Origin of the sequence: Mesorhizobium sp. WSM4887 (assembly GCF_029625865.1) — a bacterium.
Lineage (GTDB): Bacteria > Pseudomonadota > Alphaproteobacteria > Rhizobiales > Rhizobiaceae > Mesorhizobium.
Genome location: NZ_JARTVP010000002.1, coordinates 609,392 through 840,077, shown reverse-complemented (window position 1 = coordinate 840,077; position 230,686 = coordinate 609,392). Strand labels below are relative to the sequence as shown.

200 protein-coding genes and 2 pseudogenes (2 of these 202 cut by a window edge) are annotated in these 230,686 nt (G+C 64.0%); 111 read left to right on the top strand and 91 right to left on the bottom strand.

Annotation, left to right across the window (positions count from 1 at the left end; all coding sequences use genetic code 11):
- Positions 1–661 carry the 5' portion of an MFS transporter gene (locus P9230_RS12405; protein WP_278119232.1) on the bottom strand. Its footprint begins 521 nt before the window's first position, so 661 of the gene's 1,182 nt are visible here — the first part of the coding sequence; its start codon is at positions 659–661; the stop codon falls past the left edge of the window.
- Between the two features lie 48 nt (positions 662–709).
- Here P9230_RS12405 and P9230_RS12400 point away from each other — a divergent pair, with 48 nt between their 5' ends.
- Positions 710–1,249 (top strand): Lrp/AsnC family transcriptional regulator, encoded by a 540-nt coding sequence (locus P9230_RS12400; RefSeq protein WP_095776664.1) that lies wholly within the window; start codon positions 710–712, stop codon positions 1,247–1,249.
- 9 nt (positions 1,250–1,258) lie between these two features.
- On the opposite strand, the gene P9230_RS12395 is transcribed toward P9230_RS12400, so the two are convergent.
- Positions 1,259–2,545 carry a D-tagatose-bisphosphate aldolase, class II, non-catalytic subunit gene (locus tag P9230_RS12395; protein ID WP_278119230.1) on the bottom strand — a complete coding sequence of 429 codons (1,287 nt, stop codon included), beginning with the start codon at positions 2,543–2,545 and terminating at the stop codon, positions 1,259–1,261.
- The gene (locus tag P9230_RS12390; protein WP_095776665.1) at positions 2,542–3,489 is read right to left on the bottom strand and encodes a sugar kinase; all 948 of its coding nucleotides are present in this window, start codon (positions 3,487–3,489) and stop codon (positions 2,542–2,544) included. The genes P9230_RS12395 and P9230_RS12390 overlap by 4 nt, the downstream gene beginning before the upstream one ends.
- Positions 3,490–3,708: 219 nt before the next feature.
- On the opposite strand from P9230_RS12390, the gene P9230_RS12385 reads away from it, so the two are divergent.
- A complete protein-coding gene (locus P9230_RS12385; RefSeq protein ID WP_095823886.1) occupies positions 3,709–4,731 on the top strand; it encodes a LacI family DNA-binding transcriptional regulator in 1,023 nt (340 codons plus the stop codon).
- Positions 4,732–4,765: 34 nt separating this feature from the next.
- On the opposite strand, the gene P9230_RS12380 is transcribed toward P9230_RS12385, so the two are convergent.
- A complete protein-coding gene (locus P9230_RS12380) occupies positions 4,766–5,914 on the bottom strand; it encodes a Gfo/Idh/MocA family oxidoreductase (RefSeq protein WP_278119227.1) in 1,149 nt (382 codons plus the stop codon).
- Between the two features lie 185 nt (positions 5,915–6,099).
- On the opposite strand from P9230_RS12380, the gene P9230_RS12375 reads away from it, so the two are divergent.
- The 12 genes from P9230_RS12375 (at position 6,100) to P9230_RS12320 (ending at position 17,701) form a co-directional block, all read left to right on the top strand.
- Positions 6,100–6,900 (top strand): class I fructose-bisphosphate aldolase, encoded by an 801-nt coding sequence (locus tag P9230_RS12375; RefSeq protein ID WP_095800983.1) that lies wholly within the window; start codon positions 6,100–6,102, stop codon positions 6,898–6,900.
- 3 nt (positions 6,901–6,903) lie between these two features.
- The gene (locus P9230_RS12370) at positions 6,904–7,851 is read left to right on the top strand and encodes a PfkB family carbohydrate kinase (protein WP_278119225.1); all 948 of its coding nucleotides are present in this window, start codon (positions 6,904–6,906) and stop codon (positions 7,849–7,851) included.
- 86 nt (positions 7,852–7,937) lie between these two features.
- Positions 7,938–9,083 carry an ABC transporter ATP-binding protein gene (locus P9230_RS12365; protein WP_278056999.1) on the top strand — a complete coding sequence of 382 codons (1,146 nt, stop codon included), beginning with the start codon at positions 7,938–7,940 and terminating at the stop codon, positions 9,081–9,083.
- A gap of 120 nt (positions 9,084–9,203) precedes the next feature.
- A complete protein-coding gene (locus P9230_RS12360; RefSeq protein WP_095800986.1) occupies positions 9,204–10,451 on the top strand; it encodes a sugar ABC transporter substrate-binding protein in 1,248 nt (415 codons plus the stop codon).
- Positions 10,452–10,579: 128 nt separating this feature from the next.
- The gene (locus P9230_RS12355; RefSeq protein WP_067327670.1) at positions 10,580–11,476 is read left to right on the top strand and encodes a sugar ABC transporter permease; all 897 of its coding nucleotides are present in this window, start codon (positions 10,580–10,582) and stop codon (positions 11,474–11,476) included.
- 3 nt (positions 11,477–11,479) lie between these two features.
- Positions 11,480–12,322, top strand: coding sequence for a carbohydrate ABC transporter permease (locus tag P9230_RS12350; protein ID WP_067327667.1), 843 nt, complete (start codon positions 11,480–11,482; stop codon positions 12,320–12,322).
- A 63-nt stretch (positions 12,323–12,385) separates the two neighbouring features.
- On the top strand, positions 12,386–13,207 hold the full coding sequence (locus P9230_RS12345) for a sugar phosphate isomerase/epimerase (protein WP_095801123.1): 822 nt from the start codon (positions 12,386–12,388) through the stop codon (positions 13,205–13,207).
- Positions 13,208–13,211: 4 nt separating this feature from the next.
- Positions 13,212–14,288: a Gfo/Idh/MocA family oxidoreductase gene (locus P9230_RS12340; RefSeq protein ID WP_278119221.1), complete on the top strand. Its 1,077-nt coding sequence runs from the start codon at positions 13,212–13,214 to the stop codon at positions 14,286–14,288.
- Positions 14,288–15,106, top strand: a complete 819-nt coding sequence (locus tag P9230_RS12335) for a sugar phosphate isomerase/epimerase family protein (RefSeq protein ID WP_278112534.1) — start codon at positions 14,288–14,290, stop codon at positions 15,104–15,106. The genes P9230_RS12340 and P9230_RS12335 overlap by 1 nt, the downstream gene beginning before the upstream one ends.
- A complete protein-coding gene (locus P9230_RS12330; protein WP_278119219.1) occupies positions 15,106–15,924 on the top strand; it encodes an alpha/beta hydrolase in 819 nt (272 codons plus the stop codon). Before P9230_RS12335 ends, P9230_RS12330 begins: the two co-directional genes overlap by 1 nt.
- A complete protein-coding gene (locus tag P9230_RS12325; protein WP_095823897.1) occupies positions 15,921–16,643 on the top strand; it encodes a ribulose-phosphate 3-epimerase in 723 nt (240 codons plus the stop codon). The genes P9230_RS12330 and P9230_RS12325 overlap by 4 nt, the downstream gene beginning before the upstream one ends.
- The gene (locus P9230_RS12320; RefSeq protein WP_278119217.1) at positions 16,643–17,701 is read left to right on the top strand and encodes an ROK family protein; all 1,059 of its coding nucleotides are present in this window, start codon (positions 16,643–16,645) and stop codon (positions 17,699–17,701) included. The genes P9230_RS12325 and P9230_RS12320 overlap by 1 nt, the downstream gene beginning before the upstream one ends.
- Here P9230_RS12320 and P9230_RS12315 read toward each other — a convergent pair.
- Together P9230_RS12315 and P9230_RS12310 are read right to left on the bottom strand one after the other, a co-directional pair.
- Positions 17,667–18,224 (bottom strand): hypothetical protein, encoded by a 558-nt coding sequence (locus P9230_RS12315; protein ID WP_278119215.1) that lies wholly within the window; start codon positions 18,222–18,224, stop codon positions 17,667–17,669. The genes P9230_RS12320 and P9230_RS12315 overlap by 35 nt on opposite strands.
- A gap of 12 nt (positions 18,225–18,236) precedes the next feature.
- A complete protein-coding gene (locus P9230_RS12310; RefSeq protein WP_278119213.1) occupies positions 18,237–18,395 on the bottom strand; it encodes a hypothetical protein in 159 nt (52 codons plus the stop codon).
- Between the two features lie 75 nt (positions 18,396–18,470).
- Between P9230_RS12310 and P9230_RS12305 the strand changes: the two genes are divergently transcribed.
- Together P9230_RS12305 and P9230_RS12300 are read left to right on the top strand one after the other, a co-directional pair.
- Positions 18,471–19,427: a LysR family transcriptional regulator gene (locus P9230_RS12305; RefSeq protein ID WP_278119211.1), complete on the top strand. Its 957-nt coding sequence runs from the start codon at positions 18,471–18,473 to the stop codon at positions 19,425–19,427.
- A 55-nt stretch (positions 19,428–19,482) separates the two neighbouring features.
- A pseudogene (locus tag P9230_RS12300) lies at positions 19,483–19,599 on the top strand (NAD-dependent dehydratase); the annotation flags it as partial.
- A 21-nt stretch (positions 19,600–19,620) separates the two neighbouring features.
- Here P9230_RS12300 and P9230_RS12295 read toward each other — a convergent pair.
- From P9230_RS12295 to tssH, 9 genes are all read right to left on the bottom strand, one after another.
- A complete protein-coding gene (locus tag P9230_RS12295; RefSeq protein ID WP_066989406.1) occupies positions 19,621–20,328 on the bottom strand; it encodes a GntR family transcriptional regulator in 708 nt (235 codons plus the stop codon).
- 118 nt (positions 20,329–20,446) lie between these two features.
- Positions 20,447–21,193, bottom strand: coding sequence for an aspartate/glutamate racemase family protein (locus P9230_RS12290; RefSeq protein WP_067327640.1), 747 nt, complete (start codon positions 21,191–21,193; stop codon positions 20,447–20,449).
- Positions 21,194–21,204: 11 nt separating this feature from the next.
- Positions 21,205–21,927, bottom strand: coding sequence for an ABC transporter ATP-binding protein (locus P9230_RS12285; RefSeq protein ID WP_066989044.1), 723 nt, complete (start codon positions 21,925–21,927; stop codon positions 21,205–21,207).
- Positions 21,924–22,703, bottom strand: coding sequence for an ABC transporter ATP-binding protein (locus P9230_RS12280; protein ID WP_095800997.1), 780 nt, complete (start codon positions 22,701–22,703; stop codon positions 21,924–21,926). Before P9230_RS12280 ends, P9230_RS12285 begins: the two co-directional genes overlap by 4 nt.
- 3 nt (positions 22,704–22,706) lie before the next feature.
- A complete protein-coding gene (locus P9230_RS12275; protein WP_095776296.1) occupies positions 22,707–23,687 on the bottom strand; it encodes a branched-chain amino acid ABC transporter permease in 981 nt (326 codons plus the stop codon).
- A gap of 7 nt (positions 23,688–23,694) precedes the next feature.
- Complete coding sequence (locus tag P9230_RS12270) at positions 23,695–24,561, bottom strand: branched-chain amino acid ABC transporter permease (RefSeq protein WP_066989049.1); 867 nt, start codon at positions 24,559–24,561, stop codon at positions 23,695–23,697.
- Positions 24,562–24,641: 80 nt separating this feature from the next.
- Positions 24,642–25,844: an ABC transporter substrate-binding protein gene (locus P9230_RS12265; RefSeq protein WP_066989051.1), complete on the bottom strand. Its 1,203-nt coding sequence runs from the start codon at positions 25,842–25,844 to the stop codon at positions 24,642–24,644.
- 269 nt (positions 25,845–26,113) lie between these two features.
- Positions 26,114–26,386, bottom strand: coding sequence for a hypothetical protein (locus P9230_RS12260; protein ID WP_127242052.1), 273 nt, complete (start codon positions 26,384–26,386; stop codon positions 26,114–26,116).
- A 133-nt stretch (positions 26,387–26,519) separates the two neighbouring features.
- The gene (tssH, locus tag P9230_RS12255; protein ID WP_278119206.1) at positions 26,520–29,360 is read right to left on the bottom strand and encodes a type VI secretion system ATPase TssH; all 2,841 of its coding nucleotides are present in this window, start codon (positions 29,358–29,360) and stop codon (positions 26,520–26,522) included.
- Positions 29,361–29,691: 331 nt separating this feature from the next.
- On the opposite strand from tssH, the gene tssA reads away from it, so the two are divergent.
- Genes tssA through P9230_RS12180 form a run of 15 tightly spaced genes read left to right on the top strand, consistent with a single transcriptional unit; the run spans position 29,692 to position 47,925 of the window.
- Positions 29,692–30,891: a type VI secretion system protein TssA gene (gene tssA, locus P9230_RS12250; RefSeq protein ID WP_278119204.1), complete on the top strand. Its 1,200-nt coding sequence runs from the start codon at positions 29,692–29,694 to the stop codon at positions 30,889–30,891.
- A 5-nt stretch (positions 30,892–30,896) separates the two neighbouring features.
- Positions 30,897–31,433, top strand: coding sequence for a type VI secretion system contractile sheath small subunit (tssB, locus tag P9230_RS12245; protein WP_066989057.1), 537 nt, complete (start codon positions 30,897–30,899; stop codon positions 31,431–31,433).
- Positions 31,434–31,436: 3 nt separating this feature from the next.
- Positions 31,437–32,942, top strand: a complete 1,506-nt coding sequence (tssC, locus tag P9230_RS12240) for a type VI secretion system contractile sheath large subunit (protein WP_066989059.1) — start codon at positions 31,437–31,439, stop codon at positions 32,940–32,942.
- A gap of 59 nt (positions 32,943–33,001) precedes the next feature.
- On the top strand, positions 33,002–33,451 hold the full coding sequence (locus tag P9230_RS12235; RefSeq protein ID WP_170950255.1) for an Hcp family type VI secretion system effector: 450 nt from the start codon (positions 33,002–33,004) through the stop codon (positions 33,449–33,451).
- Complete coding sequence (gene tssE / locus P9230_RS12230) at positions 33,438–34,190, top strand: type VI secretion system baseplate subunit TssE (RefSeq protein ID WP_067327620.1); 753 nt, start codon at positions 33,438–33,440, stop codon at positions 34,188–34,190. The genes P9230_RS12235 and tssE overlap by 14 nt, the downstream gene beginning before the upstream one ends.
- 1 nt (position 34,191) lies before the next feature.
- Complete coding sequence (tssF, locus tag P9230_RS12225) at positions 34,192–36,066, top strand: type VI secretion system baseplate subunit TssF (protein ID WP_278119202.1); 1,875 nt, start codon at positions 34,192–34,194, stop codon at positions 36,064–36,066.
- On the top strand, positions 36,030–37,112 hold the full coding sequence (tssG, locus tag P9230_RS12220; RefSeq protein WP_067327614.1) for a type VI secretion system baseplate subunit TssG: 1,083 nt from the start codon (positions 36,030–36,032) through the stop codon (positions 37,110–37,112). The genes tssF and tssG overlap by 37 nt, the downstream gene beginning before the upstream one ends.
- Complete coding sequence (gene tagH, locus P9230_RS12215) at positions 37,109–38,557, top strand: type VI secretion system-associated FHA domain protein TagH (protein ID WP_278119199.1); 1,449 nt, start codon at positions 37,109–37,111, stop codon at positions 38,555–38,557. Before tssG ends, tagH (P9230_RS12215) begins: the two co-directional genes overlap by 4 nt.
- A gap of 3 nt (positions 38,558–38,560) precedes the next feature.
- Positions 38,561–39,013 carry a type VI secretion system lipoprotein TssJ gene (gene tssJ, locus P9230_RS12210; protein ID WP_066989071.1) on the top strand — a complete coding sequence of 151 codons (453 nt, stop codon included), beginning with the start codon at positions 38,561–38,563 and terminating at the stop codon, positions 39,011–39,013.
- A 37-nt stretch (positions 39,014–39,050) separates the two neighbouring features.
- Positions 39,051–40,385, top strand: coding sequence for a type VI secretion system baseplate subunit TssK (tssK, locus tag P9230_RS12205; protein WP_067327608.1), 1,335 nt, complete (start codon positions 39,051–39,053; stop codon positions 40,383–40,385).
- 4 nt (positions 40,386–40,389) lie between these two features.
- Positions 40,390–41,724 carry a type VI secretion system protein TssL, long form gene (gene tssL / locus P9230_RS12200; RefSeq protein ID WP_278119197.1) on the top strand — a complete coding sequence of 445 codons (1,335 nt, stop codon included), beginning with the start codon at positions 40,390–40,392 and terminating at the stop codon, positions 41,722–41,724.
- Positions 41,724–45,266, top strand: coding sequence for a type VI secretion system membrane subunit TssM (gene tssM / locus P9230_RS12195; protein WP_278119195.1), 3,543 nt, complete (start codon positions 41,724–41,726; stop codon positions 45,264–45,266). Before tssL (P9230_RS12200) ends, tssM (P9230_RS12195) begins: the two co-directional genes overlap by 1 nt.
- A complete protein-coding gene (gene tagF / locus P9230_RS12190; protein ID WP_278119193.1) occupies positions 45,248–45,814 on the top strand; it encodes a type VI secretion system-associated protein TagF in 567 nt (188 codons plus the stop codon). The genes tssM (P9230_RS12195) and tagF overlap by 19 nt, the downstream gene beginning before the upstream one ends.
- Before the next feature lie 12 nt (positions 45,815–45,826).
- Entirely contained in the window at positions 45,827–46,882 is a 1,056-nt protein-coding gene (locus P9230_RS12185; RefSeq protein ID WP_095801008.1) for a DUF2169 domain-containing protein, read from the top strand.
- Positions 46,882–47,925, top strand: coding sequence for a beta-ketoacyl synthase N-terminal-like domain-containing protein (locus P9230_RS12180; RefSeq protein ID WP_095801009.1), 1,044 nt, complete (start codon positions 46,882–46,884; stop codon positions 47,923–47,925). The genes P9230_RS12185 and P9230_RS12180 overlap by 1 nt, the downstream gene beginning before the upstream one ends.
- A gap of 31 nt (positions 47,926–47,956) precedes the next feature.
- Here the strand turns inward: P9230_RS12180 and P9230_RS12175 are convergent, their stop codons facing one another.
- From P9230_RS12175 to tssI, 6 genes are read right to left on the bottom strand one after another with little or no spacing between them, the layout of a single operon-like run.
- The gene (locus P9230_RS12175; protein ID WP_278119190.1) at positions 47,957–48,964 is read right to left on the bottom strand and encodes a type VI immunity family protein; all 1,008 of its coding nucleotides are present in this window, start codon (positions 48,962–48,964) and stop codon (positions 47,957–47,959) included.
- Positions 48,948–49,496: an SMI1/KNR4 family protein gene (locus P9230_RS12170; RefSeq protein WP_095801011.1), complete on the bottom strand. Its 549-nt coding sequence runs from the start codon at positions 49,494–49,496 to the stop codon at positions 48,948–48,950. The genes P9230_RS12175 and P9230_RS12170 overlap by 17 nt, the downstream gene beginning before the upstream one ends.
- Before the next feature lie 10 nt (positions 49,497–49,506).
- Positions 49,507–50,466 (bottom strand): DUF4150 domain-containing protein, encoded by a 960-nt coding sequence (locus tag P9230_RS12165; protein ID WP_095801012.1) that lies wholly within the window; start codon positions 50,464–50,466, stop codon positions 49,507–49,509.
- A 4-nt stretch (positions 50,467–50,470) separates the two neighbouring features.
- A complete protein-coding gene (locus P9230_RS12160) occupies positions 50,471–51,541 on the bottom strand; it encodes a HEAT repeat domain-containing protein (protein WP_278119186.1) in 1,071 nt (356 codons plus the stop codon).
- Position 51,542: 1 nt separating this feature from the next.
- Complete coding sequence (locus tag P9230_RS12155; RefSeq protein ID WP_095801013.1) at positions 51,543–51,971, bottom strand: DUF6484 domain-containing protein; 429 nt, start codon at positions 51,969–51,971, stop codon at positions 51,543–51,545.
- A 10-nt stretch (positions 51,972–51,981) separates the two neighbouring features.
- Positions 51,982–54,309: a type VI secretion system tip protein TssI/VgrG gene (tssI, locus tag P9230_RS12150; RefSeq protein WP_278119183.1), complete on the bottom strand. Its 2,328-nt coding sequence runs from the start codon at positions 54,307–54,309 to the stop codon at positions 51,982–51,984.
- 308 nt (positions 54,310–54,617) lie between these two features.
- Here tssI and tagH (P9230_RS12145) point away from each other — a divergent pair, with 308 nt between their 5' ends.
- The 7 genes from tagH (P9230_RS12145) to P9230_RS12115 all read left to right on the top strand — a co-directional run bounded on the left by tagH (P9230_RS12145) (position 54,618) and on the right by P9230_RS12115 (position 67,547).
- Positions 54,618–55,700, top strand: coding sequence for a type VI secretion system-associated FHA domain protein TagH (tagH, locus tag P9230_RS12145; protein WP_127240055.1), 1,083 nt, complete (start codon positions 54,618–54,620; stop codon positions 55,698–55,700).
- 527 nt (positions 55,701–56,227) lie between these two features.
- Positions 56,228–57,502: a type VI secretion system protein TssL, long form gene (gene tssL, locus P9230_RS12140; protein ID WP_347403996.1), complete on the top strand. Its 1,275-nt coding sequence runs from the start codon at positions 56,228–56,230 to the stop codon at positions 57,500–57,502.
- A 25-nt stretch (positions 57,503–57,527) separates the two neighbouring features.
- Positions 57,528–61,058: a type VI secretion system membrane subunit TssM gene (gene tssM / locus P9230_RS12135; RefSeq protein ID WP_278119178.1), complete on the top strand. Its 3,531-nt coding sequence runs from the start codon at positions 57,528–57,530 to the stop codon at positions 61,056–61,058.
- A 153-nt stretch (positions 61,059–61,211) separates the two neighbouring features.
- Complete coding sequence (locus P9230_RS12130; RefSeq protein WP_095826991.1) at positions 61,212–61,976, top strand: protein phosphatase 2C domain-containing protein; 765 nt, start codon at positions 61,212–61,214, stop codon at positions 61,974–61,976.
- 5 nt (positions 61,977–61,981) lie between these two features.
- Positions 61,982–64,615 carry a serine/threonine protein kinase gene (locus P9230_RS12125; RefSeq protein WP_278119175.1) on the top strand — a complete coding sequence of 878 codons (2,634 nt, stop codon included), beginning with the start codon at positions 61,982–61,984 and terminating at the stop codon, positions 64,613–64,615.
- A 101-nt stretch (positions 64,616–64,716) separates the two neighbouring features.
- Positions 64,717–65,127, top strand: a complete 411-nt coding sequence (locus P9230_RS12120; RefSeq protein WP_066989410.1) for a DUF1036 domain-containing protein — start codon at positions 64,717–64,719, stop codon at positions 65,125–65,127.
- Entirely contained in the window at positions 65,124–67,547 is a 2,424-nt protein-coding gene (locus P9230_RS12115; RefSeq protein WP_278119174.1) for a peptidoglycan DD-metalloendopeptidase family protein, read from the top strand. The genes P9230_RS12120 and P9230_RS12115 overlap by 4 nt, the downstream gene beginning before the upstream one ends.
- Before the next feature lie 54 nt (positions 67,548–67,601).
- On the opposite strand, the gene P9230_RS12110 is transcribed toward P9230_RS12115, so the two are convergent.
- On the bottom strand, positions 67,602–68,135 hold the full coding sequence (locus P9230_RS12110; RefSeq protein ID WP_278119477.1) for an OmpA family protein: 534 nt from the start codon (positions 68,133–68,135) through the stop codon (positions 67,602–67,604).
- Positions 68,136–68,308: 173 nt separating this feature from the next.
- Here P9230_RS12110 and P9230_RS12105 point away from each other — a divergent pair, with 173 nt between their 5' ends.
- The gene (locus P9230_RS12105; RefSeq protein ID WP_278119172.1) at positions 68,309–68,875 is read left to right on the top strand and encodes a hypothetical protein; all 567 of its coding nucleotides are present in this window, start codon (positions 68,309–68,311) and stop codon (positions 68,873–68,875) included.
- Between the two features lie 73 nt (positions 68,876–68,948).
- On the opposite strand, the gene P9230_RS12100 is transcribed toward P9230_RS12105, so the two are convergent.
- The 7 genes from P9230_RS12100 to P9230_RS12070 all read right to left on the bottom strand — a co-directional run bounded on the left by P9230_RS12100 (position 68,949) and on the right by P9230_RS12070 (position 77,793).
- Complete coding sequence (locus tag P9230_RS12100; RefSeq protein ID WP_095825726.1) at positions 68,949–69,239, bottom strand: hypothetical protein; 291 nt, start codon at positions 69,237–69,239, stop codon at positions 68,949–68,951.
- A gap of 14 nt (positions 69,240–69,253) precedes the next feature.
- Positions 69,254–71,803, bottom strand: a complete 2,550-nt coding sequence (locus P9230_RS12095; RefSeq protein ID WP_278119169.1) for a caspase family protein — start codon at positions 71,801–71,803, stop codon at positions 69,254–69,256.
- Positions 71,804–72,055: 252 nt separating this feature from the next.
- Complete coding sequence (gene fghA, locus P9230_RS12090; protein ID WP_278119167.1) at positions 72,056–72,889, bottom strand: S-formylglutathione hydrolase; 834 nt, start codon at positions 72,887–72,889, stop codon at positions 72,056–72,058.
- Between the two features lie 404 nt (positions 72,890–73,293).
- Positions 73,294–75,573 carry a xanthine dehydrogenase family protein molybdopterin-binding subunit gene (locus P9230_RS12085; protein WP_278119165.1) on the bottom strand — a complete coding sequence of 760 codons (2,280 nt, stop codon included), beginning with the start codon at positions 75,571–75,573 and terminating at the stop codon, positions 73,294–73,296.
- 2 nt (positions 75,574–75,575) lie between these two features.
- Entirely contained in the window at positions 75,576–76,598 is a 1,023-nt protein-coding gene (locus tag P9230_RS12080; protein WP_127403485.1) for a xanthine dehydrogenase family protein subunit M, read from the bottom strand.
- 2 nt (positions 76,599–76,600) lie between these two features.
- The gene (locus P9230_RS12075; protein WP_278119162.1) at positions 76,601–77,221 is read right to left on the bottom strand and encodes a (2Fe-2S)-binding protein; all 621 of its coding nucleotides are present in this window, start codon (positions 77,219–77,221) and stop codon (positions 76,601–76,603) included.
- A 356-nt stretch (positions 77,222–77,577) separates the two neighbouring features.
- Positions 77,578–77,793, bottom strand: a complete 216-nt coding sequence (locus P9230_RS12070; RefSeq protein ID WP_067328004.1) for a KTSC domain-containing protein — start codon at positions 77,791–77,793, stop codon at positions 77,578–77,580.
- A gap of 115 nt (positions 77,794–77,908) precedes the next feature.
- Here P9230_RS12070 and P9230_RS12065 point away from each other — a divergent pair, with 115 nt between their 5' ends.
- On the top strand, positions 77,909–78,514 hold the full coding sequence (locus P9230_RS12065) for an alpha-ketoglutarate-dependent dioxygenase AlkB (RefSeq protein ID WP_278119475.1): 606 nt from the start codon (positions 77,909–77,911) through the stop codon (positions 78,512–78,514).
- A 39-nt stretch (positions 78,515–78,553) separates the two neighbouring features.
- Here the strand turns inward: P9230_RS12065 and hydA are convergent, their stop codons facing one another.
- Entirely contained in the window at positions 78,554–79,996 is a 1,443-nt protein-coding gene (gene hydA, locus P9230_RS12060; protein ID WP_278086400.1) for a dihydropyrimidinase, read from the bottom strand.
- Positions 79,997–80,050: 54 nt separating this feature from the next.
- Positions 80,051–82,471, bottom strand: a complete 2,421-nt coding sequence (locus P9230_RS12055; RefSeq protein ID WP_278119161.1) for an FAD-dependent oxidoreductase — start codon at positions 82,469–82,471, stop codon at positions 80,051–80,053.
- 500 nt (positions 82,472–82,971) lie between these two features.
- Here P9230_RS12055 and P9230_RS12050 point away from each other — a divergent pair, with 500 nt between their 5' ends.
- From P9230_RS12050 to P9230_RS12005, 10 genes are all read left to right on the top strand, one after another.
- Complete coding sequence (locus P9230_RS12050) at positions 82,972–84,645, top strand: ABC transporter substrate-binding protein (RefSeq protein WP_278055255.1); 1,674 nt, start codon at positions 82,972–82,974, stop codon at positions 84,643–84,645.
- Between the two features lie 77 nt (positions 84,646–84,722).
- Positions 84,723–85,736 carry an ABC transporter permease gene (locus P9230_RS12045; protein ID WP_066989127.1) on the top strand — a complete coding sequence of 338 codons (1,014 nt, stop codon included), beginning with the start codon at positions 84,723–84,725 and terminating at the stop codon, positions 85,734–85,736.
- Entirely contained in the window at positions 85,733–86,614 is an 882-nt protein-coding gene (locus tag P9230_RS12040) for an ABC transporter permease (RefSeq protein ID WP_245299494.1), read from the top strand. Before P9230_RS12045 ends, P9230_RS12040 begins: the two co-directional genes overlap by 4 nt.
- Positions 86,611–88,689, top strand: coding sequence for an ABC transporter ATP-binding protein (locus P9230_RS12035; protein ID WP_278119160.1), 2,079 nt, complete (start codon positions 86,611–86,613; stop codon positions 88,687–88,689). The genes P9230_RS12040 and P9230_RS12035 overlap by 4 nt, the downstream gene beginning before the upstream one ends.
- Complete coding sequence (locus tag P9230_RS12030; RefSeq protein ID WP_067327525.1) at positions 88,686–89,936, top strand: MFS transporter; 1,251 nt, start codon at positions 88,686–88,688, stop codon at positions 89,934–89,936. The genes P9230_RS12035 and P9230_RS12030 overlap by 4 nt, the downstream gene beginning before the upstream one ends.
- The gene (locus P9230_RS12025; RefSeq protein ID WP_278119157.1) at positions 89,933–90,697 is read left to right on the top strand and encodes an SDR family oxidoreductase; all 765 of its coding nucleotides are present in this window, start codon (positions 89,933–89,935) and stop codon (positions 90,695–90,697) included. The genes P9230_RS12030 and P9230_RS12025 overlap by 4 nt, the downstream gene beginning before the upstream one ends.
- A 30-nt stretch (positions 90,698–90,727) precedes the next feature.
- Positions 90,728–91,753 (top strand): NAD(P)-dependent oxidoreductase, encoded by a 1,026-nt coding sequence (locus P9230_RS12020; RefSeq protein ID WP_127246536.1) that lies wholly within the window; start codon positions 90,728–90,730, stop codon positions 91,751–91,753.
- A gap of 11 nt (positions 91,754–91,764) precedes the next feature.
- A complete protein-coding gene (locus P9230_RS12015; protein ID WP_278119154.1) occupies positions 91,765–92,703 on the top strand; it encodes a polysaccharide deacetylase family protein in 939 nt (312 codons plus the stop codon).
- A gap of 8 nt (positions 92,704–92,711) precedes the next feature.
- Entirely contained in the window at positions 92,712–94,046 is a 1,335-nt protein-coding gene (locus tag P9230_RS12010; protein ID WP_278119152.1) for a dihydroorotase family protein, read from the top strand.
- Positions 94,047–94,056: 10 nt separating this feature from the next.
- On the top strand, positions 94,057–94,830 hold the full coding sequence (locus P9230_RS12005; protein WP_127239906.1) for a glucose 1-dehydrogenase: 774 nt from the start codon (positions 94,057–94,059) through the stop codon (positions 94,828–94,830).
- 77 nt (positions 94,831–94,907) lie between these two features.
- On the opposite strand, the gene P9230_RS12000 is transcribed toward P9230_RS12005, so the two are convergent.
- From P9230_RS12000 to P9230_RS11960, 9 genes are read right to left on the bottom strand one after another with little or no spacing between them, the layout of a single operon-like run.
- Positions 94,908–95,810, bottom strand: coding sequence for an SMP-30/gluconolactonase/LRE family protein (locus tag P9230_RS12000; RefSeq protein WP_164763720.1), 903 nt, complete (start codon positions 95,808–95,810; stop codon positions 94,908–94,910).
- Positions 95,811–95,844: 34 nt separating this feature from the next.
- On the bottom strand, positions 95,845–97,389 hold the full coding sequence (locus P9230_RS11995) for a trimethylamine methyltransferase family protein (RefSeq protein ID WP_278119138.1): 1,545 nt from the start codon (positions 97,387–97,389) through the stop codon (positions 95,845–95,847).
- 13 nt (positions 97,390–97,402) lie between these two features.
- The gene (locus tag P9230_RS11990; protein ID WP_278119136.1) at positions 97,403–98,371 is read right to left on the bottom strand and encodes a D-2-hydroxyacid dehydrogenase; all 969 of its coding nucleotides are present in this window, start codon (positions 98,369–98,371) and stop codon (positions 97,403–97,405) included.
- 1 nt (position 98,372) lies between these two features.
- Positions 98,373–99,290 carry a dihydrodipicolinate synthase family protein gene (locus tag P9230_RS11985; protein WP_278119134.1) on the bottom strand — a complete coding sequence of 306 codons (918 nt, stop codon included), beginning with the start codon at positions 99,288–99,290 and terminating at the stop codon, positions 98,373–98,375.
- The gene (locus tag P9230_RS11980) at positions 99,287–99,886 is read right to left on the bottom strand and encodes a hypothetical protein (protein WP_095801037.1); all 600 of its coding nucleotides are present in this window, start codon (positions 99,884–99,886) and stop codon (positions 99,287–99,289) included. The genes P9230_RS11985 and P9230_RS11980 overlap by 4 nt, the downstream gene beginning before the upstream one ends.
- A 2-nt stretch (positions 99,887–99,888) precedes the next feature.
- Positions 99,889–102,738 carry a 2Fe-2S iron-sulfur cluster-binding protein gene (locus P9230_RS11975; protein WP_095825746.1) on the bottom strand — a complete coding sequence of 950 codons (2,850 nt, stop codon included), beginning with the start codon at positions 102,736–102,738 and terminating at the stop codon, positions 99,889–99,891.
- A complete protein-coding gene (locus P9230_RS11970) occupies positions 102,735–102,992 on the bottom strand; it encodes a sarcosine oxidase subunit delta (RefSeq protein ID WP_066989149.1) in 258 nt (85 codons plus the stop codon). Before P9230_RS11970 ends, P9230_RS11975 begins: the two co-directional genes overlap by 4 nt.
- 2 nt (positions 102,993–102,994) lie before the next feature.
- Positions 102,995–104,236 (bottom strand): FAD-dependent oxidoreductase, encoded by a 1,242-nt coding sequence (locus P9230_RS11965; protein WP_278119130.1) that lies wholly within the window; start codon positions 104,234–104,236, stop codon positions 102,995–102,997.
- Complete coding sequence (locus P9230_RS11960) at positions 104,226–105,626, bottom strand: MmgE/PrpD family protein (RefSeq protein ID WP_278052837.1); 1,401 nt, start codon at positions 105,624–105,626, stop codon at positions 104,226–104,228. Before P9230_RS11960 ends, P9230_RS11965 begins: the two co-directional genes overlap by 11 nt.
- A 167-nt stretch (positions 105,627–105,793) precedes the next feature.
- Here P9230_RS11960 and P9230_RS11955 point away from each other — a divergent pair, with 167 nt between their 5' ends.
- Positions 105,794–106,687: a LysR substrate-binding domain-containing protein gene (locus P9230_RS11955; protein ID WP_095801130.1), complete on the top strand. Its 894-nt coding sequence runs from the start codon at positions 105,794–105,796 to the stop codon at positions 106,685–106,687.
- A 52-nt stretch (positions 106,688–106,739) separates the two neighbouring features.
- On the opposite strand, the gene P9230_RS11950 is transcribed toward P9230_RS11955, so the two are convergent.
- The gene (locus tag P9230_RS11950; RefSeq protein ID WP_067327482.1) at positions 106,740–107,642 is read right to left on the bottom strand and encodes a GNAT family N-acetyltransferase; all 903 of its coding nucleotides are present in this window, start codon (positions 107,640–107,642) and stop codon (positions 106,740–106,742) included.
- Between the two features lie 252 nt (positions 107,643–107,894).
- Here P9230_RS11950 and argE point away from each other — a divergent pair, with 252 nt between their 5' ends.
- From argE to P9230_RS11920, 6 genes are all read left to right on the top strand, one after another.
- The gene (gene argE, locus P9230_RS11945; protein ID WP_095825749.1) at positions 107,895–109,019 is read left to right on the top strand and encodes an acetylornithine deacetylase; all 1,125 of its coding nucleotides are present in this window, start codon (positions 107,895–107,897) and stop codon (positions 109,017–109,019) included.
- Positions 109,020–109,032: 13 nt separating this feature from the next.
- Positions 109,033–109,956, top strand: coding sequence for a glyoxylate/hydroxypyruvate reductase A (locus P9230_RS11940; RefSeq protein WP_127324502.1), 924 nt, complete (start codon positions 109,033–109,035; stop codon positions 109,954–109,956).
- A gap of 23 nt (positions 109,957–109,979) precedes the next feature.
- Positions 109,980–110,333 carry a cupin domain-containing protein gene (locus P9230_RS11935; RefSeq protein ID WP_067328000.1) on the top strand — a complete coding sequence of 118 codons (354 nt, stop codon included), beginning with the start codon at positions 109,980–109,982 and terminating at the stop codon, positions 110,331–110,333.
- 148 nt (positions 110,334–110,481) lie between these two features.
- Positions 110,482–111,945, top strand: coding sequence for an aldehyde dehydrogenase (locus P9230_RS11930; RefSeq protein WP_278119127.1), 1,464 nt, complete (start codon positions 110,482–110,484; stop codon positions 111,943–111,945).
- Between the two features lie 10 nt (positions 111,946–111,955).
- Positions 111,956–112,999 carry a tartrate dehydrogenase gene (locus P9230_RS11925; RefSeq protein WP_127324504.1) on the top strand — a complete coding sequence of 348 codons (1,044 nt, stop codon included), beginning with the start codon at positions 111,956–111,958 and terminating at the stop codon, positions 112,997–112,999.
- 18 nt (positions 113,000–113,017) lie between these two features.
- A complete protein-coding gene (locus P9230_RS11920; protein WP_127324505.1) occupies positions 113,018–114,475 on the top strand; it encodes an NAD-dependent succinate-semialdehyde dehydrogenase in 1,458 nt (485 codons plus the stop codon).
- A 13-nt stretch (positions 114,476–114,488) separates the two neighbouring features.
- Here P9230_RS11920 and P9230_RS11915 read toward each other — a convergent pair whose 3' ends face one another.
- Positions 114,489–115,763, bottom strand: coding sequence for an FAD-binding oxidoreductase (locus tag P9230_RS11915; protein WP_067327467.1), 1,275 nt, complete (start codon positions 115,761–115,763; stop codon positions 114,489–114,491).
- A 16-nt stretch (positions 115,764–115,779) separates the two neighbouring features.
- A complete protein-coding gene (locus tag P9230_RS11910) occupies positions 115,780–116,448 on the bottom strand; it encodes a haloacid dehalogenase type II (RefSeq protein WP_127324506.1) in 669 nt (222 codons plus the stop codon).
- Between the two features lie 319 nt (positions 116,449–116,767).
- Here P9230_RS11910 and P9230_RS11905 point away from each other — a divergent pair, with 319 nt between their 5' ends.
- From P9230_RS11905 to P9230_RS11875, 7 genes are all read left to right on the top strand, one after another.
- Positions 116,768–117,607, top strand: a complete 840-nt coding sequence (locus tag P9230_RS11905; RefSeq protein ID WP_278119473.1) for a GNAT family N-acetyltransferase — start codon at positions 116,768–116,770, stop codon at positions 117,605–117,607.
- Positions 117,608–117,621: 14 nt separating this feature from the next.
- On the top strand, positions 117,622–118,995 hold the full coding sequence (locus tag P9230_RS11900; RefSeq protein WP_095825756.1) for an aspartate aminotransferase family protein: 1,374 nt from the start codon (positions 117,622–117,624) through the stop codon (positions 118,993–118,995).
- 238 nt (positions 118,996–119,233) lie between these two features.
- On the top strand, positions 119,234–119,956 hold the full coding sequence (locus P9230_RS11895; protein ID WP_095801049.1) for an HAD-IA family hydrolase: 723 nt from the start codon (positions 119,234–119,236) through the stop codon (positions 119,954–119,956).
- Between the two features lie 63 nt (positions 119,957–120,019).
- Positions 120,020–121,630 carry an ABC transporter substrate-binding protein gene (locus tag P9230_RS11890; protein ID WP_095825758.1) on the top strand — a complete coding sequence of 537 codons (1,611 nt, stop codon included), beginning with the start codon at positions 120,020–120,022 and terminating at the stop codon, positions 121,628–121,630.
- Between the two features lie 86 nt (positions 121,631–121,716).
- Complete coding sequence (locus P9230_RS11885; protein ID WP_066989177.1) at positions 121,717–122,667, top strand: ABC transporter permease; 951 nt, start codon at positions 121,717–121,719, stop codon at positions 122,665–122,667.
- Positions 122,664–123,515, top strand: a complete 852-nt coding sequence (locus P9230_RS11880; RefSeq protein ID WP_066989179.1) for an ABC transporter permease — start codon at positions 122,664–122,666, stop codon at positions 123,513–123,515. Before P9230_RS11885 ends, P9230_RS11880 begins: the two co-directional genes overlap by 4 nt.
- The gene (locus tag P9230_RS11875; RefSeq protein WP_095826959.1) at positions 123,512–125,167 is read left to right on the top strand and encodes an ABC transporter ATP-binding protein; all 1,656 of its coding nucleotides are present in this window, start codon (positions 123,512–123,514) and stop codon (positions 125,165–125,167) included. Before P9230_RS11880 ends, P9230_RS11875 begins: the two co-directional genes overlap by 4 nt.
- A gap of 28 nt (positions 125,168–125,195) precedes the next feature.
- Here the strand turns inward: P9230_RS11875 and P9230_RS11870 are convergent, their stop codons facing one another.
- A complete protein-coding gene (locus tag P9230_RS11870) occupies positions 125,196–127,271 on the bottom strand; it encodes an NADH:flavin oxidoreductase (RefSeq protein WP_278119471.1) in 2,076 nt (691 codons plus the stop codon).
- A gap of 73 nt (positions 127,272–127,344) precedes the next feature.
- Between P9230_RS11870 and P9230_RS11865 the strand changes: the two genes are divergently transcribed.
- Positions 127,345–128,286 carry a LysR family transcriptional regulator gene (locus tag P9230_RS11865; RefSeq protein ID WP_278119097.1) on the top strand — a complete coding sequence of 314 codons (942 nt, stop codon included), beginning with the start codon at positions 127,345–127,347 and terminating at the stop codon, positions 128,284–128,286.
- A 49-nt stretch (positions 128,287–128,335) separates the two neighbouring features.
- Here P9230_RS11865 and P9230_RS11860 read toward each other — a convergent pair whose 3' ends face one another.
- On the bottom strand, positions 128,336–128,812 hold the full coding sequence (locus tag P9230_RS11860; protein ID WP_066989429.1) for an Lrp/AsnC family transcriptional regulator: 477 nt from the start codon (positions 128,810–128,812) through the stop codon (positions 128,336–128,338).
- Between the two features lie 223 nt (positions 128,813–129,035).
- Between P9230_RS11860 and P9230_RS11855 the strand changes: the two genes are divergently transcribed.
- Positions 129,036–130,361, top strand: coding sequence for an FAD-binding oxidoreductase (locus tag P9230_RS11855; protein ID WP_127240190.1), 1,326 nt, complete (start codon positions 129,036–129,038; stop codon positions 130,359–130,361).
- A 52-nt stretch (positions 130,362–130,413) separates the two neighbouring features.
- Here P9230_RS11855 and P9230_RS11850 read toward each other — a convergent pair whose 3' ends face one another.
- From P9230_RS11850 to P9230_RS11830, 5 genes are all read right to left on the bottom strand, one after another.
- Complete coding sequence (locus P9230_RS11850; protein WP_278119095.1) at positions 130,414–131,781, bottom strand: FAD/NAD(P)-binding oxidoreductase; 1,368 nt, start codon at positions 131,779–131,781, stop codon at positions 130,414–130,416.
- Positions 131,778–132,080, bottom strand: a complete 303-nt coding sequence (locus P9230_RS11845; RefSeq protein ID WP_278119093.1) for a (2Fe-2S)-binding protein — start codon at positions 132,078–132,080, stop codon at positions 131,778–131,780. Before P9230_RS11845 ends, P9230_RS11850 begins: the two co-directional genes overlap by 4 nt.
- Positions 132,077–134,062 carry a hydantoinase B/oxoprolinase family protein gene (locus P9230_RS11840; RefSeq protein ID WP_278119091.1) on the bottom strand — a complete coding sequence of 662 codons (1,986 nt, stop codon included), beginning with the start codon at positions 134,060–134,062 and terminating at the stop codon, positions 132,077–132,079. The genes P9230_RS11845 and P9230_RS11840 overlap by 4 nt, the downstream gene beginning before the upstream one ends.
- Before the next feature lie 4 nt (positions 134,063–134,066).
- On the bottom strand, positions 134,067–136,145 hold the full coding sequence (locus P9230_RS11835) for a hydantoinase/oxoprolinase family protein (protein ID WP_278119089.1): 2,079 nt from the start codon (positions 136,143–136,145) through the stop codon (positions 134,067–134,069).
- 87 nt (positions 136,146–136,232) lie between these two features.
- Complete coding sequence (locus P9230_RS11830; RefSeq protein ID WP_095825766.1) at positions 136,233–137,138, bottom strand: LysR family transcriptional regulator; 906 nt, start codon at positions 137,136–137,138, stop codon at positions 136,233–136,235.
- A gap of 110 nt (positions 137,139–137,248) precedes the next feature.
- Here P9230_RS11830 and P9230_RS11825 point away from each other — a divergent pair, with 110 nt between their 5' ends.
- Positions 137,249–138,367, top strand: a complete 1,119-nt coding sequence (locus P9230_RS11825; RefSeq protein ID WP_278112644.1) for an FAD-binding oxidoreductase — start codon at positions 137,249–137,251, stop codon at positions 138,365–138,367.
- Between the two features lie 360 nt (positions 138,368–138,727).
- Here P9230_RS11825 and urtE read toward each other — a convergent pair whose 3' ends face one another.
- The 11 genes from urtE to P9230_RS11770 all read right to left on the bottom strand — a co-directional run bounded on the left by urtE (position 138,728) and on the right by P9230_RS11770 (position 151,732).
- Positions 138,728–139,423: an urea ABC transporter ATP-binding subunit UrtE gene (gene urtE, locus P9230_RS11820; protein WP_067327999.1), complete on the bottom strand. Its 696-nt coding sequence runs from the start codon at positions 139,421–139,423 to the stop codon at positions 138,728–138,730.
- A 70-nt stretch (positions 139,424–139,493) separates the two neighbouring features.
- Complete coding sequence (urtD, locus tag P9230_RS11815) at positions 139,494–140,240, bottom strand: urea ABC transporter ATP-binding protein UrtD (RefSeq protein ID WP_095801062.1); 747 nt, start codon at positions 140,238–140,240, stop codon at positions 139,494–139,496.
- A 6-nt stretch (positions 140,241–140,246) separates the two neighbouring features.
- Positions 140,247–141,470 carry an urea ABC transporter permease subunit UrtC gene (urtC, locus tag P9230_RS11810; RefSeq protein WP_278086378.1) on the bottom strand — a complete coding sequence of 408 codons (1,224 nt, stop codon included), beginning with the start codon at positions 141,468–141,470 and terminating at the stop codon, positions 140,247–140,249.
- On the bottom strand, positions 141,467–143,083 hold the full coding sequence (gene urtB, locus P9230_RS11805; RefSeq protein ID WP_278119084.1) for an urea ABC transporter permease subunit UrtB: 1,617 nt from the start codon (positions 143,081–143,083) through the stop codon (positions 141,467–141,469). Before urtB ends, urtC begins: the two co-directional genes overlap by 4 nt.
- A gap of 114 nt (positions 143,084–143,197) precedes the next feature.
- Positions 143,198–144,508, bottom strand: coding sequence for an urea ABC transporter substrate-binding protein (urtA, locus tag P9230_RS11800; protein ID WP_067327408.1), 1,311 nt, complete (start codon positions 144,506–144,508; stop codon positions 143,198–143,200).
- A gap of 1,191 nt (positions 144,509–145,699) precedes the next feature.
- Entirely contained in the window at positions 145,700–147,082 is a 1,383-nt protein-coding gene (locus P9230_RS11795; protein WP_278119081.1) for a DUF6600 domain-containing protein, read from the bottom strand.
- Between the two features lie 436 nt (positions 147,083–147,518).
- Positions 147,519–149,075: a glutamine-hydrolyzing GMP synthase gene (guaA, locus tag P9230_RS11790; protein WP_095825772.1), complete on the bottom strand. Its 1,557-nt coding sequence runs from the start codon at positions 149,073–149,075 to the stop codon at positions 147,519–147,521.
- Positions 149,072–149,206, bottom strand: coding sequence for a hypothetical protein (locus P9230_RS11785; RefSeq protein WP_278103900.1), 135 nt, complete (start codon positions 149,204–149,206; stop codon positions 149,072–149,074). The genes guaA and P9230_RS11785 overlap by 4 nt, the downstream gene beginning before the upstream one ends.
- 42 nt (positions 149,207–149,248) lie before the next feature.
- Complete coding sequence (locus tag P9230_RS11780; protein ID WP_095825773.1) at positions 149,249–149,887, bottom strand: 5'-methylthioadenosine/S-adenosylhomocysteine nucleosidase; 639 nt, start codon at positions 149,885–149,887, stop codon at positions 149,249–149,251.
- Between the two features lie 3 nt (positions 149,888–149,890).
- On the bottom strand, positions 149,891–150,349 hold the full coding sequence (locus P9230_RS11775; RefSeq protein ID WP_066989431.1) for a PaaI family thioesterase: 459 nt from the start codon (positions 150,347–150,349) through the stop codon (positions 149,891–149,893).
- A 93-nt stretch (positions 150,350–150,442) separates the two neighbouring features.
- Positions 150,443–151,732 (bottom strand): RsmB/NOP family class I SAM-dependent RNA methyltransferase, encoded by a 1,290-nt coding sequence (locus tag P9230_RS11770; RefSeq protein ID WP_095825774.1) that lies wholly within the window; start codon positions 151,730–151,732, stop codon positions 150,443–150,445.
- 331 nt (positions 151,733–152,063) lie between these two features.
- Here P9230_RS11770 and P9230_RS11765 point away from each other — a divergent pair, with 331 nt between their 5' ends.
- The gene (locus P9230_RS11765; RefSeq protein WP_095781890.1) at positions 152,064–152,741 is read left to right on the top strand and encodes an MIP family channel protein; all 678 of its coding nucleotides are present in this window, start codon (positions 152,064–152,066) and stop codon (positions 152,739–152,741) included.
- A 127-nt stretch (positions 152,742–152,868) separates the two neighbouring features.
- Here P9230_RS11765 and katG read toward each other — a convergent pair whose 3' ends face one another.
- Complete coding sequence (gene katG / locus P9230_RS11760; RefSeq protein WP_095825775.1) at positions 152,869–155,082, bottom strand: catalase/peroxidase HPI; 2,214 nt, start codon at positions 155,080–155,082, stop codon at positions 152,869–152,871.
- A 151-nt stretch (positions 155,083–155,233) separates the two neighbouring features.
- Here katG and P9230_RS11755 point away from each other — a divergent pair, with 151 nt between their 5' ends.
- Positions 155,234–156,142, top strand: a complete 909-nt coding sequence (locus P9230_RS11755) for a hydrogen peroxide-inducible genes activator (RefSeq protein WP_278055302.1) — start codon at positions 155,234–155,236, stop codon at positions 156,140–156,142.
- A 154-nt stretch (positions 156,143–156,296) separates the two neighbouring features.
- Here the strand turns inward: P9230_RS11755 and P9230_RS11750 are convergent, their stop codons facing one another.
- The 6 genes from P9230_RS11750 to hisS form a co-directional block, all read right to left on the bottom strand.
- Complete coding sequence (locus tag P9230_RS11750) at positions 156,297–157,400, bottom strand: calcium:proton antiporter (protein ID WP_278055304.1); 1,104 nt, start codon at positions 157,398–157,400, stop codon at positions 156,297–156,299.
- A 296-nt stretch (positions 157,401–157,696) separates the two neighbouring features.
- Positions 157,697–158,311, bottom strand: coding sequence for a poly-gamma-glutamate hydrolase family protein (locus P9230_RS11745; protein ID WP_278055307.1), 615 nt, complete (start codon positions 158,309–158,311; stop codon positions 157,697–157,699).
- A gap of 80 nt (positions 158,312–158,391) precedes the next feature.
- Positions 158,392–160,158 (bottom strand): AMP-binding protein, encoded by a 1,767-nt coding sequence (locus tag P9230_RS11740; RefSeq protein WP_278119076.1) that lies wholly within the window; start codon positions 160,156–160,158, stop codon positions 158,392–158,394.
- Between the two features lie 70 nt (positions 160,159–160,228).
- Positions 160,229–160,927, bottom strand: coding sequence for an ATP phosphoribosyltransferase (gene hisG / locus P9230_RS11735; RefSeq protein WP_095801073.1), 699 nt, complete (start codon positions 160,925–160,927; stop codon positions 160,229–160,231).
- A complete protein-coding gene (locus P9230_RS11730; protein WP_095801074.1) occupies positions 160,924–162,045 on the bottom strand; it encodes an ATP phosphoribosyltransferase regulatory subunit in 1,122 nt (373 codons plus the stop codon). Before P9230_RS11730 ends, hisG begins: the two co-directional genes overlap by 4 nt.
- A 174-nt stretch (positions 162,046–162,219) precedes the next feature.
- Positions 162,220–163,722 carry a histidine--tRNA ligase gene (hisS, locus tag P9230_RS11725; protein WP_278119072.1) on the bottom strand — a complete coding sequence of 501 codons (1,503 nt, stop codon included), beginning with the start codon at positions 163,720–163,722 and terminating at the stop codon, positions 162,220–162,222.
- Between the two features lie 228 nt (positions 163,723–163,950).
- Between hisS and P9230_RS11720 the strand changes: the two genes are divergently transcribed.
- A complete protein-coding gene (locus P9230_RS11720; RefSeq protein WP_278052814.1) occupies positions 163,951–164,187 on the top strand; it encodes a hypothetical protein in 237 nt (78 codons plus the stop codon).
- 126 nt (positions 164,188–164,313) lie between these two features.
- On the opposite strand, the gene P9230_RS11715 is transcribed toward P9230_RS11720, so the two are convergent.
- Positions 164,314–164,952: a DNA-3-methyladenine glycosylase I gene (locus P9230_RS11715; protein ID WP_127246569.1), complete on the bottom strand. Its 639-nt coding sequence runs from the start codon at positions 164,950–164,952 to the stop codon at positions 164,314–164,316.
- A gap of 215 nt (positions 164,953–165,167) precedes the next feature.
- Here P9230_RS11715 and P9230_RS11710 point away from each other — a divergent pair, with 215 nt between their 5' ends.
- Both P9230_RS11710 and P9230_RS11705 read left to right on the top strand, forming a co-directional pair.
- Positions 165,168–165,908, top strand: coding sequence for a L,D-transpeptidase (locus P9230_RS11710; protein WP_095776375.1), 741 nt, complete (start codon positions 165,168–165,170; stop codon positions 165,906–165,908).
- Between the two features lie 313 nt (positions 165,909–166,221).
- Entirely contained in the window at positions 166,222–167,169 is a 948-nt protein-coding gene (locus tag P9230_RS11705; protein WP_278119469.1) for a bifunctional 5,10-methylenetetrahydrofolate dehydrogenase/5,10-methenyltetrahydrofolate cyclohydrolase, read from the top strand.
- Here P9230_RS11705 and glcF read toward each other — a convergent pair whose 3' ends face one another.
- From glcF to P9230_RS11680, 5 genes are all read right to left on the bottom strand, one after another.
- Entirely contained in the window at positions 167,170–168,495 is a 1,326-nt protein-coding gene (gene glcF, locus P9230_RS11700) for a glycolate oxidase subunit GlcF (protein ID WP_278119070.1), read from the bottom strand.
- A gap of 69 nt (positions 168,496–168,564) precedes the next feature.
- Positions 168,565–168,954, bottom strand: a complete 390-nt coding sequence (locus P9230_RS11695) for a DUF4870 domain-containing protein (protein WP_095801080.1) — start codon at positions 168,952–168,954, stop codon at positions 168,565–168,567.
- Complete coding sequence (locus tag P9230_RS11690; protein ID WP_127246571.1) at positions 168,951–170,207, bottom strand: FAD-binding protein; 1,257 nt, start codon at positions 170,205–170,207, stop codon at positions 168,951–168,953. Before P9230_RS11690 ends, P9230_RS11695 begins: the two co-directional genes overlap by 4 nt.
- 64 nt (positions 170,208–170,271) lie before the next feature.
- Positions 170,272–171,768, bottom strand: coding sequence for an FAD-linked oxidase C-terminal domain-containing protein (locus P9230_RS11685; RefSeq protein WP_127246572.1), 1,497 nt, complete (start codon positions 171,766–171,768; stop codon positions 170,272–170,274).
- A gap of 286 nt (positions 171,769–172,054) precedes the next feature.
- Positions 172,055–173,371 (bottom strand): DUF3422 family protein, encoded by a 1,317-nt coding sequence (locus tag P9230_RS11680; protein WP_095781905.1) that lies wholly within the window; start codon positions 173,369–173,371, stop codon positions 172,055–172,057.
- A 208-nt stretch (positions 173,372–173,579) separates the two neighbouring features.
- Between P9230_RS11680 and P9230_RS11675 the strand changes: the two genes are divergently transcribed.
- Genes P9230_RS11675 through P9230_RS11665 form a run of 3 tightly spaced genes read left to right on the top strand, consistent with a single transcriptional unit; the run spans position 173,580 to position 176,379 of the window.
- Positions 173,580–174,383 carry an FCD domain-containing protein gene (locus P9230_RS11675; protein WP_067327345.1) on the top strand — a complete coding sequence of 268 codons (804 nt, stop codon included), beginning with the start codon at positions 173,580–173,582 and terminating at the stop codon, positions 174,381–174,383.
- A 23-nt stretch (positions 174,384–174,406) separates the two neighbouring features.
- Positions 174,407–175,543, top strand: coding sequence for an alpha-hydroxy acid oxidase (locus P9230_RS11670; protein WP_095801084.1), 1,137 nt, complete (start codon positions 174,407–174,409; stop codon positions 175,541–175,543).
- A gap of 59 nt (positions 175,544–175,602) precedes the next feature.
- Entirely contained in the window at positions 175,603–176,379 is a 777-nt protein-coding gene (locus P9230_RS11665) for a metallophosphoesterase family protein (protein ID WP_067327338.1), read from the top strand.
- 46 nt (positions 176,380–176,425) lie between these two features.
- On the opposite strand, the gene P9230_RS11660 is transcribed toward P9230_RS11665, so the two are convergent.
- Together P9230_RS11660 and P9230_RS11655 are read right to left on the bottom strand one after the other, a co-directional pair.
- Positions 176,426–176,557: a hypothetical protein gene (locus P9230_RS11660; RefSeq protein ID WP_275955501.1), complete on the bottom strand. Its 132-nt coding sequence runs from the start codon at positions 176,555–176,557 to the stop codon at positions 176,426–176,428.
- Between the two features lie 288 nt (positions 176,558–176,845).
- On the bottom strand, positions 176,846–177,544 hold the full coding sequence (locus tag P9230_RS11655) for a type 1 glutamine amidotransferase (RefSeq protein ID WP_278086366.1): 699 nt from the start codon (positions 177,542–177,544) through the stop codon (positions 176,846–176,848).
- A gap of 88 nt (positions 177,545–177,632) precedes the next feature.
- On the opposite strand from P9230_RS11655, the gene P9230_RS11650 reads away from it, so the two are divergent.
- The 4 genes from P9230_RS11650 to P9230_RS11635 all read left to right on the top strand — a co-directional run bounded on the left by P9230_RS11650 (position 177,633) and on the right by P9230_RS11635 (position 181,507).
- Positions 177,633–178,277 carry a hypothetical protein gene (locus P9230_RS11650; protein ID WP_278119065.1) on the top strand — a complete coding sequence of 215 codons (645 nt, stop codon included), beginning with the start codon at positions 177,633–177,635 and terminating at the stop codon, positions 178,275–178,277.
- Between the two features lie 31 nt (positions 178,278–178,308).
- Positions 178,309–179,043: a 16S rRNA (uracil(1498)-N(3))-methyltransferase gene (locus tag P9230_RS11645; protein WP_095776386.1), complete on the top strand. Its 735-nt coding sequence runs from the start codon at positions 178,309–178,311 to the stop codon at positions 179,041–179,043.
- A 105-nt stretch (positions 179,044–179,148) separates the two neighbouring features.
- Entirely contained in the window at positions 179,149–180,522 is a 1,374-nt protein-coding gene (locus P9230_RS11640) for a glutamate--cysteine ligase (RefSeq protein WP_278119063.1), read from the top strand.
- Between the two features lie 100 nt (positions 180,523–180,622).
- Positions 180,623–181,507 (top strand): DUF937 domain-containing protein, encoded by an 885-nt coding sequence (locus tag P9230_RS11635; protein WP_278119061.1) that lies wholly within the window; start codon positions 180,623–180,625, stop codon positions 181,505–181,507.
- Between the two features lie 164 nt (positions 181,508–181,671).
- Here the strand turns inward: P9230_RS11635 and P9230_RS11630 are convergent, their stop codons facing one another.
- Positions 181,672–181,962 (bottom strand): DUF1127 domain-containing protein, encoded by a 291-nt coding sequence (locus P9230_RS11630; protein ID WP_095801090.1) that lies wholly within the window; start codon positions 181,960–181,962, stop codon positions 181,672–181,674.
- Between the two features lie 236 nt (positions 181,963–182,198).
- Here P9230_RS11630 and P9230_RS11625 point away from each other — a divergent pair, with 236 nt between their 5' ends.
- Entirely contained in the window at positions 182,199–183,155 is a 957-nt protein-coding gene (locus P9230_RS11625; RefSeq protein WP_066989268.1) for a LysR substrate-binding domain-containing protein, read from the top strand.
- A 4-nt stretch (positions 183,156–183,159) separates the two neighbouring features.
- Here P9230_RS11625 and P9230_RS11620 read toward each other — a convergent pair whose 3' ends face one another.
- The gene (locus tag P9230_RS11620) at positions 183,160–185,388 is read right to left on the bottom strand and encodes an EAL domain-containing protein (RefSeq protein ID WP_278119059.1); all 2,229 of its coding nucleotides are present in this window, start codon (positions 185,386–185,388) and stop codon (positions 183,160–183,162) included.
- A 122-nt stretch (positions 185,389–185,510) separates the two neighbouring features.
- Here P9230_RS11620 and xseA point away from each other — a divergent pair, with 122 nt between their 5' ends.
- The gene (gene xseA / locus P9230_RS11615) at positions 185,511–187,076 is read left to right on the top strand and encodes an exodeoxyribonuclease VII large subunit (protein ID WP_278119057.1); all 1,566 of its coding nucleotides are present in this window, start codon (positions 185,511–185,513) and stop codon (positions 187,074–187,076) included.
- Between the two features lies 1 nt (position 187,077).
- Positions 187,078–188,196 (top strand): P1 family peptidase, encoded by a 1,119-nt coding sequence (locus P9230_RS11610; RefSeq protein ID WP_095826924.1) that lies wholly within the window; start codon positions 187,078–187,080, stop codon positions 188,194–188,196.
- Positions 188,197–188,240: 44 nt separating this feature from the next.
- Here P9230_RS11610 and P9230_RS11605 read toward each other — a convergent pair whose 3' ends face one another.
- A complete protein-coding gene (locus tag P9230_RS11605) occupies positions 188,241–188,495 on the bottom strand; it encodes a DUF768 domain-containing protein (protein WP_067327302.1) in 255 nt (84 codons plus the stop codon).
- Positions 188,496–188,978: 483 nt separating this feature from the next.
- On the opposite strand from P9230_RS11605, the pseudogene P9230_RS11600 reads away from it, so the two are divergent.
- Positions 188,979–189,253: pseudogene (locus P9230_RS11600) on the top strand (ABC transporter ATP-binding protein); the annotation flags it as partial.
- 1,037 nt (positions 189,254–190,290) lie between these two features.
- Here P9230_RS11600 and P9230_RS11595 read toward each other — a convergent pair.
- Genes P9230_RS11595 through P9230_RS11585 form a run of 3 tightly spaced genes read right to left on the bottom strand, consistent with a single transcriptional unit; the run spans position 190,291 to position 195,257 of the window.
- Entirely contained in the window at positions 190,291–191,415 is a 1,125-nt protein-coding gene (locus P9230_RS11595; RefSeq protein ID WP_278119055.1) for an ABC transporter permease, read from the bottom strand.
- A gap of 4 nt (positions 191,416–191,419) precedes the next feature.
- Positions 191,420–194,152: a ribosome-associated ATPase/putative transporter RbbA gene (gene rbbA / locus P9230_RS11590; RefSeq protein WP_278119052.1), complete on the bottom strand. Its 2,733-nt coding sequence runs from the start codon at positions 194,150–194,152 to the stop codon at positions 191,420–191,422.
- Positions 194,136–195,257, bottom strand: coding sequence for an HlyD family efflux transporter periplasmic adaptor subunit (locus tag P9230_RS11585; RefSeq protein ID WP_278119050.1), 1,122 nt, complete (start codon positions 195,255–195,257; stop codon positions 194,136–194,138). The genes rbbA and P9230_RS11585 overlap by 17 nt, the downstream gene beginning before the upstream one ends.
- A gap of 136 nt (positions 195,258–195,393) precedes the next feature.
- Here P9230_RS11585 and P9230_RS11580 point away from each other — a divergent pair, with 136 nt between their 5' ends.
- On the top strand, positions 195,394–195,732 hold the full coding sequence (locus P9230_RS11580; RefSeq protein WP_278119048.1) for a hypothetical protein: 339 nt from the start codon (positions 195,394–195,396) through the stop codon (positions 195,730–195,732).
- Here the strand turns inward: P9230_RS11580 and P9230_RS11575 are convergent.
- Positions 195,719–196,363 carry a universal stress protein gene (locus P9230_RS11575; protein ID WP_347403995.1) on the bottom strand — a complete coding sequence of 215 codons (645 nt, stop codon included), beginning with the start codon at positions 196,361–196,363 and terminating at the stop codon, positions 195,719–195,721. The two genes, P9230_RS11580 and P9230_RS11575, sit on opposite strands and share 14 nt — an antisense overlap.
- Positions 196,364–196,459: 96 nt before the next feature.
- Between P9230_RS11575 and P9230_RS11570 the strand changes: the two genes are divergently transcribed.
- The 3 genes from P9230_RS11570 (at position 196,460) to P9230_RS11560 (ending at position 198,721) form a co-directional block, all read left to right on the top strand.
- Positions 196,460–196,645 (top strand): hypothetical protein, encoded by a 186-nt coding sequence (locus tag P9230_RS11570; RefSeq protein WP_278119490.1) that lies wholly within the window; start codon positions 196,460–196,462, stop codon positions 196,643–196,645.
- 63 nt (positions 196,646–196,708) lie between these two features.
- Positions 196,709–197,107, top strand: a complete 399-nt coding sequence (locus tag P9230_RS11565; RefSeq protein ID WP_278119046.1) for a cytochrome c — start codon at positions 196,709–196,711, stop codon at positions 197,105–197,107.
- A gap of 57 nt (positions 197,108–197,164) precedes the next feature.
- Positions 197,165–198,721, top strand: a complete 1,557-nt coding sequence (locus tag P9230_RS11560; RefSeq protein WP_278119044.1) for a bifunctional aminoglycoside phosphotransferase/ATP-binding protein — start codon at positions 197,165–197,167, stop codon at positions 198,719–198,721.
- Between the two features lie 15 nt (positions 198,722–198,736).
- Here P9230_RS11560 and P9230_RS11555 read toward each other — a convergent pair whose 3' ends face one another.
- Positions 198,737–201,418 (bottom strand): bifunctional acetate--CoA ligase family protein/GNAT family N-acetyltransferase, encoded by a 2,682-nt coding sequence (locus tag P9230_RS11555; protein WP_278119042.1) that lies wholly within the window; start codon positions 201,416–201,418, stop codon positions 198,737–198,739.
- Positions 201,419–201,567: 149 nt separating this feature from the next.
- Between P9230_RS11555 and P9230_RS11550 the strand changes: the two genes are divergently transcribed.
- The 5 genes from P9230_RS11550 to P9230_RS11530 all read left to right on the top strand — a co-directional run bounded on the left by P9230_RS11550 (position 201,568) and on the right by P9230_RS11530 (position 205,377).
- Positions 201,568–201,954, top strand: coding sequence for a DUF302 domain-containing protein (locus P9230_RS11550; RefSeq protein ID WP_278119040.1), 387 nt, complete (start codon positions 201,568–201,570; stop codon positions 201,952–201,954).
- 11 nt (positions 201,955–201,965) lie between these two features.
- On the top strand, positions 201,966–203,825 hold the full coding sequence (locus tag P9230_RS11545; protein WP_278119038.1) for a heavy metal translocating P-type ATPase: 1,860 nt from the start codon (positions 201,966–201,968) through the stop codon (positions 203,823–203,825).
- Between the two features lie 15 nt (positions 203,826–203,840).
- Positions 203,841–204,290 carry a thioredoxin TrxC gene (gene trxC, locus P9230_RS11540; protein ID WP_278119036.1) on the top strand — a complete coding sequence of 150 codons (450 nt, stop codon included), beginning with the start codon at positions 203,841–203,843 and terminating at the stop codon, positions 204,288–204,290.
- Between the two features lie 82 nt (positions 204,291–204,372).
- Positions 204,373–204,759, top strand: a complete 387-nt coding sequence (locus P9230_RS11535) for a hypothetical protein (RefSeq protein WP_278119034.1) — start codon at positions 204,373–204,375, stop codon at positions 204,757–204,759.
- A 27-nt stretch (positions 204,760–204,786) separates the two neighbouring features.
- Positions 204,787–205,377 carry an NAD(P)H-dependent oxidoreductase gene (locus tag P9230_RS11530; RefSeq protein WP_278119032.1) on the top strand — a complete coding sequence of 197 codons (591 nt, stop codon included), beginning with the start codon at positions 204,787–204,789 and terminating at the stop codon, positions 205,375–205,377.
- Positions 205,378–205,527: 150 nt separating this feature from the next.
- Here P9230_RS11530 and P9230_RS11525 read toward each other — a convergent pair whose 3' ends face one another.
- From P9230_RS11525 to P9230_RS11515, 3 genes are all read right to left on the bottom strand, one after another.
- Positions 205,528–206,016: a plastocyanin/azurin family copper-binding protein gene (locus tag P9230_RS11525; RefSeq protein ID WP_278119030.1), complete on the bottom strand. Its 489-nt coding sequence runs from the start codon at positions 206,014–206,016 to the stop codon at positions 205,528–205,530.
- A gap of 118 nt (positions 206,017–206,134) precedes the next feature.
- Positions 206,135–207,118: a zinc-dependent alcohol dehydrogenase family protein gene (locus P9230_RS11520; RefSeq protein WP_278119027.1), complete on the bottom strand. Its 984-nt coding sequence runs from the start codon at positions 207,116–207,118 to the stop codon at positions 206,135–206,137.
- Between the two features lie 84 nt (positions 207,119–207,202).
- Entirely contained in the window at positions 207,203–207,376 is a 174-nt protein-coding gene (locus P9230_RS11515) for a hypothetical protein (protein WP_278119025.1), read from the bottom strand.
- 231 nt (positions 207,377–207,607) lie between these two features.
- Between P9230_RS11515 and P9230_RS11510 the strand changes: the two genes are divergently transcribed.
- Both P9230_RS11510 and P9230_RS11505 read left to right on the top strand, forming a co-directional pair.
- Entirely contained in the window at positions 207,608–208,255 is a 648-nt protein-coding gene (locus P9230_RS11510; protein WP_278119022.1) for a helix-turn-helix domain-containing protein, read from the top strand.
- Positions 208,256–208,291: 36 nt separating this feature from the next.
- Positions 208,292–208,807 carry a GNAT family N-acetyltransferase gene (locus P9230_RS11505; protein WP_128203360.1) on the top strand — a complete coding sequence of 172 codons (516 nt, stop codon included), beginning with the start codon at positions 208,292–208,294 and terminating at the stop codon, positions 208,805–208,807.
- Positions 208,808–208,873: 66 nt separating this feature from the next.
- Here the strand turns inward: P9230_RS11505 and P9230_RS11500 are convergent, their stop codons facing one another.
- Complete coding sequence (locus tag P9230_RS11500) at positions 208,874–210,052, bottom strand: acetate/propionate family kinase (RefSeq protein WP_128203361.1); 1,179 nt, start codon at positions 210,050–210,052, stop codon at positions 208,874–208,876.
- Between the two features lie 39 nt (positions 210,053–210,091).
- Entirely contained in the window at positions 210,092–212,497 is a 2,406-nt protein-coding gene (locus P9230_RS11495) for a phosphoketolase family protein (RefSeq protein WP_128203362.1), read from the bottom strand.
- A gap of 381 nt (positions 212,498–212,878) precedes the next feature.
- Between P9230_RS11495 and P9230_RS11490 the strand changes: the two genes are divergently transcribed.
- The 4 genes from P9230_RS11490 to P9230_RS11475 all read left to right on the top strand — a co-directional run bounded on the left by P9230_RS11490 (position 212,879) and on the right by P9230_RS11475 (position 216,232).
- Positions 212,879–213,847, top strand: a complete 969-nt coding sequence (locus P9230_RS11490; RefSeq protein WP_278119018.1) for a GAF domain-containing protein — start codon at positions 212,879–212,881, stop codon at positions 213,845–213,847.
- Between the two features lie 143 nt (positions 213,848–213,990).
- Positions 213,991–215,508: an aldehyde dehydrogenase gene (adh, locus tag P9230_RS11485; protein ID WP_278119015.1), complete on the top strand. Its 1,518-nt coding sequence runs from the start codon at positions 213,991–213,993 to the stop codon at positions 215,506–215,508.
- Positions 215,509–215,573: 65 nt separating this feature from the next.
- A complete protein-coding gene (locus P9230_RS11480; protein ID WP_128203399.1) occupies positions 215,574–215,924 on the top strand; it encodes a DUF779 domain-containing protein in 351 nt (116 codons plus the stop codon).
- Positions 215,925–216,016: 92 nt separating this feature from the next.
- Positions 216,017–216,232 (top strand): DUF1858 domain-containing protein, encoded by a 216-nt coding sequence (locus tag P9230_RS11475; RefSeq protein ID WP_128203398.1) that lies wholly within the window; start codon positions 216,017–216,019, stop codon positions 216,230–216,232.
- On the opposite strand, the gene P9230_RS11470 is transcribed toward P9230_RS11475, so the two are convergent.
- Positions 216,229–216,933 carry a Crp/Fnr family transcriptional regulator gene (locus P9230_RS11470; protein ID WP_128203397.1) on the bottom strand — a complete coding sequence of 235 codons (705 nt, stop codon included), beginning with the start codon at positions 216,931–216,933 and terminating at the stop codon, positions 216,229–216,231. The genes P9230_RS11475 and P9230_RS11470 overlap by 4 nt on opposite strands.
- A 223-nt stretch (positions 216,934–217,156) precedes the next feature.
- Between P9230_RS11470 and P9230_RS11465 the strand changes: the two genes are divergently transcribed.
- The 5 genes from P9230_RS11465 (at position 217,157) to P9230_RS11445 (ending at position 220,891) form a co-directional block, all read left to right on the top strand.
- Entirely contained in the window at positions 217,157–217,603 is a 447-nt protein-coding gene (locus P9230_RS11465) for a pseudoazurin (protein ID WP_128203396.1), read from the top strand.
- Between the two features lie 260 nt (positions 217,604–217,863).
- Positions 217,864–218,967 (top strand): copper-containing nitrite reductase, encoded by a 1,104-nt coding sequence (gene nirK, locus P9230_RS11460; RefSeq protein ID WP_278119008.1) that lies wholly within the window; start codon positions 217,864–217,866, stop codon positions 218,965–218,967.
- A gap of 69 nt (positions 218,968–219,036) precedes the next feature.
- Complete coding sequence (locus tag P9230_RS11455) at positions 219,037–219,903, top strand: SUMF1/EgtB/PvdO family nonheme iron enzyme (protein WP_278119006.1); 867 nt, start codon at positions 219,037–219,039, stop codon at positions 219,901–219,903.
- Positions 219,904–219,925: 22 nt separating this feature from the next.
- Complete coding sequence (locus P9230_RS11450; protein WP_128203422.1) at positions 219,926–220,366, top strand: group III truncated hemoglobin; 441 nt, start codon at positions 219,926–219,928, stop codon at positions 220,364–220,366.
- Between the two features lie 93 nt (positions 220,367–220,459).
- Positions 220,460–220,891, top strand: coding sequence for an ion channel (locus P9230_RS11445; RefSeq protein ID WP_128203421.1), 432 nt, complete (start codon positions 220,460–220,462; stop codon positions 220,889–220,891).
- 21 nt (positions 220,892–220,912) lie between these two features.
- On the opposite strand, the gene hemN is transcribed toward P9230_RS11445, so the two are convergent.
- Positions 220,913–222,262 (bottom strand): oxygen-independent coproporphyrinogen III oxidase, encoded by a 1,350-nt coding sequence (hemN, locus tag P9230_RS11440; protein ID WP_278119464.1) that lies wholly within the window; start codon positions 222,260–222,262, stop codon positions 220,913–220,915.
- A gap of 136 nt (positions 222,263–222,398) precedes the next feature.
- Between hemN and P9230_RS11435 the strand changes: the two genes are divergently transcribed.
- The 8 genes from P9230_RS11435 to P9230_RS11400 all read left to right on the top strand — a co-directional run.
- Entirely contained in the window at positions 222,399–223,112 is a 714-nt protein-coding gene (locus P9230_RS11435; RefSeq protein ID WP_278119002.1) for a Crp/Fnr family transcriptional regulator, read from the top strand.
- A 239-nt stretch (positions 223,113–223,351) separates the two neighbouring features.
- The gene (ccoN, locus tag P9230_RS11430; RefSeq protein WP_278119000.1) at positions 223,352–224,962 is read left to right on the top strand and encodes a cytochrome-c oxidase, cbb3-type subunit I; all 1,611 of its coding nucleotides are present in this window, start codon (positions 223,352–223,354) and stop codon (positions 224,960–224,962) included.
- A gap of 10 nt (positions 224,963–224,972) precedes the next feature.
- Positions 224,973–225,704 carry a cytochrome-c oxidase, cbb3-type subunit II gene (gene ccoO, locus P9230_RS11425; RefSeq protein WP_128203428.1) on the top strand — a complete coding sequence of 244 codons (732 nt, stop codon included), beginning with the start codon at positions 224,973–224,975 and terminating at the stop codon, positions 225,702–225,704.
- A gap of 12 nt (positions 225,705–225,716) precedes the next feature.
- Entirely contained in the window at positions 225,717–225,866 is a 150-nt protein-coding gene (locus tag P9230_RS11420; protein ID WP_278118997.1) for a cbb3-type cytochrome c oxidase subunit 3, read from the top strand.
- A 2-nt stretch (positions 225,867–225,868) separates the two neighbouring features.
- The gene (gene ccoP, locus P9230_RS11415) at positions 225,869–226,732 is read left to right on the top strand and encodes a cytochrome-c oxidase, cbb3-type subunit III (protein WP_278118995.1); all 864 of its coding nucleotides are present in this window, start codon (positions 225,869–225,871) and stop codon (positions 226,730–226,732) included.
- Between the two features lie 173 nt (positions 226,733–226,905).
- Positions 226,906–228,465: a cytochrome c oxidase accessory protein CcoG gene (gene ccoG / locus P9230_RS11410; RefSeq protein ID WP_128203324.1), complete on the top strand. Its 1,560-nt coding sequence runs from the start codon at positions 226,906–226,908 to the stop codon at positions 228,463–228,465.
- Complete coding sequence (locus P9230_RS11405; RefSeq protein WP_128203323.1) at positions 228,462–228,977, top strand: FixH family protein; 516 nt, start codon at positions 228,462–228,464, stop codon at positions 228,975–228,977. Before ccoG ends, P9230_RS11405 begins: the two co-directional genes overlap by 4 nt.
- A protein-coding gene (locus P9230_RS11400; RefSeq protein ID WP_278118991.1) for a cation-translocating P-type ATPase crosses the window boundary here: on the top strand, positions 228,974–230,686 show its 5' portion. 573 nt of this gene lie beyond the right edge of the window; the window shows 1,713 of its 2,286 coding nt (coding positions 1–1,713); its start codon is at positions 228,974–228,976; the stop codon falls past the right edge of the window. Before P9230_RS11405 ends, P9230_RS11400 begins: the two co-directional genes overlap by 4 nt.

Genomic DNA, 230,686 nt, shown 5'->3' with positions numbered 1-230,686 from the left:
GCAGCGGCAGGATTCCGGGCACAGCCAGCGCGCCGAGCGGCGACGGTGCCGGACCGCTTTTCCTGGTGTCGCGCAGCGAGCTGACCGACAGGCCGGCGACGGCGGCTCCGGCGAGAAGCGCGACAGCGGCGAAGACGGCCCGCCAATGGATCAGATCGGCAAGCACCGCCGACAGCGACACTCCGGCGACCATGGACAGCGTCCAGCCGGTCAGCACGACGCCGATCGTTCCGCTCTCGCGGCCGGGCGGCGCGATCGCTGCGGAGCTGGCGTAGATCGCCGGCATGGCGACGCCAGCAGCGATGCCGGCAACGAGCTGGGCCGCGACCAGCGCCGCCACCGTCGGCGCGAGCGCGCTGCCCACCAGCGCCAGCGCAAGCAACAGCAGTGCGCCCTGCAGCATGCGGCGGGCGCCGATCCGGTCGATATAGCGGGCAAGAAAAAGCGCGCTGGCCGAGGTGCCGAGGCCGAAGGCAGCGGCGGCCGTCATCACCGCCGGCACGCTTGCCGCGAAGGATGCCGCGACGGCGGGCGCTATCGGCCCGAGAACCAGTGAGTTGGAGCCGATGACGGCGATGCAGCCGGTGAGCAGGTAGGCTGCGGCCGGGATCGGTGCACGGGACGCCGCAGTCAGAATCGCTGATTGATCACTGTTCGACATATCTCCATAATGACCGAATTGAATTCAGCATCAATGGAGAATTTCCAAATGGACTCAGAAACAGATGACGTTCAGCGGAACAAGCAGCCAACCCGTGAGGTCGACCCGATCGACCGAAAAATATTAGGCGTTCTGGTCGACGATGCGACCATCAGTTATGCGGAGCTCGGCGATCGCGTCGGCCTGTCGCCACCGGCGGCGCATGAGCGGGTGAAGCGGCTCAGGCGCAGCGGCGCCATCCGCGCCACCTCGGCGATCATCGATCCGAAGGCGGTGAAGAAGCCGCTGCTCGCCTTCGTGCACATCGATACCAGGGGCTGGGGCAAGACGCCGGAATTGATGGCGATCTCGGAATGCCCGGAAGTGGAAGAGATCCATTCGGTCGCCGGCGACACCTGCATGCTGCTCAAGGTACGCACCGAGGACACAAGGGCGCTGGAAGGCCTGCTGTCTCGTATCTACGAGACGCCGGGCGTGGTCTCGACGCGCAGCTATGTGGTGCTTTCAACCTATCTCGAACGGCCGGTCCAGCCAGAGATCACGGCCGAATGGCCGGCACCCAAACATATGGCGACGCCTGTCTACTAATCCGCCGGCTTACGGGATCGTGGCCCTGCGATAGGTATCGAGGACGCGCGTGACGCTGGCAATCAGAAGCTCATGCGCGGTCGGCGTGATCCGACCGGCGCCGACCTCGGCATCGAGATGGCCGAGATACTGGCTAATCAGGGGGCGTGGAATCTCGCGATCGCCGAGCGCCGCCAGCAGCGCTTCGGTCGCATGCTGCGCATCGGGTGATGGCCAGTAGTAGCGGATGCGGTCGCTGAAGGAGAAATGCCGCTGCAGGCGCTGCTCGTCAGGCGTTCCCGGATAATATTTCTGCCAATTGCCGGGCGAGGCCAGCATGATGCGTTCCATCGCGGCCGGCAGGCTTTCGCGCGAGGGATCGGGCGCGAGCGCGTCGGCGATGTGGCTCAGGCCATAGAGCGCCTCGCGCAACGCGAAGGTGAGCCAGGGGCCGACCTTGAGGATGGCGAAGCCGTCGCGCACGAGCGCGGCCAAAGCTTCGGCGGGCTGATAGTCGGTCGAATGCGCCTCGAAGACGAATTGCGGCTGGCTTTCCAGGGCCGCGACCAGCTTCGTCGCCCTCTCGGGCGCATAGGCGATGATGTCGGCATTGCCGAATTCGACGCCGGGCTGAACGACGATACCGACCGCCCGGGCAAAAGCGGCATCGAGGCCGAGACGGCAGAAGGCCTGGCGATGGAGCTCGACCGTGCGGAGCGCATCGGCCGGCTCGGTCACATGCATATGGTCGAGCGCTTCCAGCGCGCCGCCCGGAACCGGCACTTCGGTGCCGATGATGTAGACGGGTTTTTCATCACCCGAGCGGGCGACCGCCGCCTCGGCAACCGCCGCAAGCTCGGCCGCGCGCGCGGCAATCGTCTCGTCGGCGAGTGCCACGGAATCGTCGGCACAAGCCATGCTGGTGTCGAGATGCAGCTTGGTGAAGCCGGCGGAGGCATAGGCGTCGATCATCGCCGCCGCCTTGTTCATCGCTTCCGCCGCGGGCAGATGCTTCCACGGATTCGGGCCGAGGTGATCGCCGCCGAGGATCAGCCGGTCGAACAGAAAGCCGGTCCTGCCTGCTTGCGTCTCGACGAAGGCTCGAAAGGCGGCCGGGGTCATGCCGGTATAGCCGCCCTCGTGATTGACCTGGTTGCAGGTCGCCTCGATCAGCACATCGGCGCCATTCCTCGCGCCGTGGCGGAGCGTCGCTTCGATCACCAGCGGGTGCGCCGAACAGATCGAGGCGATGCCGCCCTTCGCGCCTGCCGCGCGGCGAGCGGCGATGCCAGCAAATCTTGCCGTGGCGCCGGTCATGCGCGTGCGGTCGCTTTTGCGATGAAGGCCTCGACGTCGGCGAGCCGGTGAATGCCTTCCATCGGCCCCTTGCGGGTAACGGCGAGCGCGCCGCAGGCATTGGCGATGCGCAGTGCATCGGCGGGCGAGGCACCGCGCAGCCAGAAGGAAACGAAGGCGGCGCCGAAGCAATCGCCGGCGCCGGTCGGATCGACTTCCTCGACCACAAAGCCGGGCATGGCGAGCGTGCCCTTGCGGTCGTGATAAGTGGCGCCATCGGCGCCTTTCTTCAGCACGATGCAGGAGATGCCTCGCCCCAGCAATTCGCGGACCGCGGCCTGTTCGTCGCTGGCGGAGGAGAAAAGGAACAGTTCGTTGCCGCTCGGCAGGAAGACATCTGTCTGCGCGAGCACATGATCGAGCGCCTGACGCGTGCCGGACGCCTGCATGATCTCGCGACGGATGTTCGGATCGAAGGACACCGTGCCGCTCTTGGCCTTCACGGCTGCGATCGCGGCGAGTGCGACGTCGGTGGCGCGATCGGAAAAAAGCGAAGAGCCCATGACATGGACATGATCGGCTCCGGCCAAGAGCCGCTTGGCGGCATCGTCCATTTCCAAAAGGCCGGCGGCGCTGTTCCGGATATTGAAAACAAAATGCCTGGATGCATCGGTCCGGTAGGCGACGAAGGCGGTGCCGGTTGCATGGCCTTCACGGACGGCGATTGCCGAAACGTCGGCGCCGAGCGCGCTGAGCCGGTCGATGTTCAACTGGCCGAAATCGTCCCCGCCGACGGCGCCGATGAGACCCGCAGGCTGGCCGAGCGCCGCCGCTTGGCCGATGAAGATCGCCGGGGCGCCGGACGGAAAGGGGCCGGCCAGCGGACCGGGCTCGAGGAAGCTCTGGCCGATTGATTCCGCCATGATCTCGACGAGGATCTCGCCGGCTGAGACCAGCTTCTTCATCACGTCCTCCCGGCATTCGCCATGCATGGCTTTAGGGCTTGGAATACGGCCCCCTCTTTTTCACGTCAATTAATAAATTTACGCATGGAATAATTTCTCCGGACGCGTTGAAACTTGCGGAGCTTCCTGTAAAGTTTCAACTTGCAGACGCACGCCGATGCGCCGTATGAGCGCCGGAGCAGCGCCATGGGAGCGAGGTTCCATGCCGCGAGGGTTTGGATGCCGATGACTCACAAGACGATGGAGGAGTTCGCCCGTTCCTGCGGCGTCTCCAGGCCGACCTTGTCGAAATTCTTCGACGATCCGACCAGCGTCAAGCCGGCGACGCGAAAACGCATCGAGGATGCGCTGCGCTCGTCCGACTATCAGCCCAATCTGTTCGCGCGAAACCTCAACCGCAAGCGCACCCGCAGCATCGGCATCGTCGTGCCGACGGTGACCGACCCGTTCTATTCCGAGATGGTCAGCCGCATCGAACTCAGGCTACGCGACGAAGGCTATTGGCCGATCGTCATTTCCTCGCATGGATCGAGCGAACTGGAAGCCGAGGCGACGCGGACGATCTTGTCGTTGAAGGTCTCCGGCGCGCTGATAGCACCGCTCGGCCGGCGCTCGGACCAGCGAGCGATCGAGAAGCTGACGCAGGCGATCCCGATTGTCTATTTCGACACCTATCTCGAAGGCGGCACGCCTTTCGTCGGCAACAACAATGTGCAGAGCATGTCGACCATCGTCGACTATCTCTGCCGCTCGGGCGATGCCCCGGTCTATTTCGATATTCCGCACGTCAATCATAATTCGCGCGAGCGGGTGGAGAGTTACGTCAATGCCATGAAGCGGCTCGGGCAGGAGCCGCTCGTCTTCGGCAATACCGACGACTACACATGGGAGTTCGAACGGATCGGCTACGAACAGACGGAAAAGCTGCTCGGCAATGGCGGCCTGCCGGGCAAGACCATATTGTGCGCCAACGATCGTCTCGCCTTCGGCGTGATGGCGGCCGCCTTCTCGAAAGGGCTGAAGGTGGGCCGCAAGGCGGATTGCGACCTGCGGGTGGCTGCGCATGACGACCACCCGCTCAGCCGCTACACTTGCCCGGCGCTCACCACCATGGCGCAGGATTTCGCGGCGATGGCCGGAAGCAGCGTCGAGACGCTGCTTACCCTGCTCGACGAGGACGGCGCGCCCGTCGCGGCGAAGGTCAATCTCGACGCGACGCTGGTGATGCGCCAGTCGGCCTAGGGATACCGAACTCCCGCTGGGCGATCACGGCGCCTCAGGCAAGCAGGCTCGCCGCCTCGTCTTCGCCGAGCAGCGGCGGCTGGTCGACCGAGCCGACGACGGCGACGGAGTTCCGGCTTTCGCCGGAGGCGAGGATCGCTTCCATGACCTCGAGCACGTGTAGCGCCAGTTCGCCGGACGCGCGGGGTCTGCGCCCTTCCAACAGCGACCGCGCCAAGTCGGCGACGCCGAGCATGCGATAGTTGGCGCGGTCCGGTGCGGCATAGGGCCAGTTGCGCGCGCCGTAGAGCTCGCCTTCGCTCTCGAAATCCTTCCAGTCGGCGCCGTGCGCCGATAGCGAGACCGTGCCGCCAAACGTGTCGGGATCGGGTAGCCTGAGCGAGCCTTCCGTCCCGTGCAGCTCGATCGGATGGTTGGAATGCTTGAAGACGTCCCAGGAGGCGCCGAAGGTGACGGTGGCGCCGCAGTGGAATTCGAGCAGCGACAGGATGTTGGTCGGCGTGCCGACCCTGAAGCTGGTGTTTTTGTAAGGGCCTTCGGCGGTGATCAGGCGCTCGTCCTGACCGCGCGTCGTCATCGCCATGACGCGGGCGACCGGGCCGAGCAGGTTGACCAGCATCGTCAGGTAGTATGGCCCCATGTCGAACACTGGACCGCCGCCCGGCTGATAGTAGAATTGCGGATTGGGATGCCAATGCTCCATGCCGCGCCCCATCATGAAGGCGGTGCCGGTCACGGCGCGGCCGATCGCGCCCTCGTCCATTAGGCGGCGGGCACGCCGCCCGGCTGCGCCGAGGAAGGTGTCTGGAGCCGAGCCCAGCAGCAGATCGCGCTTCGCCGCCTCCGCGACCAGCCGGCGGCCCTCGCCGGCCGAGGTCGCCAGAGGCTTTTCCGTGAAGACGTGCTTGCCCGCGGAAAGCGCCGAATGGGTGATGTCGAAATGCGCCGACGGAACGGTGAGGTTGAGGACGAGATCGACCTCGGGATCGGCCAGCAGCGCATCGACCGGCAGCGCGCGGATACCGTATTCCCTGGCCCGTAGCGCGGCCATGTCGGCGGAAATATCGGCGCAGGCGCGCAGTTCCACGCCGGCGAAAAGTGCTGCGTTGCGCAAATAGGTCATCGATATGTTGCCGCAACCGATAACGCCGATACCGAGCTTCGCTCCTGACTTTGCTTGCATTTTCCTTCCGACCTCCCGATGCGGCATCGCCGCAAACAACCCGCTGCAACGGCGGCGGACCATGTTCCCTACTCGCTATAGCGCATTTTAAATCTTGACGCGCGTAAAATTTTTATAGAGCATGTGAAAATGCTGGCTCGACATCCGAGGCCGCCAGCTCAAAACGATTGAGGAATTTTGCACTCATGAGCCTAGGAACCAAGGTGCGCCTTGCGCGCCTCTTCTCGCATCCGTCCGGGAAGCTTTTTGGCGGCGCGGTCGACCACTTTGTCGGCTACGGCGACGTGCGCAAAGGCGGGCTTGCCGATCTGCCCGGTGCGCTCGCGCGCGTCATGATGGGCAAACCCGACTACGTCAGCATCCAGCCCGGCACCGCGCGCCATCTGTGGCCGCAATATGCGGGCAAAGCGTCTCTGGTGATCCAGGCGGGCTGCTTCACCCCAGACGATCGCATCAGCGAGCTGATTGCAACGCCGGAGGATGCGGTGCGCGCCGGGGCCGATGCGTTGGCCGTTGCCATTCCGGTGCGCGGCGCGACCGAGGGTAAGTACATCCGCTGGCTGACCGACTCGGTGAATGCGGCGGCACGCTACGGCATGCCGGTGGTGGCGCATATCTACCCGCGCGATTTCACCGACGGAGCAAAAATCGTCTTCACCCCCGACGAGATCGCCTATGCGGCGCGCATCGGCTACGAGTCCGGCGTCGACGTGATCAAGATAGGCTACACGGGCGATTTCGAGTCGTTCCGAGAGACCGTCCGGACCTGCCCGGTGCCGGTTGTGATCGCGGGTGGTCCGAAGACCGAGACGCTGCTCGGCGCCCTTCAGCAGACGGCGGACGCCATACGTGCCGGCGCGCGCGGTGCCGTGGTCGGTCGCAATCTCTGGGGGCATGGCGATCCGGAGAAGGCGGCACTTGCCTTTCGGAGCGTCATCCATGACGGCCTTTCGGCAGAAGACGCCCTGGCGAAGGCGGGTGCCTGAACGATGCCCACCGTCCCTTCAATCCTCGGCTTCGGCGCTATTGCGATCGACGACATCGTCTATGTCGATCAGCCGTTGTCGGCGGGCAAGGGGAAGGTTCTGCAAACTGCCCGAACTTTCGGCGGAAATGTCGCGACGGCCCTTGCCGCCGTCGCGCGGCTCGGCGGAACCGCCGGGTTCGTCGGATGGCTAGCCAGTGCCGCTGACGACGCCGTGCTGTGCGATCTCGTTGCGAGCGGAGTTGAAACCGCATTCGCGCCGCGCCACCCGCACGCACGCCCGGTGCGCTCGCGGATCACCGTCGGCTCGGATGGGGAGAGGTTCATCGCGTATGACGACGAAGCGATGCTGGGCACCGCGCCAGACTTTCCGGACGAGGTCCTCAGCCGCGCGGCCGTCCTGATCGTCGATAGTTACGCGATCCGGTCGATGGATGTCGTGGCTCGGGCTCGCGATCTCGGCCTTGCAATCCTCGGCGATATCGAATGGAGCAGCGGCCCAGCCACCGAGAGGCTGATGGGGCTCTGCGACCATCTCATTCTTCCCCTCGGCTTCGCGCGGGCTGCCACGGGCGGCCGATCGCCCGCCGAGGTGCTCGACGCATTGTGGATGCCGTCGCGGTCCACCGTGGTTCTGACTGACGGCGGCAGGGGCGTCTATTATCGCGGACGCGACGAGGCAGGGCTCTGGCACCTGCCTCCGCACCGGGTTGCCGTCGTCGACTCGACCGGCGCCGGTGACTGCTTTCACGGTGCCTATGCCCATGCATTGACGCGCGGAGCCGAGACCGCAGGCCGGGTCGCATTCGCGGCCGCGGCCGCGGCCCTGTCGATAACGGGGCGTGGCGGGCGCGAGGCGCTGCCGACCGAGGGCCAGGTCACGGAACTCTTGGCATCGACGAAAGCCCCGTCGGCAGTCGAACTGAAATCGCACCTCGATACCGGAACATAGTTGAACTATCCGAGGAACATTCGCAGGCGAACATAGGCCGATAATGATCATAAAAACGAGCGGCTTAGCCTTGTGGAGGGAGGAAGATGGCAGAAGTCATTCTTGAGAATATCTGCAAGACCTATGGGAACAACTTTCACGCAATCGACCAATTGAACCTGTCGGTCGAGGATGGCGAGTTCTTGATTCTCGTCGGGCCGTCCGGCTGCGGCAAATCCACCGCGCTGCGAATGATCGCGGGGCTGGAGGACGTGACAAGCGGCAGCCTTCGGATCGGCGGAGTCGACGTCGTCGACATGCCGCCCAAGGACCGCGACATCGCGATGGTCTTCCAGAGCTACGCGCTCTACCCGCATATGACGGTGTTCGAAAACATCGCCTTTTCGATGCGGCTGGCAGGCAAGCCGAAGGCCGAGCGCAAGAAGCGGGTGGACGAGATCGCCAAAACCCTTCAGCTGACATCTCTGCTCGACAGCAAACCCGCGAACCTTTCAGGCGGACAGCGTCAACGGGTTGCCATGGGCCGCGCCATGGTGCGCGAGCCGGCCGCCTTCCTCATGGACGAACCCCTTTCCAATCTGGACGCGAAGCTGCGTGTTCAAATGCGCGCCGAAATCACCAGCCTGCAAAAGCAGCTCGGCGTCACGACCATATACGTGACCCACGACCAAACCGAGGCGATGACGATGGGGGACAGGGTCGCGGTGTTGAAGGGCGGCGTGCTGCAGCAGGTCGACACTCCCAAGAGACTCTATGAATCGCCGGTGAACGCCTTCGTTGCCGGCTTCATCGGTTCTCCTTCGATGAACCTGTTCGAGGCGACGCTGACGGGCGACGAACTGATGTCCGGCACCTTCGCCATCCGGCTGCAGGACGCAGCCTTCGTGCGCAGGCCGTCCTTGAGGTCGTATGCGGGGCGCAAGGTCGTGTTCGGGATCCGACCGGAGGATCTCTATGACAGCAGTCTCGAATCCGGCCGCAAGTATCAGACGATCCCGGCAAAGGTGACCTCGATCGAAGAACTCGGGTCCGAACACATCGTTCATCTCAGCATCGACGCGGTGCGGGTGGACTCCGGCGATCCGGACGCGGTGCAGGATTTCGGCATGACCTCGAACGCGGTGGCGAAATTCGAACCGGTCAGCACAGTCCTGCCCGGCTCGGAGATCCGCTTGGCCGTAGACGACGCCAAGCTCCATTTCTTCGATCCCGAGACGCATCTGGCGATCTGAAGATTTGTCGCAGAGCCCGCAGGCAGGAGCGATGCGCCTGCGAAAGTACTCGTAAGAAGACTTCTGAATGAAGCAGACGATCGTCCGCATTGTGCGGTCGATCTTAAGAAGGAGGAGAAAATGACGTTTCGGATACGACCCGCGATGCTGAAAATGGCCGCGGCCGCATGGCTGCTCGGCGCAACCGGCGCCATGGCGGACACGACGCTGGAATTCACGCAGTGGTGGGAGCCAGAGCTGCCCGCAGGCTCCTTGCGCAAAATCATGGACGAGTTCGAGGCTGCAAACCCCGGGATCAAGGTGACGCTGGTCAGCGGCCCCTATGCGACCACGCGAGACCAGATCTCGGTCGGTGCTGCGACCGGAACGCTTAGCGACGTTGTCGGTCTCGATGGCGCTTGGGTGAACAATCTGAATGCGCAAGGTGCGCTTTCCGACATGAACCCGATGATGGATGCGAGCAAGTTCGACAAAGCCCAGGTCGCGGACATCATCAAGGTGGACGGCAAGGCCGTGATGTTCCCGGTCGCTTCGTTCGTCTATCCGGTGTTCGTCAATCTGGACCTCGCCGCCCAGGCAGGCGTGACCAAGCTGCCGTCGACCCGCGCGGAGTTCCTCGAAGCCGCCAAGAAGATGACCCATGCCGACAAGAACCAGTATGGCTGGGTGCTGCCGCTGTCGCTGCAGACGCCGTCCGGCGTTCAGAACGACATGATGTCGTGGGTTTGGGCTTCGGGCCAGTCGATGATGGCGAATGGCAAGCCCGACCTCGAGGGCAAACCGGTGGTGGATATGCTCAGCTTCGTGAAATCGCTCAACGACGCCGGCACCATCTCGCCCGGCATCGCCACCAAGACGGAACAGGAGAAGGTCGAGGAATTCGTCAACGACCGGGTCGGGATGATGATCGACTCGCTCGCGCATGTGAACCTCATTCGCAAACGCAATCCCAAGCTGAACTTCGACCTCATCCCGGTGCCGGTCGTGGAGAACTACAACGGCAAGCGCGGCCTTCCCTATGCCTCCTGGGGTATCGGTATCTCTGCCGGCTCGAAGCACCAGGAGGAGGCCTGGAAGCTCGTCCAATATCTGATGAGTGAAAAGGTGAACGCCAAGCTCGTGTCGCTTGCAAACGCCTTCCCGGGCAACGTCAACGCCAAGCCCGATTTCGTGACGTCCGACAAGGCATTCGCAAAGGCTTTCGAAATCTTCAAGACCGGTTATCTCGCCAACGAGTTCACGGGTCTGCCGGTGGCGGAAGACCTGATGACCCAGTTCGACGTGGAAGCCCAGAAGATGCTTGCCGGCGAGCAGTCTCCGGAACAAGCCGCAGCCAACGCTCAAAAGGGCTGGATGGCGAAATTCTGATCGGCCTGTTCCCCGTTCACTTTCCGACCGGGTGGCCTGACTTCGGGCAGGCCACCCGGCCACAACGGATCGGTGGACCCGTGTTCCGAAGCTCACCTTCTCTTGAAGGCGTATTTCAAGGTTGGCACATGACCCCGCAGAAGCGCTCCCATCACAGACTGAAACGAGCGGTCGCACCCTATCTCTATCTGTCGCCCTCGCTCCTCATAATCGGTCTTCTGATGCTGCTGCCGATGGTGACGGTGATTGCCTATTCGTTCCAGAACAGCGCGGTGCTGCGCCGTGACCCATCCTTTGCCGGACTGAAACACTACCAGGCGATCTTTGCCGATCCGGTGTTTTGGGCTTCGCTGTGGCACACGCTCTACTTCACTTGCATGAGTGTCGTTTTCCACATGACCATCGGCATGGTCTTCGCACTCATGCTGAACAGCGACCGCATCAATCCGATGCTGCGCAATATTCTGCGCGTGCTCTACATACTGCCTTGGCTGTTCACTGCGGTGATTATCGCCGTGATCTGGCGCCTCCTGCTTGAGCCGAACGGGGTCGTGAACAGCATTCTCATGCAGATGGGCATCATCGGTTCCAAGGTCGAGTGGTTTTCCTCGCCCGAGACCGCGCTGCACGCCGTCACCTTCGCCAATATCTGGGCGGGGTACCCGCTTTTCATGGTCAGCCTGCTCGCAGGCCTGCAGGGCATTCCCAAGGATTTCTACGAGGCCGCCGATATCGACGGCGCCAAGGCCTACCAGAAGCTGATCTTCATCACGATCCCGCAGTTGATGCCGATCATCATCAGCATCTCGCTGCTCGACTTCATCTGGACCATGCAGGTCTTCCCATTGATCTGGATAACGACGGGCGGTGGTCCGATCTACTCGACCGAGGTCCTCAGCACCTACACCTATAAGCTGGCGTTTTCGAGCTACAACCTGTCTCAGGCGTCGGCGAGCGCTGTGGTCATCCTGCTGATCTCGCTTGGCCTGACGCTGTTCTACATCCGTTATCAAAAGGCTCGGTAGTCCATGAGGAAAAGGCACACGCCGAAAGACAAGCTGATCACCGTCGCGCTCCATGTAGCGCTTGTCGCGGGGCTCTTTTTCGCGGCCTTCCCGATCTACTGGATGCTCAGCAGCTCGTTCAAATCGAATACTGAAATCTTTGCCCTGCCACCAACCATCCTGCCGAAGGCCTTCACGCTGGAAGCGTACGCAGCCATCGTTGGCGACCCGGTAAAGCTGCGCTTCTTCTTCAACAGCTACTTCGTGGCGGCAGCGGTGACCGTGCTGACGGTGCTGATCGCCTTGCTGGCGGCCTACGGGTTCAGCCGCTTCAACTTTCGCGGCAAGGGCAGCCTGAACACACTCATCATCAGCACGCAGACGATTCCGCCGATCACGCTTCTCATCCCCTTCTTCGGGCTTGTCGTCTCATATGGCATCTTTGACACCTATATCGCGCTGATCCTGACTTACCTGGTGTTTACGCTGCCCTACGCGATCCTGCTGATGACGGGATATCTCAACACCTTGCCCCGCGATCTCGATGAAGCGGTGGCTGTCGACGGCGGCACCAGTTGGACAGCGCTTTGGCGGGTGATCGTCCCGATCTCGCTGCCTGGTATCGTGGCGACGTCTGTCTACACCTTCCTGTTATGCTGGAACGAATTTCTCTTTGCGCTGACGCTGACCAAGTCGACGTCCATGCGCACCGTGCCGATCGGCATCCAGCTGTTGATGGGGCAGCACGCCTTCGAATGGAACCAGATGATGGCGATGAGCGTGCTCGGCTCGTTACCGCTTTTGCTCATCTACCTCGTTGCCCAGAGATTCTTCCTCGCAGGCATGACCGCGGGCTCGGTCAAGTAGGACGTCCCTCCCATGAAGACGCAGAGCGACACCAAGGAATGGGCGGTATCAAGGAATGAAAGAATGAACGTGAAAGACCTCAAAGTCGGCTGCCAGACTTTTACCTGGGAGATGCTCGGCGACCGTTTTGGCGGCGGCCCGGACGATCTCATCAAGGCGATTTCCGACGGCGGCTATGCCGGCATCGAGATCACCGACACGATGATCGGTCGCTATGCCGGCAAGCCTGCGGAGTTCGCCGCCGCGTTGAAGGCATCCGGCCTCATGCTGGTCTCGTTCGCCTTCGGCTCGAAGAGCGGCTTCACGCTCAAGGAGAAAATCGGCGAGGACCTCGAAACCGCCGGTCGCTGGATCGACTTCGCCGCCGCCTTTCCGGGAGCGCTGGTGTCGATGGGCTCGGCAACCGTCGTCTCCGACGGCCCGCGCGACCACAAATTCGCCATCGCCGCCGAGGTCTACAACAAGGCCGGCGAACTTGGGCGCAAGGCCGGCGTGCAGGTGGCTGTGCATCCGAGCTCGCATCACAACACGCTGCTCTTCGACCGCGCCGATTATGACCGCATCTTCTCCCTGCTTGACCCATCGCTGGTCGGCTGGGTGCCGGACACCGGACACATCTTGCGCGGTCGTCAGGACATGGCCGATACGCTCACCACCTATCGCGACCGCATTCGCTATGTGCATCTGAAAGACGTCGATGCCAACGGCAGTTGGGCGATGCTCGGCCAGGGTGTCTGCGACACGGCTAAGGTGATCGAGATCGCAAGCGCCGCGCCCAACTTCAACGGCTGGCTGGTGCTGGAGGAGGAATCCGAAACCGCCGCCGCCGATCCGGCTGGCGCGGTGAAGACCAATCGCCAGACCATGCGCGGCTACGGGGCTTGAGGCGATGATCCGCAAACAAGACCGTCGTCTTCGTGTCGGTGTGCTCGGCTGCGGGCCGATCGCGCAGTTCGCGCATCTGGAATCCTGCGTGAAGGCGGCCAATGCCGACCTCTACGCGATCTGCGACGCGGCGCCCGACCTGCTTGCGCGCATGAGCGCCACCTACGAGCCGCAAAAAATGTATGGCGACTATGACGAGATGCTCGCCGACCCCAAGTTGGAGGCGGTGATCGTCGCGACGTCCGACGCCTACCACGTGCCGATGTCGATCAGGGCGCTCGAAGCAGGCAAGCACGTGCTTTGCGAAAAGCCGATCGGCATTTCCGTCGAAGAAGGCGAGAGGCTGGCGGATGCGGTCAAGCGCTCCGGCAAGGTGCTTCAGGTCGGGCATATGAAGCGCTTCGACCCGGCGCTGGAGGCGGCGCGCGATTTCGTGCGCGACGAGATGGGCGAGATCCTGGCGCTGAAGGCCTGGTATTGCGATTCCACCCATCGCTACACCAATACCGACGCCGTGCAGCCGCTGCCCGTCACCAGCAAGCTGGCGAGGAAGCAGGCCGGCAATCCGAAGGCGGACCTGAGACAGTATTTCATGCTGGCGCATGGCTCGCATCTGGTCGACACGGCGCGCTTCCTGTGCGGCGACATCACCGCCGTGCGCGCGCGGCTCAACCAACGCTTCGGCGCTTATTGCTGGTTCGTCGAGACGGAGTTCGCCAATGGGGCGCTCGGCCATCTCGACCTGACCGTTGCGGTGCGCATGGACTGGCACGAGGGCTTCCAGCTCTATGGCGAGAACGGCTCGGTGATCGCGAAGACCTTCAATCCCTGGTATTTCCGCGCCAGCGAGGTCGACATTTTTCATGAGAAGGACGCGACGTCGCGCAAGCCGCTCGGCGCCGACGGCCACTTCTTCCGCCGCCAACTGGAAGGCCTCGCCGACACGGTGCTCAACGGCGCGCCACAGCGCGGCGCTACCGTGGAGGACGGGCTCGCTTCGATCCGCGCCATGGTGGCGATCGCCCGCTCGGTCGAAAGCGGCCAGCGCGTTGAGCTCGCCGGCGTCACCGGAGCGATCTGATGCAGGTCGGGGTGTTCGCCAAGATTTTTCCAGGCGGCGAGCCGGCCGGCGTGCTCGCCGCCGTTCGCGAAGCGGGCTTCGCAGTCACCCAGTTCAACCTTGGCTGCGCCGGCCTGCCGTCGATGCCGGACGATGTTCCCGACGAAGCGATCCGTACGATCGATGCCGCCGCTAAGGCTAGCGGCATCGGTCTCGTCGCGCTGTCGGGAACCTACAACATGGCGCATCCGGACAGCCGGGTGCGCGATGACGGGCTGCGGCGGCTCGGGGTGGTCATTGAGGCAGCCGCCAGGCTTTCGATCCCGCTGGTGACACTGTGCACCGGAACGCGCAACGCCGAGGACCAATGGGCGCACCACCCCGACAATGCCGATCCCTCGGCTTGGGCCGACATGGCGCGGGAAATGGACAAGGCGCTTCAGCTCGCCGAGCACCACGGCGTCGATCTCGGCATCGAGCCGGAGCAAGCCAACATCGTGACCTCCGCCGATGACGCCGCGCGGCTGATTTCCGAGATGGGTTCGAACCGGCTGCGTATCGTGCTCGACCCCGCCAATCTGTTCGAGCGAGCGAATGCCGACGAGGCACGCGCCATCGTTGCCGAAGCGGTCGAGCGCACGGCGGGTCATGTCTCTTTGGCGCACGCCAAGGACCGCTTCGCCGACGGGCGCTTCGCCACGGCCGGACAAGGCGTCGTCGACTTCGCCGACTTCGTCGCTCGCCTGAGGGCCACAGGCTTCGACGGGCCGCTGGTGACGCACGGGCTTTCGGCCGAGGAAGCGCCGGGCGTCGCCCGCTTCCTCAAGGGGCTTATGTGATGGGCACGCTGCTGCGCGACGGTGCCACGCTGCATATGACCGACACCGGCGAAGGCCTGGCGGTCGTCTTTCAGCATGGGCTCGGCGGCGGCGAGGCGCAGGTCGCGCAGACTTTCCCCGCAGGCTTCCGGCGCATCACGCTGGAATGCCGCGGGCATGGCGGCTCTGGGCTTGGCAAGCGGCGGCCGTTCTCGTTCGAAATCTTCGCTGACGATGTGCTTGCCGCTGCCGATCGTGCCGGCCTCGACCGCTTCGTTGCCGGCGGCGTCTCGATGGGCGCCGCGATCGCGCTTCGCCTCGCCTGCCGTCATCCGCGGCGCGTCGCCGCCCTGGTCCTGGTGCGGCCGGCATGGACGTTTTCGCCGGCACCGCAGAACATGCAGCCGATCACCGAGGCCGCCGAGCTCGTCCTGGAACACGGGCCCGACAAAGGGCGGACGATCTTCGCACGATCGGACACGGCCACGCGGCTCTACCGCGAGGCGCCCGACAATCTGTCCTCGCTGCTCGGCTATTTCGACCGGCCCGACGCCAAGGAGTTCGCGCAAGTGCTCGCCGACATCGCCGGCGACGGTCCAGGCGTTTGCGACCGCGACGTCGCGGCGCTCGACATTCCTGCGCTGGTTGTCGGCAACGCGATGGACGCGGTGCATCCGCTGTCGAGCGCCTACACGCTTGCCGCCGCGATGCCCCGCACGGTCTTCGCCGAAATCACGCCGAAGGCGCGCAACAGCGCCAGACATTTCATCGAACTGCACGAGCAGATCAGTTCCTTCCTCCAGTCCAACTCGAATGCCCGGAGCCTCATTCCGTCATGACCGCCAAACCCGTCTCCGGACCCGCGGCAATAGCCGCACTGCCGCGCAACCGGCTTATCGGCGAATTCTCGCTGTGGTCGGCGGATCTCGCCAATATGGAGCGCGACCTGAAACGCATCGAAGCCCATGTCGATCTGCACCATATCGACGTGGCGGATGCCCGCTTCACGCCAGGCTTCCTGTTCTTCCCCGACATGGTGGCGCGCATCGCCAAGCTGACGGCGAAGCCGATCCACGTCCATCTGATGGTCGAGGCCGAGATCGTCGAGGCTCAGACGCGCCAGTTCATCGAGGCTGGTGCCGATCTCGTAACCATCCATGCCGAGAATGGCGCGGCAGGCTTGCGCGCCGTGAAGCTGGCGCGTGAGCTCGGCGCGGAGGCCGGCGTGGTGCTGCGGCTGGAGACGCCGGTTGAAGCGATCGAGCCGTTCCTGCCACGCGTGGCCTTCGTGACGCTGCTCGGCACCTCGATCGGGGTGAAGGGACAGAGCCTGTCCGAGGAAGCCTGCCCAAGGCTGGTCGAGGCGCGCGCGCTGATGAGGAAGGCCGGCCGCGAGCCCGACATCCGGCTCGCCGCCGATGGCGGCATCCGCCATGAGACGGTGCCGCTGCTGCGCGCCGCCGGCGCCGACACGGTGGTGCTGGGCTCGCTCGCTTTCGGCGATCCCAATCTCGCCCAGCGCATGGCCTGGCTGCATGGACTGAAGGCCGCCGCCTGATGAGCACGATCGCCCTTGCCTTCGATCTCGGCGGCACGGAACTGCGCGGCGCGCTGGTCGAGCGCAGCGGCGAGGTCGTCAAGCGCGTCTCGGCGCCGACGCTCGCCGGCGCCGGATCGGAAGCGGTCATCGGCCAGATCATAGCGCTTGCGGACAGGCTGCTTAAAGAAAACCCGCAGGCAAAGGTCAGCGGCATCGGCATGTGCGCGCCGGGGCCGCTCGACCCCAAGGCAGGCATCGTCATCGGGCCGCCGACGCTCGCCGGCTGGCACAACGTGCCGCTGATCGACATCCTCAGCCGCCAGTTCGGCTTGCCGGTACGGCTGGAGAACGACGCCAATGCCGCGGCGCTCGGCGAGTGGCGTTTCGGCGCCGGCCGCGGCGCGGGCTCGCTGGTGTTCGTCACCGTCTCGACCGGCATCGGCGGCGGCGTGGTTGCTGATGGCCACATCTACCATGGAAGGCGCGGGCTCGCGGCCGAGATCGGCCACATGACGATCACCGGCGAAGGCGACCGCTGTTTCTGCGGCAACGTCGGCTGCTTCGAGGCCGTTGCTTCCGGCACCGCGCTCGGGCGCCGGGCGACCCGGCTCACCAAGCCAGGCGACGGCTCGGTGCTCAGACGGCTTTCCGACGACGGCGACGTCTCGGCCCGGCATGTCGTGGATGCCGCGCGCGCCGGCGACGCGGCCGCCGGCGAACTGGTCGACACCGAGGCGAAATGGCTGGGCATCGGCTTCACCAATCTCCTGCATCTCTATTCGCCGGACCTGATCGTCATGGGCGGCGGCCTTGCCAACGGCTTCGACCTGCTGGCGCCCGGCATCAGGGCGACGGTCGACGAGCGCGCCATGCAGGCCTATCGCGACGTGCCGATCGTGCCGGCCGAGCTCGGCGACCGCGCCGGGCTGGTCGGCGCGGCAAGCCTGATCCTGTGGGAGGGCGAGCCGGGAACGGCGCTGGCGATGGTGCAGAATGAGCAGACGAAGCCCGTCGAAAAGGCCGCCGCTTCGGCCCGATCGATCATCGAACGGATGAAGGAGAGCGAAGGGAACTGAGACCGCTCGCCTTCTTATTGTCTGCGCCCGGCTCGGTCTTGGGCTGAGGTCGCGCCAGAAGATAAAGGGCGGCCACGTGCGTAATCATCAGCAGGGGCACATAGATGATCGGGATCGCGTATGCGGCGCCCAGCTGCCCGGCCTGCTCGGGCAGATGAAGCACGGTGCCGTGATAGTAGTCGCCGACGAGGTCGACTATTCCCACCAGATTGAAGGCCGCGACGGACGGCCAGAAGATCGAGGACCGCTTCACGCCAAGCAGCGCCAGCATGGCCAGCAGCCCGGTCGCGAAATCGCCATAGGCGGCAAAGACCGCGAAGTCCGCCGGGAGGTTCGGGCCAACCACGCCCGGAACCAGGAAGACCAGCCCGAAGAAGCGGAAGCTGTGCAGCGTCGCGATGGCGCGCTGCGCCTCGACGCGGTCCATGAGCCTGAGCCTCGGCCAGATATAGGCGCCGAAGCAAAGCAGCCACGGGACGTAGCCCAGGAGGAGATGGATGCTGAAGATCGTGGCCGGCGTCATTCTTGTCTCCCGTCAGACATTGGCTGGAACGGCTTCGAATACCGCCGTCAGGATACCGAGACGGCCTTCCAACAGATTGCGTCCAAGATTGGCGGCATAATCCGCGGAACCCGGCCCCATGACGACGCCGAGATTTAGCGAAGGCGGCGGCCCCGACGCCCGCAGCCGCACGCGATCCAAATCCAATCGACAACACAGATACGACCGCTTTGTGCCGGGAACTATCCGCGATAATCTCCATGGGTCATGAAGCAAAACTTCACAGTCCGGCATGGCGCGCTCGACGGCGTCGAGGCGTTCCTGAGCGTCGCCAGGCATCGCAATTTCCGCAAGGCGGCGGCGGAGCTTGGCGTCACGCCGTCGGCGATCAGCCAGGCGGTGCGGACTTTGGAAGGGCGCATCGGCGCCGCGCTGTTCGTCCGCACGACACGCAGCGTCGGCCTGACCGAAGCCGGCGAGCGTTTTTTCTCGCGCGCCCGGCCAGCCTTCGAGGAATTGATAGCAGCAAGCGAGGTCGCGCGCGAAATCGGCCAGCGGCCGGCTGGACTTTTGCGCCTGTCGGTTCCGCCTGCGGTGGTGCCGACGCTGCTGGAGCCGATGATCGCATCCTTCTGCCAGGCCTATCCCGAGATTGAGCTGGAGATCGTCGCTAGCGGCGAACTGGCGGACCTCGCAGCCGAGGGATTTGACGCCGGTATCCGGCTCGGCGACCTCATCGCGGCCGACATGGTCGCGGTTCGACTGACGCCGTCCTTTCCGATGGTGGTCGTCGGCAGTCCCGGCTATCTACGCCAGCGAACAACGCCGGAGCGCATCGAGGATCTGCGCCACCATGCCTGCCTGCGCCTGCGCCGATCGAACGGTTCGGTCGCGCCGTGGCGCTTCACCAAGGGCAACAAGGCGGTCGAGGCAATCGTTTCCGGGCCGTTCATTGCACACGACTATCCCACGCTGCTTGGCGCTGCGATCCAGGGCGCCGGGCTTGCCCAGGTGCCAAGCCCGATTGCCGCCGCGGCGCTCGCGGACGGGCGCCTCGAAACGCTGCTTTCGGCCTTCGCCGCGACATCGCCGGGTGTCTTCCTCTACTATCCGGAAAAACATCAGGTCCTGCCCAAACTGCGCGCATTCATCGATCACATCAGGCATCGAGGCGGCGCCGAGACCTCCCGAAAACGGCCGCGGGAACGGCAGGCTCAGGTCTAGCGCATCAGGCCGATCGGGCAGCGATCCACGACTGGATGGGGTGGCGATAGCGCAGGCCGGCGTCAAAGTATCGGTAGTGCCGCTTCCGCAGGTGCATGACACGGTGAAGCAAGGCCTGATCTCGCCGCTGGTGGCGCTGACCCGCGCCAAGGGCATGTCAGCCTATCTCGGCCTAACGGGGCACACGCTTCCTTCAGGCGCGGAGCAGATCAGCGAGGCTGTCGGACTTCTCGACCTTGTCGGTGAGATCGAGCCCCGAGAGCAGATCGACCAGATGGCTGTTCATCAGCGCCGCGGCGTCGGCGCTGTCGCCGGCTTCAATGGCGTCGACCAGCGCGTGATGGGCATGTTTCTCGCAGGTCGCGTCGCGGCGTTTCCAGTAGAGCGCGATGATCAGCGAGGAATGCGAGACGAGGTCGCGCACGAAGTTGGTGAATACCGAATGCGCCGCGATCTCGGCGATGCCGACATGGAAGCGCGCCGACAGCATGATGGCGTCGCTGTCGCGACCGGCATGCAGCGCCTCATGCTCCTTCTCCAGGTGCATTCTCAATTGCGCGATGTCGGAGGGCACCGCAGCCTTTGCGGCGAGCGCCGCCACCTTGGGTTCGATCAGTGCCCTCGCCTCGAACACTTCGCGCGCCTCGATCTTCGAGGGCTGTGCGACGAAGGCGCCGCGGTTGGGCTCCAGCCGCGCCAGCCGGTCATGCGCAAGGGCTTGCAAGGCGGCGCGGACGACGGTGCGACTCACCGAATAGATCGACGCCAGCTCGTCCTCCGGCAGCTTGGTGCCCGGGGCGAGACGATGGCTGACGATGGCGTCTCTCAGCCCATAGTAGATCGGCGACCAGCGCGCTGCCGGCTTGTCGTCGCGATCGTCTTCTCTGAGTACCGTCAACATGCTTTCAATGCGCAGGCCCGACGCGGCCCGCTCTGCCCCCAAATCGCCAGCGGCCGGTCCAATCTAATGGCGCTCGCGCCCCGGTCAATCCCGCGGGACCGATCTCCCGGGGCCACGTTTACCCAGGCGAACCGGCGCCCGGGGGAGACGCCGAAGCGAAGATACCCGCGAAACGCTTGCCTCGCGGGGCGGCATAGCCGCCGATCTTCGATGTCTTCAAGCCGACCTTGAACAGGCTCTCGGCCAGGGTGACGGCGCAGACGACGCCGTCAAGCACCGGAACGCCATGCTCTTCCGACAGGCTGTGCGCAAGGTCGGCCATGCCGGCGCAGCCCAGCACGATCGCCTCGGCATGATCCTCGCGGATGGCGCGCGCGATCTCGTCCGAGATCCGATGCCTGGCGTTCGAGCCCGGCCGTTCAAGCTCGAGCACGGCGACTTCCGACGAGCGCACTTTGGCGCAGCGCGAGGAAAGACCGTATTTCGCAAGGTTGTGCTCGATGGCGGGGACTGAGCGGGCAAGCGTGGTGACGACGCTGAACTTGCCGGCGACAAGGCTGGCGAGATGGAAGGCCGCCTCGCCGATGCCGATGACCGGCGCTTCGGTCGCGCAGCGCGCGGCGTCGAGCCCGGTATCGTCGAAGCAGGCGATCACATAGGCATCCGCCGCCGGCGCCTTGCTCATCTCGGCAATGATGCCCGGTACGGCGAACACCTCGTCGAAATAGCCCTCGATGCTCGGCGGACCATCGGCCGGATTGACAGCGACGATTTCGGTTCCTGATGAGGCGACGCTTGTCGCCGCCTTGCCGATCTTGCCGGTCATCGAGGCGGTCGTGTTGGGGTTGATGACGAGTATGCGCATTAAAATCAGCCTCAGATCTCGCCGCCGAGATAAAGACGTTTGACCCGGTCGTCGCTCAGCAATTCGGCGGAGTTGCCGCTCAGGGCGACGCTGCCGGTGGTCAGCGCATAGGCGCGCTGCGAAATGCGAAGCGCCATGCGGGAATTCTGCTCGACCAACAGAACGCTGACCTTCTCGTCGCGGTTGATGGCGACAATCGAGCGGGCGATGTCCTGGACAAGTTTTGGCGCGACTCCGAGCGACGGCTCGTCGAGCAGCAAAAGCTTCGGCTTGGCCATCAGCGCGCGGCCGATGACCAGCATTTGCTGTTCGCCGCCGCTCATCGTGCCGGCAGCTTGGGAGAAGCGCTCCTTCAGCCGGGGAAAGCGCCCCAGCACCATCTCCAACGTCGCCGCGATCTCGGCCTTGCTCGAGCGCGTGAAGGCACCCATCAAAAGGTTGTCCCTGACCGTCATATAGGGAAAGACGCGGCGCCCTTCCGGCACCATGGCGATGCCCATCTTGACGATCTCGTCTGGAGCGGCACCGTCGATGCGCTTGCCGCTGTAGTGGATCTCTCCGGACCTTATCCGGTTGAGCCCGGTAATGGCGCGCAGGATCGACGACTTGCCGGCGCCGTTGGCGCCGATCAGCGCGACGGTCTCGCCCTCATTGACCTCGAGCGAGACGCCCTTCAGCGCATATACGTGATCGTAATAGAGTTCGACGCCGGCGAAGTTCAGGATCTGGTTCATAGCCCGATCGCCTCGTCTTCGCTGCCGAGATAGGCTTCGATGACCTTCTCGTTGGCCTGGATTTCCGACGGTGTTCCCTCGGCGATCTTCTGCCCGAAATTGAGCACTACGATACGGTCCGAGATCTTCATCACGGCCGGCATGTCGTGCTCGACGAGCAGGATGGTGAGGCCGAGATCGCGCAGGCGCCGCACCATCGCCACCATGCGCATCGTCTCGTCGTGATTCATGCCGGCGAAGGGCTCGTCGAGCAGCAGGATCGAGGGATCGGTGGCAAGGCCGATGGCGATGCCCAGCGCGCGCAAATGGCCATGTGGCAGGTTGCGGGCGATCTCGCTGGCAAGCGAGGCCAGGCCGAGCAGCGCCAGGATCTCGTCGGCGGACTGGCCGAAAGCCGCTTCGTCGGCCTTGGCCGTGCCGGTGCCGAGAAAGAAGCCGACGAGGCTCGCCTTCGAGCGCAGATGATGCGCGATAATGACGTTGTCGCGCACGCTCATGTTCTTGAAGATCGTCGTTTCCTGGAAGGTGCGCACGACGCCCTTGCGCGCGGCGATATGCGGCGCCATGCCGGAGATGCGTTCACCCTTCAGGCGGACCTCGCCGGACGTTGGCCTGAGGAACGACGAGATCAGCTTGAACAGCGTCGATTTGCCGGCGCCGTTCGGACCAATGACCGAGAGAATCTCCTTCTCGCGCACCGAGAAGGAGACGTTGTTGACCGCGACGAGACCGCCGAAGCGCTTGGTGATGCCGGAAACTTCGAGCATTTCGGCCATGGCTCAAGCCTTCTTCCGGGTCGGAACCGTGAGGCTGAGCAGGCCGTTTGGCAGCACCAGCATCAAAACGATCATCAGGCCGGAATAGATCAGGAGCTGGAATTGGCCGGTCTGGAACAAGAGGTCCCAGCCGAAATAGAGCACCAGCGTGCCGAGCATCGGACCGAACACGTAGCCGAGGCCGCCGAGGAAGCAGTTCAGCATGAAGTTGACGGAATCGGTGACCGTGAAGCTCGACGGATAGATCGACTGCGAGATGGCGGCGAAGATGGCGCCGGCGAGACCGCCGAAGAAGGAGGACACCGCATAGGCGATGACGCGCAGATAGGCGATGTTGACGCCGATCGAGGAGGCGAGTTCCTCGTTCTGCTGCAGCGACTGGCAGAGCTTGCCGATGCGCGAGTTGACCAGCCGATACATCACCGCGAAGCAGCCCACCATCAGCGTGACCGCCAGCAGGTAGAACGCGAGCCGCGAATTCTGCAGCGTGGCGAAGTCCGGGATGATGGTCAGCCCGAAGACCGAGAGCGCACCGGGCAGCGGGATGCTGACGATGCCCTTGGCGCCGTTGGTGATCGGCAGCGCCAGCGCCAAGAGCCGCACGACCTCGGTCAGAACCAGCGTCACCATGGCGAAATAGACGCCGCGCAACCGCAGGATCGGCAGACCGATCAGCACGCTCGCGCCGGCGCAGAAGAGACCCGCGACAGGCAGCGTCAGCCAGAACGACCAGCCGTGGTTCATCACCAGTATGGCCGAGACATAGCCGCCCATCAGCGCATAGGCGCCCTGGCCGATATTGATGCGACCGATGTAGAAGGTGAGCCACACGCCGGCGCTGGCGATGCTGAGCAGCGCCACCGAAGTCAGCGTGTAGTAGAGGTCGATGCGGCCGCTGGCCGAGATCGCGGCCGGCACGGCGATGAAGACGATCGCCAGGAAGGCTGCGACCGAAGCGATCTTCATGTTGCGATTGCGGGTCATGGCGCGATCAACCCCACGGCTTGCCCATCAGCCCGTTGGGGCGGATCGACAGAAACACCATCAGGGCGGCGAAGATGACGAGGTAGGTGACGTCGCCATATTCGCGCAGCGCGGTCAGGCCGACCGATTCCATCATGCCGAGGATGAAGCCGCCGGCGATCGCGCCGCCGACGACGCCGGCGCCGCCGATCATCACCATCAGGAAGGCCTTGATCGAGATCGGGCCGCCAATGCCGGAATTGACGCCGGTGATGGTGACCAGCAGGCCGCCGACAACGCCCGCCAGCATGGCACCGAGCGCGAAGCCGATCATGGAATAGCGGTCGACCCTGACACCCATCAGCTGGGCCGCGACCCGGTCCTGGGCGAGCGCGCGCATGGCGCGGCCGACCCGGCTGTACTGCATGTAAAGGACAAAGGCGGCGATGAAGACGATGGCCAGAGCGCCGACAACCAGGCGGTCATAAGGCATGATGATGCCGGCTTCGTTGAAGACGCCCTTGACGATCTTGGGAACGCCGCGCTGCTTCTCACCGAACATGAGCAGGATGACGGCGTCGAAGAAGAAGGCCGTCGCGGCGGCGAGCAGCATGGTGCTCTCCTCGCGGTGACTGCGGCGGATAACCGTTCGAAAGAGGAATCTCTCCATCAGCGCGCCGATGACGGCGAGCGTCACGCCGGAGGCCAGCAGCGCCACCACGAAAGGCAGGCCGAGTTGGCCGTAGACGGTATAGGTGATGAACCCGCCCAGAACGTACATCTGCCCGTGGGCGAAATTCAGCACGTTCATCAGGGCGAAGATCAGGGTTAGCCCGAGCGCGATCAGCGCGTACTGGGCGCCGAGATACAATCCGTTGGCGATGACCTGTTCCATGGATCCTTCGATCTTCCGCGGGGTCCGAGCATCACCCGGACCCCCGGCATTCGGGAGGAAGTAACCTTAGGAACCCAAACCTAGTCGACGGAGCCGACGAACAGGGTCTGGAAAGCGCCGTCCTTGTATTCGTTGACCACCATCGGCACGGCTAGCTGACGCTTCTGGCCGAAGGAGGTCGCGCCGACATAGCTCAGCTTGGCGTCGCCCTTGAGGAAGGGGTTGGGCGCCGAGAAGGTGTCCATGGTCTTCTTGAATTCGTCGACATTGTTGATGGCGGCCGGATTGGCCTTCATCGTCTCGATGATGTACTCCAACGCGTAAACCTTGGTGTTGGACTCGTCGTTATACTCGCCGAACATCTTGGTGTAGCGGGCGACGAACTCCTTCATCTCGTCGGACGCGATCTCCGGCGTCGAGGCACCGCCGACGGAGATGAAGCCGTTGGCGTATTCGCCGGCGCCCTCCTCCAGAACCTTGGCGTCCTGCGCCGTCTCGGTCGAGATCAAGCCCTCGAAGCCGAGCTCGCGGGCGGCGCGGATGAGCAGCGGCGCGTTGGCCGGCGCCACGCCCGACAGCACCAGCAGATCGGGCTTCAGCGCGACGATCGGGGTCAGCACCGGCGTGAAGTCGCGGGTGTCGTTCTGGTACGTGTCGTTCTGCGCGACGACGTCGAGCCCGAGCGCCTTGGCCGCCTCGACGCCGCTGTCACGCTGGCTGAGCGGGTCGGATTCGTTCGCGGCGACAAAGGCGATCGTCTTCACGCCCTTGTTTTCCTTGAGGTATTTATAGATCGCCGGGCCCGACTGGTAGTTGGCGATCATGCCGAGCACGGCGTTCGAGGCCGGCTTCTGGTAGAGCGCCTTCGGGAAGGCGTAGGGGAAATAGATGATGCCGTTGGCCTCGGCGACAGGGCGCACCGCAGCAGCGCCGTCATCGACATTGGGTCCGACGACATAGTGGATGCCCTCCTGCGCCATCTTCTCCATGCCGGCGATGGCGCGCTTGGGATCTTTCTGGTCGTCGAAGGTGACGATGTTGATGTTGTAGGTGTCGTCGCCGATCTTGACGCCGCCTTTTTCGTTGAGCCAGGCGGCGCGCGTCTGCATCGAGCGCACATTGGACGTGCCCCAGGCGGCGGCGGGACCGCTGGTGACACCAACAAAGCCGATCTTCAGTTCCTTGTTTTCAGCCTGCGCGGACGGGATGCCTATGGCGGCCATGGCCAGGGTCGAGGCGGCGCCAAGCACCAGCGATTTCAAAGTCGAGCGTCGGTTGATCATATCGGTTCCCTTCTGGTTATCGCGCTTTTGTTTAGCTCATGGGCTGCGCGGATAGCCTATGGGAAGCCGCCTGGGACAGATTGTCAACAGATTTATTTGTTATTGTATACAATGTTTGGGCTGAATGTGTGCGACGGCAGAGCGGCCCAACCGCGAGGCAGGCTGAGGACTGGCTGCCCAACGGCCAGCCACCTCGGCGAACGATGAGTTCGCGGCATGATGAAATGGAGGCGGTCGCGGCTTACCGACGGCCGGGCGCGGGGCAGACCTTATTTTCCGCAATGATGGTCGTTGATTTTGTTCAGCGAATTCGCGTCCGGCCCCGTCCGGTGGTATGAACACGCGCCCGCCGCCGTGGTGACCAGCATGGCGTCATAGTAGCGCGGTCCGCCGAACAGGATGTCGATGAGGTCGCCTTCGGCCGGAACGTAGCGCTCCTGCTCGACCGGGCGCTTAAGATGCCGGTCGCCGGCGAACGCCGCGCCGGACACGCCAATGGCCGTGGCCAGAACGAGAGCGGAGATCGCAAGGTTTTTCGTCATCGGCGGCACCTTTCCGGCAATTTCGGATCAGCAGCATATCCAAAATCGCCAGCGGAGCAAAAGTTCCCCGACTCTATCTTCAAAATAGCTTGGCCCGATTGGGCGCTACACTCCTTCCCCGGAGCTGCTAAGGCTACTCGAAGGAGTAGGTAAAACCTTCCTTGGACGCGCCGACGGTGACCTTCGTCATCTTCGCGCCCTCCAGCGAGCGGTTGAGCACGCCGCGGCTGAGCTCCGGCAGCAGCGTGTTGGTGAGGATGGCGTCGATCATGCGGCCGCCGGACTCGATCTCGGTGCAGCGCGCCTTGACCAGATCCACGACGCCGTCGCCGATGACCAGTTCGGCATCGTTGTTCGCTTTAAGCCGCCGCGCGATCTTGCCGAACTGATGGCGGGCGATCGCCTCGATCATCGAATCCGACAGCGGATAATAGGGTATCGTGACGACCCGACCGAGGAAGGCGGCCGGGAAAACTTTCAGCAGCGGCGTGCGCAGGGCTGCGTCGAGATCGTCGATCCCGGTCCGCACGGTGCCGTTCTTGGTGCGGTCCATGATCACGTCGGAGCCAACATTCGAGGTGAGCAGGATCAGCGTGTTCTTGAAATCGATGCGCCGGCCCTCGCTGTCATCCATCATGCCCTTGTCAAAGACCTGGAAGAAGATCTCGTGGACGTCCGGATGCGCCTTCTCGACCTCGTCGAGCAGGATCACCGAATAGGGTTTGCGCCGCACCGCCTCGGTCAGGATGCCGCCCTTGCCGTAACCGACATAGCCGGGCGGCGCGCCCTTGAGCGTCGAGACGGTATGCGCTTCCTGGAACTCGGACATGTTGATCGAGATCAGGTTCTGCTCGCCGCCATAAAGCGTCTCGGCAAGCGCCAGCGCGGTCTCGGTCTTGCCGACGCCGGAGGGGCCGCAGAGCAGGAATACGCCGACCGGCTTTTCCGGCGCGCCAAGGCCGGCGCGGCTGGTCTGGACACGTTTGGCGATCATCTCCATCGCGTGATCCTGGCCGACCACGCGTTCCGAAAGGGTCGCGGCCAGCCTGAGCGCTTTCTCGGTCTGGCTGGACAGCATCCGTCCGGTCGGGATGCCGGTCCAGTCCTGCACCACGGCGGCGACCGCATTGCGATCGACCGAAGGCAGGATCAGCGGCGTCTCGCCCTGCGCCGCGGCAAGCTCCGCCATCAGCTCGCGCAGCCGCGCGAGATCGGCAGACGAACCGGCCGATCCCTGGGCGATCGTCTCTCCGACGACCGCCTCGGGTTCGACCGCCTCGCCCTTCGCCGCCTTGGCTTTCGAGCCCTTGGATTTCGCGGGCTTGGTTTCAGCCGCCTTGCTCTCGGGCGCCTTTGCTTCGGTAGTTTCGGACGCAGCCGGCTCAGCCGCTACGGTTTCCTCCCCGGCCTCTCCCCCCGCCGCATCGAGCGGCACGCCTTCACCGCGCAGTTTAGCGCGCAGGTCAAGAATCTCGGCGACCAGTGCTTTCTCGCGATCCCAGCGCGCCTGGGCGGCGGCTAAGGTGGTCTCGGTTTCCGCCAGCCCGGCATCGACGCGAGCCTGACGGTCGGCGACCTCGATGCCGATCGCCGCCTCGCGGCCGATGATGCCACTCTCGACCTCCAGCGCCTGGCGGCGGCGCAGAATGTCCTCGACCTCGGCCGGCGTCGCATGCTGCGAGACCGCAACGCGCGCGCAAGCCGTGTCGAGCAGGCTGACGGCCTTGTCCGGCAGTTGCCTGGCCGGAATGTAGCGGTGCGAGAGCGCGACCGCCGCCTCGATCGCCTCGTCCAGTATCTGGACCTTGTGGTGCTGCTCCAGGACGCCGGCGACGCCGCGCAGCATCAGCACGGCCACAGCTTCCGACGGCTCCTCGATCTTGACCACCTGGAAGCGGCGCGTCAGCGCCGGGTCCTTCTCGATATGCTGCTTGTATTCGGCCCAGGTCGTGGCGGCTATGGTGCGCAGCTCGCCGCGCGCCAGCGCCGGCTTCAAAAGATTGGCGGCGTCGCCGGTGCCCGCGGCACCGCCGGCGCCGATCAGCGTATGCGCCTCGTCGATGAACAGGATGACCGGCACCTCGGAGGCCTGAACCTCGTCGATGACCGCCTTCAGCCGCTTCTCGAACTCGCCCTTGACGCTGGCGCCCGCCTGCATCAGCCCGACATCGAGCATGCGCACGCTGACATTCTCAAGCGTCGGCGGCACGTCGCCCTGGGCGATGCGGAGCGCAAATCCTTCGACCACCGCCGTCTTGCCGACGCCGGCCTCGCCGGTCAGGATCGGGTTGTTTTGGCGGCGACGCATGAGGATGTCGACGATCTGCCGGATTTCCGGGTCGCGGCCGACGACCGGATCGATCTTGCCGTCGCGGGCGCGCAGCGTGAGGTCGGTCGCGTATTTGGCCAGCGCCGAATCTCCGCCCGGACCGCGCTTCATCGGCTGTTCGGCGGCGGCAGAGGCGGGAGGTGTGCCGGCTTCGAGCGAGCCTTCGGTGACATCGGCGAAACGGGAAACGACGCCGTCGGCATCGATTTTGTCGAATTCGGCGCTGATTTTCGACACCAGGCCTTCCAGTACCGGCGTCCTCAGGCAGGCCAGCAGGATATGGGCGCTGCGCACCTCCTCGACGCCGAACTCCAGCGTCGCCAGGTTCCAGCCTTCCTGGATGGCGTGGAAGATGTGATCGGAGAATTCCTCGACGGAGGTCGCGCCGTAAGGCAGCTTGTCGATGGCCCGGGTCATGTCAGCCGTCAGCCGGCTGACGTCCAACCCGGCATCGGCGATGATCATCTGCACGTCCGAGCGCTCGGACAGCACCAGTTGCTGGACGAAGTGGACGAGCTCCACATAAGGATTGCCGCGCAGCTTGGCCGTGTCGGCCGCGGCCTTGAAGGCGCGCACCCCCGTGGCGTTGAGCTTGGCGACCAGTTCCTTACGCTTGAAGCTCTGCGATGACCGGCGCTGTTCCATTCGAACCTGCTCCCGCAATCTGCCAACCGTACCCTGCCATATAAGCGGCGGCTTGACAAAGCCGTGTGACGGATAAGGCGTTTGGATCCATCCGGACGGCACTGCCCGGTTACACAAGCTCTGCAATGTCGTGCAAGAAATACCGGATTGCGGTCCGGGCTATGCGAGCCATTTCACATACCCGGCCCGGCAATCGCGCAATGGGTTTGCTGAAAGAAACGGTCGCGTTTAGCATCCGTTAGTTTTTGAGCAGCTGCTCAATTGTCGTGACGCGAGGCCGGTGGTAACGTTGCGTCACATAGGGTCTCAGGGCCGCTGGCTGGGGGTTAGTGTGATTGATCTCGCACTCTGGCTGAATCCTCTGAACGGTGAAAATCCGTCGGGAGAGGACTTGCGTAACGACCCGGCCTTTCATGAGCTGGAGCGCCTGACCGAACAGCAGAAAAAGGTCGAATACGAAGGAAACAACAAATCGGAAGTCGATGTTCCGGTCGACTGGTCCGTCGTACTCACCAAGGCGGAGGAGTTGCGGTCGCACGGGCGGGACCTGCGCCTCCTCGTCCTGGTTGTGCGTGCCCTTGCCAACGAAGAACAGCTGGGCGGGCTCGCCGAAGGCCTGACGCTGATCGCCCAAACCTTCGACAGGCATTGGGAAACGATGCATCCGGCACTGCGCTCTGGCGCCACGCCGCGCGAGGCTGCCTTGCGGCGCATCAATGCGCTGATCGACCTGCAAAACAGCCAGGACGGGCTGCTCAAGGATCTGCGCGGCATGGTCTTCTTTGCGCCGCGCACGGTCGGCCCGATCAAGGGAGAGGACCTGGAGAAGGGCAGCCTCGACGAACACGTCATGCTGCAGGAGGCTGCTTCGGGACTGGGCGCGGCGGAAAAGGCGGCGCTGGTGAGCGGCCACAACCAGCTGGTGAACCGGGTGCGCACCGGGTGCAAGGCGCAAGTCGATCAGGCCGGCGAGGCGATGACCTCGCTGCTCGCCGACGCCCGCACGGTGATCGCCGCTCTCGACGAGGTCGACGCCGCCCTCAACAAGCGCATCGACGGCAATGGCCCCGCCATTCCGGAATTGAGACGCTTCCTGCAGCGATTGCTGACGACGCTGGAGCGGAATTCCGCCGCCGGTGCCGGGGCGAACGGGGCCGCAAAGCCAATCCCGCAGCCGGCGGAACCGGCAGCGCCCGGCCCAAACGGCCATGGCGCCGAAAGGATGGGCGCCGAAGCGAGGGGAGCCGAATCGATGGCAAGTGTCGCAAGCTATGCGGAACCGGGCGCCGGGCTGCCCGACCGGATCACCTCGCGCGACGACGTCGTCAAATGCCTGGATCTCGTCGTCGCCTTTTATGACCGCACCGAGCCGTCGAGCCCGATCCCGCATCTCGCCCGCCGCGTGCGCCGCATGGTGCACATGGATTTCGTGGAATTGATGGAAGATCTCGCCCCATCGGGGCTGAAGGAGTTCCGGCTGCTTGCCGGTGTCCCCGATCCGAAGAAGCCGGCCCAGAAGGATGAAAGGTAACAAGCATGCCAGCAGAGAGCAAAGCGAAGGTCATCGAAAGAAACCGCGCCCCGCGCGTGCAGATCGCCTATGACGTCGAGACCTACGGCAGCCCGACAACGATCGAACTGCCGTTCGTCATGGCCGTGATGGCCGATCTTTCCGGCGCTTCACAGACAAAGGAAGCGGTGAAGTCAGTGCTCGACCGCAACTTCGTCGAGACCGACGCCAATCGGTTCCCGAAGTTCATGGAGGCCATGGGGCCGCGGGTGAAGGCACGAGTAAAGAACACACTCCCGCAAGCCGAGGGCGCCGAGCGGGACGAAGAGCTCGCGATCGATCTCACCTTCTCCAAGATGGGCGATTTCGCGCCGGACAAGATCGCTGAGCAGGTCCCGCAACTGGCCGAGATCCTCAAGATGCGCCGGCAGCTCGAAGAGCTGCTCGGCTTCATGGACGGCCGCGTCGACGCCGAAAAGCGCATCGCGCAGCTTCTGAACAACGAACCGCTGCTGAGCAAGATCGCCGGCCAGGCGATTTCTGAGGGCAAGGGCGAGGAGTAAGTCATGGCTGAACAGCAAAAAACCGCAGCCGCCACCGCCGAGGCGGAAGCGATTGACCTCGGCGAATTCAGCGGCCTCCTGGAAAAGGATTTCAAGGTCAAGAAGGACGACAGCGAGAAGCTCCAGCAGCTGGTGCGCAACCTGGCGCTGGCGGCGCAGTCGCGCTCCGAAACCACCACCATCTCGTCCAATGCGATCAAGTCGATCAAGTCGCTGATCGCCGGCATCGACAAGATGCTGACGACGCAGGTCAACGAGATCCTGCACGCGCCGGAAGTGCGCGAGATGGAAGGCACCTGGCGCGGCCTCTGGTATCTCGTCAACAACACCGAGACGGATACGAAGCTCAAGATCCGGGTGATGAACATCTCCAAGGAACAGTTGGCCGACACGCTGGAAGACTATGAAGGCCAGATGTGGGACCAGAGCCCGATCTTCAAGAAGGTCTATACGGACGAGTATTCGATGCTGGGCGGCGAGCCGATCGGCTGCATTCTCGGCGCCTACGAATTCTCGAACCATCCGCGCGACGTCGGCCTGCTGCGCAACATCTCCGGCGTCTGCGCCTCGGCGCACACGCCCTTCATCGCCGCCGCCTCGCCGCGCCTGTTCCGCATGGACAGCTGGCAGGAACTGCCCAACCCGCAGGACCTGCAGATGATCGTCAACAACCCGGCCTATGCCTCGTGGCAGTCGCTGCGCGAGAGCGAGGACGCCCGCTATATCGGCCTCACCATGCCGCGGGTGCTGGCGCGCCTGCCTTACGGCTCGGAAACCGTTCCGGTGAAGGGTTTCACCTTCGAGGAAGAGGTGGGAGGCGACCACAACAAATATGTCTGGATGAACGCCGCCTTCCCGATGGGCGTCAACATCAACCGCAGCCACAAGCTTTTTGGCTGGGGCACACAGATCCGCGGCGTCGAAAACGGCGGCACGGTGCTCAACCTGCCGGTGCACGCGTTTCCGACCGACGACGGATCGATCGCGATGAAATGCCCGACGGAAGTCGCTATCGACGACCGGCGCGAAGCGGAGCTCGCCAAACTCGGCCTGATGCCGATCCTGCACCGGAAGAACACCGACCTTGCGGCCTTCATCGGCGCCCATTCGCTGCAGGACGACGAGACCCGAGCCGGGCGTCTGGTCGATCCCGACGCGCAGGCCAACGAGCGGCTCAGCGCCAACCTGCCCTACCTGTTCCCGGTCTCGCGCTTCGCCCACTACCTCAAGGCGATCGCGCGCGACAAGATCGGCTCGTTCAAGGAACGCACCGACATGCAGATCTGGTTGACCGAATGGATCAACCGGTACGTGCTGGCCAATCCAGCCTTTGCCGACGACAAGGCGCGCGCCAAGCGCCCGCTCGCCGCGGCCGAGGTCCAGGTCGACAGTGTCGAAGGCCGGCCCGGTTACTACAACGCCCGTTTCTATCTGCGTCCGCACTACCAGCTGGAAGGCATCAATGCCTCGCTCCGGCTGGTGTCCGAACTGCCGTCAGTGAAGGGGTGAAATCGCAAGCATAGTCATCTTGTTTGGTTTGAGAGCGGTGGAGAAAGACAATGCCTTCAATGAAGATCGATGGTTTTCTGAAAGTTCCGGACATCAAGGGTCCCAGCGTGCGCGACGGCCACGAAGATGAGATCGAAGTCCATGGCGTCGACTACAAGATGATCGCGCCTTACGATCCCAATTCGCTCTCGCGCCGCGGGCGCGTATCCTTGGGGATGATCAAGTTCACCAAGCATTACGACAAGGCGTCGCCTTACCTGAAGAAGGCGCTGTTCGACAACAAGGCGCTCGACGAAGTGGTGTTTTCGGCGCGCCGCACCATCGACGGCGAGACCAGCGATTATCTGGTGGTGACGCTCACCGACGCTTCGATCATGGAATACGACATGAAGCAGGCCGATGACGAGGCCGACCTGATCGAGGAAGAAGTGAGCTTCGCCTACAAGAAGATCAAATTCGTCTACGACAAGGACGACGAGATCGAAATGGATGTCTATGTCGGCAAGTGAGGCCAAAAGGCCCGGCGCAAGGGCGCAGCTCGCCGGCAGTTCGCGAGCAAAGCGCGAGGCGGTCCAGCCCTCCCTCTGGGACCGCCTCATCAACGACCTGCCCGGGCTGACGTCGGAGATCGAGGGGCTGCGTCGCCTGCTGGAAGAAGAACTCGGCGCCGAGCGCGTCGAGGCTCTTCTTGCCGGCAGCGCACGCACCATCGATGCCGATGCGGAACTCACCCCCGACCAAAAGCGGCGCCTGCACCGTCTGGTGTTCCAGGCCGAACATCGCGCCGAGATCGAAAGCCGCGGCGTGGTGGTGTCGGCGCGGGTGCTCAGGGAAGCCGTCCGGCGCGACATCGAAGCCTTGTTCAACACCGAGCGCTTCGAGTCCGTTCCGATGCTTTCCGATGCCGAGCACGAACAGCCCCTGGACGAGCTGCCGTCGCTTGCCGACTTTCCGGAGGTGCGCCGCAGCGTCGTGAACTACGGCGTGCCGTCCTTCTCCGGCCGCTCCTCGCGGGACTTCGACCGCGATACCCTGGCGCGCGAGATCCGCGCGGTGCTCGCCACCTTCGAGCCGCGGCTCAAGGAAAGCGCCACGACGGTCAATGTCACCCTTGGCGACAAGAGCGTCGGCCTGAAGATCGAGATCGACGCCGTGCTGATCATGACGCCGACGCCGGAGCGCATGCGGCTGCGCACCACGATCAATCTCGACAACGGCCTGGCGCGAACCGAATTCCGGGAGACCTGAGATGGATCGGGTCTTCGTCGAATATTACGAAGAAGAACTGACCCATATCCGGGCGCTCGCGGCCGAATTCGCCGATATGCATCCGGCAGTCGCCCGCAATCTTTCCCTCGACACCGTTCCCTGCCCGGACCCCTATGTCGAACGGCTGCTCGACGGCGTGGCCTTCCTTGCCGCGCGCACGCGGCTGAAGGTCGACGCCGAGCGCTCGCGCTTCTCGCGCGCCGTGCTCGACGTGCTTTACCCGGACCTGGTCACCCCGGCGCCGGCAACGGCGATGGCGGTGCTGAAACCCGGCCAGCAAGTGCAGTCGATGATCGCCGGTCATACAGTCGCGCGCGGCACACGACTGGTCTCCAGCCTGCATCCGGGGCTGTCGACGCGGTCAACCTTCAGCACCGCGCAAGAGATCACGCTATGGCCGATCGCGATCACCTCCGTCAGCTATTTCCAGGATCGCAGCGCGCTGGCTGCCGCCGGCATCGGCCCAGTCGCCGGCGCGCGCGGCGAGGCAGCGCTGCGCGTCGCGCTTGCGCGCACCGGAAAGGGCAAGCTCAGCGAGCTGTCGCTCGACCGTCTCGATCTCTATTTCGCCGGTCGCACCAAGGCGCCGCTCCTGTTCGACGCGATCTTCGGGGCCTGCTCGGCCGTCGGCGCGCGGGCGGAAGGAAAGACCAATCCGCTATCGGCGTTGCCCGAGCCCGAGATGGTCGGCATCCGCGACGACGAGGCGCTGATGCCCCGCACCCGCCCGACCTTCGAGGGCTACCGCCTGCTGCGCGAATATTTCATGGTCCCCGAACGCTTCCACTATGTGCGGGTCGCCGGCCTGCAGCCGGTGGTGCGCAGATGCGAGGCGGGGATGGAGATCATCTTCCTGTTCCGCCGCCCGGTGCCCGAGCTCGCCGACGTTGCGCCGGCCGATTTCGAGCTCTTCGTGACGCCGCTGATCAATCTCTTCGAGCGCGAATGCAACGTCATCGAGATCGATCCGCGCAGGACAAGGCAAGTGCTGCATGCCGATCGAACCAGAGCGCGCGATTTCGAGATCTTCCGCGTCACCCGAGTGGAGGATGCCGACGCGGAGGGCAGCGAGGCCGAGATTCCCGAGCTTTTCAGCCTGGGGCAGAACCGCGGCAGCGGCTGGGTGTATTCGACCGAGCGGCGCCCTCGCAGGGCCACCGAAGATGAGCGTCGCGACGGCCTGACTCGCACCTCCTACACGGGAGACGACGTTTTCCTCTCGGTGTCGCGCCCGGCCGGCAGCCCGGCCAACCGGCCGCTCAAGCGCCTCGACATCATGGCGCTTTGCACCAATCGCGACCTGCCGATCCTCGACGACACACCGACACTGACGCTAGAGACGGCGGACCCGGTGGAGACCGTCAGGCTGCTCGGCGCGCTGCGGCCGCCCCAGCCGTCGATCCCGGCGTCGCTGCCGGCGGGCGCCGAAGGCGAATCCCGCGCCGACAATCTTGCCTGGCGGCTGGTGGCGCAGCTCTCGCTCAACTTCTTGAGTCTCGCCAAGGAAGGCCGCGGCGTCGATCCGCTGCACGCGCTGCTCGATCTTTATGCCGACCGCGGCGACCCGAGCCTCGCCCGCAACGTGCATTCGATCACCCGCATCGACTCGCGCCCGGTGATCGAGCGGCTCAAGATCGACGGGCCGATGTGCTTCGGGCGGGGCACGGAAGTGACGCTGCATGTCGACCAGTCGGTGCTGGCGGGGCAAAGCACGCTTTTGCTTTCGGCCCTGCTGGCGCGGCTGTTTGCCCGCCATGCCGGGATAAACGGTTTCGTGCGGACACGCACGCGGCTGCTGCAGAAGCAGGAGGATGTGCCATGGCCGATGACGCCCGGCAATCGCTACCTGATCTAGCGCGGCCCGCCCTGAGCGAAGCCGTCTCAGACGGAATCGGGGCGTTGTCGGAAAGCTTTGACTTCTTCGAGCTTCTGCGCCGGCTGGAGCAGAGGGGCGGGCTGTTCGGCTATTCCGGCCAGGCCAATCGCGAGCCGGCGCGGCTCGGCCAGCATGTCCGCCTGAGCTTCTCGGCCAGGGACGTGATGAAATTCCAGGAGGCGGGCGAAAAGGCTCCGGCGCGGGTGACCGTCGCCAATCTCGGACTGCTCGGGCCCGAAGGGCCGATGCCGCTGCATCTGACGCGCTGGGTGCTCGACCGGCTGTCGCAGCGCTGGTTCACCGGCACGCAAGCGGAGCAGACCAGCGACACAACCTTCGTCGACTTCGTCAACATCCTGCAGCACCGGATGATCGCGCTTTACTACCGCGCCTGGGCCGACGCACATCCGGCGGTGCAGGTCGAGCGCTCGATCGGCGGACGCGTCCGCGCCATGCTGGAAGCAATGTCGGGGATCGGCCTTCCCGGCACCCAGGATGCCGAACTCGACGCTGTGCGGCTGCGCCAGGCCGGATCGCTGGCCAGCCAGGTCGACGGTCCGGAACGGCTCACCTTGTTTCTTGCCACGGCCTTCAAGGTGCCGGTCGAGATCAAGGAATTCGTCGCTTCCTGGATCACCATACCGGCGGCACTGCAGAGCCGCGTCGGCAAGGCCTATGCGGCGCTCGGGCGCGGGGCGACGATCGGCCCGCGCGTCTTCAGCCGCCAGAGCCGGATCGAGTTGCGCGTCGGCCCGCTCGATCTCGACGACTTCAAGTCCTTCCTGCCTGGAGAGCGGCGCCTCGCCCTCTTCAAGAAAGCGGTGCGCGACATGATCGGCGAAGCGCTGGATGTCGATTTGCGCATCGTGCTTGCGCGCGACGCCGTGCCGCCGCCGAAGATCGGCACCGTCCAGCTCGGCCGAACCTCCTGGCTTGCTCGCCCCGCCGAGAAGGGAGACGCCGACGATCTCAAGCTCCGCACTGTCGTCGGCTGGCGGCCGGAAATGGCGGAGGCGGCCGCATGAGCCTGCTGCTGACGCTGGAACAAGGCCCGCGCTCCCAGGTGGTCAGGCAGACCCGGCTGGACGAAGGCGAGCTGGTGATCGGGCGCAGCGCCGATGCCGGCTGGCAGATCGACGATCCGGACATGTTCGTGTCGCGCGCCCATTGCAAGATCAGCGGCGGCCGCGACGGCTACTTCGTCACCGATACATCGAGCAGCGGGCTGTTCATCGACGATTCCGACAGCCCGCTCGGCACCGGCAGGTCGGCACGGCTGCAAAGCGGCATGCGTTTGAGACTGGGCGACTACGTGCTCTATGTCGAGGTCCAGCCAAGCGCGAGCCAGACTTCGGTCGGTGAGGCCGCCAACCATTCCGCCGCCGCCTGGTTGGCGCCTCAGCAGCGATCTTCGCCCAGCATCGGCGGCGACGATTTCTTTTCGGCCAAGGTCGAGGAGGAGCCGCGGCGGCCGCGGCCGGCCGATCTGCCGGACCCGTTCGAGCAGCCTGTGCCCGGCGCGTATGACCGCGCCTCGAACCAGCGCAGTTCGCCCGCCTTCGACGACCCATTCAGCCTCGACCCGGTGGCGACACCGGCCTCGGACGACGACTCGGCAACTGGCCGGTCCGATCCGTTCGGCTTCGGCGACATGCCCGCGCGCGGCGATACGGCGCAGCCGGCGCCGAAACCGACCGGCTTCGACGACTTCGGCTTCGGCCCAGCCGCGACGCCTGCCTCCGCCAACGGCGCGCATACGGCCCGTCGCAGCGAGCAGCCGGCCGAAAAGCCGCAGGTCGCTCCTCCGCGGGACTTGCCGGCGCGCACGCCCGAGCCGCCTCCCCCGCCGCGCCCCGCTCCCGCGCCCAGGCCGTCCCGTGCAGTTCAGCCTGTGCCCGGCGATATGGCGCTGCGCGCCGCCTTCCTGCGCGGCATGGGGGTCGAGGAGGCCGATTTTCTCGGGCGCGACGCGATCGCCGAGATGGAAAAATTCGGGCGCGAGTACCGGCTGATGCTAGACGGGCTGATGCAGCTTCTGCGCAAGCGCGCCGAGGAAAAGGGCAGCGCGCGCGTTGCCCAGACGGTGGTCGGCGCCTCCGAGGTCAACCCGCTCAAATTCCTGCCGACGGTCGAGGATGTCATCGTCACCATAATCTCGGAGCGCAGCCCCGGCTTCCTCTCCGGCGAGGCGGCGATCGGCGATGCGGTGAAGGATCTCGCGCAGCACCACGTGCGCGCCTGGCGCGGCGTTCAGGCAGCGCTGCGGCGCATGATCGACCGGTTCGATCCGGCGACGATCGAGGAAGAGCTGAAATCCAATTCCGCGATCGGCAACCTGCTTGCGGGCGGCCGCAACGCCAAGCTGTGGGAGCTTTACCAGAAACGCCATCGCGACATCGCCCAAAGCGCGGAATCGAGTTTCCTGGGCGAGATCGGCGCAGACTTCAGGGATGCATACGAAGAGGAGTAGGACATGATCGATCGACGCGAATTCATCGTTGCCCTCGGCGCGACGGGGCTGCTTGCGGCTTGCCAGAGCGGCCCGCCGAAACCATCGGTTATCTCGGTCAACGTGACCGGTGGCGCCGGCATGAATCCGGGACCCGGCGGCGGCGATCGACCGGTGACTGTGCTGGTGATGCGGCTTGCCAGCACCGGCAAGTTCAATTCGGCCGATTATTTCGCGCTGCAGGGCGATGCGGGGTCCGCACTTGGGGCCGACCTTATCGGATCCGATTCGATCTCCGTCGCACCGGGCAAGACGGCGGCCAAGACCATCACGGTCGAACCGAACGCGACGGCGCTCGGCTTCGTCGCGCTGATCCGCGAACCCGGCGGACGCAACTGGCGCACGACCAAGTCGGTGTCGGCGGGATCGAAATTCACCATCAACGTCACGCTAGGCGGCGGCGGTATTTCCGCCTGACGGCGAGACAGAAGTTGGCAGTGCAGAGAGCAGCGGCATGAGCGACGCAAACAGGGTGCTATGGTCCGAGGGGCTCTTCCTGAGAACCCAGCATTTCCAGCAGCAGGACCGGTTCTTCGAGGCGATGGTGCGGGGCGCGCTGCAGGCCGGCCAGCTCCATACGTTCGGCTTCCAGCAGCTGACGCTCGATCAATCGCTGCTCGATGCAGGCCAGGTTTCTATCGTGTCCGCCCGGGGTATTTTCCCCGACGGCACGCCCTTCTCCATCCCGGAAATGATGGACGCGCCGAAACCGCTGCCGGTCACGGCCGATACCGGCGCCGGGCCGGTGCTGGTCGCGCTGCCGCTCGAGCCGCCCGGCGGCGTCGGTTTCGACCCGGCGCATGCCGCGTCGACCGGCGCGCGCTATCACGGCAGGATCGTGTCGGTGCGCGATTCCGTGCAGGGCGGCGCCGACCCGGAAGAGATCGAGATCGCCCGGCCGCAAGCGGTGCTGCTTGCGCCCGGCAAATCGGTCGGCGGCTATACCGCGCTGCCAGTCGCCGACATCAAGGGCGTGCGGGCCGACGGCGGCGTCTCGCTCGACGAGAGCTTCCTGCCGCCGACGCTGATCACAGGCGCCGTCGCCTGGTATCGGCAATTGCTGCAGGAGGTCGTCACCGGTCTCGACCAGATCGCCGAAGCGCATGGCAAGATGGTGATGGGAGGGCCCGGCCGCAGCGTCGAGGACCTGCTGATGCTCCACCTTGCCAATGCGGCCAAGCCGCGGCTCGCCCACATGCTGGCGCAAGATGTCTTCCATCCGGCCGAGCTCTATCTCGAGCTCGCCGGCCTCGCCGGCGAAATGGCGACTTATGGCTCCAGCTCGCGCCGGCTCGGGGAGCTGCCGGCCTATGACCACATGGCGCCCGGCCCTGCCTATATGGCCCTGGCGGACGCCTTGCGCTCGCTGATCCTCAGCCTGCGGTATATCGAGCCGAAATCGCGCGCGCTGCCGGTCATGCGGCATGCCACCAATGTCTGGAAGGTGCGCATCGACAACCCGAAACTTCTGGTGGCCAGCCGCATCGTCATCCGCGTCGGCTCCGAACTGTCGGAAGACGCGCTGCGCAAGATCTTCGTCAACCAGGCCACCGTCGGGTCCGCCGACCAGTTCGAGGGGCTGTGGAAGTCGCGCCTGCCCGGCATTCCGCTGAAGCCGCTGCATTCGCAGCCGCGCGAGATCCCCTATGACGGCGACCGGCTGTGCCTGGAGCTGGACCAGAAGAGCGAGCATTGGGCCTCGCTGCTCGACGCCCCCGGTTTCGTCATCGGCGTTTCCGGCGTGCTGCCAAGCGAGCCGCAGGTCGACTGCTATTCGGTGAACAGGTGAGGCCATGAGCCGGGATGATCCTTTCGGACTGTCGGAGGATCGCGAACGCACGCGCATCAGGCTGACGGGCGCTTCGCCCCGGCCGATGGCGCCGCTGGCGCCGGGCGCGCCGGTGAAGCGCGCGCGCGCCCATCCCAATGTGCTGATCAATAGCTTCGCGCCGCTGCTCGAATTCGCGCCGGAGTTGGAAAGCGCGCTGGCGCCGGAGAACCCGGAAGTGCTGCGCACGCGCCTGCTCGAGGAGCTCGTGCGCGCACGCGACGCCGCGATGGCCGCGGGCTCGTCGCTGGAGCGGGCCGATCAGGCCGCCTGGGCGGTGGCGGCCTTGCTCGACGATCTCGCGCTCAACACGCCCTGGGGCGGCGCCAGCGCCTGGCCACGCCAGCCGTTGGTGGTGATGCTGCGCGGCGACGTCGATGCCGGCACGCAGTTCTTCTCGCGGCTCGACGAACTGGAGAGGCATCCGAACCGCGACCGCGAAATGCTGGAGTTGCAATATTATTGCCTGGCGCTCGGCTTCCGCGGCAAATATCGCGTGCCTGGCCGCGCCGGCGACCGCTCGCTCAATGCCGTTCGCGTGGCGGCGGCGCGCTTCCTGCGCAATGCCGACGCCGAAGATGCGCCGCTGTCGCCGAACTGGAAGGGCGTGATCGCCTCGGACGAGCCGCAGCGCTTCATCGTACCGATCTGGGTGATGGCGCTGGCGGCCGTGGTCATCGCCGCCGCTGCTTATGTCGGCCTGTCGATGGGGCTGAGCAGCCAGGCGGTCGAGCTCTCCGCCCTGGTCCGCGCTTTGCCGCCGCCCTCGCGGGGCGACGTCACCCGCGCCGCGCCCAAGGTCGACGCGCCCGAACCCGAGGCGCCGCAGCCGGAACCGGTCGATTTTGCGCTGCTGCCTGAATTCAAGGCCGAGGCGCCGGATGGTCTCAAGCCGGCGCTGAGCGGGACCGAGAGCGTGTCGCTGGCCAAGCTCGTCATCCAGTCTTCCAATCCCGAACTGTTCCAGTCGGCGCGGCCCACACTCACGCAGGGCTATGAGCCGCTGATCGAATCGATCGCCACGGTGATCCTCGCCAATCAGGAACTCATCGGGAACGTCACGGTGGTTGGCCACACCGACAATGTGCGCCTGCAGAAATCCAACCCGCTTTCGTCGAACCAGCGGCTGTCGGAAGCGCGCGCCGAGACCATAGCCAACCTTCTGGTGCAGGCCGGCGTGCCGCAGGAGCGCATTCATTCGGAAGGCCGCGCCGAGACCGATCCGGTGGCCGACAACTCGACGCGCGAGGGCCGCGCGCTCAACCGCCGCGTCGAGGTCCTGGTCGAGAAGAGGCTCTGATGTTCATCCTGCGCTTCCTCTGGGCGGTTCTCACTTCGCGCTTCCTTTGGACGCTGATCGGCATCGCGCTGCTTTCCCTGCTGATCTGGGTGTTCGGCCCGATCGTCCAGGTCGGCCCGTATGCGCCGTTCGATTCCGACAATGTGCGCATCGCCATCATCGCCGGGCTGATCATCCTGTGGCTGATCTGGCTGATCATCGCGCAGCGCCGCGCGATCCGCGCCAACCGCATGTTCGTCGCCGAGATCGCCGCGCCCGTGACGGAAAAGCAGCTCACTCCTGGCGAGGAAAGCGTTGCCGCGGTTGGCGCCAAGTTCGGCGAGGTGATGGCGGAGCTCAAGCGACGCAAGCTCGGCGGCCGCAAATTCCTGCGCGAGATGCCTTGGTATGTCATCGTCGGACCGCCGGCCACGGGCAAGACCACGGCGCTGCGACAGTCAGGCCTCAACTTCCCGATCGATCTCACCGACGATCTGCAGGGCGTCGGCGGCACGCGCAACTGCGACTGGTTCTTCTCGGAGAATGCGGTGCTGATCGACACCGCCGGCCGTTATGTCCAACAGGAGAGCCAGCCGGATGTCGACGCGACGGAATGGCTGGGTTTCCTCGATCTTCTCAAGAAGCATCGTGGCCGCCGCGCGCTCAACGGCGTCATCGTCGCGCTGTCGATCGATGCGCTTTCGGAAGGGGACGAAGCCATCAAGGCGCATGGCCGCAAGATCCGCCGCCGGCTGGCGGAGCTGAACGACCGCCTCGAAATCCGCCTTCCCGTCTACCTGATGCTGACCAAGGCCGACCTGATCAAGGGGTTCGAGGCCTTCTTCGGCGGTCTCTCGACCGCCGCCCGCGAGCAGGTATGGGGGACGACCTTTCCGCTCGATGCCCGGATCGATGCCAAGACCGTCGAAAGAGAGCTCGCCGCGCTTGCCACGGAGCTGGAGCGGCGGCTGGTGCCGCGTCTGGAGGACGAGGACAAGCTCGGATCGCGCGCGGAAATCTTCCGTTTCCCGGCCCAGCTCGCCAGCCTCTCCGAGCCGATCCAGGTGCTGATCGAGGCAATGTTCGGCGAAAGCCGCTACGAGGAAGCCGCCTGGCTGCGCGGCCTCTATCTGACCTCGGCGACACAGGAAGGCGCGCCGATCGACCGGCTGACGGCGGCGCTGTCCTCCTCCTTCGGGCTGCCGCCGCGTCGCGCGATGCTGGCGCCGCGCGTCGAGAAGCGCAGCTTCTTCCTGCGCAATCTCCTGACCGAGGTCATCTTCAAGGAAGCGGGTCTCGGCACCTTCGACCCGTTAGCGCAGCGCCGCCGCGCCTGGATCTGGCGCGGCGCGGCTGCGGCTTGCGCGCTTGCCGCCCTTCTGGCGGGCGGACTGTTCACCTGGTCCTATCTCGACAATCGCAACGCGATCACCGAGCAGGCCGGCCAGTTCGAGGCGCTGCAGGCGCCGCTGACCGACGTCTCCGCCACGCCGGCTTCGGTGGAGCAGCCGACGATGGATGGGGCGCTGGCCGCGATGGATGCGGTAGCGACGGCGCGCACCGCACCGCCGGATGCTGTCCACAATTTGCTCGGCCCGACCGCTTCGGCCGAGCTCGTGCGCGCCCAGACCGACACTTACGACCACGCGCTGCGCAATGTGCTCGAGCCACACATGGTGGCGCTGCTCGAGGCCACGATGTGGCGACAGATCCGCGATCCGGATTTCATGCTCGGCGCGCTGAAGACCTATCGCATGATGACCGGCCTGTCGCAGATGGACACCGACTTCGTGCAGAACTGGTGGGTGAACAGTCTGCCGGAATTCGCGCCCGCCCCGCCCTTCCCGACCGCCGACGCCGAACAGCACCAGCTTGCCGCGATCCGCCGCATGGCGGTCGACGACAGCTACATCGCCCCGGACAAGGAGCTGGTGGCCGAGGCGCTGAAGACGGTGTGCACCATCTCGCTGCCGGAGCGCGCCTACAAGCAGTTGCTCGCGGATCCGGAAGTGGCAGCCGTCAAGGAATGGGTGCCGGCCAATTTCGCCGGCCCGAACGGCGCCAAAGTGTTCGCGCGCCGCTCCGCCAAGACGCTGCGCGTCGGCGTTCCCGGCGCCTACACCTATGCCGGCTTCCACGACGCCGTTCTCGATCGCGTCGAGGATGTGGCGGCGCAGGCGGCGCTCGATCGCGCGGTGTTTGCCGGCGGCTGCTCGGAGAATGCCGAGACCTCGGTCTCGGCGCTGTCCGAGGACATTCTGAAGCTCTACTACGACGACTACATTTCGCAGTGGGACAGCTTCCTGCGCGACATGCGGCTGGCGCCGCTGACCGACCTCAATGTCGCAAGCGAAAATCTCAAGGACCTTTCGAGCGCCGATTCCGCGCTGAAACGCCTCCTCACCGCCGTCGTGCAGGAACTCGATCTCACCCGTTCCGACGAAGCGCCGGCTGACAACAAGAACGGCGCCGCCGCCAAGAGCGGCTCGAAGCTGCTCTCCAAGCTCGGCAAACTCGGCAAGGTGGTGAAGACGGGAGCGAAATTACTGCCGCGCGCGGGCTCGGCCGAGCAGGTCGACATGACCGGCAGCCTGGTGGCCGAACACTTCAAGCCGCTCAAAGGCACGATCGCCGAGGTAGACGGCCAGCCGCCGGCGCTCGACGCAGCCGTGGTGGCGCTGACGGCGCTGTCCAATGTGCTGCAGACCGTGTCGGCCAACCCCGACCCGCAGGACGCCATCAAGAAGCAGGGCGGCCTGGCCGAGCTGACGGGGGCGGTCGCAAGACAGGCGCAGATCCTGCCTTCGCCGATCAACGACTGGCTGGGCGGGATTGCCGGCGACACCAGCGGCCTGTCGCAGAAGGCGGTCACCAACGAGCTCAATGCCATCTGGCGCGCCGACATCCTGCCCTTCTGCCAGGCTGCGCTCAACAACCGCTATCCGTTCAGCCCGGACAGCGCGGTCGACGTCAATGTGCGCGACTTCCAGCGCCTCTTCGGCCCCGCCGGCCTGATCGACGCCTTCATCAACGACCATCTGATCAACTATGTCGACACCGCCAGCCAGCCGTGGAAATGGCGCGCCGATTTCGGCCTCGACGCGGCCGCGCTGGCGGCGTTCGAGCAGGCACGGCACATCCGCGACGACCTGTTTCCCGGCGGCACCGGCCCGGTGATGAACTTCACGCTGGAGCCAAAGGACCTGTCGCCCAACGTGGCGCGGGTGACGCTCAACCTCGATGGCCAGAACCTCGTCTACTACAACAACGCGACCCGGCCGCAGCCGATGACATGGCCCGGCAAGGACGGCACCGGCGTGATCTCGCTTGCGTTCCAGCCGGTCGACGGCTCACCCGAGGTGATGCTCAACGAGACCGGCAGCTGGGCGTGGCTGAGGATGCTGCGCAGCGGCAAGTTCGCCGGAACCAACCTTTCCGACGTCTATAGCCTGCGCCTCGGCGCGAAAGGCATGTATGCCGATTTCGAGCTCAAGGCGGCCAGCGTCGAGAACCCCTACACACTCGAGATGTTCAAGAAGTTCACATGTCCGCCGCAGATATGAGCACCGGCTTCTACGGCAAGATACCCGCCACCGGCGATTTCGTGACGCGGCGGCTGCCGGGCGATTTCGTGCGCGTCTGGGATCGCTGGCTGGCGCAGCAGATCGTCCCGCTGTTTGGCCACGATGCGTGGCAGACGGACACTGCGTTGCGCTTTCTCGCCGGCCCCGCCTCGTTCGGCGCCTCGGCCGGCGTCATCGTGCAGAGCGCCGACAAGGTCGGCCGACAGTTCCCGCTCAGCGTCGTCGCACGGCTTGCCGAGGCGCCGCTCAGGCTGGCCTATTCGGATGCCTGGTTCGACCGCATCGAGGAAGCGGCCTTCGCCGCGCAACGGGGCGAACTGACGCCCGACGAACTGGATGCCGCGCTGGTCAACCTGCCGGCTCCGTTTGTCGATGGCCAAAGCGATGCCATCGGCGACCTCGTCATGTGGACGGCGCACACAGACATTTTCGACGTCGATCCACAGGCGCCGCAGCCGACACTCGAGCAGATCTTCGCCGCGAGTTGGGAGACCGCGCCTGTCCTACCGTCAGCCTCTGTCGATTGAGGAGGATGACCAATGTGGCTTTTGTCGAACCACACGCCGTTCGCAGTGGAGCGCAACTGGACCCGCGATGAGCGCGGTCATGAGGTCTGGCTGGTAGCGATCAAGGGTTCGTTCGAAATCGATCCGGACGGCAAGCAGACATTGCTGAAAGACCAGACGCCGGTGACCAAGGCTCCGCTTTTTGGCGCGGATGCCAACGAACTCCTGGACGAAAGCGATTTCAACATCGAGAAGAAGCACACCGACGTGCTCATCGATGGGCATGTCTGCGCGCCTGAAGGCCAGCCTAGCCCGGAAGTGATCGCGCGTATCAAGATCGGCGACCTCGACAAGGCCATCAGGGTCATCGGCGACCGTGTCTTCGTGCCTGGCCCGGTTTCAGTTCGCACGACTCGGCCACAGCCTTTCTCCGAAATGCCGATCAGTTGGCGGCGGACGTATGGCGGCACGGATATGGAGGCGTCGAGGCCGGACTGGGACGAGCGTAATCCACTCGGCACCGGCTTTAGTGCCAATCCGCAAAGGCTTGTCGGCAAGACGGCGCCGAACTTCGAATATCCGGATGCGCCCTATCGCGATCATCGCAGCGGCAGGCCGGCTGCCTTCGGCCCGGTGGCACGGCACTGGCAGCCACGAGCGAAACACGCGGGTACATATGGCGATGCATGGGTAAAGACGCGAGACCCGCTCTTGCCGCTTGACTTCGACCGTCGCTACTACCAATGCGCGCCTGAAGATCAACAAACGAAGGCGCCGCTCATCGGATACGAAGACGTGCGTCTCGGCAACTTCACAACAGACGGCTTCTGGCAGTTCCTGCTACCGCGTGTGACCTTCGTCGTCACCACCGAGTTCTACGGCCGGCCAGATCGAAAACATGATGAGGCGACGATCCACACTTTGCGCATCAACCCAGATCTCAGGCAGTTTTCGATCACCTGGATGTCGACGCTGCCGGTGCCCTTTGACGAAGAGCGTTTGAAGAACACGACGGTGCGGATCAAGCGGCGGAGCGGTGTATCGCCGACTGTCGCTGCCACCGGTGTGTGGCTGGTGGACGATTTCTGATGGCTAAGGGGCAAACCATCGTGGTGGCCGGCGTCGGCGCGCGTACACCCCTCGGTTTCGACGCGGCATCAAGCGCGGCGGCAGTGCGGGCCGGCCTTTCGGCCATCCAGGACCACCCTTACATGGTCGACCGGTTCGGCGAATTGATGAAGGTGACGAGAGACAGCGGCATCGACATAATGCTCAATGGGCCGGACCGCGCCGTTGAAATCGCCTTTGCGCCGGCGATGGATGCACTGCAGCCGTTGCTCGCGGCGGCGCCATCGACGGAAGTGTCGCTGATCCTCTCGACCGGAGAATCTCGCCCCGGCCAACCGGAGGGCTTCACCGTTCAGGTCAATTCCAAGCTGCGCAATCGGCTTTCGCAGCATGTGATCCTGGAAGGCGGCGGATCTACCGCGGGCGGGCATGCCGGTGGCCTGCTCGCGATCTATCACAGCTGCAAACTGCTGCGCGACGGCAAGGTCAAGTTTTGCCTCGTAGGAGGGGTCGACACCTATCTGGAGCCGGAAACCCTCGAATGGCTGGACGAGACTGAACAGTTGCATTCTGAAGGCAATATCTACGGCTTCTGCCCCGGCGAGGCGGCGGGCTTCTGTCTATTGACCACGTTGGCCAACGCCCGCGCCATTGGCTTGCAGCCACAGCTGGAGATCGTCGCGGCATCGACCGCGAGCGAAGAAAGCCGGATCAAGACTGAAACGGTAGTGCTTGGCGAAGGCCTGGGCGCGGCGTTCGGGACTCTGTTCGAGGATGCGCCAGCCGACCTGGTCGACCGCATCATCTGCGACATGAACGGCGAACGCTATCGCGGAAACGAATACGGCTTTGCCGTCATCCGTAATCCGGGCCGCTTCAGGAACGCCGCCGATTTCGAAACCCCAGCTGACTGCTGGGGCGATGTCGGCGCGGCCTCCGGGCCGCTGTTCGTAAGCCTCGTCATCGAGGCGCAAGCCCGTAACTATCAGAAAGGGCCTTTGTCGCTGATCTGGGCGAGTTCGGAAAATGGTGCCCGTTCGGCGATCCTGCTCGGCTCGCCCTGACGGCTGGACCGGCCATGGGACGTCGCGGTGACTACTGAACGTTGGGTACCGCCATCCAGTTCGATCCCGGTGAAAAGCGGTGCAGCCATGCGTCGGTGGCGCCCGCATTGGATATGAAGCCGTCGCCGGCCAGCGGACCGACCACGTCTAGGATGTATCCGTCCATCACCTCGGCCATGCGTTGGTAGACAAGCACCTTTTTGGCCAGCCGGTTGCGGTCGAGCGCATCCGGTTCGTTACCTAGCACGAATACTGTGGCGTGCCGCTGGTCAAACACCGTTACATCAGGATCGGCGCGCAGGTCTTCAGTGCGCGCAGCGACATTAAGATCGTCCCTGAAAGGGGAGCCCAGCGCATTCAGCCAACACGGCGATTTCAACTCGCTTCGCATCCTGAAGGGCGTGAGATCGAGCATATCGATATCGATGCCCCAGAAGCGTCGCGCCTTGGCATAGATTTCGGTGAAAGCCTCGTCCTTCTTGTCTCTTGCGAAGGCGAAGACCGGCCCACCATGCCCGGAAAAGACGTCTATGCGATCCACCAGTCTCCGCAGAAGCCCAGCCAATTGCCCGGTCGCGAAATCGAGAGGAAGGAGAAAGCGGACATACCAGGCCAGCCCCTGCTTCCTTCGCTTGAGCGCCTCGATGTTCAGGTTGAATGTTCCCTGCGCATCGTCAATCTCGCAACCATCCCAGAGCTGTGCCTCAACGGATCGGCCCTCGCTTATACGCTTTCGCGCCGCTTCGAAGAAGCTGTAGGGCGCGCGCCCGACCGTGCGCGCTGATTGCGTAAGGATCGGATTCGCGACCTGCGACCAGAATGGCAATTCGGCGATCTTGAACAGCCTGATGCGGTCCTTAGGACAGACCGCGCGGTAGAGATCGAGAATCCAGTCGAAATCGTCGACTGTCAGTCTTTTTGGATAGATCACCACCTCAAACAGGACCTTGTTGAGGGGCGCATCGCCGACGATGCTCGATTTCAGAAGCGCGTCGGGAAACCCCGGTGAAGGTTTTCCCGGATCACTGACTGTCTTCATCGTCGGTATCCGCCCCTTCGCGCTCGACATCAATGGAGTGCCTCAGCGACTTTAGGAACTCGGTGAGGTATTCGTCGAAATCGCGGTATTCGCGCGTCAGCTTGCCGTCCTCATATTCCTTGAACGTCGCCTGTCCACCTGATGCCGGCGGCCACATGAAGAGATAGTTGTTGGTGTCCTCGCCCAGCACGACAGCGACTGCGTCCTCGGCCGGGTTCTCATCGCCAAAGTCCTCAAAGACCTCCCAGACCATTTCGAGCGTTTCCTCGAACCAGTCCTCGCGGCTTCCCCTGGTCCCCAAAATAGCGGCATCGCCGTCGAAGTCGGTCCAGCCGTCGTGCATCAAGAGGAATGCGCGATAGGAGGGCTCGATGGGAAAGCCGCACTTCTTCTCGAAGCGGGCTATGTCGTTTTCAGTCGCCGGCTCCGCCGGCGGATCGGTCATGTCCTCATCAAGCGTCAGCCTGTCGAGCTCGCGCTTGGCCTCCAGAAGCGCGGCCACCAGTTCCGCGCGCTTTTTCTCGTTCAGCATGATGGCTCCATCAACAGCAGTCTCCTCGCACTCCGGTATGCTGGTCGGGGCCGCTTGTTTTCAAATCGCTCATCGCGCCGCCGATCCATTTGTTCGGCCGGCGCGACATCCAGCGCAGATTGGAACCGCGTGTCGGATGGCCGTTGTGCTGGATTTCCTGGACGTGGTCCGGACTGAACAGCTTGTATTTCGGCCGGGTGCTTTCGGCCTTTTCCTTCAGCTTCTTCTTGCAGCCGGGCGAAACGTCGTGGAAGCCCATATCCTCGGGCTTGCCTTCGCCACCCGGGCCCTTGCCCAGCCTGGCGTAGCGCTTGATCGACTTGCAGACGTTGTTGCCTGAGTTTCTCGTGCCGGCGCCATCGGGCCCGTATCTCTTGCCAGCCTGCTTGACATCGGTGAACTCCGAGCTCTTTCTGCCTTTCAAAGCGTCATTGTATGCCTTGATCTTGGCGCAAATCTCTTCGAGCTCGCACTTGTCGTACTCCTTGCGCGGCCGCCCGGATTTCGTCTTTCCTTTCGGCGCTCCATCGCACAGGATCACCAGCACAGTGCCTTCGGTCTTGCTGCGCGGGTCGATATTGCCGCCGAGATCGACCGTGTTCTTGTCATTGTGGAACTTCTTGTCGGTATGACGGCAGGCATTCTGGCCGTCCATTTTCACGTCGAAGGAATAGGTGATCCAGTCCGTCGCCTTCATGTTGACGTTGGACTTCACGCCGCCGACAGTGCCGGGTTCGTCGCCATTGCTGCGGCTGTAGTGAGACCCCTTGATGGCAATCATCTTGCCCTTGGCAAAGACCGTCGTCGTGCCGTCGGAGAGCGATGACTGTTCGGCGATATTGGGGTAAGGAAGCGGAACCGGCCCACCCGGACTTGGCGTCTTGCAGACGTCCGGTATCGTCGCCATCGACAGGCCGACAGTGCCCTTGTAGGTCAGGCCGAGATTGTTGACGGAGATGTGTGATGGCATCGCCTTACAACCCCTTTGCCCATTCTTTTACCCGTTCCGCCACCGGCAGATAGGGCGGGCTGTCGTCGAAATGCGTTGCGAATGCATCGCCCAACACTTCCGGCTCGACGGAGAACAGCTGGTCCTCAGAGCGCGCCTGCGGAAACAGTTCAAGAAAAGCGGCCCCCGCCGACGCGGCCAGAGATGGCGCGCGCATCTGGTGGATTAGCCAATGCAGCAAGGTGCGGTCTCCCAGCATGCCGGCGCCGCGCACCGCCACCGCTGCCGTCTCAGGCGATTTCAGCAGCCCGCCCATCCAGGCCCGCACATCCTTATCGGGCGCTGCCTTGACCGCGGCCCGCAGCGCCCTCATGGCGTCAGGACCTCCACCAACCGCCACCTTGCGTAGCTCGGCACTTGCCAGGTCGCCGGAACCAAGTTCCGTCAAAGCCCACGCGGCCCAGAACCGGGGCTGCCCTTGGCCATCCTCAAGAGCTGCGCGCAATTCCTCGACCAGGTCGGTTCGCCGCAGCTTGCCGGCCAGACGGAGGCTGGCGGCGCGGACGCGGGCATCGGGATCGCGCACGAGCCGCGATAGCATCTGCTTGGGATCGACACCGTGCCCAAGGCAGGCCGAGATGCCCAGAAAGCGCTTGAACGCGTCCTGCGCGCTGATCCAATGGCGCACCTCGGCAGCGATTGCCTGTGGCTTGTGCCAAGCCAGCGCGCCAATCAGACCGCATGCGTCATCTTCGCTTTGACGGCCGAGCTCGACAGCTTCGGCCAGACGGCGGCTCTCACTCTGCTCGATCGCCATCCAGGCGTAGAGGAACAGTTCGCCCTTGTCGGGGAAGTCCTCATAAGCGGCGACGACGATCGGCCAGGCGGCCGAGCCGGCGATGCGCAGACCATCGAGATTGGCTTCGAGACGGCCGTCGACCATGGCGACGACGGCAAGATTCGGCGGATCGGCCTGCATCAGCGTGTCGCGCTTCGCCCAGAAGAACGCGGCCTGTTCAGCGTGCTGCCTGACGATGCCGGCGACGATCGGCCGTTCCGGCTTGCCTTCAGCGGTCTGATTGCGGGTTGCAGCCATGTCAATTGAGGTCGATCGAGCCGCCACGGATTCGGTTGGCGGCACTTGCATGGCTGGTGACGTAGGTGCCGCGAATGGTGATGCGGCCATCCTTTTCCATGAGGATCGTCGCCTTGCCGCAGCGCAGCTCAATACGCTCGTCGCCGATGATGCGAACACGCTCGCCGTCGCGCAGGATTTGCGGCGCGGCGGTCTTGCGCGCCGGCTCGACGATGCGGCCGACAATCAGCGGCTTCATCGCATTGCCTTCCTGGAACAGCAAGGCAACCTCTTGCCCGATCATGTCGGCCGCCAGTTCGGTCAGGCTATGCGCAGGCAAAGCGGCTTCTTCCGGGTTGCCGGGGAACACCACCAGCGGCGAAGCGGCATCATCGAAACCGAGGAAGATGCCGATCACCACGCCATCGATGCGTTCGCGCAAGTTGCTCATCGCCACCCCCTCAGTTCTCGCTGATCTTCGAGGCTTTCATGACTATATCGCTCGATGCCTTGATGGTGATCTTGCCCGATCCCTTGATCGAGATGTCCTTGCCCTCAATTCCGATCGAACCGTCCTTCTTCATCATGATCTTAGCCGATCCGGTCTGGATTAGGATCTCGTCGCCGGCATTAATCACCAGCTTCTTGCCGACATTGATCGAACTGTCCTCTCCAACTTTGATCGAACTGCTCTTCCCAATGCCCAGCGAATGAGCGCCTCCGATGTTCGTCGAGTCATCCGCTCCGATACTGGCACTGCGTGCCGCGCCGACATTGAATGACTGGGCGCTCCCAATTGTCACGCTTTGATCCGCGCCGACATTGACGGTCTGCGCCGCACCGATGTCCCAACTGTCGGCGGCGCCAATACTGTGGCTTTGATTGATCCCAACGCTCACCGACCGCGACGCGCCAATCGTATTAGTCTGCGAAGCGCCCACGGTCCTCGCTTCAGCCGCCCCCACGGTATCGACGCGCGCCGCACCCACCGTCACCGCCTGCACTAGGCCAACCGTCTGCGAGTGGTTGGCGTCGATATTCTCCGTCGAATTCGCCACGACATGGATGGTCTCATTCGCATGGACCGTTAGCTTACGGTTCGCGCCCACCGTTTCGGTGTCGTTGCTGCCGATGTTGGTGGTCTGGTCGACGCCGATCTTGACCGTCTTGTTGTTGCCGACGTCCTCGTCGAGGTTGTGGCCGACGGAGTGCTTAGCGTCGTGGTCGATGCGGTCGGACTGGTCGTGCTGGACCAGCTTGTTGCGGTCGTGCTTGATCAGCAGGTGGTGGTCTTTCTGCGCCTGGAAATTGACCAGCTCGGAGCCGGCCTTGTCCTCGAACATCAGCTCATTGTAACCGCCGCCGCCCTTCGAGGAATTGGACTTCCAGCCGGATTGCGTGGCATTGCCCGGCAGCCCGTAGGGCGGCATCTGCGAGGCGTTGTAGACCCGGCCAGTGATGATGGGCAGATCCGGGTCGCCTTCGATGAAGTCGACGATCACCTCCTGGCCGATGCGCGGGATCTGGATAAAGCCCCAGCCGCTGCCGGCCCAGGTCTGCGACACGCGCACGAAGCAGGAAGAGTTCTGGTCCTTCTTGCCGAGGCGGTCCCAGTGGAACTGCACCTTCACGCGCGCATATTTGTCGGTGAAGATTTCCTCGCCCGAGGGGCCTACCACCGTCGCTGTCTGTGGGCCGCGCATGATCGGCCGCGGGGTGATGCGCGGCGGCCGGTAGGGCAATTTGGCGGGCGCCACGCCGAGCACCACCTTGAAATTCTCGCTATGGGCCTCGTTCTGGGTCCGGTAGCCCGGATCGAACAGCCGGTACTCGGCGCTGATCACCAGATAGTCCTGGTTCTGGTCGTCGCGCGGAAAGCTTTCCAGCTTGAACTTGCAGCCAGAGAAGAGGCCGCGCACGGTGCCCACCGCCGTGCTGCGCTGGTGCACGGCCTGAAGCTCCTCGCGGCGAATTCCCGCAATCGTGTCGCCTCGCCCGACATCGAGATGCGCGCCGGGCTGGCGATAGTTTTCGCCCGCGGCCTCCTTGTGGCTGAACGGCTGGGCGGACTTCGCCATCAAATCCGCGCCGGGCTTCTCGAAATCAAAGTCGGTGTGGGCATAGGCACCCGGCCGCACCGCGCTGCCGGGAATCCATTCGGTGATGTATTCGACGTCGCGTCGCGAGCCCTGGCCCTCGAAATTGTAGAGCACCTTGTCGTAGCCGGGTGCCGGCTTCAGCTTGCTCATCGCGTCGCAGAGCACCAGGGTATGCTTGCCCTCGTCATGCTCGAAGAAGTAGAAGATGCCCTCGTGCTCGAGCAGCCGCTGCACGAAATCCAGATCGCTTTCGTCATACTGGACGCAATATTCGCGCTGCGGATAAGACCCTTGCAGCCGCTTCTCGAATTTCGCGATGCCGTATTTCGAGAAGATTTTCTCGACGATCTCGACCGCCGTCATATTTTGAAAGATGCGGCAATCGGTGGTGTTGCCGAGGAACCAGAGCCATGGCCTGACCATCGCCTCATAAAAGCCGAGCCTGTCCTCGATGCGGATGAGCTTGAATTCCGACACAAGCCCGCTGAACCAGCGTTTCGGATCGGATTCGCCCTCGACCGAAACGACGCCGCCCAGCATCTTCAGCGGATCGACGTCGTGGCTTTTGGAGACGAAGCCGACCGTATAGGCGAAACAACGGCTGATCTCGTCGCGCCCGACGAGATGGGTGAAGGTCAGCACATCGCCGCCAACGGGCGTCTGCACAACCGTGGCGCGTTCGTTCGGCATGGGTCGTGCCCCTCCTGGACGCGGCCGCCAGTATGATGGATTAAAGCTCCCGCTATGTTAACCGCATCACGTTCGGGAACTTTTCGCACCCACCGCACCGGACCGTTTTCAGCCTAGCACATGTTTGGTGGCGGCCAAACAACAGCTGTGGCTAAACCCGCCAAGCGCCGGTGTGAAACGCTCCTCTCCCGCCGCGCTCGCAAGCTGCTAGAATGCCAGAGCAATTCTCGGAACATCGCATAGCGATTTTCCGTTCGGAGTTGCGTGAAGAATAAGCATTTGTTGACCAAGTTCGGCGACGCTTCCGGATGTTCATCTCGCTCCAGATCAGCAATGTCGACAGGCTGCCATCCGGCGCCGCCGCGAGCTACGCCGCCCGCGACCGCAGTTTCGAGATCGGGCGCGAGAATTGCGACTGGACGCTTTCGGATCCGGACAAGATCATCTCGGGCCGGCATTGCGAAGTCCGCTTCCAGGCGGGCGGCTTCTGGCTTTACGACATCTCGCGCAACGGCACTTTCGTCAACGGCTCCAGCCAGCGCATGGCCGGTCCGCACCGGCTGGCGCATGGCGATCGGATGCTGATCGGCCGCTATGTCGTTGCGGTCTCAATTGACGAGGAAGGCGCCGCCGCCGGCCAACCGCGAACCCGGCCCGCGTCGACGCAACGCGAACTGCCGCCATCGACGGGCAGACCGCTGGAGCTCGGCAAAGAGCCCTTCTTCAGTCGGACGGAACAGCGGCCCGGGACGGGAGCGGCATCGACCTCTTCGGCGCTGCGGCCGCCCCCAGCGCCGGCAAAGCCGGGTAGCCAGCCGGCGGGAACCGATATGCTGCTGCAGGATATCGCGAAGGCGGCCGGCATTTCGCCCGACCTGCTTCAATCGCGCGATCCGCATGAGGTGGCCGCCGAGATCGGCAGCGTGCTCAGAATCACGGTCGAGCAACTGTCGCTGTTGCTCAAGGCGCGCGCGGCGGCCAAGGTGCTGGCCAAGAGCGCCAACCGCACGATGATCGGCGCCGAGAACAACAACCCGCTGAAATTCGTTCCGGGCACCGACGACATACTGGAGATCATGTTCGCCAAACGCCGGACCGGCTATCTCGACGCCGCGCACAGCGTCGAGGACGCCTTCCGGGACCTCAAGACGCACGAATTGGCCACTTACGCCGCCATGCAGGCGGCGCTTTCCAGACTGCTCGACGACCTGTCGCCGGAGGCCATCGCCAGGAAGCTGCCGCCGGCCTCCTTCTCATCCAAGAAGAGCCAGGCGTGGGATGCCCTCGTCGCCACCTGGCGGACGATGGAGGAGAAGCATGAAAACGGCATGCTCGACGTCTTCCTGGCCTATTTCAGCGAAGCCTACGCCAAGGCCAGCAAGCAGAAGTAGTGGACCCGGGGCTATGTGACGGGTCTCACAGAAGAAAGCGCTGCTTCGAGCATCCTGCTTTCCGATTTCAATCAGCTGCCTGTACGGTTAGGATAACGTACGGAAGCTTGCCTGGCGGGCAAAGCGGCGTGGCTTGGGGCGTGTGCAGCAATGTCATGTTTCGGCGAGATGAGCCTTTCCATCCGGCCCGCCCCCAAAGCTCGGCATGAAAAGCCGGGAGCCGACCTCATTTCCCGGCAAGGAAATGTTCGCCGCGCCGCGACGGTGGATCGCCGATGAGTTCGAAGGACGATCCCTTCCGGCCGGCGGACAAGACCGTCATCCGAGCGCCACGGCCTAGGCAACGCTCGCCCGCGGCTCCCGCGAGTTCCTCGTCGGCTGGCGCTGAGCCCGCTGCGACACCCACCAGGGAATCGACGGTTTTCGACCCCGGCGTCGGCCGGCGGATGCCGACAGGCTGGTCCTCCGGAACCGTGGTCGTTCAAAACCCGGTTCCCGGGGCTGCCGCTGCAGCGGCGGCGCCCGCGTTGCAACAGGAAATCCTGCTTAGTGCCGCGGATGGCGTGAATTACGCCGCGGCAAATCCAATCCTCGCGGCCGCGGCGCCCTTGCTGATGCTGTTCAGCCAGTTGCGGCTGATGCCGGTCGAGCGGCAGGCGGCCCCTTTGGCAGAGCACATCACCGAAGCGATCGAGACATTCGAGCGGGAGATGGCGAAAGCCGGCATCGCCGGGGAAGACGCGCGGATTGCTAAATTTGCTCTATGCGAGACCGCCGACGATCTGGTCGGCAACCTGCCCTGGCCGAAGGACGAGGGCTGGATCGGGCACAGCCTGGTGGCGCGGTTCTTCCACACAAAGCCCACCGGGGGAGCCGGTTTCTACGAAGCGCTGAACAATATCCTGGCCCGGCCGGAGGGTCATCACGACCTCCTCGAACTGATGCATGCCTGCCTGTCGCTCGGGTTCGAGGGCCAGTATCGTGGGAGGGTCGGCGAACGGGACGCGCTCGAACGCGTCCGGCGCGACGTCTACGACACGATCCGCTATTTTCAACCGCGCGCCGGGGACGACATCTCGCCCCATTGGCAAGGCATGGCGGCGGCGCTGTCAAAGCCCCGGGCGCGGTTGCCGCTATGGGCGGTCGCGGCCGCCGCGGCGACGCTGGTGACGGCGGCCTTCTTCGGGCTACGGATCCTGATCACCGACGAGGGCGACGCAACAGCCGTCGAATTGCTGGCGCTCAATCCCTCGACGCCGGTCACCATCGAGCGCGCGAGCGTCGCTCCGGTTGCCGAGCCGGCTGTAGCCGCTCCGCCGGAAGCCACCCCGCCGCCGCCTGCCGTTCCCACCGTAACCCAGATCGACCGCATACGCGCCGCGCTCGCCAGCGAAATCGCCGGCGGCGGGCTGACGGTCGGCACCAAGGGCAACTTCATCGTGGTCGAAATCAGCAACCAGCTCTTGTTCACGCCCGGGCAAGCCGAGCTGAAGCCGGAGTTCCAGCCCATCGCCGCGGACATCGCCACGGCTCTCGATGCCGAGCCCGGACCAATATGGATCGTCGGCCACACCGACAATGTGAAGCCGAAGAAGTCGAGCCAGTTCAAATCGAACTTCGATCTTTCCGTCGCGCGCGCCAAAGCCGTCCAGTCAATGGTGGCAAACGAGCTCAAAGACCCATCGCGGGTCGCGGTCGACGGCAAGGGCGAGGACGAACCGATCGCCGACAATGCGACGGCGGACGGCCGCGCCAAAAACCGCCGCGTCGACGTGATGATCCCGAAGGAGGAGACGTTGTGAGCGCGCGCGGCGGGGAGCGGCACTGATGCGCTGGGTGCTGCGGCTGTTCAGCCTGCTCGCGCTTGCCGGCTTCTCGGCTGCGGTCTGGTATGCCGGGCCGCTGATCCGGTATGCCGATACACGTCCGCTCGGACCGGTCTGGCTCCGGACAACGATCATCGGCGTGGCCGTCGCGCTGCTCGCAATCTTCTACGGCATCCGCTTCTGGCAAGCGCGCAAGGCGCAGAAGGCGATTGAGACGGGCATCGTTCGCAGCGGCGACCGCAACGACGATTCAGGGGTGCTCGAAGCGCGTATGAGCGAGGCCATCGCGACCCTGAAGCAGTCGAGCGGCAGGCGCAACTTCCTCTATGAGATCCCCTGGTACATCATCATCGGCCCGCCGGGCGCCGGCAAGACGACGGCGCTGGTCAATTCGGGGCTGAAATTTCCGCTTGCCCGCTCCGGCAATGCCCAGCCGCTGGCCGGGGTCGGCGGCACGCGGTCCTGCGACTGGTGGTTCACCGAGGATGCCGTGCTGATCGATACGGCCGGCCGCTACACGACGCAGGATTCGGATGCCGAGCGCGACAAGGCGAGCTGGCTCGGCTTCCTTGGACTGCTCAAGAAGTACCGCACCCGGCAGCCGATCAACGGCGTGATCCTCGCCATCAGCGTCGCCGATCTGATCGGCTTCGACGACCAGCAGCTCGATGCGCATGTCACCGAGATACGAAGCCGGCTGCGGGAGTTGCACGAGACGCTGAAGATCCAGTTCCCGGTCTACCTGCTCTTCACCAAGGCGGACCTCGTTGCCGGCTTCATGGACTATTTCGGCGATTTCGATGAAGTCCGCCGGCGCAAGGTCTGGGGTGCGACGTTCCAGACCACCGACCGCAACAGGAACATGGTCAGCGAAACCTCGGCCGAGTTCGACGCGCTGGCCAGGCAGCTTGCGGACGAGATCGCCGACCGCCTGCAGGACGAGGCCGATCCGGTGGCGCGCATCGCGATCTTCGGCTTCCCGGCCCAGTTCGCCGCGCTGCGAACCCGCGTCGTGTGGTTCGTCACCAGCCTTTTCGATGCCTCGCGGGCCCAGGTGAATGTCAGCCTGCGCGGCCTCTATTTCTCGTCGGGCACGCAGGAAGGAACACCGATCGACCAAGTGCTGGGCGCGATCGGCCGCAATTTCGGCAGCGCTTCGCAGGCGCATCTTTCGGGTACCGGCAAGAGCTTCTTCCTGCATGATCTTCTGGCGAAGGTGATCTTCCCCGAGGCCGGCTGGGTCTCGTTCGACAGGACAGCGGAGCGGCGCGCCAGGCTCGCCAGATTTGGCAGCCTCGCCGCGATCGCATTGGCGGCTTTTGCAGCGCTCGGCGTGCTGGGCCTCAGCTACTTTGCCAACGAGTCGCTGATCGGCTCCACTAGACAGGCGATGGCGCAGTATCGGGACGGCGCGGATTCGCTGCTCAGGAGCACGACAGTTACCGATGTCGACCTCGAAAACGTCATCGGCCCGCTCGATCAACTGCGCAATCTGCCGGCGGGATATGAGACCGCCGGCCAAACGAAGCCTATCGAGGAGAGTTTCGGGCTCAACCAGCGGGAGAGGCTTCTGTCGGCGTCCAAATCCGCCTATCGGCAGGCGCTGGAGCGTAGCTTCCGCTCGCGTCTGCTGGTTCAGGCGGAGCGCACGATCCAGGCCAAGATGGCCGACCCGATCGCGCTCTACGAACCGTTGAAGATCTATCTGATGCTGGGCGGCAAGGCGCCCAAGGTCGACGACGAGCTGATCATCTCCTGGATGAAGCAGGATTGGGAGGAAAACCGCTACCCCGGCGAGAACAACCGCGAAGGCCGCGCGCAGCTCGAAAAGCATCTGCGCGCCATGCTGGCGCTCGACGATGCCTACGACCCGGTGTTCGAGCTCAACCAGCCGCTGGTCGAGGCCGCGCAACGATCGCTCGGACGCATGAGCCTTGCCGACCGCGCGTCGGCGCTGATCAGATCGGCGGTCTATGCGGCAAGGCTCCAGGATTTTTCCGTTGCCGCCAAAGCCGGTCCGGAGGCGCAGCTGCTGTTCGAACGCATGGACGGCGCAGAGCTCGCCGACCTTGGCGTTCCCGGCCTCTACACCAAGGCGGGGTTCAACGGTTTCTACCTGCCGCAGCTCTCGCGCATCGCGCAAATGCTGGTCGATGACCAGTGGGTTCTCGGCGGCGGCGGCGAGCAGGGCGGCATCGATCAGGACCTGCCCAGGCTCGGCCCCGAACTCATCGATCGCTACGGCAAGGAGTTCGCCTCCGCCTGGAACGGCGCGCTCGACCAATTGAAATTCAAGGCGATGCTGAAGGACAAGCCGCAATATATCACGCTCTCGGCCGCCGCCTCGCCGGACTCGCCGCTGGACCGGCTGTTCACGGCCATTGCCGATGAAACCGCCCTGACAAAAGACGGCGCCGCCTTCGCAGGCGACACCGGAACGGCGCAGCAGGACCCGGTCGTTATGGCCAAGGGTCTCGCCCGCATCGGTCTGCAGATCGCCGGCGGCAAGTCGCAGAGCCGCGCCGGGGCAAGCTCGTCCGCCACGCAGAATGCCGGCGCCTCCGTCGAGGCGCAGTTCAGGCCGTTCCAAGCGCTGGTGAGCGGCTCCAGCGGTCGCCGCCCGCTCGATGCGCTGACGCAAAACTTCCACGACATCTACCAGAGCGTGAAGCTGGCAGCGGATGTCCCCGCGCAGACGGAGCGCGTCAACGCGAACCTGAAGCTGCAGATTTCGACGATGCGCGCCAATGCCTCGCGCCTGCCCAAGCAGCTCGCGCGCATGGTCAACGCGGCGGCGGACGAGTTCGAAGGCAATGTCGCCGAGACTTCGGTAGCCAACCTCAACCAGATGCTCGACGAGACGGTCACGCGCCCCTGCGAGGAAGCCGTCAACGGCCACTATCCCTTTGCCGGCGACGGCAGCGAGGAAATCTCTCTTGCCGATTTCGCCAAGCTGTTCGCACCGGGCGGCCTGATGGACCGGTTCTTTGCGCAGAACCTGGCGCCGCTGATCGACATGACAGGCCAGGACTGGACCTGGAAGCAGGAGGCCCGCTCCAGCCGCGACCTCGCCAAATCGACCTTGAAGGCGTTCCAGTCGGCGGCGGAAATCCGCAGCGCCTTCTTCCCCTCCGGCGGTTCGGCGCCGTCGGTCTCGATCACCTTCACGCCCTCCTCGCTGAACAGCGAGGTGGATAGCGCGGTGCTCAACATAGATGGGCAGACGGTGCAAAGCACGCAGGCCGGCAATGCGCCGAGCACGGTGACATGGCCGGGCGGCGGCGCTTCCGGATCCGCGAGCCTCAGCCTGACGCCGGAGATGCCCGGCCGCGAGTCCGCCCTCAAATTCGAAGGGCCATGGGCTCTGAAGCGCCTGCTGGACAAGGCGAGCGTCACCAGCAACGGCGCCGGCGCCGAGGCGCGCTTCGTGATCGGCGGACGCGACGTCGCCTACAAGATGGAGAGCGGCTCTGGCGCCAATCCCTTCCTGCTCCCGGCGCTGTCCCGGTTCAGCTGTCCGAAGGCATTCTGAGATGGCGCCGTCATGGTCGATCGGATCGTTCCCGAGCAGCACCGTCTCCCGCCTTCATTTTGATACTCTAAAGTATGCGCTTGTGGCAAACTGGCCTGGGCACGCGGCCCATCGTTCGTCACAGAGGACGCTCGCGAAGCGCTTGGTGGCAAATTGAGCACTGTCGCCCTTTCCATTGAGAGTTTCGGCGTCAGCCACAAAGGCTGTGTGCGCGACCACAACGAAGACAACTATCTGGTCGAGCAACAAGCCGGCCTTTGGGTGGTGGCCGACGGAATGGGCGGCCATGAGGCCGGCGAGGTCGCTTCGGCCAGCATCGTCGACCACTTGGCGACGATCGGCATTGCGAGCTCGGCGCCGGACCTTCGCGCCCGTTTCGAGGACCGGCTGAGCCGCGCCAATGCCGAGATCCGCAACATATCGCGTTCGCGCGGCATCACCATCGGCTCCACCTTCGCCGCCCTGCTCGCCATGGAGGGGCGGTTCGCGGGCCTGTGGGCCGGCGACAGCCGCATCTATCTGGTACGCGGCGGCGCTATCTCGCAGATTTCCAGGGATCATACCGAAGTCCAGGAGCTGCTAGACCGGGGCATGATCAGCGCCGAGGAAGCGCTCACCTGGCCGCGCCGCAATGTGATCACCCACGCCGTCGGGGTCAGCGACGAACTCGAGATCGATTTTCAGCAAGGCGAGCTGATGCCGGGGGATATCTTCGTATTGAGCACCGACGGGCTCACCGCGCATGTCAGCGACGCGGAGATCGAAGGGGCGGTGAAGTCCGCGCCGCCGCAAGCCGCGTGCGAGAAGCTGCTGGAGACGGTGCTGGCGCGCGGCGGAACGGACAATGTCACCATCGTGCTGGTCAGGATCGGCGACGGACGCAACGGACCGCTCGATGCGGATCGGTCCAGGGGCTGAGACAGATGAGCGACGACGACAGGACGCGGATTTCGCCGAACCTCGCAAATACTGGCGTCGGCACGCAGCTCAGCGGCATCTACGAGCTCGACGAGCGCATCGCATCCGGCGGCATGGGCGAAGTCTATCGCGGCCACAATATCCAGACCGGCGACCATGTCGCGATCAAGATCGTGCTGCCCGAGTTCGCGCGCGACCAAACCATTCTGTCGCTGTTCCGCAAGGAAGCCTCGATCCTCAACCATTTGTCGCATGACGCGGTGGTGCGATACCACGTCTTCACCATCGATCCGGGGATCGGCCGCCCCTACCTGGCGATGGAGTTCGTCGACGGCCAGTCGCTGTTCGATGTCATGCGGCGCGGCCCGATGGCGCCACCGGACGTGCGTCGGCTTTGCCATCGCCTCGCCTCGGGCCTGAGCGCCGTGCATCAGGCCGGCGCGGTCCACCGCGACCTTTCGCCCGACAACATCATCCTGCCGGGCGGCCGGGTCGAGCGGGCCAAGATCATCGACTTCGGCATCGCGCGCTCGGCGAATGTCGGCGGCGAGACGCTGATCGGCGGGAAATTCGCCGGCAAATACAATTACGTCTCTCCCGAACAGCTCGGCCTTTATGGCGGGGAGGTCAGCGAGCAATCCGATATCTACAGCCTCGGCCTGGTGCTGGCCGCCGCGCTGCGCGGGAAGCCGCTCGACATGAGCGGCTCGCAATATGAGGTTATCGAGAAGCGCCGCACCGTGCCGGACTTGTCGGACATCGATCCCGATTTCCGCGAACTCATCGAAGCGATGTTGCAGCCGGATCCTCAAGACCGGCCCGCCAGCATGGCCGAGATCGCCAGGGCAACGCGCGACGACGACCTCGACGCGACCTTGCCGCCGCCCGGATCGTTTGCTCCGCGCGAACGATCCGGCTTGCCACGCGCCGGCTGGACGGCGTTGCCAAACTCCAGTCCCCCGGCTTCTGCTGCCTCCGACGAACCGCGTTTCGTTCCGCATGTGCGGCCTGCGCACCTGTCGCAACCGAGGCCGGCGCCGGCGGCGGCTCCGGCCAGTGCCTCAAGCCGACCTGCGGAGCGAAAGCCCTCGCGGATTCCGGCTATAGCGGGCGGCGTCGCGGTTCTGGCAGTCCTGGCGGCGGCCGGCATCTATTTCAGCGGCGCGTTGGTCACTCCGCCTGCCGTTGAAAAGCCTGGGCCACTTACGCCGAAGCCGGCAGCAAAACCCGTCGCGGAAGCGCCCAAGCCGGTAGTGGAGGCATCGACGCCTCAGCCAGAGGCACCGCAACTTCGGCCGCAAGCGCCGGCCGAACCGCAGCCGGAAGCACCGAAGGCGGACAGCTCAGCCGCCGTTGAGCCGGCAAAGCCTGCCGCTCCGGCTCTGCCGCAACCGCAAGACACGACACAACCCGTCCAGAAGCAGGCCGAGACTGAGCAGAAGCCGACACAGCCTGCCCTATCGGCTGCGCCGCAACCGCAGGACAAGACCGCCCAGAAACAGGCGCAAGTAGAGACCGAGCAGAGAACCGAGCCGACACCGCCTGCCCCTTCAGAGAGCCTGGCCAAAAACAACCAGGCGAAAGCCTCGCAGCCGGCGGAGGCCGAACCGGCTCAGCCGTCGGTCGAGAACTTGCCGGCACCCCTGCCGAAAGCAGCGGAAAACCAAAAGCCGTCGAGCCCGACGGCGGAAGCTGCTGCGGCGCCGGAAGCAAAACCGCCGGCGACGAAACCGAGCGCATCCGACCTCGTCGACGCTCTGTCCAAATTGTCGAAGTCGAAGACGCCGGCGCCGCAAGTTACGGAAAACCAAAATCAGGCGCCGGCTTCGACTGCGCGCCAGCCGGCAGCGCCCGAAGCGGCTACTCAGCCGGCAAGGCCGAAAGTCTCGACCACACAACCGGCACCACTGCCGCAGCCACCGCCGGCCAACAAGCCATCTCAAAATACCGACGTCGCAATCAATCTGCCAAAGCCCCAGGTTCCGCCGCCGGCAAACAAAACCGACTCGTTGGCTCAGCGCGCCTCCTGGGTGCGCGACTTCAGCGGCGGCAATTGCTTCTACGCGACCCTGACATCGGCAACGGGCACATCCGCGGCCATCGAGGGATTCGGAACCGCCGTGCAGCCTTTCGAGCAACTGCTTGGTGCGTTCCAGTCCAGGTTCAACGTGGAGCCGGACATCAGCGTGCGCCTGATTACCCCATCACAATGCGGCGTACCCACCTTCCTGCACCTTCTCGACCGAAGCGAGGCTGAACGACCGCAGCTCGTGCTCGACCGGACATCGGTGCCGGACGGATCACCGATCAGCGGCACGCTGGTGACGCGCGGGGGGCTCATCTCCAGCGTGTTGCTGATCAACCACAATGGCACCGCCTTCAACCTCGACAGCCGCATGGTCGCGCAGCCGGACAGGGCGACCTTCAAGATCGCCATCGATCTCGCCGCTGACGACAAGGCGGCCGGCAAGGCTTTGCCTCAGGTCATCCTGGTGATCACCGGGCCACGGGACGTTCAGGCTGCGATGTTCGCGGGCCCGACCCCCGCCTCGGAAGTGCTGCCCCAGATCCTTAAGGAGATCCAGGCGGACTATTCCGGATTTTCGGCCACCGCCAAGTATTTCCGGCTTGGCGGATAGCGCGGACGCCGATGGTTCTCTGCCGCCTGCTCTCTTCCACCCTGTCCCAGTCACGCAAGGAGCGCGGACCGATCCGGTCTGTTGCTGATCGGATCGGCCGCATGAAGCTTGCTGCGCTTGCCGGCACGGCTTTGCTCTCCGTGCTATCCGTCAACAAGGCCCATGCCGAATTCACCGTCTGCAACCAGACGCTCGACGTTGTCAACCTCGCCGTCGGACAGAAGGTCGACGATGCCGACCAGACCGACGGCTGGTGGACGATCGGCGCCAACCAGTGCGTCAACGTCATCCGCGAGGAGCTGACCAACCGCTACATCTACATCTACGCCACGGACGTCTTCGGCCATGCGATCCTCACCGGATCGATCGAGATGTGCATCGACCGGCGCCGCTTCTCGATCCGCGGCATCGACGAATGCTGGCAGCGCGGCCATATCGCGGCGCGGTTCGTCGAGGTCGACACGCAGGAGCAGGTGCGCTGGACCTATTTCCTGAGCGGGAACGGTCCGTGACGCACAGCATCGACACGAGCTTCAAACTGAAGAAGCAGGCGCGCTTGGCCGAGCGCCGCCGCAAGCTGTGGCGCTGGATTCTTTCCGGCGTTGCGGCACTCGTCCTCGTCTCGGCAGCCACGGGTTTCTACCTCACACGCGATTACTGGTCCTTCGGCGACGAGGACGAGGAACTGCATCCGGTCGAGGGGATGGAAGACGTGCCGCCCGACGCTTCGGTCTATGTGCCGGCCATTATCGACCTCGCCGGCGATCCGATGTGGATCACGCTGGCGCCCGATGCCGACACGGCCAAGGGCAAGACCGTCGCGCGCCCGGCCGAGCTCGACAGTTCCGGCGCCTCGCCGCAGATCGAAATCCTGTCCGATGTGATGTTGAGCGCCAGCGAAAAATTCATGACGACGATCCCCTCGACGCAAGAGGATTTCGCCTTCTTCCAGGCGCAGCGGCAGACCGCGCCGAAATCTCCTGCAACGGCGCCGGACGATGAGCAAGCCGCCCCCCTCGCTCCGGGCGCAGCCGACGACCAGCAAGGTGATCTTGAGAACGATCTTCAGGCCGCACCCGACGAGAGCGAAGCCCCTGCCAGTTCAGCGCCCAAGGCGGATGCCGATGATCGGGAAGCGGGCTGGGGCGAGACCGTCGACCAGGGCGAGGCCGCCCTTCCCGCTTTCAAGAAGACCCAGATCGAGAACAACACGACCGTTGCGACAGTCAGCAGCGAATACCAGCGCTTCGAAGCGACCGAGGACACATTCGTAAAAATCCTCAACGACCGCAGCCTGGACAGCGTCGTCGCCGATGCGCATTTCTCCGCCGACGACGCGAAGCTGGCGGGCGAAGCGCTGAAGACGCTGTTCAACCGTGACGGGCTGGGGGCGGGCTTTGTCGTGGCGATGCGCGGATTCAGGCCGAACCGCGAGACCACCACCATGTCGCTTATGCAGGTCTCGATCTACGCCAGGAATGTCTATGTCGGCACGCTGACGCGCAATGCTGCGGGCGCGTTCGTGTCGGGCGTCGACCCGTGGGTGCGGGAGGACCTTTTCAACTATTCAGGCGCATCCGACGAAGGCGGGCCCAAGCGCCAATATCGCCTGCTCGATGCGATATATTCGACGGCCGCCCGCAACAAGGTTCCGACCAGCGTGATCGGAGAGGCCATCATGTATCTGTCGCGAGGACAGGATCTCGACGCCTTCGCCAGCGAGGACCAGCGGCTGGTGCTGATCTACTCGCAGACGCCGCGCGGCCAGGGCGAAATCTCAGGACGGGTCCTCTATGTCGGCGTTCAGGGCACGGAGAAGACGCTCGACTGTTTCGTCTTCCAGCAGAGCGACGGCCAGTATGCGTGCGTGACGGGCAATGACGAGGTTCGCTCGCTCAACGTCACCAACGGCATGGTCACGCCGGTGAGCGGGGTGATGACCTCGACGTTCGGCCCGCGCAAACACCCGATCCTGGGCACCGTTCGCATTCATAAAGGCGTCGACTGGGCCGCTCCGGTCGGCACGCCGATCATGGCCGCCTTCGACGGCGAAATCACCTTCCAGGGCGATGGCGGCAGCTATGGCAATCTGGTGAAGATTACGCATGCCAACGGGCGCGAGACGCGCTACGCGCATATGCAGAAATTCGCCATCGCGAGCGGCGTCGGCACCAAAGTGAAGGCCGGCGACGTCATCGGCTATATCGGCACCACCGGACTTTCGACCGGCCCGCACCTGCATTTCGAGCTCTACCAGAGCGGCCAGGCGATCGATCCGCTGGGTACGGTCACCACGGTCGCCACCTATGCGTCCGGCGGCGCCGGCGGCGGCTACGGCGATGCTGCCGTCGAGACGCTGACCGACCGCATCGTCCATGTCGAAAGCGGCGGCAAAGCGCGAGCCAAGAACCCGCTCTCCTCGGCGACCGGTGCCGGTCAGTTCATCACCAAGACCTGGATCCGGATGATGAACACCTATCGGCCCGATCTCGCCCGCTCGCTGTCGACCGCCGACCTGCTCGCGCTCCGCTACGACGCCACGCTGTCGCGCGAGATGGTGCGCAATCTGGCGCGCGAGGGCGAAGCCTATCTTCGCGCCCGCGGCCACCAGATCACCGCCGGGCGGCTCTATCTCTGCCATTTCCTAGGCATGGAAGGTGCTGCCCAGGTTCTGGCGGCGCCCGGCTCGGCGCAATTGAGCGCAGTGCTCGGCTCCGCCGTGATCCAGGCCAACCCTTTCCTTACCGGAAAGACCACCAGCTACGTTGTCGACTGGGCCGAGCGGAAAATGGGTCAGAAGGTGACCCGCTTGGCGTCGTCCGATCAGAACCAGCAGACGACCACGACCCAGGTCCGACAGACATCGCCGGAGTTCGAGAAATACAAGCAAGCCGTCACGGCCCTGATAAGCTCGATCCAGGCCACCCTTTGAGGCCCTGTCGCGCTACCGTCGGTCGCTGTTCGCAGCGTGAGTGATTCGTGCGGCTTATTCCGTCCTGATCCGCATCTCGACCCGGCGGTTGACCGGATCGTAGGGATCGGCGACGCGCGGGTGCGACTTGCCGAGACCAATAGCTTCGAGCCGGGTGGCCTGTACGCCGTTGGCGGTCAGGAATGCGGCAACCGATTTCGCCCTGCGCTGCGACAGCTCCTGATTGTAGCGATCCGAACCCGAAGCATCGGTGTGGCCTTCGACAACGAAGCTGAACGAACTCAACCGGTTGTCTTTCAGCGCCTTGGCGAACTCGTCGAGCTCGGTGCGCGCGGTCTGGTCGAGCTGGGCGGAATCCAGCGCGAAATTGATCATCATGTCGAGCCCGGTTTTGGTCGGGGCCGCGGTCTGGTCGTTCTTGCTCTTGCACTCTTCTTCAGTGCCGACGCAAATCCCGCGCGTCGCGCCGAGATTGCTCGCGCCGGTGAAGAACTTCACGATATCTTCGGATTTCTGAAGCGGATCAGCGGAAACGTGCGTCGAAAAAAGCACGGCCGCCAATGCAAAGGCTGAACTGGCCCACCGCATGACCGTTACTCCCTGTTTGAGCGGATCTCGCTGCGGCGGACGATAGCAAATCTCGCGACGATTGTCTGTGAACAAACACACGCTGCGAGCGCTCGTCATTTGCTAAGCTAACGCTTGACCAGCGCCTCCGCCGGGGCTTCAGTGTCTCTATTCCTAATAAGGGCGTGGCAGCCATGGCGAGGGGGCTCCGGTTCAGGACGGCGCGGGATCTCTTCAGCGCTTGCCCCGCCATCGCCCGGGACATGAAAGCGGTCCCGACAGACCAGCCCTCGATCGAGTTTTGCCGGGCGCTGCTCGCTGGACGCGTTCCGGAGGAGGCAATCACCTTCTGCGCCTATCTTCTGCCGGAGCGGGCCGCGATCTGGTGGGCGCATGAGTGCCTGAGCAACCTTGCCGAGCTCCTCGGCGACAGGGACCTCGAATTGCTGGCGCTCGTCGGCGACTGGGTCGGCGAACCCGGCAACCCCGACCATCGCGAGGCGGTGGCCCAGGCCGTTGAGGTGCCGCCCGCGACGCCGGTTTCCTGGATCGCTTTGGCAGCAGGCTGGCGCGACGGCGACTCGGGCGTCGATCAGGCGACAGCCGAATTTCCGACCGCCCATGCCGTCAGCGCGGGGATACTGGCAGGCCTTGCGCGGGTATCGCTCGCGGACCGGTTTACCGTGCTTTCAACCTTCGTCGAAATGGGCATCGAGATGGCGGAGATGGAGGCGCAGCAGCAATCGGCCGATGCTTACTAGCCAAGCCTGCTCAAACTAGCCAAGCCTGCTCGAATGTCGGCGATCACGTATAGCCGCCTTGCGCCCCTTGGGGTCAACCTCCCCAGCCGCCGCCACCACCACTATTGCCGCCGCTACCGCCTCCGCCCATCGCTGGAATAACTGGAGGCGGAGCTTCAGTTGTTACCTCCGCCGGTTCGATCGGCTTCTTCGCGGTGACCTTCTTCTGCTTGATCACCTTTGGCGTGGTCGTTGTCCGAACGACTTTTTGCTTCGTCATCGGCTCCGATTCGACCTGGGGCGTCACGGCGGTGCACCCCGCGACAGCCAGAACTCCAGTTAGGAATGTTGCGATGATTGCCAGTTTCGATGCCCTGCCCACCATTGCCTCCTTGTTGATCAGAACAAGTCCCGACGCGGATTGGCTTGCTCCCAGACCGCTCTGGCCGTCTTGACCAGTTGAACGTCCAACGAGCCCTCCGCCGAAATCTTTGATTTGAGTTCCCCACGCAGCTGTTTCAGGGCCGCCGTTTTCGCTTTAGCTCCGAACTTCGCCAGCGTGGCCTTGGCATCTGGAATTTCGTTGCGAACATCGAGCGCCGCCGCGAAAGCAAGGTAACGTACGGCGAGAGGCTGGTCCGCCTTGTTGCCCCGCTGCAGTTCCAGAGCCGCGCGATCATATGCGGCCGACTGATCACCGCGGTCGGTCGCTACCTCGAAAAGGCGTTGCGCCTCAGCAAGGTCCTGCTGCACACCGACACCGTCCCTGTACATACGCGCCAAGCTGCCGGGAGCGTAGGGTTGGCCGAGATCCATGGATTTCTGGAAGAGTTCGAGCGCGCTCTTGGGATCCTTCTCAACCCCAGTGCCGGCGAGATAATTTCGGCCGAGCAGGTTCATCGAATACATGTCCTGCCGTTCGACGCCCGCTTTGAGGAAGGCCACGGCGCGAGCCGGATCGGCAGGTACGCCGTTACGACCTTCCGTAAAAATCGCGGCGAGGTCGTTCATGGCATAGGTGTGCCCCATCGCCGCCGCTTTGAGCAGCAGGTCCAGGCCCTTGGTGGCATCACGATCGACGCCATAGCCGTTGAACAAAGCGCGACCCCACGAGGTCATTCCATACGGATCGCCCTTGTCGGACGCTGCGGCATAGAAGGTATTGGCCTGCTTGCGATTGACGGGCATTCCCGTTCCCGTGGCGTTGAGATAGCCAAGCTCGAACACCGCCCGGACATGCCCCATGTCGGCAGCCTCCTGGATCGCCTTCTTGGCCTCGTCGACCTTGCCGGCAACGAGCAGCGCACGCCCGAGCTGGTAGCGGAAGCGGGCGACGTCGGGATAGGCTTTCACCGCTGCCCGGCAGACATCCACGGCGTTGCTGCTGATTTCGTTCGGCAGCAGGCCGGGGACGACGCCCTGCAGGTCGAGAGGCTCGCCGGCCTCCCTGTCACAGGCGTCGACGCTTGGCGACAGTTTCATCGTCGCCGGCTTTGACGGCGTGTTGTCGGCCCTTATTTCGAAGCCGACGCTCAGCGGCTTGACGGCGCCGATCTGGGGTTCGTAGCGCAAGTGGTCGACTTCATCGGCCATCAGGCTTGAATCCGGAGACAAGGTCCGGTCCGGCAGCGACAGCGTTCCCGTTGCCGGATAGCTTGCAAGCTTCACGCTGACGGCGGGATCCTTGGTCGGGAAAACGAGCTTCAGCGGCACCGGGCCGACACCGACCGGGACGCTTACGTCACGGTTCTCGATCGCCTCGGCGGCGCCGGTGATGTGAATGCCGCGCTCCAGCACCTGCTGCTCCTGCTCGGCCTCGAGCGAAGCCATGAGCTGCTGCCCTTCGGCGGCGTTCCCGTTCTTGACCCGAAACACCAGGATACCTTGGGATTGACCGCCCCAATTGTCATGCGTGGCATAGGCCAGCATGTCGACCTCTTCCTGCGCGCCGGATCCTTTCGGCACGTCCAGCTTAAGGCGCGGCAGATCCTTGCCCGCAATCGGCTGTCCGATAGCGACAGGCTTGCCGTCCAGCGTCAGGCGTCCAAGCGCCGGCGGCCTTTCGATGCTGACGGTGACCGCGCCGCCGTCGACATCGACCGGCTCCGGCAGGTCAAGCGCCACCGGTCCGACGCCCGACGGCACGACCTTTTCCAGCACCGGCGGCAGCGCCGGTCGACTGGCGCGGCGCATCAGCACCACCTCGTCGATCAGCGACGAATTCTCCCAAGGAACCTGCTTGCCATCGGTGGCTTTGACCACGTCGCGGCGAACCGCCGCCATCACCGTGCGGATCTCCTGGTTGGGCGCCAGCGCCCGGCGCGAGAAGGCGGACGAGAACGGGCTGAGATCATCCGCTCCGTCATAGGCGACGGCTCCCGGCTCGGTGGCGAAGGCAATCAGCGTGTTCAGCGAGCTCTTCACCTGCGCAAGTCCGGTGCCGCCCGCGGCAATCAGCTGGTCGCGCAACCAATAGTCCTTGCGCGGGAACGGATTGTTGCGGCAGGCATCGAGGATGATCACCTGGATTTTCGATTTCGCCCGCAGCTGCTCCAGCACGTCGTCGAGCTTGATCGCCTGGACCTCGATGTCGGCCGCGGCCTTGAGCGAGGCATCGACCGGGATGAGGAAATTCTCGCCGCCGATCTGAAAACCGTGGCCCGAATAGTAGACGACGGCGAGATCGGCACCGTCCGCCGCGGCGAGATAGTTGCGGAACTGCTCCTCGAACCGAAGCTTGGTGAGATCCTTGGCGACGAACACGTCGAAGCCGGCCAGGCGGAATGTGTTCGACACATCCTCGGCATCCTTGTCCGGGTTCTTGAGAGCCGGGATGTCGCGGTATTCGGAATTGCCGATCACAAAGGCGACCCTGCGCTCCGCATGAGCTTCGAAGGCCGTGAAGCTCACGAGAACCAGGGCTGCAAGGAACGCGCAGCATCGCAGCATGGCAAATCCTTAACTGCTATGACCTGTCGGCCACAGGAACGCAGCTTGCGGCGCCGAGGTCTGTTAAAGAGTTCACAATCTGCCGGGACCAGAGCAGACCGCATGCATAACGACAGCGGGCATGCGTCTCATCCAACCAAGTACTAAATTACTCCAGAGACCTATTCACCGCAATGACAAGACGCGTTGGATCGCCGGATTGCGTCGCGGCCATCCAACTTCCGGTTCAGGGCTGCCGGGCGTTTGCGCTGCCTATGCCAGCCGCGCGGCGTGCCACTTCAAATGATCGTCCATGAAGGTCGAGATGAAATTGTAGGAATGATCGTAGCCCTCCTGCATGCGCAGCGTCAGCGCGGTGCCTGCCTTTTTGCACGCCTCTTCGAGCAGCCAGGGACGAAGACCATCCTGGAGGAAGCCGTCGGCGCTGCCCTGGTCGACGAGCAGTTCGCCGTAACGATGGCCGTCCTCGATGAGCAGCGTGGCGTCACAGGCGCGCCAGCTCTTTTCGTCTGATCCCAGATATTTTTCCAGCGCCGGCCGCGACCAGCCCGCCGTCGTCGGCTGCACGATCGGCGCGAAGGCCGAGCAGCTCCGGAAGCGCTCAGGGTTCTTTAGCGCGATGGTCAGCGCGCCGTGCCCGCCCATCGAATGGCCGAAGATCGACTGGCGCGACACGTCGACCGGGAAATTGGCGGCGACGAGCGCCGGCAATTCCTCAGTGACGTAGGAGTACATGCGATAGTTCTTCGCGTAGGGCGCTTGCGTGGCATCGACATAGAAGCCGGCGCCGCAACCGAACTGCCAATTGTCCTTCTCATCGGGAACGTCCGGACCGCGCGGGCTGGTGTCGGGGCAGACGACGACGAGTCCAAGCTCGGCCGCCAGGCGCCGGTATTCGCCCTTGTCCATGACATTGGCATGGGTGCAGGTGAGCCCCGAGAGATACCACAAAACCGGCAAAGGCCCGTCCTTCGCCTGGGGTGGCACGAAGACGGCAAAGGTCATGTCGCAAGCGCAGACTTCCGACGCGTGCGAATAGACGCCCTGGATGCCGCCGTGCGATTTGGACGTGGAAAGGACGTTCATCGGTTCTGCCTTCTCGCCGGGAATGTCCGGCCGACATAGCTGCCAGACTCCGCGCTCGCAACCTTGCACCTCGCCAAAATGACACAGACGCGCGATCGAGCCACAGAAGGGCGGACATTTCGAGCCGCTCTCGTTATGCGTCGCCTCCCAGGCGAGCCTTCGCGTGTTCTAGGGTCGGCAAGAGAGCATCCGGGCCGGATCGCAAAAAGAAGTCTTTTTCTGTCCTTTGCTTCGCCGAAACCGAAGCGGGGCGCTCGCTGGCAAGCGGGCAGGGAAAATTCGACGGATTATGGTCGGAAGCTATACGCCGGTGCAATGCGGGTGGGGGTGCTCGCATTGCACCGGCGGCTCGGCAATCAGCGGATTGATGAGCAGATCGCGGTGCGCTGCCGCTCGCCGCATCGTCAAGCGATAAGCTGGTCGATCCTGATCGGCAGATCGCGGATGCGCTTGCCCGTCGCGTGGTAGACCGCGCTGGCAACGGCGGCGGCGGTGCCGACATTGCCGAGTTCGCCCAAGCCTTTGACGCCGGCCGGATTGACGGCGTGGTCTACCTCCGGGACCAGGATCACCTGCAGGTCCCTGATGTCGGCGTTGACCGGCACGAGGTAATCCTGCAGGTCGCGGTTGACGTAGCGGGCATAACGCCTGTCGACCTCGGTCGCTTCATGCAGCGCCTGGCCGATGCCCCAGATCATGCCGCCCATCAGCTGGCTGCGCGCGGTGCGCGTGTTCATGATGCGGCCGGCCGCGAAAGCGCCGACGATGCGCGGCACACGGATTTCCCGAGTATAGCTGTTGATGCGAACTTCGACGAACTCCGCGCCGAAGGCGTATTTCACCGAGTCCTCGTCCTGATCGCCGCCATGGAATTCCGACTGACCGGCATAGAGTTTCTTCACTGCCTCAGGCGTCGCGCCTTTCGGGGCAAACTCGGCATATTCCTCGATCGCGCCAATTTGCATCGCCTTGAAGACGTCCTCGATCTTCGCGGACGCTCCGCCCCTGGCCGCAAGCTTGCCGCCGTCAAGGTCCAGTTCCTCGTTATGTGAGCCGGCAAGCGGGCCGCCTTCGGCCGTGGCTCCGGCGGAGAGCTTCGCCCGGATGGCATCGCAAGCCTTCAGAACCGCCGAGCAGACGCTTGCGGTGGAAATCGAACCACCTGAGACCGGGGCCGGAGGCAGGCTGCTGTCGCCCATTTCGACGGTCACCTTGTCGATCGAAACGCCAAGACGTTCCGAGGCCATCTGGGCGGCCACTGTCCGGACGCCGGTGCCGATCTCATGCGAGCCGCATTGCACCCGCACATCGCCATCCGACGTCAGGCGCACGCGCGCCGCGCATGGTGCCACCGCGGTGGGGTAGATGGCGGTGGCGCAGCCCATGCCGATCAGCCAGTCGCCGTCGCGCATCGCGCCGACCTTGGGGTCCCGCTTCGCCCAGCCGAAGGCATTGGCCGCCTGTTCATAGCATTGGATCAGCGAGCGGCTGGAGAAGGGCTTCTTGCCGATCGGTTCCGCCTTCGGCTCATTGATGCGGCGGAACTCGACCGGGTCCATGCCAAGCGCCACCGCCATCTCGTCCATCGCGTTTTCCAGCGCGTAGACGTAAGGTGTCTCGGGCGGCGAACGCATGTAGCCCGGCGTGTTGCGATCTGCCTGGACCAGCGACACATGCGTCAACACCGAGCCGTAGTCGTACATGCGGCCGGTCGCCGAGGTGCCGCCGACAACATAGGGATCAGGGCGCGATGTCACCTCCCATCCTTCGTGCGCGAAAGCGGTGATGCGGCCGTCCTTGCCGGCGCCGATCCGGATGCGGTGGCGGGTTTCGGCCCGGTAAGTCTGTGTGCCGAAAGCCTGCATGCGGCTCGTCACGCAGCGCACGGGACGCCCGAGACGTTTTGCGGCTACTGCGACGATGGCGGTGCGCGGCGTCATCGGTCCTTTTGAGCCGAAGGCGCCGCCGATGAAGGGACTGACGATGCGCACATTGGCCGGATCGATTTTCAATTCTCTCGCAAGTTCGGCCTTCCAGCCGGTGACGTTCTGGGACGGCTCGTGGACGATGAGCTGATCGCCCTGCCAAAATGCCGTCGTGGAGAACAGCTCGATCGGGTTGTGGTGCTGGGTGGGCGTTGAATACCGAGCGTCGATCCTGACCGCGGCGGCTGCATAGGCGGCGTCGAAATCGCCTGCTTTCACATCCTCCTTGAACAGCGGACTCTTGCCGGCGGCGGGAATGGTTTTGGTGCCGGGACTATCGAAACTCGCGGACGGCTTCTCTTCCTCGTAATCGGCGCGGATCAACTGGGCCGCCTCCTCCGCCGCCTCGAATGTCTCGGCAACGGCCAAGGCGATGATCTGGCCGTCGTGGAAAATCGTCCTGTCATGCAGCGGTCCGATCGAGGTCGCGCCGGCGTTGCCGAATTTCGGCTTCTCGACCTTGTCCATGTCGCCATAAGTGACGATGTCGAGAAGGCCGGGCACGGCACGGGCATCGTCCAGGTGAAGCTTCGTCACCCTGCCCTTGGCGATGCTGCTGGTGGCCAGCGCGCCATAGGCTAGGTTTGCCGTCGGCAGGTCTGCCGGATAGTGGGCTTGCCCGGTGACTTTCAGCCGCGCATCGACGCGCGGCAGCGGTTCGCCCATGTTCTCCTTGGGCTTCGGAGCGGCTGGGTCCATGGTCACACCTTCATGTCTCGCGTTTCGAGCAGCGCGCGCACCAGCGTCCGCCTTCCGAGCTCGATCTTGAACGCATTGTGCTGGCGCGGTTCGGCACCGGCAAAGGCAGCGTCCGCCGCCGCACCTGCCGATGCCTCGTCGAGCTTCTTGCCCTGCAGGGCCGCTTCGGCCTCGCCGGCGCGCCACGGCACCGTCGCCAGCCCGCCGAGCGCAATCCTTGCCTCGCGGACGCTGTCGCCGTCGAGGTCGAGCGCAACGGCCGCCGAGGCCAGCGCAAAGGCATAAGACTCGCGGTCGCGGATCTTCAGGTAGCGCGAGCGCCGGGCCCACGGTAAGGCAGGCACCTCGATGGCGGTGATGATCTCGTCCGCCGCCAGATCCGTCTCGATATGCGGCGTGTCGCGGGGCAGCCGATGCAGCCTGGCAAAGGGAATTTCGCGCGCTCCGCGAGACCCCTCGGCTCGAATAACGGCATCGAGCGCAATCAGAGCCTGGGCAAAGTCGCCGTGATAGGTGGCAATGCAGGCATCGCTGGCGCCCAGCACCGCGTGCTGGCGGTTGAAGCCTTCCATCGCCGCGCAGCCCGAACCCGGCACCCGCTTGTTGCAGGCCCAGGAGGACTCGCGGAAATATTCGCAGCGCGTTCGCTGCAGCATGTTGCCGGCAAGGCTCGCCATGTTGCGGATCTGGCCGCTTGCCGCTAGCCGCAAACTTTCGGCAATGACGGGATAGCGGCGTTTGACTTCGCCATGGTCGGCAGCCTCGCCCATCCGCACCAGGGCGCCGAAGCGCACGCCGTCGTCGGTAACCCTGATCTGCCTCAGCCCTGGCTCTTCGAGCCGGTTGAGGTCCAGCAGCCGGTTGGGCGCCGCCACCCCAAGTTTCATATAGTCTGCAAGATTGGTGCCGCCTGCGATGAACTGCGCGTTCGCCCGTGTCGGTTGGTCGTCCTCGGTGGTAAAGCGGGATGCGATGGCGGCCGCGGCGGAGACATCTGTCGGCCGTTCATAGATGAAGGGGCGCATCGTCAGGTTCCTCTCGCCTGATCGCGCGCCTGGACGACCGCGGCGACGATGTTCGGGTAGGCCGCACAGCGGCAGATATTGCCGCTCATATATTCGCGGATGTCGTCCTCGGAGTTGGCGTGGCCTTCGTTGACGCAGCCGATGGCCGACATGATCTGACCCGGCGTGCAGTAGCCGCATTGGAACGCGTCGTGGTCGATGAAGGCCTGCTGCATCGGATGCAGCTTGCCGTCGCTCGAGGAAAGCCCTTCGACGGTCGTCACCTCCTTGCCGTCGTTCATCACGGCGAAGCTCAAGCAGGAGAGCACGCGCTTTCCGTCCACCAGAACGGTGCAGGCGCCGCACTGCCCATGGTCGCAACCTTTTTTCGTGCCGGTAAGGCCGACATGGTCCCGCAGGGCGTCAAGCAGGCTGGTCCTGGCATCCAGCGAAAGCTCGTAAGGCTGCTTGTTGATGCGCAAGGACACCGCGACCTTTTCCCTCAAGCCGGAACGGGTCGCGGCCGGTTTTTCCGCTCTCGTTGGGGAGCTGAGCAAGGGCGCCGCCGCGGCGGCTGAGACAGTAGCTGTCATGAAGCTTCGCCGGCTGAGGCCGGTCGTGCTTGGCGCGGAGATTCGGGACATGGCTCGCTCCCAGGCTGGCTGTCATCGGGGCTGGCTATGGGGCGCTAACCTATCAACGGGGGCATTGTTCCGAATTTTGCAGGCGAAGGCCCGGAAGCTCACGCGACTGTGACAGCATCGACGGAAGTCGGAGGCAGAGCACGCCGGGACAGCAGAGGAACGTTCCGCGCAAGGGAGGTTGACTGCCACGCGGCGGTGCGCACCAGCGCTGCGCAAGCTCGCACAACCGATCGAAAGTCACACCGGTAGATACCAATTCTCCAGTTGTCGAACCGTAGCTGAGCAATAAGGCTAACAGGCCCTGCCCAACGACAGGAGGGGTGGTTTCGAGCAGGGCATGGGAGCGGGGCTCTGGTTCAATGCTGCGGTCCTTGCGCCACCAGATGGAAGCTGTATCGGTCGCGCACGAACTCGTTGAAGAACCGGCCCTTGGACCGAGCAGCCTTGAATGCCGCGTGGGTCTCTGGCTCAACCTGCTCATAGTCATAGCGGTCGCCGCTCGGGACAAACCATACCGAAAGGATCTTCGTCGCCGGGTCGTAATAGATGTTCCGGATGGCGGTGGAAGGCATGACGAGCGCCCCGTTGGCCAATGCGTAATTCCCGGAGCTGTCAATGGGTTCCGTCGCACCGGCTGCCGACGGATCAGGGCCTTGCGAGACCTGCCGAATTGCCTATCTGAGGTTTATGCCGTCAACGAAATCGAGCGCCACGGCGCAAGTCCGCCAAGGAGATCTTTTCGGTGTTCCAAACGGCCTGCCGGAAGGATTCCGCTACCGGCCGGAGCTGATCACGCGCAACGAAGAAAGCGCGTTGGTGCGCTGCATCGAAGGCCTGCCGTTCAAGCCCTTCGACTTCCACGGCCATCTAGCCAACAGGCAGGTTGTCGGCTTCGGGCTGCGTTACGACTACGACCGCCGCGAGGTCGTGGAAGCACCGGCCATACCCGACTTCCTGCTGCCGCTTCGCGACAAGGTCGCCGACTTCGCCGGTCGGCCCGCGTCGGAGTTCTCGCAGGTGCTGATCAACGAATACCGGCCTGGCGCGGGCATCGGCTGGCATCGCGACAAGCCCCATTTCGAGCTCGTCGCAGGCGTCTCCCTGCTGGCATCCTGCAGTTTCCGGCTGCGCCGCAGGAACGGCGCGACATGGGACCGGCAGACGATCGAGGTCGAGCCGAGATCCGCCTATCTCATGGCCGGTCCGGCGCGCAACGAATGGGAGCACAGCATTCCGCCGCTCGCAGAACACCGCTACTCGGTCACATTTCGGACCTTGCGACCCACGCTGTAAGTCCGACGTTCTGCCAGGCCGATATTCCAAGTCGCCCAATCAGGGGTCGAGCCATGGCGTGGTGTCCTCCACAGCCGTGCCGGCCTTTGCCGGATCGGACGGACGGCGCGCGACGAAGCCGCCGAAACCAGCTTGCGCCTGCAGCTTTTCGCCCGCGATCAGCGGCTCACCACGCAGCAGCACGGTGATCGGCTTGCCCGTCACCGCCTTGCCTTCGTAAGGCGAAAAGTCGACGCGCGAGTGCAGCATTTCGTGGCCGATGGTCCACTTGCGTGCCGGGTCCCAGAGCGCGAGATCAGCGTCCAGGCCGGGGGCGATGCGACCCTTGCGGTGGTCGAGACCGTAGATCGCGGCGGCATTGCGCGAGGTCAGATCCAGATATCGCTGCAGCGAAAGGCGCCCCGTCAGCAGCCCTTCGGAAAACAGCAGCGGCAGCCTGGTTTCCAGGCCCGGAATACCGCTCAATGTCGTGGTGAAACCTGGCTCCGGCGCCTTGCCGATCTTGTCGGCGAAATAATAGGGCGAATGATCGGACGACCAGAGGTCGATGCCGCCGTCCGCCAGCAGCCGCCAGAGATGCTCGCGGCTATGCGGCGTGCGCGGCGGCGGCGAAAAGACGAAGCGGGCGGCGTCCCTGCCTGGGCGGGCGAGGTCCGCGGCACCGAGGAAGATGTATTGCGGGCAGGTTTCGGCCGCGACGTCGACGCCGCGCTGACGCGCCCGCGCGACTTCCTCGGCGGACTGCCGCGACGACACATGGACGATGGTCATGCGGGTGCCGGTCATCTCCGCCAGCGCCAGAGCCCGATGGGTCGCCTCGCGCTCCATGATCTCGCTGTGCGCCACGGCGTGATAGCGCATCTCGGTGCGGCCAAGCTCGATCAGCCGCTGCCGCGTGCGCCGAATGGCGGCATCGTTCTCGGCATGAACCATGACGATCCAGCCGAGCTTCCTCGCCGTATCGAGCACGGTGAAGAACAGGTCGTCGTCGACCGCGAAGCCCTGGTAGGTCATGAAAAGCTTGACCGAAGCAATGCCTTGCCCGGCCAATTGGCTAAGTTGTGCCTCGACGTTGGCGCCGGTCCCCATCGTCACCACCGCATGGAGGCCGTAGTCGATGATGGAACGGCCGGCCGCGCAGCCCATCGCCCGTTCGAGCGCATCCACCGTGGTCATATTTGGACCCGGCATGCCGAAGGGCACGATGCAGGTCGTGCCGCCGAATGCGGCCGAGATGGAGCCCGATTCAAAATCGTCGGCGTTACCGGCCCCGCCCCAAACAGGCTGGTCGAGATGGCAGTGGGCATCGATGCCGCCAGGCATCACCCACAGGCCCGCGGCGTCAATGGTTTGCCCACCTTGCAGGCCTGAATCGATCGCCGCAATGCGGCCGTCATCGATGCCGACGTCGCAATCCCGCCAACCGTCATCCAAAGCGACCCTACCGCCTTTTACGACCAGCTGATGCGAGCGCCGCGCCATTCGTGCCGCTCACGCCGCTGTGCTGTTGCGGGTCACCGGGCAGGCAAGCACCGGTCAGGCCCTCAGCCGCTTGCCATCGGGATCGAAGGGCGGCCTGTCGAGCAACACGGCATTGTGCGGCCGGCCGAGGATCGCGACGGTGACGGCATCGCCGGATTTCACCGAGCCCGCCTTCACGTAGCCGAGCGCCAGCGACATCCCGACATGATAGCCGTAGGCGCCAGACGTGACCTGGCCGACCGGCGTGCCATCGGGAAGGAAGATCGGCTCGCCGCCGGTGGCGTCGGCATCCTTCGCCTCGATCGAGATCATGATCAGCTCGTCGCGGGCCGGCTGCGATGCCAGCGCGGCATAGGCGTCGCGGTTGAGGAAGTCGCCCTTATCCATCTTGATCAGGCGGTCGAACTTCACTTCCTGCGGCCAATATTCGGGCGAGTATTCGCGGCCCCAGCTGCCATAGCCCTTCTCCACCCTGAGCGACATCAGCGCGCGCGAGCCGACCGGCCCGCCGCCTTCCTGACGCGCCGCGTCGAGCAGGGCGTTGTAAAGAGCGGTCTGGTCCTTCTCCTCGCAATAGAGCTCCCAGCCGAGATCGCCGGTGAAGGAGACGCGCAGCGCAATGACATCGAGCCCGGCAACGGTGATGCGGCGCGAGGCCATGAAGGGGAACGACGCCGTCGTCAAATCGTCATTGGTCAGGCGCTGCAGCACCGCGCGCGACTTCGGCCCGGCGACGTTGAAGCCGCACATGTCCTCGGTGAGCGAGCGGAACGTCGTGCCCTCCGGCAAGGGCAGCATCTTGAAGAAACGCTGATGATAGCGCTCGGCCATGCCGGAGCCGAAGACGCGATACTCGTCCTCCGCCAGCTTGGTGACGGTGAAGTCGCCGGCGATGCCTCCGCGCTTGCCGATCAGCGGCGTCAGGCAGGATCGTCCGACCCGCGAGGGAATCTTGTTGGCGAAAAGCGCGTTCAGCCAGGCCTCGGCGCCCGGCCCCTTCACCTCGTATTTGGCGAAGTTGGAGATGTCGATGATGCCGACATGGTCGCGCAGCATGCGCGCCTCGCGGCCGACAGGGTGCCACCAGTTCTGCCTGGTGAAGCCGATCGTCTCCTCGCGCGGCTCGCCGTCGATCGAGAACCACAGCGGATGCTCCCAGCCGAAGTTCAGGCCGAACACCGCGCCGTTTTCTTTCTGCATGGAATAGGCCGGCCGTATGCGCACAGGCCGGCCCGCAGCGCGCTCCTCGTTCGGGAAATGGATCTTGAAGCGATGGCTGTACTGGTCCTGCACGCGCGCCTTGACGAATGCCTTGCCCGCCCAGTGGCCGAAGCGGGCGAGATCCCAGCCGAACATGTCGAGCGTCGGCTCGCCCTCGATCATCCACTCGGCCGCCAGGCGCCCGAGGCCGCCGGATTGCGAAAAGCCCGGAATGATGCCGGCGCAGCAGAAATAGTTGCGCAGCTCCGGAACCGGGCCGAACAGCGCGGCGCTGTCCGGCGACCAGATCATCGGTCCGTTGATCACCCTCTTGACGCCGGCGGCGCCGACCGCCGGCACGCGGGCGATGGCGCGCATCATGTTCTCCTCGATGCGTTCCAGATCGTCCGGGAACAGCTCGTGGCCGAAATCCTGCGGAGTGCCGTCCTCGGCCCAGAATTTCATGGCCCGCTCATAGGCGCCGATCAGCAGGCCGAGGCCCTCCTGACGCAGGTAATATTCGCCATCGCGGTCGGCGACCGAAGGCAGACGCCGGCCCATCGAGGCGATCTCTGGGATGGTCTCGGTGACGAAATACTGGTGCTCGGTCGGTATGAGGGGCAGCGCCAACCCGGCCATCGCGCCGACCTCACGCGCCCACAGTCCGGCGGCGTTCACCACCCATTGCGTGCGGACGTCGCCCTTGGTGGTGCGCACGATCCAGCTGCCGTCCGGCTGCTGCTCCGTTCCGGTCACCGCGGTGAAGCGGTGGATTTCGGCGCCACGCTGGCGCGCGCCGGCCGCGTAGGCGGCCGTCACGCCCGAAGGATCGACATTGCCGCCTTCGGGTTCGTACATGATGCAGCGTATGCCGTCGAAGTCGACGAGCGGGTGCAGCCGCTCGGCCTCCGCGCGGTCGACCTCGTAGAAGTTCATCTTGTAGCGGCGCGCTTTGGCTTCCTGCAGCCGGAGCTGATGTTCACGCGCCTCGGTCTGGGCGAGATAAAGCGATCCCGGCTGGAAGATGCCGCAGCCCTGACCAGTCTCCTTCTCCAGCTCCTTGTAGAGCGCCATGGTGTAATGCTGCAGGCGGCTGATATTGGTCGAGTCGTGCAAGCCGTGAATATTGGCCGCAGCATGCCAGGTCGAGCCCGAGGTGAGCTCGTCGCGCTCGAACAGCACGACATCGCTCCAGCCGTGCTTGGTCAGATGATAGAGGATCGAGCATCCGATCAGGCCGCCGCCGATCACAACAGCCTGGGCATGAGTCCGCATTTACGTGTTCCTTGTGGCTGTGTGCCGGAGCCGGACGGCCGGGCGGCGGGCCGGATAACAACAGGGGTCCGTGCTGGCTCTTGTGCCGACAACATGACCCCACTTTTTCGAACGCCGGCAATGTAGAAAGCTCGGGAAACGACTGTAAAGCCTGCTATTGGGGCTGGCTGCTGCTTTTCGGGGCAGTTAAGAGCAAAAAAAACGAGGTCATAGCCACATCAATCTTCGTTTGTAGGCATAGAGGCCGGGTGTAGCTTTTGGCGGGGAATTGAGCAGCCGCGACCAGCGGCGCCACCAATGGGAGCCACCCGCCATGGACCTGCATTCCGAGCGCGGATACAGACCGGTCAGACCGGCATGCCTCTCGTCGTCCATGCGTCTTGACGGTCCGGCGGCGCGGTCGCGCCGCGGCCTTCAAAACCGGTTCCGCATCAGTCGAAAAGACAGCGCCGAAGCGCCATGTCCGGCACGCGCATCGCGACAACTCGGAGGTTAAGACCTTGGACAAGACATCGCATCCCTATATTCCGACACTGCTCGATCAGCTTAACGACGGCGAGATCAGCCGCAGGGACTTCTTGCGCAAGTCGACGCTGCTCGGGCTTTCGGCCGGCGCGGCCTATGCCATGGCCGGCATCATCGACCCGGCGACGCAAGCGCGTGCCGGCGACCTGCCGAAAGGCGGCAATTTGCGCATCGGCATGCGCTGCATGGAGATCAAGGATCCGCATCTGGCCGACTTCGCCGAAAAATCCAACGTCATCCGCCAGGTCTGCGAATATTTGACCTTTACCGACCGCAACAACATCACTCACCCCTATCTCTTGGAGAAGTGGGACGTCAGCGATGACCTGAAGACCTGGACGCTGCACATCCGCAAGGATGTGAAATGGCGTGACGGCAGGGCGCTTAATGCCGACGACGTGGTCTGGAACCTGAAGCGTGTCAGCGATCCCAAAGTCGGCTCCTCGGTGCTCGGCCTGTTCACCGGCTATCTCGTCGAGGAGTACGATACCGGCGAGAAGGACGACAAGGGCAATCCGAAGAAGTCGAGCCGGCTCTGGTCCGACAAGGCGATCGAGAAGGTCGACGACAGCACGGTGCGGCTGAACCTGTTCTCGCCGCAGATCGCGGTCGCCGAACATCTCTTCCATTATCCGATGTTCATCCTCGATCCGAAGGACAATGGCGCCTTCGGCCCGAGCGCCAACGGCACCGGTCCCTTCGAGATGGTCGAATACACGGTCGGCAAGGGCGCGAAGTACAAGGCGCGGGCCGATTATTGGGGCGGTGCCGCGCATCTCGACACGTTCGAATTCGTCGATCTCGGCGACAATCCCGGCGCCGGCATCGCCGCGATGGCGTCCAAGCAGGTCGATGGCCTGTCGGAAGCCGACGCGGTGCAGATCAATTCGATGAAGGCCTTCCCGCATGTCTCGGTCCACAAGGTCGAGACGACGCAGACCATCGTCATGCGCATGCATCCCGATGTCGAGCAGTTCAAGGACAAGCGCGTGCGCCAGGCCATGCGCCATGCGCTCGACCGCGACAAGATCATCCAGACCGTCCTGCTCGGCGCCGGCACGCCGGCCGAGGACCACCATGTGGCGCCGTCGCACCCCGAATATGCCGCGCTGCCCAAATGGCCGCGCGACGTCGAGAAGGCGAAGAAGCTGATGGCCGACGCCGGCCATGCCGACGGTTTCGAATTGGATTTGGTGACGCGGCCCGACCCGATCTGGGAGCTCAACACGACACAGGCGATGGCCGAACAGCTGAAGGACATCGGCATCAAGGCCAACATCAAGTCGCTGCCGAGCGCGCAGTACTGGGAAGTGTGGACCAGCGCGCCCTTCAGCCTGACCGCCTGGGGCCACCGCCCGCTCGCCATCATGACGCTCGGCCTCGCCTACCGCTCCAATGCCGCCTGGAATGAATCGCATTTCTCGAACGCCGAATTCGACAAGCTGCTCACCCAGGCCGAGGGCATTCTCGACCCGAAGGAGCGCAGCAAGGTGATGGAGAAGATCGAGCTGATCATGCAGGACGAGGGCCCGATCGTGCAGCCGTTCTGGCGCATCTTCTCGACCGTCATGGACAAGAAGGTGCAGGGCTTCGAACTGCATCCATCACAGTACATCTTCGCCAAGGATTATGCGGTCGCCTCCGCCTAGACCACGCTGCGCCCGGCCGGCGACAGAACGGCCGGGCGTTCCTTTCCACTCGCACCCAGAACGGAAACGTCCGGCTGATGGCAATATTCGTGGCGAAACGGCTGGCGATGATGCTGCTCACCATGGTCGCGGCGTCGTTTCTGGTATTCGCCGTCTGCGAGTTCACCCCGGGCAGCGTCGCGCGCAAATCGCTCGGGCCGTTCGCGACGCAAGAGCAGGTCGATTTCCTGACCAAGAAGCTGAGGGCCGACGATCCGCTGCTGGTGCGCTACGGGCGCTGGGCGGGCGTGCTGCTCGGCATCATTCCGGATCCGCTCCAGGACCCGAGCACCGGGCTCAATTTCAAGGATCCGCGCGGCGCGCAGTATTTCGGCAATTTCGGCTATTCGACGCTGAACAAGCTGCCCGTCAACGACGTCATCTGGAACCGGCTCGGCAATACGGCGATCCTGGCCGGGCTGGCCTTTCTGCTGATCGTGCCGCTGTCGATCGTCTTCGGCATCCTGTCCGGCCTGAAGGAAGGCGGCGTGCTCGACCGGCTCTTGTCGGTGATCTGCATAACCTTCACCTCGATCCCGGAATTCGCGTCGGGCGTGTTTCTGGTCACCCTATTCGTCATTCTCTGGCCCGTGCTGCCGGGCACCAGCCCGCTCGATACAGAGGGCGGCTGGTCCGTTCCCTCGCAGCTCGTGCTGCCGGTGGCGGTGCTCGTCATCTATGATTTCGGCTATGTCGCGCGCATGATCCGCGTGTCCATGATCGGGGTGATGGAAAAGCCCTTTATCCGCACCGCGGTGCTGAAGGGAATGAGCACGCGCCAGGTCGTCATCGGCCATGCCCTGCGAAACGCGATGATCGCCCCGTTCACGGTGCTGCTCCTGCAGATCAACTTCCTGATCAGCGGCGTGGTGGTGACCGAACTCGTCTTCGCCTATCCCGGCTTCGGTCGGCTGCTGCTCGATGCCAGCCTGTTCGGCGACATCGCGACCATCGAGGCGGCCACGCTGATCACCGTCGCCATCGCGGTCACGACGCAATTCGTCGGCGATCTCGGTTACATGCTGCTCGATCCACGCATAAGATTGCGATGAGCGCACTGGTCGAGCAAAGAGCTATGGAGGCGACAGCCGTCAAGGCAACGGGCAGGGCACGCCTGAAATGGGCGCGCATCCTGCGCTCGCCTACCGCACTGGTCGGGCTGTTCCTGGTCGGCTTCTGGGTGCTTGCGGCGATCCTCGCACCGGTGCTGCCGCTCTATTCTCCGACCGAGCAGGATGTGATGGCGCTAGCCGACCCGACGCCATCGGCGGCGCATTGGCTCGGCGTCGACATTCTCGGCCGCGATGAGCTGTCTCGCCTGATCTTCGGCGCCCGCACCGTGCTGGTCGTCGCGCCGCTTTCGGTTGCGGTCGCCATGATCGTCGGCATCACGCTCGGCATGATCGCCGGCTATTACGGCGGCTGGATCGATGCCGTGATCAGCCGCCTTTCCGACATCATCCTCGCCTTCCCGGTGCTGGTCCTCTACGTCATCCTGATCGCCAATATCGGGCCATCGATAATCAACATCGTCATCGCCACGACGATCGCCTCGGCGCCAGGAATCGGGCGAATAACGCGCGGGCTGGTACTCGGCCTGAAGGAGCAGGAATACATCGCCGCCGCAAGGCTGCGCGCCGAAAGTACTTTATACATCATGCTTGTCGAGCTGTTGCCCAACTGCCGCGGCATGCTGATCGTCGATGCCTGTCTGCGCATCGGCTACACCATCATCACCATCGGCATCCTCGGCTTCCTTGGCCTTGGCCTGCCGCCGCCCAATCCCGACTGGGGCGGCATGGTCAAGGAAAGCACGACGGTGCTCAACGTCTGGCCTTTGATGTCGGTGCTGCCCTCAATCGCCATCGTCAGCCTGGTTCTGGGTTTCAATCTTTTGGCCGACGGCCTGCGGGAGGCCTGGAAGCCATGACGATGGTCGCCGAGCCAATTTCGACGAAAGGCGAGCGTGCGTCCGAGACGCCGCTCCTCGCTGTCCGAGATCTGCGCATCGAGTTTCGCGGGAAGGCCGAGACGATCGTTGCGGTGCCGAAGCTGTCTTTCGAGGTGAAGCCCGGCGAAAGCCTCGGGCTGGTCGGCGAATCCGGCTGCGGCAAGAGCACCACGGCGATGGCGATCATGGGCTATCTCGGTGCGACAGGCGTCGTCGCCGGCGGCAGTATCCGCTTCGAACGCGAGGAACTGGTCAACGCACCGGCGCATAAGCTTCGCGCCATACGCGGGCGGCGCATCGCCATGGTCTATCAGGACCCGATGAGCGCGCTCAATCCGGTCAAAACGATCGGCGCGCAGCTTGCCGAGGTGCCGATGCTTCATCTCGGCGCAAGTCGCGTCGAGGCGCTCGACATGGCAGCCGCCATGCTGAAAGACGTGCGCCTGCCCGATGCCGGCGACATGCTGAAGCGCTATCCGCACCAGCTTTCGGGCGGCCAGCAGCAGCGCGTCGTCATCGCCATGGCGCTGCTCGGGCGGCCGTCGCTGCTCCTGCTCGACGAGCCGACCACCGGTCTCGACGTGACGGTGGAGTCGGCGGTGATCGATCTGATCGGCGAGCTGCGCCGTCGCTATGGAACCAGCCTGCTGTTCATCTCGCACAATCTCGGTCTGATCGCCGAAAGCTGCGACCGGGTCGGCATCATGTATTCCGGCGAGCTGGTCGAGGAGGCGCCGACGTGCGAGCTGTTCGGCCGGCCACGCCATCCCTACACGCAAGGGCTGATCGACTGCATTCCCGATATCGGGCACGGCAAGCACAGTCGCACGCTTGCCGCCATTCCGGGCCATATCCCGCTGCCGTCGGAGCGGCCGCGCGGCTGCCTGTTTGGTCCGCGCTGCGCCGGTTTCCGCGCCGGCCTGTGCGACCGGCCCGGCATGACGCTGGAACCGGTCGGCGAGCGGCATGTTGTGCGCTGCGTGCGCTGGCCCGAACTCGAGGTGGCTCATCGCGAGCTTCCGCCGCTATCCGGCGAGAGTGCGGCACCGGCAGCCGAGATCACTTTCTCCGACATCACCAAGTTCTATCACCTCGGTCACCACAAGACGCTGAAGGCCAATGAGGCCGTATCCTTCGAGGCCGGCAAGGCCGAGATCGTCGCGCTGGTCGGCGAATCCGGCTGCGGCAAGTCGACCCTGGCGCGTATCGTCACCGGCCTCGACCGCGCCACTTCGGGCGAAATCCGCATGGCTGGCGAAAACATCGCCGCGATCGAAGCGAGCGCGCGGCCGAAGCCCCTGCTGCAATCGATCCAGATGGTGTTCCAGAACCCGGACTCGACGCTCAATCCGTCGCACAGCGCCGGCTTCTCGATCCGTCGCTCGCTGAAGAAGTTCGGCATCCGCAAGGGCAAGGCGGCCATCGACCAGCGCATGCGCGAGCTGCTGGAGATGGTCCGGCTTTCGCCGGACTTCGCCGCCCGCCGGCCGAGCCAGTTGTCCGGCGGGCAGAAGCAGCGCATCGCCATCGCCCGCGCCTTCGCCTCCGATCCGTCGCTGATCGTCGCCGACGAGCCTGTGTCGGCGCTGGATGTCTCCGTGCAGGCGGCCGTGGTGACGCTGCTGCTCGACATCCAGAAGACCCGGCATGCGACGATGCTGTTCATCAGCCATGACCTGGCGCTGGTGCGCCACGTCGCCGACAAGGTCGTGGTGATGTATCTCGGCAAGGTGATGGAAAAAGGCACCGTCGAGGAGATCTTCGGCGGTGCGACCCATCCGTACACCGAGGCGCTGATCTCGGCGATCCGCAGCACCAAACCGGAAGGGGCAGAGCGCAACCGCATCACGCTGACCGGCGACACGCCGAGCCCCGTCGATGTGCCGCGCGGCTGCCGCTTTGCCAGCCGCTGCCATCGCAAGCTGGGTTCGATCTGCGACAGGGAACCGCCACCGATCCGCAGGATGTCCGCCACGCACGAGATCGCCTGCCACATTCCGGCGGAAGCGCTGGAGAGTCCCAGGCATCCGGACGAGGCGAGCGACCGTTCATGACGAGGCCAGCTTCACTGGGCCGCCTCTGGCGTCAGGCCGAACGGTCGCGCGCCATCCTGTCGATCATGGCGCGCATCTGCCTGGCCGGCACCGGCAGCGCCATGCTGACCACCGCGGTCTCGCTTGCATTGAGCGCGCCGGGAATCGACCCCTCCGAAGTGCAATTGGTGCTGACCGCTTACCCGGTCGGATTTCTCATCGGCTGCCTCGTCGCGCGTCCGCTGGTGTCGCGCGTCGGCCATGAGCGCGCCTTCTTCGCCATAACCGTGCTTGCAAGCCTCGCCGCCGCGGGGTTCGCGCTCACCGATTCCATGCCGGCATGGCTCTGCTTCCGACTGCTCGGCGGCCTTGCCATGGCGGCGATGTTCGTTGTCTGCGAAAGCTGGATCAACCTCTATGCCGACCAGCACAATCGCGGCAGGCTGTTTTCCATCTACATGCTGACGACGGCGGTCGCGGTGCTGTTCGGACAGCTGCTGCTGGAGATCGTCGGCGCGCATTCGCCGCATTTGTTCGCCGTCAGCGCGGCGACGGTGCTCTTGTCGGCGCTTGCACGGTTTGTCTCCAGGCCTTGGCCTGCCCTGCCCGCCGAGCAAACCGAGCCGTCCCTGGCCGATATCCCGGCGCATGACGAACGCTACGGCGTCATCCAGTTGCTGCGTCTCGCTCCGGTAACGGTGGTCAGCATCTTCCAGGCAGGCATCACCAACATGAACATCTTCGTGCTGACGCCAATCTACGGCGCCAAGATCGGACTGTCCGCCGCCGCCACTGTCGGCCTGGTGACGACCGTCAGCATTGCCGGCATGCTGGCGCAGACGCCTATCGGATGGCTGTCCGACCGGTTCGACAGGCGCATAATGCTGCTTGTCCAGGGACTGCTTTCCGTGTCGCTATGCGCCTCTATCGCCTGGCTGGGCAGCGGACCGCTACCGCTGCTCTTCCTGCTGTTCTTCCTCTATGGGGCAACCGCGCTCACGGTCTATCCTGTGGCCATCGCCTTCGCCAATTCGCGCATGCACAGCCGGCACATGGTGGCGGCTTCGGGCACGCTGCTTCTGCTCTATTCGATCGGCAACATCCTGACGCCGGGTCTCGCCGCGGGACTGATGGAGCGTACCGCGCCGCAGGCCATGCTGTTTGTGCTCGGCACCGGCGGCATTCTGGTGGCGGTTGCGGCTTGCATCAATCTGCGGCGGCGGCCGGTCGGTGTCGCGGTTGCGCAGCCGTGCGGAGGCGAGCCGTGAACGGCGCCCTTGCCCACCGTCTGGATGGCAAGTTCGTTCTGATCACGGGCGCCGCGAGCGGCATCGGCGCGGCGATCGCGCGCCGCTGCGCCGACGAGGGAGCCCGTGTCGCCTGCTCGGATCGGGACACAGCATCGACGAAGGCACTTGCCGCCAGCCTTGGGCCGAATGCTCTGGCTGTCGACTGTGATGTCACCGATCAGGACTCGGTCCAAGATGCTGTCGACGCGACAGCTCAAGCATTCGGCCGGCTGGACGGTCTGGTCCACAACGCCGCGGCTCCCTCGACCGACGGCACCGTGGCCGACCTTGCCGTCGACAAGTGGCGGCTGGAAGTCGACGTCAGCCTGACCGGCGCGTTCCTGATCTCCAAATTCGCCGTGCCGCTGATGGCATCGAGCGGCGGCGGGTCGATCGTCTTCATCGGCTCGCAATTCGCGCGCGTCGCCGTCGGCAAGGCGGTGGCCTATTGCGCGGCGAAGGCGGGGCTTGTGCATTTGGCGAAGGCGATGGCGATCGACCATGCGGATCAGAACATCCGGGTGAACAGCCTGTCGCCCGGAGCGGTCGCGACCGCCCGCCTGCTGCAGCGCTGGTCCAGTCTGGAGGCGGCCGACAAGGGTCTAGGACCTGCGCATCTGCTCGGACGAATTGCCGAGCCCGAAGAGATCGCAGCCGCCTGCGCCTTTCTGCTTTCGTCCGACGCTTCCTTCGTCACCGGCACGGACCTCCTGGTGGATGGCGGCTATGCGGTGCGTTGAATCAATTTCCAGCATAGGAGGCTCCAAGACATGACCCTTCTCGTCACAGGCGGCACCGGCTTCGTCATGAGCGTGGTGGCGCGTGCCTGGCTGGACCGCGACCCTGGCGCGTGCGCCGTCATCCTGGATCGCGCCGGCCTCGACGCCGCGGCCGAAAGGCATTTCGCTCCGGTGCGCGACCGGCTCAAAGTGATCAGCGCGGATATCCTCGATCCGACGGGGTGGTCCGGCGCGCTCGACAACGAGCACGTCACCGCGATCGTACATGGCGCGACCATCACACCGATTTCGCGCGGCAGCGCCTCGGAGGCCAAGCGCCAGCCGGAGGCCGAGGACCCGGCTCGCATCGTCGATATCAACCTCATGGGCACCGTGCGCATGCTCGAATGGGCACGCGCGCGGGCCAACGTCAAGCGCTTCGTCTATGTCAGTTCGGGAGCCATCTATCGGCACAATGGCCCCGACTGGAGCGGCGAGCCGCTGCCGGAGGACGGCTACGTCGCGCCCTTGACGCTTTACGGCATCTCCAAATTCGCCTCCGAGATGGTGACCAACCGCTATGCCGACCTGTTCGGCCTGTCGGCGGTTTCGGTCCGGCTTGCTTCCGTCTACGGCCCGATGGATCGCGCGACCGAGAGCCGCAACTTCCGCCATGTCCCCAACCGTGTTGCGCACATGGCCCTGGCCGGCGAAACGATCCGGCCGAACAGTCTGGAGCCGGTGGGCGACTATCTTGCCTCGACCGATGTCGCTGCCGCGATCCTCGCGCTGCTCGATGCGCCGCGCCTCAATTACCGCCACTACAATATCGGCTCCGGCTCCAGCCAGACCATCGGCGAGATCATCGCCTGGGCAAAGGAGCGCGTTCCGGCGCTGAAGGTTGAGGTGACGCCCGGAGAAGACGCGAATATCGTACAGGACGTGTTGCTGAAAGGCGGCATGTGGGGCGCCTACGACATCGCGCGGATCATGCGTGATACGGCATGGCGCCCGCGGCCGGGCAAGGAGGCGTTCCACGCCTATATGGACTGGATTTCGGCCAACGAGACGAAGTGAGAGGGATTGCCATGACAAGCGCTGCCTCACAACCGGTCCAGCCGCGCGACTTCGTCGGCTATGGACCGAACCCGCCCAATGTAACCTGGCCGGACGGCGCGAAAGTCGCGATCAATCTGGTGCTGAATTACGAGGAAGGGTCGGAGTACAACTGGCTTGATGACGGCCGCAACGACAATTGGGGCGAATACAACAACCCCGGCCTTTCACCGCATCGCGATCTCGGCACCGAAACGCATTTCGAATATGGCAGCCGCGCCGGCATCTGGCGGTTGGCCCGGCTGTTCGACCGCTACGATGTGCCGATCACGGTGTCGGCCTGCGCGGTGGCGCTGGAGAAGAATCCCGCCGTCGCCGAGTGGATGAATGCGCGCGGCCACGACCTGCTCGGTCACGGGCTGCGCTGGACCGATTATCCCGGCATGCCGCGCGAGGAAGAGGAGCGGCAGTTGCACGAAGCGATCGCGCTTTACGAGAAGGTGCTTGGCCGGCGGCCGCTCGGCTGGAACTGCCGCTCGTTTCCAAGCGTCAACACCCGCGATCTGCTGGTGCGCGAGGGCGGCTTTCTCTACCACTCCGATCCCTGCAACGACGAGCTGCCCTATTTCGTCGACCATGGTGAGGAGAAAATCCTCGTTGTGCCCTATTCAAAGACGCTCAACGACAGCCGCTTCCTCATCGCGCCGGGTTACAGCAATCCACGCGACTTTGCCGAGGATTGCCGCTCGGCCATCGATTACATGCTGTGGGAGGCGGAAGAGACGGGCGGACGGATGCTCAATATCTGCGTGCACGCGCGCTGGATGGGCCAGCCGAACCGGGCGTCCGGCCTGCGCGAGGTGATCGAGCACGTGCAAAAGACGCCGGGAGCGATCTTCATGCGGCGCGCCGACATCGCGCGGTACTGGCTTGACAATCACCGGACGTTTGCCGGCAAGCGTGCCGGCTGAACAGCGGAATGTTCGAAACCCTCATCACCGGCGCGACGATGGTCAACGCGGAGGGCGAAGCCCGCCGCGACATTGCCATAAACGCCGGCAGGATCGCGGCCCTGATCCAGCCAGGAGACGCGGCCGAAGCACGGAAGGTGATCGACGCCAGCAGCTGTATGCTGCTGCCCGGTCTCGTCGATGCGCACGCGCATCTGCGCGAACCGGGACTGACCCACAAGGAAGACTTCTTGTCGGGCACGCATGCGGCCGCGCTCGGCGGCGTGACGACGGTGCTCGACATGCCGACCGACGAGCCCTGGACGGCGACGGCAGACCAGCTTGCCGAGAAGATGTCGATGGCCGAAGGCAAGCTCAACGTCGATGTCGGCTTCCAGGCTGTTGTCAGCGAGAGGCTGGACAGTCTCGAAAGGCTCGCGGCGCTTGCCCCGGTGTCGTTCGAGCTTTTCACGGCGGATGTCCCAGAGCCGTTTCTTTTTCCGACGGTGGACACCGTTCTTCACGCGCTGAAGCGGATGAGCGCGCTCAAGGCGATCGTCGGCATCTCGCCCGGCGATCAATCGCTGCTGGTGGGCAGCGCCGCGCGCGTTCATTCTGGCGACATCGCAGCGTTCCGCGAAAGCCGGCCCCCACTGGCCGAGGCCAACGGCATCGCGCGGGCGCTGCTGGCGGCGGCCGAGACCGGCGCGCGCGTTCATGTCCGCCAGATCAACTCGGCGCTCGGCGTCGAGACCTGGCGGCGCCTGCGCGATCTCGCCGATGCCAGCGTCGAGACGACACCCCAGAACCTGTTCTTCTGTGCGGACGATTACGAAAAGCAAGGCGCGCGGCTGAAGGGATCACCGCCGTTCCGGACAAGGCAAGATGTGCAGCGCCTCCGCGAGGCTGTAGCGGCCGGGCTGATCGACATCATCGCCACCGATCACGCGCCACACAGCCCTGCCGAGAAGGCCGCCAGCTATCCGGCTTTCGCGGACATCCCGGGCGGTGTGCCCGGACTGCAGACGCTGCTCTCCGTCATGCTCAAGCTCGTCGACGAAGGCCTGATTGGGCTGCGCGACATCGCGCGCCTGTGCGCGGCCAATCCGGCCGACCGGTTCGGGCTTGGCCGGCGCAAGGGCAGGCTGGCCGTCGGCCACGATGCCGACATCCTCATCATCGACCCGACGCGAACCTTTGCCATGCGCGATGCCGACCAGAAGTCAAAGGCCGGCTACACGCCGTTTGACGGCTGGAGCGTTTCAGCCACCTTGCGGCAGGTGTTCCTGCGCGGCGAGGAAATCACGCGTGACGGCGCGCTGGTCAACCCGGGACAAGGCCAAGTGGTGCGGTGGGAAAGCTGAGGCAGGCAAGATGGGTCTTCTGGACGGCAAGGTTGCCATTGTCACCGGCGCGAGCTCCGGCATCGGCCGCGCCATCGCGCAACGCTACGCGCAGGACGGCGCGAAGGTGGTGGTCGCCGATACGCGCGAGGAAGCTATCGAAGGCGGCGGAACAACGGTCCGGCTGATCGAAGCGGCTGGCGGTGAGGCGATCTTCATCTCCACGGACATCGCCGATCAGGAGGCCGTCATAACCATGATGCGGCAGGCGGTGGACCGGTTCGGGCGGCTCGATATCCTGGTCAACAACGCCGCGGTCTATACCTCGACCAATCTGCTCCAGACCACGCCGGAGCAATGGGCGAAGGTGATCGACGTCAACGTCACCGGCTTCTTCTACTGCTCGCAACAGGCGGTGCTGCAGATGCTCAGGCAGGAGCCGGTCAACGGCGTACGCGGGCGCATCATCAATATCGCCTCGCAGCACGGTATGGTCGCCTGCCCGGGCGATTTCCCCTATTCGGTCAGCAAGGGCGCGATCGTGCAGATGACGCGCCAGATCGCGGTCGATCACGCCGAGGACCTGATCGTCTGCAATGCGATAGCTCCCGGCAAGATCATCACCGGCAAGCCGGGCATCGCCAACGACCCCGATGCGCTCGACTATTCGCGCCGCCGCACGCCATGGCCGCGGCTTGGCGAGCCGAACGATGTCGCCGGCGCGGCGCTTTTCCTGGCCAGCGACCTTGCGACATACGTCACCGGGATCAACCTGATGGTGGACGGCGGCTGGATGGCCGGCTGAGCGGTCATCGCGCGAAAGCAAAGGCTGGCTGCAAAGCGGCCGGCCTCCTTCCTATCCGACGATCACGACGATCGCAGCTACTTATTCGGCACTTCGTAGACCTTGCCGTGCCAAGGTGCTGCATCGATCTGGTCGAGGGCCATCACGTAAAGCTCCTTTTCATCGGGCCCGAAGGCGAAGTTCGGCATGGACGGCGACGGCACCGAAAGCGTGCGCAAGAGCTTGGCGTCCTTGTCCACCACTATGATCTTGCCCGGCGCGTCGAGCGAGCGCGGGCTCTGGCCGATATACATCTCGCCAGCCTTGTCCATCTTGATGCCGTCCGGCCAGATATGCGGCTGGTTCGGGAACAGATCGTCGAGCCGAAGGAAGACGCGACGGTTGCTCAAGCTGTGATCGGCCCCGACATCGAACTCGATGATGCGGTTGTCCTCGGTTTCGACCAGGTAGAGCATCTTGCCGTCGTTCGACATGACCAGCCCATTGGCATTGTGCAGGTCGCCAGCCACCTTCTTCACGCTGCCGTCCTTGCCGATGTAGTAGGCCGACGCGTCGATCAGCGGACCGCCCTTGCCGGAGCCGGTGAAGTAGATGCCGCCCTCCTTGTCCGGCGCGAAATCATTGGGGCCGCTGAACGGCTTGCCGTCGGTGTCCTTGTCGTAGGCCGGCAGCGTCTTGCCGTCGGCCGAGATGCGGCCGATCGTGTTGTTGTCGTAGCAGGTGACGACGAATTCGCCCGTCGCGGTCGGCAGCACGGCCGAAGGGCCGCAGCCATCCATCTTCCAGAAAATCGCGTTCTTCTTGCCGTCCCAAACGTCCACAGTGCCGCGGCCGTATTCGACGTAGAAGAGCTTGTCCTGGTACCAGATCGGGCCCTCGGCGAACCAAGCGTCGTCATTGATCACCTTGACGTTCGCGGCGTGTGCCGATGCGGTAAGAGCGAGGGCTAACACTGTGCCCAGCAAATGCTGTCTTGTCATGCGCTTCCCCTTTCTTTCGTTGAACTCCAGGCGCTTAGGGCTCGCCGGCGCCGATCTCCTCCTTGCGGCGCGCCACATAGGCGTCCAGCTCCTCGCGGATGGCTGGATCCATAACCGGTTCCTCGTAGTCGCTGAGTGCCTGCTGCCAGAGCTGCGTCGCCCGCTCCAGCGCATCGTGGCCGCCCGCTTCCTGCCAGCTGCCGTAATTTTGCCAATTGGACAGCATCGGCCGGTAGAAGGCGGTCTCGTAGCGCGCCATGGTGTGCTCCGACCCGAAGAAATGTCCGCCGGTCGGCACGGCCTTGATCGCCTCGAAGCCGAGGTCGTCCTCCTCGAACGGCACCGGCCGCAGGAACTCCATCATGTTCTGCAGGATCTCGACGTCGAGGACGAGCTTCTCGTAGGAGGCTGTCAGCCCGCCCTCCAGCCATCCGGCGGCGTGATAGATCAGGTTCGCGCCGCCGAGCACCGCGCCCCAGGTCGCCATCTCGGTCTCATAGGCCGCCTGCAGGTCGACGACATTGGAGGCATTGGCATTGGAGGTGCGGTAGGGAAGGTTATAGCGCCGCGCCAGCTGTCCGGCGACGATGTTGGCCTTGGCGTTCTCCGGCGTGCCGAAGGCAGGCGCGCCGGAACGCATGTCGACATTGGACGTGAAGGCGCCATACATCACCGGCGTGCCGGGATTGACCAGCTGCGTCAGCGTCACGCCGAACAGGGCCTCGGCATTCTGCTGCGCAAGAGCCGCGGCCAGCGTCACCGGGGTCATGGCGCCCATCAGGGTGAAGGGCGTGATCGTCACCGGCTGGCCGTGCTCGGCCATGGCGATCAGGCCTTCGGCCATCGCCTCGTCGAACAGGCGCGGCGAGTTGACGGAAATAATCGTCGTGACCCCCGGCGAATTGCGCAGTGCCTCGATGGTCGTGCCGCGTGCGATCGCCGTCATGGCGATGCTATCCATGGCGCGGCCGCGGCCGATCGCCGAGCAATGGAAGCTCAGATCCGACAGCGTGAGATTGGCGCGATAGGTGTCGAGATGGCGCGAATTCGCCGGCAGCTCCATAGGCGCCACCACCTGGTTGCCGATGATATGGATGGCGTTGAAATGATGCGCGAGGCGGATGAAGTTCTCATAGTCAGCCAGATTGCCCTGCCGGCGGCCGTTGATGCGGTCATGCACATTGGGCGGCCCGGCGACCAGCCCGAACACCAGCGAATTGCCGCCGATGCGGATCTGCTTGTCCGGATTGCGCGAGCTTAGCGAGAAGGACGATGGCGCGTTCCTAAGCGCTTCTCTGACGATACTCTCGTCGATCCGCACCGTGTTCTCGGCCCGATCAACGATGGCGCCCGCGGCCTCGAAGATACCCAGCACCTTCTCGCCCATGACGCGGATGCCGAGTTCGGACAAAATACGCATCGAGGTCCGGTGGAGCTTGTCCATCTGCTCCTCGTCGAGGATCTGCATCGGCGCGTAGGGGTTTGTGACGCGCTGCCAGGGCAGTTGCGCAATGCCGCCGCCACTGCGCCCGGCCGCTCTGGTGCGCCGTCCGCCGCTTCGCCTGTCATGCGCTGTCATCGGCCTGTCCTCCTTAATAGCCGCGTCCCGGATCGACGACATTCGCCAAAGGCTCGCCACGCCGGTAGCGGGTGAGATTCTCGGCAAACATGCGTGCCGACTTCACATCCCAGCCGTCGTAGACGGACGAGCAATGCGGCGTGACGATCACGTTCTCGTAGCCCCACAGCGGATGCGCCGGCGGCAGCGGCTCGACGGCGAAGACGTCGAGCGCCGCGCCCTTGATCCGGCCACCGTCGAGCGCCGCAAGGAGCGCCGCCTCGTCGACGACGCCGCCGCGGGAAACGTCGATCAGCACCGCCGAAGGCTTCATCGCCGAGAAGGCTTCGCTGCCCACAATGCCACGTGTGCTTTCGAGCAGTGGCACGGCGCACAAGATGAAATCGGCACGACTCCACAGGCTGGGCAGGTCGGCCATGCCGTGCACCTCATCGATGTGGTCGGTCGGTTTCGGGCTGGCGCGCACGCCCAGGGTCGTCATGCCGAAGGCCCTGGCCCGGATGGCGACCGCCTGCCCCGTCTTGCCGAGCCCAAGGATCAGCAGCGTCTTGCCCTGGATCGGCTCGACCTTGCCGGCCGTCCAACTCCTGGCAGCCTGCTCGCGCGCGAAGCCGCGCAGGCCGAGCGAGAAGGAAAGCATCGCGCCGAAGACATATTCGGCCATCATGTCGGCGGCGACGCCGGCCGAATTGGTTATCGTCACCTTTGTCGGATTCCAGGGGCGCAGGTGATCCGTGCCGGAGCCGCCGACCGAAACCCAGCGCACGGTTGGGCTCTCGACCAGCGCCGCACGCGGATAGCGCGATCCCCGGTCGAATTTGATGGTGAACACCACCTCGGGGCCGGTGTCCGCAATCAGATCGGGAAGCGCCTCATAGCTGCCGCAGCCAAGCACCCTGAGGTCGGGATGGGTTTCCGCCAGCACCGCAATCGGCCCGTCCGGCGCGTCGCTGCTGACGATGATTGTTGGCCGCGCGGACATTTCAGCCCCGCCTCGGACCTGGAATGTGATCGGCAAGAGGACCCAGCGTCTCGAGCAAAGCCTTGCCTGCCTGCGGGCTGGTGTTCTCATGCGGCGCGCGCAGATTGAGCCAGCGCTGGTCGCCGGAGCGCACGGCAAGTGCCGCTTTCATGCCGCCGATCAGCCCGGCGGTCTGAACCGCCTTTCGAAATTCCTTTATGGCGGCATCGGCGGCCGAGACGTCGCGGCCGGCGCGCGCGCCGTCGTAGACGGCGCGGATAGCCCTGGCGTTGAGGTTCACGGAAGCGGAAATGCAGCCCGCCGCGCCGGCGGCCAGGCCTTGGGTAAGCTGGCCCTCGGAACTCGGGAAGACGGAGACGTTGGGCGCCGCCGCGATCACGGCGGCGGTGTTGTCCCAGTTCCCGGCACTGTCCTTGTAGGCGACAACGGTTTCGGGAAATGCCGCGTTGAGCCGCGCCGTCAGCGCCGGCGATACCGGCACCCCGGAATTCTGCGGGATGTGATAGAGGATCAGCTTGAGCTTCGGGCTGGCGACTTTCTCGACCAGTTCCGAATAGTAGCGCGCCTGCCCGTCATCGCCCGCCGCGGTGTAGAAGAACGAAGGCAGCACCATGACGCCGGCGCAGCCGAGTTCCAGGGCATGCCGGCTCAGTTCGAGCGTCTCGGGCAGCGCGGTCAAGCCTGTGCCGGGCATCATCTTATCGGCCGGGATGCCGGCCTCGGCCAGCCACTCCAGGGCTTGCATGCGTTCGCGCGGCGACAGCGACAGCGCCTCGCCGGTCGTCCCAAACGGCGAAAGGTAATGCGCGCCCTGAGCAAGCACCCATTTCGCATGGTTGACCCACAGATCGCGGGCGACGCTGCCGTCTTTGTCGAAGGGCGTCAGGATGGGCGCAATGACGCCTTGTACGCTGTTCATCGATGGTTCTCCCGGGTCGTCGTGTCGCCGTCGGCGAGCTGCGCCGCCGCGTCGACTGTTCTGATAAAGAATGCTGTCGAGGCGATGTCGAAGAAGATGTCGAAGCCCCCCACGCTGCGCACAAGCACGGCTTCGAGATGGGCGACGCGCGTCTGCGCGATCTCGTCATCGGCAAAACGGGCAGGCCTGAGGTCCAGTGCGCAAAGCCTCGCCATCACCGCTTCTGCCGACTGGCCGGAAAGTCGCATCCAGCTCCAGCCCTCCTCGCGCCAGGACCAATAGCCGCGCGGGTCCTTCTCGACCTGCCAGTCGGCTATAAGCTTTGCGGCGGCGCCACCGGCCCCTATATCGTCAATCGCCAGGAAATCTTCGCTGCCAAGTCTTAGCAGCCTGACGCCGCCCTGTATGGCGATGCGATTGACGGGCGGTAAGGAGAGACCCTGCGCTTCGAGCCAGGCTGAACTGCCCGGACCCTTGATGCCGAAGCGCGATCGGGCCGCCAGATCGGTCACTATCAGCTGCCCATTTGGCAGAACTGCTTCAGCGGCCGAGCCGTTCGGCGACAGGGGAAATGTCCGCATGGCAAGACCGGCCATCGTTACATCTCCTGCCGGACGTTCTGCGGATCGACGAAGGCGTGACCGATCACCGGCACCTGCACCAATTCGCCGCTGCGACACTTCACCGTGACCTTGCTGCCGGGAGCAGCGTCGTCGATATGGACATAGGCCAGCGCGACTGTGTGGCCAAGCGTTGGCGAGAAGCCAATCGAAGTGATCTGCCCAACCGGGTTGCCGCCGCGCAGCACCAGGCAGGACTCGCCGGGGATATTGCTTGCACCCTCGAAAGAGAGGCCGACGAGCCGGCGCCTTTCGCCAAGCCTCGTCCGCATCTCGATCGACCGCTTGCCGATGAAGAAGGGCTTCTTCTTCGAAACCGCCCAGCCGAAACCGAGCTCGTTGGGCGTGGTCAGCGCGTCGGTATCCTGGCCGATCAGGATATGCCCCTTTTCAAGCCGCAGCATGCGCGAGGCCTCGAGTCCATAGGGACGCAAGCCATGCGGCTTGCCGGCCTCGGACAAAGCGTCCCACAGCGCGACCGCATAGCTCGAAGGACAGTGCAGCTCGTAGCTCACCTCGCCCGTGAAGCCGATCCGCATCACACGCACCGGCAGGCCGGCCAGCATGCCTTCGCGCCCGTGGAGATAGGGGAAAGCATCGCGCGAGAAATCGATGTCGCCATCTAGCGCCTGCAAGACCTCACGCGCCTTCGGGCCGGTGACGTTCATGCCGGAAAATGCTGCCGTGACGTTGAGCACGTCGACCTTCAGCCGCCACTGCGCATTCCAGAACAGCATGTCGGCCTGCACGCGGGCGACGGCGCCGGTCGTCGCGGTGACGTAGAACAGGTCATCGGCGAGACGATAGGCGACGCCGTCATCGATAACCGTGCCCATCTCGTTGAGCATCAGGCAGTAGCGGACGCGGCCGACGGACTGGTTGGCATGCGCCATCGTGTACATCCGATCGAGGAAGGCGCCGGCGTCAGGACCGCGGATCTCCAGCTTGCCCAAAGTCGACACGTCGAGCATGCCGACGCCGTTGCGGACCGCGGCGATCTCTTCGCGGACCAGGCGGTCTATCCGGTCTTCCGGCCCGTAAAAATACGGCCGCCACCAGGCACCGATCGGCTTCATGCGAGCGTTGAGTGCGAGATGGCGCGCATGCAGCGCGGTGCGCCGCTCCAACGGCTCGTGATGGCCGGCGAGCACGCCGAGCTTCTCCGGTCCGGTCGGCGGCCGCGCCGTGGTGACGCCCACCTCGCCAACCCCACGCTCCGTCGCTTCGGCGACGATCCGCGCCGTGGCGAGCGCCGAATGGCGGCCCTGGCTAGGCCCCATGCCGACGGTGGAAAAGCGCTTCACCAGTTCGAGTTCGCGATAGCCTTCCTTGACCGCATTCCGCAGGTCCTTGACCTGCAGATCCTCATCGAAATCGACGAAGTCGCGACCTTTTGCGTTGCCGGCGAGCGGTTGTGCCCAGGCAGCTGGCTCGGGCTCGCATTCGTTCTGCACGTCAGGAGGATCGCCGTGGCCGAGCCGCTCCAGAGCCTCGCGCGCGGCGCGGCGGCCGTCGGCCATCGCAGACTGCAACCGCGATTTGCCGGCAACGGCGCCTGCCAGCCGGACGGCCGCGCCCACCGGCAGACTGAGCGTCATTCGCGCCGTCGCATCGTCGTAGCCAACTATCGCTCCCGCATGGCAGGGCAACTGCCAGGCAGGCACCGAGCCGACGGAGACCGCCACGAGATCGCAGTCGATCCAGCGGCTGCCAATGCGGACCCGCGTCACATGCTTGTTGCCGCGCGTCCCGGACGCTTCCTCGATCGGTGCGCCTGCGAGGATCCCTATCCCCCTGGCCCGAAGCTCACCGGCGCGGTCGCCGGCATTTGGCCGAGGATCGACGATCGCGGCCAGTTCGACGCCAGCCTCGACCAGATCCAGCGCGGAGTCGTAGCCATCGTCATTGGCGGCCAGCACGACTGCCCGCCGGCCAGGCTGCACCGCGTAATGGCGGAGCAATCGTTGCACGGCGCCGCCGGCCATGATGCCAGGCAGATCGTTGTTGCGGAACACCGCCGGCTGCTCGATGGCGCCTGTCGCCAGGACAACCTCGCGGGCGCGGGTTCGGTAGAGCCGGTTGCCCTGGATCAGCGGCAGCCAATTGTCCTCATACCAGCCGTTGCAGATGGTGCCGGTCATGATGCGCAGATTGGGGAGCTTGGCTGCCTTGGCTGCCAGACTGAACAATATGCCCGGATCGCAGCGGCGATAGGTCAGCGAACCGCCAATTTCGGGATTGTCGTCGCACAACAGCACGTCGGCGCCGGCTTGTGCGGCCGAGATCGCAGCCGATAGACCCGCCGGCCCCGCGCCGACGACCAGCAGGTCGCAGTGAAGATGCGCCTTGTCGAAACTCAGATGCGGCGCCTTGACGTCGACGATCCCGAGCCCCGCCTTGCGACGGATCATCGGCTCCCAGAAGCGGAGCCAGCTGTCCTGTCTCGGACCCATGAAGGTGCGGTAGTAGAAGCCGACCGGCAGGAAACGTCCAAAGCGGTCGATCACCGCATCGCGGTCGTTTTCCAGCGAGCCGTTGACGTTCTGCGCCGTCACCATCATGCCGTCCTGGAGCGGCGTCAGGTCGGCGGGAACATTCGGCTCCGACGGCAATTGCACCAGCGTGTTCGCTTCCGCGCCGGCCATGGTCATGATGCCGCGCGGCCGGTGGTATTTGAACGAGCGCGACAGGACCCACTGGTCCGAGGCCGCCAGCGCGCTGGCGATGCAGTCGCCGGCAAAGCCATGATAAGCCTTGCCTTCGAAGGTGAAGCGGACAGGCCGCGTCCGGTCGAGGCGCGAGCCGTATGGCGTGCCAAGCCGCGTCATGGCCGGCTCCCAGGCGCATAGGTGCGGATGATTTCGTTGGTGACGACGTCGCGCTCGGCGAGGAAGAAGAAGTTGCTCGGCACGTGCCGCCACCACTCGACCACTACACCTTTTCGATTGTCCGCGCGAAAGAGATGCCTTGCCCACTCAGCGTCGGCGGCAGCATCCGCATCGGGCGCCTGCCGCAGCGGACCGAAGGACTGGAATTCGTCGATGTTGCGCGGGCCGTTCATGGGGCAGTCAAGCAGCTTCATGGTCAGTGGCTCGCCGCCGTGGCGCCCATTTCGTTCAGCAGTCGGAACTTCTCGAAGCGCTCCAGCGCAAACGGCTTCAGCAGGTCGGGAACCCGGCCCCTGGCGATGGTTTCCGCCATGCGCTTGCCGGCGACCGCAGTCGCCTTGAAGCCCCAGGTGCCCCAGCCGCAATCGAGCCACAGATTGGCGAGAGGGCTGGCGCCCATGATCGGGCTGTAGTCCGGCGTCATGTCGGTGATGCCGGCCCATTGCCGCAGCAGCCGCACACTTTGCAGGAAGGGAAAGAGATGCACGGCGCCTTCCGCCAGATGCTCCTTCATGTCCAGCGTCGAGCGGGTCGAATAGAGCTGGTACGGATCCGAGCCGCCACCGATGACGATCTCGCCGCGCGAGGATTGCACCAGATAGGTGTGCAGCGACACGGACGAGACCAGCGTGTGCAGCCAGGGCTTCAGCGGCTGCGTCACCATTGCCTGCAAGGGGTAGCAGCGGATCGGCAGTTCCACGCCGGCCATCATGGCGACATCGTAGTTCATGCCGCCGGCGGCGATGAGCACGGAGCCGCAGGCGATCCGTCCGCGGTTCGTCACCACAGCGCGCACCCGACCGGTCTCGACCTCAAAGCCTTGAACTTCGGTGCGCTGGTGGATTTCGGCGCCGCGGCGCGAGGCCTGCGCGGCGAAGCCCCAGGCAACCGCATCGTGGCGGGCCGTGCCGCCATCGGCATGCCAGAGGCCGCCGAGGATCTCGAGCGCGCCGCCGCGATCCATGTTGAGTTCGGGCACCAGCTTCTCGACCTCTTTTGCGTCGATCACCTCGGTGCGCGTGCCCATATGCTTGCCCATCTCGGCGCGCAGATGGAAGGCGCGCAGCGTCGCTTCCGTGTGTGCGAGCGTCAGCTGGCCGCGCTGCGAGAACATGACGTTGAAGTCGAGTTCCTGCGACAGCGCTTCGAAGAGCGAAACGCCTTCCTTGTAGAAGGCGACGCCTTCCTGGGTGATGTAATTGGAGCGGATCGTCGTGGTGTTGCGTGCGGTATTGCCGCCGGCCAGATAGCCTTTTTCGAGCACCGCGATGCTGGCGATACCATGGTATTTCGACAGATAATGCGCGCAGGCCAAGCCATGCCCGCCGCCACCGACGATGACCACGTCATAGGACGGCTTCAGCTCAGGCGTCGCAGGAATGTCGCCCGTCACCGGATAGTCGCGGCTAAGCCCGTATTTGAGAAGCCTAAGCGGCATGGCTGCCCTGGCCGCCAGGAGGATCGTAGACCAGAGCGGTCACCTCGGAAAACCGGTGGTCGGCGTCGGTCAGGCCGAGAATACCGTCCCGGATCGCGGCGGCCCTGGTCGAGCCGAGAACGGGCGACGCAAACTCCATGTACTTGGCGACGATATCGTCTTCGCTGAACGGGGCTTCGGGGCCGCCGCGTGCGTGGACATCTCCGGACTCCAGCCGCCGGCCGTCAACCGTCTCGATCTGCACGTCGGCCCAGCGCCCGGCGGGGAAACGGTCGCTGTGCTTCGCCGCCTCGTTCACCTCGACGCGCTTCAGCATATCCGCGACGGCGGCATCGCGCAGACCCGAGCCCGAAATGTGCTCCACGCCGATTCGACCATAGTGGATCATCGTGGCCACGGCGAAGGGCAGGCTGTACTGCGCCTTTGATGTCGTGTCCGGCATGCCGGCAAACAGCGTCGCCGCATAGTGGAAGCTGTTGACATGGACTTTGCGTATGTCTTCCGGCCGAAGCCCATGCTGCAGGCAAAGCGCGCGCGTCGCGTCGATCGCCGCATGGGCCCAGCGGCAGACCGGATAGGGTTTTATGTATTGCCGGGTCATCTGCCAGAACAGGCCGAGGTCATCCCAATGTGCCGCGACCTCCGGCGCCTCGACCGTGATGGCCGGCGCGCCGGCGAAACCCGCTTCGGCAAGCACGGCGGCCGACAGCCCGACCAGCGCCCCCATGCCTGAGCCGTCGTGAAGCATGGTCGGCGTTGCGATCTCGCGCATCATCTGGCTGCGCGGCCCGTGATACTCGGCGATGCCGAAAGCATGGCGCAGTTGATCGTCGTCAAGCGAAAGCAGGCGGGCCGCGACCGCCGCCACGCCAAGAGAATTCCACGCGCCGGAGGTGTGATAGTCCGAGACGGTTGCGTGCAGCGCAATGCCGGCCCGCCCCGCGATCTCATAGCCGACGACGATCGCGGCCAGCGCCTCGGGGCCGGTCAACTCAGGCTTTTCTTCTGCGAGCGCAAGCAGCGCCGGGATAACCGCCACGCCGATGTGCCCCTTGGTCGGCGGGTAACCGTCATGGCCGTCGAGATTGTCGGTCTGGGTCGCCGCCGCGAAGGCGGCGCCGGCCATGCTGGCGCGCCTGCCGTCGAAGATCATCCTCGCCGCGTGCCGGTCGGCGCCGGAACCGTAGAGCATAACCGCGGCATCGCGCGCGATTTGTCCGGCCTGCATCGGGCCGGCGGCGATGGCAATGCCCATCGTGTCGAGGAACTGGAGGGCTGCCGATTTCAGAACGTCGCGCGGGAACGCGCCGGCCGACCTGCGCAGCACGAAGTCGGCAACACGGGCAAATACGGTGGAAGCAGACTCACCTTCCGCCGTCCGCTGGTCCATGGCGCCACCTTTCGCGTCCCGATCGCTCCAAGATAACTACGAATAATTTGGTCTCATGGGCCAGGCACGTAATTAGTTTGGCGCCATCGCACAAAAAAATCGGGGTCAAGGCGATTGCAGAGGCCAACGAAGCCGGTCTAGTTTTCGCTTCGCCAAGGAGCGATCGCATGAAGCCGCCACCCCCACTGAACTATATCCGCTCGTTCGAGTGTTCGGCGCGGCATCTCAGCTTCACCCTCGCTGCCAGCGAGCTCGGCTACACCCAGGCGGCGGTCAGCAATCATGTGCGGGGGCTGGAACACTATCTTGGCCGGCAGCTCTTCGTGCGCTATCCGCGCAGCCTGAAGCTGACCGAAATGGGCGAGGCCTTCCTGCCTACGCTGCGGCAGGCGCTCGACCAGATCGATCACGCCACGGAGGCGATCGTCGCCTCCTCGCGCAACAGGACGGTCGTCATCTCCTGCCCGATGAGCTTGGCCGAAAACTGGCTGGCCGGCTGCATGGCGGCGTTCCGGCAAATCCATCCGGAGATCGAGGTCGTTCTGCACGGCACGATCTGGGAAGACCTCAGCGAGCAGATCGCCGACATCACCATCTCGACCCGCCGCTTCGACGACCGCCCGCCGAGTGGCGTTCCGCTGTGGAACGACCAGCTCGCCATCCTCTGCGCACCCGGCCTGCTGTCCGGCCCGAAAGGGCTGCGCTCGCCGCGCGATATCCTCAACGTCGACTGGATCTTCGTGCATGGCCGCCAAGAATATTGGCAATGCATGGGCGACGCGCTGCAGATCGACATTTCGGATTATGAGAAAGGCATCACCACGAACGCCTCGAACATTGCGCTGGAACTGGCGGCAATGGGCGCGGGCTGCGTCGCCACGCAATATTCGCTGGCGAGAACCTATATCAGCCGCGGGCTTCTGGTAGAGCCTTTCCCCGTGCGAGCCGCCAGTCCATGGACCTATTATCTTTCGGAGAGCCAGCTCTCGAAAGGCAGCGTGGTGAGGACCGTCAGAGGGTGGATCATGGAACGAGCCAACGCCCATGTAGAAGCCGTTTAGGCTGACGGCTCGGCAACCATCCGTCCGGGGGAAGGAAGCAATCCGAAGACAACTACCCGAGGGTCTGACTTGCTAAGGCATAGGTCTTCGGCCTAGCCGAGCCGCCGTCGGAAAAATCGGCGAGGCATTTGCCCTTCGACATGGTCAGCACCGTGTCGAAGACCGGCATTCCGCTGTGCGACAGGAAGGCGGCGAACTCGCCATTGTCCATGTGCGTGTCGATCCTGAGGAAATATCCCGAATGGTCGGCCACGTGCGGCCTGACGACCGCCAGGGCGTCGGGGTCGCTTCCCGCCACCACCGGCCCTATGACATGGCCCCGTCCGAACGGTCGGCAGAGGGCAAAAGCGGTCAGCTTGTTCCCGTCGAAAAGCCCATAGCCGGCCGATTGCCCGAAGAGCTTTTCAACGAGCGCTGTGCGCCTCACGCCAAATCCCGCCGCGTCCAGCGCGATCGCTGCCGCAACATCGCCCGCGTCCAACGTCCGGACGCTACCGTGCGCCTCCGTCGGCCGGCCCGCTGTCGGCACGCGGGCGATGCCCTGGCATTGATAGACGGTCTTCTCCGGCTGGAAATCGAGGGAGAGATAAAGCCGCCGCGCAGCACGGGTTGCATTGAGGCGCAGATCGCGCCCGGGGATCCTGTCGAAGATCCGCTTCATCAGCCATTGCGCCGCCCCCTGCGTCTGAAGCCGCGGCGAGGTGATGACCATCCCCAAGGTGGCGAAATTGGCGCCGTGCGGGAACCACATGGCCGAACCGAGAGCCCGGCCGATCTCATCGAGCGCCACGAAGCCTTGGCCCGATTCACGCAGGAATTGCCAATCCTCGGCGCGATGCGGCCATCCCACCGACAGGGAGAGCGCGTGCAACCTCTCCAGGTCGACATCTTGGACGTCGCCGATACGCATGGAGAAGGCATCGATTTTCAAGCTCTCGGACGGCTTCACTTCCATGGCCCTGAAAGAAACCCTCAAAAATAAAGAACCCTCAAAAATCAACGGGCGAGCAGACCGCTGCCCCGTGCCCGCCAACGCTAGACAAGCAAACCCCACAGGATTTGCTCGAAAGCCGTGCACCAACGCAAGATTCAACTGAAACACTTCCGCTTTCGGCATGCAATCGCGTGGCAACGCACCCATCCTCTGCGGAAATTCACCAGCATGCGGCTCGATGCCGGCAAAACCCTGAATGCCTTGAGGGCTGGAATGGACGTCTTCGACATCCTCGACCGTCTCGTCGCCTTTCCGTCGGTCGCCGGCAAGCCGAACGGCGACATTGCCGGCTGGATCGAGGCTCATCTCGCCGAACAAGGCGCGAAGGTCACCCTGCTCCCAGGGCCAGAGGGCGACCGTTTCAATCTTTTCGCCACCATCGGCCCGGCCGAGGTTCCGGGCTACATCCTATCCGGCCATATGGACGTCGTCCCCGCCGGCGAGCCGCAATGGAGTTCGGCCCCTTTTTCGCTGCGCCGGGAGAGCGAACGGCTCTACGGACGCGGCACCACCGACATGAAGGGGTTTCTCGCCGCCGCGCTCGCCGCCGTGCCTGCGCTTGTGCGGCTGCGCCTCGCCAGACCGATCCACCTCGCCTTCTCCTATGACGAGGAGATCGGGTGCCGGGGCGTGCCGCATTTGATCGCCGGGCTGCCCGAGCTTTGCGCCAAGCCGCTCGGCGTCATCGTCGGCGAGCCGAGCGGCATGCGCGCCGTGCGCGGCCACAAGGGCAAGGCGGCCGCCCGCGTAATCATCAGCGGCCGCTCCGGCCACTCCTCGCGACCGGATCTTGGGCTTAACGCCATCCATGCGATGTCCGATGTGCTGAGCGCCGCCGTGAGTGAAGCGGAGCGGCTGATGCATGGCCCGTCCGACCCAACCTTTGAGCCGGCCTATTCCTCGCTGCAGGCCGGTGTGATCGCAGGCGGCCAGTCGGTCAACATCATCCCCGACAGCTGCACGCTCGACCTGGAGGCGCGCGCAATACCGGGCATCGAACCGGCTGGCTTGCTCACCCCGGTCAAGGCGCGGGCTGAAGCTCTTGCCGCTCAAGGCTATGTTGTTGAATGGAAGCCGATTAGCGCCTATCCGGCGCTGTCGCTGCCGCAAGACTCGGCTCTGGCGGGACTGCTGCGCGAATTGACCGGCGAAGCGCCTTTAGCCGCCGTCAGCTACGGGACGGAGGCCGGACTTTACCAAGGCTCCGGGCTCGATGCGATCATCTGCGGCCCCGGCGATATCGGGCGCGCCCACAAGCCGGACGAATATATTCTCGCCAGCGAGCTCGCCGCCTGCCAGCAGATGATCGAGGCGCTGGGCGCGCGATGCGCGGCCTGAAGGAGCAGCCGGAATGACATTCCTCTTCAATTCCGACGCGCGGCGTGGCGCGATCTTCGCCGAGGCCTTCGCTAAGGAGTTGCCGGACCTCCCCTTCACGATCGATGCCGCTACGGTCGATCCCGACGCAGTGCGCTACCTGATCACCTGGACGGTGCCGGAGAACCTCGACCGCTACACCAACCTCGAAATCCTGTTCTCCATCGGCGCCGGCGTCGATCAGTTCCGCTTCGACGCGGTGCCCGCGCCGGTGAAGATCGTGCGCATGGTCGAGGAGGGCATCGTGCGCATGATGCAGGAGTATGTGACGCTCGCCGTGCTTGCGCTCCACCGCAACTTGCCGGCCTATCTGGCGCAGCAGCGCGCCGGAGAATGGCGCGACATCCCTCAGCCTCAAGCCGCGTCGCGCCGGATCGGCGTGCTCGGCCTCGGACAGCTTGGCCAAGCCGTCCTCGACCGGCTGAAACCTTTCGGCTTCCAGCTCTCCGGATGGAGCCGCTCCCCGCGGCGGCTCGAAGGGGTGACCTGTTATCATGGCGAGCTTGGGCTGGAGCAGATGCTGGCGGCCAGTGACATACTGATCTGCCTGCTGCCACTGACCGAGGAGACGCGCGGATTTCTGAACGCCGGCCTGTTCGCGAAACTGCCTGACGGGGCGGCTCTCGTTCATACGGGTCGAGGCCCGCAGCTCGATCACGAAGCGCTTGTCGCCGCGCTCGATAGCGGCCATTTGTCGTCGGCGATGATCGACGTGACCGATCCCGAACCGCTGCCCGCGGGACATCCGTTCTGGTCGCATCCGAAGATCATCCTCACTCCGCACATAGCCAGCGTGACCCAACCCGTGACCGCCGCCCAGGCCGTCATCGACAACATCAAGCGCCACCGCGCCGGGCTCGATCCCATCGGGCTCGTCGACCGGTCGCGCGGTTATTGAAACTCAACTGGAAAGGCCATCCTTTGTCCTTGCTCAAGTCCATCGATATCAACCCGAGCTTTTCGCCCCGCGAATCGACCGCGCTGCCGGAGCGGCTCATTGCCGGCAATCCCGCCTTCAAAACCTGGGCGCAGGACGTGGCCAAGGACGACCTTGTCCATACCGGCGTCTGGGAGGCCACGCCCGGCGAAACGCGCTCGATCAAGGGGGAAACCTTCGAGTTCTGCCATATCCTCGCCGGCGTGGTCGAAATCACGCCCGACGCCGGCGAAACGGTGACCTACCGGGCCGGCGACAGCTTCGTCATGAAGCCGGGCTTCACGGGTGTTTGGAAGACCATCGAGACCGTGCGCAAGATCTACGTCACAGTGGGCTAGCGAGCGCCCGCGCAGGCCCTGACCGAGCGGAAGATTTTGCCGTCTCTTGTCCCCAGCACGCAACATTCGTCGGCGGCGGATCGCCGAACAGCGCATGCTGCGTGTCGGCACGGGCTAGGCTGAGGCCGATGCTACCGAGTGGTTGCCCATGAGCCTGAGCTTCGATCCCGATACAATCTCGCTTCCCGTCGGCCACTTCATCGATGGAGAGCTGATTTCGGCCGAGGGTGCGATCGAGATGCGCCGTCCGTCCGACGGCAAGTCCTATGCCGCCTGCCCCGTGGCCGGTGCGGACTTGGTGAACCGGGCGGTGGAAAGTGCCAAAGCGGCGCTGAAAGCCAGCAACTGGGGCGGCGTCCGGCCGCGCGAGCGCACCAGGGCGCTCCACGCCTGGGCCGATTTGATGGAAGCGGAAGCCGAAACGCTCGCCAGGATCGAGGCGCTGTCCTCGACCCGGCCCGTGGGCCAGCTCGCCGCCGGCGACATCGCCGTGACCGCCGAGCAGATCCGCTTCTTTGCCGAGTTCGCCGATAAGGAAGGCAGCGAACTCGCGCCGACCGACGACGCCAGTTTCGGCATGATCATGAGCGAACCCTATGGCGTCGTGGCCGCGATCACGCCCTGGAATTTTCCGATCTCGATGGCCGGCTGGAAACTCGGCCCGGCGCTGGCTGCGGGCAATGCAGTCGTGCTGAAGCCTTCGGAAATGACGCCGTTCTCGACCGTCTATTTGGCGCAGCTCGCCGTCAGAGCCGGCCTGCCGGCAGGACTTGTCAACGTGGTGCTCGGCGACGGTCCCACGACCGGCACGGCGTTGACCGGCCATCCCGAGATCGCCAAGGTCAGCTTCACCGGTTCGACCCGCGCCGGCTCGGCGATCATGGAGAACGTCGCCCGCACCGGCGTCAAGCCTATGACGCTGGAGCTCGGTGGCAAGAGCCCGCAGCTCGTCTTTGCCGATGCCGATCTCGACAAGGCGGCGGCCGCAATCGCCGGCAGCGTCACCTTCAATGCCGGCCAGGCCTGCGTGGCCGGCACGCGCCTGATCGTCGAGAAGAGTGTGGCCGGCAAGCTGACGGCCTCGATTCTGGAAAAGATGAAGGCGGTGAAGCCCGGCCCGACCTGGGACGAGACGACGCAGTATTCGCCGATCATATCGGAACGGCAGCGGGGACGTGTCGACGCCATCGTGCGGGCCGCGGTCGAGGGCGGCGGCGAATGCCTGACCGGCGGCACCTTTATGGACAGCCCCGGCTATTTCTACGAACCGACGCTGATCGCCAATGTCGACCAGGTCAATCCGGCGATCGTCGAGGAAATCTTCGGCCCGGTCCTGACGGTCCAGACCTTCGAGGCCGAAGACGAGGCGCTGGCGCTGTCCAGCCATCCGACCTACGGACTGGCTTCCGGCCTGTTCACCACCGATCTGTCTCGCACAATCCGTCTCGCGCGCAAGCTGGAAGCGGGCACCGTGTGGGTCAACCGCTACAGCCGCTCGCGCGACCACATCCTGCCGACCGGTGGCTACAAGCGCTCCGGCATCGGCAAGGACCTTGGCCGCGAGGCCTATCTCGCCAACCGCAGGACCAAGAGCGTCCTGATCAGCCTGTGAAGAGATGCCGATGAAGACCTACTCGATCGCCCTGATCCCCGGTGATGGCATCGGTCGCGATGTGACCGCCGCCGCCTGGACGGTGCTGGAAACCGTGGCCAAGCACTCCGGCTTTGCCCTGACTGGGACCGAGTTTCCATGGTCCTGTCGTTTCTTCAAGGAAACCGGCCGCATGATGCCCGAGGACGGCATCGAGACATTGCGCCGCTTCGACGCCATCCTGCTCGGGGCCGTCGGCTGGCCGACGCAGGTGCCTGATTCCGTTTCTCTCCACGGGCTGCTGCTGCCGATCCGCAAGGCATTCGTGCAATACGCCAATATCCGGCCGCACCGGCTGCTGCCTGGTGTGAGGGGGCCGCTGCGGGCCGAGAGCTTCGATATTCTGTGCATCCGCGAAAACACCGAAGGCGAATATTCCGGCGCCGGCGGGCGTGTGCATCAAGGCACGCTGGACGAGGTCGCGGTGGAAACCTCGATCTTCACCCGGGCCGGTGTCGAGCGCATCCTGCGCTTCGGCTTCGAGCAGGCACGGGCGCGGCGTGGCAGGCTGGCTTCCGTCACCAAGTCCAACGCGCAGAAATATTCAATGGTGTTCTGGGACGAGATCACGCGCAAGCTGGCCGCCGACTATCCGGACGTCGACGTGACCAGCTATCACGTCGACGCGCTCGCTGCGCGCATGATCATGGATCCGCAGAGCCTCGACGTGGTCGTCGCTTCCAATCTCTTCGGCGACATACTGACGGATATCGGCGCGGCGATCCAGGGCGGGCTCGGCTACGCGGCTTCCGCCAACATCAACCCCGACCGCTCGGCGCCGTCCATGTTCGAGCCCGTGCACGGCTCCGCGCCCGACATCGCCCACCTCGGCATCGCCAACCCGATCGCCGCCATATGGTCGGGCGCAATGATGCTCGACCATCTGGGCGAAAAGGACGCAGCCGGCGGCGTCATGAACGCGATCGAAGCGACAACGGCGGGAGGGGTGGGAACCACGGCCGGCAAAGATCGTACGGACGCCATCACATCCGCCGTTGTCGCGGCGCTCACCTGATTTGCGAGGTCGTTCTCCATGAAAAGCCTGAAAGACAAAAGCCTCTTCCGCGAGGCCGGCCTGATCGGCGGCAGATGGGTCGCGGCAGGTTCCGGCAGAACGGTCGATGTGATCGATCCGGCAACACAGATATCAATCGGCACAGTGCCCGACATGGCCGGCCCGGAGGCCCGCGCGGCCATAGAGGCCGCGGCTTCCGCCTATCGGGATTGGAAAAAGAAGACCCACGCCGAACGCGCCGCCCTGCTGGAGGCCTGGCATGGTCTGATGCTTAAGCATCTGGACGATCTCGCGCTGATCCTGACCACGGAACAGGGCAAGCCGCTGGACGAAGCCAAAGGCGAGATCCGCTACGGAGCGTCCTTCGTCAAATGGTTCGCCGAGGAGGCGCGCCGGATCAATGGCCACACCATCCCCTCGCCTACATCAGACCGCCGCATCATCGTCCTGAAGGAACCCGTCGGCGTGTGCGGCATCATCACGCCTTGGAACTTTCCCAATGCGATGATCACCCGCAAGGTTGCGCCGGCGCTGGCCGCCGGCTGCACGGTGGTGATCAAGCCCTCCGAGTTCACGCCCTATTCGGCGTTGGCGCTCGGCGTGCTCGCCGAACGCGCGGGTATTCCCGCCGGCGTCATCAACATCGTCACCGGCATGCCGGCCGAGATCGGCAACGAGATCATGGCGAATGAGACCGTGCGCAAGATCTCCTTCACCGGTTCGACCAGGGTCGGCTCGCTGCTGATGCGCGGAGCGGCCGACAGCGTGAAAAGGCTCAGCCTCGAGCTCGGCGGCAACGCGCCCTTCATCGTCTTCGACGACGCCGACCTCGACCTCGCCGTCGAGGGGGCGCTGGCGTCGAAGTTCCGCAATGGCGGCCAGACCTGCGTGTGCGCCAACCGCATTCTCGTCCAGGCCGGAGTCTATGACGCCTTCTCCGCCAAGCTCAGCGCCCGCGTCAATGCGTTGACGGTGGGACCGGGCACGCAGCCCGGTGTCGCCATCGGCCCAATGATCAACATGGCGGCGGTCGAGAAAATCAATCGGCACGTCGAGGACGCGCTTGCCAAAGGCGCGACGATCGTCACCGAGAAGCCGGTGCTGCCGGAGGGTCCTCAATATGTCGCCCCGCTGGTGCTGGCCGGTGCGACAAACGAAATGGAACTCGCCAGCGAGGAGACTTTCGGTCCGGTCGCACCGCTTTTCCGTTTCGAGACGGAAGAGGAAGCGGTCGCGCTTGCCAACGGCACACCTTACGGGCTTGCCTCCTACTTTTACACCGAGAACCTGAAGCGCGCCTGGCGCGTCGGCGAGGCGCTGGAGTTCGGCATGGTGGGTCTGAACACCGGCTCGGTTTCGATGGAGATAGCCCCCTTCGGCGGCGTCAAGCAGTCCGGCCTCGGGCGCGAGGGCGCGCAGGCCGGCATCGAGGAATATCTGGAACTGAAGAGCTTCCACATGGGCGGGCTGGGTTAAACCCCAGCCCCGATCACTGGATCCGGTCGAGCGCCTTGTAGTAGAGACCGACCATCGGCAGGAACCAGGGCTTGCCGGAATAGCCGGGAATGGCGGGCCACTCGAGCCCCTTCATCGGATTGCGGTCCGCGCGACCAAGCATGGCATCGGCCATGATCATCCCCAGATGGGTGGAAAGCTGCGCGCCGTGGCCGGAATAGCCCATCGCGTACCAGACCCCGTCATGATAGCCGGCCCGCGGGAAGCGGTCCTTGGTCATGTCGACCAGCCCGCCCCAGCAATAATCGATCTCGACCCTGGCGAGCTGCGGGAAGATCGCCGCGAGGCTTGCCCGCAATATCTGTCCGCTCTTGGCATCGGAGCGCTGGTCCGATGTCGCCGAGAAGCGTGCGCGGCCACCAAAGATCAGGCGCTTGTCCGGCGCAAGCCGGAAGTAGTTGCCGATGTTCATCGAGGTCACGCATGTCCGGTTGCCGGGCATGGTCGCGGCGATCTCGGCGTCGCTCAGCGGTCGCGTGGCGATGATGAAGCTGCCGACGGAAATGATCCTGCGGCGAAAATAGCCGAAATTCGGCGTGGTGTAGGCGCCGGTCGCCACCAGCACATTGTCGGCGCTGATGCGGCCGCGGGAGGTGGTCAGCTGATGCCGCGTGCCCGACTGCCTATGATCCGTCACCGCCGCATTCTCGTGGATGACGGCGCCATGGCGAACCGCGGCCGTCGCCAGCCCGGCCACGTAGCGGCCCATATGCATCATGGCGCTCTTCTTCGACAGCATCGCGCCATGGAAGGGCGAGCCGATCTCGGATTTGAGATCGTTCGGCGACAGCAGCGCCGTATCCGGATCCACCTCGGCATGGACGGCCTCGAAGTTACGGGCGATCGCTTCGAAATGCTGCGGCTTGGAGGCGAGCTTCAGCTTGCCGGAGCGGCGGAAGTTGCAGTCGATACCCTCCTCGGCGACCAGCGCCTCGATCGTGTCGACGGAATCGTCCAGCGCCCGGTAGAGCGCGATCGCGCGCTCCTTGCCGAGTTCCGCCTTGGCCGAAAGATAGCTGTGGGCGAGGCCGTTGTTCAGGTGCCCGCCATTGCGTCCCGACGCACCCCAGCCGACCCGCTCTGCTTCCAGCACCGCCACCTTGGCGCCGGCCTTCGCCAGTTGGCGGGCGGCGGCGAGGCCGGTGAAGCCGCCGCCGATGATGGCGGCGTCGTAGTGTCCCTCGACCGGGCCTTGCGCCCCGCCGGAAAAAACTGGAGCGGTGTCGTGCCAGTAGGAGACCAGCTTCATTTGCAATCCGTCAGTTTCAAAGCCCGACCACGCCCGGAAGACCGGAAATGTCGGCGATCTCGACATAGCCGTAATAGGGGTTGGCCGGCTCGTGGCCGCGATTGACCCAGACCTTGTTCTTGATCCCGAGATCATGCGCCGACATCAGGTCGTAGCGGAAGGAGGACGAGCAGTGAAGAACATCCTCCGGACCACAGCCCAGCCTATCGAACATGTATTCGAAAGCCTTGAAGCGTGGCTTGTAGGCCTGCGCCTGTTCGGCCGTGTAGACGGCATGGAATGGCGCGCCGAGCTTCTCGACATTGGACATGATCTGCGCGTTCATGGCGTTGGAGAGGATGACCAGCGGAATCTCCTTGGCAACCTTCGCCAGGCCGGCTGGAACGTCCGCGTGGGGCCCCCAGGTCGGGACACGCTCATAGACCATCGTGGCGTCGTCCGGGCTGAAGGAGACGCCGTTGCGCTTGCAGGCGCGCTCGAGCGCGTTGTGGACGACGTCGGCATAGGGCTTCCAGTCGCCCAGGATCTCGTCGAGCCGGTAAGCCGCGAAGTTCTTAATGAACGCCTGCATGCGCGGCTCGTCGAGCTGGCTGCCATAGAGGTCACGCGCCGCCTCGGCCATCTGGAAATTGGTCAACGTGCCGTAGCAGTCGAAGGTGATGTATTTGGGCCTAAAAGAAGCCATATCCGTCGATCTCCGTGGAAGCACATCCGTGTTGGGACATCTTTCATCATAGGCCGGCAGGAAGCGACCCACTTGACCGAAAAGCGGCTGCCGAAAGCAGAAAGTTCCGTATCCGCGGTTCCGTTTGGCACGCTGTAGCATCTTGAGCGTCGAAGGATGCCGCCGGTCGAGGCGCTAAACGCATCCAGTTCCATAGGGGCCAGCACAAGATGCGGCGCACCCCCTCAGCAACGGCGAATGATACCGCCGTAGTCGAGACCTTCAGACGATCTGGGGCGCACTGATGATCGAGACTTGGGGTCAGACTGAAAGGTGCATCATGCAGCAAGGCGAGATCGAACTCCAGGACTTCGGGCCGGATCATATCGAGGGTGCAGTCGGGCTATCTCGGCAGGAGAATTGGCCGCATCGCCCGCAGGATTGGCAGATGGCGCTGCAGCTTTCGAGCGGCGCGGTTGCGCTCGACGACCAGGGCCGGGTCGCAGGGACAATCCTGGTAACGGCTTACGGTGCCGATTGCGCCATGATCAACATGGTGATCGTCGACAGGAACGCGCGAGGCAAAGGGCTCGGGCGCCGGCTCATGGAACGGGCCATCGCCCTTGCCGGCGACCGTCCGCTGCGGCTCGTCGCCACGACCGAAGGCATGCCCCTTTATGAGAAGCTTGGCTTCGTGCCCTCGGGCACGATTCTTCAGCATCAGGGCCAGGTGGCAGCGCTTGAGGCTCCCGGCGGTGTGGAAGCCGCGGGCACCCACGACCTGCGGAAAATCAAGGCCCTGGACCGTGACGCCTACGGCGCCGACCGAGAAGCTTTGATCGATGCGCTGGCCGAGCGGGGTGAATTCGCAGTCATCCGCCGCAGTGGCGTCATCGCGGCCTATGCCGCAATCCGCCCGTTCGGACGCGGCGAGGTGATCGGCCCCGTCATCGCGGGAAATGCAGACGACGCCAAGGCCCTGATCAGCTTTTTCGCCGCGTCTCGCCCTGGCGCTTTCCTGCGCGTGGATACCGAAAGCAGGACCCGCATCGCCGGCTGGCTCGGAGAAATCGGCCTTGCTCATGTCGGGGGCGGCGTCGCTATGGACCGTCCGGCCAAGAATGGGGCCGAACAGGCCAGGCCAAAAGTTTACGCCCTCGCCAACCAGGCGCTCGGATAGTCCGGAGGACAACAATGCTCGCCAATTCCCTGATCGAACTCGACCGCGCCCATCTCATCCATCCGGTCGCCTCATATCGCGGCCATGAGGCGCTCGGCGTGCGGGTGCTGAAATCGGCGAAGGGTGCTACCGTGACCGATGCGTCCGGCCGGCAACTTCTCGACGGCTTCGCCGGACTGTGGTGCGTCAATGCCGGCTATGGTCACGACAGCATCGTCGAGGCGGCGGCCCGGCAGATGCGCGAGTTGCCCTACGCCACCGCCTATTTCGATCTCGGCTCGGAGCCCGCCATCCGGCTCGCCTCGGAGCTGGCCGACCGGGCGCCCGGGGATCTCAATCACGTCTATTTCACTCTCGGGGGATCGGACGCGGTCGACAGCACGATCCGGTTCGTCCGCTACTACTGGAATGCCAGAGGCGAGCCTGAACGCGACCAGTTTATTTCCATTGAGCAGGGTTATCACGGATCGTCGGTGGTCGGCGCGGGCCTGACCGCCCTGCCCGCCTTTCATGCCGGTTTCGGCATTCCGTTCGAATGGCAGCACAAGATCCCCTCGCCCTATCCCTATCGCAATCCGGTTGGCGATGACCCGAACGCGATCATCGCCGCATCGCTCGCCGCGCTGAAGGCGAAGATCGAGGAGGTCGGGCCGGAGCGGGTCGCCGCCTTCTACGCCGAGCCGATCCAGGGCTCGGGTGGCGTTATCGTCCCGCCGAAAGGCTGGATCAAGGCGATGCGCGAGCTCTGCCGTGAATACGGCATCCTCTTCATCGCCGACGAGGTGATCACCGGTTTCGGCCGCACCGGCCCCCTGTTTGCCTGCACGGAGGAGGATATCGTTCCCGACTTCATGACCACCGCGAAGGGCCTGACCTCAGGCTATGTCCCTATGGGCGCTGTCTTGATGGCCGATCATGTCTATAACGTCATCGCCGATGGCGCAGGCGCCTCGGCCGTCGGCCACGGCTACACCTATTCCGCCCATCCGGTCAGCGCCGCCGTCGCGCTCGAGGTGCTGAAGCTCTATGAGGAAGGCCTTCTGGAGAACGGCGCCAGGGCGGGCGCGCGCTTGATAGCGGGCCTGTCTGCCTTAAGCGACCATCCATTGGTCGGCGATGTGCGGGGTCGCGGCATGCTCGCCGCGATCGAACTGGTGGTCGACAAAAAGAAGAAAACGCCGCTTCCAGCCTCGGCCATGCCGGCGCGGCGCGTCTTCGACAGGGCCTGGGACAACGGCCTGATCATCCGCGCCTTCGCGCATGGGGTTCTCGGCTACGCCCCGCCGCTCTGCTGCACCGACGGCGACATCGATGCGATCATCGAGCGCACGCGCCGCACGCTGGACCAGACGCTGGACGACGCCGATGTCCGCCGGGCGCTTGCATGAAGGGCGACGCATTTTTGGCATCTCGAAATATCGCCGCGGCAGACGATTTCGCAATTTTGTGCCGCTACCTCGCGCCTTTTCGGCGAATCCAGCGCGGGGGAAGTGCCAGACTGCTTTTTAAGACAAGGCCAGAAAGCCCGGATTTCCGGGCTTTTGAAAAAGGCCGACGCCCGGGACAGCACGGAATTTTGTTCTGTTCAGCATCAGTAATTCGGCCGCGCGCAGAGGAGAGCCAGTCTTGGCCAGGGGCTTTAGCGAATTCAAATACATGACCTTCGATGTGGTCGGCACGCTGATCGACTTCGAAGGCGGCATAACGACCTGCCTGGCCGAGATCGCTGCGGAGGCCGGTGTCTCAATCGACGGCGAAGAAGCGCTGGCCCTTTACCGGCAGGCCCGCTACATGCCCGATGCCAATCTGTTCCCCGACGATCTCGTACGTGTCTACACGGTCATCGCACCGCGGCTCGGCCTGCCGGCCGAGGAGAAATACGGCGCCCGCCTGCGGGATTCGGCCAGCGTCTGGCAGGGCTTCTCCGACAGCAGGGCGGCGCTGGCCGACCTTGCGACGTCTCATAAGCTGATTGCCATGACCAATGCCCGGCGCTGGGCTCTCGACCATTTCGAGAAGCAGCTCGGATCGCCCTTTTTTGCCACCTTCACCGCCGACGATACCGGCACGGAAAAACCGGATCCCGCCTTTTTCCAGAAGGTCTTCGATTTCGTGGCGTCGCGCGGCGACAGCAAGGACGACATCCTGCACGTCGCACAAAGCCAGCATCACGACATCGGCATATCCCGGGCGCTCGGCATGACCAACTGCTGGATCGAGCGCCGTCATGCCCAGAAGGGCTATGGCGGCACGATCGAGCCCGAGCGCTTCACCGTGCCGGACTACCACTTCACCTCGATGGCCGCGTTTGCGGCGGCCGTGCGGGAGAGCATGAAAGAACGAACCTGAACCCAAGCCCGGAAAAGCCGCAGCAAGACGCGCGTCCTGACCAACCAACGAAAGGGGAATGACATGACCGACAAGATCACCAACTGGACCGGAGCAGACGATGCGATGGTCGAAAACGCCATCCGGCGAGGCGCGAGCCGCCGCGAACTCCTCAAAATGCTGCTGGCGGGCGGCGCCGCGGTTGCCGCGGGCGGCGTTGTGCTTGGCCGTGCCACGCAGGCCGTCGCCGCCACGCCGGTCTCCGGCGGAAACTTCAAGGCGGCCGGCTGGTCGTCATCGACGGCCGACACGCTCGATCCGGCAAAGGCATCGCTCTCCACCGACTATGTCCGGTGTTGCTCGCTCTATAACCGTCTGACCTTCCTCGACAAGGATGGCAAGACGCAGATGGAACTGGCCGAAAGCATCGACAGCAAAGACGCAAAGACCTGGACGGTGAAGCTGCGCAAGGGCGTCACCTTCCACGACGGCAAGGACCTGACGGCTGACGACGTCGTCTTCTCGCTCAAGCGCCATCTCGACAAGGCGGTCGGCTCCAAGGTCGCCAAGATCGCCGCACAGATGACCGGCTTCAAGGCGGTCGACAAATCGACGGTCGAAATCACCCTGGCCGATCCGAATGCCGACCTTCCGACCATCCTGGCGCTGCACCACTTCATGATCGTGGCCGACGGCACCACCGACTTCTCCAAGGGCAACGGCACAGGCGCCTTCGTGCTGCAGACGTTCGAACCGGGCGTCCGTTCGGTCGTCACCAAGAACAAGAACTACTGGAAGTCGGGCAAGCCCTATCTCGACTCCTTCGAATTCATCGCCATCAGCGACGACAGCGCCCGGGTCAACGCCTTGCTTTCCGGCGATATCAATTTTGCTGCCGCGATCAATCCGCGCGCAATGAAGCTGCTGCAGAGCCAGCAGGGCTTCGAACTGTCGAAGACGACCTCGGGCAACTATACGGACCTCAACATCCGGCTCGACATGGATCCGGGCAGCAAGGCCGATTTCGTGACCGGCATGAAATACCTCGTCAACCGCGAGCAGATCGTGAAATCGGCATTGCGCGGCCTCGGCGAAATCGGCAACGACCAGCCCGTCTCGCCGGCGAACATCTTCCACAATGCGGACCTCAAGCCGAAGACTTTCGATCCGGACAAAGCGAAGTTCCACTTCAAGAAGGCGGGCCTGCTCGGCCAGTCCATTCCGGTGGTCGCCTCGGACGCCGCGACCTCGTCGATCGACATGGCGGTCATCATCCAGGCCGCCGGCGCGGAAATCGGCATGAAGCTCGACGTTCAGCGGGTCCCATCCGACGGCTACTGGGACAATTACTGGCTCAAGGCGCCTGTCCATTTCGGCAACATCAATCCGCGCCCGACGCCGGACATCCTGTTCTCGCTGCTTTACGCCTCCAACGCGCCCTGGAACGAAAGCCAGTACAAGTCCGAGAAGTTCGACAAGCTGCTCGTCGAGGCGCGCGGCCTCCTCGACCAGGCCAAGCGCAAGGAGATCTACGGGCAGATGCAGACCATGATCTCCGAGGAAGCAGGCACCATCATCCCGGCCTACATCTCCAACGTCGATGCCCTCTCCAGCAAGGTGAAGGGTTTGGAGGCGAACCCGCTCGGTGGCATGATGGGGTACGCAATGGCGGAATACCTCTGGCTCGAAGCCTAAGAGGCGCCTGTAGGGGACCGGTCAGCCGGTCCCCTGCACTGCATTGCGCAAGATTGTTTGGCCGAACGCAACCGCAGGGAGCTTCCATGAAGTCTGGGGTTCTAAACCTCGTGCTGAAGCGGCTGGCGATCGCGATCGTCACCCTTCTGATCGTCCTGTTCGCCGTGTTCTTCGCGACCAGCATGCTGCCGGGCGACACGGCGTCGATCCTGCTTGGGCAGGCGGCGACGCCCGAGGCGGTCGCCGGCCTGCGCGAGGCCATGCATCTCAACGATCCGGCGATCCTGCGCTTCCTGCGTTGGCTTGTCGGTCTGCTCCACGGCGATCTCGGTACCTCCTACGCCAACGAAATGCCGGTCGCGGCCCTGATCGGCGGGCGCTTCGTCAACACCATGAAGCTCGCCGGCATCACCACGCTGATCTCGGTGCCGCTGGCGCTGACGCTCGGCATCACCGCCGCCATGTTGCGCGGCTCCGTCTACGACCGCACCGTCACCGTGCTTTCGATCGGCGTGATCTCCGTGCCGGAATTCATGGTCGCGACCCTCGCCGTCCTGCTCTTTGCCGTTTATCTGAAATGGCTGCCGGCGTTGTCTTCGGTCAACGAGGCGCACTCGCTTGCCGACCTCGTGCGCATCTATTCGATGCCGGTGATTACCCTCACCTTCGTCATCTCGGCCCAAATGATCCGCATGACGCGCGCCGCGGTGATCGAAACGCTCTCAACGCCTTATGTCGAGATGGCGCTTCTCAAAGGCGCCTCGCGCAGCCGCATGGTGCTCAAGCATGCCCTTCCGAACGCGCTTGGGCCGATCGTCAACGCGGTCGCGCTCTCGTTGTCCTATCTGGTCGGCGGCGTCATCATCGTCGAGACGATCTTCAATTATCCCGGCATCGCCAAGCTGATGGTCGATGCGGTCGCGACCCGCGACCTGCCGCTGATCCAGAGCTGCGCGATGATCTTCTGCCTTGGCTATCTCCTGCTCATCACGGCCGCCGACATCGTCGCCATCATGTCCAACCCGAGGCTCAGATGACAGTGGCGCGCGCGGCATCCTCCCGACGGTCCTTCCTGGGCCACAGCTACAACCTCGTGGGCGTCGTGGCCTCGCTGGTCATTCTGGCGTGGACGCTGGTCGCGATCTTCGCGCCCTACATCATTCCCCATCCGATCGGCGATATCGTCGACGACGACTATTTCGGCCCGATGCGCCAGGGCCTGTGGCTCGGCTCGGACTATCTAGGGCGTGACATGCTCTCCAGGGTTCTCATGGGAGCACGCTACACCGTCGGCATATCGCTTGCCGCCGTCTCGATCGCCTGCTTTTCAGGGGTCGTGCTGGGGATGATCGCGGCCGTCACCGGCGGCTGGTTCGATACCTGCCTCAGCCGCTTCCTCGACGCCATGAACTCCATCCCCAGCAAGCTGTTCGGCCTTGTTGTCGTCGCCGCGGTCGGCTCATCGATCCCGGTGCTGATCCTGACGCTCGCCGTCATCTACATCCCGGGCGCCTACCGCTTCGCGCGGGCGCTTGCCGTCAACATCAACACCATGGATTTCATGACCGTCGCCCGCGTCCGCGGCGAGAGCACTATCTATCTCATCGGCTCCGAGATCCTGCCGAACATCATCCGGCCTGTGCTTGCTGACTTCGGCCTGCGCTTCGTCTTCATCGTGCTTTTGCTCTCCGGCCTGTCCTTCCTCGGGCTCGGTCTGCAGCCGCCTTTAGCCGACTGGGGCGCGCTGGTGCGCGAGAACATCGGCGGCCTGCCCTTCGCGGCCCCGGCCGTCATCGTGCCGTCGCTGGCGATCGCCAGCCTGACCATTAGCGTCAACCTCTTAATCGACAACCTGCCGCAGAAGATCAGGGACCGGGACGCATGACCAATCTCGTCGAGGTCAGAAACCTTCGGATCGAGGCAAAGACCGACGCCGGACGTCTGGTCGAAATCATCAAGGGCGTCAGCCTCGACATCGCCGATGGCGAGATCGTCGCCCTGATCGGCGAGAGCGGCTCCGGCAAGACGACGGTGGCGCTCTCCCTCATGGGCTATGCGCGGCCCGGCTGCCGGATTACTGGCGGCGAGATCAATGTCAACGGCAAGAACATGGCTGCGCTTACCGAGCGGGAACGCGCCAGGTTGCGCGGCACCGACATCGCCTATGTTCCGCAAAGCGCCGCCGCCGCCTTCAACCCCTCATCGACCATCATGGAGCAGGTGATCGAAGTCACGCGCATCCACGGCCTGATGCCACCCGAGCAGGCGCGAAAGCGCGCGGTCGAGCTGTTCCGGGCCTTGTCGCTGCCTGATCCGGACGGTATCGGCGCCCGTTATCCGCACCAGGTTTCAGGCGGGCAATTGCAGCGACTGGCGGCCGCCATGGCGCTGATCGGCGATCCCAAACTGGTCATCTTCGACGAGCCGACGACCGCACTCGACGTGACGACCCAGATCGACGTGCTCAAAGCATTCAAGTCGGTGATGAAGGCGGGCGGCATAGCGGGTGTCTACGTTTCCCACGACCTCGCGGTCGTCGCCCAGATCGCAGATCGCATCGTGGTGCTGAAGGGCGGCGAGGTGCAGGAGACCGGCACGACGGCCGGAATCCTTTCGGCTGCCCAGCATCCCTATACACGGGAATTGCTGGCCGCTTTCGAGCCGAAGTCGAGGCAGATACGGGCGGATGAAGATTCCGGACCAAAGCCGCTGCTTCGCATCGACAATCTGATAGCCGGATACGGCCCGGTGAAAGGTGACGGGCAGCCGGTTATCCGCGCGGTCGATTCCGTCAGCCTGGTCGTGGAGAAGGGCCGCAATCTCGGTGTCATCGGCGAGTCCGGTTGCGGAAAATCGACGCTGGCGCGCGCCATCGCGGGCATTCATCCGGCGGCGACCGGCGATATCGTCTTCGACGGCAAGGCACTGGAGCGCGCCGCCCGGAAACGCACTCGCGACCAACTGCGCGAGATGCAGATCGTGTTCCAGTATGCCGATACCGCGCTCAATCCCGCCAAGCCCATTGAGGACATCATCTCGCGACCGCTGGCCTTCTATCATGGGCTCGACAGGCAGGCGCGCTCGAAGCGTGTCGACGAGTTGCTCGACATGGTGCGCCTGCCGAGGTCGCTGCGCTACCGTCATCCCTCGGAGCTCTCGGGCGGCCAGAAGCAGCGCGTGAACTTCGCGCGCGCGCTGGCGGCCGGTCCGAAGCTCATCATCTGCGACGAAATCACCTCAGCGCTCGACACGGTTGTAGCGTCCGCCGTGATCGAGCTGCTCAAGGAGCTGCAGCGCGAGCTGGGGCTCTCCTATATCTTCATCAGCCACGACCTCTCCGTCGTCGAGGCCATCTGCGACGAGATCATGGTCATGTACAATGGTGAGCGGGTGGAGCAGATCACGCCCGACAAGGTCAAGTCGCCCACGCACCCCTATTCCAAACTTCTGTTCTCCTCCGTGCCGAAGCTCGATCCGACCTGGCTCGACGGCCTCGTCCGCGACCCCGAGCTGGTCAGCCAGTACGGCCACCGCTGACCAAACTGACCGTAGGGGATTCGCCGGACTACAGTTGCGAGCAGAGCCGGTAGGCCTCATAGATTGACGAGTAGATGTCCCTGCTGGCGACCGCGTCTCCAATGCGGTGCAGGACGAAGGATCCTGGAGCTTGGAGCCCTTGCACCCCCTTTGTCGCCACTCCCGTCATGAGCGCGATGTCGGTGACGCCCTTATTGGCGGAGCGGGCACGCAATTCCTGGTAGGTATCTTCCACAGGTGCCGTGCCGCGCTCGACAATGAGTTGGGCCGCGGTCATTTCCGTTTCTGCACCGGTGAGCTCATGCCGGAACCGGGCGGCGATGCCGTTGCCGTGGCGCGCTGCCTTGATGAGCCGCAGATCGCCGACGACCCGGATGCCGAGTTCGGACGCGAGTTTGCGGAAACTGACCCGGTCCGGATAGGGTGTCTCGATCGCAAGGGTGTCGTCAGCCATGGCCAGGCTGACCGCATGTCCCAGGCGGGCAAGATGCAGGGCACAGGATATGGCGGCCTGGCGTCCAGTCTCATCGTAGATGAGCACATCGGCCTTCGCGGGCATGACCCCGGTCAAGATATCCCAGACGCTGTCGCAATGTTCAGCGCCCTCCAGCCACTCCATGTCCGGGATGCCGCCTGTGGCGACGATAACGGCATCCGGTTTCTCGGCAAGCACTCCATCTGCGTCCGCATAGGTGTTGAGGCGGACATCCACGCCCAGGCGCGCGAGCTCTTCGGCGCGCCAGTCGACTATACCGATCAGATCCTTGCGGTCGGAAGCCGAGGCCGCAACGAGCACCTGCCCGCCGACCCGGGCCCCAGCTTCGAACAAGGTCACGCTGTGCCCGCGCTCGGCGGCGACCCGGGCCGCCTCCATCCCGCCCGGACCACCGCCGACGACGACCACCCGTTTCGGCGTTTCGGTCCGGTCAATGATGTGGCTGACGGTCGTTTCATGGCCGCTGGCGGGGTTGTGAATGCAATGGACCTTCTTGTACAGGCAGTAGGACGCGCCGACGCACGGGCGGATGCGGTCTTCTTCGCCCCGCATCACCTTGTTGACGATATGCGGGTCGGCAATATGCGCTCGAGTCATGCCGACCAGATCGACAAGGTTTGCGCGGATCGCGTGCCGCGCCGTGGCTACCTCCCTGATGGCGGCGGCGTGGATGACCGGCAGCCTGGTTTCCCGCTTGAACTGTCCAACCAACGGCAGAAACGGCGCGCTCCTGATAAACATGCCGGGCATATTCTGCTCGGCCAGTGACAAGTCGGTGTCCATGCGGCCGAAGATGCAGTTGAAGAAATCGACATGGCCTTCGCGCTCGAACAGCCGGGCGAAGGCAAGGCCTTCCTCGAAATCCGATCCGTCGTCGACCGCCTCGTCGACCACGAAGCGGATCCCGACGGCGAAGTCGTCGCCCACCGCGCGGCGGATCGCTTCGTGAACCATCAGCCCGAAGCGCGCGCGGTTTTCCAGCGAGCCGCCGAAAGCGTCCGTGCGCCTGTTGGTTCTGCGCGACAGGAATTGGCCGATCAGATGGCCGCCGGTGACGGTCTCGACGCCGTCCAGGCCGCCGTCAACGCAGCGCCTGGCGGCACTGGCGTAGTCCTTGACGATCCTGTCGATGTCCGCGGCGTCCATTTCTTTGGGGAAATTCCGGCTTCGCGTCTCGCGGACGCGTGACGGCGCAACCGGGGGCAACCAGTAACCGGCATAGGCAGTAGCGCGCCGGCCGAGATGCGAGACCTGACACATGACCGTCGCGCCGTGGCGATGAATTCGCTGCGACAGCGATTGGAGATGGGGGATGATGCTATCGCTGGAAAGATCCAGCTGACCGCCGCCCCAGCTCGAATCGGGCGACGTCATCGCCGAGCCGCCGACCATAGTCATCGCCAGGCCGCCGCGCGCCTTCTCTTCATGATAGCGCTGATAGCGCTCGAGCGGCAGGCCACCCTCGTCCAGCATTGAGGCATGACTGGTGCTGACGACGCGGTTGCGCAGCGTTAGACCCTTGAGCCGAAACGGCTGAAGCAGTGGATCGCCGGATGTGCTCCCCGCTTGGAATGCCGCTGCCGGCACATGCTGCTCCGAACCATTCATGAGGGTTATAGTTCGCGATTTGCAGGACTGCAGGAAAGCTTGAAAATTGTTGGGGCGGCTATACGCTTGGCGTATGGCTGGCTTCGCAAAACTCGTTCCATCCGCACGCGGACTCCTCGTTTTCGAGGCCGCTGTCCGTTCAGGAAGTTTCACGGCCGCAGCGCGCGAGTTCAACGTCGCGCAACCCTCGATCAGCCGCAGCATCGCTCAGCTGGAGGCCGATCTCGGCGTGGCTCTGTTCACGCGCGGTCCAACGGGATTGTCCCCGACCCCGGAGGGGCGCGCCCTCTATTCGGCTGTACGGGAAGGATTTGACGGCATCGAGGAGGCGATCGGCACGATCAAGCGGAGCAGTGCCGCAAAGCCGGTGGTTACCCTTTCGCTCTCGAGCTCTCTCGCTACGCACTGGTTCGTTCCGAGGTTAACGGCGTTCAACACGCGATTTCCCGACGTGGACCTGAGGTTCGAACTCATCGCCGGCGTTCTGCGAGGACCCGCCGAGAATGTCGAGCTTGCCACCAGAATCCTGGCCGACGACGACACCCACTATCACCGCTGGGCCTTCTCGCCGGAAATCATCGTTCCGGTGTGCAGCCCATCCTATCTGTCGCACCACGGCCGCTTGAACCATGACTCGGACGGCGAAGGTCATATCCTGCTTCATCTCACCGACGCCAAGGAGCAGTGGCTGGACGCCTGGGGCAGCGTAGCCCACCGCAAGACCAGCAGGGCGAAATGGCTCGAATTCTCGGACTACGCGGTCGTGCTTCAAGCCGCGATGAACGGAGAAGGCGTGGCGCTCGGCTGGCTCAGCAATGTCTCAAGGGCACTGCTTCAGGCAACGCTCGTTCCGGCCTCGGACAGGCAGATCAACACCGGACGGATCCATGAATTGATTGCACCTCGCTCACGGCCAGTGCGGCCGATCGTCTCCGATATCCGCGCCTGGATGATCGCGGAGATGCAAGCCGAGTTGAAAGCGTTGCGCGCACTATTGCAGCCCGGGGTCCTGTAGCCCGGACCGCAGCAGACAACTGCAGCGCCCGGCACAGCCTACCCGCGGACTACATCGGAAACAGGCTGGGCAGCGGCATGTGCGATTTGACGATGGGCGACTTCAGCACCACGAAGCTGAAATACTTGTCGATGCCGATATCCATATCGGTCAGCCGCTCCATGATCGTCTGGTACTCGCCAATCCCGGCGGTCACGAATTTCATCAGATAGTCGTAACCGCCCGACACGAGGTGGCATTCGATGACCTGATCGATCTTCTCGACGACGGCGAGAAAGCGGGCAAAGTCCACCTGGCGATGGTTCTTCAAGGTGATTTCGGTGAACACGGTCAGTGTCTGGCCGAGCTTGCCGATGTTGACCTGCGCGGAATAGCCCTCGATATAACCTTCCGACTGGAGCTTCTTGACCCGCATCAGGCACGGGCTCGGCGACAGGTGCACCAGTTCGGCCAATTCCACATTGGTGATGCGGCCGTTCTTCTGCAATTCATGCAGAATCTTGATGTCGATCCGATCCAGTTTCACGTCCATCTCCGAAGAACGCAAGCCACAGCACAAAATGCCGCCACTTCTCTAGCCGTGACACTACCACAGCCCGCAGGCCTGTCTATCCGATGGGCCTGCTCTGACACGCAGGGACTCTCGATTCCATTGCGCGCTACGGAATAAAATTCTGCCTGAAGCATAACTGCGGCAGCGGCTGCCTGCGCAACGCGCTAGATTCGAGCCTCGAAGCAGAGAGAGGACCATGCGCGCGCCGCTGCAACAGATCGAGACATCCGACGAACTGCCGCAATCCGCGGATGCGGTGGTGATCGGCGGAGGCATCGTCGGCGTCTTCGCGGCCTACTACCTGGCTAGGCGCGGCTTGAAGGTCGCGCTTGTCGAAAAAGGACGCATCGGCGCCGAGCAATCCAGCAGGAACTGGGGATGGTGCCGCCAGCAGAACCGCGACGCCCGCGAGCTGCCGATGGCGACGCGCAGCCTCGATCTCTGGGAGCGCTTTGCGGCCGAAAGCGGCCAGGACACCGGCTTTCGCCGCTGCGGCCTGCTCTATCTCAGCAATGACGAGGCGGAACTGGCCGGCTGGGCGCGCTGGCGTGACTTCGCCAGAACAGCGGGCGTCACCACGCACATGCTCGACAGCGCCGAGGCCAGCGGGCGGGGCCGCGCCACCGGCCGTACCTGGAAAGGCGGCGTCTTCTCGCCGACCGACGGCACCGCCGATCCGTCGCAGGCCGCGCCAGCGGTCGCCCGCGCCATCGTCCAGCTTGGCGGCACGGTGCATCAGAATTGCGCCGCGCGCGGTATCGAGACCGAGGGCGGTCGCCTGTGCGGCGTGGTCACGGAAAGCGGTACGATCCGCACGAAGGCGGCGGTTTTGGCCGGTGGCGCCTGGGCGTCCTCCTTTTGCCGTCAGTTCGGCTTCCGCTTCCCGCAGGCCTCGATCCGCTCCTCCATCCTGTCCGTCTCGCCCGGCGCGGGGGGCTTGCCGGATGCGCTACACACGGCAAAAATCTCGGCGACGCGGCGCGGTGACGGCGGCTACACGCTCGCCATAAGCGGCCGCGGACGCGTCGACGTGACGCCGCAGCAGCTGCGCTTCGCTTCGCAGTTCGTCCCCATGTTCCTGAAGCGCTGGCGCAGCCTCGCGCCCGGCGGGTTGCAGGGGGTGCGCTCAGGCCACGAAACGCTCCAACGCTGGCGGCTCGACCGGCCGACGCCGATGGAGCGGATGCGTATCCTCGATCCGATGCCGGATCAGGCGACCATCCGCCTGACCCATGCCCGCGCGCTCGAGCTGCTGCCTGCGCTGCGGCAGACGAAGATCAGCGCGGCCTGGGCGGGCTACATCGACAGCACCCCGGACGGCGTGCCGGCCATCGGCGAGATACACGCCGTTCCAGGCTTCTTCCTGGCTGCCGGATTTTCGGGTCACGGCTTCGGCATCGGACCCGGTGCCGGGCACCTCGTCGCCGATCTTGTCACCGGGTTGGAGCCGATCGTCGATCCGAAATCCTACGATCCGCGGCGTTTCGATGCTTCGGCGTGGGGCAAGGTCGCCGACTTCTAGTTTCAAACGCGACATTCCGACATCGCTTGGCAGGTGAACCCTCCGGATTGCATCAGCTCTCCCGAAGAAAGGCGCCGATGGGGGCAGGCCGGATGGGGGCCTGCCCGCGAAACCGGCCGACATCCTCGGGCCTACAGCCGGCGTGGGCTGCGATGAGTTCGGCGGCTGCCAACTGGCAATAACGCCCCTGGCAGCGCCCCATGCCGACGCGCGAGAGCGATTTCACCCTGTTGGCCTCGCCGCCGCCGAGAGTCGTGCCCTCGCGCACGGCCCCGGCAGTGACGTTCTCGCAGCGGCAGACGATCGTATCGTCGGGAAGCGCCCTCACCATCGCGCCTGGCCAAGGAAAGGCCTGGGCCAGACCGCGGGCAAAGCGCTCGAGCCGTGCGAGCCTGCGCAGGTCGGCGCCGACGGAGGGCACCGGGCTTCCAAGATCGGCAAGGCACGCCGCCGCGGCAAGGCGCCCGGCGATCTCCGCGCCGTCCGCCCCGAGAGGACGAGCCCCATCACCGGCCAGGTAGATGCCATTGCCGGCCCGTCCCATCCGGTCGGTCTTCGGGAGCCACTGCCGCCATTGCTCATCATAGGTAAGGGCGCATCCCACAAGGTCAGTCAGATGAGTCTCCGCCCGCAGGTGCCAGCCGATCCCGATCATGTCGCATGGGGTGACGCGCTCCCGGCCGCCGGCGTCGCGCCAGCGCATCCCGGTGACGCCCCGTCCATCGGCATCGATTTGCAGAGGCGTCACGCCAGCGTGGTAGCGGCGACCAAGCCGCGCCCGCAGGGCCAGCCCGCGCAACGCCACGATTGGTCGGGCGGCAAGTCCCCAGAACCCGCGCATCTGCTGGCGCCAGGAAGACGTATCAAGCACCGCCGCCACATCCGCTCCGGCCTTGAGGAGTTGCATGCCAACCAGCGTCAGCAAGGGGCCCGACCCGATAAGCACGATGCGCCGTCCGAGCGCGACACCCTGCGCCTTGAGCGCGATCTGCGCCGCGCCAAGGCTGAAGACGCCGGCGTTCTGCCAGCCAGGGACCGGAGCGACGCGGTCGGATGCGCCGGTGGCGAGGATCAGGCGGTCGTAGAAGACGACCTCCGCGCCGCCCTCCCCCAGCACATGCAGCCGCCCCTCATGCACGGCGATGACGGAGCTGCGCGCGCAATAAGTGAGCCGCCCTTCTTCGGCCATCCGGTCGAAGAGCAAATGCAATGCGCGCGCCTTGTCCGCCGCAAAGCCGTACAGCTGCTCCGGAGTTCGGACGAACCCGGCAGGCGGGCGGCGATAGATCTGCCCACCCGCGCGGTGCCCTTCATCGATCACCACCGGATGGAGGCCGGCCTCGACCAGTGTCGCCGCGGCCCTTATGCCGGCGGGGCCCGCACCTACGATCAAGATGCGCGGCGATGACGGCTCGCTCACGGCCAGTTCTCCGGCGGTGTCGTGCGCAGCCGCATGCCTTCGACGACAAGAGTTGTGCACGCACGCAGGCGCGGTCCCCCTTCTTGCCATACCCAGCAGTCCTGGCAGGCTCCCATCAGGCAGAACCCCGCGCGCGGCTCGGGACCGAACTCGGAACTCCGCAGCGCAGGTCCTGAAGCCAGCATTGCGGTCAGCACGGTGTCGCCGTCCAGCGCGTTGCGCGTCTCACCGTCGAGAAGGAATTGCACCTCCTCGCGATCGCGCTCGGCCAGCCGGACGATGCGGCCGACCGTGATCATTCGGCGGCCTCTCGTACCGGCCCCGGACGAGGCAGCTCGGGAAAACGTTCGCAGACCGCCTCGAAGGCCGCTTGGACGCCTTCCGGCCCGGAGCGACCTTTCATGCGGCGAAAAATCTCCGTCTTGGCGAAGAACCGCCAGTGGATCGGCAAGGCGTCCAGCAGAGCGTGGAGCCGGTCATAGGCGGCCGGCGTCCACTGCGCTTCGTAGCTGTCGCGCTCCGGCCCGAAATGGAAATGGCCGACGGACGGCGTGTGCCTCGCGCGCAGCCGCTCCGTCGCGCGCTCGTCGACTTCGCCGCCGCGGATAACGACCCCGTAGTCGCTTTCGGCTGCGGCCGGCGAGAGATAGCCGCGCCGCACATCCTCACCGACCCGCCAGGGCTCGCGCTGAAACGGGTCGCCGCGTCCGCCGCCGCCGGCGGAGCGGATCTCGAGCACGTCGCCCGGCTGCAGCACCGCCGTGTCGATGTTGCCCAGCCGCCGCTCGCGGTCGGTGCCCGGATTGACGACCATGTCCGACAGGCCGGCCGCCTTGCCGCCCAGCACGCCCCAGGGACGGAAGAAGCTGCGGTCGCGATTGCGCGCCGTAATCCGGGAGTCGGGGGCAAAGACTCGAAAAGCCATCTCGGTCGCCAGCCCGCCGCGCCAGCGGCCCGCACCGCCGCTGTCCCGGGCGAGCCCATATTTCACGAACTCGACCGGCGTCTCGGTCTCGGTGATCTCGATCGGCGTGTTCTTGAGATAGGCGGCATCGGCGCCCGATCCATTGGTGCCATCGCGATGCGGCATCGCGCCGCCGCCGCCCACCACGGGGTTGACCGCCGCGATGACGCTCCTGCTGGTGCGCTCATCGATGGTCATGACGTTGACGATGCAGTTGTTGCCGGCCGGCGCCGCCGGCAAGCGCTCCGGCAGCACCTGTGAGAAGGCCCCGAAGATGACCGAGCGCAGCCGGGCGCAGGTGAGCGAGCGCATGCCGACGGCGGCGGGATGGACGGGGTTCAGCACCGAACCTTGCGGCGTGATGCAGGTGAACGGCCGGGTGAGGCCCGCGTTGAGCAGGATTTTCGGGTTGAGCGTGTAGAGCACGTAATAGACGCCGACGAGCAGCATCGTGTGGCGCGGGTCGCCGCCCGAAGGCACGTTGAGCGAGGAGCCGAGCTGCGGATCGGAGCCGGTGAAGTCGAGCACGGCCTCATCGCCTTTGATCGTCAGCGTCAGCTTCAGCCGGCAGGGATTGGCCTCGACCGAATCCTCATCGGCATAGTCGGCGAATTGCCAGGTGCCGTCGGGCATGGTGCGCAGCACGTCCCGCGCCTGCGCCTCGGCATGGTCAAGAAGAGCGGCAACGCCTTCGACGAAGCCGGCCTTGCCGAACTTCTTCACCATCGCCTGGATCTTGCGCTCGCCGGTGTTGAGTGCGCCGACCAGCGCCTTCATGTCGCCGATGTTGAGGTCCGGCTTGCGCACATTGGTGCTCATGATGCTGAGGATCGTCTCGTCGAAGACGCCTTCCCTCACCAGCTTCATCGGCGGAAAGCGGACGCCTTCCTGATGGATTTCGGTGAGCGCGCGGCTGAGCGAAGCCGGCACAGCCCCGCCCATGTCGGTGTTGTGGATGTGCCCTCCCGTCCAGGCGACGATCTCGCCGTCGACGAAGACCGGCTTCCACAAATGCGTGTCGGGCGCGTGCGTGGCGACGTGGCCGGAATAGGGATCGTTGGTGAAGGCGACGTCTCCCGGCCGATAGTCGTTCACCATGGCGATCGCACGGTGATAGGAAAGCCCGGGGTACCATGTGGCGCCGAGCTCCATCGGGACGGCGAAGGTCGCTCCCGAGCGGTCCATCAGCATCACCGTAAAATCCTGCGTCTCCTTGACGAAGGCGGAGTGCGCGGTGCGGTGCAGCGTGTGGGCCATGTTCTCGGCCGCCGCGCGGGCATGGTTCGCCAGAACCTGAAGATTTGTGCGGTCGAACAAGGCGTCACTCCGCGAAAGTCAGTACGAGATTGAGGTGGCGATCGACCCGCGCCTGCGTTCCGGCGGGGAGGGCGAAGGTGGTATCTTCCTGCACTACCACCGCAGGCCCGTGAAACGCGCTGCCCGGCACCAGGGTCTGGCGGTCATGGAGGTCGACGGTCTCGACGGTCAGACCGGTATAGACCGGCACCCGGCGCGCCGGATGGGTCGGGACGTCGATCTCCTCGGTCTCGGGGAAGGAGAGCGCCGGACCTGCGCCTATCGCGGACAGCCGTACATTCACAAGCTCGATCGCGCCGTCCGGATCGTGGAAGTCGTAGAGCTGCTCATGGGTGCGGTGGAATGCCTGCTCGATCGCGGCCGCGTCGCCGTCCGCCAGCCATTGGGGCGAAAGGACAACCTCGATCTCATAGCTCTGGCCGAAGTAGCGCATGTCGCAGGAGAGTGTGAGTTGCGCGGCCGCATCGTGCCCCTGCGCCGCAAGCCAGTCGCGGCCCTCCTGCGCCAGCGCCTCGAAGGCCTCGCGGATTCCGGGAAGCGACGCGCCGGATAGCGGGCTGAAGATGGTGCGGATGAAGTCCCCGCGCAGATCAGCCACCAGCCCACCCAGCGCCGATACCACGCCGGGGCGGCGGGGCGCCATGACGCGCTTGATGCCGAGCTCGCGGGCCAGGAAGGCGCCGAGCATCGGGCCGCCGCCGCCGAATGGCATCAGCGTGAAATCGCGCAGATCGACGCCGGCGCGCGAGGCGAGCTTCTCAACCTCGACGAACATTTCCGACACCGCGATGTCGAGGATCGCCTGCGCGGTCTGCTCGACCGGACGGCCGAGCCGGGCGGCAAGCTCGCCGACCACGCGATGCGCCAGTTGGGTCTCGATCCTGAGCTGGCCATATGCCATCTCGCTATGGCCGAGCCATCCGCACACCACCATGGCGTCAGTTACCGTCGCCCGCTCGCCGCCACGGCCGTAGCATGCAGGTCCCGGCGTCGAACCGGCCGATTCCGGCCCGACCCGCAGCACTCCTTGCGCGTCGACGCTGGCGATCGAGCCGCCGCCGACGCCGATCGAGCTCACCGATACGGAAGGGATATGGAGCGGAAATTCGCCGATCAGCTCGCCGGTGCCGAACTGCGGCTCGCCGTTTATGATGAGCGCGAAATCGGCCGAGGTCCCGCCGATGTCGAGGGTGAGAACCTTATCCTCGCCGGCCTGACGCGCCAGCCACGAGGCGCCGATGACGCCGGAGGCCGTTCCCGACAGCAGCATATTCACGCAGGCGCGCTTGCCTTCGGCGGCGTTCATCAGCCCACCGTTCGACTTCGTCAGCATCGGCCGGGCCGGCACGCCGCGATGCTTCAGCCGCTCTTCCAGCGCGGTCAGATAGCCAGAGACGCGCGGATGGACATAGGCATTGAGAATGGCGGTCGAGCTGCGCTCGTATTCGCGGATGACCGGCCACACCTCGGCGGAGGTGAAGACCAAGAGGTCGGGCGCCAAGCGCGCGATCGCCGCCTTGACCGAAGCCTCCTGCGCAGCGTTGCGCCAGGAATGCAGGAAGGACACGACGATCCCCTGCGCCCCGTTCGCTTTCGCGGCCGCGACCGCGCTCTCCACCGCCGCCGTGTCGGGCGCCTGGGATTCATTGCCATCGGCGCGCATGCGGGCCGGAATGCCGAACACCATGTCGCGCGAGATCAGCGGATCCGGCCGCGCGCAGAACAGCGAATACATGTCCGGCATGCGAAGCCGCGCGAGTTCGATCACGTCCTCGAAGCCGGCATTGGTGAATAGCGCCAGCGGCGCGCCCTTGCGCTGGATGATGGTGTTGATGCCGACCGTCGTGCCGTGCACGAAGCGCGTCATATGGGTCGGGTCGAAGCCTTCGCGTTCGGCTAGCAAGGTGAGCCCCGTCATCAGCTCGGCACCCGGATCTTCCGGCGTCGTCAGCACCTTCAGCGAAGCGACGCGTCCGGAGTTTGCTTCGAGCGCGCAGAAATCGATGAATGTCCCGCCGATGTCGACGCCGACCTTCCAGTCGGCCTTCTTCAGCGCCTCATCCGTCGCAGTGGCTCCATCCATGATGCGTCCCTTTCGGTCTGCTCGGAAACTCGCACGAGCGGACAGTCACGGTCCAAGATGGATGATGGGCAAGAATATAAGTCGTACTTATACCTTGACGCTATGCTCGCCGAGAACGGCGGAGCAGGCCGCACGGATGTCATCGCGCATCGTTTCGTCGGCCCTCGAAAGGGCTCGTGCGCGCGACGCGAGCAGCGCAATCGGGAATTCCGGGCCGCCCGCCAGCGGCCTGACAGCGAGGCCGGAAAACTGGCGCCACGGCAGCAGCGCGTCGACGAGAGCGACGCCCAGGCCGGCCTGGACGAAGCCGACCGCAGAGATCGAAATGTCGATCTCCAGCGACGGCGAAAGCGCCACGCCTTGCGCGCGGGCCGCGTGGGCCAGTTCGTCGGCGGGACGCGTGTTGCCGCGATAGGATATCAGTTCCTGCCCCACGAGATCAGCGAGCGTCAGCTCGGTTTTCTTCTGCAGCGCGTGTCCGCGCGGCAGCAGGCAGGCGAAGCCGACACTGCCGATCACCTCGGCCTCGATGTCGGGAGGCAGGCGGTCATCCATGGCCACGCCGAGGCTCGCATCGCCGGCGCGCAGCATGTCTACAATCGCGGCGATCGGCGCGCTATGGGAACGCAGCAGCATGTCGGGATGCTGCGCCCGAAATGCGGTGAAGGCGCGCGGCAATATCGCCATGGCCGGCGGCGGCGAGGCGGCGACCCGCACCAGCCCGGTCCGACCGAGACGCAGATCGGTGGTCTTGCGGCGCAGGCCGTCGAGCCCCGCCGACAGCCTCTCGGCATCGGGAAAGATCTCGAGTGCCTCAGGGGTCGGCCGCAGCCTGCCCTTGACCCGCTCGAACAGCGTGAAGCCGAGCTCGTCCTCAGTGTGGAGCAGTATTTGGCTGAGCGCGGGCTGGGAGATGTTCAGCATTCGCGCCGCGGCGGTCACGGTGCCCGCGCGCATGACGGCGATGAACACTTCGAGCTGCCGGGCCCGCATTCCTACTCCATAGGTCAAACTTATGGGTTTTATCCAAAGCCATCTTTGACGCATTGCCGCGGCGCCGACAAGATGGATCCAGAATCAGCCCTCTGCGCTAAGGAACGACAATGGATGTGATCGTGCTGGGCGGCGGCCTGATGGGGACAGCTTCCGCCTATTTCCTGGCCAGGCGCGGCGCCCGCGTGACGCTGGTCGAGCGCAACCGGATCGGCGGTGGAGCAACCGTCGCCTCCTTCGGCAACATCCGGCGCACGGGGCGTCATCTGCCGCAGCTTCCGCTGGCCCACCGCTCGCTCCGGCTGTGGGGCGAGGCCGAAAAAATGCTGGGGCGCGATGTGGAATTCCGCGCCACCGGTCACGTGCGGCTGATCTTCGACGAAGGCGGTCTCGCCGACATGCGCAGCTATGCCGAGGCGGCGCGTCCCTGGGGACTCGAGCTGGAGCAGCTCAGCCCGCGCGAGATCCGCGCGCGTTTTCCCGGCCTCGGTCCCGACGCGATCGCGGCGTCGTTCTCTCCGCATGACGGCAGCGGCAATCCGCGGCTGATCGCGCCGGCCTTCGCCGAGGCCGCCCGCAAGCTGGGCGCGAAAATCATCGACGAAGCTCGGGTCGAAAAGATCGAGCGGACCGACTCCGGTTTCCTTGTCGCCAGTTCAAAAGGCGCTTTCGCCGGCGAATGCCTGGTCAACACCGCCGGCGCCTGGGGCGCGCGCGTCGCCGCGCTGTTCGGCGAAGAGGTCCCGCTCGATGCCCGCGGTCCACAAATGGGTGTGACCGAACCACTGCCGCACCGGATCCTGCCGGTGGTCGGCATCTGGACGCGCGACAAGGACTATGGCGCCTATCTGCGTCAGGTCGAGCGCGGCAACATCGTCTTCGGCGGCGCGGCCGAAAGAGTGTCGGTGGACCTCGATCCAGGCCATGCGGCCGCCGACCCCATGCGCCTGCCGACGCAATTGCGGGCCGTCGCGCGGCTGCTGCCGGCGATCGCGCAAGTCGCGGTCATCCGCACCTGGTCGGGCTGCGAAGGCTATGTCCGCGACATGCTGCCGGTCATGGGACGCTCGTCGACGACGCCGGGCCTGTTCCACGCCTTCGGCTTCAGCGGGCACGGCTTCCAGCTCGGTCCGGGTGTCGGCGACGCCATGGCCGAGCTCATCACCACCGGCGACTGCGAAACGGCCCTCGACGATTTTAGGATAGATCGCTTCAATCGCGGAGCCTGACGAGGCGAGTCGATCCCCTGGGCTCAGGCGTCCTTTGACGCGGAAGAAGGGAGCTTTCCATCTGTCCGAACGACGGCTTGTTGGGTGAGCAGAAAGGTCGCTTTCGGATGGCTCAGACTGGAGTTCGCCCCCAGCAAACCGCGGCCGCGGATTGGAGCGCGTGGGCGCTGCGCGACAAGCGATTCATAAGTGTCGTTGTACGAGCGTTCCCCGATCGGCGATTCTTATCCCATGCTTTGCTCAGCCCTATCGGCTTAATGTCGAACGCAGGATGCCGCGCAGAACATGGCACGCTTCTACGGACTTTCCATCGAAACGACATTGTTTTGCGGCGCTTCGGCCAAAGGATGACGACTGAACCTAGACAGTAAGGAGCTTGCGTACATCGGGCCTGTCCAGATCCTCGGCGGGGCCGGTATGCACGATCTGGCCGCGGTCCATGATGTTGACCTCGTCGGCAAGCTCGCGGCAGAAATCCAGATACTGCTCGACCAGAAGCACCGCGATCCCCGCCTGGTCGCGCAGATAGCGGATGGCGCGGCCGATGTCTTTGATGATTGATGGCTGGATGCCTTCGGTCGGCTCGTCGAGCACGAGCAGCTTCGGCCGCATCACCAGCGCGCGGCCTATGGCGAGCTGCTGCTGCTGGCCGCCGGACAAGTCGCCGGCGCGGCGGCCGAGCGTCTGCTTCAACCCTGGAAACAGCTCGAAGACATGAGCTGGAACGTTGCGGTCGGCGCGCTTCAGCGGTGCGAACCCCGATTCCAGATTTTCGCGCACCGTGAGCAGGGGAAAGATTTCCCTGCCCTGCGGCACGAATGCGATGCCCGACCGGGCGCGGTCATACGCCGCGCTCCGCTCGAGCGCTTTCCCCTCGAAGGCAACACTTCCGCTCGTCAGCCTATGATGGCCGACGATGGATCTCATCAGACTGGTCTTGCCGACGCCGTTGCGGCCGAGTACGCAGGTGATCTTGCCCGCGCCCGCTTTCAGCGAAACGCCGCGCAGCGCCTGGGCGGCACCGTAATGGAGGGTGGCGTTGGAGACTTCGAGCATGGTCAGCCCCTTCTCCAGCACCTGAGGAAGGAAAGGTCGAAACGATGCAACGAGACCCGCCAGATCATGCTCAGCGCCCCAGATAGACTTCGACGACGCGTTCGTCGGCCGAAACGAAATCGAGCGTGCCTTCCGACAGCACCGAGCCCTCGTGCAGGCAGGTGACCTTGACGCCGAGCTCGCGCACGAAATGCATGTCGTGCTCGACGACGACCACCGAATGGTCGCGGGCGATGTCCTTGAGCAGGCGCGCCGTCTCCTCGGTCTCCGCGTCGGTCATGCCGGCGACCGGCTCGTCGACGAGGAGCAGCTTCGGGTCTTGCGCCAGCAGCATGCCGATCTCCAGCCACTGCTTCTGGCCATGGCTGAGATTGGCGGCGACCTCCCCGCGCTTGTCGCCGAGGCGGATGATGCCGAGGATGTCGTCGATGCGCCTGGCCCCGGTCGGCGAGCCGCGATGGAAGAGCGCTGGAAAGATCGAGCGCGGCCCCTTCAGCGCCAGCATCAGATTGTCCTCGACGCTGTGGCTCTCGAAGACGGTCGGCTTTTGGAACTTGCGGCCGATGCCCATCATGGCGATCTCGGCTTCGTCATGCCGGGTGAGATCGACCCGACCGTCGAAGAATACCTCGCCCTCGTCCGGCCGCGTCTTGCCGGTGACAATATCCATCATCGTCGTCTTGCCGGCGCCGTTGGGTCCGATGATGGCGCGCATCTCGCCCTTGTCGAGCACCAGCGACAGGTTGTTGATGGCGCGAAAGCCGTCGAAGGAGACCGAGACGCCGTCCAGATAGAGGATGGTGTTCGACTTGCTCATGGTCGCTTACTCCGCCGGCTGCGGTTCGGGGCCGTTGGCCGACCACGCGCCCGGCGTTCTCGCCGCCGAACGCTCGATCTTCGGCTGCGCTTCCGGCGGGTCGATGCCGGCTTCCGCGGCGAGCGAGGCCGCGCGCAGCGCCCTGGCCTTGCCTCGCCAGCTATCCCACGTGCCGACCACGCCCTTGGGCAGGAACAGCGTTACGGCGACGAACAACCCGCCAAGCGCGAATAGCCAGAATTCAGGCAGCACGCCGGTGAACCAGGATTTGCCGGCATTGACCAGGAGCGCGCCGATAATCGGGCCGACGATGGTGCCGCGCCCCCCGACGGCGGTCCAGATCACCACTTCGATCGAATTGGCGGGCTCGAACTCGCCGGGATTAATGATGCCGACCTGCGGCACGTAGAGCGCGCCGGCGATGCCGGCCATGACGGCCGAGACGCTGAAGGCGAAGAGTTTTACATTCTCGGCCCGCCAGCCGAGGAAGCGGGTGCGGCTTTCGGCGTCGCGCACCGCCATCAGCAGCTTGCCGTATTTGGAGCGCACGATCGCCGCGGTGACCAAGACCGCGAACGCCAGCGTCACGGCGCTTGCTGAAAACAGCGCCGCGCGCGTCGCGTCGGCCTGGATGTTGAAGCCGAGGATGTCCTTGAAATCGGTCAGGCCGTTATTGCCTCCGAAACCCATGTCGTTGCGGAAGAAGGCAAGCAGCAGCGCATAGGTCATCGCCTGGGTGATGATCGAGAGATAAACGCCGGTGACGCGGCTGCGGAAGGCGAACCAGCCGAATACGAAGGCAAGCAGGCCCGGCACGGCCAGCACCATCAGCACGGCGAACCAGAAATGGTCGAAGCCGTGCCAGAACCAGGGCAGTTCCTTGTAGTTCAGGAACACCATGAAGTCCGGCAGGATGGGATTGCCATAGACGCCGCGCGAGCCGATCTGACGCATCAGATACATGCCCATCGCATAGCCGCCGAGCCCGAAGAAGGCGCCGTGGCCGAGCGAAAGGATGCCGCAATAGCCCCAGACCAGATCGAGCGCGAGCGCCAGCAGCGCGTAGCAGAGATATTTCCCGACCAAAGAGACGATGTAAGGCGGAATGTAGAAAGCGCTTTGAGGCGACACCGCGAGGTTTAGCAGCGGCACGATGGCGGCCGCCGCCAGCAGGACGAGGATGGCGATCGCGATGCGCCGGTCGGCGCCGAAGAAGCGCTGCGTGATCATGCTTCCACCGCCCTGCCCTTCAGCGCGAACAGGCCGCGCGGCCGCTTCTGGATGAACAGGATGATCAGTACCAGCACGACGATCTTGCCAAGCACCGCGCCGGCGTACGGCTCGAGGAACTTGTTGACGATGCCGAGCGAGAAGGCGCCGACCAGCGTGCCCCAGAGATTGCCGACGCCACCGAAGACCACGACCATGAAACTGTCGATAATGTAGCCGCGGCCGAGATTGGGCGAGACGTTGTCGATCTGGCTGAGCGCCACGCCGGCGATCCCGGCGATACCTGAGCCGAGCGCGAAAGTCAGCGCGTCGACCCAAGGCGTCCTGATGCCCATGGATGCGGCCATGCGCCGATTGGCGGTGACGGCACGCATCTGCAGGCCCCAGGGCGTTCGCTTCATGACGTAGAGCAGCACACCGAACACCAGCAGCGCTAACACCAGTATCCACAGCCGGTTCCAGGTGATGGCCAATTGACCGATGTCGAACGATCCCGACATCCAGGACGGATTGCCGACCTCCTGGTTCGTCGGGCCGAAGACGGTGCGCACCGCCTGCTGCAGGATCAGCGAGACGCCCCATGTGGCAAGAAGCGTCTCCAGCGGCCGGCCGTAGAGGAAGCGGATGACGCCGCGCTCGATGACAAGGCCGACCAGCGCCGAGACCAGGAAGGCGAGCGGCAGCGCGATGACCAGCGACCAGTCGAAGAGGCTCGGAAACGACGTGCGGATCACCTGCTGGACGAAGAAGGTGGTGTAGGCGCCGAGCATCACCATCTCGCCATGCGCCATGTTGATGACGCCCATGACGCCAAAGGTGATGGCGAGACCGATAGCGCCGAGCAGCAGCACCGATCCGAGTGATATGCCGTACCAGATGTTCTGGCCGGCATCCCACAATGCCAGCGTCGAATTGATATTGCCGATCGCGGCGGTTGCCAAGTTCTTGACCGCTCCCTGCGCGCCAGCCTCAACGGAGGTCAGCAGGGAAAGCGCATCGCGGTCGCCGCGCGCCGCGATGGCCGAGATGGCGGCGAGCTTGTCGGCTTCCGGCTTGTCGGAAACCAGAACCGACGCCGCGCGCGCCTGCACGAACATCGTCTTGACGGCTGGGTCGGTCTCAGCAGCGATCGCGGCATCGAGCGGTTCGATATTCGCCGCGTCGGGCGTCTTGAACATGGTCGCGGCGGCGGCAAGGCGCACGCTCGCGTCCTTGGCGCGCAGCGTCAGCGTCCCCAGCGCGTCGCGTATGGCGCGGCGAAGACCGTTGTTGACCTTGATCTTGGTGAGATCGGCCTTGGCGGCATCGGCGGACTTGTCGCCGCTGAAAGGATCGAGCAGTTCGACACCGTTCGCCGCGTCCTTGCCGATGAAGACCTGCGAATCGGCTTTGCGAATATAGAGGTTGCCGTCGGCGAGCGCCGACAGCGGCCTTTCGACGGCCGGATCGCCGCTGGCCGCGAGCTCGCGCACGATGGCTTCCGTGGCCGAGAAATTAGTCGCTGTAGCGAACTTGGCTATTGCCGCGCGAAGATCGGCCTCGCCTGCCTTCGACGGCAGCAGGCTTGCCATCGTCAGCAGCAGCGTCAAGCCAATCGCGCGCAACAGGATCATCAGCTTCAGCGGATCTCGAACGTTTGAGGTTTCTGCCCGGGCGGGACGCGAAGGCCCGCCCGGGCCGCGGTCTCGGATCGCGGGGCCACGCGGCGACCCGACAGACCTGGGAGATCAGTTGGTGCCCTTGCCGCCGCACTTGCCGGTGGCGACGTTGAAGTTGCCGCAACTGAGGGGCGCGCGCCAATCGGAGATCAGGTTCTTGGAATCGGGCAGGTAGTCGGACCATTCGTCGCCCATCACAAGGCCGGGCGTTTGCGAGACGGTCTCGAACTGGCCGTCGGCCTGGATCTCGCCGATGAGCACCGGCTTCGTGATATGATGGTTCGGCATCATCGTCGAATAGCCGCCGGTCAGGTTCGGCACCGAGACGCCGACCATGGCGTCGATGACCTTGTCCGGATCGGTAGTACCGGCCTTCTCGACTGCCTTCACCCACATGTTGAAGCCGATATAGTGGGCTTCCATAGGGTCGTTGGTCGTGCGCTTGTCGTTCTTTATGAACTTGTGCCAGTCGTCGATGAACTTCTTGTTCTCGGGCGTGTCGACGCTCTCGAAATAGTTCCAGGCGGCGAGGTGGCCGACCAGCGGTCCGGTGTCGAGACCGGCCAGTTCTTCCTCGCCGACTGAGAAGGCCATGACTGGAATGTCCTCGGCCTTGATGCCCTGGTTGCCCAGTTCCTTGTAGAACGGCACGTTGGCGTCGCCGTTGACGGTCGAGATCACGGCCGTCTTCTTGCCGGCCGAGCCGAATTTCTTGATCGCCGAGACTTCGGTCTGCCAGTCGGAGAAGCCGAACGGCGTGTAGTTGACCATGATGTCCTCGGCCGGCACGCCCTTCGACTTCAGATAGGCTTCGAGGATCTTGTTGGTGGTGCGCGGGTAGACATAGTCGGTGCCTTCGAGCACCCAGCGCTTCACCGAGCCGCCATCGGCGCTCATCAGGTAGTCGACGGCCGGAATGGCCTGCTGGTTGGGGGCAGCACCCGTGTAAAAGACGTTGCGCTCGCTTTCCTCGCCCTCATACTGGACGGGGTAGAACAGGATGTTGTCGAGCTCCGAGAACACCGGCAACACCGATTTGCGCGACACCGAGGTCCAGCAGCCGAAGACCGCCGCGACCTTGTCCTTGGAGATCAGCTCGCGCGCCTTTTCGGCGAAGAGCGGCCAGTTGGAGGCCGGATCGACGACAACCGCCTCGAGCTTCTTGCCGAGCAGGCCGCCCTTAGCGTTCTGCTCCTCGATCAGCATCAGCATGACGTCCTTCAGCGTCGTCTCCGAAATCGCCATGGTCCCCGAGAGCGAATGGAGGATGCCGACCTTGATCGTGTCGTCGGCCGCTCTGGCGGGAGCCGATATCGACAGGCCGGCAGCGATCACGCCGGCCGAAAACAATTTTGTTATTGTCGAGAAATTGCCCCTCATATTGCACACTCCCAAGCTGGTTGTTTTGCATTGCAACATTGCGGGTGCAAGCGACGTGCCAAACCTGACAGTCCAAAGTGCCGGGCAAAAAAATCGATCAGTTACAGTTGGTTATAATTTCAACTCAAGTTTTCAACGGCCGCTTCCGCTTCAACGCGTTGTCAAATTTTGGGCTTCTGCCTCTATTTTCATCGCAATTTTCTATTGCGTGTTTTTAAATCGCCGTTTGCCTTCTGCCGACCCCCGTAGTCGCACGGCGAGAGATGTTGGGAATTGAAATCTTTGCGCCGCGGGCGGCTAACAAGTGAGGGACCCGGTCCGTCTCGGCGGCGGGCTTTTCCTATCTGGAGCAAATTGTAGACCGCTCGATTGGTGTCGTCGGTGACGCGAACCCATTGGGTCTCGTCTCGCCGGTCCTGTACGTGGCGGCCGGTCACCCATTCAGCGGCTTCTTTAGGTGAGGTGGTCCTCGCGTAGGCAATACTGCATCCGTCCCCGACATCGTTTCAACGGTGTAGCTGGTCACCGGAAAGCTCTTCAATAAAGCGCCGCCAATGCATTGAAAGAGCCCGACGGGTGTGAGGGACGGCTCTTTGTCGGGTCTCCTCTGATCAGCCCGTTCCAATCGGACCCGATATGCCATCCCGACGCAACAGCGCCGCCCAGCTACCGAACTTCGACAAGGGGCGAAGGTCCCAGGAGTTGTTCACCGGCGGCTTTGTCGAGTGCCGCCGCTCGACAGGCGCGCGACTGGTGAACGAAATAGGGCCCCCTGACGCGTTTTCTGCACCCCACTAAGGCTCACGCGCGGCCTAGCCCGGCTTCTGTGGCAAATGGCAATGGTTCCAACATCGCCCTGCCCCGATTTCACATGCCCTTCGCTTCGGCATAGCGCAGACCAGCCGTCAGCGTCTCTGGCGATAGCGCGTGAATTTCTCCTCGAGCGCCACGACTGCTTCGTCCTTGCTTCGTTCAGGGCCCACCGACATGCGCGCGCCGGCCGCCGAACATTGGTCATGACGGTTCAGAACAACGTCCCGGCACTGGGCCCATCCGCCGCCAAGGATCCGACGCTATCGGAGCCGAGGAACGTCGGGGAGAATCGCAGGGACTCGGACTGCAAAGACGAGTGTCGCTGACTCGCCCCGGGTAACTCCGGCGGCTGTGCAATCGACTTTCCTTCGCGGCCGCCTAGCAGTTCGCGTCAGTCTGCGGATCGCACGCCTTGTTTTTCTGGCCCCGTGGCTTGGGCTTGGCCGCCTGCTCGGGCTCGGCCTGCTGCTGCTCGGCGGGCTGCTCCTTCGCCTTCGGCTTCTGAGGCTTGGCCGCCTGCTCGGGCTCGGCCTGCTGCTGCTCGGCGGCGGGCTGCTCCTTCGCCTTCCGTTTCTCAGGCTTGGCCGTCTGTTCCGGCTCGGCCTGCTGCTCGGCGGCGGGCTGCTTCTTGGCCTTCCGTTTCTCAGGCTTGGCAGCCTGTTCCGGCTCGGCCTGCTGCTCGGCGGCGGGCTGCTTCTTGGCCTTCGGTTTCTCAGGCTTGGTAGCCTGTTCCGGCTCGGTCTGCTGCTGCTCGGCGGCGGGCTGCTTCTTGCCCTTCGGCTTCTCAGGCTTGGCGGCCTGTTCCGGCTCGGCCTGCTGCTGCTCGGCGGCGGGTTGGTCAGGCTTGGCGGTCTCTTCCGGCTCCGCCCCATCGGCCCTTGCGCCTTCGGTCGGCTTCGATTTACGGCCAGCCTGAACCTGCTTCACCTGCTCGATGTCCTTTAGCTTAGCTGGTTTTGCCTTGGGGTCGGCTTTCACCTCACCTTCGAAGACCGCGACCGTGTCATTTTCCAATTTGCCGGACTGCTCGGGCGCATCGGTCTTGCTGACCTTGACGGCAGTCACATTCTGGTCCGTCTCCTTTTCGATCACATCAAAGTCAATGACTTTGTTGACCACCACGTTGTTCTGGATGGTCACGTCGCCGGCCGGCTGGGCCGCCTCGACAATCCGCACAAACTCGGACCTATCACGGATAACGGCGACAGAAACGTCGGCAGCAAGGAATTCGCGGCTAGGGACTACCACCCAGTAATAATCCGGCGTCGTGTCGAAGGTCACCTCGATTGAAATCAAGTCCGGATCACGGCGCGGCGGCAGCGGAGCCCAAATGATGTGCTTCCTGTCACGACGCCAAGTTACCCATGCTGGCGCCCAGCGAGTGCCCGGAACCCAGTACCAGCCGATATCGTCGGCATAGCCCCACCGGCCGTAATGGTACGTCGCCCAGCCGAATGGCTCGTCGGATACCCAGAGCCAGCCATACTCCTCTGTATAGACCCAATGGCCCAAGGTATACGGGCGCCAATCGTCAGGTACATCAACTGGCACGAAAACGGTCGCTCCATGATACGAGACCCAATCGCCATGGGACGACAGGTCTTCGTAGAATGTGCTGATCGAAAACTCGGTGGCGGCCCTTGCCTGCGACACTAGCGAGAATGGTGCAATCGGGTTGGGGATATCAACGACCGTAAGCAGACAGGCGGTTACGCCGCCCAGCATCAGCCGTACCGCATTTTGGGCAAGGACGCGTTTCATCCCAGTCTTCCTCCGAAACAGATGCGCCCTTCATCTTGAAAACTCGCCGGCAATCGGATTGTTCCGCCTTGCTCCCGCCAGGGCTCGTGGACCTTGCAAATGGTAGCTATGGCGAGCCATTGAACGTAATCGCCCGATGGCCGAACTTCGCGGAAGCTTAAAGTACCGTCATCAGGTTTTGAGGGCTGATTTGCAGAATTTACCTTTAGTTTTCAGCTGCTTGGCGTGGAAAAAGGTGACCGTCAGAAGCCCTCTATGACGTGACGGTACTGTCAAAAATCATCGTGGCAATGTGGGTGAGGTCCGGCAACCGGTACGGCACCTCCAAACGACGCACACCGATAACCGGCGAAAATTGCCGGCCAAAACTACTTTTTATCTCAGTGACTTAGATCGAACTCTAGCGCAATTTCAGCGGTGTTCGGATGGGCCTGAATCATTCCCACTCGATGGTGCCCGGGGGCTTCGACGTAACGTCGTAAACGACGCGATTGATGCCTTTCACCTCGTTGATGATGCGGGTGGCGGCGGCGCCCAGGAAGTTCATGTCGTAGTGGTAGAAATCGGCCGTCATGCCGTCGACCGATGTGACAGCGCGCAGCGCGCAGACGAATTCGTAGGTGCGGCCGTCGCCCATTACGCCGACGGTCTGCACCGGCAAGAGCACGGCGAACGCCTGCCAGATGGCATCGTAGAGGCCGGCCTTGCGGATCTCGTCAAGGTAGATGGCGTCGGCCTCGCGCAGGATCTCCAGCTTCTCGCGGGTGATGCCGCCCGGGCAGCGTATGGCAAGGCCAGGACCCGGGAACGGATGGCGGCCGATGAAGCTTTCGGGCAAGCCGAGCTCTCGGCCCAGCGCCCTCACCTCGTCCTTGAACAACTCGCGCAGCGGCTCGACCAGCTTCATGTTCATGCGTTCGGGCAGGCCGCCGACATTGTGATGCGACTTGATCGTCACCGACGGGCCGCCGGAGAAGGAGACGCTTTCGATGACGTCGGGATAGAGCGTGCCCTGCGCCAGGAAGTCGGCGCCGCCAAGTTTCTTCGCCTCTTCCTCGAACACCTCTATGAACAGGCGGCCGATGGTCTTGCGCTTCTTTTCCGGATCGCTCTCGCCTTCCAGCGCCGAAATGAAGCGGTCGGAAGCGTCGACCAGGATCAGCGGCAGGTTGTAATGCTGGCGGAACATCTCCACCACGCTTTTCGCCTCGTCCTTCCGCATCAGGCCGTGGTCGACGAGGATGCAGGTCAACTGATCGCCGACCGCCTCGTGGATCAGGAGCGCAGCGACCGAGGAATCGACGCCGCCTGATAGCGCGCAGATCACCTTGCCCTTGCCGACCTGCTTGCGGATCGCCTCGACCGCCTGCTCGCGATAGGCAGCCATGGTCCAGCCCGTGCTGAGGCCGGCGATATGGTGGACGAAGTTGCTCAGCAGCTTCGCGCCGTCCGGGGTATGGACGACCTCGGGATGGAACTGCACCGCGTAAAACTTCCGTGCCTCGTCGGCAATCGCTGCGAAGGGCGCGCCGGTGGAGGTGCCGACGATCTTGAATCCTTCCGGAATGGCGGTGACGCGATCGCCGTGGCTCATCCAGACCTGATGACGCGTGCCCCTGGCCCAGACACCGTCGAACAGCGCGCAGTCGTCCTCGATCTCCAGGAAGGCCCGGCCGAACTCGCGGTGATGGCCGGCCTCGACCTTGCCGCCGAGCTGAGCGCACATCGTCTGCTCGCCATAGCAGATGCCGAGCACCGGAATGCCGGACGAAAAGACCTCGTCGGGCGCGCGGGGCGAGCCGATGTCGACGGTCGAGTGCGGACTGCCCGACAGGATGACGGCCTTCGGCCGGATGCGGCGGAAGCCCTCCGCGGCTGACTGGAACGGAACGATCTCGCAGTAGACCCCGGCCTCGCGCACGCGCCGCGCGATCAGCTGCGTGACCTGGCTGCCGAAGTCGATGATGAGAACGGTGTCGGGATGTGTCGTCATGGCGAGCCTTTAAAGAAAGAACCGATTCGGCGCAATGGTGCGCGTTGCGGCGTTCGGTCCTTGCCAAAACGCCTAAAGCGCGTCGCGTCGAACGGGCCCAGGCGACGAGCTTCAAGTTTCATCTGATGCATGTCGTTCTCCCAAAACCGCTGCGCACTTTTGGGCGACATGCATTAAGTAAGGCCGATCGCGCCGGACGCAATCGCCTGCTCTAGCAGACCTATCGCCGCCGCCAGCTTCTCGTCGATGACGTGCAGATACTCGGTCCAGTCGCCGACATGCCTGAGATCGACCGCGCCGTCGGAAATACCGCGCAGGCCGATCAGCGGCACGCCGAACAGCTGGCAGGCGCGCAGGCAGGCGAAGGTCTCCATGTCGACCATGTCGGCGTCGATCGCGTCATAGGCGGCCCCGGTGACGATGGCGCCTCCGGTCGACAGCGTCGCGGTCCTGATGCCGGGAATGACGAAGGGCAGCGGCACCGTCACGGGCAGGTCGAGGAACGGCGTCGCGCCCTTCGCGAAGCCGAGCGGCGAAGCGTCGATGTCGCGGTAACTCACCGACACGGCCTGGTAGATTTCGGTCTGTTCGAGCGTTCGGCTTCCCGCGGAGCCTAGCGACACGACGAGATCCGGCAGCGCATTCTCGGCCTTCAACGTGGCGAGCTCGGCGCCGAGGCGCACGGCGGCCTCGACCGGGCCGACGCCGGTCATCAGCGGCGTGAACCGCTTTTTGAGATGCGGACCGTATTCGGCCTCGGCCGCCATGACGAAGAGGACGGATTTTTCCCCTAACCGCGCAACGCTGGCCATGGATCACCCCTCGATGCCGTCGCGGCCAACCACCGTCATCATTGTGCCGGTCATGGTGGCGATCAGCTTGGCCTCGCCATCGGCGGCGAAAGCATAGGCCTGGCCGTCGGCAACAATGATGGTGCGGCCTGGCTTGGTCACCGAGCCGCGGAACAGGAAGCGCTCGCCCTTCCCCGGTGCGAGCAGGTTGACCTTGAATTCGATGGTCAGCACGCTGGAATTCTGCGGCATCAACGAGAAGGCGGCATAGCCGCAGGCCGAGTCCAGCGCGGTCGAGATGACGCCGGCATGCAAGAAGCCGTGCTGCTGGGTGAGCGAAGGGGCATAGGGCATCTCGATCTCGATGATGCCGGGCGTGACCAGCGTCAGCTCCGCACCGATGGTGGCCATGGCCTTCTGGCGGGCAAAGGAAGTCCTGACGCGATCCTCATAATCGGGAGCGGGTACGATTTTGGCTGCCATGGCCTTCGCCTCATTTTTGCTGGCGAAGCTTATTGCAGAGGCAGGCAGGACAGGCAATCGCTTATGTTGCAGCGCAGCAAATGCCGGCCGCCCTCATGCGGCCCTGCGCAGGGCGTGGAAATAGAACCCGTCAGTGCCACTGAGCGCCGGCGACAGTGAGATGCCACCGGCTTCGCCAATACGCGCAGCGCCCTCGTGGCCGGGGAAACGGCCGTCCCAGAGCTGGCGGTGGTCGACCGGCGCAAAATCGCCGTGGCGCTCGCGGAAGGCGGCGACCTGCTCGCCGTTTTCGGCATCGAACACCGAGCAGGTGATGTAGACGAGCAGCCCGCCGGGCTTCACGAAAGCCTGCGCCATGTCGAGGATCGCCTGCTGCTCACCTTTGCGGGCATCGAGCTGTCTGTCCGTCAGCCGCCACTTGGCGTCCGGGCGCCGCCGCCAGGTGCCGCTGCCGGTGCAGGGCGCATCGATCAGCACGAGGTCCATGTGACCGGTGAGCGGCGCGAGTTCCGCAGGCTTGCTGACGACCTGGATGTTGCGGCTGTGCGCGCGGCGGATGCGCTCGAAGATCGGCGCCAGCCGGACCTTTTCCGCATCATGGGCGAAGACCTGGCCGCGATTGTCCATCTCTGCCGAAAGCGCCAGGGTCTTGCCCCCGGCGCCCGCGCAATAGTCGAGCACCTGCATGCCTGGCTCGGCGCCGGCGAGCGCTGCTGCAAGCTGCGAGCCCTCGTCCTGCACCTCGAACCAGCCTTTCTGGAAGGCGGGCTCGGCCTGGACGTTCGGATGCCTGCCGTCGCCATTGATCGGCGGGATGCGAATGCCGTGCGGCGCGATTGCGGCAGGTGCTGCACCGGTGCCCTGGAGTTCCGCCAGCACCTTGCCGCGGTCTGCCTGCAGCGCATTGACCCTGAGGTCCAGCGGCGGGCGCATCGCGAGAGCCGCGCCCTCTTCGACCCAGTCATCGCCATAGGCGTGCTCGAGAAGCGGCGCGCACCAGTCCGGAACATCGGCCCGCACGGCATCCGGCGCATCGGCGAGCCTGCCGGAGGCTGCCGCTTTCAGTTCGGCGGCGCTGAGCAGCGGCGGCGCGAATTTGTCGCCGTCGAGAGCGTCATTCAGCGACCGCGCCGTCGGGCCCCATTCCAGCAGCAACGCGCCGAAGCCGATGGCGCGCGGCGTCTCCTCGCCGAAGAGCCAGCCGGCCGAGCGCTTGCGGCGCAGCGCGTCGTAGACGATGTTGCCGATCGCCGCGCGGTCGCCGCCACCGGCAAAGCGGTGCGACAAGCCCCAGTCGCGCAAGGCGTCGGCCACCGGCCGATGCCGCCGGCCGATGTCTTCAAGCACTTCGATGGCCGCCGCCAGCCTTCCGCCCAGTCTCATTCCTGCTTCCGTCTATCGTTGCTTCCAGCCCTGCTCTTAGAGCCTTTCCGGCTCCGATTGAAACACTTCTCTTGCGGTGAAGCCAAAACGACCTGTCCCATGCCATCGTCCATGCAACAGGCGGAAGGTTCTTTTGCGGCAGTCGGCGGTCAGCGGATAACAAGAAAAACGCCTCGCACATGAAACTTCTCTAATGTCTTGACTGGCGGATGCAAAGCAAGACCACTGGCTTAACACTCAGCTTTCCAAGTTTTGCCGGCAGGAATACTCTTTCGCCTGTGATTCGCGACGCGGAAAACGCGTTTTGGCGGATCCCTATGAGGAGAGGGCAATGAAGACTTATCTGGCAGAAGTTCTAGGCACGTTTCTGTTGGTGTTCATAGGCACGGCCTCCGTGGTCACGGGCGGCTTCGGCGGCGCGCTGCCGCTCGGACAGGAAGGGATCGGCCTGGCGTTCGGCATCGGCCTGATCGCCGCGGCCTATGCGATCGGCCCGATCTCGGGCGCGCATCTCAATCCGGCGGTGACGCTCGGCGTGTTCCTTGCGGGGCGGATGCCGGCGAGGGAAGTCGTGCCTTACTGGATCGCGCAGATCATCGGCGCCATCATCGCTTCGCTGGCGCTGTGGATCATCGTCACCGGTCAGGCCGGCGGCCACACCGGGGGCTTCGGCGCAAATGGCTGGGACGAGGCGAAATGGGGCATCAGCTCGGCCTTCCTGTGGGAGCTGATCGGCACCTTCACCTTCGTCACCGTCATTCTCGGCGTCACCAACGCCAAGCACATGACGGCCTTTGCCGGCCTGGTGATAGGCCTAACGCTGGCAGGGCTCCACTTTGCCATGATCCCGGTGACGGGCACTTCGGTCAATCCGGCGCGCTCGATTGGCCCGGCGCTGTTTTCGGGCGGCGCGGCGCTCGGCCAGCTCTGGCTGTTCATCGTCGCGCCACTGATCGGCGGGGCGATCGCCGGCATCGTCGCCAAGACTGGCATCTTCGAAAAAGACTGATACGTAATGCAAAAGGCGCGGGCATGAACCCGCGCCTTCTCTTTGGGAGGATGAGACCTTTCAGTTTCGCTCCGTGCGCTTTAGTTGCCTTTATCCCGAAACCGGTTCCCGCTCTCGGGAGACATGCTTACTTTGCGACCAGTTCGAAGCGGTCGAGATTCATCACCTTCGTCCACGCCTTCACGAAGTCCTTGACGAACTTCTGCTTGGCATCCGCCGAGCCGTAGACCTCGGCCAGCGCACGCAATTGCGAGTGCGAGCCGAAGATCAGGTCGGCGCGGGTGCCGGTCCACTTGACTTGCTTGGTCTTGCGGTCGCGCGCCTCATAGACCTCATCCGAGTCTGGCTCGGAGCCGGCCGCCGGATCCCAGATGGTCGCCATGCTGAGCAGGTTGATGAAGAAGTCGTTGGTCAGCGTGCCCGGCCTGTCGGTGAACACGCCGTGCTTTGAGCCGCCATAATTGGCGCCGAGCACGCGCAGGCCGCCGACCAGCACCGTCATTTCCGGCGCCGTCAGCGTGAGGAGCTGCGCACGGTCGACCAGCATCGCTTCGACGGACATGGGCAGCCTGCCGCGGACATAGTTGCGGAAGCCGTCGGCCCTCGGCTCGAGTGCCGCGAAGGATTCGACATCGGTCTGCTCCTGCGAAGCGTCCATGCGGCCTGGCGTGAAGGGCACGTTCACCTCATTGCCGCCGTCCTTCGCGGCCTTCTCGATCGCGGCGGCGCCGCCGAGCACGATCAGGTCGGCGAGCGAGATCTTCTTCTCACCAGCCTGCGCCGCGTTGAACTCCTGCTGGATGGCTTCGAGCTTCGCCAGCACCTTCGAAAGCTGGGCCGGCTGGTTGACTTCCCAGTCCTTCTGCGGGCTGAGACGGATGCGGCCGCCATTGGCGCCGCCGCGCTTGTCCGAGCCGCGGAAGGTCGAGGCCGAGGCCCAGGCAGTTGAGACCAGTTCAGGAACCGTGAGGCCGGAGGCCAGGATCTTCGCCTTCAGCGCGGCGATATCCTCTTCGCTGACCAGTTCGTGGTCGATCGCCGGAATCGGATCCTGCCAGATCAGCTCTTCCTTCGGCACGAGCGGGCCGAGATAACGAACCACCGGGCCCATGTCGCGATGGGTGAGCTTGAACCAGGCGCGGGCGAAAGCGTCGGCGAACTGGTCCGGGTACTGGTGGAAGCGACGCGAGATCTTCTCATAGGCCGGATCGAAGCGCAGCGCGAGATCGGTGGTGAGCATGGCCGGAGCATGACGCCTGGAGGGATTGTGCGCGTCCGGAACCGTGCCGGCGCCGGCGCCGCCCTTCGGCGTCCACTGATTGGCACCGGCCGGGCTCTTCGTCAGCTCCCATTCGAAGTTGAACAGGTTGTCGAAGAAATTGTTGCTCCATCTGGTCGGCGTCGTGGTCCAGGTGACTTCCAGGCCCGAGGTGATGGCGTCGCCGGCAATGCCGGTGGCATGTTTGCTCGACCAGCCGAGGCCCTGCGCTTCGATGCCGGCACCTTCCGGCTCCACGCCCACCAGCGAGGCATCGCCGGCGCCATGGGTCTTGCCGAAGGTGTGGCCGCCGGCGATCAGCGCCACGGTCTCTTCGTCGTTCATGGCCATACGGCGGAAGGTCTCGCGGATGTCGCGGGCCGCGGCGACCGGATCCGGCTTGCCGTTCGGGCCTTCCGGGTTGACGTAGATCAGGCCCATCTGAACGGCGCCGAGATGGCCCTGCAGTTCACGGTCGCCGGAATAGCGCTGGTCGTCCAGCCACTTCGTTTCGGAGCCCCAATCCACGTCCTGCTCCGGCTCCCACACGTCGGCGCGGCCGCCGGCGAAGCCGAAGGTCTTGAAGCCCATCGATTCCAGCGCGACGTTGCCGGCAAGGATCATCAGGTCGGCCCAGGAGATCTTGCGGCCGTATTTCTGTTTGACCGGCCACAGCAGCCGGCGTGCCTTGTCGAGATTGGCATTGTCCGGCCAGCTGTTCAGCGGCGCGAACCGCTGCTGGCCGGCACCGGCGCCGCCACGCCCGTCGCCGATGCGATAGGTGCCGGCACTGTGCCAGGCCATGCGGATGAAGAGCGGTCCGTAATGGCCGAAATCGGCCGGCCACCAGTCCTGCGAGTCGGTCATCACATGGTGCAGGTCCTTGATCACGGCATCGAGATCGAGGCTCCGGAATTCGGTGGCGTAGTTGAAATCCTCGCCCATCGGGTCCGAGAGGTTCGACTGCTGATGAAGAACGCCAAGGTCGAGCAGATTCGGCCACCAATCCCGATTGGTCCTGCCGGCGGATCCATGCGCCACGGGGCATTTGCCAGCGCTGTTGTCGTCGGTTTTCGCGTCCATCTTACTCTCCAGGGTTTTGTTTTTTCGAGATTGATTCTGCGCAGATTTCGGGGCCGGCCAGCGGCCGCGCCAATCTGGAATGATTCCAGCCTAGGCCGGCTTGGCGATAAAGACAAATTGCCTTTCCTGTTCGTTTTGATAAGCTTTCCTTATGATCGGCCTCACCGTGCGACAGATGCTTTATTTCGACGCGCTGGCGCAGACGCTGCATTTCGGCCGCGCCGCGAAGCTTGCCGGCGTCAGCCAGCCGGCGCTCTCCGCCCAGATCGCCGAAATGGAAGAGCGGCTGAACTGTCTTCTGTTCGAGCGCGGCGGCAAGGCGGTGCGGATGACGGACGAAGCACTTGTGCTGCAGCCGCGCATCGAGCGCATTCTTGCCGATATACGTGACGTCGAGACAACCGCCCGGCGCGGCCGCCCTGCGATGGAAGGCCGCTTCCGGCTGGGCATCATTCCGACCGTAGCGCCCTATCTCCTGCCGTGGGTCCTGCCGGAACTAAAGAAGCATTTCCCGGGCCTGCAGCTCGAACTGCGCGAGGCGGTGACGGCATCGCTGGTCGAGGACAATGTCTCGGGCAAGCTCGACGCTTTCATCGCCGCGCTGCCGCTCGACCATCCGGGGCTTGTCGCGGAAGAGCTCTTCCCGGACCGCTTCTTCCTTGCGGTGCCCGCCGGCGATCCGGCTTTCGCCTCGCCGCCCGTGCCGCCGGAAAGCCCGGCGCTGGAACGGCTGATGCTGCTCGAGGAAGGTCATTGCCTGCGCGAACAGGCTCTGGCCGTCTGCGGCAATGTTCGGCCGGTGGCGATGGCAAGCTATGGCGCCACCAGTCTCACCACGCTCTTGCAGATGGTGGCGCATGGGCTGGGCGTGACGCTGGTTCCGGAAATGGCGGCAAGCGCCGCCGGCGTCATGCCGGACCTCAAGATCGTGCCGTTCCAGGAGCCGATGCCGCAGCGCATGATCTGCCTCGCATGGCGGCGCAGCAAGGTGCGCCAGGACGAATGCGTGGAACTGGCAAAGATCATACGGGGATTGGATAATGCGGTGCTGGCGAGCTGACCCTGGTTTCTGAGCTTTGCCCAATCCCAGTTCTCAGCCAACGCCCCGTATCGGAAGCTTCTGCTGCTTACCGGAGCTAACGCTGCCCGCTTCGAAAATCCGATAGTGCGGGTCCCAACCTCGAGTTCTCTATCCCTCGTTCGATTGCAAGCCTTCACGGCACAAATATGAGAAATACGTAGGTAAAGAACACCACAATATGAACCATTCCGGTCAGGAATGTCGTTCTTTCGGTGCTGAAGCTTACGCTGCAAATGAAAAGCGCCAGGGCCAAAAGTACCGCATCAGCCGCCGGAAGCCCAAGGGTCAACCCTCGGCCTGTCAGCAGGCTGGCGGCCGCGACCGCCGGTATCGTCAGACCGATGGTGGCGCAGGCCGAACCCATCGCAACGTTGAGGCCGCGCTGCAGCTCATTGTTGAGCGAGGCGCGAACCGCCGAAATGGCCTCCGGCATCAAAACCAGCCCGGCGATCATCGCTCCCACGATACTGTCGGCCTGGGTCACCTGGTAGGCAACGAGCGTGTCCTCGACACCGGCGGCGACCTGCTCGGCCAGCATGACGATGCCGATCAGCCCGCTCACCAGCAGCAGAACGCCGACAGAAAGGCTTTCGTGAAGGGCAGTTCGCATCGAAACGTCGTGCGCCTGTTCCTGGACGAAGTCGTCCCGGTGCCGAACGGTCTGGGCGAACACGAAGCTTGCATAGAGCAGCACTGAAAGGACGCTCACAAAACCAAGCTGGCCCGCCGAAAACGTGCCTGGATCCGTCGTCTGGGTGTAGGTCGGCAGGACAAGCGTCATGACAGTCAGCGCGATCAGAACCGCGAGATACGCGCTGGTCCCTTGCCGAACGATTGCCTGCTTGCGATGACGCCAGCCGCCAAGCGTGAGACACGTACCGACGACGCCGGTAGAGATAATCATCACCGTCGAGAAGACGGACTCGCGCGCCAATGTCGGGTTGTTCTCTCCATGCAGCATCATGGAAACGATGATCGACACTTCGATTGCCGTCACGGCAAAGGTCAGCACCAACGTCCCGTACGGCTCCCCCACGCGCCGGGCCACTGCCTCGGCGTGGTCGAGCACCACGAAAATTGTGATGAACATGATCGCACTCGAAAGCGCTCCAACGACAATCCTGATGTTCAGCGAACCTTCGTCCACCGAAAGGCCGCTGGCTCTGACCGCGACAGCCATCACCAGGGCGGCCAATGGCATCGTGTAGGAAGTCACCGACCGCGCGAAACCAGTCATTGAAGCCCCTGCGTTTCCGCGAATTTAGCGGAAAAGCCTGTGGGAAACACCCCAGCCGACATCATTGCGAAGCGGACGGACCGATCACCCGGCGTTCGACTTCTTTGCAGAAAGCCGACCCGCTGCTGCCGAGGATGCGCGAGGAGTTGCGGCGCCGGCTGTTCCAGCCCACCGAAACGTCGAGATGCCGTGGTCCACGCCGTTTCCCTCCCCGACAACGACCATCCACAAAGCACCCGTGCTAGGACTTCACGCGTGCGTGGCGTACTCGCCTTGCCGGTCTGGGTGAGGCGGCTTTAGGACACGATCGAACAGCTTCTGGCATCGACGGTGTCAATCGCCTTGCGAACCGCCGTGCAGAATTTTCCCAAAAGTTCCGGCTCGTTCCCCAGCCGCTGGCGCAGGGAGAAGGGTATCTCCAGCTGCGCTCCTTTGCCGGTCAATCCACGATTGACGATGTTCAAATCGCCGATGCCTGGAAAAATATGGTTGTCCCTTTTGGTGTTGAAGCCGGCTTCCTGGAGGCGCCGAACTATCTCTGTAATCAGCGCGGCATCCTTGCCGCCCATATAGATTGTCGAGGGATCGTCCCGATCCTGGCGACCATGGATAGCAACGACAATCGACTTCGCCCGCACCAAGTCAAGCGCGGATTCCTCGTCAAAGTTATTTGACGTTATGTGCAACTCGCGATTGTTGTGCGGCATCAGTCCTTCAAAGCAATACAGATCCAGATCGCTCCCTGCCACCGTCTCGGCAATCAGGGAGGTGCGGGGCTCGATCTTCCCACCGTGCGGGGCGAGGACGATCGCATTGCCGGTTCGAGCGCCACGCCGCACGACGATGCGATAGTCCACGTTTTCGATTTTGGCGGCCTTCAGCGCCGCGAAATTTGGGAACTCGTTGTCCATAATCCCATCCAAACGCGTGGTCGGCAGTTGCGCTTCGAGCGCGTTTTGCGAAGGCTGAATATTTCCGGATCAATCCCGCCTCACGCCGTCTTCTGCGCCACCAGCCCCAGTTCCTCCACCATTGCCTCGCGCATCAGGAATTTCTGCGGCTTGCCGGTCACCGTCATCGGCAGCTCGGTGCGGAAGCGGATGTAGCGCGGCACCTTGTAATGCGCGATCTGGCCGCTGCAGAAGGCCTTGATCTCCTCAGCGGTGGCGATCTGGCCGGGCTTCAGCACGATCCAGGCGCAGATCTCCTCGCCATATTTGTCGTCGGGAATGCCGAAGACCTGCACTTCCTTGATCTTGGGGTGGCGGTAGAGGAATTCCTCGACCTCGCGCGGATAGACGTTCTCGCCACCGCGGATGACCATGTCCTTCACCCGGCCGACAATGTTGCAATAGCCCTCCGCGTCGATCGTCGCGAGGTCGCCGGTGTGCATCCAGCCGTCAGCGTCGATCGCCTCGCGGGTTTTTTCCGCGTCGTCCCAATAGCCCTTCATCACCGAATAGCCGCGTGTGCAGAGCTCGCCCGGCTCGCCGACCGGGACGGTGGCGCCATCGGCGCCGATCGCCTTGACCTCCACATGCGGATGGATGCGGCCGACCGTGGAGACGCGTTTTTCCAGCGGGTCGTCGACGCTGCTCTGGAAAGAAACCGGACTGGTCTCGGTCATGCCATAGGCAATGGTCACTTGCGCCATATGCATCAGCGACACCACCTTCTTCATCACCTCTATCGGGCATGGCGAGCCGGCCATGATGCCGGTGCGCAGGCTGGAGAGGTCGAAGCTAGAGAAATCGGCATGATCGAGCATGGCGACGAACATGGTCGGCACGCCATAAAGGCCGGTGCAACGTTCCTGCGCGACGGCTCTGAGCGTCGCGCCCGCGTCAAAACCTTCGCCCGGGAAGACCATCGTGGCGCCTTTGGTGACGCAGCCCATCGTGCCCATCGACATGCCGAAGCAATGATAGAGCGGCACAGGGATGCAGAGCCGGTCGTCGACGGTGAGCTTGATCGCCGAGGTGACGAAGCTGCCGTTGTTGACGATGTTCGAATGGGTGAGTGTCGCGCCCTTCGGCGCGCCCGTCGTTCCGCTGGTGAACTGAATGTTGATGGCGTCGCCGGGCCTCAGGCTTTCGGAGATGCGATCGAGGCTGTCATGCTCGTCGCGTCCGGCCATTGCGAGCACATCGCCGAAATTGAACATGCCGGGCGAGTTGTCCTCGCCCATGCGGATGACGATCTTCAGCGATGGCAGCTTCTCTGCCTCGAGCTTGCCGGGCTCGGCCTTGGCGATCTCCGGCGCCAGCGTCTCGATCATGCCGAGATAGTCGGAGGTCTTGAAGCTGACCGCCGTGACCAGCGCCTTGCAACCGACCTTGTTGAGCGCATATTCCAGCTCGCTGAGCCGGTAGGCCGGGTTGATGTTGACCAGGATCAGGCCGATGCGCGCGGTGGCGAACTGCGTCACCAGCCATTCCCAACGGTTGGGCGACCAGATGCCGACGCGATCGCCCTTCTCCAGCCCGAGCGCCAGGAAGCCGGCGGCCAGCGCGTCGACCGCATCCGACAGCTCGCTCCAGGTGAAGCGCTTGTCTTGGCCGACGAAGACGGCGGCATCGAGCGTGGCGTATCTGCTCACCGTATCGGAGAACATTTCCGGAATGGTTTTGTCGAGCAACGGCGTCGAACGGTCGCCCGAGACATGCGCCCTGCCGTCCATCGGAGCAATGAAGGTGCCATGCGTTCCGCGCCCGCGCAGATTGGTGGCGTTCATGAGCTCGTCGAGTTTGATCGCCATCGCCGTCACCTCCCGGGATGAGCCAGCCTATCAGCCTGCCGGGACGGTGGAAACCCGCCGAAGGTATGGGTTAAGCGACCAGCGCAGCCATCTTCGTGGCGATGCCACGCAACTGTGCCTCATCGGCCGCGTCGCGGACCTTCCTGGAAGCAACGAGACAGGCTTGCGACTTCAGGATTATTCCATCGCCCAGCACCTTGAGATGGTTGGCGCGCAGCGTCGAGCCGGTGGTGGTGATGTCGACGATGACGTCGGCAAGGCCGGCCGCCGGTGCGCCTTCGGTGGCGCCGAGGCTTTCGACGATGCGGTAGACCTGGATGCCGTGCTTCAGCGAAAAGAACTGCTGGGTCAGCCGCCAGTATTTGGTGGCAATCCTGAGCCGCCGGCCATGACGTTGGCGGAAATCGGCGGCGACATCATCGAGATCGGCCATGGTATCGACGTCGAGCCAGATATCCGGCACCGCCACGACGACATCGGCATGACCGAAGCCGAGACGGGCAACGATCTCGGCGCGTGCTTCCCAGTCGGCGAGGTTCTCGCGCAGCAGATCCTCGCCGGTGATGCCGAGATCGACCGCGCCCTGGCCGATCTCGCCAGCGATCTCGGACGCGGAGAGGAAGGCCACCTCGACATTGTCGAGGCCCTCGATCCGGGCGCGGTATTTGCGGTCGTCCTCGGGCAGAGCGACCGCCAGTCCGGCCTTGGCCAGGACTTCAAGCGACTGCTCCTTGAGACGGCCCTTGGATGGGATCGCCAGCGTGATCATCGCGTGGGCTCCCGTAATGCTTCGATGCGGTCGAGCCAGACCGAGAAGCCGACGCCGGGGATGGGCTTCTTCGCGCCGAGCAGCGTCAGCAGCCGATCGTAACGACCGCCGCCCGCCAGCGGACGGTCGCCACCTTGGGCAGCAATCTCGAAGACGAGACCGGTATAGTAATCGAGCGGACGGCCGAAGGCGGCGTCATAGCGGATCTTTTCGACCGGCAGGCCATGCGCCGCGATCGCCTCGGCGCGGGCGGCGAAATTTTCGAGCGCCGCGCCAAGGGACAGGCCGGCAGCGGCGGCGAATTTTTCCAGCGCCTCAGTTGCTCCGCCCAGCGCGACGTCGATCTCGAGAAATCCTTTCAACGCCGAGAACGCCTCGTCGGACAGCCGCACGCTGCGCAGTTGCGCCTTCTCGATCAGCCGCCGCGCGATGTCGGCCGGGGCGCGGCCCGAGGAGGCCGACAGCCCGGCCTCTTCCATGCCGGCGGCGATATAAGCGGCGAGGCCGTCGGTATCGCTGTCGAGCACCAGCAAGGCCACCGGACCCGACAGCTGGCTGTTGCGCGGCGGATTGGCGAGGTCGGCAAGGGCCGCTTCCAGCATCGACGCCGAGCCGAAGGCGCGGGCGAGGCGCATGCGCCAGCCACGCGGCAGGCCGAGCGCGGCCAGCACCGCCTCGAACAAGGTCTGGTCGCCGAGCGTGATGGCGAGCGGCACGCTGGGCAGCACCAGCGAGAGCAGCGCGTGCGCGTCGGCCAGCGAGCGCGCATCGGCGGCGGCGGTATCGCGATCGCCGAGATCTTCTATGCCGGCCTGGAAAAACTCGTTGCCGCCCTCGCGGCGCTGTCGGAACACCTCGCCGAGATAGGAATAGCGCCGAGGCGTGCCGGCCTGGCTGGCGATGTGGTCGAGGCAAACCGGAATGGTGAATTCCGGTCTGAGGCACAGCGTCTTGCCGGTCTCGCTTTCGGTCAGAAAAATGCGGCGGCGCAGATCCTCGCCCGCCATGTCGAGGAACGGGTCGGCCGGCTGCAGCACGGCCACCTCGACCGCGTGGGTGTCGCGCGCGGCGAAGAGTTTTGCGACGTCGGCGGCGATGGCGGGATAGCGGGAAGTCATAAAGCGCCACCTCCCCTTCTCCCCTTGTGGGAGAAGGTGGATTGGCGCGCAGCGCCGAGACGGATGAGGGGTGCTGGAAGGAATGAGACGCCGGCGCTCCCTGGAACACCGCTCATCCGATCGAGCTTCGCTCGGCCACCTTCTCCCACAAGGGGAGAAGGAGAGGTTGGCGCCCTACTTCCCACGTGCCCGCTCCTCGGCCTGCGCTGCCAGGATCTTCTTCACCTCGGCGAGCAGCTCGCTCTCCGCCACCGTCACCTGCGCCGGGCGCGCGGCGCGCCATTCCGCGTTATCGGTGATCTCGGCCGACAGGCGCGCGCCTTCGATCAGGTCCTTGATCTGCACCTCGCCCTTGACGCGCTCGTCGCCGCCCTGGATGACGGCGACCGGGCTGCCGCGGCGGTCGGCATATTTCAGCTGCGCCTTCATGCCGGCACCGCCGAGATACATTTCCGAGCGAATGCCGGCGGCGCGCAGATCGGCGACCATCTTCTGGTAGCGGCCGAGGCTCTCCGTATCCTTGTCCATGACCAGAACCACGACCGGAGCAACGACGTCGGAAGTGTCGAGCTTGCCGAGGTTCTTCAGCGCCGTCATCAGCCGCGAGACGCCGATCGAGAAGCCGGTCGCCGGTACCGGCTCGCCGCGGAAACGCGAGACCAGCCCGTCATAGCGGCCGCCGCCGCCGACCGAGCCGAAGCGCACGATCTGGCCGTCCTCGTTGGGGATCTCGGCCAGCAGCTCGGCCTCGAAGACCGGGCCGGTGTAATATTCGAGGCCGCGCACGACGGAGCGGTCCATCGCAACGCGGTCCTCGCCATATCCTGCAGCCCTGACCAGAGCTTCAATCGTTGCAAGTTCGCCGACGCCTTCCTGATACACAGCGTTGGCACCGACGCTGGAATCCTGGCCAGCCTGTCCGTTCCTTGCCGTTGCGAGAAGAACCGCTTCGGCCTGCGCGTCGTTCAGCCCCGCGCCCTTTGCGAAATCGCCTTCGCCTTCCTTGCCGCCATCCCATCGGCCCGGGCCAAGCAGCAGCCTCACGCCTTCCGGCCCGAGCTTGTCCAGCTTGTCGATGGCGCGCAGCACCGTCAGCCTGCGCCCAGCATTCTCCTCACCGCCAAGCCCAATCGCCTCCAGCACACCGTCCAGCACCTTGCGGTTGTTGACGCGGATGACGTAGTCGCCGCGCTTGATGCCAAGCGCCTCCATCACGTCGGCCATCATCATCGCCATCTCGGCGTCGGCGGCGACGCCCGGCGTGCCGATGGTGTCGGCGTCGAACTGCATGAACTGGCGGAAGCGGCCGGGGCCCGGCTTCTCGTTGCGGAACACCCAGCCGGACCGGTAGCTGCGATAGGGTTTCGGCAGGCGGTCATAATTCTCGGCGACGAAACGCGCCGTCGGTGCCGTCAGGTCGTAGCGCAGCGACAGCCACTGGTCGTCATCGTCCTGGAACGAGAAGACGCCTTCGTTCGGGCGGTCCTGGTCGGGCAGGAATTTGCCCAAAGCATCGGTATATTCGATCATCGGCTGGTCGACCGGCTCGAAACCGTAAAGCTCATAGACCGACCGTATGGTCGCCATCATCTTCTCGACGGCGCGAATGTCTTCTGCGCTGCGGTCGGCAAAACCGCGCGGCAGGCGCGCTTTCGTCTTTTCCGATTTGTCGGCCATGGATGGGTCTTTTCGCTGTCTGAACGCTGACTTATTTCGAGCGGGCGTGTCCTAGACGATACCGCCTTGGGCGGCAAGGGTTGGCGCCTGCCCTTCTCCTTGTGCGAGAAGGAAAGGCCGCGCCTTCGAAACAAAACGGCGCCAAGAACGAAACAATTGCGTCACCAGCGCGGCATGCTGCCGACACAATCAAGGACCATAAAGCGCGCCGAAATAAGGGTTCGGGCCATGACGACCACGGAAGACATCATTGAGAGCAAGCCGGTTCCCAAGCTCCGGCCGGCCGACAGCGCCACCCCCAAGCCGGCGCAGCAGCCCGCAGGGCCGTTCGGGGTCGTGGCGGAAGCCCACAAGCCGACGGTGCGCGACGCGCTGGTGACCGGACTGCTGGTGATCTACCCGGCCTTTGCCGCCGTGGCGGCCATCATCGCCGGGCTGTTTCTGACTAGCGCCGGTAGCCTCTGATCTTGCCCCACCCTCCAATCTGAGGACGCGTAGCGTCGGAGGCGAGAACTCGGTTTTGCGACCCGACCCGCGCCTTCGGCGCGACCTGCCCACAAAGGGGGCCATAAGGGGCAGGTAGAGGTGACGCTATTTCGGTCTCTTGAACCTCTGCCGCTCGGCCTCCACCTCTGCCCGGCAGACACAGCCTTCGAGATGGTCGTTGACCAAGCCCATCGCTTGCATAAAGGCGTAGACGGTCGTCGGGCCGACGAAGCTCCAGCCGCGCTTCTTCAGTTCCTTCGAGATCCGGACCGAGACCGCCGTCGTCGGATTGGCGCGCAGATGGGCGAGGTCGACAACCGTCGGCCGCTCGTCAGGCCCCGGCTCGAACTTCCAGAACCAGGCGGCCAGCGAGCCGAATTCATCGGCCATTTCACGGGCGCGCCCGGCGTTGTTGATGGTCGAGACGATCTTGCCGCGATGGCGGATGATGCCGACATTGCCGAGCAGACGCTCGACATCCTTGTCGGTGAACGCCGCCACCTTGTCGAAGTCGAAATTGGCGAAAGCCTCGCGGAAATTCTCGCGCTTGCGCAGGATGGTCAGCCAGGAGAGACCAGACTGGAAACCTTCGAGGCAGATCTTTTCGAAGAGCCGGCGATCGTCCGCTACCGGCCGGCCCCATTCATGGTCGTGATAGTCCAGATAGTCCGGCAGATTGCCGTGCCAGAAGCAGCGCGCGATACCGTCGGGGCCATCGAGCAGGCCGGCATTTTCTTGTTCCATTGTTAGAAATCCGTCCGTTAATGCGCGCAAGCGTCGGTTTTACCGTGGCTTTACCAGATTCCTGAACCGGCCGGTAACCACACCACAAAGTTTACTGACAAGTCGGCATTTTACGCATTCCGATTCATGTTTTGCTTGCCGCTCAGCGCCAAGGATCGCCACGCCGAGGGCTCTTCCCTGCTCTTGGACGAGTTCGACGATCAAGGTGCGTTCCGATGAAGACAGCGTTCACTTTCGTGCTCGGCGCAGCCGCGGTGCTTGCCGCCGGCGCGACGACCTCTTTCGCCAATGACCGTTATGCCGACAGGCCGCCCGTGATAGTGAGCCCCGACCTTTCAGCGCCTTGGGTGCTGCAGCTCGGCCATGCGCCAGGGATCGTGCGCCCGAGCCGCCAGGCGACCCAGCAGCCGCTGCGGCGGCTTTTCCAGGCGCAGCCCGACCAGCAGCGCACCGCAGCCGTGCGGCAGCCTGCCAAGCGCATGGTGATGCGGCCACAGATCAACCCGATCTACCTGCCTCAGGAAGTCGCCTATGACGGGCCGCAGAAGCCGGGCACGATCGTCATCGATACCCACCAGAACTTCCTTTATCTGGTCGAGAAGGACGGCAAGGCGCGCCGTTACGGCGTCGGCACCGGCAAGCCCGGTTTCGAATGGTCGGGCACGCACAAGATCACCGACAAGAAAGTGTGGCCGGACTGGCGCCCGCCGGCGGCAATGATCGCCCGCGAGGCGGCCAAGGGCCGCTACCTGCCGACCTATCTGGCCGGCGGCATCGAGAACCCGCTCGGCGCGCGCGCGCTCTATCTCGGCACCACGGAATACCGCATCCACGGCACCAACCAGCCCTGGACGATCGGCGGCGCGGTGTCCTCCGGCTGCATCCGCATGCGCAACGAGGATGTTGTCGACCTCTACGAGCGCGTCAATGTCGGAACAACCGTCGAGGTGATATAGTAATTGCGAATCAGCCGGTTAGGCGGCGCTGAGCAGTTTTGGCGCTTGCTGTTGCCCTCAAGCCATAGCGCGCCTTTGATAGACATGCTTAGACTGGCATCGAGTTAACGGGGGACGGGCCGTGTGGGGATACGGCCAGTCACGAAAGGGCAGCACGGGAGACCGCGCTGCCCTTTTCGTTTCAAGCCCGTCAACGGGTCGCCCCGGAAGCAGCATGCTTCGCATTCGGGGCTGATTTCCCGGCGCACCTCTGCTATTGCAGCGCACAATCTTGGTTTTACGCAATTCCGGACGGAAAACCGCCCTTCTGGAGTTGCTCCAGAAGGCAGAGGTTCCACCTAGGACCCGGTCCGACGACAGCCGCTATCTCAGGGGCGGTCCGGTCGCCCAGCGCATCATCGCTTCGGTACGCGAGGAAGCGGCCATCGCCACAGCGGAAGGCTTCCCGCCGAAGCTGGTCTCGATCACCGTCGGCGACACCGACGCGGTCGACGTCTATGTGCGCAACCAGCGCGCCAAGGCCGGGCTTGCCGGCATCGGCTTCGAGGAACGGCGCTTTGCCGCCGACATCACGGCGGGCGAGCTGGAAGCCGCCATTCACGGCCTCAACGCCGATCCGCGCGTCACCGGTATCATCATCCAGCGGCCGGTGCCGGCGCATATCCCGATCAAGACGCTGCAGGCGGCGGTGCACCCGCTGAAGGACGTCGAGGGCATGCATCCGGCCTCGATCGGCAACATCGTCTACAACCAGCTCGACCTCGCGCCCTGCACGGCGGCCGCATCGGTCGAACTGCTTAAAGAGACCGGCCTCGACCTGAAAGGCCTCGAGGTGGTGGTGGTCGGCCATTCCGAGATCGTCGGCAAGCCGATCGCCTTTCTGCTGATGAGCGAGGGGGCGACGGTGACGGTGTGCCATCACATGACGCGCTCGGTGGCCGCGCATGCGCGGCGCGCGGATGCGCTGTTCGTCGCCGTCGGCAGGCCGCGACTGATCAAGGCCGAGATGGTGAAGCCCGGCGCCTGCGTCATCGACATCGGCATCAATTCGGAAATCGGCCCGGACGGCGAGAGCCGCATCGTCGGCGATGTCGACACCGAGAGCGTCAAGGAGGTCGCCTCCTGGATCACGCCGGTGCCGGGCGGCGTCGGCCCGCTGACGGTGGCGATCCTGCTGCGCAACACCATGGTGGCGCTCAGCCGTCAGCGCGCGCTCTACCGCGCGACCTACGGTGTGGCGGACCAGCTGGCGGCTGAGTAGCTATTCCGCGCCACCCAGGCTGTTCTCGGAAACGCCATCGGGCTTCGGGCCGCCATAGGCCCAGTCGAGCAATTTTATCGTGTGCACCACCGGCAGCTTCGCCGCGGACGCGATCTGCGTGATGCAGCCTATATTGCCGGTGGCAACGATTTCGGCGCCGGTCGCCTCGATATTTTTCACCTTGCGGTTGCGCAGCTTGGCCGAAATGTCGGGCTGCAGGATGTTGTAGGTGCCGGCCGAGCCGCAGCAGAGATGCCCCTCGCGCGGCTCGCGCACGAGGAAGCCCGCCTTGGCCAAAAGCTCCTTCGGCTGACGGGTGATCTTCTGGCCGTGCTGCATCGAGCAGGCGGAATGATAGGCGACGATCGTGCCCGGCTTGCGCACCGGCTCAGGCAGGTCGAGGGCAGCGAGATATTCGGTGATATCCTTAGCCACCGCCGAGACACGAGCCGCCTTTTCCGCATAGGCCGGATCGAGACGCAGCATGAAGCCGTAATCCTTGATGGTGGTGCCGCAGCCGGACGCGGTGATGATGATGGTGTCGAGCCCGCCCTGGTCTATCGCGCGCGTCCAGGCGTCGACATTTTGCCTAGCCGACGCAAGAGCCTGATCCTCGCGGCCCATGTGGTGCACCAGCGCGCCGCAGCAGCCCTCGCCTTCCGGCACCACGACCTCGACGCCGAGCCGCGTCAGCAGCGAGACGGCCGCCTCGTTGATGGCGGGATCGAGCACCGACTGGGCGCAACCGGTGAGGATGGCGACGCGGCCGCGTTTCGTGCCCTGCCCCGCATGCACCCCGGGCGAGGCGATCGGCGATGCCGGCGGGGTCGACGACGGCGCAAGCTTCAGCATGGCGGCGAGCGGCTTCAGGGTCGGCAGCTTTTCCAACAGGCCGATGAGCGGCCGGCCGAGCTGGGCGAGCTTCAGCGCGGCGCGGAAGCGGCCCGGATAGGGCAGCACGAAAGCCAGCATGGCGCGGGTCAGCCGGTCGAGCAGCGGCCGTCTGTAGGTCTGCTCGATGTGGGCGCGGGCATGGTCGACCAGATGCATGTAATTCACGCCTGACGGGCATGTCGTCATGCAGGCAAGACAGGAGAGGCAGCGGTCGATATGGGTGACGATCTCCGTGTCCGCCGGCCGGCCGTTCTCCAGCATATCCTTGATGAGATAGATGCGGCCGCGCGGCGAATCCAACTCGTTGCCGAGCGTTACATAGGTCGGGCAAGTCGCGGTGCAGAAGCCGCAATGCACGCATTTGCGCAGGATCTTCTCCGATTCCGCGACATGCGGGTCAGCGAGCTGCGCGGCTGAAAAATTGGTCTGCACGAAAAATGTCCTTATCGTCTAAGCATGATCTTTTCCGCAAACCAATTTCCACTTTGCTGGATCATGCTCTCATTGACCGAGAAGCCAGCTTTGCGGGTCCCTGATCGGCTCGCCACGCTGCAGCGCCTGCAGGCCGAGAATGCAGCGGACGATGAACCAGACGGCAACCGCAAACATCAGCAGGAAGCCGATCGCGAGCATCATCAGGACCACCGAGATCAGCGCGTAGAGAAGGCCGATCCAGAACGTCCTGATCAGGAATGTGTAGTGGCTTTCGACATAGCCGCCCGCCTTGCCGCGATTGATGTAGGCAAGCACGAATCCGATAATGCCGGTGACGCCGACCACAAGGCTGGCGAGATAGAGAATGTAGATGACCAGCGCGTTGGTCTGGCCCGGCTCAAGCCAGCGATCGGTCTGGCGCGAGCCGCTGCCCGGGCCTGGATTGGCATTGCTCATGGTGCTGCTCCCTCCGTTGACTGAGGAAGAGTAGCAGAGCTGGAAGTAGGCGCCATGCGGCCGGGGTTGAGAATGTGCTTCGGGTCAAACTCGGCCTTGACCCGCGCGGAAAGCGCCGCCAGATGCGGCGGCTGCGGTTCGAAAACGGGGAGCGCCGCGCGATGCGAGGCAGACGCGCGCGCCAGCGTCGCGTGGCCGCCGCCATATTTGCGAATAAGACCGCGCAGCAGTTCCGCCTCTGGGTCGTCCTCGCGCATCGAAAGCCACACCAGCCCGCCCTGCCAATCATAGAAGGCGTCGACCGCCGCCTGCATGCGCAGCGCCATCACCATATGATGCGCCTCAGACGGCGGCATCGAGACGCGCCAGACCGGCCTTGCGGCACCATCGGCGAAGGGCGCGCAGTCGCGGATGTCGCGCCAGATCGCCTTCGACGCTTCGCCGGCAATTTCCTGCAGCGGGCCGGCCTTGCTGAGCAGGTTTCGCAATGCCTCGGTACGGTAGACGACCGAGGGGCCAAAGCCTTCGACGCGCAGCAGCGTCGCGGCATCGCTGCCGAGATGGCCGGCGGCGACCCGCGCGGCGATCCGCTCGGGCAGGTGCGCGGCGCTCGAGACCTCGGCGCTGGAGCCCAGCGCCAGCGCCATAGCCGCAACGGCAGCATCGTCGAGCAGGCCTCGAATGGCCAAAGTCACCTCCGTTTCCGCCGCCGGCAGCACCTTGAAGGTGACGTCGGTCAGCGCGGCGAGCGTGCCCCAGCTCCCCGCCATCAGCTTGGAAAGGTCGTAGCCGGTGACGTTCTTGACGACGCGGCCGCCCGACTTGAAGGCTTCGCCGCGGCCGGAAACCGCCGATATGCCGAGAATGTGGTCGCGTGCCGCACCCGCCTTGAGCCGGCGCGGACCGGATAGGTTGGAAGCCAGCACGCCGCCCAGCGTTCCCTTACCCGGCTCGCCGCCGAGCAGCGGCCCGTAATCCATCGGCTCGAAGGCGAATTGCTGGCCGTTCTCGGCAAGCAGTTTTTCGACTTCGGTGAGTGGCGTGCCGGCGCGTGCCGAAAGCACCAGCTCGGCCGGCTCGTAGAGCGTGACGCCGGTGAGCTTCGACAGGTCGAGCCTATGCTCGGTCTGCAGCGGCCGGCCAATGCCCCGCTTGGAGCCATGGCCGAGGATTTCGAGCGGGCTTTCCTCCGCGGTGGCCCATTGGATGGTGGAGAGGACTTCGGCGGGGCTGGATGGGGTGAAGGTGGTCATTGCAATCTCCGGTTCCTCGCCCCCGCGAAGCGGGGAGAGAAACCCAAGTTCTGGGACGTTCCCATCAAAACCTCGGAATGTCCGGAAACGCCACCTGACCCCGATGCACGTGCATGCGTCCGAGCTCGGCGCAGCGGCGGAGCTGCGGGAAGACCTTGCCGGGGTTGAGCAGGTGGCTGGGGTCGAAGGCGCATTTGACGCGCATTTGCTGGTCGAGATCGACTTGGTTGAACATTTCGGGCATCAGGTCGCGCTTCTCGACGCCGACGCCATGCTCGCCGGTGAGCACGCCGCCGACCTCGACACACAGCCGCAATATGTCGGCGCCGAAACTCTCGGCCTTGTCGAGCTCCCCCGGCACGTTGGCGTCGTAGAGGATCAGCGGGTGCAAATTGCCGTCGCCGGCGTGGAAGACATTGGCGACCCCCAACCCGTATTTTTCGGAGAGATCGCGCATGCCGGCGAGCACCCTGGGCAGCTCCTTGCGCGGGATGGTGCCGTCCATGCAGTAATAGTCGGGCGAGATGCGGCCGACGGCCGGGAAGGCCGCCTTGCGTCCGGCCCAGAAGCTCAGCCGCTCCTGCTCCGACTGCGATATCCGGCAGGTGGTCGAGCCATTGCGATAAGCGATCGCCTCTACGAGACCGATCAGATGATCGACCTCGACGCTCGGCCCGTCGAGCTCGACGATCAGCAGCGCCTCGACATCGAGCGGATAGCCGGCATGGACGAAATCCTCGGCCGCGTGGATCGCCGGGCGATCCATCATCTCCATGCCGCCCGGGATGATGCCGGCGCCGATGATGTCGGCGACGCACTGGCCGCCCTGCTCGCTGGTCGGAAAGCCGATCAACAGCGCGCGTGCCGTCTCCGGCTTCTTCAGGATGCGCACCGTCACCTCGGTGACGACGCCGAGCAGGCCTTCCGAACCGGTCATGACGCCGAGCAGGTCATAGCCTTCCTGATCGAGATGGCTGCCGCCGAGCCGCACCACCTCGCCATTCATCAGCACCATCTGGATGCCCAGCACATTGTTGGCGGTAAGCCCGTATTTCAGGCAATGCACGCCGCCGGAATTTTCCGCGACATTGCCGCCGATCGAGCAGGCGATCTGGGAGGATGGATCGGGGGCGTAGTAAAAGCCCTCCTGCTCGACGGCGGTGGTGATGCCGAGATTGGTGACGCCCGGCTGGGCGACGACGACACGGTTCGGATAGTCGATCGCGAGGATGCGGTTGAAGCGGCTCATCACCAGAAGCACGGCATCTTCGAGCGGCAGCGCGCCGCCCGACAGCGACGTGCCGGAACCGCGCGGCACGACGCGGATGTTGCGCTCGTTGCAATATTTCAGCACGCGGGAGACCTGCGCCACCGTCTCGGGCAGCACGACGACGAGCGGCAGTTGGCGGTAGGCGGTCAGGCCGTCGCTCTCGAAGGCGCGCATCTCGGTGGCCGTGTCGACAACGCCCTCGCCCGGCACGATGATGCGCATGTCGGCGACGATCTCGGCGCGCTTGCGCAGCGTCCCGGCATCTGGCTTGGGCATGGCAAGGCCGGACATCGAAGCCTCCTCCACTCGACTGGTCAAAATCTTTTACCAGCCGGGAGCATTCCTTGCAAACGCTGCTTTGGTCGAAATCGGATGGCGAACGACGGCCGAGCTTTCGCAGCGGCAATCTGCCGCTGGCTTCTGCCCGCTTGAGGGACCCTCGAGGGGAGATGGCCGCGAAGCGGTCAGGGGTTCGCCTTACGTAACCGCCGGCTCGTCTGGCGTCTAGGAAGATCCTGGAGCTTCTCGCGCCGCGGCCCTCTGTTGTCTTCGGGAAATCTCCCGGTCGAGGGGATGTTTACTCGCCCGGATGCTTGGCCGGCTCGGAGTGCATCTTGCGCACGCGGCGCACGCCCCACCAGACGAGCAGGATGGCGACCGGCACCGAAGCCGCGGTGACGACTTCCGGCGGGAAGGCATGGCCGAAGCTCGACGCGCCTTTGGCGACATAGCCGATGAGGCCGACGACATAATAAGAGACGGCAGCGACGGAGAGACCTTCGACCGTCTGCTGCAGGCGCAACTGCAGCCTGGCGCGATTGTTCATCGAGGCCAGCAGGTCGCGGTTCTGCTTCTCGACGTCGACATCGACCCAGGTGCGCAGCAACGTGGTGGCGCGGGTGAGTTTTCGCGAGAGGTTCGCCTGGCGCTCCTCCACCGAGCGGCAGGTTCGCATCGCCGGCGCCATGCGCCGTTGCAGGAAGCCTGCCCAGGTGTCGTAGCCCTGTACCGACTCCTCATCCAGCGCCTCCAACCGCTCGCTGACGATGCCGTCATAGGCGCGGCTGGCGCCGAAACGGTAGAGGCTGGATGCCGCATCGGCCTCCAATTCGGCTGCAAGTTCGGTGAGGTCGGCGAGCAAGGTCTGGCTGTCGCGGGTCTCGGCCGCCTTCATTTCAAGCGTCGTCTGCGCCAGCCGGTCCTCGATGCGGCGGGCGCGGCCAGACAGCGTCAGCGCCAGCGGCAGGCCAAGCATGGCAAGCGTCCGGTAGGTCTCAATGTCGATGAGCCGTTGCGACAAGGCGCCGGTGCTCGCCGGCGTCAGGCCGCGGTCGAGCACCAGCATGCGGGTCAGCCCGTCGCCATCCTGGCGAAAGTCCGTGACGATGGCCGCCGCACCGCGCTCGACCAGCGAATAGCAGAGGCTGGTCGGATCGAAGCCGGCGATCAGCTTCTCGCTCGCCTGCGTCCATTTGCGGATTTCGAGCCGGATGCCGGAAATCACCGTTCCCGGCGGCGAGAAGCCGTTGCCGAAGGGCGAATCCTCCTGGCCCCGGCTGCTTTCGGCCAGCGGCCCTTCCCAGAGATAGGTCGAGAACTCCGTATGCCGTTCCCAGCGCAAGGTGCCCTTGCCCCATTTCATGGCATGGTGGCGGGCATGGCGTTCGGGCGCTGCGATGCCCAAGCGCCGCGACAGGTCCGACAGCACGGCAAGGTCGACGGCCGAGCCGCCTTCGGTCATGAAGGAGAGTTGGATGAGCACGCGCGGCTTCTCGACCAGCGGGTGCGGACGAGCATGGACCTCGCCTAGCGCGCCGGGGCGACCCTCATGGGCCGGAAAGCCCATGACGCTGCCCTGGGCACGCGGCTGGAATTCGAGATTGGCGTCCGACACGGCTGGTCCCCCTGGTTTCGACCCTTCGTGCAATCGCGTTGTCTTGCGGCAATCGGCAGGGGCCGTAAACAGCAAATTTCAGCTGCAGCCGATTCACAGAGCCGCCGGGGAGTCGACCTGATTCGGCGAATTGGATAAATAATTTGACCAGTTGGCGACGGATGCTTAGATCTGCGCGACATCCATTCCGTTTCCAGGCGCGCTTCCATTGAGCGATATCTTCTCCAGGATCGAGCATTCGCGCACCGCCGACGAGGTGGTGCAGCAGATCGAGAGCCTGATCCTCGAGGGCGTGCTGCGCACCGGCGACCGGCTGCCGGGCGAGCGCGAGCTGGCGCGTCAGTTCGACGTGTCGCGGCCGATCCTGCGCGACGCGCTGAAGGCGCTGGAAGGACGCGGGCTGCTGACCACCAGACCGGGCGGAGGCACGCATGTCGCCGACGTCATCGGCCAGCTTTTCACCAAGCCGGTGACCGATCTGATCTCGATGCACCGCAAGGCGGTGACCGACTATTTGGAATACCGGCGCGAGGTCGAGGCAATCGCGGCCGAATACGCGGCGCGGCGAGCGACGCCCGAGGATCTGGCGCTGCTCGACCGCATCATGGCGCGCATGGACGAGGCGCACCGTACCGGCGACTTCGACGACGAGGCGGAAATCGACGTCGAATTCCACCACGCGGTCTGCGAATGCGCGCACAACATCATCCTCCTGCACACGCTGCGCTCCTGCTACCGGCTGCTCTCCGAGGGCGTGTTCCAGAACCGGTTGCTGGTCTTCACCGTGCCCGGCGCGCGCGAGGCGTTGCTTGAGCAGCACCGGGCAATCCACGCCGCGATCAAGGCGGCGGATCCTGCCGCCGCCCGCAAGGCGGCGATGGACCACATTACCTATGTCGAGCGCTCCATGGCTGAGGCCGAGCGCAGCGGCGACTGGCAGCGCGTGTCACGGCTGAGGCTCAGGCAGCGCTCGGAAGCCGGCGACATCGAACCGACACGCAAACGCTCCTAAGCACTGATCACGCGGGGACTACCATGAGCGACATCCTCACCATCGCCGACCTCAAGGACATGGCGCGCCGCAAGGTGCCGAAGATGTTCTTCGACTATGCCGATTCCGGCGCCTGGACGGAGAGCACCTACCGCGCCAACGAGGAGGACTTCGGCAAGATAAAATTCCGCCAGCGCGTGCTGGTCGACATGAGCAACCGCTCGCTGGAATCGACCATGATCGGTGAGAAGGTGGCGATGCCGGTGGCGTTGGCACCGACCGGGCTGACCGGCATGCAGCATGCCGACGGCGAGATGCTCGCGGCGCAGGCGGCTGAGGAATTCGGCGTGCCGTTCACGCTCTCGACCATGAGCATCTGTTCGATCGAGGATGTCGCCTCGGTGACCAAGAAGCCGTTCTGGTTCCAACTCTACGTGCTGCGCGACAAGGATTTCGTCGTCGATCTCATCGACCGCGCTAAGGCGGCGAAATGCTCGGCGCTGGTGCTGACGCTTGACCTGCAGATCCTCGGTCAGCGTCACAAGGACGTGCGCAACGGGCTGTCGGCACCGCCCAAGATGACGCTCGCCAACATTATCGATCTCGCCCTCAAGCCGCGCTGGTGCCTGGGGATAGCGGGCACGCCGCGCCGCACCTTCCGCAACATCGTCGGCCACGCCAAGGGTGTCGGCGACGTTTCTTCGCTGTCGTCCTGGACGACGGAGCAGTTCGACCCGCAGCTGTCCTGGAAGGATGTCGCCTGGATCAAGGAGCGCTGGGGCGGCAAGCTGATCCTGAAGGGCATCCTCGACAAGGAGGATGCGTTGATGGCGGCCGAGACGGGAGCCGACGCGATCATCGTGTCCAATCATGGCGGGCGGCAGCTCGACGGCGCCGCCTCCTCGATCTCAGTGCTGGAAGAGATCGCCGACGCTGTCGGCGATCGGATCGAGGTGCATATGGATGGCGGCATTCGCTCGGGTCAGGACGTGCTCAAGGCGCTCTGCCTCGGCGCCAGGGGCACCTATATCGGCCGGCCGTTCCTTTACGGACTCGGCGCGATGGGCAAGGCGGGCGTCACCAAGGCGCTGGAGATCATCCGCAAGGAGATGGACATCACGCTGGCGCTGTGCGGCAAGCGTCTGGTAACCGACATGGGCAAGGACCAGCTGCGGCGCTAGGGGCTTATTCACCGATCCGCCCTAGTTTCCCGTGATGACAGACACGGGAAGACGTCGCCTTGACTGAAGCCGGCATCCACTATCTCGACGCGCGCGGGCCGAAAGGCATACGCATCTATGCCATCGGCGACGTGCATGGCCGTCATGACCTGCTCGCCGCCATGCACAGCCGGATAGCAAGCGATCTGGAGTACGGACCAAAGTCCGATTGGCGCATCATCCATCTCGGCGATTATGTCGACCGCGGACCGGACTCGAGGAACGTCATCGAATTCCTAATCGAGGCGCGGAGCCGTGATCCCCGCAACATCATGCTTGCCGGCAACCATGACATCGGCATGCTCGATTTCCTTGCCAAACCCGATCCGGAGGGTCTGTTCATGCGCTATGGCGGCGTCCAGACGGCGGCGTCATACGGGGTGAAGCTCTCGACCGGCAGCAGCTGGTTCGGCAGGTCGGACGAGGCGCTGGCGCACGGACACGCGGCCTTGGTCGAAGCAGTGCCGCAAGCCCATGTCGACTTCCTGCGCTCGCTGTCTTTTTCAGCGTGCTTCGGCGACTTCTTCTTCTGCCATGCCGGCATCCGGCCGGGGGTGCCGCTCGAAAGCCAGAACGAGCAGGACCTGATCTGGATTCGCGACGTCTTCCACAATTACCCGGGGCTGTATCCCAAAGTGATCGTGCACGGGCATACGCCGGTGCCGGACGTCGAGGTGATGGCCAACCGCGTCAATCTCGACACGCTCGCCTGGCAGGCGGGAACGCTCAGCGCACTTGCCGTCGACGGCGCTGAAAAGCGCATTCTGACGGTCGAGGGAATGGCGTTCTGGCCATGACCCCAAGTGTGGGATCAGCTTTCCCTTTGTCGGGAAGGATCAGGCTCTAGCGAAGCGCGGCGGTGACGCCGTAGCCGTCGACGGCCTGGTGATTGTTTGCAGCGTCGGCAGAATAAATGCCGAGGCCGCACACGACGATGGCAGACAGCATTACAAAGGACAAAAGCGCTGCTTTCACGGACGTCATCTCTGGTTGAGCTTTCTGCATCTGTGCACGAGGCGGTTACCAATGCGTTGAAACGATAAAATGCGTCTCAATGTTTCGACGATTTCGCGCTTCTAAGCAGATTCTGTATCGCCGGTGTGTCGCTTGGATCACACAACAGGTTCATCGCGGTTGCACGGACGATACAGAGGGCGCCCTCTTAGGCGGGCGGCCGGACACAAACCAAGAATGAAGTGCGTTTTCCCCAGGCGGAACTGCCGCCGCGTGCCAATTATGTCACGCTCCGCGGCGGTGCGACGGTCAGATCGTCGCCACCCAGGCACGCGCGATCGCGAGCCCTGCGGCGTCGGCGTGCGGTCCGTTGCTAGCCATCTCGTAGTCGAGCCTGCCGGTCCAGTCGGGATGGCGCTCGGCGATCAGCGCCGCGAAGGAGGTGCTCCAGTCGCGCACCAGCGGGCGATCCGCCTCGAAATGGAACTGGAAGCCATAGACGGCGCGGCCAATACGAAAAGCCTGGTTCGCCGCGACATCATTGCCCGCAAGCCGCACGGCCTTCTCGGGTAGGTCGAACGTATCGTCGTGCCATTGGAAAGTCGGGAACTTTTCCGGCAAGGTGCCGAGAACAGGGTCGTGCTTGGCTTCGGCCGTCAGCGACACCCCGCACCAGCCGAATTCAACCGCACCGCCGATGTGGTTGTCGGCGCCAAAGGCGCGGGCGACGAGCTGGCCGCCGAGGCAGATGCCAAGCACCGATCGGTCCTTGCCGGCGAAATCGCGCGTCAATTCGAGCAAGGCGGGAAAATAGGGATAGTCGTCGTCGGCCAGCGCATTCTGCCCCCCGCCCAGAACCACCATGGCATCGTGACCGTTCGCGTCCCGGGGCAGCGGATCGCCTTGGTAGGGGCGGCGCAAGTCAAGCTTGGCGCCAGCCTCCGCGAGAGCGGCGCCGACTTGGCCAAGGCCGGTATTGTCGTAGTTCTGGACCACCAGCACCCGCATCCGCGAATCCCTGCTGACATGAAAATGACGGTGGGAGCGATATCATGCCGCCTCAGTTTCAGCCAAGCCGCGCGCCGGAGAGAAAGCTATGCCACTGCAGAACCGGGTCGATCCGTTCGGCGCCATCCATGCCGTGCCCGAGCGCGGCCTCTTCACCGGCAATCGCGGTATCATCCATGACCCCGAGACAAAGACGCTTCTGAGGAAGCGTTGGGCGCTGCCGGCCTGGATCATCTGCGTCTGCCAATTCCGCGGCGTGGGACGCGAGCCGATGGGCCGCAATCGGCCTGGAGGAAAGGGCTGGACCGAGCTGTTCTTTCTCGACGAGGTGACGGCGCTCGCGGCCGGTCACCGGCCCTGCTTCTACTGCCGGCGCGACCAAGCGAGAGATTTCGTGCGGCGCTTCGGAAAGGTCTTCGGCATTGCCGAACCGCGCGCGCCGATGCTCGACAAGCGGCTGCACAAGGAGCGGCTGGCCTCCGGCGGGCGTCCGCCGACCGTCTCATCGGACGAACTCGCCGGTTTGCCGGATGGAGCAGTCGTGGCCGAGGGTGAGACCGCCTACGCGCTCCGCGCCGGCAAGGCGCTCGAATGGTCCTTCGCAGGCTATGCCGAGCCCTTCTTGTTCAATCGCCTCGCCGGGCGATCGCTGCGACTGCTCACGCCTGCCACAAGTGTTTCGGTGCTGAGACATGGTTACGCGCCGGTCTGGCATGCGTCCGCCGATACTTGACGACAACCCGCGCCTCGCCCATTGCTCGGCCATGCGCGCCAACTACAAAATGCAGCGGCTGTTCGTGCCGGACGATCTCGGACCGGGCTTCGAATTCGATGCTGGACAGCAGCAGAGCCACTATCTCGCGCATGTGATGCGGCTCGGCGAAGGCGCGGAGGTCCTGCTCTTCAACGGCCGCGACGGCGAGTGGTCGGCTTCGATCGCCGCCAAGACCAAGAAAGCCGTGCGGCTCAAGGTGCTTACCCTGCAGCGGCCGCAGCCGCCGCTGCCCGATCTTGTCTATTGCTTCGCCCCGCTGAAGCAGGGCCGGCTCGACTATCTGGTGCAGAAAGCGGTCGAAATGGGCGCCGGCATCCTGCAACCGGTCATCACTCAGCACACACAAGTGGCCAAGCCTGGCATTGATCGGCTGCGCGCCAATGTCGTCGAAGCGGCCGAGCAATGCGGCATCCTGGCGGTGCCAAAGGTGTGCGAAGCAGAGAAGCTGGAGCGGCTGCTCGGCGGCTGGGACAAGGAACGGCGGCTGATCTTCTGCGACGAGGATGCCTCGACCAACAATCCACTGCCAGCCTTGCAGAAGGTAAGCGAGAAGAAACTCGCGCTGCTGGTGGGGCCGGAGGGCGGCTTTTCCGATGACGAGCGCAGGATGCTGCGGGCGCTGCCCTTCGTCAGCGCCATTCCGCTCGGGCCGCGCATCCTGCGCGCCGACACGGCGGCGGTCGCGGCGCTCGCGGTGATGCAGGCGACGATCGGCGACTGGTGATCAAATCCAGTTGAGGCGTGGCTCAGGATTTTTCGCTTGATCGGCTACTGACATTTCGTCCATCTAGCGCCCGGCGGCTAGCTGACGGCTGCGGAGGGCTTTCTTATGGCGCGCGACACAACCGATATCCAGCCCATCGAAGGCATCGACGAACTCGTCGGCTATCTGGCGGCGGGCAACAAGCCGCGCGACAAATGGCGGATCGGCACCGAGCACGAGAAGTTTCCCTTCTATGTCGATGGCAACGCGCCGGTGCCCTATGGCGGCGAGCGCGGCATCCGCGCCATCCTGGAAGGCATGCAGGAAAAGCTCGGCTGGGATCCGATCATGGATGCCGGCCGCATCATCGGCCTGGTCGAGCCGACCGGCCAGGGCGCGATCTCGCTGGAGCCGGGCGGGCAGTTCGAGCTCTCCGGCGCGCCGCTGGAGACGATCCACCAGATCTGCCGCGAGGGCAACGCGCATCTGGCGCAGGTGCGCGAGATCGCCGAGCCGCTCGGCATCCGCTTCCTCGGCCTCGGCGGCAGCCCAAAATGGTCGCTTGCCGAAACGCCGAAAATGCCGAAGTCGCGCTACGAGATCATGACTCGCTACATGCCCAAGGTCGGCTCCAAGGGCCTCGACATGATGTATCGCACCTGCACGATCCAGGTGAATCTCGACTTCGAAAGCGAATTCGACATGCGCCGCAAGATGCAGGTGGCGCTGAAGCTGCAGCCGCTGTCGACGGCGCTGTTCGCCAATTCGCCCTTCACCGAGAGCCGGCCGAACGGGCTGCAGAGCTGGCGCGGCGACATCTGGCGCGACACCGACAACCAGCGCTCCGGCATGCTCGAATTCTGCTTCGCGCCGGATTTCGGCTTTGCCGACTATGTCGAATGGGCGCTCGACGTGCCGATGTATTTCGTCATCCGCGACGGGCAGTATCACGACATGACGCGCTACACCTTCCGCCAGTTCATGGCGGGTGCCGCGCGCACGCAAGTGCCCGACGGCCTGCCGACGATGGGCGACTGGGCGAACCACCTCTCCACCCTCTTCCCCGATGTGCGGCTGAAGCGCTTCCTCGAGATGCGGGGCGCCGACGGCGGACCGTGGCGGCGCATCTGCGCGCTGCCGGCTTTCTGGGTCGGCCTGCTCTATGACGAGCAGGCACTCGACGCCGCGGAGACGCTGACCTCGAGCTGGACCTACGAAGAAGCGCTGGCGATGCGCAACGCCGTGCCGGAGCACGGGATTTCGGCGCCATTCCGCAACGCCACCTTGCGCGAGGTTGCCCGCGACGTGCTGGCCATCGCCCGCACGGGTCTGAAGAACCGCGCCAAGAAGAACCGCGACGGCTATGACGAGACCTCGTTCCTCAACACGCTCGACGAGGTCGTGGCGCGCGGCACCACCAGCGCCGAGGAGATGCTTTCGGCATATCACACGCGCTGGGGCGGCTCGATCGAGCCGGTGTTCATGGAATATGCCTACTGACCGTTCGCCGGCCACCTGAGCCGTGGCTCGGCAAAAGCTGCTTCAATCGGTGATGGAAACGCAATAGGCTCCTCCGTGAGGATATTGCGGAGGAGATCTCATGCCTTCCCTGTTCGATATTTTTTTGCAAGCCCAGAACGGCGCCGGCATGCAGGCGCTGGCCCAGCAGTTTGGCCTTTCGATGCAGCAGGCGCAGGCCGCGGTGCAGGCGCTGCTGCCGGCCTTCTCACAGGGGCTTCAGCGCAACACCGCCGATCCCTATGGAATGGGTGCTTTCATGACGGCGATGGCGAGCGGCCAGCACGCCAAGTATTTCGAGGACGCAACCCGGGCCTTAACGCCGCAAGGCATCGATGAAGGCAACGGCATTCTCGGCCATCTGTTCGGCTCGAAGGACCTGTCACGCGCTGTTGCAGCCCAGGCCGCTCAGGCGACCGGCCTTAGCCAGCAGGTGCTGCAGCAGATGCTGCCGGCGATGGCGTCGATGATGATGGGCGGATTGTTCAAGCAGACCAACAGCCAGATGCAGGCCGCCGGCGGCTTCGGTGGCGGCGGCAATCCTTTCGGCGAGATCATCGAGGAGATGATGCGGCAGGCGGGAGGCGGCGCACAGGCCCCGCAGCCGGCGCCAAATCCCTATGGCGACAATCCGCTCGGCAAGGTGCTGCAAGACATGTTCGGCGGCGGCGCCCAACAGCCGCAACGCCAACCGCAGCAGGCGCCGAACCCTTACGGCGACAATCCGCTGGGCAAGATGTTCGAGGAAATGCTGCGGCAAGGCGGCGGTTTCGGCACGCCAGACGGACAGCAGGCGCCGCAGCAATCCCAGCCGCAGCCGCAAACCAATCCGAGCGGCCGGCCGAGAAATCCATTCGACGACATCTTCGGCAGGATGTTCGAGACCGGCGCGCAGCAGCGCGAGGAATATCAGAAGGGCATGGAGACGATCTTCGACCACTTCAAGCGCGGGATGGACCGACGGTAGGGCGCTCAACTCAAAAGAAAAATGCCCGGTCCTGGAGGGGAACCGGGCAATGTGCAGGCAGGCCGGCGGGGAACCGGCAGGGAGTGTGGGAGCCTGCATGAAACTTGGTCGCGCCGAGCCCTCGAAAGGTTCAGCGCGAGCGCAAACGCAGCCGGCGAAGCCGCTCAGGCGACCTTGCGGGCGAGGTCCTCGATCATATCGACGCGCTCTTCTGCGATTGCGCGCAGCTTCACCGTCGGATCGCGGCCGAAAGGCACGCTGACGGCGACGTGGAGGTCGGCGCGGGTCAGGCCGATGTCGGCAAGCTCGGCATCCGACATCTCGCCAAGGCGATAAAAGGCGCGGCGGTTTTTCCAGGCGCGGAAGGCATCGGCGACCGCATTGAGCACGCGGGTCGCAACGGCCGGACGCGTGGTGATGCGCGGGGTCTCGGAGGCGAATTCGATCGTGGTCATGTCAGTCTCTCCTTCGGAGTCGTGCAGACGAAACCATGCAATCGGCGCCTGGGAGGAGCGCCGTTGCGGTCTCGATACAGTTAACGTGACGCATGTCGTTGCCCCCCAACACGGGGGCCACTTTTGGGCGACATGCTGTGCCTTCATGTGGACAATGGCAATTTGCCACGCCGCGATTGATTAATCCAACGAATGTTTCTAATCTTTAGCATCAACACGAATGATGGATTGGACCGATGAAAGCGCCGCTCGATCTCGATCAGTTGCAGACCTTCATCTCGATTGCCGACACCGGCAGCTTCACGCGGGCTGCCGAGGAGGTGCACCGGACACAGTCTGCGGTGTCGATGCAGATGCGCCGTCTTGAGGAGCGGATCGGCAAGCCGCTGTTCGAAAAGGATGGTCGCACCAACAAGCTGACCGAGGAAGGCGACAGGCTGCTTTCCTATGCAAGGCGGCTGATCTACCTCAACCGCGAGACTTTGGCGGCCTTCGACGACCAGCGGCTCGAAGGCACGATACGGATCGGCACGCCGGATGACTATGCGGACCGCTTCCTGCCCGAGATCATGGCGCGCTTCTCGCGCTCCAACCCGCGTGTGGAACTCACCGTCATCTGCGAGCCGACGCCGGGCCTGGTCGAGCACATCAAGCGCGGCAATCTCGACCTCGCGCTGGTGACGCACAACGACACGCGCGGCCAGTCGGAGGTGGTGCGGCGCGAGCCGCTTCTATGGGTCACCTCGGCCAATCATGCCACGCATGAGCAGGAAATCCTGCCGATGGCGTTCGGCCGGCCGAACTGCATCTGGCGGCGCGCGGCGGTCGACGTGCTCGACCGGCAGAACCGCGAATACCGCGTGCTCTTCTCCAGCTTCTCGGCGACCGTGATCACCGCCGCCGTGCTTTCCGGCCTCGCCATCTCGGTGCTGCCGGAATGCGCGCTCAGGCCCGGCATGCGCGTGCTCGGCGAGGCCGACGGGTTCGACGCGCTGCCGGATTGCCGCATCGGCATCATGCGCGGCCAGACCTCGCAGCCGGAGATCGTCGATGCTCTGGCCCGCCATATCGCGGAAAGCCTGGACAATATTTCCGTGCCGGTCAGCGAAGAGACGGGAAGCTTCGACTTCGCGGCACTCGCCTTCGCCAAGATGAAGCGGACCAAGGCAAACCAGATCCTGCCTGGATGGTAGGGGTTCAGGCGCGAGCGGCGGCGGGCTGAATCTCGTCCGGCGAAGCTAGGCCAGAAAGGCCGAGCAGTTGGACCGGCTCAAGCGGCGGCGACAAGAAATAGCCCTGGAGTTGCCGGCAGCCCATTGCGACCAGCAGCATCTTCTGCGCCTCGGTCTCCACGCCCTCGGCGGTGACGTCGACCCCGAGCGCCATGGCAAGATCGATCAGGGCCTTGACGATCGCGGCCGAGTTGCCGTCGCCATCGAGAAGCCGCACGAAGGAGCGGTCTATCTTGAGCTTATCGATGGCGTGGCGACGCAAGTAGCTGAGCGATGAATAGCCGGTCCCGAAATCGTCCAGAACGATGCCGACGCCCAACTGCCGCAAGGAGGTCAGAGCCGCCCTCGAAGCATCGCTGTTGTCCAGAAGCACGCTTTCGGTGATCTCGAACTGCAGGCGCTGCGGCGCCAGCCCGGTGTCGGCAAGGATCGACGCGACCTGTTCGGGAAAGCCGGCGTCGCGCAACTGCAGCGGTGATACGTTGACGGCGAGCCACGGCAGGTCGGTTCGCACGGCGAAACGGCAGGCCTCCTGCAGCACCCACGCGCCGAGTTGGCCGATCATGCCGCGCTCTTCGGCGATGGCAATGAATTGCGCCGCCGGCAATGCGCCATGCACGTCATGCCCCCAGCGGATCAGCGCCTCCGCGCCGAGGATCGTCTTGCCGTTCGCCGCGAACACCGGCTGGTAGGCGAGCCTGATGCTGGTCCCGCCGTCGAGAGCCTTGCGAAGCTCGGTCTCGACTGTGCGCTTGCGCAAGAGCAGGTCGTCCATGTCGCCGGCGAAGACCTGGTGCCGGCCCCGGCCGTTCTTCTTGGCTTCGTAAAGCGCGATGTCGGCCTTGCGCAGCAGATCGTCGGCATCCGTTTCGCCGCCGTCCGATAGCGCGATGCCGATCGAGGCGCTGACGAAGACCTGATCTTCCATGAGCTTGAACGGTTCCTGCAACTTCTGCAGCAGCCGCTCGGCGATATCCTCGGCGGCACGGATATCGCGGATGTCGACGAGGATCAGCGCGAACTCGTCGCCGCCCAGCCGCGCCACGGTGTCCACCTCGCGAACGGTGTGCTGGAGCCTGGCCGCTGTCTGACGCACAAGCTCATCGCCCACCGGATGGCCGAGCGTGTCATTGATGTGCTTGAAGCGGTCGAGATCGAGATAAAGCAGCGCCACCCTTCCCATCTCGTGAACCGCCATATCCTGGCTGGCCCTGAGCAGGGCCCGACGCAAGCGGTCCTCGAACAAAGCCCGGTTGGGTAGGCCGGTGAGCGTGTCGTGGAATGCGAGATATTGCGCCTCGTCCTGGCTTGTCTGCAGCGCGGACGAGGCGCGGCGGAGCCTGCGCAGCAGAAACGCGAGAACGCCGGCCGCGACAAGCAGCGCCAAGGCCAGCGCCGGGGCCATCTTGCGCACCAGCGTGAGACCTGGCCGTTCCTGGTCCCAGCCGACATAACCGAGGATGATACCGCGGGAATCGACCAGAGGCACCGCAGCGGCTCCGACCGATTGCGACAGCGGCACGAGACGCGCGCCGTCGAGCAGATATTTTTTGGCGATCTTGCCGATGACCGCGTCGTTGATGAACTCCACCGAAACGTGCAGATATTCGGTGCCGGGCGCCTGCGTGACCCGGTCCGTACTCGGCACCAGCGCCATGACGCTCAGGATCGCCGGTTTTCCCTGGAGCGACACAAGGTCCTCCGCGACCATCTTGGCCGGCTGGCCGGAAGCGTCCGCCTTCTGTGGCTCAGCCAACATGCGGCGCAGCTTCTCGATGGATGGCTGTAAGGCAGGCTCGTCATCGCCATAGGCGGACGCATCGACCACCTTACCTTCCTGCATGGCATGGACCGGACGATTGGCGGCATCGAGAATGTAGGCCCGGTTGTGACCGTAATAGGCATACATCCAGACGCTGAGGTTCTCCTCGATCCAGGTCCAATTGCCGGCCCTGACATTGGCGACCGCGTCGTCCCAGACCGCAACGCTTTCCTGTTCACGCTGAACAGACGCAATCTGGTCCTTCAAACCCTCGTCGATGAATATCTTCTGCCGTTCGAGCGAGGCGTTGTCAGCCTGGGCCGCCGCGTAGAAACCGAAGCCGACGACCATGGCCAGCGCGAAGACCGCCAACGTCAGCACGGTCAGCGTCACCTGATGCGTCAAAGGTCTGGTGTTGGCGGTTGCGCTCATGTGTTTCCGGCTGGCTCTTGCTACCGCCAGTCAAAGCAAATCGGGCTTAAGATCGCGTTATAATATTAGCGAGATTTCAGCTCTGCCTTGACGCCGCCCGATAAGCGTTCCCCAATCAGAGCATGAGCGAAGCAGCAACCGAATCACGCAGCAATGCCACCGAATATACGGTGAGCGAGATTTCCGGCGCGTTGAAGCGCACGGTCGAGGATGCTTTCGGCAATGTGCGGGTGCGCGGCGAGATTTCCGGCTACCGCGGCCCGCATTCCTCCGGACACGCCTATTTCGCGCTGAAGGACGACCGTGCGCGGATCGAGGCCGTGGTCTGGAAGACCACGATGGCGCGGCTGAAATTCCGCCCCGAGGAAGGGATGGAAGTGATCGCCAGCGGCAGGCTGACGACCTATCCCGGAAAATCCAACTACCAGATTGTCATCGACAATCTGGAGCCGGCCGGCGCCGGCGCGCTGATGGCGCTGCTGGAAGAGCGCAAGCGGCGGCTGCAGGCCGAAGGCCTGTTCGATGCCGGCCGCAAGCGGCGCTTACCATTCATGCCGCGCGTCATCGGCGTCGTCACCTCGCCCACGGGCTCGGTGATCCGCGACATCATCCATCGCATCAAGGACCGTTTTCCGCTCACTGTGCTGGTGTGGCCGGTCCGGGTCCAGGGCGACACGACCGCAAAGGAAGTGACCGCAGCCGTCAACGGCTTCAACGCACTGACCTGGGACGGCGCAATCCGCCAGCCCGATCTCCTGATCGTGGCGCGCGGCGGCGGCAGCCTCGAGGACCTTTGGGGTTTCAACGACGAAGGGCTGGCGCGCGCCGTCGCCGCCTCGCGCATTCCGATCATCTCGGCCGTCGGACACGAGACCGATTGGACGTTGGTCGATTTCGTCGCCGATATGCGGGCGCCGACGCCGACTGGCGCCGCCGAGATGGCAGTGCCGGTCAAGGCGGAGCTCGAAGCGACACTGGCAAATCTCGGCGCGCGGCTTAGTGCCTGCACCTCGCGGCACCTGGATCGCAAGCGCCAGGCGGTGCGCGCCGCGGCGCGGGCGCTCCCCTCACCCGACCAGCTGCTGGCGTTGCCGCGCAGGCGCTTCGACGAGGCGACGAGCCGGCTCGGCCGCGGGCTGACGGTGAGCATCGAACGCAAGCGCGCAAGGCTGGAGCGGCAGCGGCTGACGCCGGCCACCTTGTCGCGTCGCCTCAATGAGACGCGCAGGCTGACAGGCCGCGACATCGCCCGCGCGCGGGCCGCGTTCTTCGCAATCGTGCGGCAAGGCCGGGCGCGCTTTCAGCGCAACTCGGCAAGGCTGTCGCCGGCGCCGGTCGTCAGGCGCCAGAAGCTGCAGGCCGACACGCTGGCCGGACTGACCCGCCGCCAGGAGCAGGCGATGGCGCGGCGGCTTGACCGCCTGCGTGCCGCTCTTACCCAGGCCGACCGGCTGCTCACCACGCTGTCGCACAAGGCCGTGCTGGCGCGCGGATTCGCGCTGGTCAAGGACGCCGATGGGACCGTCGTCAAGCGCGTCGCGGAGCTGGCGCCGGGTGCGGCGCTGCAGCTGGAGTTCGCCGACGGCAATGCAGAGGCCATCGCCACCAGCGGCGGCGCGCGGCCGAAGCTGGCCGCCAAGCCCTCGGGCAAGGCCAAGGAGCCGGGCAATCAGGGCTCGTTGTTCTGAAATGAGCAGGAGCGACCCGCATCTGCGCACGCCGTCGGGCAAGCCGCGCCTGCGCTCGTTCAACATCGCACTGGACGGCACGCCCGGCCGCTTCAACGCCATCACCGACGTGCCGGGCGTCGCGGTCGGCTATACGACGCTGATTGCTGGCGGGGGCCCGCTGCAAGTCGGGATAGGACCCGTGCGCACCGGCGTGACTGCGATCCTGCCGAGACCTGTCGGCGAACTGGCGACGCCGGTGTTTGCCGGCGTGTTCAGCCAGAACGGCAATGGCGAGCTGACCGGCACGCATATCATCGAGGAGACCGGCGCCTTCAACCTGCCGGTTACCATCACCAACACCCATTCCTGCGGCCTTACCCGCGACGGAACGCTGCGTTGGATGAGCCGGGTGCTGCCGGCGGCGCTCGACAGCGCCTGGGGCCTGCCGGTGGCGGCGGAGACCTATGACGGCTTCCTCAACGACATCAACGGCCACCATGTGAGCTTCGAGCATGTCGCCTCGGCGCTCGACGGCGCGACGGACGGCGCGATCGAGGAAGGAAGCGTCGGCGGCGGCACCGGCATGATCTCGTTCGGCTTCAAGGCCGGGTCAGGCACCGCCTCGCGCATCGTCGAATGGCAAGACAGAAGTTACACGCTCGGCGTGTTCGTGCAGGCGAATTTCGGCAAGCGGCGCAACTTCACCATTCGCGGCCGGCACGTCGGGCCGGAACTCACCGAGCCGGCGATCCGCGAAGGCACGCCGCGCGCCGAAAAGGGCTCGATCATCGCCGTCGTCGCTACGGATGCGCCATTCCTGCCGCACCAGATGAAGCGCCTCGCCAGGCGCGTGCCGCTCGGCATCGCCCTGGCCGGCGGCTACGGCTACCACAGCTCGGGCGATATCTTTCTTGCCTTTTCGACCGCCAATCGCGAGGCCGCGCTGGCGGCTTCAGGCCGCGTCGCCCGCGCGGAGTTCATTCCCGATGTCGATATCGACCCGTTCTTCGATGCTGTGGTGCAAGGGGTGGAGGAGGCGATCCTCAACGCGCTCGTCGCCAACGAGGATATGACCGGACGCGACGGTAACTTCGTGCCGGCGCTGCCAAAGGTGTGGCTGAAGGACAATTTCAACTAAGCCGGTCGCCCGGCTGAGGTCAGACAAACCGCCCTCGCGGTATCTTATTCGGACGGCTTGTCCGACGTCGTCTGTTGCTCGCTCTCCTCGGCGACTTCCTCAAGGCGCGAAGCGATCAGTTCCTGGATGTCGCCGACCTCTTCCTGGATGTCTTCCAGAAGGATGCCTTCCTCGGCGGCCTTGGCGCAGCACTCCTTGGCGAGAGTTTCGGCCTGCTCGTCGATCTTCACCGGCGAATGCTGGCATTGGACCTTTTCGCCAATCCATCCGCGCAAGAACTCGATCGCATGTTCACTCATACTGCTTTTCCCTAGCGGCAATGCCGGTTGGTAGTCATGAACGCTCGCGTCCCGCCACGGGACGCAGGCCCATTCGAGCCGAGTCGGCCTCTGCCGGCAAGACGTCTTGCCAATGGGACAAGATGCCTTGCCCATGGGACAAGATGTCTTGCCCAGGGTCCGCGGAGCCGAAGGACTGGAAAGGTTCGAGGGACACGTTCAGATTGTTGAGGATGATGCTTTGGCCAGGACCGTCAAAGATCCGCTCTGTTGTTTTTACTTGCTTTCTTCCGGTTTTTCAGACCGATTTCCGTCACAACACCACGCATTTACGGCGATCTCGCGGGCGCAGCCAAGGTGCGAGAAACCGAAAGCCGCCGCTATATAGTGATATCCCCATACAATGTCGACTCTGATCGTCGTGCCTGCTTCTTTCCGCCGCGTCAGGCAGGTGGCGGACAGCCTTCGGGGAAAGGTCTCGGCACCCCTGCTGCGCATCTGGGCATGACGCTGCGCCATACTTGGCAGGTGGCGATGACCATCGCCTCGACTTTCGTTGCCGCGACGCTGCAGCTTCTCATTCCACATTCGTTGCGGCGCGCCATCGACCAGGCGCAGGGCGTGATGGTTGCGGGCGGCGGGACGGCTGCCGAACAGGCGCCTCGGAACACGGCCCTGACACTGCTTGCAGTCAGTGTCGTGCAGGTCTTTTCACGATGGCGCAGAACGAGGCCGTCGGCCATCAGACCGGCTATGAGCTGCGCCTGGCCTTCTGCGAGATGCGCGGGCTGCTCAGCCTGAGCTGCCCTTCGTCGCCCGGCGATGCTTCGTCACCCAATAGAGGAATGGGACGCGGCGGCCGGAAAAGCGACGTGACCGCCAGGAAATCGATGGTACCGTTGGCTGGGATCGCTGCAATACGTACGCTATTGTTTTTACTTGATTTTTTCAATTTCGACAGCGCATTTGTATCACAATAGGTGTCACAAAATGTAGCACAACGCGCCCCAGCCTGCGCTAGGGCAGGCGGTATATAGAGACGTCCTCGTCGAATGTCGACTCAGAAGCCATTCTACTTTTGCAGGGAAGCCCATCAGGATTATGGGAACTGCAATTCGCGCTGGCTTTTCGCAGGCGCGCAGCGGCTGACAAAAGAACAAGGCAGCCGTAGGAGCGTCAGCACTTGCGCCGGCCTTCTGGCCGGGACGCGGGACCGACTGCGGCGACGAGACCGGTTAAGAGGGCAGCCGTAGGAGCGTCAGCATAGCGCCGCCAACGGCGGGACGCGGGACCGACGGCCCCCGGCGAGGAGCGCCGAATGGATAGCTGTTTCGAGGCGCCTGCCTCGAACAGTCAACATTGGCTCCGCCGAGGCGGCGATGCGGTCGCTATTAGCTTAGGATCGACCTATCGAGGGCTGAACCAGTCTCCCGCTCGGCTCGTCTATCCTGCTGCCAATTCTGAGTTCCTGAGAGTCCGTTTCTAATCGCACAACGACACCGGTCAATATGTGTGGCTTGCGGGGCAAAGGAGCAATGTCCTCTTTGGGGCCGACAACGGACCGGCAGCTTCGAGCCCGCCCATGGCATCACGGACCATTTCGTCGCCGCCAGGCGTGACCGCTAACGCCATTGCAGTCACGGGGATGCTCAACTCTCGCAGCAAAGCCTCGCGCTCACGAAGCGGCTCAAATTCTTGGCAAGCGAACGACCGGTCGCAACTGAATCGGGTCGTAGTCCGGCCTCCATCTTTTCACGTGCTTGCCTAACCTGACCAAGGGAATTGAACATCATATGCTGGCGCGGCTGCGCCGACTTCACATCATTGCGGCGCTGATCTTGCGGAAACGCATGATGGAGAGGGCGAAAAACACACCGCCTACGAGCCCGACGAGAGCAAACTGCGGCCAGACCACGTCAATGCCGGCGCCTCGATAAAGGATAGCCTGCGCGAAGCTTACGAAATGGGTCGAGGGCGACAGCTCCATCACCGTTCGTAAGAACGCCGGCATGCTGTCGAGCGGCGTGTTGCCACCGGACAGGATGTTCATTGGCAGGGCGACAAGGACGAACAGGAGCCCAAGCTGCGGCATCGAGCGAGCCACCGTGCCCAGGAAGATGCCGATGGCGGTTGCGAAGAACAAATAGATCGTGACGCCCGCCATGAAGAGTGGAATGGAGCCGACGATCCAAATTCCGAGCAGCCTCTCTATCACCAGCCACAGTGACAGGCCGACCGCGACGGTGATCACCAGGCCGTTCGCCCACACCTTGGCAGCCGCGATCTCAAAAGGCGTGAGCGGCATGATCAGCAGGTGATCCATCGTGCCGTGCTCCCGTTCGCGGATGATTGCCGCGCCTGCAAGTATGATGGCCAGCATGTTGACGTTGCCGATGATGGCCATGACCGCATTGAAGAGTTGCGTGGTGAGATTCGGATTGAAGGCGACGCGGACAGCAAGATCCACTGGTTCGGCCTTCGGACGCTCGGCACCCCTGGCGGAGCGAGCGATTTCGTGAGCGATGATCTGCTGCAGATAGCCGGCACCAATGCCTGCCTGCATCATGGCGGTGGCGTCGACATTGACCTGGACGACCGGTTGGCGACCCGACAGGATGTCGCGCTCGAAATGCGGTGGAATATCGAGGACGAACGTGCTGCGGGCCGTGTCCATCAGCTCGTCGACCTGACCGGCGACCGCCTCTGTCGGGGAGCTGAAATAGGGCGGCAGCAGAGCCGCGGCAATCGCGCGGGAGAGCGCCGAATGGTCCTCGTCGACGATGGCGACGGCAGAGTTGTGGGCCTCCTGCGCAGGGCTTTCGGCCTGCGCGTAGACCGCCAAGGTGAAAGAGTAGATGACGAAGCCAAAGAGCACGAAATCGCGCGAGAAGCTGCGCAGCTCCTTGGTGCCGAGCCAGAAGATGTTTGCCAGGTGCTCCATGGCATCACAGCTCCTGGCAGCGCAGGAACGCCAGGCTGATCAAGATGAGGATCGGGATGAAGACCGCGAGCGCCAACAGGCTTCCGGCGAGTTCCTGGAAGCCGAGGGCCTTGGTGAAGGTGCCGACCGAGATGCGCAGGAAATACATTGCCGGGAAGGTATGGGCGATAAGCGCCGGAAAACCCGCCAGCGAGGAGACGGGCGCCAGCATGCCGGAGAACTGTACGGCGGGCAGCGACGTCATGATCCCCGCAACGAAAAGCGCGGCAATCTGGGTTCGCGTGAATGCCGAAATCACCAAGCCGTAACCGGTCATCGCCGTCACGTATAGTAACGCGCCGAGAAGCAGCACCCAAAAGCTTCCTTTCAGCGTCACGCCGAACAGGAAAACGGCCATTACGACGAGGGTGAGAAAGCTGATCAGGCAAAGGATGACGTAGGGCAGTTGCTTGCCCAGGAGAAATTCGAGACGCGTCACGGGAGTGACGTAGAGATTGACGATCGAACCCAGCTCCTTCTCCCTAACGACTCCAACAGCCATCAGCATTGCAGGCATGAATGCGAGCAGCATCGCGATCGTTCCCGGCACCATGGCGAAGATGCTCTTGAAATCCTGGTTGTAGACAAATCGAGTCTCAACGACCGGCGGCACTGGCCGACTGCCCTCCTTGGCCGCGAGATCGGCGACGTATTGCTGATGCAGGCCAGTGAGGTAGCCGCGGACCGTTTCGGCACGGAACGGCATGGCACCGTCGACCCAGGCACCAATCTCCGGCGCCGCTCCGCGTCGGATGTCCCGGCCGAAGTCGGGCGGTACTTCTATGGCCAGCGCGAAAGCAGCGCTGCGCAGCGCCCGATCAAGATCGTCGTAGCTGGCCAGTGTTTTCCGTTCCGCAAAATAGGGCGATCCGCGAAACTCCTGCAGGTAGGCTCGACTTTCGGGTGTGTTGTCGCGGTCCAGGGCGGCGAAAGTCACCTGATTGACATCGGTATTGATGCCGAGCCCGAAGACAACCATGAGAAACGCCGTGCCGAGGAGGGCAAAACCGAGCCGCACTGGGTCGCGCCAAAGCTCCAGCGCCTCGCGCCACGAATAAGCGAAAAGTCGTCCCAGGCTGAAGCCGGCCCGCGGTGGCACGCGAGCGGACGCGGAGATGGCGGCGCGCTCAGGCTCGGGTGGGCTGCCGACCGGGCTGGAGCTTTCGCCGCCTACCGACTGGAGATAGGCAACGAAGGCTTCCTCCAGATCGGCTGCACCCTTGGCTTGGGCCAACTCGGTGGGCGTCCCGGCGGCCACCACCCTGCCGCCATGCATGAGTGCGACGCGATCGCAACGCGCCGCTTCGTTCATGAAATGGGTCGAAACGAAGATGGTAACGCCTTGCCGCCGCGAAAGTTCGACGAGAAGCTCCCAGAAGCTGTCGCGGGCAAGCGGATCAACTCCCGAAGTGGGCTCGTCGAGGATAAGGAGTTCCGGCTCGTGCACCACGGCAACGGCGAGCGAGAGCCGCTGACGGATGCCCAGGGGCAGTTGCGATGCGCGCTGGTCCACATAGGGGCCGAAGCCGAACCGCTCGATGAGCGCAGCAATGCGCGATTTCGCCTTGTCGGCGGCGATATGGAAGAGACGGGCATGCAGATCGAGGTTCTGCCTGACGGTCAACTCGGTGTAGAGCGAGAAAGACTGGGACATGTAGCCAACACGCCTACGCAGGCGCATGTTGGTGGCATCGATCGGCTGCCCCAACAGCCAGGCCTTGCCGTCGGAAGCCGGCAGCAGCCCGGTCAGCATCTTCATCGTAGTGGTCTTGCCGCAGCCATTCGAGCCGAGGAAGCCGAAGATCTCGCCGCGTTCGATGGCGAAGCTCACGCCATCGACCGCTACGAATTTGCCGAAGCGCCGAGTGAGGCCATGAGCGATGATGACCGCCTCGTGTTCGCCCGATGGACGCGGCGGAATGGAGAGCGCGCGACGCCCGGCGAGAACCGCCTCGGGCAAGAGCGCAATAAAGCTTTCCTCCAAAGTCCCCTGCCCGGTCAGCTGCTTCAGTTCAGCTGGCGTGGCCGAAGCGAGGATCCGCCCGGCATTCATCGCGATGAGCTCATCGAAGCGCTCCGCCTCCTCCATATAGGCGGTGGCTACGACCACGCTCATGCCGGCTCGCCTCGCTCGCATGCGTTCGATCAGCTCCCAGAATTGCCGGCGCGACAGCGGGTCCACGCCGGTGGTTGGCTCGTCGAGAATGAGCAGGTCAGGGTCGTGAACGAGCGCGCAGCAAAGGCCGAGCTTTTGCCGCATGCCGCCTGAGAGTTTTCGGGCCGGGCGGTCGGGAAAGGGCGCCAGGCCGGTCGCCTCGAGCAGCGCGTCAATGCGCTCCGCGCGCTCGCCCGCCGGCTCGCCGAAAAGGCGTCCGAAGAAATCGATATTCTCTCGAACGTTGAGATCGGGGTAAAGGTTCTTGCCTAGACCCTGCGGTAGAAATGCGATGCGTGGGCACACAGCAGAACGATGGTGCCGGTCGGCCATATCACGGCCGAAAACCTCCACGCGGCCTGTCTGAATGCGTTTGGCCCCGGCGGTCAGGCTGAGCAGTGTCGACTTGCCAACGCCGTCCGGGCCGATCAAACCGATGAGCGCACCTGTCGGGACCCTGAGCGTCACGTCGTCGAGCGCGAGAGTGCGAGCGTAGGAGTGAGAGAGCCCCTCGATGGCGATGACGCTAGCGGGATGACTCATCCGTCCGCCCCGATATGAGAGAGGTCGGCCACTCTGCACTGCCGTCGAGGTGTACATAGGCGAGCCCGGGGAGCCCCGAACTCATCTCCGCGGCATGAATTCGCAGATAGTCGGGGTCAACGCGGACGCGGACCCGGAACATCAGCTTGTCACGTTCCGCCTTGGTCTCCACCGCCTTCGGCGTGAACTGCGCCTCCCCGGAAACAAAGACGACCTTGGCCGGAATTGGCGATGCGGGCGCAGCGTCAAGCACGATGCGCGCAGCGCTGCCTACAGTCGTGCGACCGGCTTCCGCCGTGGGCAGGAAAATGTCCATATAGACATAGCCGGTGTCGATCATGGTCAAGACCTTGCCACCGGCGCCGATCACCTCGCCGATATTGGCGAGGCGATATTGAACGCGGCCGTCGCGAGGGGCCACGAGCGAATTATCGGCGATGTTGATCCGATAGAGGTCGACATCGTGGCTGGCGGCAGCCAGCGTCTGTTCGGCCTGCCCGACTCGCGCATTGGCTGCAGCAAGCGCGGCATTGGCAGCGCTCATCTGCTGCTGGCGCTGGTCGAGAATCTCGGCTGTCGCATACCCCTTATCGACAAGAACGATCGCCCGGGCGAGTTGCTGCTCGGCGAGCTTAGCCTGCGCTTGCTGCTGCTCGACGCCGGCATGCGCCTCGTCAAGCATCCGATTGGCCCCAAGCACCTGTGCCTCGGCTTTGCGGAGTGACATCTCAAGGTCTTGCGTGTCCATCCGCGCGACCACCTGGCCGGCGCGAACGACATCTCCCTCATCAACGAGAAGTGCGGCGATGCGACCGCTGAACTTGGCCGCGATGTCGATCTCGTCTGCCTCGACCCTGCCGTTGCCGAAGACGATCCCGGCGGGCAGTCCGGGCAGGGCACGCAACCACCAATATCCGCCTGTCGTCGCGCCTGCGAGCACAACCAGCGCCAGCGCGAGCCAAAGCCGACGGCGCCGTTTCACGGTGGCAGGGGCGACCTCCTGGAGGCCGAGCTCAGGCTGGCTCGGCACAAGCATTCGGCTCGCCGAACCATGATTCGAGGGCAGCAACTCGGTGCCCCTATCGATGACCTTTGAATTGGACATTCGTCGATTCCTAATCACGAGAGAAGACGACGGGCGCCAGTGCCTTGTTGTTACCCTCGTTCGGATGCGGCGGGCGAGCGTTGATCTGCGTCAAAAGGCATGATCCGCATCAGCCCGGCGCCCCAGCGAGTGCGAAATGTCCCTGACCTCGGCCACCGCCCTGCCGTCCCGGCCGATGACCTACGGCCAATCACGCCTACTGTCCTTCGCGTTTGCATCGGAGGATCAGTGCGGTCGAGAGCTTCGTTCCTTGATACGCATCGAGTTCGGTTCAGTCGGAGCGAGACAGGCCGAGAGCATCAAGACCGGCTTCGAGGTGATCGGCCTGGAGCAGGTTGCCACAGAGGTATCCAGCCGTATGTTCGTTGTGGGCGAAGGCGGCCCCCGGTGGCGAATTTCCCCCCAATCGGCCGCCATCCCGACGGCGCGATACGAAATGTCCCCTTACACGCTGCCGCTCTTCAACGAGCCATGATGATTGGCAGTCCCGAGTCCTCGATCATCGACCTTGTCACGCCGCCGAAAATCCTCTCGCGCAGCCGGGAATGGCCGTAAGCGCCCATGATCATAAGCTCGGCGCCAATGTCGACCGCGTGCTGACGAAGAATATCGGCGATTGAATGGTTCGAACTCGGCAAGCGATCCACGGTTACCTTCACGCCATGGCGGGAGAGATAGGTCGCCACGTCCGCCCCGGGTTCAGCGCCGTGGTGCCGTTCATCCTCGACGGGGTCGATCATGACGACGTGCACTTCATCGGCGCCGGACAGGATGTCGAGCGACTCTCGCACAGCACGCGACGCCTCCAGGCTGGCGTCCCACGCGACAAGGACGCGTTTCGGTTTCAACGTAGCGCGCGCTCCCTCGGGGACCAGCAGGATCGGCCTCCCTGATGAAAACAGTCCGCCCGCAACCACCTTTTCCTTGAGCAAATGGCTTGCGAGCATTTCCGGCCCGACAATCGTAAGGTCGGCGTAACGGGCGCGCCGACCGATGACTTCATCCGCCCAGGACTGCTCCGGGTAGTCGCTGCTGAGGTCGGCCGATACGCCGCTTTCCGAAAGCATTTTGGAGACCGTCGAGTTGCGCCTCTCCAGCATCTCCATTTCGGCTTCGCGCTCCGCGAGCCAGGCCGGCGAGACGACCGCTGCATATTCCCCGCCCGAAGGAGGCGCAGCGATGACCAGAACAAGCACGGAGAGATGGGCATCGATTTCTTCGCAGAGACCGGCGGCAAGACGCAGATCATCGTCTCCCTGATCAGGCCCTGTGACCGTGAGCAATGTCTTGAATGTCATGGCGGCGACTCCTTGTCCGAGAGACATAGCCGTAGCGGATCGAGCGGAATCGTCCTTGCGTTGAATCAAATCATCCTTTCGCAGGATTGATCCCGGTCAACGTGCGCGCACGCCGCACGCTTTAGCCTGACTTTGATGGCTGGAGGCGGATCGATGAGATTCTGGACGACGATAGGTCTCTTGGCGCTGCCCCTGAACGCGGCGGCGGCGCAGCAGATGAGCAATGGGCAACAGGAATTTCTGAATTCCTGCGCGGTCTGCCACGGTGTGGACGGCAAGGGCGACGGACCTATGGCGGACCTGTTGAGGAAGCGCCCCGCGGATCTGACAACGCTCAAGAAGCGCAATGGCGGGGAGTTCCCCTATTGGCGGGTCTACGCAACGATCGACGGCCGTGGCCTGATACCGGAACACGGCGAGCGCGAGATGCCCGTCTGGGGCGACCAGTTCCTGCCTGACGATGTGAGGCGGTACGGCCCGTACGGTGGGGAAGCCGTGACCACGGAACGCATCCAGAATCTCGTCGGTTACGTTCAGACGCTTCAACGTTAGCAAAACTCGGGCTTCAGTCGGCAAGACCGACCGATGCTGCAACCAAGGACGCAAGCAATGATCACCGAGAACCAGGACACCGTGGTCGACATGCTGAAGGACCCCGCTACCTATGGCGACGCAGGTCCGGTCGAGACGATCGAAACCCACATCTCCCGGATATTCCTTGTCGGCCAACGCGCATTCAAGATGAAGCGCGCGGTGAAGCTGCCCTATGTCGATTTCTCGACGCCGGCATTGCGGGTCACCGCGTGCGAAAAGGAAGTGGAGTTGAACTCCAGCACGGCTCCCGGTCTCTATCTCGGTGTCCACCGCATCACGCGCCAAGGAGATAGGCTTGCCCTGGATGGATCGGGCGAACTGGTCGACGCCGTTATCGAGATGGTTCGCTTCGATCAGTCGAACCTCCTCGATCGTATGGCCACTGCCGGGACGTTGACCCCCGCGTTGATGACGGGCGTGGCACGCATGATTGCGCAATACCACCGCGGCGTCGACGTGGTCCATGCCGCCGGCGGATCGGCGAACATAGGCGGCGTGCTTGAAATCAATTCGGCCGGATTTGCGACAAGCCACGTGTTCGATGAAACGGAGATTGAAGCGCTCAACGCGGCGTTTGGCGCCGCCCTGGCCCGTCATGCCGGCCTGCTTGACCGGCGTGAGGCGGCGGGCCGGGTCCGCCGCTGCCATGGCGACCTGCATCTGCGCAACATCTGCGTCTTCGACGGCGAGCCTCGCCTGTTCGATTGCATCGAGTTCAACGATCAGATCGCCACCGTCGATGTCCTCTACGATCTCGCATTCCTGCTGATGGACCTGTGGCATCGCGGTTTTCCGGAGTTCGCCAATCTGGTGATGAATCGCTACCTCGACGAGGCCGACGACGAGGACGGCTTCGTCCTGCTGCCGTTCTTGATGGCGGTGCGGGCGGCGGTGCGCGCTCACGTGACCGCGACGCAGGTCGAGGAGGGCAGCCAGGACTCGGCAAGGCTGGTCGCCGAAGCGCGATCCTATTTCGAACTAGCGCAGGCTTTGCTCGTCGAAACGCCGCCTCGGCTCGTCGCGATCGGCGGTCTGAGCGGCTCGGGCAAGACGACGGTCGCCGAAGCGCTTGCACCGCGGATCGGCGCGCCGCCTGGCGCCCGGATCGTGGAGAGCGACCGCATCCGCAAGGCCATGCATGGCGTGCCCGCCGAAACGAAGCTGCCGGACAAGGCCTATCGGCCCGGCGTGTCGGAACGGGTCTATCGCCAGATCGCCTGGCGTTCGGAGTTGATCCTGGCCGAAGGAGGCACCGTGGTCGCCGACGCCGTATTCGACAAACCGGCGGATCGCGACAGGATCGAGCGCGCCGCGAGCGAGGCGAATGCTCCGTTTGCGGGATTTTGGCTGGCGGCCGATCCGTCCGTGCTTTGGCGCCGGGTCAGCGAGCGCAAGGGCGGCCCGTCGGATGCCACGGTCGACATCCTGTCGCGGCAATTGCAGCGTGATGCCGGTGCATCGACGTGGCGCAAGATCGAGGCGGACCGCAAGGTAGCCGAAATCACTGCCGAGATGGTGGCGTTGATCGAAGGCACGGCTTCAACGGCAGACAGCCTCAGAAAGACAGGATGAAATAGACACTGCCGCCTAGCCGACCTCCAGCGTCGCTAGGGACAGGCCCGGCTCGTCGGCGTGATGTGCAACCGAGAAGCCGAACTCCCGGCACATTTTGAGCATCTTGCTATTTTCATTGAGGACTGTGCCCTCGATGCGGGCGATGCCTTCCGCCCTGGCATAGGCGATGAGCTGTTTCAGCAAGTCCCATCCGAGGCCATGGCCCTGCAGATCCGACCGCACGAGCAAGGCATATTCGCCGGTCCTGTGATCGGGGTCGCAGGAAAGCCGACCGATTCCGGCCAGCGCTCCGGTGTCCTTTTCCAGCGCGACGAAGGCGATATCGCGGTCATAATCCAGCTGGGTGAGCCGCTTCAGCATCTGATCCGGAAAGTTTTTCCGGAGTGACAGGAACCGTAACCGCAGGTCATCGGGCGAAATCTTGGCCAGGAACGCGGGATAGAGCGCTACGTCCGCCGGCATGATCGGTCGGATGTGGAAGGAAAGGCCGTCGGAGTGAAAATCGCGGCTCCATCCCGACGGATAGGGTCTTATCACAAGAGCCGGATTCGGCGCCGCTTCATCCAGCCGGCGCGGGTCGATTTCGATGCGGGCGTCGAGCGCAATCACACCCCCTGCGTCTGCCAGCAGCGGGTTGATGTCGAGGGACACCAGGCACGGAAAGTCGACGATCATTTGCGACAGGCCGTTCAGCGCGGCGATAATCGCGGCTCGATCGGCTGGCCTGCGATCGCGATAGCCGGCAAGCAGGCGGCCTATCCTGGTCGCGTCGATCGCGTCCGCCGCCAGCACGTCGTCAAGCGGCGGCAGAGCGATCGCGGTGTCGTTCACAACCTCGACAGCTGTGCCGCCGGCCCCGAACAGGATGACCGGCCCGAACATCGGGTCCACGCTCATGCCCAAAATGAGTTCCTGCGCATGCTTGCGCGCGACCATTGCTTGCACGGTGTAGCCGTCCGGCTTCGACCCCGCCGCCTTTGCGCGCAAGCGTGTCTCGATCGACCGCGCGGCCTCCGCGGCCTTCTCTGGAGTGGCAATGTCGAGAACCACGCCACCAACGTCCGACTTGTGTGAGACCACCTTCGACAGCAATTTGACGACCACTCTCTCCGAGCTTTCGAGGAGCTCGCCAGCTGCCTGCGTCACTTCCGCGACGGACCCGGCGACAATGGTTCGCGGCACCGGAATCCCGTAGGCGGCGATCGCCGCTTTTGCTTCCGGCTCCGTCAGCATGCGCCGCCCTTCGCTTGCCACCTGCCGGAAAATCGCATGCGCGGCGGCCTTGCCGTCGACCCGGTCATCACCCTGGCTCGAGGGCGTCCGCAGGAGCGCCCGCTGAGCCTGCGACCATTCGCTGAGATAGGACGCCGCGACCGCGGCGTCCTCTGGCGTCTCGAAGCAGGCGATACCGGCTTCCGTCAGGACGCGCCTGCCCTCTCGCGCGGTATGCTCGCCAAGCCAGCACGCAAGGAGCGGCTTTCCTCCGATCTCGCCCTCGTCGCCAAGCTCGGCCACCTTCCTGGCCGCGTTTGCCGAAGAACCGAGCCCAGTGGGACAGTTCATCACCAGGATGACGTCCGTCCCCGGATCCGCCGCCAAGGCTTCGAGCGCCATCCCGTAGCGCTCCGGCGCCGCGTCCCCCACGATGTCGATCGGGTTCGCATGCGACCAGGTTGGCGGCAGCACATGGTCGAGCCGTGTGAGCGTCGAAGGCGCAAGTTCAGCCAGCTCGCCGCCACGATCGACGAGCTTGTCGACGGCAAGAACGCCGGCGCCGCCGCCGTTGGTGACGATGCCGACGCGTGCCCGCTCGAGCGGAGCGTGGCGCGCGATCGTCTCGGCCGCGTCGAGCAGCTCGGCGAGATCATTGACGCGCAGCACCCCTGCCCTGCGTAAGGCGGCGTCCACAATCCTTTCCGCGCCCGAAAGCGCGCCTGTGTGTGTCGCCGCCGCCCTGGCAGCCTGTTCGTGCCTGCCAGGCTTGATTGCGATGACCGGTTTGAGGCGCGCCGCCGCCCGGGCGGCCGACATGAACTTGCGCGGATTGGGTATCGTTTCGAGATACATGACGATGGCTCGCGTGTGGAAATCGCCCGCCAGCATGTCGAGGCAGTCGCCGACGTCGACGTCCACCACGTCGCCAAGCGAGATGATCCGGGAAAAGCCGACATTGTTCTCGGCTGCCCAGTCAATCAGCGACGTCGCGATCGCGCCGGACTGCGAGATCAACGCGATGTTCCCCGGTCGAGCCGCCATGTGGGCAAAACTTGCGTTGAGCTTCGCCGGGGGAACCATCAACCCAACTGTGTTCGGCCCGATGATGCGCATGAGCGATGGCTTGGCGGCATCGAGCATCGCCTGGCGCAGACCGTTCCCGTGATTGAGCCCCGCGGTGACGACGACGGCCACTCGTGTTCCCTTCTCACCCAGCTCGCGCACGATGCCGGGGACGGCGTTAGGAGGGGTAACGATCACCGCCAGATCGGGAATGCCCGGCAGGTCGGCAACCCTGCCGTAGCAACGGCGGCCGGCCACCTGCGAGTGTTTTGGATTGACCGGCCAAATCTCTCCCTCGAAACCGCCGACGACGATGTTGTCGAAGACGACACGACCGACCGAACCAGCGCGTTCGGTCGCGCCGACGACAGCGACGGACTTCGGTGAGACTGCGTATTCAAGATTTCGGATCGTCATCCCAGGAAAACTCCTTGCCGCCACATTCACCGAAGGCGGCGAGCATTCATTGCGCTGGATCAAAGCGTCACCGGCACCCTGAGGCTAGCTAAAGCGACGCTGCGACCAACCTGCTCTACGGGCGATGGCATCCGTCGAAGGAGAATCCGATGGATTACTATTTCAGCAAAAGCCTCGACATGCCGTTCGCCGCGGCGATCGAACATGTCACCAAAAAGCTTGCCGGCAAGGGCTTCGGCATCCTAATGCGGATCGATGTCCAGCATACGATGAAGGTCAGGCTGGGCGTCGACTTCAAGCCCTACATGATCCTCGGCGCCTGTAATCCGCATTTCGCATGGCGGGCGCTGCAGGCCGAGGACAAGATCGGCGCAATGCTGCCTTGCAACGTGATTGTCACCGAGATCTCGCCAGGCAAAGTCGAGATTGCCGCAGTCGATCCGGCAGCGGCGATGGGTGCCATCGAAAATCCGGCACTTGCCGCAACAGCAAAGGATGTCCGGTTGTTGCTGCAGGAATTGATCAGCGAACTTTGACGGCTGACGGCATGGACGAATCCGCACTACGGCACGCACTGCTGCTCATCGCCATAACGGGTCTGGCACTTGGGTTGGGCGTGTGGCGAAGCGGTGCTGGCCCCCTCTCGCCCGACACAATCTGGACAGCGGCAACCCTGCCGGTCGTTGTCGTGCTCGCCATCTCCATCTTGCGCGATTTCTGGATCGGCCGGATCGGCGTCGACGCGATCGCGCTGGTTTCGATGTCGGCGGCGCTGCTCTTGGGGCAAGCTCTGGCGGCGGTGGTTGTCGCCATCATGTATGCCGGCGGCACGGTGCTGGAAGACTTTGCGCGCGGCAGGGCCGAACGCAATCTCAGGGCGCTGACCGATAGGGCGCCGCGCATCGCGCATCGTAAATCCGCACAGGGCACCGAGACGGTTCCTATCGAGCAAGTGGCGGTCGGCGACGAGCTTCTGGTGCGTGCCGGCGAGTTGCTGCCGGTCGACGGAATCCTGCTCGACGCTTCGGCCGTGTTGGATGAATCGACCGTCACCGGCGAGCCCCTGCCGGAGCGTCGCGGCACCGGCGACGCATTGCGCAGCGGCACGGTCAATGCCGGTGAGGCCTTTGTCATGCGGGCCTCGGCTATTGCCGACAACAGCACTTACGCCGCGATCGTGCGCATGGTCGCGGCCGCGCAAACGGCCAAGGCGCCGTTCATACGTATGGCTGATCGCTTCGCGCTGCTTTTGCTTCCGGTCACGCTGCTGCTCGCCGGCATCGCCTGGCGACTTTCGGGTGACCCGATCCGCGGGCTCGCGGTTCTGGTGGTCGCCACGCCCTGTCCGTTGATCCTCGCGGCGCCGGTTGCGTTCATCGGGGGCGTATCGCGCGCTGCCCGCGCCGGCATTCTTATGAAAGGCAGTGCGGCGCTCGAGGCGCTCGCCCAGATACGCACCGCAATCTTCGACAAGACCGGAACTTTGACGCTCGGCGGTGCCGAGTTGATCGAGATCGACGTCGCTCCAGGCCAGCAAACCGACGAAGTGCTGCGGCGGCTGGCCTCGCTCGAACAGGCCTCCCACCATGTCCTTGCGGATTCGATCGTTCGCATCGCCCACCATAGAAAGCTGACACTTTCCCAACCTTGCGATGTCCGTGAGCATCGCGGAGAAGGCCTCAAGGGTCTGGTGGATGGGATCTCCGTCGCCGCCGGGTCGAGGCCACTTGTTCTTGGGGGCGAACCGCTGCCGAGATGGGCGGAAACTGGAGAAAAACGGCACCGAAGCGCGCAAGTGCTGAGGGTGTTCGTGACTTTGGACGGCCGACTTGCCGGTATCTTCACATTCGGAGACGCCATACGCGAGGATGCTGTCGAAACGGTTGGCGCTTTGCGTTCGGCAGGCGTGACCCGGATAATCATGCTCACCGGCGACGATGGCGCGGCCGCTGAAAAGATCTCCGCCTCGCTCAAACTCGACGCCGTGTTTGCCGATGCCACGCCGGCGGACAAGGTCGGAACGGTCGAGGCTGAGAAAGCGACGGCGCCGACGATGATGGTCGGCGACGGCATCAACGATGCTCCTGCGCTGGCCGCAGCGACCGTTGGCGTCGCGCTGGGAGCTCGCGGCGGGACCGCCTCATCGGAAGCCGCCGATGTTGTCGTGCTGACCGATAGCCTGCAGCCGGTCGCGGAAGCATTGCGGATCGCCAGGCGCACGCGCGGCATCGCCCTGCAGAGCATCATCGTTGGGCTAGCGCTCTCGGGAGCGGCCATGATCGCGGCCGCCATGGGGCACTTGACGCCAGTGGCAGGCGCATTGCTTCAGGAGGGAATAGATGTCGCCGTCATCCTCAATGCGCTGCGTGCGCTTGGCGAGGGGCGCTTGGAGCACAGTCGAAAATAGGAGCGCCGAAAGGTCATGTCGCAGGAGAATCTGGTGGTTTGCACCAAATGCGGGGTGGTCAACCGAATGCCGCGCAGCCGGAATGGCACCGACGCGAAATGTGGAAAGTGCGGTGCGCTGCTATTTTCGGGATTACCGCAGGACATCGATGGGGCAAACTTCGATCGCCAGGTCGGGCGTGGCAGCCTGCCCGTCCTGGTGGACGTCTGGGCTCCTTGGTGCGGTCCCTGCAAGATGATGGCGCCGGCCTATGAAGCCGCCGCCAAGGCCCTTGAGCCGCACGTTCGGCTGGTAAAGCTGAATTCCGACAAAGAGCAGGCTATCGCGGCGAGGCTGAGTATTCGCGGCATCCCGACGATGATCTTGTTTTATCGTCAGAAGGAAATAGCGCGAATCTCGGGCGCGATGAGCGCCGGCCAAATCGTTGGCTGGATTCGCGAGCATATTGCGACAGGCACGAGCTGACCTTTCACGAAGCCAGGCCATTTGACCTTGATCAAGGCCCCGCTCGGACGCTGCGATAGGAATGGCCTCGAAGGAGTTTGCCATGACCACATTGCACGACCTCACGCCGAAATTCAGAAATATCCGCCTGCTTCTCGCTCGCGAAAAAGGCCATCCGGAAGGCGACCGGGAGGAAGGCTACGATGTGCTGGCACCGCTCACGGACGAAGGACGGCTGGACGCCAAGGAATGGAAATCACACCAGGCGCTCTGCCGCGTCCGCCATTTCCGAGCCGGCGAAGACGATCTCATCGGCCGCTTGCGCCGCAAACCCGGCGGGCAGTGGTATTTCGACTATACCGAGGGCGACCGTGACGACGAGGCCGGGTTTCACCTCGACGACGAATGCTTCGTGACCGGCGAGTATGTCTCGATAAGGCGCAACGGGGCCATGCACACTTACCAGGTCGCCCGCGTGGAACGGCCCTAGCAGGTCCCGGCTGGTAGGAGCCAAGCAGTGCCTCGCCGTATCCTCATTGTCATCGGCCACCCCGATCCGTCCCCGGAGCGGCTGTGCCGGGCCTTGGCCTCCGCATATGCCGAAGGCGCTGAACGCGCTGGCCATGTCGTGCGCAGGATTGATCTGGCCTTGCTGGATATTCCGCTCCTTCGGACGATGCAGGAGTTCGAGCACGGAGCGATCCCCGACAGTCTCAAGGAAGCCGCCGAGGCGGTCGTCTGGGCAGAGCATTTCGTCTTTGTCTTCCCGCTTTGGCTGGGCACAGTGCCGGCCATGCTGAAGGCTTTCCTCGAACAGGTGATGCGACCGGGAACGGCGTTCGCCTACCCTGCCAAAGGCGAAGGGTTCGCCAAATCCCTGCTACGGGGCCGCTCAGCCAGGCTGATCGTGACGATGGGAATGCCCGCGACCGTCTACCGGATCTGGTTCCTCAGCCACGGGATTGCCGGCATGCGCCGCGGCATTCTCAACTTTGTCGGCATCAGACCGGTGAGCGAAACCTTGTTCGGCATGGTCGCGAGTGCCAGCGACACGACACGCGCAAAGTGGATCAGGCAAATGCGTGAGCTCGGTCAGCGATGCCTCTGAGACGCTGACGTGGAACTCGGATGGCAATTTATATTGCCGGCGCGGCAAACAACACCGGACCCATCAACCTCGGTATGGGTGCCTAGATTTCGGCAAACTGTCGAACCTGCAAGCTCAAGCTGCGACAGTCTCGGATTCCGGTCGGCCAGCCTATGGATTGACTGTAAATTCGGCCCACATGCCGGCGCCGTAGTGGCCTGGCACGTTACAGATGAGCAGGTATTTGCCTGCTTTCAGATCGACGGTCAACGAACCAGATTTGCCGGGATCGAGCTCCGAAACCTCGCCCTTGTCGCCCGACTTGTCTTCGTCGACACGTTTCTCGGCGTCAATGTAAGGAAGGGGCTTCTTCGGTTCGGCAAGGAACATCACGATCATTTCGTGAATAGTATCCTTGGAATCGTTCTTCACTTTGAAGGTGACCTTTCCGGCTTTCACCGCATCCGGTGAAACCTTTATGCCCATGGTGGCTTTTGTCATGTCCAGTCCTGGCGTCGCATAGGCGAGGCCCATTGGCATCTCCGTACTTGCCCCCTTATCCCAAAGGGAGACCTGGACACGCGAAGCAGCCCAGACCGAACCGGTACTGGCGGCGATGAGCATGGCGGCGCCAAATCCCAGCCTGGAAATGGTCTTCATAGTGATCCTCCATCAGTTTGAAAGCGCAACCGTTTACATTTCCGATGCATATTGCTCGCGCGGCCACCGCTATCCTTGCGCCAAATCAAACTGACACACGGACAACTCATCGGCGGTGTCACGGCACCAGAACAGCGGCGCCGCTGAGTCTGCCCATACGCAAATCGTCGAGCGCCTGGTTGGCCTGCGCCAGCGGATAGACCTTTGTGTGCGTACGCACCTGCGCGCGCTTCGCTATCGGAAAGAACTCCTCCGCGTCGCGGCGAGTAAGATTGGCAACCGACACCAACTCTCTTTCTTCCCAGAGAAGTCGGTAGGGCATCGACGGGATGTCGCTCATGTGGATACCGCCGCAAACCACGCGTCCGCCCTTGCGTACCGCCCGCAACGCCGCCGGCACCAGGTCGCCGACCGGGGCGAAGATGATCGCCGCGTCAAGCTCGGCGGCGGGCAGTTCTTCGGACGATCCTGCCCAGACGACGCCCAGCGAGCGCGCGAATTCCTGTGCCTGAGCGTCGCCAGGTCGCGTGAAGGCGAAGATCTGACGTCCCTGCCAGACCGCCACTTGCGTGACGATATGCGCGGCGGCGCCGAAGCCGTAGATACCCAGCCGCTTGCCAGCGCCCGCCTTCTTGAGGCAGCGCCAGCCGATCAGCCCTGCGCATAGGAGTGGCGCCAGCGACACCGGGTCCGCCGTGGCATCGAGCTCGAAGGCGAGATGCTCGTCGGCAACCACATGACTGGCGAAGCCGCCGTCACGTGTGTAGCCGGTGAAAAAAGGCAGATCGCAAAGATTCTCGGCGCCGGCGACACAGTAAGGGCAGTGCCCGCAAGTATGTCCCAGCCAAGGGACGCCTACTCTCTGGCCAAGCCGGGACTGTGACACGCCCTCGCCAACGAGGTCGACGATGCCGACGATCTCGTGGCCGGGGACAAGCGGCAACTTCGGCCGCGGCAGATCGCCGTCGACGACATGCAGGTCGGTCCGGCAGACGGCGCAGGCTTCGACCCTGAGCCTTATCTCGCCCGCTTTCGGCGTCGGGTCGGGGCGATCGATGGCCTTCAAGGGAGTGCCGGGCCTCTCCAGCACCATTGCCTTCATGACGCACCTCGGTCCGGAAATGATTGGGACGGATCGTTCCGTGTTCGCAAAAATCGGGAGTGCACAGCCCGATGTGGAACAGTCCTATCGCGGATGCCTGCCCTTCAGCGCGTGCGACCGCGCGTGGCGGCCGAAGACGTAGCTCGCTGCAACGCGCATGCGCTTCTGAGCGGACAGCATTTCGAAATAAAAGCCCAAGGCGGCGAGGTAGGCCAGGCCGAGTATCCCAGCCCAAATTTCGACGGTGTCGGAGGTCATGACCAAATTCCCTTGGTTGGATGGTTGGTTCTGCCTCAATAATTGCCGTGCCAAGGCATGCCGGCCTTGATCGCGGTCAATCACCGTAAGCGCAATTAGTACGGCAAGACCTGGATCGACCGGATGCTCTCGAGCTCGGCTCTAGGTATTTTCCCGTAGGGACATAACCGAATTTCGGCGTGCCAGGATTTGCGCGATTGCTGTTGTCACAAATTCACTGGGACCACAGCCATGTACGCTCAAGCCTCCGCCAAGATCGAACTGCCGTCCTATTTGCCGCAGCATAAATCCTCGTCCGTCTTCGAGGGAGCGATCGTACAGCCGGTCAGCTTCTTCCCGGCAGGCGTCGAGATTTATGCCCAGGGCGAAAAGGCGGGCGCTCTCTACCAGGTCGAGTTCGGCGCGGTCCGCGTCTACCGCCTGCTTGCCGACGGCCGCAGGCAGATCAGCGCGTTCCATCTGGTGGGAGAGACATTCGGCTTCGAGGCCGACACTACCCATCACTTCTTCGCCGAAGCGATCAACGCAACTGGCGTCCGGGTCTATCGCACTCCCTCGGGCATGGACATGTCCCGCCAGCTCCTGCCTCTCGCCCTCAAAGGCCTGACCCGGGCGCAGGAACATCTCCTGGTGCTTGGCCGCCAGAACGCCATCGAGCGCGTCGCGGCATTCCTCGTCGAAATGTCGGAGCGCCAAGGCGGGTTGAGGCAGGTGGAGTTGCCGATGTCGCGCAACGACATCGGCGACTATCTCGGCCTCACGATCGAAACCGTCTCGCGAGTCTTCACCCGCCTGAAGGAGAAGGGCGTGATCCGTCTGCTCAGCCTGCGCAGCATCGAGATCCTCAAGCGAGACACGCTGCTGGCGATGGGGGAATGAGCCATTCTAGCCAATTCAATCCTGAAAGGGACGACAATGAAGAGCACGCTCATCACGCACACCGGATTTCGGTTCGAAGTGCGGCGCGCCCGGTCTGATGACGAGCCACTCGTCGCCGAGTTCTTCAAACATGTGACGCCAGAGGATCTGCGCTTCCGTTTTCTCGGCGCCGTGCGGGAAGTGTCGCATGAGCGGCTGGTTGCGATGACCCGTTCCGACGATCCGCACATCCATAACTTCCTCGCCTTTTCGACCGACGGAATGCTGATAGCGGTGGCGACGCTCGCAGCCGATCCGGCCGACCGTCGCGGCGAAGTCGCCATTTGCATCCGCGAGGATCGCAAGCATCTCGGCGTCGGCTGGGAGTTTCTCGGCTATATAGCGCGTTACGCCGACGACCATGACATCGAGACCATCGAGTCGATCGAGAACCGCGAGAACCGCGCGGCGATCGAACTCGAGCGCGAGATGGGCTTCACTGTCGCGACGGATCCCGACGACCCGACGCTTGTCCTGGTCCAGCGGAAGCTCGGCGCCAAGTTGCCGGGCTAAGGTCCGGGTCGCATTCGTTTTGATGATATTGCCCGGGAGCGCCGCCCGCTTCCGGGCGAAAATCATTTAGTCTTTGCCTTCGAAGGCGAGCAACTCAGTGGCCACCGCACGTTCCTCGTCGGCGGGAATGACAAGCACGTCGACCAGGGAATCCGGGGCGCTGATCAGTTCTTCGCCATGCGCGTTCAACTCCTTGTCGAGCGCGACGCCCAGCCATGCCGCGGCTTCGCAGATGCTCTGCCGGATCGCTGGCGCATGCTCGCCGATGCCCGCGGTGAACACCAGCGTGTCGAGCCCGCCAAGCGCAGCCGCCAGCGATCCGATCTCGCGCCCGACACGATAAATGAAGAGATCGACAGCGCGCTTGGCCGCCGGATCCTCCGACGCCAGCAGGGTCTGCATGTTTCCCGAGATGCCGGATACGCCGAGCAGACCGGACTTCTCGTAGAGCAAGTCGGTCAGTTCATCGGGTGACAGCTCCAGGTCTTGCAGAAGATGCAGCAGGACACCGGGGTCGATCGCGCCACAGCGCGTGCTCATGACGAGGCCGTCGAGCGTCGAGAAGCCCATGGTGGTGGCGTGGCTTACGCCTGCCTTCATCGCGCACAGGCTTGCGCCGCTGCCAAGATGGGCAACGATCGTCCGGCCGCCGGCAGGGACGCCATAACGGTTGTGCAGCTCGCTGGCGATATGGCGGTAGGAGAGCCCGTGGAACCCATAGGATACGATGCCCTGCTCCGACATCTCGTGTGGCAGGCCATACAGTCTTGCGATCTCGGGCTGCGTGGCGTGAAAGGCGGTGTCGAAGCAGCCTACCTGCATGGCCTTGGGCAGAAGGCGGCCGGCCAGGTCGACAAGTTCCAGGTTGATCGCCTGATGAATCGGAGCGAGCGGCTCGAGCTTCCGCAGGGCATCGAGCGTACCCTGATCAAGCAGCGTCGCAAGGGCAAATTCCCGACCGCCATGGACGATGCGATGCCCGATCCTGCTCACTCGGTGCAACAGGTCGCGGTCGGTCAGATAGGACGCAACGGCTTCGAGTGCCTTGCCGATGGAGATCGCTTGTTCGCCAAGGCTCCTGTCGAACGGCGGCGTCGTTGCCGTGGGCGCGACGTGGAGTCGGGGCCGCTCGCCGATTGACGAGACGCTGCCACGCACCAGCAGATGAAGTTCGTCGCGCCCTTGGAAAGCAGCGAACTTCAGGCTCGATGAGCCGCCGTTGAGGACAAGAATGACATCTGTCATGGCCGAGTGGTTCCAGCCACTTTTGCGGGCCAGATCTTGTCAGCCGCGCTCTTCGTCATCGGGCTCCCCCTCCCACTTCCAACCGAGTATCTCGGGCATGTCCTGCCCGTGCTCGCGGATATAGGCCCGGTGCTCGATCAGCTTGCCTTCCATGGCCTGCTTCAGCTGGATGCGCACACCGGTCAGCTCGGGAATGCGATCGAGCACGCCGAGCACCAGATGATAGCGGTCGAGCCCGTTCAACACGGTCATGTCGAACGGCGTCGTCGTCGTCCCTTCTTCATTGTAGCCGCGTACGTGGATGTTGTCGTGATTGGTCCGCCGGTAGGTCAGGCGATGGATGGTCCACGGATAGCCGTGATAGGCGAAGATGACGGGCTTGTCGCTGGTGAACAACGCGTCGAATTCGCGATCCGACAGGCCATGCGGATGATGTTCCTTCGGCTGCAGGGTCATCAGATCGACGATGTTCACCACTCGGACCTTGAGGTCGGGAACGTGGCGCTTCAGAATTTGAACGGCAGCCAGCGTCTCGAGCGTCGGCACGTCGCCGGCGCAGGCCATCACCACATCCGGCTCGGCCCCGCCGTCAGTCGATGCCCACCCCCATATGCCGATGCCGGCGTTGCAGTGGACTTTCGCCTCGTCGATGGACAGCCACTGCCAGGAATTGGCCTTGCCGGCGACGATGACGTTGATGCGGTTCCATGTCTGCAGCACATGGTCGGTCACGCAAAGCAGGCTGTTGGCATCCGCCGGCAGATAGACGCGCACGACATCCGCCTTCTTGTTCAGCGCAACGTCGATGAAACCCGGATCCTGATGGCTGAAGCCATTGTGCTCCTGCTGCCAGACATGACTGGACAACAGATAGTTCAGCGAAGCGATCGGCCGCCGCCAGGCAAGTTTGCGGCAGGCATCCAGCCATTTTGCATGCTGGTTGAACATGGAATCGACGATGTGCGTGAAGGCCTCGTAGCAGGAGAAGAAGCCGTGGCGCCCCGTGAGCAAATATCCTTCCAGCCAACCCTGACAGGTATGCTCGGACAGAATCTCGAGCACCCTGCCCTCTCGGCCAAGATGGACATCCTCGGGCAATATCTTCTCCATCCAGGCGCGCTCCGTAACCTCGAAGACGTCCTGCAGCCGGTTCGACGCGGTCTCGTCCGGACCGACGATGCGGAAGTTCCGGGCGCTCTGGTTAAGCGCCATTACATCGCGCAGATAGGCACCCATCGCCCGTGTCGACTCAGTCTTCACCTCGCCCGGTCGGACCATTGCGATTGCGTGCTTGGCCAGGCTCGGCAGGTCGAGAGACCGGCGCAGCAGGCCGCCATTGGCGTGCGGGTTGGCGCTCATGCGCCTATCACCTTGCGGCGCGGTGGCGCGGATCAGGGCCACAGGCGAGCCAGCGGCATCGAAGAGCTCTTCGGGCCGGTAGCTTCTCATCCACTCTTCGAGCATCTTCAGATGCGCCGGGTTTTCGGCGAGGCCGGAGAGCGGAACCTGATGGGCGCGCCAGAACCCTTCGGTCTTCAGCCCGTCGACCTCCTTGGGGCCGGTCCAGCCCTTCGGGCTTCGCAGTATGATCATCGGCCACTTCGGACGAGGCTGCGCGGTCTCAGCGCCGCTGCGTGCGGCCCGCTGAATAGTCTTAATACGGTCCAGCGCGTCGTCGAGCACGACCGCCATCCGCTCATGCATCAAGGCCGGATCGTCGCCCTCGACCAACAGCGGCTCGTAGCCGTAGCCGACGAACAGCGCGCGCAGCTCTTCCTCGGGGATGCGGGCCAGAATGGTTGGATTGGCAATCTTGTAGCCGTTGAGGTGGAGGATCGGCAGCACTGCCCCGTCACACCTCGGGCTGAGGAACTTATTGGAGTGCCACGACGTGGCAAGCGGGCCGGTTTCCGCCTCACCGTCGCCAACGACGCACGCGACAATCAAATCCGGGTTGTCGAAGGCGGCGCCGTAGGCATGGGAGAGCGCGTAGCCAAGCTCGCCGCCTTCGTGGATCGACCCTGGAACGTCAGGAGCGGCATGGCTGGGAATGCCGCCCGGGAAGGAAAACTGGCGGAAGAGCTTCTTCATTCCGGCCTCGTCTAGCGAGATATCCGGATTGATCTCGCTATAGGTGCCTTCGAGGTAAGTGTTGGCAACCATCGCCGGCCCGCCATGGCCAGGCCCGCAGACGTAAATGACGTTGGCATCGCGCAGTCTGATCGCGCGGTTGAGATGCGTGTAGATAAAGCTCAGACCCGGCGAGGTCCCCCAATGGCCGAGCAGCCTGGGCTTGACGTGCTCCAGCCGGAGCGGCTCGCGAAGCAGCGGATTGTCGAGCAGGTAGATCTGCCCGATGGTCAGATAGTTGGCGGCACGCCAGTAGGCGTCGATGTCGCTTAGCTCCTGCGCGGAAAGGCGGCGGGTGCGGGGCAGTTCGGTCATTGCTGACTCCTTCCACTCAATCCAGCCGGATTTCGACCACAACGCATCCACGCTGCCACCGGTTCATGACCGGTCAGTGTCAAATCCCGCAGCCATCGATTTACACGGCGCGAAATGTTCGAGCTTTGATCCATCGCAAATGGCCATGCGCGACAGCCATTCGGTGTCTTTGCTCTCGATCAATGAATACCCGATCTCGCACTCATACGCTTGAGGGCGAATTGGTGGCTGGAACATCGGTCAACCCGATCATCGCCGAGCGACGAACCGGTGGAACTGTCCATGATTCTTCTGTCGAATTGACGGGCGCGCTGATTGAAAGCAGAACTCGCGCCGAAGCAGGTGTTCAGGAGCGAAGGCAGGTCGGGTTTTGGAGGAAGCATGGGCGAGAATTTGTCCGGACATCACGCAGACCGCATTCAAGCCGCGATCGCTTCGAACGCGGCGGCAAAGTCGGCATTGGTCGCGTCTTGGCGGCGGTCTTCAAGCTTGCATCGGCTCGACCCAGCCGACTGTAGCTCCCCACGCTACCTCACGCAGGCGGAACTGGGGCAGGCCCGACAACGTATCGAACCGCTTATCCAGGCTGCCCAATCGAGCCTTGACCGCCTCTATCTTGCAGTGGGCGGCGTCGGGTGCTGCGTCCTGCTCGCCGATCACGATGGCGTGCCGGTTGAACGGCGCGGAGCGCCGGCGGATGACGAGACGTTTCATTCCTGGGGTTTGTGGACTGGCGCCGTCTGGAACGAAGAGAGCGAGGGAACCAACGGCATCGGTACATGTCTGGTCGAGCAGCGGGCTCTGACGATTCACCGCGATCAGCATTTTCACACGCGCAACACCGGGCTGAGCTGCACCACCGCTCCGATCTATGATCACCGGGGAGATCTTGTAGCCGCACTCGATGTGTCTTCGTGCCGGGCTGATCTGACCGAAGCCTTCGCCAATCTGATTTCGGTGGCCGTGGTCGATGCCGCGCGTCGGATCGAGGCGGAGAACTTCAAGATGGCGTTCCCCGACGCGCGAATCATGCTGGCGCCGGTGACCGACAAAGGTTCTGGCGCGCTCATCGCGGTTGATCCTGACGACCTTGTCGTCGGCGCGACGCGTTCGGCCTGTCTGGCGCTTGGCATTACGCAAGCGTGTCTCGACAAGCCTTTGCCCGCGACCGATCTGCTCGGTTGGGCCAGAAGCGGCTCCGAAATCCTCGCGGAGGCGGAGCGCGGCGCATTGCAGCGGATGCTGGCACGCACGGATGGAAATGTCTCGGCCGCGGCTCAACAGCTCGGCATCAGCCGCGCGACGCTCCACCGCAAGCTCAACCGGTTGGACATCCACAGGCATCACTGATGTCAACCGAACATGACTGTCGCAATTCTGCGACACATGCCTCCTGACCGCTGTCCTCGATACGGTGACAATACGGGCGGAAATCGCAAGTCTCTCTTTCCGAAGCGTCGCATCCCGCGACGTCAGCTTTGGGAGGAAAACACATGAACAAGGTAGAATTCTCGCGTTCGGTCAAAGCACCCTTTGGCAAGCGTTACGGCAATTTAATCGGCGGCAAATGGACGGAACCGCGATCCGGCCGCTACTTCGAGAACCACTCGCCGGTAAACGGTCAGCTGCTTTGCGAAGTGGCGCGCTCGCAGGCCCAGGACATCGAGGACGCTCTCGATGCGGCCCATGCCGCGAAGGACGCTTGGGCGCGTACCAGCGTGGCCGAGCGGTCGCTCATCCTCAACCGCATCGCCGACCGCATGGAGGAAAACCTCGATCTCCTCGCTCGCGCCGAAACCTGGGACAACGGCAAGCCGATCCGCGAGACGACCGCGGCCGACCTGCCTCTGGCCATCGATCATTTCCGCTATTTCGCCGGTGCCGTACGTGGCCAGGAAGGCAGCCTTTCCCAGATCGATGATGATACTGTCGCCTATCATTTTCACGAGCCGCTCGGCGTCGTCGGCCAGATCATCCCGTGGAACTTCCCGCTGCTGATGGCATGCTGGAAACTCGCTCCGGCGCTGGCAGCTGGAAACTGCGTGGTGCTGAAGCCCGCCGAACAGACGCCCGCCGCGATCATGCTGTGGGCCGGCCTTGTCGGCGACCTACTGCCGCCCGGCGTGCTCAACATCGTCAACGGCTTTGGCCTTGAGGCCGGCAAACCGCTCGCCTCGTCGCCACGCATCGCCAAGATTGCCTTTACCGGCGAGACCACGACCGGCCGGCTGATAATGCAATATGCCAGTCAAAACCTGATCCCAGTCACATTGGAACTGGGTGGCAAGTCGCCCAACATCTTCTTCAAGGACGTCGTCGCCGAGGATGATGATTTTTTCGACAAGGCGATCGAAGGTTTCGTCATGTTTGCGCTGAACCAGGGCGAGGTCTGCACCTGTCCGAGCCGTGCGCTCATCCATGAATCGATCTACGACACGTTCATGGAAAAGGCACTGAAGCGCGTCGAGGCGATCGTCCAGGGTGATCCGCTCGACCCGGCGACTATGATCGGCGCCCAGGCATCGAGCGAGCAGCTTGAAAAGATCCTGTCCTACATCGACATCGGGCGCCAGGAAGGAGCGGAGGTGCTGACCGGCGGCGAGCAGAACCATCTGCCGGGCGACCTTGCCGGCGGCTACTACGTCAAGCCGACGGTGTTCAAGGGCAACAACAAGATGCGCATCTTCCAGGAGGAGATCTTTGGGCCCGTCGTGTCCGTGACGACCTTCAAGGATGACGACGAGGCGCTGTCGATCGCCAACGACACGCTCTACGGCCTCGGCGCCGGTATCTGGAGCAGAGATGCCAACCGCTGCTACCGCTTCGGCCGCGCCATCCAGGCCGGGCGCGTGTGGACCAACTGCTATCACGCCTATCCGGCGCATGCCGCCTTCGGCGGCTACAAGCAGTCCGGTATCGGCCGCGAGACGCACAAGATGATGCTCGACCACTACCAGCAGACCAAGAACATGCTGGTCAGCTACAGCCCCAAGAAGCTCGGCTTCTTCTAATCCTCCCGCGGCTAAGAGGAGGGCGCGGTTCACCCGCGTCCTCCCGTCATTTGGAGGAGAATTTGATGGACAATGCTTCATTGGGCAAAGTCTCGGCCACCCCGCAGGCCAAGGTGCTGCTTGCCGAAATCATTGCCGATCACGGCCCGGTGCTGTTCCATCAGTCCGGCGGCTGTTGCGACGGATCCTCGCCGATGTGCTATCCGCGCGGCGAGTTCATGATCGGCGACAATGACGTGAGGCTCGGCGAGATCGGCGACACTCCGGTCTATATTAGCGCCTCGCAATACGAGGCCTGGAAGCATACCGACCTGATCATCGACGTGGTGCCGGGAAGGGGCGGCATGTTCTCGCTCGACAATGGCCGCGAGAAACGATTCCTGACGCGCTCGACCATCTGCGCTGTTGGGGACTGAGCAAGCCAGCGGACTGCATTATCATTGTCTCAGCGCAACGAGCGTCCTGAAAATTGGATGCAACATGCCCGCCTCTAAGGGAGCCAAAGGGCATGAAACGCAAATTGGACGATGAGGCGACGATGGACGGGATCATGCGCGAGACGCCGGCGGCGATCCGCGTCGTTCTTCAGCATGGGATGCTCTGCGTCGGCTGCCCGATCGCCACCTTTCACACCGTTTCAGAAGCGGCGCACGAGCATGAGCTGGACGAGGACAGGCTTCGTCGTGACCTGCAGGCGGCGATCGACGCCGGCAACGTGGACTAGCTTTTTGCCGCGCGGCCTTCGGCAATGACAAGCAGCCGATGCGGCTCGACCACGACGACCCTCTGGCGTCCGCTCTTGACCAGCCCTTGGTCCTCCCATGCGGAAAGCAGCCGGCTTACCGTGTGGAGCGTGGTGCCCGTCATTTCCGCGACGTCCTGGCGCGAAATCGGGAAGTCGATCAGAATCCCTTGTTCGGTCTTTTTCCCCGACTGCTTGATCAGCTTGAGCAACGCGTGCGCGACGCGCTGCTCCACCTGCTCGGTGGACATCTCGATAACGCGCGTGTGGGCGTCCTGGAGTCTGGATCCGACAACCTTGTAGGTATTGGCGCTAAAGCTTGGGTAGCTCGTGGCGAAGGTGGACCACAGTTGGCTTGGCCAGGCAAGCACCACGCAATCGGCGGCCGCCACGGCATTTGCCGGATAGGTCGTCCGGCCCAGCGCGCTGGCGATCCCCATCAACTCGCCTGGGCTTATATATCGCACGGTCACCTCGTGTCCGTCCGGAGTCGACTTCACCACGCGCACATGGCCGTCGAGCAAGAGGAAGAATGAATGTGCCTCCTGTTCCTGCTCGAACACCGGCTGATCCTTGGCAATGCGAACGGATCTCGCCTGGCTGATGATGCGATCGAGGTCCGCTGCGGCGATCCCCTCGAAGACGGACAGACCGGCAATCAACGACCGATCAAGGCTTGCCAACTGCCTTCCCTCCCCAACTCAACTGCGCACCGCGCTCGGGCCTCGGCCGAACTTTGTCACGGACGACCCGTTGCCGACAAGTGACGCCTCCCTCGTCTCCTCCACTGTTCGTCTGTCGTTTTTCCTCTTGCAATTTGCGCCAGCGCAAATCGGCAGGCCGTCCGGCGATCTACAAGAGCGCAACGGTTGATGCCGTGGTGAACCCAAAGAAAGGACTGTTCCAATGAAACTACCCCTCATCGCCGCGGCGATCGCGTTGCTCTCAATTGCCGGCGCTGCAAATGCCGAAGAACATGTCGTGCAGATGCTGAACAAGGGTGACAAGGGCTCGATGGTCTTCCAGCCCGACTTCGTCCGCGCCGCTCCCGGCGACACCATCAAGTTCGTGCCGACCGACAAGACTCATAACGCCGAGATCATCAAGGGCATGATCCCGGACGGTGCCGAAGCGTTCAAGGGCAAGCCGAGTGAGGAGGTCACGGTCACCCTCACCAAGGAAGGTGTCTATGGCGTGAAGTGCGCGCCACACTATGGCATGGGCATGGTGGCGCTGATCGTCGTCGGCAAGCCCGTCAACCTGGACGCGGCCGAAGCCGTCAAGCAGATCGGCAAGGCAAAACCGGTCTTCGCCGAACTGTTCGCCGAGGCGACCAAAGCCGCTTCGAACTGATCCGACAGCATGTGGGATTGCCTCCGGCGGTGGCGAGCCGGAAGCACTGGCCGGGCAGACCTGGGGAGAGGTCTGACCCGGCCATTTTCATTTTTGCGATTTGGTATCCTGCCGCAGCCACAGTTGTCATGACGCGAGTTGCTTTCGCCAATCATCCCAAAACCAAAATCCATTTGGCTCAGATTTGCGCAAACGCAAAGAAGCGCCGCGCAAAGATATTATCCTCGCTTCATCGAAATGGTGAAGTTGAGGAGATAAAAATGCTTACGAGACGCGAAGCTTTGTTGGGTTCTGTTCTGACCGCCGCCGCCGTCGCTGCCATCGGCTCTGGGCCGGTAATGGCCGCCGCCAAGGATGTGGCTGGGCTGCCCCGCGAAAAGGTGACCCTCGTCGCGCCGCCTTTCGTGCACGCCCACGACCAGGTGGCCAAGGGTGGCCCCAAGGTCGTCGAGTTCACCGTGACGATCGAGGAGAAGCCGCTGGTCATCGACGCCGACGGCACGCAGCTCAATGCCATGACCTACAACGGTTCGATCCCGGGCCCCCTCATGGTCGTGCATGAAGGTGACTATCTCGAGCTCACGCTGATCAATCCCGACACCAACACGCTCGCCCACAATATCGATTTCCATGCGGCGACCGGCGGGCTCGGCGGCGGCGCCCTGACGTTGATCAACCCGGGCGAGCAGGTGACGTTGCGCTTCAAGGCGACCAGGTCGGGCACATTCGTCTACCATTGCGCCCCTGGCGGCGCGATGATCCCGTGGCATGTCGTGTCGGGGATGAGCGGCGCGGTGATGGTCCTGCCGCGCGACGGACTGAAGGACGACAAGGGCAAGCCTGTCCGCTATGACCGCATCTACTATGTCGGCGAAAACGACTTCTACATCCCGCGCGATGAGCAGGGGAAATTCAAGAAGTACGACTCGGCCGGCGACAACTACGACGACACCGTGAAGGTGATGCGCGGCCTGATCCCGACGCATGTCGTGTTCAACGGCAAGGCCGGATCGCTGACCGGCGAAAACGCCATGAAGGCCAAGGTCGGGGAAACGGTGCTGATCGTCCACTCGCAGGCCAATCGCGACACCCGCCCGCACCTGATCGGCGGCCATGGCGACTTCGTCTGGGAAGGCGGCAAGTTCGCGAACCCGCCCGCCAAGGATATGGAAACCTGGTTCATTCGCGGCGGTTCGGCGGGCGCGGCGCTCTATACCTTCCGTCAGCCGGGCGTCTACGCCTATGTCAATCACAACCTGATCGAGGCCGTCGAGCTCGGCGCCACCGCACACTTCACCGTCGACGGAACCTGGGATGACGATCTGATGATGCAGGTCGAGGCTCCCAAGGCGATCGCCTCGTAAATCGCAAAGGCGATCTCCCACAACCTGCCGGCGCGGCCGGCAGGTTGCACCCGCGGGTGGACTTTGAACATGTCCTTCGATCCTGTCTTCACATTTGGAACTATCGCTGCCGCCGCCCTCATTGGTCTCGGCGTCAGCAACGCAATCGACGGAACGTCCTCTCTGTCTCGGATTCCAGCTGCTACGGTTGACCTGGTAACCCTGACGCCCGGATCGTTCGATCACCCACAGCCTGGCGAGTTCCTCAGGGACAACCATCCCGTGCCTGCACCCGTGGCGAGGCAAACCATCGACACGCCTCTGGAAATCATGAAGTTCCAGGTGACCGCATCCGACTATGACCGCTGCGTTTCGGACGGCGCCTGCAAGCCTGCCAATTCGAGCATTGTCGGCAACGTTCCGGCAACGGGCGTCAGCTTCCTCGATGCACAGGCTTACGCGAGTTGGCTATCGGCAAAGACAGGCGAGACATGGCGGCTGCCGACGGACGTCGAGTGGGCCTATGCGGCGGCCGAGCGGTTTCGCGCCGACATAGAAGCTGGTGAAGGCGACCCGGCCGATCCGGCGAGGCGATGGCTCACCCAATATCGCAACGAGTCGGCGCTCGGCCGCAAGGCGGATCCTGAACCGCGGCCTGTCGGGGCATTTGGAAACAACTCGAAGGATGTTGCTGATATCGCCGGCAACGTGTGGGAATGGACATCGACCTGCTATGCCCATGTGACGATATCCAGCGATGGCGCTACCAGTTCGCTGGGCAATTGCGGCGTCCACGTTGTGGAGGGTTTCCACCGCACTTACATGTCGAACTTCATCCGCGACGGCAAAAGCGGCGGCTGCGCGGTCGGCACTCCGCCGGACAATCTCGGATTTCGCCTGGTCCATGATCGCGCCGGCCTCCTGCAGGCGGCGCTTCGCCGCCTTGGCTTGACCTGACTGCTCTCAAAAGGAACACCGAATGACTTCAAAGCCGGTCTTTCCCGACAGGGTTCGCCCTGCCGCCGAACAGCCCTTGGCCCGCCCTGGCGTCGACCGGGCTTCAATTGGATTGCTGGTTCGCGAATTCTATTCCGGCGTACGAAAGGATGAGCGACTTGGACCCATCTTCGCCCGGGAAATCACTGGCGATTGGGAGCCTCATCTGGAGAAGATGACCGACTTCTGGTGCTCGGTGATATTGAAGAGCGGCGACTATCATGGACGGCCGGTGCCAGCTCACCTGAAGCTCAAGGACGTCACCGAGGCCGACTTCAGTATCTGGTTGGCCCTCTTCAGCAAGACGGCGTCCGAGCTCTTCACCCCTGAGATCGCGGCTGTCTTCGTTGAGCGGGCCGAACGGATAGCGGCAAGTCTGAAGCTTGCCATGTTCTTCCGTCTCGGCTCCTCAGCCAGTGATTAGGTGCAATCCCGCCGGCGCGAAGAATTCGTCGGGCTGATAACAGGCTTGATTTTGCGCAAGGACCGCGGCTGTCAGGGTTCGTAGTCTCCGCCGATGATCCTTAATCTTTGCGTCGGTACGATCGTCATCAGTCTGACGGTCCTGATCCATACTTTCGGCCTCATCGCGATCACTCACGCGATGGCACGGCTCGTTGCGCTCTTTCGCATGCACGGGCGGCGCAGCCGGGTCATCGCCATGATCACTGTGGTTATGGGACTTTTCGCGGTAATGACGACGGAGGTCTGGCTATGGGCCGGAATTTACCGACTGCTCGGAATTTTGACCGACTTCGAGACGGCGCTTTACTTCTCGACCATAACCTTCTCGACAGTCGGCTATGGAGATGTCGTGCCCGCCCACGGCTGGCGCGTGCTGGCTGCCCTGGAGGGCATCAATGGCTTTCTACTGATTGGCTGGTCGACCGCCTATCTGATCGCGGCCGGCACCCGTGTTGGCCCCTTCAGGGCCGGCGAGCATTTTTGAATCTGCTACCTGAGCCGGCGCTCAAACCGCCAGTGAATGCCTGCCGGTTCCATTGCTGAGATATTTGTCAAACTTGGCCGCCACCGTCCTGACGAGAGGCCGGCTTTCCTCCGGCACGACGAAGTTTTCGCCGTCGAGCCTAAGGAGTTGGCTGGCGCCGCTGATAGCCAATCGGCTCGCTTCGCACAGCACCGTTTGACCCACCGCTCCAAAGCGTTCGACAAGTTCTATCGCCGAGAAGGCGAAGTTGCACATCAGACGCTCGATGACCCAGCCCCGCGCCAGATCATCAAGACTAAACTCGATGCCCCGCGCTATCGCCAGTTGGGCGGAATCCACTGCCTTTTCGTACTCGCCGGTGGCAACAATGTTTTGTGCGTGACCCTGGCGGAACCGGCTGATCGAGGAGGGACCAAGACCGATCAGGGTTTCGCACTGATCCTCGGTATAGCCCTGGAAGTTGCGGCGGATCTTGCCGGCACGCGCGGCAACCGCCAGCGCATCCTGCGGTTTTGCAAAGTGATCCAGCCCCAATGCCTCGTAGCCGTCATCGGCGATAAGTTGAGCGGCACGCCGCGACTGCGCCAGGCGCGCGGCGGAATCAGGCAGCCAGGCTTCATCGATCATCGTCTGATGCTTCTTGAACCACGGCACATGCGCGTAGCCGAACAGCGCCAGCCTGTCTGGCGCAAGCGTCAGCGCCTGGGCGACGGTCTCCGCAACGCTCTCGCAGGTCTGGTGCGGCAGTCCGTAAAGCAGGTCCAGGTTGACGGACGTGACGCCCCGCGCACGCACCGCGTCGACAATGCTCTTGGTCAACGCGAAACTCTGCTCGCGGTTGATCGCCCTCTGCACTTTGGGATCGAAGTCCTGGACGCCGAGGCTCGCTCGCGTCATGCCGATCGCGGCGAAGGCATCCAGCCGTCCCTCGTCCATGTCGTTCGGGTCGATCTCGACGCTGAGGCTGGCGTCATCAAGAAAGTCGAACCGGTCCCGCAACGCTTTTCCGAGCAAGAGGATGTCGTCGGGCTTGAGCATCGTCGGAGAGCCGCCGCCGAAATGAACGGCGCGGATCCTACCCCGGCCGCGCACAAGGCCGCCGACGGTTTCGATCTCCTTGTGCAATGAGCGGAGGAATGTTGCCACGGGCGCATAGTGACGCGTCTGCTTGGTGTGGCAGGCACAGAACCAGCACAAGCGGTCGCAATAGGGGATATGCAGATAAAGCGATATCTCGTCATCGCCTTCAAGCGCGTTCATCCATCCCTGCACAATCAACGCGTCGACGCCTGGATGAAAATGCGGGGCCGTCGGGTAACTCGTGTAACGCGGTACATTGTCGCCAAGCGCAACGATGGGGTTAGGCGGCATGGGAGAGAGGGGAACGGGGGGAGGCGTCATGTCGGCAAAGCTGCCTGAACGACACTGGTAAAACCTTGATCTCCATCAAAGCGGCGCTGGTCCTATTTGGCGCAAACTGCCATCCCGATTCACCACGGGCGTGGCTATGACCGCCAGACAGGACGTTCAACAGGCTGATGTACTCGCAATCTGCAAATCCTGCGAAGCGCGGCAGGTCGGGTTGTTCGGTGCGCTCAACGCCCGGCAGCGTGCAGAATTGGCCAAAGCTTCGTCCAGACACGAGATTTTGGCGGGAACGGAACTGCCCGACGACGGAACCTACTCAAGCCTGCTGTCCGGCGTGGTCAAGCTCACCAGGAACCTGTCGGACGGTCGGCAGCAGATTGTCGGATTCCACTTTGCACCCGATTTCCTCGGCAGGCCGTTCGAGGCGAAAAGACCAATCAAGACCGAAGCCCTCACGAATGTAGTGCTATGCTCGTTTCCAACGGCGGTCATCGACCGAATGATCAACGAGACGCCAGAGCTTGGACGCCAGCTGCTAAAACACGCGTTTAGCGAGCTCGACGAAGCACGCGACTGGATGGCGGCGCTGGGACGCAAGACGGCATCCGAGAAAGTCGCGAGCTTCCTTCTCATGGTCGCCAGAAACCTTGCTGCCTTTAAATATCCGGTAGACTCGATGAGCTTCGCTCTGCCGCTGACTCGCGCCGACATAGCCGATTTCCTTGGGCTGACGATCGAGACGGTAAGCCGAGAGCTCTCCCGGTTGCGATCCGAGGGCACGATCCGTATCGTCAACAAACGGCAGATCAGCGTCCCAAGCATTGCTCAACTCGAGCAACGCTGCGGCGACTGAACAGCAACCTGCATTTGCCAAACCGCAACTCGCCCTGACTCCACCAAGGCCCACTGCAGCTCGCTTGCTCAGGCGCGATCTTCTATTTGGGCCCTAGCAGCGGCGTTGTGGCTGGCGGCACGAACTCCCAAACAAAAAGCGATCCACGTTTGACTTGGATCAAGGCTCCGAAATCGAAAATCCCGAAATGGTGCCGCGAGCGGGAATTCCGCCGGAACTTTCGAGATCGGGGACTTGCGATGAAATATGGCACGGAGATGGTCCTTCTAAGCCTGTTTGCGTTGGGCGCCGTCGTCGCTGCCGGCTTCGGCGCGGACGAAGCCTTTCGCCAGCACATGTGGGTTTTGTTCTTCGCGGTGGCTGGCTTCACCGCGATCTTGCTGCGCAATTCGGATTTCAAGCCGGCAGCGCCGATCGACCCTGAGGCCTATATGGATGGACCGATCCGCTACGGCGCCATTGCAACCATGTTTTGGGGCGTTGTCGGCATGCTGGTTGGAGTGGTCATAGCCCTTCAGCTTGCTTACCCCGACCTCAACATTCCGCCATGGTTCAATTTCGGCCGCCTGCGCCCGCTGCATACGTCCGGCGTGGTGTTCGCCTTCGGCGGCAACGCGCTTTTGTGCACGTCCATGTACGTCGTCCAGCGCACCTGCCGGGCTCGGCTGTTCGGCGGTAATCTCGCCTGGTTCGTATTCTGGGGCTACCAACTCTTCATCGTCATGGCCGCCACCGGCTATCTGCTCGGCATCACCGAGAGCCGCGAATATGCCGAGCCCGAATGGTATGTCGACATCTGGCTTACGATAGTCTGGGTCGCCTATCTCCTGCTCTTCCTCGGCACCATCCTGAAGCGCAAGGAACCGCATATCTACGTCGCGAACTGGTTCTACCTGTCCTTCATCGTCACCATCGCGATGCTGCACGTCGTCAACAATCTGTCGATGCCTGTCTCGTTCCTGGGATCGAAGAGCTATTCGGCTTTCTCGGGCGTCCAGGATGCGCTGACCCAATGGTGGTATGGCCACAACGCCGTCGGCTTCTTCCTGACAGCCGGGTTCCTCGGCATGATGTATTACTTCGTGCCCAAGCAGGTGAACCGGCCCGTCTATTCCTACCGCCTGTCGATCGTCCACTTCTGGGCGCTGATCTTCCTGTACATCTGGGCTGGCCCGCACCACCTCCACTACACCGCCCTCCCCGACTGGGCGCAGACGCTGGGCATGGTGTTCTCGATCATGCTGTGGATGCCCTCCTGGGGCGGCATGATCAACGGGCTCATGACCCTCTCAGGGGCTTGGGACAAGATCCGGACGGACCCGATTGTCCGCATGATGGTCGCAGCCATCGCCTTCTATGGCATGTCGACCTTCGAAGGCCCGATGATGTCGATCAAGACCGTGAACTCGTTGTCCCACTATACGGACTGGACAATCGGCCACGTCCATTCCGGCGCCCTCGGCTGGGTTGGGCTGATCTCGTTCGGAGCCATCTATTACATGGTGCCGAAGCTGTGGAACCGTCAGCGGCTCTATTCAATGCGGCTCGTCACCTGGCACTTCTGGCTGGCGACGCTGGGGATCGTCGTCTACGCGGCGGTGATGTGGGTTTCAGGCATCATGCAGGGCCTGATGTGGCGTGAATACGACGAACAGGGCTTCCTGGTCTACTCGTTCGCCGAGACCGTCGCCGCCATGCATCCCTACTACGTCATGCGCGCCGCCGGCGGCGCCATGTATCTCGCCGGCGCGCTGATCATGGCTTGGAACATCACCATGACCATCCGCGGCTACCAGCGCGAAGAGCAGCCATTGCCGGGTTCAGCATCCGTCCCGCAGCCAGCCGAATAAGGAGCCACAAATGGGCTTGATGGACAAACACGCGATCATCGAGAAGAACGCCACGCTTCTCCTCGTTGGCTCGCTGCTCGTGGTGACAGTCGGCGGCATCGTCGAGATCGCGCCGCTCTTTTACCTCGACAACACGATCGAGAAGGTCGACGGCATGCGGCCCTACTCGCCGCTGGAACTCGCCGGACGCAACATCTACGTGCGCGAGGGCTGCTATCTCTGCCATAGCCAGATGATCCGGCCATTCCGCGATGAAGTCGAACGTTATGGTCACTACAGCCTGGCGGCCGAGTCGATGTACGACCACCCCTTCCAGTGGGGATCCAAGCGGACGGGACCCGATCTCGCTCGCGTCGGTGACCGCTACTCCAACAGCTGGCATGTCCAGCATCTCAGCGATCCGCGCTCCGTCGTGCCTGAGTCGATCATGCCCAGCTACGCCTTCCTGAAAGACAAACCGATCGAGGTGAAGGACTTCTCGACGCATCTGATCGCGAACAGGCGGGTCGGCGTCCCCTACTCCGACGACATGATCGCCAATGCCAATGCGGATCTGATGGCGCAGGCCGACCCCAATGCCGACACGTCCGGCCTGGAAAAGAGATATCCCAAGGCCAAGATCGGCGACCTGGACGGCAACCCGCAGCAGGTCACCGAGATGGATGCGCTGGTGGCATATCTGCAGATGCTCGGCACTCTGGTCGATTTCAAGGATTACGACGAAGCCGCCGGCTACCGCTGAGGAGAACGAGCAATGGACTACAATTTGATGCGGGAGTTCGCCGACAGCTGGGGCCTGCTCGCCATGGCGCTGTTCTTTGTCGGCTGCATTGTCTTCGTGCTTCGACCTGGCGGTAAATCGCACGCGGACCAGGCGGCCCGGATACCACTTAAGGACGATTGATCATGAGCAGCGAGCATATCGACGAAACCTCGGGCATCGCGACAACCGGCCACGAGTGGGACGGGATCAAGGAGTTCAACAACCCGCTGCCGCGATGGTGGGTCATCACCTTCTACGTCACAATCGCCTGGGCGATCGCTTACACGATCGCGTACCCGGCCTGGCCGATGCTCAGCTCGGCAACCCGGGGCGTTCTTGGCTTCTCCAGCCGCAACGACGTCAAGAACGAGATGGCGGCCGCGGAAGCCGCAAAGGCCAAGTACCTGGCGGCGATACAATCCAAGACTGTCTCGGAGATCGCCGCGGACGACTCGCTGCGCGAATTTGCCGTTGCGGCGGGCGGCGCGGCGTTCAAGGTCAACTGCGTGCAATGCCACGGCTCGGGCGCCCAGGGATCGACCGACTTTCCGAACCTCAACGACGACGATTGGCTTTGGGGCGGCAAGGCGGAGCAGATCCAGCAGACGATCAGGCACGGCATCCGCTTCGCAACCGACACCGATACACGTCAGTCGGAGATGACCTCGTTTGCCGACGTGCTCAAGCCCGAACAGATCGCCCAGGTCAGCGCCTATGTGGCGAGCCTTTCCGGGCCGGTGCAGGACAAAAGCCTGATCGAGCCCGGCGCCAAGGTTTTCGCGGACAATTGCGTCGCCTGCCACGGCGAGAATGCAAAGGGTAACAGGGAGCTGGGGGCGCCCGATCTCACCGATGCGATCTGGCTGCACGGCTCCGGCGAAGCAGCCATTGCCGCACAGGTGCGAGCTCCGAAAAATGGGGTGATGCCTGCCTGGATCGGCCGGCTCGGGGAGACGACAGTGAAGGAGCTGGCCGTCTATGTCCATTCGCTTGGCGGCGGAGAATAGGAGTCGGGGACCTATTCTCGGCCCTCAGCCGCACAAGCGACGAGGCCCGGCCGTGCCGGGCCTCGGTTTGATTTTGATGAGGGGAATTGACCTGCATCAACGCGACACGCCGTAACCAATTGCAAGACTGGCAGGCAGAGGCGGGCTTCGCTCCGTCACAGCTGGAGATCGTCGTGCTTGATCAGACGCAGGTAGAACGGCTCGAGGCCGAAGCGGTCAATTCCGCAAAGACGCGACAGCCGCTTTACGCTGCGCGCAAGAAGATCTTCCCGAAGCGCGCTTCCGGCCGTTTCCGCCAGTTCAAATGGCTGGTGATGGCGATCACGCTCGGCATCTACTATCTGACACCATGGCTACGCTGGGATCGCGGACCGTTCGCGCCCGATCAGGCCGTCCTCATAGACCTAGCCAACCGTCGGTTCTATTTCTTCTTCATCGAGATCTGGCCGCAGGAGTTTTACTACGTCGCCGGCCTGCTCATGATGGCGGGCGTTGGTCTTTTCCTGATCACATCGACGGTCGGGCGAGCCTGGTGCGGCTATGCCTGCCCGCAGACGGTGTGGGTCGATCTGTTCCTCGTCGTGGAACGCGCGATCGAGGGTGACCGCAATGCCCGCATGAAGCTCGACGTCGCGCCCTGGAGCGCACGCAAACTTGTCCTGCGTGCATCCAAGCATGCCATCTGGCTCGTCATCGCAGTAGCCACCGGCGGCGCCTGGATTTTCTACTTCGCCGACGCGCCGAAGCTCCTCGGCGAAGTCTTCACGGGCACGGCCGCGCCCGTCGCCTATGTCACGATCGCCGTCCTCACCGGCACCACCTATGTATTCGGCGGGCTGATGCGCGAACAGGTCTGCACCTACATGTGCCCGTGGCCGCGCATCCAAGCTGCGATGCTCGACGAGAATTCGCTGACGGTGACATACAACGACTGGCGCGGCGAGCCACGCTCTCGTCACGCCAAGAAGGCTATTGCCGCCGGTCGACCGGCCGGCGATTGCGTCGACTGCAACGCCTGTGTCGCCGTCTGCCCGATGGGGATCGACATCCGCGACGGTCAGCAGTTGGAATGCATCACCTGCGCGCTCTGCATAGACGCCTGTGACGGCGTGATGGACAAGCTGGGACGCGAGCGCGGACTGATCTCCTACGCAACGCTGGCGGACTACAACGCCAACATGGCGGTGGCGACCGCCGGCGGTACAAGTTCAGTCAATCCATCGCTCGTCAGAACGGCGAGTGGCGCCTTCGTCGACGGCTTGGCGCATTTCCATCTGGGCAAGATCTTCCGCTTGCGCACCTACATCTATCTCGGTGCGTGGTCGGCGATCGGCTTGGCGCTGGTCTATTCGCTGCTGACGCGCGAAAGGCTGGAACTGAACGTCCTGCACGATAGGAATCCGCAGTTCGTAACCCTCTCGGATGGTTCGATCCGTAACGGGTACACAGTCAAGCTGCTCAACATGATACCAGAGCCGAGGACAATCGAAGTCACGCTGACGGGGCTCGACGGCGGCGAGATGAGCATCGTCGGTATCGACCAGCCCGCTAGCCGCTCGTTCTCCGTTGCGGTCGAACCCGACCGATTGAAGGTTCTAAAGGTTTTCGTTCGTCAACCGGCCGATCAGATCAGGAAGCCGGCGCAGAGCTTCAAATTCCGCATCGACGACACGGCAAGTTCCGAAACCGCCGAATACACGGCCACTTTCAATGCCCCGGAGAACAGCAGATGAGCGTCGAAATGCGTAAGCCGCGCGAGTTCACAGGCAAGCATATGTTGATCTCCATTCTGGCGTTCTTCGCGGTGGTGATCGGCGTCAACGTCACCATGGCCACGCTCGCCCGGAAGAGTTGGACCGGCCTCGTCGTCGAGAACACCTATGTCGCAAGCCAGCAGTTCAACGAAGAGGCGAGAAAAGGAAGGGCGCAGGCGGCGCTTGGCTGGACGGGCAAGCTGGCCATCGCCTCTGGAGAAGTCCGCTACAGCCTTGTCGACAGTCAGGGCAAACCGGTGCCGCTGCGCGGCGTCAAGGTGCTGTTCCGCCATCCGGCCTACGAGGCCGAGGACGAAGCCCTCACACTTGCGGCGTTGCCGGACGGCGCTCCGGGGGACACGGGCGCGTTTGCCATTCGGCACACGCCCAGGAATGGCGTCTGGATCGTGGAGATCGATGCAGACGCGGGGCTTACGTCACCGTTTCGCGATGTTCGTCGTGTCATGATCTCGAATGGAGCCTTGCAATGAGCTGCTGCGCGCCAGGAGCCGAAATGGCTCTGGACATGGCCGACGCGGCGCCCGCCGTGCCGTCCAGCGACGAAATAAAACTGGCCAGCCGCTCGCTTGACGATGGCTATCGTCAGACAGATCTGTCGGTTCCGTCGGTTCATTGCGCAGGCTGCATCCAGGCGATCGAGGCAGCGCTGGCGAAGCTCGAAAACATCGACTCCGCCCGCGTCAATCTCTCGACGAAACGAGTGTCTGTTCGCTGGCGCGGACAACAGGTGCCCCCGTTCTTCGCGGCGCTCTCGAGGTTGGGCTATCAGGCCCACCTTTTCGATCCGGAGAGCGATGAGAAAGACAGGACGCTGTCGGAATTGATCCGGGCCGTCGCCGTCGCCGGCTTCGCAGCCGGCAACATCATGCTGCTTTCGGTATCGGTCTGGTCCGGCGCCGAGGGCGCGACACGCGATCTGTTCCATTGGCTGTCGGCGCTGATCGCCATCCCGGCGCTCGCCTTCGCCGGCGGCATCTACTTCCGCTCCGCCGCGAACGCGCTGCGCCATGGCCGCATGAACATGGACGTGCCGATCGTGGTGGGTGTGTCACTCGCCTACGCGATGAGCCTTTACGAGACCATCAACCATGGCGAACACGCCTATTTCGACGCCTCGGTGTCGCTGCTCTTCTTCCTGCTGATCGGCCGCACGCTCGACCATGTCATGCGGGAACGCGCGCGAACGGCCGTGAACGGCTTCTCGAGACTCGCGTCGCGGGGTTCGCTTGTCCTCAGGGATGACGGCACGCGCGAGTACGTGCCGGTCGCCGAACTTGTTCCCGGGCTGCGCCTGCTCATCGCTGCCGGAGAACGCATACCGGTCGACGGCGATATCGTCAGCGGGAATTCCGACCTGGATTGCTCGATCGTCTCGGGCGAAAGCGCGCCGAAGACCGTCGGCGCCGGCGCTCACGTGCAGGCCGGCACGCTCAACCTGACGGGCCCGCTTACGATGCAGGCGACCGCCGCCGCAAAGGATTCGTTTCTGGCGGAAATGGTTCGACTGATGGAGGCCGCGGAAGGCGGCCGCTCGCGTTACCGCCGTATCGCCGATCGCGTATCCGCGCTCTATGCGCCAGTCGTCCATCTGGCGGCCTTTGTGACATTCCTCGGCTGGATGGTCGCTTCCGGCGATTGGCATCGGGCTCTCACCATCGCCATTGCCGTGCTGATCATCACCTGCCCCTGCGCGCTCGGCCTGGCGGTGCCCATAGTCCAGGTTGTTGCGGCCAGACGCCTGTTTGAGGCCGGCATCATGGTCAAGGACGGTTCAGCGATGGAGCGTCTCGCCGCGATCGACACGGCTGTGTTCGACAAGACCGGGACGCTCACGCTCGGGCGCCCAAAACTGATAAATGCATCCTCGATAGATCCGACCATGCTCGCGATCGCGGCAGACATGGCGACTCATTCCAACCACCCGTTCTCGAGGGCGATCGCCCTTTACGCCGGGTATGCCGGCCAGCCCAGTGTCGAATCTGTCAGCGAGCATCCGGGCTTCGGCGTAGAAGCCATAGCGGAGGGGAATACGTGGCGGCTTGGAAGACGCGGATGGGCGGGCTGGAAGGCCAGCACTGGTGGCGAAGGCAAGCTCGGTGGCTACGGCGGCACCGTGCTTTCTAAGAATGGAAACATCGTCGCGTGCTTCGCTTTTGAGGACGCCCTTCGGCAAGACGCC

Excerpts from the sequence above, each read along its gene's own strand:
- P9230_RS11650 (WP_278119065.1), top strand. The coding sequence starts at position 177,633 with ATGCCACTGCAGAACCGGGTCGATCCGTTCGGCGCCATCCATGCCGTG.
- P9230_RS11520 (WP_278119027.1), bottom strand. The coding sequence starts at position 207,118 with ATGAAGGCAATGGTGCTGGAGAGGCCCGGCACTCCCTTGAAGGCCATC.
- P9230_RS11940 (WP_127324502.1), top strand. The coding sequence starts at position 109,033 with ATGACATTCCTCTTCAATTCCGACGCGCGGCGTGGCGCGATCTTCGCC.
- P9230_RS11990 (WP_278119136.1), bottom strand. The coding sequence starts at position 98,371 with ATGTCCGCGCGGCCAACAATCATCGTCAGCAGCGACGCGCCGGACGGG.
- P9230_RS12285 (WP_066989044.1), bottom strand. The coding sequence starts at position 21,927 with ATGAACCAGATCCTGAACTTCGCCGGCGTCGAACTCTATTACGATCAC.
- P9230_RS11450 (WP_128203422.1), top strand. The coding sequence starts at position 219,926 with ATGACTTCAAAGCCGGTCTTTCCCGACAGGGTTCGCCCTGCCGCCGAA.
- P9230_RS11995 (WP_278119138.1), bottom strand. The coding sequence starts at position 97,389 with ATGACAGCGCATGACAGGCGAAGCGGCGGACGGCGCACCAGAGCGGCC.
- hydA (WP_278086400.1), bottom strand. The coding sequence starts at position 79,996 with ATGGCGCGGCGCTCGCATCAGCTGGTCGTAAAAGGCGGTAGGGTCGCT.
- P9230_RS12035 (WP_278119160.1), top strand. The coding sequence starts at position 86,611 with ATGACGATGGTCGCCGAGCCAATTTCGACGAAAGGCGAGCGTGCGTCC.
- tssH (WP_278119206.1), bottom strand. The coding sequence starts at position 29,360 with ATGGAACAGCGCCGGTCATCGCAGAGCTTCAAGCGTAAGGAACTGGTC.
- tssK (WP_067327608.1), top strand. The coding sequence starts at position 39,051 with ATGAGCGACGCAAACAGGGTGCTATGGTCCGAGGGGCTCTTCCTGAGA.
- P9230_RS11420 (WP_278118997.1), top strand. The coding sequence starts at position 225,717 with ATGGACTACAATTTGATGCGGGAGTTCGCCGACAGCTGGGGCCTGCTC.
- P9230_RS12165 (WP_095801012.1), bottom strand. The coding sequence starts at position 50,466 with ATGCCATCACACATCTCCGTCAACAATCTCGGCCTGACCTACAAGGGC.
- P9230_RS12365 (WP_278056999.1), top strand. The coding sequence starts at position 7,938 with ATGGCAGAAGTCATTCTTGAGAATATCTGCAAGACCTATGGGAACAAC.
- P9230_RS12235 (WP_170950255.1), top strand. The coding sequence starts at position 33,002 with ATGAAGATCGATGGTTTTCTGAAAGTTCCGGACATCAAGGGTCCCAGC.
- P9230_RS11950 (WP_067327482.1), bottom strand. The coding sequence starts at position 107,642 with ATGGAAGTGAAGCCGTCCGAGAGCTTGAAAATCGATGCCTTCTCCATG.
- argE (WP_095825749.1), top strand. The coding sequence starts at position 107,895 with ATGGACGTCTTCGACATCCTCGACCGTCTCGTCGCCTTTCCGTCGGTC.
- P9230_RS11770 (WP_095825774.1), bottom strand. The coding sequence starts at position 151,732 with ATGAGACTGGGCGGAAGGCTGGCGGCGGCCATCGAAGTGCTTGAAGAC.
- urtA (WP_067327408.1), bottom strand. The coding sequence starts at position 144,508 with ATGAGGGGCAATTTCTCGACAATAACAAAATTGTTTTCGGCCGGCGTG.
- P9230_RS12055 (WP_278119161.1), bottom strand. The coding sequence starts at position 82,471 with ATGCGGACTCATGCCCAGGCTGTTGTGATCGGCGGCGGCCTGATCGGA.
- P9230_RS11685 (WP_127246572.1), bottom strand. The coding sequence starts at position 171,768 with ATGTCCGGCCTTGCCATGCCCAAGCCAGATGCCGGGACGCTGCGCAAG.
- P9230_RS11785 (WP_278103900.1), bottom strand. The coding sequence starts at position 149,206 with ATGCATCAGATGAAACTTGAAGCTCGTCGCCTGGGCCCGTTCGACGCG.
- P9230_RS12125 (WP_278119175.1), top strand. The coding sequence starts at position 61,982 with ATGAGCGACGACGACAGGACGCGGATTTCGCCGAACCTCGCAAATACT.
- P9230_RS11910 (WP_127324506.1), bottom strand. The coding sequence starts at position 116,448 with ATGGCTTCTTTTAGGCCCAAATACATCACCTTCGACTGCTACGGCACG.
- P9230_RS11880 (WP_066989179.1), top strand. The coding sequence starts at position 122,664 with ATGACAGTGGCGCGCGCGGCATCCTCCCGACGGTCCTTCCTGGGCCAC.
- P9230_RS12305 (WP_278119211.1), top strand. The coding sequence starts at position 18,471 with ATGAAGCAAAACTTCACAGTCCGGCATGGCGCGCTCGACGGCGTCGAG.
- P9230_RS11870 (WP_278119471.1), bottom strand. The coding sequence starts at position 127,271 with ATGAATGGTTCGGAGCAGCATGTGCCGGCAGCGGCATTCCAAGCGGGG.
- P9230_RS12345 (WP_095801123.1), top strand. The coding sequence starts at position 12,386 with ATGAACGTGAAAGACCTCAAAGTCGGCTGCCAGACTTTTACCTGGGAG.
- ccoN (WP_278119000.1), top strand. The coding sequence starts at position 223,352 with ATGAAATATGGCACGGAGATGGTCCTTCTAAGCCTGTTTGCGTTGGGC.
- P9230_RS11885 (WP_066989177.1), top strand. The coding sequence starts at position 121,717 with ATGAAGTCTGGGGTTCTAAACCTCGTGCTGAAGCGGCTGGCGATCGCG.
- P9230_RS11720 (WP_278052814.1), top strand. The coding sequence starts at position 163,951 with ATGACGACCACGGAAGACATCATTGAGAGCAAGCCGGTTCCCAAGCTC.
- P9230_RS11560 (WP_278119044.1), top strand. The coding sequence starts at position 197,165 with ATGATCACCGAGAACCAGGACACCGTGGTCGACATGCTGAAGGACCCC.
- P9230_RS11550 (WP_278119040.1), top strand. The coding sequence starts at position 201,568 with ATGGATTACTATTTCAGCAAAAGCCTCGACATGCCGTTCGCCGCGGCG.
- P9230_RS12290 (WP_067327640.1), bottom strand. The coding sequence starts at position 21,193 with ATGCGCATACTCGTCATCAACCCCAACACGACCGCCTCGATGACCGGC.
- P9230_RS11580 (WP_278119048.1), top strand. The coding sequence starts at position 195,394 with ATGTCCCTGACCTCGGCCACCGCCCTGCCGTCCCGGCCGATGACCTAC.
- hisG (WP_095801073.1), bottom strand. The coding sequence starts at position 160,927 with ATGATCACGCTGGCGATCCCATCCAAGGGCCGTCTCAAGGAGCAGTCG.
- P9230_RS11930 (WP_278119127.1), top strand. The coding sequence starts at position 110,482 with ATGAGCCTGAGCTTCGATCCCGATACAATCTCGCTTCCCGTCGGCCAC.
- P9230_RS11565 (WP_278119046.1), top strand. The coding sequence starts at position 196,709 with ATGAGATTCTGGACGACGATAGGTCTCTTGGCGCTGCCCCTGAACGCG.
- P9230_RS11515 (WP_278119025.1), bottom strand. The coding sequence starts at position 207,376 with ATGACCTCCGACACCGTCGAAATTTGGGCTGGGATACTCGGCCTGGCC.
- P9230_RS12275 (WP_095776296.1), bottom strand. The coding sequence starts at position 23,687 with ATGACCCGCAATCGCAACATGAAGATCGCTTCGGTCGCAGCCTTCCTG.
- P9230_RS11500 (WP_128203361.1), bottom strand. The coding sequence starts at position 210,052 with ATGACAGATGTCATTCTTGTCCTCAACGGCGGCTCATCGAGCCTGAAG.
- P9230_RS12085 (WP_278119165.1), bottom strand. The coding sequence starts at position 75,573 with ATGGACCCAGCCGCTCCGAAGCCCAAGGAGAACATGGGCGAACCGCTG.
- tagF (WP_278119193.1), top strand. The coding sequence starts at position 45,248 with ATGTCCGCCGCAGATATGAGCACCGGCTTCTACGGCAAGATACCCGCC.
- P9230_RS12180 (WP_095801009.1), top strand. The coding sequence starts at position 46,882 with ATGGCTAAGGGGCAAACCATCGTGGTGGCCGGCGTCGGCGCGCGTACA.
- P9230_RS11845 (WP_278119093.1), bottom strand. The coding sequence starts at position 132,080 with ATGATCACGGTCGGCCGCATCGTCCGGCTGGCCGAGCGCGATCGCGAG.
- P9230_RS11775 (WP_066989431.1), bottom strand. The coding sequence starts at position 150,349 with ATGGCAGCCAAAATCGTACCCGCTCCCGATTATGAGGATCGCGTCAGG.
- P9230_RS11625 (WP_066989268.1), top strand. The coding sequence starts at position 182,199 with ATGAAAGCGCCGCTCGATCTCGATCAGTTGCAGACCTTCATCTCGATT.
- P9230_RS11535 (WP_278119034.1), top strand. The coding sequence starts at position 204,373 with ATGACCACATTGCACGACCTCACGCCGAAATTCAGAAATATCCGCCTG.
- P9230_RS11780 (WP_095825773.1), bottom strand. The coding sequence starts at position 149,887 with ATGGCCAGCGTTGCGCGGTTAGGGGAAAAATCCGTCCTCTTCGTCATG.
- guaA (WP_095825772.1), bottom strand. The coding sequence starts at position 149,075 with ATGACGACACATCCCGACACCGTTCTCATCATCGACTTCGGCAGCCAG.
- nirK (WP_278119008.1), top strand. The coding sequence starts at position 217,864 with ATGCTTACGAGACGCGAAGCTTTGTTGGGTTCTGTTCTGACCGCCGCC.
- P9230_RS11835 (WP_278119089.1), bottom strand. The coding sequence starts at position 136,145 with ATGGATGGAGCCACTGCGACGGATGAGGCGCTGAAGAAGGCCGACTGG.
- P9230_RS11405 (WP_128203323.1), top strand. The coding sequence starts at position 228,462 with ATGAGCGTCGAAATGCGTAAGCCGCGCGAGTTCACAGGCAAGCATATG.
- P9230_RS12390 (WP_095776665.1), bottom strand. The coding sequence starts at position 3,489 with ATGAAGAAGCTGGTCTCAGCCGGCGAGATCCTCGTCGAGATCATGGCG.
- P9230_RS12325 (WP_095823897.1), top strand. The coding sequence starts at position 15,921 with ATGACCGCCAAACCCGTCTCCGGACCCGCGGCAATAGCCGCACTGCCG.
- tssI (WP_278119183.1), bottom strand. The coding sequence starts at position 54,309 with ATGCCGAACGAACGCGCCACGGTTGTGCAGACGCCCGTTGGCGGCGAT.
- P9230_RS12375 (WP_095800983.1), top strand. The coding sequence starts at position 6,100 with ATGAGCCTAGGAACCAAGGTGCGCCTTGCGCGCCTCTTCTCGCATCCG.
- P9230_RS11830 (WP_095825766.1), bottom strand. The coding sequence starts at position 137,138 with ATGCGGGCCCGGCAGCTCGAAGTGTTCATCGCCGTCATGCGCGCGGGC.
- P9230_RS12385 (WP_095823886.1), top strand. The coding sequence starts at position 3,709 with ATGCCGATGACTCACAAGACGATGGAGGAGTTCGCCCGTTCCTGCGGC.
- P9230_RS12110 (WP_278119477.1), bottom strand. The coding sequence starts at position 68,135 with ATGCGGTGGGCCAGTTCAGCCTTTGCATTGGCGGCCGTGCTTTTTTCG.
- P9230_RS12155 (WP_095801013.1), bottom strand. The coding sequence starts at position 51,971 with ATGAGCAACTTGCGCGAACGCATCGATGGCGTGGTGATCGGCATCTTC.
- P9230_RS12380 (WP_278119227.1), bottom strand. The coding sequence starts at position 5,914 with ATGCAAGCAAAGTCAGGAGCGAAGCTCGGTATCGGCGTTATCGGTTGC.
- P9230_RS12295 (WP_066989406.1), bottom strand. The coding sequence starts at position 20,328 with ATGTTGACGGTACTCAGAGAAGACGATCGCGACGACAAGCCGGCAGCG.
- P9230_RS12070 (WP_067328004.1), bottom strand. The coding sequence starts at position 77,793 with ATGCCTTCCACCGCCATCCGGAACATCTATTACGACCCGGCGACGAAG.
- P9230_RS12045 (WP_066989127.1), top strand. The coding sequence starts at position 84,723 with ATGGCAATATTCGTGGCGAAACGGCTGGCGATGATGCTGCTCACCATG.
- P9230_RS12355 (WP_067327670.1), top strand. The coding sequence starts at position 10,580 with ATGACCCCGCAGAAGCGCTCCCATCACAGACTGAAACGAGCGGTCGCA.
- ccoP (WP_278118995.1), top strand. The coding sequence starts at position 225,869 with ATGAGCAGCGAGCATATCGACGAAACCTCGGGCATCGCGACAACCGGC.
- P9230_RS11445 (WP_128203421.1), top strand. The coding sequence starts at position 220,460 with ATGATCCTTAATCTTTGCGTCGGTACGATCGTCATCAGTCTGACGGTC.
- tssB (WP_066989057.1), top strand. The coding sequence starts at position 30,897 with ATGCCAGCAGAGAGCAAAGCGAAGGTCATCGAAAGAAACCGCGCCCCG.
- P9230_RS11750 (WP_278055304.1), bottom strand. The coding sequence starts at position 157,400 with ATGACTGGTTTCGCGCGGTCGGTGACTTCCTACACGATGCCATTGGCC.
- P9230_RS12005 (WP_127239906.1), top strand. The coding sequence starts at position 94,057 with ATGGGTCTTCTGGACGGCAAGGTTGCCATTGTCACCGGCGCGAGCTCC.
- P9230_RS11505 (WP_128203360.1), top strand. The coding sequence starts at position 208,292 with ATGAAGAGCACGCTCATCACGCACACCGGATTTCGGTTCGAAGTGCGG.
- P9230_RS12010 (WP_278119152.1), top strand. The coding sequence starts at position 92,712 with ATGTTCGAAACCCTCATCACCGGCGCGACGATGGTCAACGCGGAGGGC.
- P9230_RS11595 (WP_278119055.1), bottom strand. The coding sequence starts at position 191,415 with ATGGAGCACCTGGCAAACATCTTCTGGCTCGGCACCAAGGAGCTGCGC.
- P9230_RS11495 (WP_128203362.1), bottom strand. The coding sequence starts at position 212,497 with ATGACCGAACTGCCCCGCACCCGCCGCCTTTCCGCGCAGGAGCTAAGC.
- P9230_RS11965 (WP_278119130.1), bottom strand. The coding sequence starts at position 104,236 with ATGCCGCTTAGGCTTCTCAAATACGGGCTTAGCCGCGACTATCCGGTG.
- P9230_RS11915 (WP_067327467.1), bottom strand. The coding sequence starts at position 115,763 with ATGAAGCTGGTCTCCTACTGGCACGACACCGCTCCAGTTTTTTCCGGC.
- P9230_RS11585 (WP_278119050.1), bottom strand. The coding sequence starts at position 195,257 with ATGTCCAATTCAAAGGTCATCGATAGGGGCACCGAGTTGCTGCCCTCG.
- P9230_RS11960 (WP_278052837.1), bottom strand. The coding sequence starts at position 105,626 with ATGGACCAGCGGACGGCGGAAGGTGAGTCTGCTTCCACCGTATTTGCC.
- P9230_RS11645 (WP_095776386.1), top strand. The coding sequence starts at position 178,309 with ATGCGCGCCAACTACAAAATGCAGCGGCTGTTCGTGCCGGACGATCTC.
- urtC (WP_278086378.1), bottom strand. The coding sequence starts at position 141,470 with ATGATCACGCAGCGCTTCTTCGGCGCCGACCGGCGCATCGCGATCGCC.
- tssG (WP_067327614.1), top strand. The coding sequence starts at position 36,030 with ATGGCCGATGACGCCCGGCAATCGCTACCTGATCTAGCGCGGCCCGCC.
- P9230_RS12170 (WP_095801011.1), bottom strand. The coding sequence starts at position 49,496 with ATGCTGAACGAGAAAAAGCGCGCGGAACTGGTGGCCGCGCTTCTGGAG.
- P9230_RS11575 (WP_347403995.1), bottom strand. The coding sequence starts at position 196,363 with ATGGAGATGCTGGAGAGGCGCAACTCGACGGTCTCCAAAATGCTTTCG.
- P9230_RS11490 (WP_278119018.1), top strand. The coding sequence starts at position 212,879 with ATGGGCGAGAATTTGTCCGGACATCACGCAGACCGCATTCAAGCCGCG.
- tssE (WP_067327620.1), top strand. The coding sequence starts at position 33,438 with ATGTCGGCAAGTGAGGCCAAAAGGCCCGGCGCAAGGGCGCAGCTCGCC.
- P9230_RS11970 (WP_066989149.1), bottom strand. The coding sequence starts at position 102,992 with ATGAAGCTGCTTGACTGCCCCATGAACGGCCCGCGCAACATCGACGAA.
- urtB (WP_278119084.1), bottom strand. The coding sequence starts at position 143,083 with ATGATCCTGTTGCGCGCGATTGGCTTGACGCTGCTGCTGACGATGGCA.
- P9230_RS12330 (WP_278119219.1), top strand. The coding sequence starts at position 15,106 with ATGGGCACGCTGCTGCGCGACGGTGCCACGCTGCATATGACCGACACC.
- P9230_RS12340 (WP_278119221.1), top strand. The coding sequence starts at position 13,212 with ATGATCCGCAAACAAGACCGTCGTCTTCGTGTCGGTGTGCTCGGCTGC.
- P9230_RS12095 (WP_278119169.1), bottom strand. The coding sequence starts at position 71,803 with ATGCTGCGATGCTGCGCGTTCCTTGCAGCCCTGGTTCTCGTGAGCTTC.
- tagH (WP_278119199.1), top strand. The coding sequence starts at position 37,109 with ATGAGCCTGCTGCTGACGCTGGAACAAGGCCCGCGCTCCCAGGTGGTC.
- P9230_RS12360 (WP_095800986.1), top strand. The coding sequence starts at position 9,204 with ATGACGTTTCGGATACGACCCGCGATGCTGAAAATGGCCGCGGCCGCA.
- P9230_RS11925 (WP_127324504.1), top strand. The coding sequence starts at position 111,956 with ATGAAGACCTACTCGATCGCCCTGATCCCCGGTGATGGCATCGGTCGC.
- rbbA (WP_278119052.1), bottom strand. The coding sequence starts at position 194,152 with ATGAGTCATCCCGCTAGCGTCATCGCCATCGAGGGGCTCTCTCACTCC.
- P9230_RS12120 (WP_066989410.1), top strand. The coding sequence starts at position 64,717 with ATGAAGCTTGCTGCGCTTGCCGGCACGGCTTTGCTCTCCGTGCTATCC.
- P9230_RS12040 (WP_245299494.1), top strand. The coding sequence starts at position 85,733 with ATGAGCGCACTGGTCGAGCAAAGAGCTATGGAGGCGACAGCCGTCAAG.
- P9230_RS11655 (WP_278086366.1), bottom strand. The coding sequence starts at position 177,544 with ATGCGGGTGCTGGTGGTCCAGAACTACGACAATACCGGCCTTGGCCAA.
- P9230_RS11975 (WP_095825746.1), bottom strand. The coding sequence starts at position 102,738 with ATGACGCGGCTTGGCACGCCATACGGCTCGCGCCTCGACCGGACGCGG.
- P9230_RS11480 (WP_128203399.1), top strand. The coding sequence starts at position 215,574 with ATGGACAATGCTTCATTGGGCAAAGTCTCGGCCACCCCGCAGGCCAAG.
- P9230_RS11765 (WP_095781890.1), top strand. The coding sequence starts at position 152,064 with ATGAAGACTTATCTGGCAGAAGTTCTAGGCACGTTTCTGTTGGTGTTC.
- katG (WP_095825775.1), bottom strand. The coding sequence starts at position 155,082 with ATGGACGCGAAAACCGACGACAACAGCGCTGGCAAATGCCCCGTGGCG.
- P9230_RS11955 (WP_095801130.1), top strand. The coding sequence starts at position 105,794 with ATGAAGCCGCCACCCCCACTGAACTATATCCGCTCGTTCGAGTGTTCG.
- tssJ (WP_066989071.1), top strand. The coding sequence starts at position 38,561 with ATGATCGATCGACGCGAATTCATCGTTGCCCTCGGCGCGACGGGGCTG.
- P9230_RS11555 (WP_278119042.1), bottom strand. The coding sequence starts at position 201,418 with ATGACGATCCGAAATCTTGAATACGCAGTCTCACCGAAGTCCGTCGCT.
- P9230_RS12075 (WP_278119162.1), bottom strand. The coding sequence starts at position 77,221 with ATGTCCCGAATCTCCGCGCCAAGCACGACCGGCCTCAGCCGGCGAAGC.
- P9230_RS11730 (WP_095801074.1), bottom strand. The coding sequence starts at position 162,045 with ATGACTTCCCGCTATCCCGCCATCGCCGCCGACGTCGCAAAACTCTTC.
- P9230_RS12320 (WP_278119217.1), top strand. The coding sequence starts at position 16,643 with ATGAGCACGATCGCCCTTGCCTTCGATCTCGGCGGCACGGAACTGCGC.
- P9230_RS11690 (WP_127246571.1), bottom strand. The coding sequence starts at position 170,207 with ATGACCACCTTCACCCCATCCAGCCCCGCCGAAGTCCTCTCCACCATC.
- P9230_RS11865 (WP_278119097.1), top strand. The coding sequence starts at position 127,345 with ATGGCTGGCTTCGCAAAACTCGTTCCATCCGCACGCGGACTCCTCGTT.
- P9230_RS11525 (WP_278119030.1), bottom strand. The coding sequence starts at position 206,016 with ATGAAGACCATTTCCAGGCTGGGATTTGGCGCCGCCATGCTCATCGCC.
- P9230_RS12395 (WP_278119230.1), bottom strand. The coding sequence starts at position 2,545 with ATGACCGGCGCCACGGCAAGATTTGCTGGCATCGCCGCTCGCCGCGCG.
- P9230_RS11620 (WP_278119059.1), bottom strand. The coding sequence starts at position 185,388 with ATGAGCGCAACCGCCAACACCAGACCTTTGACGCATCAGGTGACGCTG.
- urtE (WP_067327999.1), bottom strand. The coding sequence starts at position 139,423 with ATGCTCGAAGTCTCCAACGCCACCCTCCATTACGGTGCCGCCCAGGCG.
- P9230_RS12185 (WP_095801008.1), top strand. The coding sequence starts at position 45,827 with ATGTGGCTTTTGTCGAACCACACGCCGTTCGCAGTGGAGCGCAACTGG.
- P9230_RS11610 (WP_095826924.1), top strand. The coding sequence starts at position 187,078 with ATGAGCAGGAGCGACCCGCATCTGCGCACGCCGTCGGGCAAGCCGCGC.
- P9230_RS12265 (WP_066989051.1), bottom strand. The coding sequence starts at position 25,844 with ATGATCAACCGACGCTCGACTTTGAAATCGCTGGTGCTTGGCGCCGCC.
- tssM (WP_278119178.1), top strand. The coding sequence starts at position 57,528 with ATGCGCTGGGTGCTGCGGCTGTTCAGCCTGCTCGCGCTTGCCGGCTTC.
- P9230_RS11605 (WP_067327302.1), bottom strand. The coding sequence starts at position 188,495 with ATGAGTGAACATGCGATCGAGTTCTTGCGCGGATGGATTGGCGAAAAG.
- tssC (WP_066989059.1), top strand. The coding sequence starts at position 31,437 with ATGGCTGAACAGCAAAAAACCGCAGCCGCCACCGCCGAGGCGGAAGCG.
- P9230_RS11875 (WP_095826959.1), top strand. The coding sequence starts at position 123,512 with ATGACCAATCTCGTCGAGGTCAGAAACCTTCGGATCGAGGCAAAGACC.
- adh (WP_278119015.1), top strand. The coding sequence starts at position 213,991 with ATGAACAAGGTAGAATTCTCGCGTTCGGTCAAAGCACCCTTTGGCAAG.
- P9230_RS11980 (WP_095801037.1), bottom strand. The coding sequence starts at position 99,886 with ATGGCCGGTCTTGCCATGCGGACATTTCCCCTGTCGCCGAACGGCTCG.
- tssF (WP_278119202.1), top strand. The coding sequence starts at position 34,192 with ATGGATCGGGTCTTCGTCGAATATTACGAAGAAGAACTGACCCATATC.
- P9230_RS11465 (WP_128203396.1), top strand. The coding sequence starts at position 217,157 with ATGAAACTACCCCTCATCGCCGCGGCGATCGCGTTGCTCTCAATTGCC.
- P9230_RS11985 (WP_278119134.1), bottom strand. The coding sequence starts at position 99,290 with ATGAACAGCGTACAAGGCGTCATTGCGCCCATCCTGACGCCCTTCGAC.
- P9230_RS12000 (WP_164763720.1), bottom strand. The coding sequence starts at position 95,810 with ATGACAAGACAGCATTTGCTGGGCACAGTGTTAGCCCTCGCTCTTACC.
- P9230_RS11890 (WP_095825758.1), top strand. The coding sequence starts at position 120,020 with ATGACCGACAAGATCACCAACTGGACCGGAGCAGACGATGCGATGGTC.
- P9230_RS11635 (WP_278119061.1), top strand. The coding sequence starts at position 180,623 with ATGCCTTCCCTGTTCGATATTTTTTTGCAAGCCCAGAACGGCGCCGGC.
- urtD (WP_095801062.1), bottom strand. The coding sequence starts at position 140,240 with ATGAGCAAGTCGAACACCATCCTCTATCTGGACGGCGTCTCGGTCTCC.
- P9230_RS12020 (WP_127246536.1), top strand. The coding sequence starts at position 90,728 with ATGACCCTTCTCGTCACAGGCGGCACCGGCTTCGTCATGAGCGTGGTG.
- hemN (WP_278119464.1), bottom strand. The coding sequence starts at position 222,262 with ATGCCGCCTAACCCCATCGTTGCGCTTGGCGACAATGTACCGCGTTAC.
- P9230_RS12350 (WP_067327667.1), top strand. The coding sequence starts at position 11,480 with ATGAGGAAAAGGCACACGCCGAAAGACAAGCTGATCACCGTCGCGCTC.
- P9230_RS11510 (WP_278119022.1), top strand. The coding sequence starts at position 207,608 with ATGTACGCTCAAGCCTCCGCCAAGATCGAACTGCCGTCCTATTTGCCG.
- ccoO (WP_128203428.1), top strand. The coding sequence starts at position 224,973 with ATGGGCTTGATGGACAAACACGCGATCATCGAGAAGAACGCCACGCTT.
- P9230_RS11670 (WP_095801084.1), top strand. The coding sequence starts at position 174,407 with ATGAGCGACATCCTCACCATCGCCGACCTCAAGGACATGGCGCGCCGC.
- P9230_RS11795 (WP_278119081.1), bottom strand. The coding sequence starts at position 147,082 with ATGAAACGCGTCCTTGCCCAAAATGCGGTACGGCTGATGCTGGGCGGC.
- P9230_RS12280 (WP_095800997.1), bottom strand. The coding sequence starts at position 22,703 with ATGGCCGAAATGCTCGAAGTTTCCGGCATCACCAAGCGCTTCGGCGGT.
- P9230_RS11630 (WP_095801090.1), bottom strand. The coding sequence starts at position 181,962 with ATGACCACGATCGAATTCGCCTCCGAGACCCCGCGCATCACCACGCGT.
- P9230_RS12370 (WP_278119225.1), top strand. The coding sequence starts at position 6,904 with ATGCCCACCGTCCCTTCAATCCTCGGCTTCGGCGCTATTGCGATCGAC.
- P9230_RS11825 (WP_278112644.1), top strand. The coding sequence starts at position 137,249 with ATGGATGTGATCGTGCTGGGCGGCGGCCTGATGGGGACAGCTTCCGCC.
- tssM (WP_278119195.1), top strand. The coding sequence starts at position 41,724 with ATGTTCATCCTGCGCTTCCTCTGGGCGGTTCTCACTTCGCGCTTCCTT.
- P9230_RS11640 (WP_278119063.1), top strand. The coding sequence starts at position 179,149 with ATGGCGCGCGACACAACCGATATCCAGCCCATCGAAGGCATCGACGAA.
- P9230_RS12065 (WP_278119475.1), top strand. The coding sequence starts at position 77,909 with ATGCCGTCAACGAAATCGAGCGCCACGGCGCAAGTCCGCCAAGGAGAT.
- P9230_RS11545 (WP_278119038.1), top strand. The coding sequence starts at position 201,966 with ATGGACGAATCCGCACTACGGCACGCACTGCTGCTCATCGCCATAACG.
- P9230_RS11920 (WP_127324505.1), top strand. The coding sequence starts at position 113,018 with ATGAAAAGCCTGAAAGACAAAAGCCTCTTCCGCGAGGCCGGCCTGATC.
- P9230_RS11695 (WP_095801080.1), bottom strand. The coding sequence starts at position 168,954 with ATGAGCAATGCCAATCCAGGCCCGGGCAGCGGCTCGCGCCAGACCGAT.
- hisS (WP_278119072.1), bottom strand. The coding sequence starts at position 163,722 with ATGGCCGACAAATCGGAAAAGACGAAAGCGCGCCTGCCGCGCGGTTTT.
- P9230_RS12270 (WP_066989049.1), bottom strand. The coding sequence starts at position 24,561 with ATGGAACAGGTCATCGCCAACGGATTGTATCTCGGCGCCCAGTACGCG.
- P9230_RS11570 (WP_278119490.1), top strand. The coding sequence starts at position 196,460 with ATGGGCATCGATTTCTTCGCAGAGACCGGCGGCAAGACGCAGATCATC.
- P9230_RS12260 (WP_127242052.1), bottom strand. The coding sequence starts at position 26,386 with ATGACGAAAAACCTTGCGATCTCCGCTCTCGTTCTGGCCACGGCCATT.
- P9230_RS11715 (WP_127246569.1), bottom strand. The coding sequence starts at position 164,952 with ATGGAACAAGAAAATGCCGGCCTGCTCGATGGCCCCGACGGTATCGCG.
- tssL (WP_278119197.1), top strand. The coding sequence starts at position 40,390 with ATGAGCCGGGATGATCCTTTCGGACTGTCGGAGGATCGCGAACGCACG.
- P9230_RS12315 (WP_278119215.1), bottom strand. The coding sequence starts at position 18,224 with ATGACGCCGGCCACGATCTTCAGCATCCATCTCCTCCTGGGCTACGTC.
- P9230_RS12015 (WP_278119154.1), top strand. The coding sequence starts at position 91,765 with ATGACAAGCGCTGCCTCACAACCGGTCCAGCCGCGCGACTTCGTCGGC.
- P9230_RS11745 (WP_278055307.1), bottom strand. The coding sequence starts at position 158,311 with ATGGACAACGAGTTCCCAAATTTCGCGGCGCTGAAGGCCGCCAAAATC.
- P9230_RS11755 (WP_278055302.1), top strand. The coding sequence starts at position 155,234 with ATGATCGGCCTCACCGTGCGACAGATGCTTTATTTCGACGCGCTGGCG.
- P9230_RS12100 (WP_095825726.1), bottom strand. The coding sequence starts at position 69,239 with ATGGTGGGCAGGGCATCGAAACTGGCAATCATCGCAACATTCCTAACT.
- P9230_RS12175 (WP_278119190.1), bottom strand. The coding sequence starts at position 48,964 with ATGAAGACAGTCAGTGATCCGGGAAAACCTTCACCGGGGTTTCCCGAC.
- P9230_RS12335 (WP_278112534.1), top strand. The coding sequence starts at position 14,288 with ATGCAGGTCGGGGTGTTCGCCAAGATTTTTCCAGGCGGCGAGCCGGCC.
- P9230_RS11900 (WP_095825756.1), top strand. The coding sequence starts at position 117,622 with ATGCTCGCCAATTCCCTGATCGAACTCGACCGCGCCCATCTCATCCAT.
- P9230_RS11435 (WP_278119002.1), top strand. The coding sequence starts at position 222,399 with ATGACCGCCAGACAGGACGTTCAACAGGCTGATGTACTCGCAATCTGC.
- P9230_RS11455 (WP_278119006.1), top strand. The coding sequence starts at position 219,037 with ATGTCCTTCGATCCTGTCTTCACATTTGGAACTATCGCTGCCGCCGCC.
- P9230_RS12400 (WP_095776664.1), top strand. The coding sequence starts at position 710 with ATGGACTCAGAAACAGATGACGTTCAGCGGAACAAGCAGCCAACCCGT.
- P9230_RS12030 (WP_067327525.1), top strand. The coding sequence starts at position 88,686 with ATGACGAGGCCAGCTTCACTGGGCCGCCTCTGGCGTCAGGCCGAACGG.
- P9230_RS11855 (WP_127240190.1), top strand. The coding sequence starts at position 129,036 with ATGCGCGCGCCGCTGCAACAGATCGAGACATCCGACGAACTGCCGCAA.
- tagH (WP_127240055.1), top strand. The coding sequence starts at position 54,618 with ATGTTCATCTCGCTCCAGATCAGCAATGTCGACAGGCTGCCATCCGGC.
- trxC (WP_278119036.1), top strand. The coding sequence starts at position 203,841 with ATGTCGCAGGAGAATCTGGTGGTTTGCACCAAATGCGGGGTGGTCAAC.
- fghA (WP_278119167.1), bottom strand. The coding sequence starts at position 72,889 with ATGAACGTCCTTTCCACGTCCAAATCGCACGGCGGCATCCAGGGCGTC.
- P9230_RS11475 (WP_128203398.1), top strand. The coding sequence starts at position 216,017 with ATGAAACGCAAATTGGACGATGAGGCGACGATGGACGGGATCATGCGC.
- P9230_RS12160 (WP_278119186.1), bottom strand. The coding sequence starts at position 51,541 with ATGGCTGCAACCCGCAATCAGACCGCTGAAGGCAAGCCGGAACGGCCG.
- P9230_RS11710 (WP_095776375.1), top strand. The coding sequence starts at position 165,168 with ATGAAGACAGCGTTCACTTTCGTGCTCGGCGCAGCCGCGGTGCTTGCC.
- P9230_RS11740 (WP_278119076.1), bottom strand. The coding sequence starts at position 160,158 with ATGGCGATCAAACTCGACGAGCTCATGAACGCCACCAATCTGCGCGGG.
- P9230_RS12105 (WP_278119172.1), top strand. The coding sequence starts at position 68,309 with ATGGCGAGGGGGCTCCGGTTCAGGACGGCGCGGGATCTCTTCAGCGCT.
- P9230_RS12080 (WP_127403485.1), bottom strand. The coding sequence starts at position 76,598 with ATGCGCCCCTTCATCTATGAACGGCCGACAGATGTCTCCGCCGCGGCC.
- xseA (WP_278119057.1), top strand. The coding sequence starts at position 185,511 with ATGAGCGAAGCAGCAACCGAATCACGCAGCAATGCCACCGAATATACG.
- P9230_RS11905 (WP_278119473.1), top strand. The coding sequence starts at position 116,768 with ATGCAGCAAGGCGAGATCGAACTCCAGGACTTCGGGCCGGATCATATC.